This window comes from Microbacterium sp. NPDC090281 (assembly GCF_044769635.1).
Classification (GTDB): domain Bacteria; phylum Actinomycetota; class Actinomycetes; order Actinomycetales; family Microbacteriaceae; genus Microbacterium.
Genome location: NZ_JBIVYH010000001.1, coordinates 1,255,677 through 1,479,428, shown reverse-complemented (window position 1 = coordinate 1,479,428; position 223,752 = coordinate 1,255,677). Strand labels below are relative to the sequence as shown.

At 67.7% G+C, this 223,752-nt stretch carries 228 protein-coding genes, 4 tRNA genes and 1 other RNA gene (2 of these 233 running past the window's edge); 58 read left to right on the top strand and 175 right to left on the bottom strand.

Features of this window, described 5'->3' with window-relative positions; translation table 11 throughout:
- The 8 genes from ACIQTX_RS07130 to ACIQTX_RS07095 all read right to left on the bottom strand — a co-directional run.
- Positions 1-599: the 5' portion of a DNA polymerase III subunit delta' gene (locus ACIQTX_RS07130; protein ID WP_402970615.1), read on the bottom strand. It extends 559 nt beyond the left edge of the window; only the first 599 of its 1,158 coding nucleotides appear in the window; its start codon is at positions 597-599; the stop codon falls past the left edge of the window.
- A gap of 90 nt (positions 600-689) precedes the next feature.
- Positions 690-1,319 carry a dTMP kinase gene (gene tmk / locus ACIQTX_RS07125; protein WP_402970612.1) on the bottom strand — a complete coding sequence of 210 codons (630 nt, stop codon included), beginning with the start codon at positions 1,317-1,319 and terminating at the stop codon, positions 690-692.
- Positions 1,316-4,186 carry a type I DNA topoisomerase gene (topA, locus tag ACIQTX_RS07120; protein WP_402970609.1) on the bottom strand — a complete coding sequence of 957 codons (2,871 nt, stop codon included), beginning with the start codon at positions 4,184-4,186 and terminating at the stop codon, positions 1,316-1,318. The genes tmk and topA overlap by 4 nt, the downstream gene beginning before the upstream one ends.
- A gap of 78 nt (positions 4,187-4,264) precedes the next feature.
- A complete protein-coding gene (locus ACIQTX_RS07115; RefSeq protein WP_028503371.1) occupies positions 4,265-4,594 on the bottom strand; it encodes a hypothetical protein in 330 nt (109 codons plus the stop codon).
- Entirely contained in the window at positions 4,594-4,989 is a 396-nt protein-coding gene (locus ACIQTX_RS07110; protein ID WP_402970605.1) for a TadE family type IV pilus minor pilin, read from the bottom strand. Before ACIQTX_RS07110 ends, ACIQTX_RS07115 begins: the two co-directional genes overlap by 1 nt.
- Entirely contained in the window at positions 4,989-5,186 is a 198-nt protein-coding gene (locus ACIQTX_RS07105; RefSeq protein WP_028503373.1) for a DUF4244 domain-containing protein, read from the bottom strand. Before ACIQTX_RS07105 ends, ACIQTX_RS07110 begins: the two co-directional genes overlap by 1 nt.
- Positions 5,187-5,259: 73 nt before the next feature.
- A complete protein-coding gene (locus ACIQTX_RS07100) occupies positions 5,260-6,162 on the bottom strand; it encodes a type II secretion system F family protein (RefSeq protein ID WP_402970602.1) in 903 nt (300 codons plus the stop codon).
- Positions 6,156-7,163 carry a TadA family conjugal transfer-associated ATPase gene (locus ACIQTX_RS07095; RefSeq protein WP_402970599.1) on the bottom strand — a complete coding sequence of 336 codons (1,008 nt, stop codon included), beginning with the start codon at positions 7,161-7,163 and terminating at the stop codon, positions 6,156-6,158. Before ACIQTX_RS07095 ends, ACIQTX_RS07100 begins: the two co-directional genes overlap by 7 nt.
- A 404-nt stretch (positions 7,164-7,567) precedes the next feature.
- Between ACIQTX_RS07095 and acs the strand changes: the two genes are divergently transcribed.
- Positions 7,568-9,535 carry an acetate--CoA ligase gene (gene acs, locus ACIQTX_RS07090; protein ID WP_402970596.1) on the top strand — a complete coding sequence of 656 codons (1,968 nt, stop codon included), beginning with the start codon at positions 7,568-7,570 and terminating at the stop codon, positions 9,533-9,535.
- 146 nt (positions 9,536-9,681) lie between these two features.
- The gene (locus ACIQTX_RS07085; RefSeq protein WP_402970593.1) at positions 9,682-11,502 is read left to right on the top strand and encodes a hypothetical protein; all 1,821 of its coding nucleotides are present in this window, start codon (positions 9,682-9,684) and stop codon (positions 11,500-11,502) included.
- A 92-nt stretch (positions 11,503-11,594) separates the two neighbouring features.
- Here ACIQTX_RS07085 and ACIQTX_RS07080 read toward each other — a convergent pair whose 3' ends face one another.
- Together ACIQTX_RS07080 and ACIQTX_RS07075 are read right to left on the bottom strand one after the other, a co-directional pair.
- Positions 11,595-12,053 carry a RidA family protein gene (locus tag ACIQTX_RS07080; protein WP_402970590.1) on the bottom strand — a complete coding sequence of 153 codons (459 nt, stop codon included), beginning with the start codon at positions 12,051-12,053 and terminating at the stop codon, positions 11,595-11,597.
- The gene (locus ACIQTX_RS07075) at positions 12,050-12,274 is read right to left on the bottom strand and encodes a hypothetical protein (RefSeq protein ID WP_028503378.1); all 225 of its coding nucleotides are present in this window, start codon (positions 12,272-12,274) and stop codon (positions 12,050-12,052) included. Before ACIQTX_RS07075 ends, ACIQTX_RS07080 begins: the two co-directional genes overlap by 4 nt.
- A gap of 89 nt (positions 12,275-12,363) precedes the next feature.
- On the opposite strand from ACIQTX_RS07075, the gene ACIQTX_RS07070 reads away from it, so the two are divergent.
- The 6 genes from ACIQTX_RS07070 to ACIQTX_RS07045 all read left to right on the top strand — a co-directional run bounded on the left by ACIQTX_RS07070 (position 12,364) and on the right by ACIQTX_RS07045 (position 18,195).
- Positions 12,364-14,928 (top strand): transglycosylase domain-containing protein, encoded by a 2,565-nt coding sequence (locus tag ACIQTX_RS07070; RefSeq protein WP_402970587.1) that lies wholly within the window; start codon positions 12,364-12,366, stop codon positions 14,926-14,928.
- Between the two features lie 44 nt (positions 14,929-14,972).
- A complete protein-coding gene (locus tag ACIQTX_RS07065) occupies positions 14,973-15,860 on the top strand; it encodes a metallophosphoesterase (protein ID WP_402972979.1) in 888 nt (295 codons plus the stop codon).
- A gap of 68 nt (positions 15,861-15,928) precedes the next feature.
- Positions 15,929-16,005 (top strand) — tRNA-Pro (locus tag ACIQTX_RS07060).
- A gap of 66 nt (positions 16,006-16,071) precedes the next feature.
- Complete coding sequence (locus ACIQTX_RS07055; protein ID WP_402970584.1) at positions 16,072-16,548, top strand: VanZ family protein; 477 nt, start codon at positions 16,072-16,074, stop codon at positions 16,546-16,548.
- Positions 16,545-17,300 (top strand): HAD-IIB family hydrolase, encoded by a 756-nt coding sequence (locus tag ACIQTX_RS07050; RefSeq protein WP_402970581.1) that lies wholly within the window; start codon positions 16,545-16,547, stop codon positions 17,298-17,300. Before ACIQTX_RS07055 ends, ACIQTX_RS07050 begins: the two co-directional genes overlap by 4 nt.
- Positions 17,301-17,352: 52 nt before the next feature.
- Positions 17,353-18,195 carry a DUF1295 domain-containing protein gene (locus tag ACIQTX_RS07045; RefSeq protein WP_402970578.1) on the top strand — a complete coding sequence of 281 codons (843 nt, stop codon included), beginning with the start codon at positions 17,353-17,355 and terminating at the stop codon, positions 18,193-18,195.
- 36 nt (positions 18,196-18,231) lie between these two features.
- Here the strand turns inward: ACIQTX_RS07045 and ACIQTX_RS07040 are convergent, their stop codons facing one another.
- The 16 genes from ACIQTX_RS07040 to ffs form a co-directional block, all read right to left on the bottom strand.
- Positions 18,232-19,491 carry an alpha-hydroxy-acid oxidizing protein gene (locus tag ACIQTX_RS07040; protein WP_402970575.1) on the bottom strand — a complete coding sequence of 420 codons (1,260 nt, stop codon included), beginning with the start codon at positions 19,489-19,491 and terminating at the stop codon, positions 18,232-18,234.
- A gap of 10 nt (positions 19,492-19,501) precedes the next feature.
- Positions 19,502-20,224: a FadR/GntR family transcriptional regulator gene (locus ACIQTX_RS07035; protein ID WP_105528667.1), complete on the bottom strand. Its 723-nt coding sequence runs from the start codon at positions 20,222-20,224 to the stop codon at positions 19,502-19,504.
- 129 nt (positions 20,225-20,353) lie between these two features.
- On the bottom strand, positions 20,354-21,007 hold the full coding sequence (locus ACIQTX_RS07030; RefSeq protein ID WP_402970570.1) for a thymidine kinase: 654 nt from the start codon (positions 21,005-21,007) through the stop codon (positions 20,354-20,356).
- A gap of 9 nt (positions 21,008-21,016) precedes the next feature.
- On the bottom strand, positions 21,017-22,489 hold the full coding sequence (locus tag ACIQTX_RS07025; protein WP_402970567.1) for a malate:quinone oxidoreductase: 1,473 nt from the start codon (positions 22,487-22,489) through the stop codon (positions 21,017-21,019).
- Positions 22,490-22,572: 83 nt separating this feature from the next.
- Entirely contained in the window at positions 22,573-23,643 is a 1,071-nt protein-coding gene (locus tag ACIQTX_RS07020; protein WP_402970564.1) for an aspartate-semialdehyde dehydrogenase, read from the bottom strand.
- A 269-nt stretch (positions 23,644-23,912) separates the two neighbouring features.
- Complete coding sequence (locus tag ACIQTX_RS07015; RefSeq protein WP_028503388.1) at positions 23,913-25,193, bottom strand: aspartate kinase; 1,281 nt, start codon at positions 25,191-25,193, stop codon at positions 23,913-23,915.
- Between the two features lie 252 nt (positions 25,194-25,445).
- On the bottom strand, positions 25,446-26,363 hold the full coding sequence (locus ACIQTX_RS07010) for a DMT family transporter (protein WP_402970560.1): 918 nt from the start codon (positions 26,361-26,363) through the stop codon (positions 25,446-25,448).
- Positions 26,360-26,953 carry a recombination mediator RecR gene (gene recR, locus ACIQTX_RS07005; protein WP_105528271.1) on the bottom strand — a complete coding sequence of 198 codons (594 nt, stop codon included), beginning with the start codon at positions 26,951-26,953 and terminating at the stop codon, positions 26,360-26,362. Before recR ends, ACIQTX_RS07010 begins: the two co-directional genes overlap by 4 nt.
- Entirely contained in the window at positions 26,953-29,217 is a 2,265-nt protein-coding gene (locus ACIQTX_RS07000; protein WP_402970556.1) for a DNA polymerase III subunit gamma and tau, read from the bottom strand. The genes recR and ACIQTX_RS07000 overlap by 1 nt, the downstream gene beginning before the upstream one ends.
- Before the next feature lie 45 nt (positions 29,218-29,262).
- Positions 29,263-31,767 (bottom strand): glycoside hydrolase family 65 protein, encoded by a 2,505-nt coding sequence (locus tag ACIQTX_RS06995; protein WP_402970553.1) that lies wholly within the window; start codon positions 31,765-31,767, stop codon positions 29,263-29,265.
- Positions 31,764-32,522, bottom strand: coding sequence for a beta-phosphoglucomutase family hydrolase (locus ACIQTX_RS06990; RefSeq protein WP_028503393.1), 759 nt, complete (start codon positions 32,520-32,522; stop codon positions 31,764-31,766). Before ACIQTX_RS06990 ends, ACIQTX_RS06995 begins: the two co-directional genes overlap by 4 nt.
- A gap of 100 nt (positions 32,523-32,622) precedes the next feature.
- Entirely contained in the window at positions 32,623-33,843 is a 1,221-nt protein-coding gene (locus tag ACIQTX_RS06985; RefSeq protein ID WP_402970550.1) for an acetate/propionate family kinase, read from the bottom strand.
- Positions 33,840-35,957: a phosphate acetyltransferase gene (gene pta / locus ACIQTX_RS06980; RefSeq protein ID WP_402970547.1), complete on the bottom strand. Its 2,118-nt coding sequence runs from the start codon at positions 35,955-35,957 to the stop codon at positions 33,840-33,842. Before pta ends, ACIQTX_RS06985 begins: the two co-directional genes overlap by 4 nt.
- 65 nt (positions 35,958-36,022) lie before the next feature.
- Positions 36,023-36,718 (bottom strand): hypothetical protein, encoded by a 696-nt coding sequence (locus ACIQTX_RS06975; RefSeq protein WP_402970544.1) that lies wholly within the window; start codon positions 36,716-36,718, stop codon positions 36,023-36,025.
- Positions 36,715-37,326, bottom strand: coding sequence for a rhomboid family intramembrane serine protease (locus ACIQTX_RS06970; protein WP_402970541.1), 612 nt, complete (start codon positions 37,324-37,326; stop codon positions 36,715-36,717). Before ACIQTX_RS06970 ends, ACIQTX_RS06975 begins: the two co-directional genes overlap by 4 nt.
- Before the next feature lie 66 nt (positions 37,327-37,392).
- Positions 37,393-37,489, bottom strand: an RNA gene (ffs, locus tag ACIQTX_RS06965) — signal recognition particle sRNA small type.
- Positions 37,490-37,633: 144 nt separating this feature from the next.
- On the opposite strand from ffs, the gene ACIQTX_RS06960 reads away from it, so the two are divergent.
- From ACIQTX_RS06960 to ACIQTX_RS06950, 3 genes are read left to right on the top strand one after another with little or no spacing between them, the layout of a single operon-like run.
- The gene (locus ACIQTX_RS06960; protein ID WP_028503398.1) at positions 37,634-38,623 is read left to right on the top strand and encodes a MoxR family ATPase; all 990 of its coding nucleotides are present in this window, start codon (positions 37,634-37,636) and stop codon (positions 38,621-38,623) included.
- Positions 38,624-38,634: 11 nt separating this feature from the next.
- Positions 38,635-39,825, top strand: a complete 1,191-nt coding sequence (locus tag ACIQTX_RS06955) for a DUF58 domain-containing protein (protein WP_402970537.1) — start codon at positions 38,635-38,637, stop codon at positions 39,823-39,825.
- Positions 39,782-42,076: a DUF3488 and DUF4129 domain-containing transglutaminase family protein gene (locus tag ACIQTX_RS06950; RefSeq protein ID WP_402970534.1), complete on the top strand. Its 2,295-nt coding sequence runs from the start codon at positions 39,782-39,784 to the stop codon at positions 42,074-42,076. The genes ACIQTX_RS06955 and ACIQTX_RS06950 overlap by 44 nt, the downstream gene beginning before the upstream one ends.
- 51 nt (positions 42,077-42,127) lie before the next feature.
- Here the strand turns inward: ACIQTX_RS06950 and ACIQTX_RS06945 are convergent, their stop codons facing one another.
- The 13 genes from ACIQTX_RS06945 to mpaB (ACIQTX_RS06885) form a co-directional block, all read right to left on the bottom strand.
- The gene (locus tag ACIQTX_RS06945; protein ID WP_402970532.1) at positions 42,128-43,018 is read right to left on the bottom strand and encodes a rhodanese-related sulfurtransferase; all 891 of its coding nucleotides are present in this window, start codon (positions 43,016-43,018) and stop codon (positions 42,128-42,130) included.
- 62 nt (positions 43,019-43,080) lie between these two features.
- Complete coding sequence (locus ACIQTX_RS06940; protein WP_402970529.1) at positions 43,081-43,815, bottom strand: hypothetical protein; 735 nt, start codon at positions 43,813-43,815, stop codon at positions 43,081-43,083.
- Positions 43,812-44,537 (bottom strand): ABC transporter permease, encoded by a 726-nt coding sequence (locus ACIQTX_RS06935; RefSeq protein WP_402970527.1) that lies wholly within the window; start codon positions 44,535-44,537, stop codon positions 43,812-43,814. The genes ACIQTX_RS06940 and ACIQTX_RS06935 overlap by 4 nt, the downstream gene beginning before the upstream one ends.
- Positions 44,534-45,250, bottom strand: coding sequence for an ATP-binding cassette domain-containing protein (locus tag ACIQTX_RS06930; protein WP_402970524.1), 717 nt, complete (start codon positions 45,248-45,250; stop codon positions 44,534-44,536). The genes ACIQTX_RS06935 and ACIQTX_RS06930 overlap by 4 nt, the downstream gene beginning before the upstream one ends.
- Entirely contained in the window at positions 45,247-46,944 is a 1,698-nt protein-coding gene (gene mpaP, locus ACIQTX_RS06925) for a daptide biosynthesis intramembrane metalloprotease (protein WP_402970521.1), read from the bottom strand. Before mpaP ends, ACIQTX_RS06930 begins: the two co-directional genes overlap by 4 nt.
- On the bottom strand, positions 46,925-47,770 hold the full coding sequence (gene mpaM / locus ACIQTX_RS06920; RefSeq protein ID WP_402970518.1) for a daptide-type RiPP biosynthesis methyltransferase: 846 nt from the start codon (positions 47,768-47,770) through the stop codon (positions 46,925-46,927). Before mpaM ends, mpaP begins: the two co-directional genes overlap by 20 nt.
- A 66-nt stretch (positions 47,771-47,836) precedes the next feature.
- The gene (gene mpaA3, locus ACIQTX_RS06915; protein ID WP_374954150.1) at positions 47,837-47,956 is read right to left on the bottom strand and encodes an MpaA3 family daptide-type RiPP; all 120 of its coding nucleotides are present in this window, start codon (positions 47,954-47,956) and stop codon (positions 47,837-47,839) included.
- Between the two features lie 36 nt (positions 47,957-47,992).
- The gene (mpaA2, locus tag ACIQTX_RS06910; RefSeq protein ID WP_258131607.1) at positions 47,993-48,118 is read right to left on the bottom strand and encodes an MpaA2 family daptide-type RiPP; all 126 of its coding nucleotides are present in this window, start codon (positions 48,116-48,118) and stop codon (positions 47,993-47,995) included.
- Between the two features lie 39 nt (positions 48,119-48,157).
- Entirely contained in the window at positions 48,158-48,292 is a 135-nt protein-coding gene (gene mpaA1 / locus ACIQTX_RS06905; protein ID WP_258131605.1) for an MpaA1 family daptide-type RiPP, read from the bottom strand.
- Between the two features lie 5 nt (positions 48,293-48,297).
- Positions 48,298-49,401, bottom strand: coding sequence for a daptide-type RiPP biosynthesis dehydogenase (gene mpaC, locus ACIQTX_RS06900; RefSeq protein WP_402970513.1), 1,104 nt, complete (start codon positions 49,399-49,401; stop codon positions 48,298-48,300).
- A gap of 77 nt (positions 49,402-49,478) precedes the next feature.
- Complete coding sequence (gene mpaD / locus ACIQTX_RS06895; RefSeq protein WP_402970510.1) at positions 49,479-50,708, bottom strand: daptide-type RiPP biosynthesis aminotransferase; 1,230 nt, start codon at positions 50,706-50,708, stop codon at positions 49,479-49,481.
- Between the two features lie 26 nt (positions 50,709-50,734).
- Positions 50,735-51,784 (bottom strand): daptide biosynthesis RiPP recognition protein, encoded by a 1,050-nt coding sequence (gene mpaB / locus ACIQTX_RS06890; RefSeq protein ID WP_402970507.1) that lies wholly within the window; start codon positions 51,782-51,784, stop codon positions 50,735-50,737.
- Positions 51,784-52,857: a daptide biosynthesis RiPP recognition protein gene (gene mpaB, locus ACIQTX_RS06885; protein WP_402970504.1), complete on the bottom strand. Its 1,074-nt coding sequence runs from the start codon at positions 52,855-52,857 to the stop codon at positions 51,784-51,786. Before mpaB (ACIQTX_RS06885) ends, mpaB (ACIQTX_RS06890) begins: the two co-directional genes overlap by 1 nt.
- Positions 52,858-53,026: 169 nt before the next feature.
- On the opposite strand from mpaB (ACIQTX_RS06885), the gene ACIQTX_RS06880 reads away from it, so the two are divergent.
- Positions 53,027-53,114 (top strand) — tRNA-Ser (locus tag ACIQTX_RS06880).
- A 62-nt stretch (positions 53,115-53,176) separates the two neighbouring features.
- On the opposite strand, the gene ACIQTX_RS06875 is transcribed toward ACIQTX_RS06880, so the two are convergent.
- Complete coding sequence (locus ACIQTX_RS06875) at positions 53,177-53,794, bottom strand: tyrosine-type recombinase/integrase (RefSeq protein ID WP_402972976.1); 618 nt, start codon at positions 53,792-53,794, stop codon at positions 53,177-53,179.
- Between the two features lie 593 nt (positions 53,795-54,387).
- On the opposite strand from ACIQTX_RS06875, the gene ACIQTX_RS06870 reads away from it, so the two are divergent.
- The 3 genes from ACIQTX_RS06870 to ACIQTX_RS06860 all read left to right on the top strand — a co-directional run bounded on the left by ACIQTX_RS06870 (position 54,388) and on the right by ACIQTX_RS06860 (position 55,856).
- Positions 54,388-54,663 carry a hypothetical protein gene (locus ACIQTX_RS06870; protein ID WP_402970501.1) on the top strand — a complete coding sequence of 92 codons (276 nt, stop codon included), beginning with the start codon at positions 54,388-54,390 and terminating at the stop codon, positions 54,661-54,663.
- Positions 54,664-54,816: 153 nt separating this feature from the next.
- Positions 54,817-55,551 (top strand): AbiV family abortive infection protein, encoded by a 735-nt coding sequence (locus ACIQTX_RS06865; protein ID WP_402970498.1) that lies wholly within the window; start codon positions 54,817-54,819, stop codon positions 55,549-55,551.
- A 29-nt stretch (positions 55,552-55,580) separates the two neighbouring features.
- Positions 55,581-55,856, top strand: a complete 276-nt coding sequence (locus tag ACIQTX_RS06860) for a helix-turn-helix transcriptional regulator (protein WP_402970495.1) — start codon at positions 55,581-55,583, stop codon at positions 55,854-55,856.
- A 366-nt stretch (positions 55,857-56,222) separates the two neighbouring features.
- Here the strand turns inward: ACIQTX_RS06860 and ACIQTX_RS06855 are convergent, their stop codons facing one another.
- The 8 genes from ACIQTX_RS06855 to ACIQTX_RS06820 form a co-directional block, all read right to left on the bottom strand.
- Positions 56,223-56,825 carry a GNAT family N-acetyltransferase gene (locus ACIQTX_RS06855; RefSeq protein ID WP_402970492.1) on the bottom strand — a complete coding sequence of 201 codons (603 nt, stop codon included), beginning with the start codon at positions 56,823-56,825 and terminating at the stop codon, positions 56,223-56,225.
- 29 nt (positions 56,826-56,854) lie between these two features.
- Positions 56,855-57,484 carry a phosphatase PAP2 family protein gene (locus tag ACIQTX_RS06850; protein WP_258131603.1) on the bottom strand — a complete coding sequence of 210 codons (630 nt, stop codon included), beginning with the start codon at positions 57,482-57,484 and terminating at the stop codon, positions 56,855-56,857.
- 31 nt (positions 57,485-57,515) lie between these two features.
- On the bottom strand, positions 57,516-58,916 hold the full coding sequence (locus tag ACIQTX_RS06845) for a multidrug effflux MFS transporter (protein ID WP_402970487.1): 1,401 nt from the start codon (positions 58,914-58,916) through the stop codon (positions 57,516-57,518).
- 108 nt (positions 58,917-59,024) lie between these two features.
- Positions 59,025-60,179 carry a cystathionine gamma-synthase gene (locus ACIQTX_RS06840; RefSeq protein WP_402970484.1) on the bottom strand — a complete coding sequence of 385 codons (1,155 nt, stop codon included), beginning with the start codon at positions 60,177-60,179 and terminating at the stop codon, positions 59,025-59,027.
- Between the two features lie 75 nt (positions 60,180-60,254).
- Positions 60,255-61,631, bottom strand: coding sequence for a cystathionine beta-synthase (locus ACIQTX_RS06835; RefSeq protein WP_105528250.1), 1,377 nt, complete (start codon positions 61,629-61,631; stop codon positions 60,255-60,257).
- 97 nt (positions 61,632-61,728) lie between these two features.
- Positions 61,729-62,694 (bottom strand): carbohydrate ABC transporter permease, encoded by a 966-nt coding sequence (locus tag ACIQTX_RS06830; RefSeq protein WP_028503416.1) that lies wholly within the window; start codon positions 62,692-62,694, stop codon positions 61,729-61,731.
- A complete protein-coding gene (locus ACIQTX_RS06825) occupies positions 62,694-63,833 on the bottom strand; it encodes a carbohydrate ABC transporter permease (protein ID WP_028503417.1) in 1,140 nt (379 codons plus the stop codon). The genes ACIQTX_RS06830 and ACIQTX_RS06825 overlap by 1 nt, the downstream gene beginning before the upstream one ends.
- 105 nt (positions 63,834-63,938) lie before the next feature.
- Positions 63,939-65,255: an ABC transporter substrate-binding protein gene (locus tag ACIQTX_RS06820; RefSeq protein WP_028503418.1), complete on the bottom strand. Its 1,317-nt coding sequence runs from the start codon at positions 65,253-65,255 to the stop codon at positions 63,939-63,941.
- A 288-nt stretch (positions 65,256-65,543) separates the two neighbouring features.
- Between ACIQTX_RS06820 and ACIQTX_RS06815 the strand changes: the two genes are divergently transcribed.
- A complete protein-coding gene (locus ACIQTX_RS06815) occupies positions 65,544-66,548 on the top strand; it encodes a LacI family DNA-binding transcriptional regulator (protein ID WP_402970479.1) in 1,005 nt (334 codons plus the stop codon).
- Positions 66,549-66,640: 92 nt separating this feature from the next.
- Here the strand turns inward: ACIQTX_RS06815 and rplL are convergent, their stop codons facing one another.
- The 3 genes from rplL to ACIQTX_RS06800 form a co-directional block, all read right to left on the bottom strand.
- Complete coding sequence (gene rplL / locus ACIQTX_RS06810) at positions 66,641-67,018, bottom strand: 50S ribosomal protein L7/L12 (protein ID WP_028503420.1); 378 nt, start codon at positions 67,016-67,018, stop codon at positions 66,641-66,643.
- A gap of 49 nt (positions 67,019-67,067) precedes the next feature.
- The gene (gene rplJ / locus ACIQTX_RS06805) at positions 67,068-67,556 is read right to left on the bottom strand and encodes a 50S ribosomal protein L10 (RefSeq protein WP_028503421.1); all 489 of its coding nucleotides are present in this window, start codon (positions 67,554-67,556) and stop codon (positions 67,068-67,070) included.
- 423 nt (positions 67,557-67,979) lie between these two features.
- Positions 67,980-68,954, bottom strand: coding sequence for a hypothetical protein (locus ACIQTX_RS06800; protein ID WP_402970476.1), 975 nt, complete (start codon positions 68,952-68,954; stop codon positions 67,980-67,982).
- Between the two features lie 324 nt (positions 68,955-69,278).
- Here ACIQTX_RS06800 and ACIQTX_RS06795 point away from each other — a divergent pair, with 324 nt between their 5' ends.
- Complete coding sequence (locus tag ACIQTX_RS06795) at positions 69,279-69,959, top strand: YqaJ viral recombinase family protein (protein ID WP_105528167.1); 681 nt, start codon at positions 69,279-69,281, stop codon at positions 69,957-69,959.
- A 23-nt stretch (positions 69,960-69,982) separates the two neighbouring features.
- Here ACIQTX_RS06795 and ACIQTX_RS06790 read toward each other — a convergent pair whose 3' ends face one another.
- The 5 genes from ACIQTX_RS06790 to ACIQTX_RS06770 are packed head-to-tail and all read right to left on the bottom strand — an operon-like array spanning position 69,983 to position 73,006.
- Entirely contained in the window at positions 69,983-70,480 is a 498-nt protein-coding gene (locus tag ACIQTX_RS06790; protein ID WP_402970472.1) for a hypothetical protein, read from the bottom strand.
- A complete protein-coding gene (locus ACIQTX_RS06785) occupies positions 70,477-71,100 on the bottom strand; it encodes a hypothetical protein (protein WP_402970469.1) in 624 nt (207 codons plus the stop codon). The genes ACIQTX_RS06790 and ACIQTX_RS06785 overlap by 4 nt, the downstream gene beginning before the upstream one ends.
- An 11-nt stretch (positions 71,101-71,111) precedes the next feature.
- Positions 71,112-71,729 carry a signal peptidase I gene (locus ACIQTX_RS06780; protein ID WP_402970467.1) on the bottom strand — a complete coding sequence of 206 codons (618 nt, stop codon included), beginning with the start codon at positions 71,727-71,729 and terminating at the stop codon, positions 71,112-71,114.
- A 31-nt stretch (positions 71,730-71,760) separates the two neighbouring features.
- Complete coding sequence (locus ACIQTX_RS06775) at positions 71,761-72,378, bottom strand: SipW-dependent-type signal peptide-containing protein (protein WP_028502388.1); 618 nt, start codon at positions 72,376-72,378, stop codon at positions 71,761-71,763.
- A gap of 7 nt (positions 72,379-72,385) precedes the next feature.
- The gene (locus ACIQTX_RS06770; RefSeq protein WP_402970463.1) at positions 72,386-73,006 is read right to left on the bottom strand and encodes a SipW-dependent-type signal peptide-containing protein; all 621 of its coding nucleotides are present in this window, start codon (positions 73,004-73,006) and stop codon (positions 72,386-72,388) included.
- Between the two features lie 282 nt (positions 73,007-73,288).
- Between ACIQTX_RS06770 and ACIQTX_RS06765 the strand changes: the two genes are divergently transcribed.
- Positions 73,289-75,013, top strand: coding sequence for a DHA2 family efflux MFS transporter permease subunit (locus ACIQTX_RS06765; protein ID WP_402970460.1), 1,725 nt, complete (start codon positions 73,289-73,291; stop codon positions 75,011-75,013).
- Positions 75,000-75,488: a MarR family transcriptional regulator gene (locus ACIQTX_RS06760; RefSeq protein WP_028502391.1), complete on the top strand. Its 489-nt coding sequence runs from the start codon at positions 75,000-75,002 to the stop codon at positions 75,486-75,488. Before ACIQTX_RS06765 ends, ACIQTX_RS06760 begins: the two co-directional genes overlap by 14 nt.
- Here the strand turns inward: ACIQTX_RS06760 and ACIQTX_RS06755 are convergent.
- Entirely contained in the window at positions 75,427-76,371 is a 945-nt protein-coding gene (locus ACIQTX_RS06755) for a LysR family transcriptional regulator ArgP (RefSeq protein ID WP_402970457.1), read from the bottom strand. The genes ACIQTX_RS06760 and ACIQTX_RS06755 overlap by 62 nt on opposite strands.
- Positions 76,372-76,441: 70 nt before the next feature.
- Between ACIQTX_RS06755 and lysE the strand changes: the two genes are divergently transcribed.
- Complete coding sequence (gene lysE / locus ACIQTX_RS06750) at positions 76,442-77,104, top strand: L-lysine exporter (protein WP_028502393.1); 663 nt, start codon at positions 76,442-76,444, stop codon at positions 77,102-77,104.
- 6 nt (positions 77,105-77,110) lie between these two features.
- Here lysE and ACIQTX_RS06745 read toward each other — a convergent pair whose 3' ends face one another.
- The 7 genes from ACIQTX_RS06745 to ACIQTX_RS06715 all read right to left on the bottom strand — a co-directional run bounded on the left by ACIQTX_RS06745 (position 77,111) and on the right by ACIQTX_RS06715 (position 82,208).
- Positions 77,111-77,467 (bottom strand): iron chaperone, encoded by a 357-nt coding sequence (locus ACIQTX_RS06745; RefSeq protein ID WP_402970453.1) that lies wholly within the window; start codon positions 77,465-77,467, stop codon positions 77,111-77,113.
- Positions 77,468-77,515: 48 nt separating this feature from the next.
- Positions 77,516-78,319, bottom strand: coding sequence for an amino acid ABC transporter ATP-binding protein (locus tag ACIQTX_RS06740; protein ID WP_402970450.1), 804 nt, complete (start codon positions 78,317-78,319; stop codon positions 77,516-77,518).
- A complete protein-coding gene (locus tag ACIQTX_RS06735; protein ID WP_402970447.1) occupies positions 78,306-78,971 on the bottom strand; it encodes an amino acid ABC transporter permease in 666 nt (221 codons plus the stop codon). The genes ACIQTX_RS06740 and ACIQTX_RS06735 overlap by 14 nt, the downstream gene beginning before the upstream one ends.
- 3 nt (positions 78,972-78,974) lie before the next feature.
- Entirely contained in the window at positions 78,975-79,796 is an 822-nt protein-coding gene (locus tag ACIQTX_RS06730) for an amino acid ABC transporter substrate-binding protein (protein WP_402970444.1), read from the bottom strand.
- A gap of 173 nt (positions 79,797-79,969) precedes the next feature.
- Positions 79,970-80,659: a 50S ribosomal protein L1 gene (gene rplA, locus ACIQTX_RS06725; RefSeq protein ID WP_017829144.1), complete on the bottom strand. Its 690-nt coding sequence runs from the start codon at positions 80,657-80,659 to the stop codon at positions 79,970-79,972.
- An 11-nt stretch (positions 80,660-80,670) separates the two neighbouring features.
- Positions 80,671-81,102 (bottom strand): 50S ribosomal protein L11, encoded by a 432-nt coding sequence (gene rplK, locus ACIQTX_RS06720; RefSeq protein WP_028502398.1) that lies wholly within the window; start codon positions 81,100-81,102, stop codon positions 80,671-80,673.
- Positions 81,103-81,224: 122 nt separating this feature from the next.
- Positions 81,225-82,208, bottom strand: a complete 984-nt coding sequence (locus ACIQTX_RS06715) for a helix-turn-helix transcriptional regulator (protein ID WP_402972973.1) — start codon at positions 82,206-82,208, stop codon at positions 81,225-81,227.
- 102 nt (positions 82,209-82,310) lie between these two features.
- On the opposite strand from ACIQTX_RS06715, the gene ACIQTX_RS06710 reads away from it, so the two are divergent.
- The gene (locus ACIQTX_RS06710) at positions 82,311-82,709 is read left to right on the top strand and encodes a VOC family protein (protein WP_402970440.1); all 399 of its coding nucleotides are present in this window, start codon (positions 82,311-82,313) and stop codon (positions 82,707-82,709) included.
- Between the two features lie 152 nt (positions 82,710-82,861).
- Here the strand turns inward: ACIQTX_RS06710 and nusG are convergent, their stop codons facing one another.
- From nusG to ACIQTX_RS06695, 3 genes are all read right to left on the bottom strand, one after another.
- Positions 82,862-83,905 (bottom strand): transcription termination/antitermination protein NusG, encoded by a 1,044-nt coding sequence (nusG, locus tag ACIQTX_RS06705; RefSeq protein ID WP_028502399.1) that lies wholly within the window; start codon positions 83,903-83,905, stop codon positions 82,862-82,864.
- 42 nt (positions 83,906-83,947) lie between these two features.
- Complete coding sequence (gene secE, locus ACIQTX_RS06700) at positions 83,948-84,220, bottom strand: preprotein translocase subunit SecE (protein WP_017201518.1); 273 nt, start codon at positions 84,218-84,220, stop codon at positions 83,948-83,950.
- Positions 84,221-84,260: 40 nt separating this feature from the next.
- A tRNA-Trp gene (locus tag ACIQTX_RS06695) sits at positions 84,261-84,333 on the bottom strand.
- A gap of 195 nt (positions 84,334-84,528) precedes the next feature.
- Between ACIQTX_RS06695 and ACIQTX_RS06690 the strand changes: the two genes are divergently transcribed.
- Both ACIQTX_RS06690 and ACIQTX_RS06685 read left to right on the top strand, forming a co-directional pair.
- The gene (locus ACIQTX_RS06690; protein WP_402970436.1) at positions 84,529-86,352 is read left to right on the top strand and encodes an HSP90 family protein; all 1,824 of its coding nucleotides are present in this window, start codon (positions 84,529-84,531) and stop codon (positions 86,350-86,352) included.
- Positions 86,353-86,375: 23 nt separating this feature from the next.
- Entirely contained in the window at positions 86,376-89,174 is a 2,799-nt protein-coding gene (locus ACIQTX_RS06685) for a hypothetical protein (RefSeq protein WP_402970433.1), read from the top strand.
- Between the two features lie 8 nt (positions 89,175-89,182).
- On the opposite strand, the gene poxB is transcribed toward ACIQTX_RS06685, so the two are convergent.
- Positions 89,183-90,907 (bottom strand): ubiquinone-dependent pyruvate dehydrogenase, encoded by a 1,725-nt coding sequence (poxB, locus tag ACIQTX_RS06680; protein ID WP_402970430.1) that lies wholly within the window; start codon positions 90,905-90,907, stop codon positions 89,183-89,185.
- A gap of 180 nt (positions 90,908-91,087) precedes the next feature.
- On the opposite strand from poxB, the gene ACIQTX_RS06675 reads away from it, so the two are divergent.
- Complete coding sequence (locus tag ACIQTX_RS06675) at positions 91,088-91,258, top strand: hypothetical protein (RefSeq protein ID WP_181156786.1); 171 nt, start codon at positions 91,088-91,090, stop codon at positions 91,256-91,258.
- Between the two features lie 53 nt (positions 91,259-91,311).
- Here ACIQTX_RS06675 and ACIQTX_RS06670 read toward each other — a convergent pair whose 3' ends face one another.
- From ACIQTX_RS06670 to gabT, 6 genes are all read right to left on the bottom strand, one after another.
- Positions 91,312-92,676 carry an NAD-dependent succinate-semialdehyde dehydrogenase gene (locus ACIQTX_RS06670; RefSeq protein ID WP_028502403.1) on the bottom strand — a complete coding sequence of 455 codons (1,365 nt, stop codon included), beginning with the start codon at positions 92,674-92,676 and terminating at the stop codon, positions 91,312-91,314.
- 57 nt (positions 92,677-92,733) lie between these two features.
- Positions 92,734-94,200, bottom strand: a complete 1,467-nt coding sequence (locus ACIQTX_RS06665) for an NAD-dependent succinate-semialdehyde dehydrogenase (RefSeq protein ID WP_105528184.1) — start codon at positions 94,198-94,200, stop codon at positions 92,734-92,736.
- 22 nt (positions 94,201-94,222) lie between these two features.
- Complete coding sequence (locus tag ACIQTX_RS06660; protein WP_402970425.1) at positions 94,223-95,770, bottom strand: APC family permease; 1,548 nt, start codon at positions 95,768-95,770, stop codon at positions 94,223-94,225.
- Positions 95,770-96,654, bottom strand: coding sequence for a universal stress protein (locus ACIQTX_RS06655; protein ID WP_028502406.1), 885 nt, complete (start codon positions 96,652-96,654; stop codon positions 95,770-95,772). Before ACIQTX_RS06655 ends, ACIQTX_RS06660 begins: the two co-directional genes overlap by 1 nt.
- Positions 96,654-98,036 (bottom strand): NAD(P)/FAD-dependent oxidoreductase, encoded by a 1,383-nt coding sequence (locus ACIQTX_RS06650; RefSeq protein WP_105528186.1) that lies wholly within the window; start codon positions 98,034-98,036, stop codon positions 96,654-96,656. Before ACIQTX_RS06650 ends, ACIQTX_RS06655 begins: the two co-directional genes overlap by 1 nt.
- Before the next feature lie 107 nt (positions 98,037-98,143).
- Positions 98,144-99,511, bottom strand: a complete 1,368-nt coding sequence (gene gabT, locus ACIQTX_RS06645; protein ID WP_105528187.1) for a 4-aminobutyrate--2-oxoglutarate transaminase — start codon at positions 99,509-99,511, stop codon at positions 98,144-98,146.
- 98 nt (positions 99,512-99,609) lie between these two features.
- Between gabT and ACIQTX_RS06640 the strand changes: the two genes are divergently transcribed.
- Positions 99,610-101,118 (top strand): PucR family transcriptional regulator, encoded by a 1,509-nt coding sequence (locus ACIQTX_RS06640; protein WP_402970421.1) that lies wholly within the window; start codon positions 99,610-99,612, stop codon positions 101,116-101,118.
- A gap of 107 nt (positions 101,119-101,225) precedes the next feature.
- On the opposite strand, the gene ACIQTX_RS06635 is transcribed toward ACIQTX_RS06640, so the two are convergent.
- The 6 genes from ACIQTX_RS06635 to ACIQTX_RS06610 are packed head-to-tail and all read right to left on the bottom strand — an operon-like array spanning position 101,226 to position 106,230.
- The gene (locus ACIQTX_RS06635) at positions 101,226-102,098 is read right to left on the bottom strand and encodes a MurR/RpiR family transcriptional regulator (protein WP_258131632.1); all 873 of its coding nucleotides are present in this window, start codon (positions 102,096-102,098) and stop codon (positions 101,226-101,228) included.
- On the bottom strand, positions 102,079-102,915 hold the full coding sequence (gene phnE / locus ACIQTX_RS06630) for a phosphonate ABC transporter, permease protein PhnE (protein ID WP_402970418.1): 837 nt from the start codon (positions 102,913-102,915) through the stop codon (positions 102,079-102,081). Before phnE (ACIQTX_RS06630) ends, ACIQTX_RS06635 begins: the two co-directional genes overlap by 20 nt.
- A complete protein-coding gene (phnE, locus tag ACIQTX_RS06625) occupies positions 102,912-103,739 on the bottom strand; it encodes a phosphonate ABC transporter, permease protein PhnE (protein ID WP_402970415.1) in 828 nt (275 codons plus the stop codon). Before phnE (ACIQTX_RS06625) ends, phnE (ACIQTX_RS06630) begins: the two co-directional genes overlap by 4 nt.
- The gene (gene phnC / locus ACIQTX_RS06620) at positions 103,736-104,560 is read right to left on the bottom strand and encodes a phosphonate ABC transporter ATP-binding protein (protein ID WP_402970412.1); all 825 of its coding nucleotides are present in this window, start codon (positions 104,558-104,560) and stop codon (positions 103,736-103,738) included. Before phnC ends, phnE (ACIQTX_RS06625) begins: the two co-directional genes overlap by 4 nt.
- Before the next feature lies 1 nt (position 104,561).
- The gene (gene phnD, locus ACIQTX_RS06615; RefSeq protein ID WP_105528204.1) at positions 104,562-105,551 is read right to left on the bottom strand and encodes a phosphate/phosphite/phosphonate ABC transporter substrate-binding protein; all 990 of its coding nucleotides are present in this window, start codon (positions 105,549-105,551) and stop codon (positions 104,562-104,564) included.
- Positions 105,552-105,594: 43 nt separating this feature from the next.
- Positions 105,595-106,230: an HAD family hydrolase gene (locus ACIQTX_RS06610; protein ID WP_402970408.1), complete on the bottom strand. Its 636-nt coding sequence runs from the start codon at positions 106,228-106,230 to the stop codon at positions 105,595-105,597.
- 118 nt (positions 106,231-106,348) lie between these two features.
- Here ACIQTX_RS06610 and ACIQTX_RS06605 point away from each other — a divergent pair, with 118 nt between their 5' ends.
- Complete coding sequence (locus ACIQTX_RS06605; RefSeq protein ID WP_402970405.1) at positions 106,349-107,002, top strand: amino acid deaminase; 654 nt, start codon at positions 106,349-106,351, stop codon at positions 107,000-107,002.
- Positions 107,003-107,149: 147 nt separating this feature from the next.
- Here ACIQTX_RS06605 and ACIQTX_RS06600 read toward each other — a convergent pair whose 3' ends face one another.
- A complete protein-coding gene (locus tag ACIQTX_RS06600) occupies positions 107,150-107,557 on the bottom strand; it encodes a riboflavin kinase (protein ID WP_402970402.1) in 408 nt (135 codons plus the stop codon).
- Positions 107,554-108,063, bottom strand: a complete 510-nt coding sequence (locus ACIQTX_RS06595; RefSeq protein ID WP_051250960.1) for a flavin reductase family protein — start codon at positions 108,061-108,063, stop codon at positions 107,554-107,556. Before ACIQTX_RS06595 ends, ACIQTX_RS06600 begins: the two co-directional genes overlap by 4 nt.
- Positions 108,064-108,166: 103 nt before the next feature.
- On the opposite strand from ACIQTX_RS06595, the gene ACIQTX_RS06590 reads away from it, so the two are divergent.
- Positions 108,167-108,772 (top strand): PadR family transcriptional regulator, encoded by a 606-nt coding sequence (locus tag ACIQTX_RS06590; protein ID WP_028502412.1) that lies wholly within the window; start codon positions 108,167-108,169, stop codon positions 108,770-108,772.
- A 2-nt stretch (positions 108,773-108,774) separates the two neighbouring features.
- Here the strand turns inward: ACIQTX_RS06590 and ACIQTX_RS06585 are convergent, their stop codons facing one another.
- The 8 genes from ACIQTX_RS06585 to ACIQTX_RS06550 form a co-directional block, all read right to left on the bottom strand.
- Positions 108,775-109,659, bottom strand: a complete 885-nt coding sequence (locus ACIQTX_RS06585) for a ribokinase (RefSeq protein WP_402970398.1) — start codon at positions 109,657-109,659, stop codon at positions 108,775-108,777.
- The gene (locus ACIQTX_RS06580) at positions 109,652-111,031 is read right to left on the bottom strand and encodes an NtaA/DmoA family FMN-dependent monooxygenase (RefSeq protein WP_402970395.1); all 1,380 of its coding nucleotides are present in this window, start codon (positions 111,029-111,031) and stop codon (positions 109,652-109,654) included. The genes ACIQTX_RS06585 and ACIQTX_RS06580 overlap by 8 nt, the downstream gene beginning before the upstream one ends.
- A gap of 143 nt (positions 111,032-111,174) precedes the next feature.
- Positions 111,175-112,023, bottom strand: a complete 849-nt coding sequence (locus tag ACIQTX_RS06575; RefSeq protein ID WP_029260973.1) for an ABC transporter permease — start codon at positions 112,021-112,023, stop codon at positions 111,175-111,177.
- Positions 112,016-112,813: an ABC transporter ATP-binding protein gene (locus tag ACIQTX_RS06570; protein ID WP_105528206.1), complete on the bottom strand. Its 798-nt coding sequence runs from the start codon at positions 112,811-112,813 to the stop codon at positions 112,016-112,018. The genes ACIQTX_RS06575 and ACIQTX_RS06570 overlap by 8 nt, the downstream gene beginning before the upstream one ends.
- Positions 112,813-113,916: an ABC transporter substrate-binding protein gene (locus ACIQTX_RS06565; protein ID WP_402970390.1), complete on the bottom strand. Its 1,104-nt coding sequence runs from the start codon at positions 113,914-113,916 to the stop codon at positions 112,813-112,815. Before ACIQTX_RS06565 ends, ACIQTX_RS06570 begins: the two co-directional genes overlap by 1 nt.
- A gap of 231 nt (positions 113,917-114,147) precedes the next feature.
- Entirely contained in the window at positions 114,148-114,759 is a 612-nt protein-coding gene (locus ACIQTX_RS06560) for a TetR/AcrR family transcriptional regulator (RefSeq protein WP_028502418.1), read from the bottom strand.
- Positions 114,760-114,796: 37 nt separating this feature from the next.
- Positions 114,797-116,353: a glucoamylase family protein gene (locus ACIQTX_RS06555; RefSeq protein ID WP_402970387.1), complete on the bottom strand. Its 1,557-nt coding sequence runs from the start codon at positions 116,351-116,353 to the stop codon at positions 114,797-114,799.
- A gap of 212 nt (positions 116,354-116,565) precedes the next feature.
- Positions 116,566-118,017: a helix-turn-helix domain-containing protein gene (locus tag ACIQTX_RS06550; RefSeq protein WP_402970384.1), complete on the bottom strand. Its 1,452-nt coding sequence runs from the start codon at positions 118,015-118,017 to the stop codon at positions 116,566-116,568.
- Positions 118,018-118,150: 133 nt separating this feature from the next.
- Here ACIQTX_RS06550 and aceA point away from each other — a divergent pair, with 133 nt between their 5' ends.
- The 3 genes from aceA (at position 118,151) to ACIQTX_RS06535 (ending at position 121,801) form a co-directional block, all read left to right on the top strand.
- Positions 118,151-119,476 (top strand): isocitrate lyase, encoded by a 1,326-nt coding sequence (gene aceA / locus ACIQTX_RS06545; RefSeq protein ID WP_402970381.1) that lies wholly within the window; start codon positions 118,151-118,153, stop codon positions 119,474-119,476.
- A 101-nt stretch (positions 119,477-119,577) separates the two neighbouring features.
- Positions 119,578-121,248, top strand: a complete 1,671-nt coding sequence (gene aceB, locus ACIQTX_RS06540; RefSeq protein ID WP_402970378.1) for a malate synthase A — start codon at positions 119,578-119,580, stop codon at positions 121,246-121,248.
- A gap of 121 nt (positions 121,249-121,369) precedes the next feature.
- Positions 121,370-121,801 carry a hypothetical protein gene (locus ACIQTX_RS06535; protein ID WP_402970375.1) on the top strand — a complete coding sequence of 144 codons (432 nt, stop codon included), beginning with the start codon at positions 121,370-121,372 and terminating at the stop codon, positions 121,799-121,801.
- Positions 121,802-121,814: 13 nt separating this feature from the next.
- Here the strand turns inward: ACIQTX_RS06535 and ACIQTX_RS06530 are convergent, their stop codons facing one another.
- Complete coding sequence (locus ACIQTX_RS06530; RefSeq protein WP_402970372.1) at positions 121,815-122,813, bottom strand: aldo/keto reductase; 999 nt, start codon at positions 122,811-122,813, stop codon at positions 121,815-121,817.
- A 67-nt stretch (positions 122,814-122,880) separates the two neighbouring features.
- On the opposite strand from ACIQTX_RS06530, the gene ACIQTX_RS06525 reads away from it, so the two are divergent.
- Positions 122,881-124,299 (top strand): PLP-dependent aminotransferase family protein, encoded by a 1,419-nt coding sequence (locus tag ACIQTX_RS06525; RefSeq protein WP_402970369.1) that lies wholly within the window; start codon positions 122,881-122,883, stop codon positions 124,297-124,299.
- Positions 124,300-124,411: 112 nt separating this feature from the next.
- Here the strand turns inward: ACIQTX_RS06525 and ACIQTX_RS06520 are convergent, their stop codons facing one another.
- On the bottom strand, positions 124,412-124,930 hold the full coding sequence (locus ACIQTX_RS06520; protein WP_105526185.1) for an Lrp/AsnC family transcriptional regulator: 519 nt from the start codon (positions 124,928-124,930) through the stop codon (positions 124,412-124,414).
- A gap of 106 nt (positions 124,931-125,036) precedes the next feature.
- Between ACIQTX_RS06520 and ald the strand changes: the two genes are divergently transcribed.
- The 3 genes from ald to ACIQTX_RS06505 all read left to right on the top strand — a co-directional run bounded on the left by ald (position 125,037) and on the right by ACIQTX_RS06505 (position 127,931).
- Positions 125,037-126,131: an alanine dehydrogenase gene (ald, locus tag ACIQTX_RS06515; protein WP_402970366.1), complete on the top strand. Its 1,095-nt coding sequence runs from the start codon at positions 125,037-125,039 to the stop codon at positions 126,129-126,131.
- Between the two features lie 81 nt (positions 126,132-126,212).
- A complete protein-coding gene (locus tag ACIQTX_RS06510; protein ID WP_402970363.1) occupies positions 126,213-127,412 on the top strand; it encodes a pyridoxal phosphate-dependent aminotransferase in 1,200 nt (399 codons plus the stop codon).
- Between the two features lie 81 nt (positions 127,413-127,493).
- Entirely contained in the window at positions 127,494-127,931 is a 438-nt protein-coding gene (locus tag ACIQTX_RS06505) for a hypothetical protein (protein WP_402970360.1), read from the top strand.
- Here ACIQTX_RS06505 and ACIQTX_RS06500 read toward each other — a convergent pair.
- From ACIQTX_RS06500 to ACIQTX_RS06440, 13 genes are all read right to left on the bottom strand, one after another.
- Complete coding sequence (locus tag ACIQTX_RS06500; RefSeq protein WP_402970357.1) at positions 127,889-128,290, bottom strand: VOC family protein; 402 nt, start codon at positions 128,288-128,290, stop codon at positions 127,889-127,891. The two genes, ACIQTX_RS06505 and ACIQTX_RS06500, sit on opposite strands and share 43 nt — an antisense overlap.
- 47 nt (positions 128,291-128,337) lie before the next feature.
- The gene (locus tag ACIQTX_RS06495; protein ID WP_402970354.1) at positions 128,338-129,471 is read right to left on the bottom strand and encodes a UDP-N-acetylmuramate dehydrogenase; all 1,134 of its coding nucleotides are present in this window, start codon (positions 129,469-129,471) and stop codon (positions 128,338-128,340) included.
- 13 nt (positions 129,472-129,484) lie between these two features.
- On the bottom strand, positions 129,485-129,883 hold the full coding sequence (locus ACIQTX_RS06490; RefSeq protein ID WP_105526190.1) for a MaoC/PaaZ C-terminal domain-containing protein: 399 nt from the start codon (positions 129,881-129,883) through the stop codon (positions 129,485-129,487).
- Positions 129,883-130,353, bottom strand: a complete 471-nt coding sequence (locus ACIQTX_RS06485) for a MaoC family dehydratase N-terminal domain-containing protein (RefSeq protein ID WP_402970351.1) — start codon at positions 130,351-130,353, stop codon at positions 129,883-129,885. Before ACIQTX_RS06485 ends, ACIQTX_RS06490 begins: the two co-directional genes overlap by 1 nt.
- A 46-nt stretch (positions 130,354-130,399) precedes the next feature.
- Entirely contained in the window at positions 130,400-131,602 is a 1,203-nt protein-coding gene (locus ACIQTX_RS06480; RefSeq protein WP_402970348.1) for a glycerate kinase, read from the bottom strand.
- A gap of 118 nt (positions 131,603-131,720) precedes the next feature.
- A complete protein-coding gene (locus ACIQTX_RS06475) occupies positions 131,721-133,319 on the bottom strand; it encodes an SLC13 family permease (RefSeq protein WP_402970345.1) in 1,599 nt (532 codons plus the stop codon).
- A complete protein-coding gene (locus tag ACIQTX_RS06470) occupies positions 133,316-133,975 on the bottom strand; it encodes a response regulator transcription factor (protein WP_402970342.1) in 660 nt (219 codons plus the stop codon). Before ACIQTX_RS06470 ends, ACIQTX_RS06475 begins: the two co-directional genes overlap by 4 nt.
- A 1-nt stretch (position 133,976) precedes the next feature.
- On the bottom strand, positions 133,977-135,536 hold the full coding sequence (locus ACIQTX_RS06465; protein ID WP_402970339.1) for a sensor histidine kinase: 1,560 nt from the start codon (positions 135,534-135,536) through the stop codon (positions 133,977-133,979).
- Positions 135,529-135,813: a hypothetical protein gene (locus ACIQTX_RS06460; protein WP_146113861.1), complete on the bottom strand. Its 285-nt coding sequence runs from the start codon at positions 135,811-135,813 to the stop codon at positions 135,529-135,531. Before ACIQTX_RS06460 ends, ACIQTX_RS06465 begins: the two co-directional genes overlap by 8 nt.
- Before the next feature lie 72 nt (positions 135,814-135,885).
- On the bottom strand, positions 135,886-136,683 hold the full coding sequence (locus tag ACIQTX_RS06455) for a sulfite exporter TauE/SafE family protein (RefSeq protein ID WP_402970336.1): 798 nt from the start codon (positions 136,681-136,683) through the stop codon (positions 135,886-135,888).
- Between the two features lie 37 nt (positions 136,684-136,720).
- Positions 136,721-138,268 carry a tripartite tricarboxylate transporter permease gene (locus tag ACIQTX_RS06450; protein ID WP_402970333.1) on the bottom strand — a complete coding sequence of 516 codons (1,548 nt, stop codon included), beginning with the start codon at positions 138,266-138,268 and terminating at the stop codon, positions 136,721-136,723.
- Positions 138,268-138,837: a tripartite tricarboxylate transporter TctB family protein gene (locus tag ACIQTX_RS06445; RefSeq protein WP_402970330.1), complete on the bottom strand. Its 570-nt coding sequence runs from the start codon at positions 138,835-138,837 to the stop codon at positions 138,268-138,270. The genes ACIQTX_RS06450 and ACIQTX_RS06445 overlap by 1 nt, the downstream gene beginning before the upstream one ends.
- Before the next feature lies 1 nt (position 138,838).
- Positions 138,839-139,858: a Bug family tripartite tricarboxylate transporter substrate binding protein gene (locus ACIQTX_RS06440; RefSeq protein WP_402970327.1), complete on the bottom strand. Its 1,020-nt coding sequence runs from the start codon at positions 139,856-139,858 to the stop codon at positions 138,839-138,841.
- 165 nt (positions 139,859-140,023) lie between these two features.
- Between ACIQTX_RS06440 and ACIQTX_RS06435 the strand changes: the two genes are divergently transcribed.
- Together ACIQTX_RS06435 and ACIQTX_RS06430 are read left to right on the top strand one after the other, a co-directional pair.
- The gene (locus ACIQTX_RS06435; protein WP_402970324.1) at positions 140,024-141,244 is read left to right on the top strand and encodes a PAS domain-containing protein; all 1,221 of its coding nucleotides are present in this window, start codon (positions 140,024-140,026) and stop codon (positions 141,242-141,244) included.
- Between the two features lie 93 nt (positions 141,245-141,337).
- On the top strand, positions 141,338-142,918 hold the full coding sequence (locus ACIQTX_RS06430; protein WP_402970321.1) for an AMP-binding protein: 1,581 nt from the start codon (positions 141,338-141,340) through the stop codon (positions 142,916-142,918).
- Between the two features lie 79 nt (positions 142,919-142,997).
- Here ACIQTX_RS06430 and rplQ read toward each other — a convergent pair whose 3' ends face one another.
- From rplQ to ACIQTX_RS06265, 33 genes are all read right to left on the bottom strand, one after another.
- Positions 142,998-143,549 carry a 50S ribosomal protein L17 gene (gene rplQ / locus ACIQTX_RS06425; protein WP_402970318.1) on the bottom strand — a complete coding sequence of 184 codons (552 nt, stop codon included), beginning with the start codon at positions 143,547-143,549 and terminating at the stop codon, positions 142,998-143,000.
- Between the two features lie 33 nt (positions 143,550-143,582).
- The gene (locus ACIQTX_RS06420) at positions 143,583-144,572 is read right to left on the bottom strand and encodes a DNA-directed RNA polymerase subunit alpha (RefSeq protein ID WP_021201111.1); all 990 of its coding nucleotides are present in this window, start codon (positions 144,570-144,572) and stop codon (positions 143,583-143,585) included.
- Positions 144,573-144,704: 132 nt separating this feature from the next.
- On the bottom strand, positions 144,705-145,103 hold the full coding sequence (gene rpsK / locus ACIQTX_RS06415) for a 30S ribosomal protein S11 (protein WP_028502446.1): 399 nt from the start codon (positions 145,101-145,103) through the stop codon (positions 144,705-144,707).
- A gap of 31 nt (positions 145,104-145,134) precedes the next feature.
- Positions 145,135-145,509 (bottom strand): 30S ribosomal protein S13, encoded by a 375-nt coding sequence (rpsM, locus tag ACIQTX_RS06410; RefSeq protein WP_028502447.1) that lies wholly within the window; start codon positions 145,507-145,509, stop codon positions 145,135-145,137.
- A 174-nt stretch (positions 145,510-145,683) separates the two neighbouring features.
- Positions 145,684-145,800, bottom strand: coding sequence for a 50S ribosomal protein L36 (rpmJ, locus tag ACIQTX_RS06405; RefSeq protein WP_005050492.1), 117 nt, complete (start codon positions 145,798-145,800; stop codon positions 145,684-145,686).
- Positions 145,801-145,864: 64 nt separating this feature from the next.
- Positions 145,865-146,086 carry a translation initiation factor IF-1 gene (gene infA, locus ACIQTX_RS06400; RefSeq protein ID WP_017201569.1) on the bottom strand — a complete coding sequence of 74 codons (222 nt, stop codon included), beginning with the start codon at positions 146,084-146,086 and terminating at the stop codon, positions 145,865-145,867.
- A gap of 164 nt (positions 146,087-146,250) precedes the next feature.
- Positions 146,251-146,919: a DsbA family protein gene (locus ACIQTX_RS06395; protein WP_402970314.1), complete on the bottom strand. Its 669-nt coding sequence runs from the start codon at positions 146,917-146,919 to the stop codon at positions 146,251-146,253.
- Complete coding sequence (gene map, locus ACIQTX_RS06390) at positions 146,919-147,770, bottom strand: type I methionyl aminopeptidase (RefSeq protein ID WP_402970312.1); 852 nt, start codon at positions 147,768-147,770, stop codon at positions 146,919-146,921. The genes ACIQTX_RS06395 and map overlap by 1 nt, the downstream gene beginning before the upstream one ends.
- Position 147,771: 1 nt before the next feature.
- Positions 147,772-148,377: an adenylate kinase gene (locus ACIQTX_RS06385; RefSeq protein ID WP_105526203.1), complete on the bottom strand. Its 606-nt coding sequence runs from the start codon at positions 148,375-148,377 to the stop codon at positions 147,772-147,774.
- Positions 148,374-149,696, bottom strand: a complete 1,323-nt coding sequence (secY, locus tag ACIQTX_RS06380) for a preprotein translocase subunit SecY (protein ID WP_028502451.1) — start codon at positions 149,694-149,696, stop codon at positions 148,374-148,376. Before secY ends, ACIQTX_RS06385 begins: the two co-directional genes overlap by 4 nt.
- A 183-nt stretch (positions 149,697-149,879) precedes the next feature.
- A complete protein-coding gene (rplO, locus tag ACIQTX_RS06375; RefSeq protein ID WP_036274225.1) occupies positions 149,880-150,512 on the bottom strand; it encodes a 50S ribosomal protein L15 in 633 nt (210 codons plus the stop codon).
- On the bottom strand, positions 150,512-150,697 hold the full coding sequence (gene rpmD / locus ACIQTX_RS06370; RefSeq protein ID WP_017201575.1) for a 50S ribosomal protein L30: 186 nt from the start codon (positions 150,695-150,697) through the stop codon (positions 150,512-150,514). The genes rplO and rpmD overlap by 1 nt, the downstream gene beginning before the upstream one ends.
- On the bottom strand, positions 150,697-151,389 hold the full coding sequence (rpsE, locus tag ACIQTX_RS06365) for a 30S ribosomal protein S5 (protein WP_028502453.1): 693 nt from the start codon (positions 151,387-151,389) through the stop codon (positions 150,697-150,699). Before rpsE ends, rpmD begins: the two co-directional genes overlap by 1 nt.
- A gap of 20 nt (positions 151,390-151,409) precedes the next feature.
- Positions 151,410-151,769, bottom strand: a complete 360-nt coding sequence (gene rplR / locus ACIQTX_RS06360; protein ID WP_028502454.1) for a 50S ribosomal protein L18 — start codon at positions 151,767-151,769, stop codon at positions 151,410-151,412.
- Positions 151,770-151,771: 2 nt separating this feature from the next.
- Positions 151,772-152,308: a 50S ribosomal protein L6 gene (gene rplF, locus ACIQTX_RS06355; protein WP_028502455.1), complete on the bottom strand. Its 537-nt coding sequence runs from the start codon at positions 152,306-152,308 to the stop codon at positions 151,772-151,774.
- Between the two features lie 6 nt (positions 152,309-152,314).
- On the bottom strand, positions 152,315-152,713 hold the full coding sequence (rpsH, locus tag ACIQTX_RS06350; RefSeq protein WP_021201117.1) for a 30S ribosomal protein S8: 399 nt from the start codon (positions 152,711-152,713) through the stop codon (positions 152,315-152,317).
- A 152-nt stretch (positions 152,714-152,865) separates the two neighbouring features.
- Positions 152,866-153,456 (bottom strand): 50S ribosomal protein L5, encoded by a 591-nt coding sequence (gene rplE / locus ACIQTX_RS06345; protein ID WP_036274229.1) that lies wholly within the window; start codon positions 153,454-153,456, stop codon positions 152,866-152,868.
- Complete coding sequence (rplX, locus tag ACIQTX_RS06340) at positions 153,456-153,815, bottom strand: 50S ribosomal protein L24 (protein WP_028502457.1); 360 nt, start codon at positions 153,813-153,815, stop codon at positions 153,456-153,458. The genes rplE and rplX overlap by 1 nt, the downstream gene beginning before the upstream one ends.
- 2 nt (positions 153,816-153,817) lie before the next feature.
- On the bottom strand, positions 153,818-154,186 hold the full coding sequence (rplN, locus tag ACIQTX_RS06335) for a 50S ribosomal protein L14 (protein WP_017201583.1): 369 nt from the start codon (positions 154,184-154,186) through the stop codon (positions 153,818-153,820).
- A complete protein-coding gene (rpsQ, locus tag ACIQTX_RS06330) occupies positions 154,183-154,515 on the bottom strand; it encodes a 30S ribosomal protein S17 (protein ID WP_105526204.1) in 333 nt (110 codons plus the stop codon). Before rpsQ ends, rplN begins: the two co-directional genes overlap by 4 nt.
- The gene (gene rpmC / locus ACIQTX_RS06325; protein WP_105526205.1) at positions 154,515-154,832 is read right to left on the bottom strand and encodes a 50S ribosomal protein L29; all 318 of its coding nucleotides are present in this window, start codon (positions 154,830-154,832) and stop codon (positions 154,515-154,517) included. The genes rpsQ and rpmC overlap by 1 nt, the downstream gene beginning before the upstream one ends.
- On the bottom strand, positions 154,832-155,251 hold the full coding sequence (gene rplP, locus ACIQTX_RS06320; protein ID WP_017829203.1) for a 50S ribosomal protein L16: 420 nt from the start codon (positions 155,249-155,251) through the stop codon (positions 154,832-154,834). The genes rpmC and rplP overlap by 1 nt, the downstream gene beginning before the upstream one ends.
- The gene (gene rpsC / locus ACIQTX_RS06315; RefSeq protein ID WP_017201587.1) at positions 155,251-156,006 is read right to left on the bottom strand and encodes a 30S ribosomal protein S3; all 756 of its coding nucleotides are present in this window, start codon (positions 156,004-156,006) and stop codon (positions 155,251-155,253) included. Before rpsC ends, rplP begins: the two co-directional genes overlap by 1 nt.
- Positions 156,006-156,404: a 50S ribosomal protein L22 gene (gene rplV / locus ACIQTX_RS06310; RefSeq protein ID WP_105526206.1), complete on the bottom strand. Its 399-nt coding sequence runs from the start codon at positions 156,402-156,404 to the stop codon at positions 156,006-156,008. Before rplV ends, rpsC begins: the two co-directional genes overlap by 1 nt.
- Complete coding sequence (gene rpsS / locus ACIQTX_RS06305) at positions 156,404-156,685, bottom strand: 30S ribosomal protein S19 (RefSeq protein ID WP_017829205.1); 282 nt, start codon at positions 156,683-156,685, stop codon at positions 156,404-156,406. The genes rplV and rpsS overlap by 1 nt, the downstream gene beginning before the upstream one ends.
- A gap of 12 nt (positions 156,686-156,697) precedes the next feature.
- Positions 156,698-157,537 (bottom strand): 50S ribosomal protein L2, encoded by an 840-nt coding sequence (gene rplB / locus ACIQTX_RS06300; RefSeq protein WP_028502461.1) that lies wholly within the window; start codon positions 157,535-157,537, stop codon positions 156,698-156,700.
- 20 nt (positions 157,538-157,557) lie between these two features.
- Positions 157,558-157,881 (bottom strand): 50S ribosomal protein L23, encoded by a 324-nt coding sequence (rplW, locus tag ACIQTX_RS06295; RefSeq protein WP_105526207.1) that lies wholly within the window; start codon positions 157,879-157,881, stop codon positions 157,558-157,560.
- On the bottom strand, positions 157,878-158,540 hold the full coding sequence (gene rplD, locus ACIQTX_RS06290) for a 50S ribosomal protein L4 (protein ID WP_021201122.1): 663 nt from the start codon (positions 158,538-158,540) through the stop codon (positions 157,878-157,880). Before rplD ends, rplW begins: the two co-directional genes overlap by 4 nt.
- 2 nt (positions 158,541-158,542) lie before the next feature.
- Positions 158,543-159,202, bottom strand: a complete 660-nt coding sequence (gene rplC / locus ACIQTX_RS06285) for a 50S ribosomal protein L3 (protein WP_105526208.1) — start codon at positions 159,200-159,202, stop codon at positions 158,543-158,545.
- Between the two features lie 8 nt (positions 159,203-159,210).
- Entirely contained in the window at positions 159,211-159,519 is a 309-nt protein-coding gene (gene rpsJ / locus ACIQTX_RS06280) for a 30S ribosomal protein S10 (protein WP_017201594.1), read from the bottom strand.
- 848 nt (positions 159,520-160,367) lie between these two features.
- Complete coding sequence (locus ACIQTX_RS06275; RefSeq protein WP_402970295.1) at positions 160,368-160,580, bottom strand: hypothetical protein; 213 nt, start codon at positions 160,578-160,580, stop codon at positions 160,368-160,370.
- A gap of 33 nt (positions 160,581-160,613) precedes the next feature.
- Entirely contained in the window at positions 160,614-161,939 is a 1,326-nt protein-coding gene (locus ACIQTX_RS06270; protein ID WP_402970292.1) for a hypothetical protein, read from the bottom strand.
- On the bottom strand, positions 161,936-163,747 hold the full coding sequence (locus ACIQTX_RS06265; protein ID WP_402970290.1) for a DUF4012 domain-containing protein: 1,812 nt from the start codon (positions 163,745-163,747) through the stop codon (positions 161,936-161,938). The genes ACIQTX_RS06270 and ACIQTX_RS06265 overlap by 4 nt, the downstream gene beginning before the upstream one ends.
- A gap of 90 nt (positions 163,748-163,837) precedes the next feature.
- On the opposite strand from ACIQTX_RS06265, the gene ACIQTX_RS06260 reads away from it, so the two are divergent.
- A complete protein-coding gene (locus ACIQTX_RS06260; protein ID WP_402970287.1) occupies positions 163,838-165,091 on the top strand; it encodes a nucleotide sugar dehydrogenase in 1,254 nt (417 codons plus the stop codon).
- Positions 165,088-166,242 (top strand): hypothetical protein, encoded by a 1,155-nt coding sequence (locus ACIQTX_RS06255; protein ID WP_402970284.1) that lies wholly within the window; start codon positions 165,088-165,090, stop codon positions 166,240-166,242. Before ACIQTX_RS06260 ends, ACIQTX_RS06255 begins: the two co-directional genes overlap by 4 nt.
- On the opposite strand, the gene ACIQTX_RS06250 is transcribed toward ACIQTX_RS06255, so the two are convergent.
- From ACIQTX_RS06250 to ACIQTX_RS06140, 23 genes are all read right to left on the bottom strand, one after another.
- A complete protein-coding gene (locus tag ACIQTX_RS06250; RefSeq protein ID WP_402970281.1) occupies positions 166,221-167,243 on the bottom strand; it encodes a hypothetical protein in 1,023 nt (340 codons plus the stop codon). The two genes, ACIQTX_RS06255 and ACIQTX_RS06250, sit on opposite strands and share 22 nt — an antisense overlap.
- The gene (locus ACIQTX_RS06245) at positions 167,240-168,568 is read right to left on the bottom strand and encodes an O-antigen polymerase (protein ID WP_402970279.1); all 1,329 of its coding nucleotides are present in this window, start codon (positions 168,566-168,568) and stop codon (positions 167,240-167,242) included. Before ACIQTX_RS06245 ends, ACIQTX_RS06250 begins: the two co-directional genes overlap by 4 nt.
- A complete protein-coding gene (locus tag ACIQTX_RS06240; RefSeq protein ID WP_402970276.1) occupies positions 168,565-169,701 on the bottom strand; it encodes a glycosyltransferase family 4 protein in 1,137 nt (378 codons plus the stop codon). Before ACIQTX_RS06240 ends, ACIQTX_RS06245 begins: the two co-directional genes overlap by 4 nt.
- Entirely contained in the window at positions 169,698-170,630 is a 933-nt protein-coding gene (locus ACIQTX_RS06235; RefSeq protein WP_402970273.1) for an NAD-dependent epimerase/dehydratase family protein, read from the bottom strand. The genes ACIQTX_RS06240 and ACIQTX_RS06235 overlap by 4 nt, the downstream gene beginning before the upstream one ends.
- The gene (locus tag ACIQTX_RS06230; protein ID WP_402970270.1) at positions 170,627-171,289 is read right to left on the bottom strand and encodes an acetyltransferase; all 663 of its coding nucleotides are present in this window, start codon (positions 171,287-171,289) and stop codon (positions 170,627-170,629) included. The genes ACIQTX_RS06235 and ACIQTX_RS06230 overlap by 4 nt, the downstream gene beginning before the upstream one ends.
- Positions 171,282-171,908 carry a sugar transferase gene (locus tag ACIQTX_RS06225; protein WP_402970267.1) on the bottom strand — a complete coding sequence of 209 codons (627 nt, stop codon included), beginning with the start codon at positions 171,906-171,908 and terminating at the stop codon, positions 171,282-171,284. The genes ACIQTX_RS06230 and ACIQTX_RS06225 overlap by 8 nt, the downstream gene beginning before the upstream one ends.
- On the bottom strand, positions 171,905-173,041 hold the full coding sequence (locus ACIQTX_RS06220; RefSeq protein ID WP_402970265.1) for a DegT/DnrJ/EryC1/StrS family aminotransferase: 1,137 nt from the start codon (positions 173,039-173,041) through the stop codon (positions 171,905-171,907). The genes ACIQTX_RS06225 and ACIQTX_RS06220 overlap by 4 nt, the downstream gene beginning before the upstream one ends.
- Positions 173,038-174,846, bottom strand: a complete 1,809-nt coding sequence (locus ACIQTX_RS06215) for a polysaccharide biosynthesis protein (protein ID WP_402970262.1) — start codon at positions 174,844-174,846, stop codon at positions 173,038-173,040. Before ACIQTX_RS06215 ends, ACIQTX_RS06220 begins: the two co-directional genes overlap by 4 nt.
- Complete coding sequence (locus ACIQTX_RS06210; protein ID WP_402970260.1) at positions 174,843-175,790, bottom strand: hypothetical protein; 948 nt, start codon at positions 175,788-175,790, stop codon at positions 174,843-174,845. The genes ACIQTX_RS06215 and ACIQTX_RS06210 overlap by 4 nt, the downstream gene beginning before the upstream one ends.
- A 302-nt stretch (positions 175,791-176,092) precedes the next feature.
- Positions 176,093-177,283, bottom strand: coding sequence for an elongation factor Tu (gene tuf, locus ACIQTX_RS06205; protein ID WP_028502475.1), 1,191 nt, complete (start codon positions 177,281-177,283; stop codon positions 176,093-176,095).
- 169 nt (positions 177,284-177,452) lie between these two features.
- On the bottom strand, positions 177,453-179,567 hold the full coding sequence (gene fusA, locus ACIQTX_RS06200) for an elongation factor G (RefSeq protein ID WP_028502476.1): 2,115 nt from the start codon (positions 179,565-179,567) through the stop codon (positions 177,453-177,455).
- Between the two features lie 87 nt (positions 179,568-179,654).
- Complete coding sequence (gene rpsG, locus ACIQTX_RS06195) at positions 179,655-180,128, bottom strand: 30S ribosomal protein S7 (protein WP_028502477.1); 474 nt, start codon at positions 180,126-180,128, stop codon at positions 179,655-179,657.
- A 5-nt stretch (positions 180,129-180,133) separates the two neighbouring features.
- On the bottom strand, positions 180,134-180,502 hold the full coding sequence (gene rpsL / locus ACIQTX_RS06190) for a 30S ribosomal protein S12 (protein ID WP_028502478.1): 369 nt from the start codon (positions 180,500-180,502) through the stop codon (positions 180,134-180,136).
- Between the two features lie 253 nt (positions 180,503-180,755).
- A complete protein-coding gene (locus tag ACIQTX_RS06185; RefSeq protein ID WP_028502479.1) occupies positions 180,756-181,403 on the bottom strand; it encodes a hypothetical protein in 648 nt (215 codons plus the stop codon).
- Between the two features lie 76 nt (positions 181,404-181,479).
- A complete protein-coding gene (locus tag ACIQTX_RS06180; protein WP_402970255.1) occupies positions 181,480-181,860 on the bottom strand; it encodes a hypothetical protein in 381 nt (126 codons plus the stop codon).
- 119 nt (positions 181,861-181,979) lie between these two features.
- The gene (locus ACIQTX_RS06175) at positions 181,980-182,999 is read right to left on the bottom strand and encodes an ABC transporter (RefSeq protein ID WP_402970252.1); all 1,020 of its coding nucleotides are present in this window, start codon (positions 182,997-182,999) and stop codon (positions 181,980-181,982) included.
- A 112-nt stretch (positions 183,000-183,111) separates the two neighbouring features.
- Positions 183,112-183,264: a hypothetical protein gene (locus tag ACIQTX_RS06170; RefSeq protein ID WP_181156797.1), complete on the bottom strand. Its 153-nt coding sequence runs from the start codon at positions 183,262-183,264 to the stop codon at positions 183,112-183,114.
- 48 nt (positions 183,265-183,312) lie between these two features.
- A complete protein-coding gene (locus ACIQTX_RS06165; protein WP_402970249.1) occupies positions 183,313-183,960 on the bottom strand; it encodes an HAAS signaling domain-containing protein in 648 nt (215 codons plus the stop codon).
- A gap of 2 nt (positions 183,961-183,962) precedes the next feature.
- Positions 183,963-184,289, bottom strand: coding sequence for a PadR family transcriptional regulator (locus ACIQTX_RS06160; protein ID WP_402970245.1), 327 nt, complete (start codon positions 184,287-184,289; stop codon positions 183,963-183,965).
- Between the two features lie 41 nt (positions 184,290-184,330).
- The gene (locus tag ACIQTX_RS06155; protein WP_402970242.1) at positions 184,331-185,179 is read right to left on the bottom strand and encodes a chitosanase; all 849 of its coding nucleotides are present in this window, start codon (positions 185,177-185,179) and stop codon (positions 184,331-184,333) included.
- A gap of 36 nt (positions 185,180-185,215) precedes the next feature.
- Positions 185,216-186,154, bottom strand: a complete 939-nt coding sequence (locus ACIQTX_RS06150; RefSeq protein WP_402970239.1) for a sugar ABC transporter permease — start codon at positions 186,152-186,154, stop codon at positions 185,216-185,218.
- Between the two features lies 1 nt (position 186,155).
- A complete protein-coding gene (locus tag ACIQTX_RS06145) occupies positions 186,156-187,760 on the bottom strand; it encodes an ABC transporter permease subunit (RefSeq protein WP_402970236.1) in 1,605 nt (534 codons plus the stop codon).
- A 69-nt stretch (positions 187,761-187,829) separates the two neighbouring features.
- On the bottom strand, positions 187,830-189,038 hold the full coding sequence (locus tag ACIQTX_RS06140; RefSeq protein ID WP_105526227.1) for an extracellular solute-binding protein: 1,209 nt from the start codon (positions 189,036-189,038) through the stop codon (positions 187,830-187,832).
- 247 nt (positions 189,039-189,285) lie between these two features.
- Here ACIQTX_RS06140 and ACIQTX_RS06135 point away from each other — a divergent pair, with 247 nt between their 5' ends.
- On the top strand, positions 189,286-189,774 hold the full coding sequence (locus tag ACIQTX_RS06135) for a YajQ family cyclic di-GMP-binding protein (RefSeq protein ID WP_028502487.1): 489 nt from the start codon (positions 189,286-189,288) through the stop codon (positions 189,772-189,774).
- 439 nt (positions 189,775-190,213) lie between these two features.
- Entirely contained in the window at positions 190,214-190,846 is a 633-nt protein-coding gene (locus ACIQTX_RS06130) for a GntR family transcriptional regulator (protein WP_105526228.1), read from the top strand.
- A 6-nt stretch (positions 190,847-190,852) separates the two neighbouring features.
- On the opposite strand, the gene ACIQTX_RS06125 is transcribed toward ACIQTX_RS06130, so the two are convergent.
- The 5 genes from ACIQTX_RS06125 to ACIQTX_RS06105 all read right to left on the bottom strand — a co-directional run bounded on the left by ACIQTX_RS06125 (position 190,853) and on the right by ACIQTX_RS06105 (position 195,754).
- The gene (locus tag ACIQTX_RS06125) at positions 190,853-191,860 is read right to left on the bottom strand and encodes an alpha/beta hydrolase (protein ID WP_402970231.1); all 1,008 of its coding nucleotides are present in this window, start codon (positions 191,858-191,860) and stop codon (positions 190,853-190,855) included.
- A gap of 71 nt (positions 191,861-191,931) precedes the next feature.
- Entirely contained in the window at positions 191,932-193,305 is a 1,374-nt protein-coding gene (locus ACIQTX_RS06120) for an FAD-dependent oxidoreductase (RefSeq protein ID WP_105526230.1), read from the bottom strand.
- Positions 193,306-193,366: 61 nt separating this feature from the next.
- The gene (locus ACIQTX_RS06115) at positions 193,367-194,428 is read right to left on the bottom strand and encodes a polyprenyl synthetase family protein (protein WP_402970227.1); all 1,062 of its coding nucleotides are present in this window, start codon (positions 194,426-194,428) and stop codon (positions 193,367-193,369) included.
- 46 nt (positions 194,429-194,474) lie between these two features.
- Positions 194,475-195,194 (bottom strand): class I SAM-dependent methyltransferase, encoded by a 720-nt coding sequence (locus ACIQTX_RS06110; RefSeq protein ID WP_105526232.1) that lies wholly within the window; start codon positions 195,192-195,194, stop codon positions 194,475-194,477.
- Positions 195,191-195,754, bottom strand: a complete 564-nt coding sequence (locus ACIQTX_RS06105; RefSeq protein WP_402970224.1) for a hypothetical protein — start codon at positions 195,752-195,754, stop codon at positions 195,191-195,193. Before ACIQTX_RS06105 ends, ACIQTX_RS06110 begins: the two co-directional genes overlap by 4 nt.
- 56 nt (positions 195,755-195,810) lie before the next feature.
- Here ACIQTX_RS06105 and ACIQTX_RS06100 point away from each other — a divergent pair, with 56 nt between their 5' ends.
- Positions 195,811-197,064 carry an isochorismate synthase MenF gene (locus ACIQTX_RS06100; RefSeq protein ID WP_402970221.1) on the top strand — a complete coding sequence of 418 codons (1,254 nt, stop codon included), beginning with the start codon at positions 195,811-195,813 and terminating at the stop codon, positions 197,062-197,064.
- Between the two features lie 13 nt (positions 197,065-197,077).
- Here the strand turns inward: ACIQTX_RS06100 and ACIQTX_RS06095 are convergent, their stop codons facing one another.
- Genes ACIQTX_RS06095 through ACIQTX_RS06085 form a run of 3 tightly spaced genes read right to left on the bottom strand, consistent with a single transcriptional unit; the run spans position 197,078 to position 199,951 of the window.
- Positions 197,078-197,920 carry a PPK2 family polyphosphate kinase gene (locus tag ACIQTX_RS06095; RefSeq protein WP_402970218.1) on the bottom strand — a complete coding sequence of 281 codons (843 nt, stop codon included), beginning with the start codon at positions 197,918-197,920 and terminating at the stop codon, positions 197,078-197,080.
- Positions 197,921-197,936: 16 nt separating this feature from the next.
- Positions 197,937-199,586 carry a 2-succinyl-5-enolpyruvyl-6-hydroxy-3-cyclohexene-1-carboxylic-acid synthase gene (gene menD, locus ACIQTX_RS06090; RefSeq protein ID WP_402972970.1) on the bottom strand — a complete coding sequence of 550 codons (1,650 nt, stop codon included), beginning with the start codon at positions 199,584-199,586 and terminating at the stop codon, positions 197,937-197,939.
- Positions 199,587-199,600: 14 nt separating this feature from the next.
- Positions 199,601-199,951, bottom strand: coding sequence for a PLD nuclease N-terminal domain-containing protein (locus ACIQTX_RS06085; RefSeq protein WP_402970215.1), 351 nt, complete (start codon positions 199,949-199,951; stop codon positions 199,601-199,603).
- A 75-nt stretch (positions 199,952-200,026) separates the two neighbouring features.
- Between ACIQTX_RS06085 and ACIQTX_RS06080 the strand changes: the two genes are divergently transcribed.
- From ACIQTX_RS06080 to ACIQTX_RS06060, 5 genes are all read left to right on the top strand, one after another.
- A complete protein-coding gene (locus ACIQTX_RS06080; protein ID WP_402970212.1) occupies positions 200,027-200,446 on the top strand; it encodes a hypothetical protein in 420 nt (139 codons plus the stop codon).
- A 72-nt stretch (positions 200,447-200,518) separates the two neighbouring features.
- Positions 200,519-201,172 (top strand): DsbA family protein, encoded by a 654-nt coding sequence (locus tag ACIQTX_RS06075; RefSeq protein WP_402970209.1) that lies wholly within the window; start codon positions 200,519-200,521, stop codon positions 201,170-201,172.
- Between the two features lie 90 nt (positions 201,173-201,262).
- A complete protein-coding gene (locus tag ACIQTX_RS06070; protein WP_402970206.1) occupies positions 201,263-202,075 on the top strand; it encodes a tyrosine-protein phosphatase in 813 nt (270 codons plus the stop codon).
- A gap of 31 nt (positions 202,076-202,106) precedes the next feature.
- Complete coding sequence (locus ACIQTX_RS06065) at positions 202,107-204,182, top strand: bifunctional lysylphosphatidylglycerol flippase/synthetase MprF (RefSeq protein ID WP_402970203.1); 2,076 nt, start codon at positions 202,107-202,109, stop codon at positions 204,180-204,182.
- Between the two features lie 97 nt (positions 204,183-204,279).
- Positions 204,280-205,110, top strand: coding sequence for a nucleotidyltransferase domain-containing protein (locus tag ACIQTX_RS06060; RefSeq protein WP_402970200.1), 831 nt, complete (start codon positions 204,280-204,282; stop codon positions 205,108-205,110).
- A 16-nt stretch (positions 205,111-205,126) separates the two neighbouring features.
- Here the strand turns inward: ACIQTX_RS06060 and tet(42) are convergent, their stop codons facing one another.
- Positions 205,127-206,413, bottom strand: a complete 1,287-nt coding sequence (gene tet(42) / locus ACIQTX_RS06055) for a tetracycline efflux MFS transporter Tet(42) (RefSeq protein WP_402970197.1) — start codon at positions 206,411-206,413, stop codon at positions 205,127-205,129.
- Between the two features lie 71 nt (positions 206,414-206,484).
- Here tet(42) and ACIQTX_RS06050 point away from each other — a divergent pair, with 71 nt between their 5' ends.
- Positions 206,485-207,099 carry a TetR/AcrR family transcriptional regulator gene (locus ACIQTX_RS06050; RefSeq protein WP_402970194.1) on the top strand — a complete coding sequence of 205 codons (615 nt, stop codon included), beginning with the start codon at positions 206,485-206,487 and terminating at the stop codon, positions 207,097-207,099.
- A 61-nt stretch (positions 207,100-207,160) separates the two neighbouring features.
- Positions 207,161-208,459, top strand: a complete 1,299-nt coding sequence (locus tag ACIQTX_RS06045; protein WP_402970191.1) for a Fic family protein — start codon at positions 207,161-207,163, stop codon at positions 208,457-208,459.
- Between the two features lie 7 nt (positions 208,460-208,466).
- Here the strand turns inward: ACIQTX_RS06045 and ACIQTX_RS06040 are convergent, their stop codons facing one another.
- On the bottom strand, positions 208,467-209,678 hold the full coding sequence (locus ACIQTX_RS06040) for an FAD-dependent monooxygenase (RefSeq protein ID WP_402970188.1): 1,212 nt from the start codon (positions 209,676-209,678) through the stop codon (positions 208,467-208,469).
- 70 nt (positions 209,679-209,748) lie between these two features.
- Between ACIQTX_RS06040 and ACIQTX_RS06035 the strand changes: the two genes are divergently transcribed.
- Entirely contained in the window at positions 209,749-210,627 is an 879-nt protein-coding gene (locus ACIQTX_RS06035; protein WP_402970185.1) for a TetR/AcrR family transcriptional regulator C-terminal domain-containing protein, read from the top strand.
- Position 210,628: 1 nt separating this feature from the next.
- On the opposite strand, the gene arfB is transcribed toward ACIQTX_RS06035, so the two are convergent.
- Entirely contained in the window at positions 210,629-211,069 is a 441-nt protein-coding gene (gene arfB, locus ACIQTX_RS06030; protein WP_105526249.1) for an alternative ribosome rescue aminoacyl-tRNA hydrolase ArfB, read from the bottom strand.
- 113 nt (positions 211,070-211,182) lie between these two features.
- Here arfB and ACIQTX_RS06025 point away from each other — a divergent pair, with 113 nt between their 5' ends.
- From ACIQTX_RS06025 to ACIQTX_RS05990, 8 genes are all read left to right on the top strand, one after another.
- A complete protein-coding gene (locus ACIQTX_RS06025) occupies positions 211,183-212,025 on the top strand; it encodes a helix-turn-helix domain-containing protein (RefSeq protein ID WP_402970182.1) in 843 nt (280 codons plus the stop codon).
- 169 nt (positions 212,026-212,194) lie between these two features.
- Complete coding sequence (locus ACIQTX_RS06020) at positions 212,195-213,256, top strand: ABC transporter substrate-binding protein (RefSeq protein WP_402970179.1); 1,062 nt, start codon at positions 212,195-212,197, stop codon at positions 213,254-213,256.
- A complete protein-coding gene (locus ACIQTX_RS06015) occupies positions 213,253-214,338 on the top strand; it encodes a FecCD family ABC transporter permease (RefSeq protein WP_402970176.1) in 1,086 nt (361 codons plus the stop codon). The genes ACIQTX_RS06020 and ACIQTX_RS06015 overlap by 4 nt, the downstream gene beginning before the upstream one ends.
- Entirely contained in the window at positions 214,335-215,438 is a 1,104-nt protein-coding gene (locus ACIQTX_RS06010) for a FecCD family ABC transporter permease (protein WP_402970173.1), read from the top strand. The genes ACIQTX_RS06015 and ACIQTX_RS06010 overlap by 4 nt, the downstream gene beginning before the upstream one ends.
- Before the next feature lie 11 nt (positions 215,439-215,449).
- Positions 215,450-216,238, top strand: coding sequence for an ABC transporter ATP-binding protein (locus tag ACIQTX_RS06005; protein WP_105526254.1), 789 nt, complete (start codon positions 215,450-215,452; stop codon positions 216,236-216,238).
- Positions 216,235-217,869, top strand: coding sequence for an ABC transporter transmembrane domain-containing protein (locus ACIQTX_RS06000; RefSeq protein ID WP_402970169.1), 1,635 nt, complete (start codon positions 216,235-216,237; stop codon positions 217,867-217,869). The genes ACIQTX_RS06005 and ACIQTX_RS06000 overlap by 4 nt, the downstream gene beginning before the upstream one ends.
- The gene (locus ACIQTX_RS05995; RefSeq protein WP_402970166.1) at positions 217,866-219,683 is read left to right on the top strand and encodes an ABC transporter ATP-binding protein; all 1,818 of its coding nucleotides are present in this window, start codon (positions 217,866-217,868) and stop codon (positions 219,681-219,683) included. Before ACIQTX_RS06000 ends, ACIQTX_RS05995 begins: the two co-directional genes overlap by 4 nt.
- Positions 219,680-220,570 (top strand): siderophore-interacting protein, encoded by an 891-nt coding sequence (locus ACIQTX_RS05990; RefSeq protein ID WP_402970163.1) that lies wholly within the window; start codon positions 219,680-219,682, stop codon positions 220,568-220,570. Before ACIQTX_RS05995 ends, ACIQTX_RS05990 begins: the two co-directional genes overlap by 4 nt.
- Positions 220,571-220,700: 130 nt before the next feature.
- Here ACIQTX_RS05990 and ACIQTX_RS05985 read toward each other — a convergent pair whose 3' ends face one another.
- From ACIQTX_RS05985 to ACIQTX_RS05975, 3 genes are all read right to left on the bottom strand, one after another.
- Positions 220,701-221,702 carry a TIGR00341 family protein gene (locus tag ACIQTX_RS05985; RefSeq protein WP_402970160.1) on the bottom strand — a complete coding sequence of 334 codons (1,002 nt, stop codon included), beginning with the start codon at positions 221,700-221,702 and terminating at the stop codon, positions 220,701-220,703.
- Positions 221,703-221,829: 127 nt separating this feature from the next.
- Positions 221,830-221,905, bottom strand: a tRNA-Met gene (locus ACIQTX_RS05980).
- Between the two features lie 87 nt (positions 221,906-221,992).
- Positions 221,993-222,979, bottom strand: a complete 987-nt coding sequence (locus ACIQTX_RS05975; protein WP_402970157.1) for a helix-turn-helix transcriptional regulator — start codon at positions 222,977-222,979, stop codon at positions 221,993-221,995.
- 62 nt (positions 222,980-223,041) lie between these two features.
- Between ACIQTX_RS05975 and ACIQTX_RS05970 the strand changes: the two genes are divergently transcribed.
- Positions 223,042-223,752: the 5' portion of an ABC transporter ATP-binding protein gene (locus ACIQTX_RS05970; protein WP_402970154.1), read on the top strand. 345 nt of this gene lie beyond the right edge of the window; 711 of the gene's 1,056 nt are visible here — the first part of the coding sequence; its start codon is at positions 223,042-223,044; its stop codon lies beyond the right edge, outside the window.

Genomic DNA, 223,752 nt, shown 5'->3' with positions numbered 1-223,752 from the left:
TGACGCTGTGCGTGCCTGGCGGCCTGCTCAGCGACACCCTCGTCGACGCCCGTGCGCATGGTGATGAGCCGTGCCACATCGGCGACATCGGGCTCACGCAGTCGCAGAGAGCGCACGCGGGAACGGATCGTCGGCAGAAGATCGGCCTCGCTGGGCGCGCACAGGATCCACACCGTCTGCTCCGGCGGCTCTTCGAGCGCCTTGAGGAGCACGTTGGAGGTGCGCTCGACCATACGATCGGCGTCTTCGATCACGATGACCCGGTAGCGGCCGGCGGATGGTGCGAAGTAGGAGCGTTCGACGAGACCGCGGGCCTCGGCGATCGTGATGATCACCTTCTCGGTGCGCAACGCCATAACGTCGGGGTGGGTGCCGGCGAGTACCTGACGCATGGCGGCCTCGTCGTCGGGCCTGTCGGCCACCAGAGCGGCCGCGAAGGCGTAGGCGAGCGTCGAGCGACCCGATCCTGGCGGGCCGGTGATCAGCCACGCATGCGAGAGCGCGGAAGGATCGGATGCCGCGGCACGGAGCGTGTCGACGGCAGCGTCCTGCCCCCACACGTCCGCCCACGGGAACGGGGCGGGAGCGATCTGGGGCATGCACTCAGCCTAATCGGGACTGCAGACACCCCCGCACGGACCGGTGCGCACGTCGCCGACAGACCTCGAGCACGATCCCGGGAACGTCGGTCAGGCGAGCAGCGCGTCGACCCGGGTGCGGATCAGCTCGGCGATCTCCTGCGGAGATGCTGCGGCATCGAGCACGAGGAACCTGGCGGGCTCGGCCTCCGCCAGAGCGAGGTAGGCGTCACGGACACGGCCGTGGAACTCCGACTTCTCAGCCTCCAGCCGGTCGAAGGGCTTGTCAGCCGAGTCGAGACGGGTACGCGCCGTGCCCGGATCGAGATCGAGCAGTACCGTCAGATCAGGCAGCGCACCTTCGGCCGCCCAGAGCGAAAGGTCGCGGATCTCGGTCGCGTCGAGCACCCGACCTGCACCCTGATAAGCCACGGACGAATCGAGGTAGCGGTCCTGGAGAACGATGTCACCGCGATCGAGCGCCGGTCGAACGACAGTCGCGACGTGGTGCGCACGGTCCGCCGCATACAGCAGGGCTTCCGCGCGAGGTGCGATGTCGCCGCGATGGTGCAGCACGATGTCGCGGATCAGCTGCCCGACCTCCGAGCCGCCGGGTTCGCGAGTGCGCACCACGGTGCGCCCGGCGTCTTCGAGCCATTCCGCGAGCAGATTCGACTGTGTGGTCTTGCCGGAGCCGTCGCCGCCTTCGAGCGTGATCCACACCCCGTGACCTGAGGTCACGAGTCCGTCTTCTCTGCCGCCTTCGCCGCAGCATTCGCGGCGCGGGTGGCCGCAGCCTTCTTCGCTGCCGCGGACCGTGCCGCCGACGTCGCAGCCGTGGCCTTCTTCGCCGGGGCCTTCTTCGCGGTCGCCGTCTTGGCCGCAGGCTTCTTGGCGGCGGGCTTCTTGGCCGGCGCCTTCTTGGCCGGGGCTTTCTTGGCCGCAGCACCGCGCTTGGGGGCCGGGCCCTTTGCACGCTTGTCGGCGAGCATCTGCACCGCGATCTCGAAAGTGATGTCTTCGACGGTCTGACCGCGCGGGATCGTCACGTTCGTCTCGCCGTCGGTGACGTATGCGCCGAAGCGGCCGTCGCGGATCCGGATGGGCTTCCCGCTGACCGGGTCGGCTTCGAACTCGGCGAGCGCGCTGGAGGCCTTGCGGCCCGCACCGTACTTCGGCTGTGCGTAGATCTCCAGAGCCTGTTCGAGGGTGACATCGAAGATCTGCGACTCGGACTCGAGGGATCGCGAGTCGGCGCCCTTCTTCAGGTAGGGCCCGAACCGGCCGTTCTGCGCCGTGATCTCGTCGCCGGACTCCGGGTCGACGCCCACGACGCGCGGGAGGCTCAGCAGCTGCAGCGCCGTGTCGAGGTCGATCTCGTCGACCGACATCGAACGGAAGAGGGACGCGGTGCGCGGCTTGGGCGCGGTCTCCTTCTTCGCCCCACGCTTCGGCTTGGGCTTGTCGACGACCTCACCCGTCGCCTCGTCGACCGCGGCGTCTTCCGACACCGGGTCGTTCTCCTGCACGTACGGTCCGAATCGGCCGTCCTTGACGACGACGATCTTGCCGTTCTCGGGGTTCTCGCCGAGAACGCGGTCGCCGGCGACCGGAGCGTCGATCAGTTCCTGGGCCTTCTCAGCGGTCAGCTCATCGGGGGCCAGGTCTTCCGGCACGTTGACGATGCGCGGCTTGGCCTCGGGGTCGGGGTTCTCGGGGTCGGTGACCTCGAGGTACGGGCCGTACTTGCCGAAACGGAGCGTGGCCGTGTCGGTGATACGCGTGGAGTTCAGCGCACGGGCGTCGATCTCGCCCAGGTTGTCGACGACCTGACGGAGACCGACGTGGGAGTCGGAGCCGAAGTAGAACGATTTGAGCCACTCGACGCGGTTCTGCTCACCTCGTGCGATCGTGTCGAGGTCGTCTTCGAGCGCCGCGGTGAAGTCGTAGTCGACGAGCTCGGCGAAATGCTCTTCGAGCAGCCGGACGACACTGAACGCGAGCCATGTCGGCACGAGTGCCTGGCCCCGCTTGACCGCGTAGCCACGATCGAGGATCGTCTCGGGGATCGAGGCGAACGTCGAGGGACGGCCGATGCCCTTCTCTTCAAGAACCTTCACGAGCGAAGCCTCGGTGTAGCGCGGCTTCGGGTTGGTGCGGTGCCCCTTCGCCTCGGCGTCGGAGACTGCGAGCTCATCGCCGACGGCGACGGCCGGCAGCGACTGGTTCTCGGCAGCATCCGCGTCGCCGCGCTTCTCATCGCGGCCCTCCTCGTAGGCCTCCAGGAACCCCTTGAAGGTGTACACGGTGCCGGATGCGGTGAACTCGGCGTTCTGGCCATCGGCAGCGACGGCGATCGTGACCGTGGTGGTCTCGTACTTCGCGTCGGCCATCTGGCTCGCGACCGTGCGCTTCCAGATCAGGTCGTAGAGACGCTGCTCATCGCGATCCAGCTCGGAAGACAGCGACGCGGGCGTGCGGAAGGTCTCGCCGGAGGGGCGGATGGCCTCGTGCGCCTCCTGGGCGTTCTTGCTCTTGGACTTGTACACGCGAGGCTTGAGCGGCACCGCGGCATCGCCGTAGAGCGCGACCGCCTGGCTCCGCGCCGCCTGCACCGCCTGGGTGCTCAGCGACGTGGAGTCGGTGCGCATATAAGTGATGTAGCCCTTCTCGTACAGGCGCTGGGCGACGCCCATCGCCTGCTTGGCTCCCATCGAGAGCTTGCGACCGGCCTCCTGCTGCATGGTGGAGGTCGTGAAGGGCGCGTAGGGGCTGCGGGTTCCCGGCTTGGCCTCGACCTTGGTGACCTTGCCGGCTCCGACTGCATCGACGGCCTTGGCCAGTGCTGCGGCCCTGGCCTCGTCGAGGATGACGACGGCCTTCTTGAGCTTGCCGTTGTCGTCGAAGTCGGTGCCGCGAGCGAGCTGTCCGCCGTCGACGCGGACGAGACGGATCTTGAACGAGGTTCCGGTCGCCGCAGCGGCGGCGTCGACGTCCCAGTACTCCGCGGACACGAACGCCATGCGCTCACGCTCACGGTCGACGATGAGCCGGGTCGCGGCGGACTGCACGCGTCCTGCCGAGATGCCGGTCTTGACCTTGTACCAGAGCACGGGCGAGACGTCCCAGCCGTACAGACGGTCGAGGATGCGGCGGGTCTCCTGCGCGTCGACGAGATCGTGGTCGAGCTCCCGGGTGTTGCCGACGGCGGCCTGGATCGCGTCCTTCGTGATCTCGTGGAAGACCATGCGCTTCACGGGCACCTTGGGCTTGAGAGTCTCGAGCAGGTGCCAGGCGATCGCCTCGCCCTCGCGGTCCTCATCAGTGGCGAGCAGGAGCTCGTCGGCGGTCTTCAGAGCACGCTTGAGTTCGGCGACCGTCTTGGTCTTGCGATCGGAGACGACGTAGTACGGGTCGAAACCGTTGTCGATGTCGATCGAGTACTTCCCGTAAGCCTGCTTGTCCTCGGCCGGGATGTCCTTCTTGTCGGCGAGATCACGGATATGGCCGACGGAGCTGAGCACCTCGTAACCGTCGCCGAGGTATCCCTGAATAGACCGCATCTTCGTCGGGGACTCGACGATGACGAGCTTCTTGCCTTCAGCCAAGGGTGCGTCCTTTCTTCGAAGCACACCATACACACCACTGTGTGGGGTTGTTCACAGTGAGCGAGGTAGCACGGGCCGTCATTGTCCCTCGGGAGGCCCGGCACGGGCTCGGGAGACGGCTGCGAGTCCAGCGTACGCCGCCTGCACCTCGACGGTCGCCACGAAGCCGTCGAGGGAGCACTCGGTGAGTGCGGCACCCGCGGCCGCCGCGACCCGTGCGGCGAGATCACACGGCCTCTCGCCGGTGGGAACCGCGCCGCTCGCGGCATCGGCTGCGGCGAGCGCCGCGGCGTCTGCTGCACCCGCAGCACGTTGCGCCGTCACCGACGCACCGCCCACTGCGGCGAGGCCCAGGGACAGCGCGGCCGCGACGGCCAAGACGCCGGCGGCGAGTGCTGACCCGGCCATCAGAGACCCCCGGCGAGCGCGCAGCTCGACGCCCGCAAGGGAATCCGGATCAGCGGCCCGACGGAGACTTCGAGTGACGCCGTGACACACGCGAGGTCGTCCGTGAGTGATGACGACGCCTTCGCGCCCGAGACTGCGGCATGAACGACGCTCGCCGCGGCGGCGTGTCCTTCACCACGTCCGAGCACACGCGCCGCGTCGGCGGACGCATCCTGCAGAGCCACGTGGCGTGATGCTGCTCCGAGCGCACCCGCACCGAGCAGAAGTGCCAGCACGACAGCGGGGAGGGCGAGGGCCAGCTCCGCTGAGACGGAGCCTCGGTCTCCCGTGCGGCACGACGCCCGGGAGACCTCTCCCGGCTCACGCAGAGCCCTCGCCCCCTTCGCGCTGCGCATCACGACACCGTCAACGCCCGCCGCACGAGATCGGTGAGGATCCCGCGGACCTCGTCCGACCGCATGATCACCACCAGGAGCCCGGCGAAGGCCACTGCCGCCATGGTCGTGATCGCGTACTCGGCGGTGGCGGCGCCGGTGTCATCGCCGAACAGAGTCGCAGCGCGATGCCGGTCCAGCCGGGGGATGTCGGTCATGGTTTTCCTTCTTTCTCTGGGATCTTTCTCTGGGATGCCTCGGCATCGGGTGACATCGGGTGGATCGAGGCGGTCACAGCGACAGCGGGGTCGAGGCGAGGACGCTCAGCAGCAGGGGCGCGACGCCGAGCAGGAGGAACGCGGGCAGGGTGCAGACGCCGAGCGGGAACAACAGACGCGTCGAGAGCTTCGCGGCACGAAGCCGCCCCTGCACTCTGGCTGCGTGTCGGTCCTGGGCGGCTGACGCACGGAGCAGTTCCGCTGCGGGCACACCGGCCGCGCGAGACAGATCGAGTACGGCGCGCACGCGCTCATCGCTCCCGCCAGAGGCGGAGCTGTCGGAGACGAGCTGCAGCGCACGGTCGATGGATGCACCACCGGCGAGCGCGATGGCGACCAGCTCCGCACGCATTCCGGGGGTTCCAGGCGCTGGTCGCGCCCGTCGGAGCAGCCGTCCCGTCCAAAATCGCGCCGCCAGCACGAGGAGCAGGCCGGAGATCACGCAGGCACCGCCGAGCGGGTTCCCGAAGATGACGCCGATGGTGTCGAATCCGAGGGCGAAACCGAGGAGCAGGCCGGCGAAAGGCATCCAGAGCAGCAGTCGCGCCGTCCCCGCGGGTTCGGCGAGCGCGATGCGCACGTCGTCGGCAGCGGATGCTGCATCTCGCAAGGCCTCGGCGATCATTCGGAGGACTTCTGCAAGCGGCGCACCCACCGTCGTCGCGATCTCCCACGCGGCTGCGAGGTCGACCCATGCGCCCTCTTCAGCCTCGATGGCCGCGAGCAGCGGGACGCCCCGATCGACTCGCTCGATCACGGCGATCGCGTGCGGATCACCGGTGTCGGCCAGATGCCGCCAGGCGACGAGCGGCACGGCACCCGCCTGCAGCAGCACGGCCAACGTCTGCACAGAGGTCGCGGCATCGGCCGAGCCCGTGTTCGCTCGCTCCGGCGCGCGACGCCGCCGGATCACCACGGCTGCACCTCTTCGATATCCAGTCGGTCGCCCACGATCACGAGCCGCCCCGCCTGACGGATGCGACGGACCCCTCCGGGAGCACGGTCGAGGTGCAGCACCACCGTGAACGCGCTGACCGCCTGTCGGGCGAGCGCGACCGCATCCATCCCGGCGAGCGCGCCGAGTGCCTCGAGCCGGGCGGGAACATCGCGAAGCCCGCTCGCATGCAATGTGCCCGCTCCCCCGTCGTGTCCCGTGTTGAGAGCGGTGAGCAGTTCGCGCACTTCCTCACCGCGACACTCGCCCACCACGAGCCGATCGGGTCGCATCCGCAGGGACTCGCGCACCAATCGGGCGAGAGTGATACCGCCGGCACCCTCCAGATTCGCCTGCCTCGCCTCGAGCGCGACGTGATGGGGATGACGTGGTCGCAGCTCTGCGACGTCTTCGATCGTGACGATGCGTTCGGTGGGCGAAACCTCGGAAAGCAGCGCCGATAGCAGAGTGGTCTTGCCTGTTCCCGTGCCTCCCGTGATGAGGATGTTCGCCCGTTCGGCGACCAGACCGAGGAGCCAGCTCTGCTGACGTGCATCGAAGGAGCCGAGGGCGGCGAGCGCTTCGAGATCGGCCGCACGCACCCGGGGGATGCGGATGGAGAGGGCGGTGCCGGTGGTCGAGACGGGCGCGAGCACGGCATGCACCCGGATGCCGGAATCGAGGCGGACGTCGACGCAGGGCGCCTGGTCGTCGAGGTGACGACCGCCGAGTCCGACGAGCGCGACCGCGAGGTCGCGGACCTCTCGCTCCGAGGCCCGCCAGCCGACCGCCGGTTCGGCCCCGTGGCCACGATCGAGGAACAATCCGTCCGCGCCGTTCACGAACACATCGGTCACGGCCTCGTCGATGTGCGCGAGGAGGGGACCGAATGCGGGATCCATCCGCAGGGGCTCTGGCGCGGCATCTGCCGCCGCACCGGCGGGCCGCGATCCTCTGGGTTGGATGACGAAGGAATCAGGCATGACCCGACGGTAGGCGGCACCCCCACGGCGAGGATCCGTCAGCTTCCGGCTGGGCCAGAGGCTGTGCAGAAGACACCCCATCGGCTCGCTGTGCAGGACTTGAACGTGTCCGCAGTCGGCGATGCCAGGGAGCGCTCCCAAAGGAATGGGCGGCATCTCACGGGGGGAATGAGATGCCGCCCACGACGGTCCACGATTGGGGGAATCGGGGCACGCCAAGGCCGGAATGAGAATTCGGCTGTCGTCGAGTGTACGCAAGGCGACCGTCCTGACAAAACCGGCAGGTATACCGACTTTCGGCAGTATGCGATGAGGGGCCGCGGGGATAGATTCACCGTGACCTGGTCGTCCCACCCCCACGACCTCGCTCGCAACACCCGTATGCCGCAAAGGAGCGCCTGCCGATGAGCAGCCAGATCGACCACCTTCTCGACGAGACCCGGAAGTTCCCGCCGTCGGAGGAATTCGTCGCCCAGACCATCTCGTCGCCCGAGCTGTACGAACGTGCCGCGGCCGATCGCGAGGCCTTCTGGGGCGAACAGGCCCGAGAACTGGTGCACTGGCACAAGCCGTTCACCCAGGTCCTCGATTGGACCAACCCTCCGTTCGCGAAGTGGTTCGACGACGGCGAGCTGAACGTCGCCTACAACTGCCTCGACCGACACGTCGAGGCGGGAAACGGCGACCGCGTCGCCTTGCACTGGGAGGGTGAGCCGGGCGACTCCCGCCGCATCACCTATGCCGAGCTCACCGACGAGGTCAAGCGCGTCGCGAACGTGCTCGAAGACCTCGGCATCGGCCAGGGCGACCGCGTAGCGATCTACCTGCCCATGATCCCCGAGGCGATCGCCTCGATGCTCGCGGTCGCGCGCCTCGGCGCCATCCACTCCGTCGTCTTCGGCGGATTCAGCGCCGACAGTCTGCGCTCGCGCATCGATGACGCCGGCGCCAAGCTCGTCATCACGGCGGACGGCGGATACCGCAAGGGACGCGTGTCCGCACTCAAGCCCGCGGTCGACCAGGCGCTCTCCGACCGCGGCGACGGCGAACAGCAGACGGTCGAGCACGTGCTGGTCGTGAGGCGCGGCGAGAACGAGGTCGACTGGACCGAAGGACGCGACATCTGGTGGCACGACGCCGTACCTGCGGCATCAGCCGACCACACCGCGGAGTCCTTCCCCGCCGAGAACCCGCTCTTCATCCTCTACACCTCCGGCACCACCGGGAAGCCGAAGGGCATCCTGCACACCTCCGGCGGGTACCTGACCCAGGTGGCCTACTCGCACAAGTACGTCTTCGACCTGCACCCGGAGACCGACGTGTTCTGGTGCACGGCAGACGTCGGCTGGATCACGGGGCACAGCTACGTCGCCTACGGCCCCCTCGCGAACGGGGCGACCCAGGTGCTGTACGAAGGGACGCCGGACACGCCGCATCCTGGCCGCTGGTGGGAGATCATCGAGAAATACAAGGTCTCGATCTTCTACACCGCGCCGACCGCGATCCGCTCGTTCATGAAGACCGGGCGCAGCATCCCCGCGAAGTTCGACCTGTCGTCGCTGCGCCTTCTCGGCTCGGTGGGCGAGCCCATCAACCCCGAGGCGTGGATGTGGTACCGCGAGGTCATCGGCGCGGGCAAGACGCCCATCGTCGACACCTGGTGGCAGACCGAGACCGGAGCGATCATGGTCTCGGCCCTCCCCGGTGTCATCGCCACCAAGCCCGGCTCCGCACAGGTGCCCCTTCCCGGCATCTCGATCGACGTCGTCGACGAACAGGGCGTGGAGGTCGGCAACGACAACGGCGGACTCCTGGTGATCACCGAGCCGTGGCCGAGCATGCTGCGCGGCATCTGGGGCGACCCCGAGCGGTACCGCGAGACCTACTGGGAGAAGTTCGAAGAACAGGGCTACTACTTCGCCGGCGACGGCGCACGGCTCGATGAAGACGGCGACCTCTGGCTGCTGGGCCGCGTCGACGACGTCATGAACGTCTCGGGGCACCGCCTGTCGACCGCCGAGATCGAATCCTCGCTCGTCGCACACGAAGCGACCGCGGAGGCGGCCGTGGTCGGCGCCTCGGATGAGACGACCGGACAGGCCGTGGTCGCCTTCGTCATCATCAAGGAGAGCTACCTCTCGGAGCACGACCCTGCGGGCCTCGCCCAGCTGCTGCGCCTCTGGGTGGGCGAGCAGATCGGTGCCATCGCGCGTCCGCGCGACGTGTACATCGTCGGCGAGCTGCCGAAGACCCGCTCCGGCAAGATCATGCGACGTCTGCTCCGCGATGTCGCCGAGGGGCGCGAAGTCGGCGATACGACCACGCTCGCGGACACCGCGGTGATGAGCATCATCTCCGCGCAGGTCAAGTAGCAGTCGTATCCGCGAACGGCGCGGTACCCAGCCCTCGACTTCTCGAGCGTGCGGGTACCGCGTCGTTGATGCGAGCGCGATGGAGAGACCGATGTGTGGACTTCCTCCATACTGAGATCGATCCCCTGAACCGGAAGGCCTCCCCCATGCCTCGCCCTCCCCGAATGGCTCCGTCGACACGCGCCCGTGCAAATGCGGCCCGGCTGCAGATCGCCGGCGCGATCGCCGCTGTGACCGGCCTGACTCTGCTCGCACTCCCCCTGCCGGCCAACGCCGTCGAGCCGACGACATACCCGGTCACCATCGACGTCAGCATCGATGACGGCGCGTCGTCGGCCGCACTCGCCGGCGCGAACGTCATCATCCGCACCACCGATGGATCGGATGCCGTCGTGGCGAGCGGAACCACCGGCTACAACGGAACCGTCACTCTCGACGTCGCGGGCGAGCCGACGAGCTACATCGTCGATGCCGTGTGGCCGGGAGCGCTCGGCGACCTCGAAGCGACAAGCGCGCGCAGGGAGTTCCTGCTCGGGAACCCTGTCCCTGTCTCCGTGCCGCTGCGCGGAACCTTCGGCACGGTGACGGGCGTGATCACTGCCGCGATGGGAGTCGATGGCGGTGTCGTCGTGATCTCCAGCGGCGGTGTCGCCGTGCAGCGGATTCCTCTCGCGGCGGGCGGCGGCTTCACCTCCGGAGCGCTGCCCACCACCAGCGCTGAAGACTACGCCGTCTCGCTCATCCCTGCCGCCGGGTTCGAGCTCGCCGCACAGCAGCCCTCAGGGAGCCGCCCCTTCTCGGTGCCGGCTGGACAGTTCGTGTCGATCGGCCGTCACTTCGACGTCGTGCCTCAGGGGGCGACACCCACGCCGACCCCGACGCCGACACCCACCCCGACGCCGACACCCACCCCGACGCCGACTCCAACCCCGACACCCACCCCGACTCCGACGCCCACGCCGACCGATCCCGCGATCGTCTCGCCCGTCACCTTGCCCGCAGGGGCAGACCTCGGCACCGCGATCGGGGCCAGCAGCGAGTCGCAGCTGACCGCACTCCTGGCCGCGACGGCCGGCGCCGACAACAACCCGGTCCTGGTCACCAACGAGCTGAACCAGGTACTCGGATTCGCGCAGCAGCCCACCCCTCAGCAGGCGCAGCAGCTCAATCAGGTGCTGTCCCCCATCGCCACACGCACTCCGGCACTCACCGTCGACTCGATCGGCTTCGCGTCGATGGACATCGAGACCGCACTGATGATGGTCCAGCGCAACAGGACGACACTGCTCGACCAGCAGCTCGCCACGCAGATCGAAGGCGTGCAGCAGCGCAATGGTCTCATCGGAAAGCTCAATGACGCCCGAACCGCTCTCAACGCCTACATCAAGTCCCCCACCGACGCCGGCCTCACTGCGGCGAAGACGGCTCTCACCGCCACTGGGGTCAACCACCCGTTCCTGTCCTCTTCCGCTGAGACGGGACCGAGGCTCGCGAGCGAAGCGGTGGCGATCATTCCAGGCCTCCTCGATGCACTGTCGAACAGCCAGCAGATGGACATGCTCCGGCTGCAGTCCCTCACCAACAAGCGCAACGAGGCCTTCGACATCATGACGAACTTCGTCAAGAAGATGCAGGACAGCCGGACGAGCATCATCGGGAACATGCGCTCCACGCCGGTCGCGATCGGGACGGTGCAGTGGGACGGCGGCACGATCACCGACCGTTTCGACCTGACGAACGTGCCCAACGGCCAGCACCACCTCATCCTGAACTTCGCCGAGGAAGGGACGACTCTGGTCGCGGATGCGGCAGTGCAGCGCGGGCGACTCGCGGCCACCGGCGGCGAGCTCACCCCTGCACCCTGGATCGGTGTGGGACTGATGGCGCTCGGCCTCGTCGCCGTCCTCGGCGGGCCGGTGCTGCGTCGCCGTGGAGTCGTTGCCGACTCCCTCGCAGCTCTCGACTGATCGGCACTCTCCAAGACGTGAAAACGCGCCTCCCCGCTTCGGGGAGGCGCGTTTCGCGTTTTCAGCACGGCACCGGATGCCGCGACTTGCGCTCAGGCGAGGATGAAGGCGACCTCGACCTCGACCGGGCTGCCGAGTGGGAGCTCCGCGACGCCGACGGCCGCGCGGGCGTGGCGTCCGGCATCACCGAAGATCTCACCGAGGACTTCGCTCGAGCCGTTGATGACACCGGGCTGACCGGTGAACCCATCCGCCGAGGCGACGAAGCCGCCGACGCGGAGCACACCCGCAATGCGGTCGATGCCGCCGGCGGCATCCGCTGCCGCAGCGAGGGCGTTCAGGGCGCAGGTGCGGGCATAGGACTTCGCATCCTCCGCGGAGACCTCGGCTCCGACCTTGCCGACGGCAGGAAGCGCACCCTCGACGAAAGGCAGCTGCCCCGAGGTGTAGACGAGTCCACCGTGCACGACGGCCGGGACGTAGGCGGCGACGGGCGCGGCGACGGGCGGCAGCTCGATGCCGAGTTCGACGAGACGGGCGGCGATGCTCATGCCTGGCCTCCCTCGAACTGGCGGGCGGCCTGTTCCGCGGCCGCGAGGCCGGCGTTCGTCGATGCTTCAGAGGTCACGGGGCGCTTCAGGTACGCGACGAGTCCGCCCTCGGGACCCTGTACGACCTGCACGAGCTCCCAGCCCTGCTTGCCCCAGTTGTTGAGGATGGCTGCCGTGTTGTGGATCAGCAGCGGCGTGGTGAGGTACTCCCACGTGGTCATGGCACTCCTGTCGATCGGGGCACGACACCGGAATTCCGGGGCGAGCTCGTCAAAGGCGGTATTCAGGGAACTCCCCTACGATCAAGCGTATGCCCCAAAAGAATCGCACGGTGAGAGGCGTGCTCGGCGGTCTCGTCGGGCTCGTCGGTCTGAGCGCTGTAGCCGGTCTCCTGGTCACCGCCAGCGTCACCCCCGTCCTCGCGATGACCGGCCTCGCAGGCACCCAGGCCCTCACCCTCTTCGACCAGCTCCCGGAGAGCCTCAATCCGAGCACGCCGATGGAGCAGTCGACCATCTACGCGACCGCCCCGGATGGTTCGACGGTCGAACTCGCCTCGTTCTACGAGCAGAACCGCGTCCCGGTCACCTACGAGCAGGTCTCTCCTTCGCTGTACGACGCGATCCTCTCGAGTGAGGACAAGAACTTCTACAGCCACGGCGGCGTCAACATCGGCGCCACGGTGAAGGCTCTGGTCGACAACGTGCGCGGCACCTCCAGCCGCGGTGCATCGACGATCAGCCAGCAGTACGTGAAGAACGTGCTCATCCAGAAGTGCGAGCAGGAAGTGGACACCACCTCCGAGACGTACTCGGAAGACCTCCAGCAGTGCTGGCTCGACGCGACCAACGCGACCGGCGCGAAGGGCATCGAGCGCAAGCTGCAGGAGATGCGCTACGCGATCCAGATCGAGAAGGACTTCTCGAAGAACGACATCCTCCTCGGCTACCTGAACATCGCCAACTTCGGTGGCACCGTCTACGGCATCGAAGCGGCCGCGAACTACTACTTCTCGACGACGGCGGCGAACCTCACCGTCGCGCAGTCGGCCACTCTCGCCGGTATCGTGCAGAACCCCAACACGTTCCGGATCGACAAGCCGGAACAGGGCACGGCCACCAGCGCCGAGGGCGTCGCGCTGAACACCGCCGCGGACGGCTACTCCCTCACCTTGGACCGCCGTCACTACGTGCTCGGCCGCATGCTCGCCGACGGCAAGATCACTCAGGCGCAGTATGACGAGGCCGACGCCTCTGTGATCACGCCCGCTCTGAACCCGCCGACGCAGGGCTGTGCTGCTGCGGGAACGAGCGCGTACTTCTGCCAGTACGTGAAGTCGATCGTGCTGAACGACAAGGCCTTCGGCGAGACCGCGCAGGAGCGGACCGACCTGCTCCGCCGTGGCGGCCTGAAGATCTATACCTCCCTGGACTACCGCATCCAGAGCCCCGCCGCCGAGAAGATGTCCGAAGTGGTCCCGGCGAACGCCGACAACCAGTACTTCGGCGCTGCCGGCGTCTCGGTCGAGGTCGGCACCGGGCGCATCCTCTCGATGACGCAGAACACGACATTCACCGAGACTCCCACCGACGACCAGGCCTACACATCTCTGGTGTTCGCCGGCGACAAGCAACACGGCAACTCCGGTGGCTTCCAGGTCGGCTCGACCTACAAGCTCTTCACTCTGATCGACTGGCTGGAGAAGGGCCACTCCGTCAACGAGGTGCTCAACGGAACCGTACAGACGAACCTGAAGATCCCCGTCTGCGGCGCCAAGCAGAACACCAACACCAAGGAGATCGGTAACTTCGGCGGCGGCGGTGGCAGCACCGGATCCGTGCTCAACTTCACGAAGAACTCTCTCAACAGCGGCTACTTCGCGATGGCCTCGAAGCTCGACATCTGCGACATCAACGTGGTCGCTGACCGCATGGGCGTCACGCTGGCGAACGGCGACAAGGTCACCGACGAGAACGTCCCCTTCGATGTCCTCGGCCCGAAGAACATCTCCCCGCTGGCCATGGCGAACGCCTACGCGACCGTCGCGAGTGGCGGCAAGTACTGCACGCCCCGCGCGATCGATCGTGTGGTCGGCGCCGACGGCAAGGAGCGCGAGCTGCCCGCATCGTCGTGCACCGATGGCGTGCTCCAGCCCGAGGTCGCAGCGACCGCAGCCTTCGCCCTGCAGAGCGTGATGGGCGGCGGTGGCACCGGATCCCGGGCCAACCCGAACGACGGGACGCCCCTGATCGGCAAGACCGGTACGCACGACACCTGGTCGACCATGATGATCGAGTCCAGCACCAAGGTCGCGACCGCCGTCTGGGCCGGCCGCTGGCAGGGTCAGGAGAACATCTACCGCAAGAGGGCCAACGGCTGGAACCTCAACGACATGCGCTATCCGGTGGCACAGGCCGCACAGGCCGCAGCCAACGACGCCTACCCGGCGGGCGCCTTCCCGAAGCCCGACGGCAAGCTGACCCGGCAGCAGCTGGCGACGGTTCCGAACGTCGTCGGCAAGTCGGTGGAGGAGGCGACCGCCATCCTGAAGGATGCGGACTTCCAGGTCTCCGTCGGATCAGCGGTGGACAGCGATCTCGCGGTCGGTCTCGTCACAGCCCAGGACCCGAATGGGGAAGCGGCGGTCGGGGCGACCATCACCCTCACGACGAGCAACGGACAGGGGACGACCGTTCCCGCGAATCTGGCAGGAATGTCGAGAGCCCAGGCGACAGCCGCCCTGGGGGGAGCCGGGTTCACATCGATCGAATTCGACAACTCCTGCAATCCGCCGACGGCAGTCGTGAGCAGTTCCGACCCTGCCCCCGGAACCGCGACGAGCAAGGCCACAACCGTCCGAGTGACGTGCCAGTAGGCGCGCGCCGCACGGCACACCCGGCCCTCATCGCGCTCGGCGCGATGGGGGCCGTAGGTGCGGCCGCAGCTGTCTGGGGAATCGGCATCGAGCGATACCTGTTCACGGTGCGCGAGGCCACGACACCAGCGCTCCCCTCCGGTTCGGCACCACTGCGGATCCTGCATATCTCCGACGCGCACATGGCGCCGTGGCAGCACCGAAAGCAGGACTGGCTGGCGTCGCTCGCGGAACTCAAGCCCGACCTCATCGTCAACACCGGCGACAACCTCGGACATGAGAACGGCCTGGACGGCATCCGCCGCGCCTTCGCCCCCCTCGCAGGCATCCCCGGCGTCTTCGTGCACGGATCGAACGACGTCGCAGCGCCGTCGCCGCGCAACCCGTTCCGCTACTTCCTCGGCCCCTCCAAGAAGCGCCATGAGCCGGCGCTTCTCGATACGGATGCGATGGACCGGTACTTCACGGACGAGCTCGGCTGGACGGGCCTGAACAACGCCGCCGCACGGCTAGTCATCGGCGGCACCGAGGTCGATCTCTTCGGTGTCAACGACGCCCACCGCGACTGGGACCGCCTCGATGAGCTCCCGGATGCCATCGCCGCGCTCGGACCCCGCACGGCCACGACTCCTGTGCTGGGCGTCACGCACGCGCCGTACCAGCGCGTGCTCAACGGCTTCACCGATCTCGGAGCCGACGCGATCCTCGGTGGCCACACGCACGGCGGTCAGGTCTGCCTCCCCGGATTCGGTGCACTCGTGGCGAACTGCGACATCCCTCTCAAGCAGGCCAAGGGGCTGAGCACGTGGTCACATGACGGCCGCACCGTGCCGCTCAACGTCAGCGCCGGGTGCGGACACTCCATCTACGCACCCGTGCGCTTCGCGTGTCGCCCCGAGGCGACTCTGCTCACGCTCACCGCACGGGACTGATCGTCGCCGCGTTTCGGCGCTCGATTCGGCGCGGGGAGCATTTCCCTGTAGACTCGGAGGGTTGCAAACGGGGTGTGGCGCAGCTTGGTAGCGCGCTTCGTTCGGGACGAAGAGGTCGCAGGTTCAAATCCTGTCACCCCGACCAGTGACACCGGAAGGCCGCCCTCAGGGGCGGCCTTCTCTGTACCGGGTTCGCGTACGAAGGGAACGTATGAGCTCTCTGCTCCCGCCGCCGCGCCGCTTCACTCGTGCTTGGGCTCTCGTCCTCGGCATCCCGTTCCTGGTCGGTCTCGCCGCGTTGACGCTGACGCCGTCGAAAGTAGAGCAGTCCATGCCGAATCTGCTCGATCTCGTCCTCACCGCTGCTCACCGTCTCGGCTGGGATTCGCTCGACTTCACCCGCGTCGAGATCCTCGCGAACGTGCTCGTCTTCGTGCCGGTCGGCATCCTCGCCTTCCTGCTGATCCCTCGTCGGGTCTGGTTCCTCGCCCTTCTGGTCGGCCCGCTGCTGTCCGTGGCGATCGAGACCTCACAGCGCCTGGCCCTGCCCCACCGCGCAGCAACCCTGAACGACATTCTGGCGAACTCGACCGGGGCCTTCCTCGGCGTGGCCTTCGCCGCGCTGTGCACCCTGCTGTTCGCCTCGCGATCCTCCCAGCATCCACCTCCTAGGCTTGAGACATCATGACCGCGCCCACACTCGTCGCCTTCGATCTCGATGACACGCTCGCACCGTCCAAAGGCCTGATCGACCCGCGGATCGCGTCATTGCTGCGCGCTCTCCTGCGCACGGTCGACGTCGCCATCATCTCCGGCGGGAACGAAGCTCAGTTCCGCTCACAGGTCGTGGCGCGCCTCGGCGATGCAGATGCTGCCGACCTCGCGCGCCTGCACCTGCTGCCGACCTGCGGCACACGCTACCTCCGACATGACGGCACGGACTTCACCTCTGTGTACGCCCACGACCTCAGCGACGCGGAGAAGCAGGCAGCGCTCAGGGCACTGCGCGAAGAAGCGGAGCGCCTCGGGCTGTGGGAGACCGAGCCCTGGGGCGAGATCCTCGAGGACCGCGGCTCGCAGATCACCTTCTCGGCGCTGGGCCAGCGCGCCCCACGTGAAGCGAAGCACGACTGGGATCCGACCGGGGCGAAGCGCGAGGCACTGCGCGACGCTGTCGCCGCACGCCTCCCCGGCCTCGAGGTGCGTTCGGGCGGTTCGACCTCGATCGACATCACCCAGGCCGGCATCGACAAGGCCTTCGGGATGCGTCAGCTCGCCGAGCGCACCGGCATCGCCCTCACCGACATGCTCTTCTACGGTGATCGTCTCGACGAGGGCGGAAACGACTACCCCGTGCTGGCGATCGGCGTGCCCTCGGTGGCCGTCGAGGGCTGGGAAGACACCGCCGACAAGCTCGATGCCCTTCTGCTGACGCTCTGACCTCCGCGGTGTCGCGCGACGCGACGTCATAGGAGGGTCCTAACATGGCGTCATGGACGCCCTGCTCATCGTCGTCATCGTCGCCACAGTCACGAGTGCTGCGTGCTGGCTTCTCTCGCTGATCACTCGCGACACCTCCTGGGTCGACCGTGCCTGGTCGATCGTCCCGGTCGCCTACGTCTGGATCTTCGTCGCCGGCGCGTTCGCGAACGGCGACGGATCCGCGCGCGCGGTCCTGATGGGCGTGCTCGCAACCGCTTGGGGAGCACGCCTGACATTCAACTTCGCCCGCAAGGGCGGCTACACCGGCATGGAGGACTACCGGTGGGCGATCCTGCGCAAGCGGATGCGTCCCTGGCAGTTCCAGATCTTCAACCTGCTGTTCATCATCGGCTATCAGATGACGCTGCTCGTGCTCATCACGTTGCCCACCGCGGTCGCCGCGCAGCATCCATCCGCCCTCACCGGGTGGGATGCGCTGTTCATCGCCGCGTTCCTCGCGTTCCTGCTCGGCGAGACGATCGCCGACCAGCAGCAGTGGATCTTCCACCAGCGCAAGAAGCAGGCGGGCGGCACTCTCGCTCCGGGCTTCGCCACCTCCGGGCTGTTCCGGTACAGCCGCCACCCGAACTTCTTCTTCGAACAGGCGCAGTGGTGGGCGTTCTACGCGATCGGCGCCACCGCTGCCGTGACCGGTGGCGCCGGCGTCATCGGCGGGGTGCTGAACCCCACCATCGTCGGCGCCGCGCTGCTGACCGTGCTGTTCATCGGCTCGACGATCTTCACCGAGTCGATCACCGCATCGAAGTACCCGGCATACGCCGAGTACCGCCGCACGACCTCGATGCTGTTCCCCTGGCCGCCGCGCGCCCGCGCCGTCGCCCCGCAGTCCTGAGGCACATCGGATCGTTCGGCGCGGGCGGCGTCTCGGTCAGAGAGTGCGTGCCTCGGCGGCTGCGCGCGTCACCGGCACCAAGCGCGTCAGCTGGGTGACGTGGCCCGGTTCGAGCTCGGCGAGCGAGGCGACACCCAGCAGTCGCATCGTGCGCTCGATCTCACTGCGCAGGATCTCGATCGTGCGGTCGACGCCCTGACGTCCGCCGGCCATCAAGCCGTAGAGGTAGGCGCGTCCGATCAGAGTGAAGTCGGCTCCGAGGGCGGTGGCCGCGACGATGTCGGCACCGTTCATGATGCCCGTGTCGATCATGACCGTGAAGTCGTCGCCGACGGCCTGCCGCACCTGGGGCAGCAGGTGGAACGGGATCGGTGCGCGGTCGAGCTGACGGCCGCCATGGTTCGAGAGCACGATGCCGTCGACGCCTGCATCGCGCAAGCGCACCGAGTCCTCGACGTTCTGCACGCCCTTGATCACGATCTTCCCCGGCCAGATGTCGCGGATGACGGCGAGGTCGTCGTAGCTGATCGTCGGGTCCATCGCCGCATCCAGCAGCTCTCCCACCGTGCCGCCGGTGGTGCTCAACGAGGCGAACTCGAGCTTGGGTGTGGTGAGGAAGTCGTACCACCACCAGGGCCGCGGAATGGCGTTGATGATGGTGCCGAGCGTGAGCTGCGGCGGAATGCTGAAGCCGTTGCGCTTGTCACGCAGGCGCGCACCGGCCACCGGGGTATCCACCGTGAACTGCAGGGTGTCGAACCCCGAGGCGGCAGCACGACGGGTGAGCTCGTAGGAGATCTCGCGGTCTCGCATGACGTAGAGCTGGAACCAGTTGCGTCCGTGCGGGTTCGCAGCCTTCACTCCCTCGATCGACGTGGTGCCGAGGGTGGAAAGCGTGAAGGGGATTCCTGCGGCTGCCGCGGCTCCCGCACCGGCGGTCTCCCCCTCGGTCTGCATCAGGCGCGTGAACCCCGTCGGCGCGATTCCGAACGGCAGAGCGGATGGACCGCCGAGGATCTCGACGCTCGTGTCGACCGTGGGAGCCGGGCGCAGGATCCCCGGGTGGAACTCCACGTCCTGGAAGGCCTGGCGCGCGCGGGTGAGCGACAGTTCGCCCTCTGCAGCTCCGTCGGTGTAGTCGAAGGCGGCCTTCGGCGTGCGGCGCTTGGCGATCAGACGCAGGTCGTCGATGGTCAGCGCGCCCTGCAGCCGACGCTTGCGACCGTCGAGCTCGGGCTTCTTGAACTTCATGAGTTCGAGGAGTTCGACGGGATTGGGTACCTGGCGCTGCACCATGATGTGCCTCTCAGTTCTGGGGGTCGATGTCACGGGTGAGGCCCGCAGACGTGTAGTAGCCGGTGATGTGCGTGTGGACGAGGGATCGAGCGGTCTCGGCATCGGCGGCATCGATCGCGGCGACCAGAGCGTGGTGCTCGGCGCGGAGCCGGGTGGCCATCGCGTCCCAGTCCGGGATCGCAGAGACACCCGCCTGCACGTACGACTCGATCGAGGAGCGCAGGCCCGCCATCATCGCGGCGATGACCGTGTTGCCGCTGGCCTCCGCGAGCGAGAGGTGCAGCTGGGCGTCGAGGGCGAGGAACTCCGCCGGGGCGAGCCCTGCGGCATCCATCGCCTCGAGCAGCTGATGGGCCCGGGTCGTGTCACGATCCGGAGAAGACGCCATCGCAGTGACGACCGCGTCTTCGAGCACGAGACGGGTGCGTACGACATCGTCCAGCGGGAATCCCTGAGCTGCGACCTGCAGCCGCAGCAGTGCCGACATCCCCCCGGTCGGGGTGGCGATGACGATGGCACCCGACTGCGGTCCGGAGCCGGTCGCCGTGCGGATGAGCCCCATCACCTCGAGGACGCGGAACGCCTCGCGCACGCTGGAGCGGCCGACTCCGAGCTCGGTCGCGAGCTCGCGCTCGGACGGCAACCGATCGCCGGGTCCGAGTCGTGCGTCGAGGAGGTCGCGCTCGATGTGCTCGAGCACGAGTCGCCATGCGCGCGCGGGCTGGTCGGTCATCGATCCTCCTGTGGTCTGACCACAGGCTATCGGGTGTGGTCAGACCACGCAAACAGGACGCGCTCGCGCACGACTGCGCGACGGTTCCCGCTGACCGGAGGGGTGGCGGAACCGGCGAGCTGGCCAGCCTCAGCCCAGGCGTCCGCCGGACTCCTCGAGATAGCAGGTACCGCAGAGCGACTCGTATGTGGTCAGCTCGGGTGATGCCGATCCGGTCGCACCCTCATCGATCGCGACCTGGTCGCCGTCGAACACGAAGCGTCCGCCGACGACGCGGCCGTTGAACACGGCCTTGCGCCCGCACCGGCAGATGGTCTTGAGCTCCTCGAGCGAGTGCGAGATCGCCAGAAGGCGCGCGGATCCGGGGAAAGCGTGCGTGAGGAAGTCGTTGCGGATGCCGTAGGCGATGACCGGGATGCCGTCGACCACCGCGATGCGGAAGAGGTCATCGACCTGGGTCGGCGTGAGGAACTGTGCCTCGTCGATCAGCAGGCATGCCACGTCGCGGGGCCCCTCGGGGAGCAGCTCGTCGTCCGACGTATGCAGCATGCGTCCACGGTGCTCGGCGAAGATGACGCGCGCGTCATCTTCGAGAGCGATCAGGAAGTCGACAGGGCGCGTGACCCCGAGCCTGCTCTCGACCTCCGATGCTCCCTTGGTGTCGATCGCGGGCTTCGCGAGCAGCACGCGCTGGCCGCGCTCCTCGTAGTTGAAGGCGGCCTGCAGCAGTGCGGTCGACTTGCCCGAGTTCATCGCGCCGTAGCGGAAGTAGAGCTTCGCCACGGTGCCGCCTCAGACGTTGATGCCGAGGGCGGCTGCGGTCGCTTCGGTCGACTTCTCCGCGAGCGTCGGGTTCTCGTTCAGCTTCTCGCCGAACGTGGGGATCAGGGCGCGCAGCTCAGGCTCCCAGCTCGGGTACTCCGCGGGGAAGCACTTCTTGAGCAGATCGAGCATGATCGGAACGGCGGTCGAGGCTCCGGGAGAGGCGCCGAGGAGTCCCGCGATAGACCCGTCGGCGGCCGCGACGACCTCGGTGCCGAACTGCAGGATGCCACCCTTCTTCGGGTCCTTCTTCATGACCTGCGCACGCTGCCCCGCGTCGATGAGCGTCCAGTCCTCATCCTTCGCGGTCGGCATGAACGTGCGCAGGCTGTCGACCTTCTTGGCGTGGTTCTTCAGCAGTTCGCTGACGAGGTACGTGATGAGGTCGGGGTTCTTCACGGCTACCTGCAGCATCGGCAGCAGGTTGTGTGCGCGGACCTGCGAAACGATGTCGAGCATCGAACCGTTCTTCAGGAACTTCGGGCTGAACGTCGCGAACGGGCCGAACATGAGCGAGGCCTCGCCGTCGACGACACGCGTGTCCAGATGCGGCACCGACATGGGCGGAGCGCCGACCGACGCCTGCGAATACACCTTCGCCTTGTGCTGCGAGACGACCGTCGGGTTCGTGGTCTTGAGGAACTGTCCGCCGATCGGGAAGACGCCGTAGCCCTTGATCTCGGGGATGCCGGAATTCTGCAGCAGCTTGAGAGCCCAGCCACCAGCACCGACGAACACGAAGCGCGCCCTGACCTCGTTCGGTGTGTGGCCGATGCTGTTGCGGTACTTGACCAGCCAGGTGCCGTCCTTCTGCTTCTTCAGGCTGCGCACCTCGTGGTTCGTGCGCAGCGTGACGCCCGAATCGGTGAGGTGATCGAAGAGCTGGTGCGTCAGCGCACCGAAGTCGACGTCGGTGCCTGCGGGAACGCGGGTCGCAGCGAACGGCTCGCCCTTGACTCGCTGCTGCATGAGCAGCGGCGCCCACTTGTTGATGACGCGGGAGTCTTCGCTGTACTCGATGCCGGCGAACAGCGGCTGCTTCTTGAGCACCTCGTAGCGGCTCTTGAGGTACGCGACATCCTTCTCGCCGCGCACGAACGTCATGTGCGGGGTCGCGTTGATGAAGGTCGACGGTGCGTCGAGCACGCCCTTGTCCACCAACGAAGACCAGAACTGGCGGCTCTGCTGGAACTGCTCGTTGATCGAGACGGCCTTGGCAGGATCCAGCGGAGCATCGCCCTGCTGCGGCATGTAGTTCAACTCGCACAGAGCGGCGTGCCCCGTGCCGGCGTTGTTCCACGGATTCGAGCTCTCCTGAGCCACCTCGGAGAGTCGCTCGAAGGCGACGATCTTCCACTCCGGCTGCAGCTCGTGCAGGAGAGTACCCAGGGTGGCGCTCATGATGCCACCGCCGATCAGGACGACATCGACGTTTTCAGTCACCGAGCCAGTCTAGTTCGCGGGCGCGCCATCGCAGACCATGGGGCCTCGTCCGACCAGACCGCTTCCACATGGCGGGGATACCGTCAGGCTATGACCGCCAGGCGCTCTGCCAGGATCTCGGCGATCTGCACAGCATTCAGTGCTGCGCCCTTGCGCAGGTTGTCGTTGCTGAGGAACAGCACGAGGCCCTTGCCTTCGGGTGCGGACTGGTCGGCACGGATGCGACCGACGAAGCTCGGGTCTTTTCCTGCGGCCTGAAGCGGCGTGGGAACCTCGTCGAGCACGACACCGGGGGCGACGCTCAGCACTTCGCGCGCACGCTCAGGCGTGATGTCGCGGGCGAACTCGACGTTGATCGAGAGGGAGTGCCCGGTGAAGACCGGGACGCGCACGCAGGTGCCCGCGACGCGGAGGCCCGGGAGCTCGAGGATCTTGCGGCTCTCGTTGCGGAGCTTCTTCTCTTCGTCGGTCTCGTTGTCGCCGTCGTCGACGAGGTTGCCGGCGAAGGGGATCACGTCGAACGCGATCGGTGCGATGTACTTCTCAGGCTCGGGGAAGTCGACCGCCGAGCCGTCGTGCACGAGGCGGAGGGTGTCACCCTGCGCGAGCACTCCCTCGACCTGGCCGAGGAGCTCCTGCGCGCCGGCGAGACCCGAACCGGAGACGGCCTGGTAGGTCGACACGATCAGACGCTCGAGGTCGGCCTCGGCGTGCAGCGCCTTCAGCACGGGCATCGCAGCCATCGTGGTGCAGTTCGGGTTCGCGATGATGCCCTTGGGGCGCTCGTCGATCGCGTGCGGGTTGACCTCGCTGACGACGAGCGGCACCTCGGGGTCCATCCGCCAGGCGCTGGAGTTGTCGACCACCACGGCGCCTGCCGCGGCGAAGCGCGGAGCGTACGCGCGGCTGGCGGTGGCGCCGGCCGAGAACAGGGCGATGTCGATGCCCGCGGCATCCGCCGTCTCGACGTCTTCGACGATGACCGTCGCGCCGCCGAACTCGATCGCGGTGCCGGCTGAGCGTGCGGAGGAGAACAGTCGCAGGTCGCGGATCGGGAACGACCGCTCGGCGAGAATCTCGCGCATCACGGTGCCCACCTGGCCGGTGGCGCCGACGATGGCGACGGAGAGTCCTGATTCGGAGATGCGGGTCATGATGTTCCTTGGCGTCGTGCGGTACTGCGTACGAGGCTTCAGGCGCGGCGTCGGGATGCTGAGGCTGCGCCTGGCGCCGGTGTCAGGGTTTCGGCGAGTCTACCGCGCCCAGATAAGGGCACGGGCCACCGGCATCCGCGGCGACGGCGGTGGCGTTCGGGTGTGAGAACAGGCCATCACGCGGCATCAGGCGGATGCTGTGCGTGATGGCCTGATCCGGCGTGACAGCCTGATGCGGCGCAGGACTGCCGGCGGGATGAGCGTGCGGGTCAGCGGCCGGTGCCGGCGTGGATCGTGGCCTCGGCGTCGCCGTCGAGCCCGTAGGCGGTGTGCACGGTGCGTGCGGCCTCGGTCAGGTCGGTGTCGCGCAGCACCACCGAGATGCGGATCTCGGAGGTCGAGATCATCTCGATGTTGATGCCACCGGCCGACAGCGCCTCGAAGAGCGTGGCGGAGACGCCCGAGTGCGTGCGCATGCCCGCACCGACGACCGACAGCTTGCCGATCTGGTCGTCGTGGATCAGGTTCTGGAACCCGACCTCGGTCTGCTCTCCGGCGAGGGCCTTGAGCGCTGCCGCGGCATCCGCCTTGGGCACGGTGAAGGAGATGTCGGTGCGACCGGTCGCCGACACGTTCTGCACGATCATGTCGACGTTCGCACCCGACTTGGCGACGATCTTGAAGATCTCGGCGGCCTTGCCCGGCACGTCGGGCACACCCGCGACCGTGATCTTGGCCTGGCTGAAGTCGGTGGCGACACCGGCGACGATCGGTTCTTCCATGACTGCTCCCTCGGCTTCGCGAGGGTTCTTCATACCCTCGCCCAGAACGTATGTGCCCTCGGCCGACGAGAAGGTCGACCGAGCGTGAATGAGGACGCCGTGACGGCGTGCGTACTCGACGGCCCGGATGTAGAGCACCTTGGCGCCGTTGGCTGCGAGCTCGAGCATCTCCTCGCTGGAGACGTGGTCGAGCTTCTGCGCCTTCGGGATCACCCGCGGATCTGCGGTGAAGATACCGTCGACGTCGCTGTAGATCTCGCACACATCGGCGTCGAGGGCTGCGGCGAGGGCGACGGCCGTGGTGTCGGAACCGCCACGGCCGAGCGTCGTGATGTCACGAGTGTCGCGGTTGAAGCCCTGGAAGCCGGCGACGATCACGATCGCCCCCTCGTCGAGAGCTTCGCGCAGACGCACCGGCGTGACATCGACGATGCGCGCGGCACCGTGCTGCGAGTCGGTGATCATGCCTGCCTGGCTGCCCGTGAACGAGCGCGCCTCGAAGCCCATCGAGTGGATCGCCATGGCCAGCAGCGCCATCGAGATGCGCTCTCCGCTGGAGAGGAGCATGTCGAGTTCACGCGGCGCGGGGATCGGCGCGACCTCGTTCGCGAGGTCGAGCAGTTCGTCGGTGGTGTCGCCCATCGCGCTCACGGCGACGACCACGTCGTGGCCCGCACGACGCGTGTCGACGACGCGCTTGGCGACGCGCTTGATGCTCTCTGCGTCGGCGACAGACGAGCCGCCGTACTTCTGCACGATGAGGGCCACGATCACTCCCTGGGATGACGGGCGGATCCGCCCACGCTCATTCTACGATCGGCGCGTATGCCCCGCAGCGCATGTGACACCCCCCTCCCCCTCTCCCCCTCACAGCTGCACCCCTCATGGCGCCGAGTGCACGGGATGTCGCCGAGTGCACCGGTAAGCCGTGTCGACAGGCCGTGCGCTCGGCGACAAGCCGTGCACTCGGCGCCAGCGTTCGAGCGCAGGGCGAGGGAGCGAGGGCGAGGGGGCAGGGGGTCAGAGGGCGGGCGGGAGCGCTTGAGGCGACACCGGGCGCAGTCGGCCGCCCGTGGCGGCGAACCAGCAGCCGACGATGATCAGGGGGAACCCGAGCAGCAGACCGGGGGTGAGCGGTTCGGCGAGGACGATCGCGCCGAGGATGATCGCCACGACCGGGTTCACGTAGGTGAACAGAGGAGCGCGCACCGGCCCCACCTCGCGGATGAGGGCGAAGAACGCCAGGAATGCGACCGCCGTGCAGATCACGGCGAGCGCGAGGAGCGCGGCGATCGACGGCAGGGTGGGCACCTCGTGCTGGGTGAGCAGACCGATCGGGAGATAGAAGATCCCGATCATGAGCAAGGACAGCGTGATCGTTCCCAGCGACGGGACATCGTTGAGCTTGCGGGCCACGATGAACGGCGCGATCGCATAGAGCACGGCGACCAGCAGCACCTCTCCTGCGGCGAGAAGACTGACCTCGCCACCGAAGAGCCCGGGACCAGCGACCACGATCGCGACGCCGATGAAGCCGACGAGCAGCCCGATCCCGCGGGCCGGCCGCAGAACCCCGCGATCACCTCCGCTGAGGGCGATCAGAGCGGCGAACAGCGGAACGGTCGCCACCAACAGCCCGGTCATGCCGGAGGGCAGCGTCATCTCGGCGTGACCGAGGAGCAGGAAAGGGCCGGCCATCTCGACCGCACCGAAGGCCAGCACCCAGGGCCAGTGCTTGAGCGCGGCACGCAGCGCTCCACTGCGGAGGGCGAACGGCAGCAGCAGCAACGCCGCGATGAGCGTGCGTCCTGCCACGATGGCCGGCGGCGAGATCGACTCGACCGCGATGCTGATGAACAGGTACGGCACGCCCCAGAGAAGGGCCATCGCCCCGAAGAGCAGCCAGCCGCGTCGCGAGAAGCCCGCGTTCGCGGTCACAAGATGCGCCGGCCCTCGAAGGCCCGGCCGAGGGTGACCTCGTCGGCGTACTCGAGGTCGCCGCCGACGGGCAGCCCCGAAGCGAGTCGGGACACCGTGATCTGCATCGTGGTCAACAGCCTGCTCAGGTAGCTGGCGGTTGCCTCACCCTCGAGGTTGGGGTTGGTTGCGAGGATGACCTCCTGCACCGTGCCGTCGGCGAGGCGCGTCATGAGCTGGGTGATGCGGAGATCGTCCGGACCGACGCCGGCGATCGGGCTGATGGCGCCCCCGAGCACGTGGTAGAGCCCTCGGAACTCCCTGGTGCGCTCGATGGCCGCGACGTCTTTCGCGTCTTCGACCACGCAGATCAGTGTCTGGCTGCGACGCGGATCGCGGCAGATGGCGCAGCGTTCCTGCTCGGCGACGTTGCCGCAGATCTCGCAGAAACGCACGCGGATGCGAATCTCACTGAGCAGCTCGGCGAGACGGGCGACATCGAACGTCGGCGTCTGCAGAATGTGGAACGTGATCCGCTGGGCGGACTTCGGGCCGATGCCGGGAAGCCGACCGAACTCGTCGATCAGCTCCTGAACGATGCCGTCATACATCAGGAGAACCTCGTCGGGGGCTCGTAGGGCTCTTCACGAACGAACGTCGCGCCGAGCACCTGGCGGATCACGGCCTCACCGTAGCGCTGGACTCCCCCGACGGAGGGCGTGCGCTCGATGACGGCCGGCGGAGCAGCAGCCGCACGCTGTACCTGCGGCGTCGGCGGAGCGGTGGGAGCCTGCCGCGGCGCGGGAGGCTCATACGACGGATCGTAGGGCGGCTCCTCGTCGAAGGCGGGAGCATCATCATCGCCCGGCAACGGAGGCTCGTCGCGATCGACAGCGCCGTCGGACGGCGGCACCGGAGCGGATGCGGCCGCTTCGACCTCTTCAGGCTCATCGTCGACCGGGAGGGGCGACGTCGGTGCCGGCGAGCTGTTCAGTGATTCCGCCTGTGCAGTGGGAATCGCCGCAACGGCCCATTCCGTCACCGAGGACGCCGACGCGCCACGGACCTGCGAACGGGGTGGCCCCGCTGACGCAGGCTCCGATGCGGGAGCGGAATCGGCGGGCGCCGAGGGACCGGATGCTGCAGGCTGGCGCGGAGCACCGCCTGTGGGCATCGGCGCGGGCAGGTACTTCACCCTGACCCCGAGCTCATGCTCGATCGCGGAACGCAGGTGGTCGGACGGCCCCGATCCCGGCGTCGTGCCCTTGAACTTCTGGACATCATGCTGGCTGGTGAATCCGAGCGTGAGGACCTCGGTGTCAGTGACGTACGCGAGCGGCTGCACGGCGGTGGCGAGCAGCCAGGACGTGCGGCTGATGCCCTCGAGCCGCGTGAGGACGGCAGGCCAAGCCCCACGGATACTCTCGAACGTCACGGGCCCCTGCGGCGCGGCAGATTCCGGCGATGCGGCCTCCGGTGCGGCGGGGGTCTCGCTGACGGCCTGCGCGGCAACCGGGTTCTGCTCGGCACCTGCGGGCGCCGGAGCCGACTCGACGCTCGCGGGCGCCGTGGTCGTTTCCGCAGCCACGGACTCGGCCGGAGCCGGAGCCGCCGGAGCAGTCGGTGCAGCAGCAACAGCAGGTGCAGGAGAGGGCGCAGACACAGCCTGCGCGGGCGCAGGTGCCGATGCGGCAGCAGGGCGAGCCGGAGCGGCACCGCGCTCGACGACAGGCGCCGAGGTCGAAGCCGGGGCATCTGTCGCAGCGGCGAGAACTCGCGCCACCATGAGCTCGAGGTGCAGGCGCGGTGACGTCGCACCGGACATGTCGTCGAGCGCCGCGCTCACCACGTCGGCCGTGCGCGAAAGACGTGCGGCGCCGAAGGACTGGGCCTGGGCGCGCATGCGCTCCAGGTCGTCTTCGGCGATGCCGCGCAGGACGGCCGAGGCGCCGGCACCGACCGCCGCGATCACGATGAGGTCACGCAGACGCTCGAGCAGGTCGTCGACGAAGCGGCGCGGATCTTGCCCGGTCTGCACCACGCGGTCGATCGCGGGGAAGGCGGCAGCGGCATCACCGGCGGCGAGCGCATCGACGATCTCGTCCAGGAGCGCCGCGTGCGTGTAGCCGAGCAACGAGACGGCGCGTGCGTAGCCGACGGTGACCGTCTCGGAGCCTGCCGGTGCGTCGGATCCGGCGATCAGCTGGTCGAGCAGCGAGAGCGTGTCTCGCGGGGAGCCGCCACCGGCACGGACGACGAGCGGGAGGACGCCCTGCTCGACGATCACGCCCTCTTCGGCGCACAGCTTGGCGACGTACTCGAGCATCGCGGCAGGCGGCACCAGCCGGAACGGGTAGTGGTGTGTGCGCGACCGGATGGTGCCGAGGACCTTCTCGGGCTCGGTGGTCGCGAAGATGAACTTGACGTGCTCCGGCGGCTCTTCGACGAGCTTGAGCAACGCGTTGAACCCCTGCGGCGTCACCATGTGCGCCTCGTCGAGGATGAAGATCTTGTAGCGGTCGCGGCTGGGGGCGAAGGTCGCCCGCTCACGCAGGTCGCGCGCGTCGTCGACGCCGTTGTGGCTCGCCGCGTCGATCTCGACGACATCGAGCGACCCACCGCCGGCGCGCGACAGCTCGACACAGCTCGGGCAGACGCCGCACGGCACGTCGGTCGGCCCCTCGGCACAGTTGAGGCAACGCGCCAGGATGCGCGCGGAAGTCGTCTTTCCACACCCGCGAGGACCGGAGAACAGGTAGGCATGGCCGACCCGGTCTCCGCGCAACGCCGTCATGAGCGGATCGGTCACCTGGGACTGCCCGATCATCTCACCGAACGTCTCGGGTCGGTAGCGGCGGTAGAGGGCTGTGGTCACCTCAACAGCCTACGGCGTGCCACCGACCTTCGGCGGGCCCGAGCATCAGTCGATCGGTTCGATCACCGGGATCGTCGTCGTGATCACGGGAACGGATGCCGACATGCGCGTGCCGTCTTCGCGTCGGGCATCGGCGAACTGTCGGAGTGTCGGTCGTCCGGGGATCAGGGGGCCCTGATCGGCGAGCGGCACGACGACCTCGTCCTCGACGGTCGCGATGTACGACGACTCCCGCACACTGAACGGAACCGGGGGTCCGCTGCGCACCTGCACACGCAGCTCGTCCTTCGTCACCGTCACGTACAGGTTCGACCCCTGCCACTGCAACGGGAACGACAGCGAAGGCCACCCCGCCGGAAGCCGCGGATCGAAGCTCAGGTCACCCGCGTAGTCACGCATGCCGCCGAAGCCGCACACAAGAGCCGTCCACACGCCGCCCGCTGAGGCCACGTGCACGCCGTCCGCCGCGTTGTGGTGAAGGTCGTGCAGATCGACGAACAGCGACTGCTCGAAGTACTTCTGCGCGAGGTCCTGGTAACCCACCTCGGCGGCCAGGATCGACTGCACGACGGCCGACAGGGTCGAATCCCCCGTGGTCAGCGGGTCGTAGTAGTCGAAGTCCGCCTTCTTCTCCTCGGGGGTGAAGTGATTGCCCTGCAGGAACAGTGCGAGCACGACATCCGCCTGCTTCAGCACCTGGAACCGGTAGATCACCAGTGGGTGGAAATGCAGCAGCAGCGGACGCTGTTCGGCGGGCGTGTTGGCGAGATCCCACACTTCACGCTCGAGGAAGAGCGAGTCCTGCGGATGGATGCCGAGACCCTCGCTGTACGGGATGTACATGGCCTCGGCCGCCCGATCCCACGCCTCGGCCTCACCGGGGCCGAGGCCAGTGCGGTCGACCAGCTTCACGTAGTCGTCGGGGTAGCTCTCCCTGATCTCCCGGACGATCTTGGCCGCGTAGCGGAGGTTGTAGCGGGCCATAACGTTCGTGTAGAGGTTGTCGTTCACGACCGTCGTGTACTCGTCAGGACCGGTCACACCGTGGATGTGGAAGGTCTCGATCCCATCCCCTGGCGCACCCTCGACGAGCCGCGAGGCACGCCAGAATCCGAGAGTCGCCCACAACCGCGCCGTCTCGATCGCGATGTCGGCACCTTCACGGCGAAGGAAATCTTCGTCGCCGGTCGCACGCACGTACTTGCCCAGGGCGAAGCTGATGTCGGCGTTGATGTGGTACTGCGCGGTGCCGGCGGCGTAGTACGCCGAGGCTTCCTCGCCGTTGATCGAGCGCCACGGGAAGAGCGCCCCCGCCTCGTTGAGCTGCGCGGCACGGCGACGCGCTGCAGGGAGCATGCCGACGCGTGCGCGCAACGCGTTGTACGCCCAACGCGGTGATGTGTACGTGAGGAACGGGAGCACGTAGATCTCGGTGTCCCAGAAGTAGTGTCCGCTGTATCCCGACCCGGAGACCCCCTTGGCGGGGACTCCGGCGCCGTCGGCACGCGCTGAAGCCTGCGCGAGCTGGAACAGGCACCAGCGCGTGGCCTGCTGCAGGTCGTCGCGCCCGCCGATCTGCACATCGCTGCGCTCCCAGAACGCGTCGAGCCACTCGCGCTGGCGGCGGAACACGGACTCGACGCCCTCGTCCTCCGCCCTGTCGAGCGAGCGGCGGCAACGATCCACGAGCTCCCGCGGCGGCACGCCACGCGACGTGTGGTAGCTGACGAGCTTGGTGACCGTGATCGGCACGCCGGCCTTCGCCTGCACGCGGAAGACGTTCTTCGCGATGTCCGGCTCGACGAGGGTTCGGGCGTTGTACTCGTTCTCGGTCTCCACGACATGATCGGCGACGACGGCGACCGTCATCCCCGAGTCGGCGACACGGTAGGACAGTGCCGAGCGCAGGCCGTCCTGCCAGTGCTCGGCCGGCTCCAGCACGCGGTCGGCGATCTTCTCGGCCTTGCGAGGGTCGAAGGCCGCGGCCTTCGTGCCGATCGGGGTGCCGGCGTAGACGCCCGCACCATCCTGCCGGTTGAGCAGCTGGCAGCTGATCGTGACGGGAGCGTCGGCGTTCTCCACCACTACCTCGAGGCGGAGCACTGCGAGGTGGCGCTCCTCGAAGCTCACGATGCGCTCGTCACGCATGCGCACGCGCTTGCCCGACGGCGTCTCCCACACCACATGGCGCTCCAGGACACCGGTGCGCAGGTCGAGCGTGCGCCGGTACTCCCGCACGTCGGCGTCGTCGAGCGAGATCGGCTCATCGTCGACGTAGACGCGCATGACCTTCGCGTCGGGGGCGTTGACGATCGTCTGGCCGACCTCGGCGAACCCGTAGGCCTGCTCGGCGTGACGGATCGGCCATGTCTCGTGCAGCCCGTTGATGAAGGTTCCGTGCTCCTGCGCACCACGACCCTCGATGTGGTTGCCGCGGAGGCCGAGGTAGCCGTTGCCGACGGAGAACAGCGTCTCGCCGACACCCTCCTCGGAGTAGTGCGTGTCGATCAGACGCCACGGGTCGACGGGGAAGCGGTCGCGATCGATCATGCGGTCTCCGGGAAATCGGTGCGGGCAGCGGGAACGAAAAGGGCGAGGTCGTCGACGACGACCGTGGCACCGGCAGCGCGCAGCGCCTCGGCACCGGCACCGCGATCGACGCCGACCACGGCCGTGAAGCCGGCAGCGGCGGCGGACGCAGCGCCGGAGGTGGCATCCTCGACGGCGACGGCACGCGTCGGGTCGACACCGAGGGCGACCGCACCGGCGGCGAACATGTCGGCGGCAGGCTTGGAGGCGAGCCCGTCGCGCTCGGCGACGACTCCGTCGACGACGACTCGGAAGAAGGAGCGGAGGCCGGCGGCGCCCAGTACCTCTTCGGCGTTCTTGGAGCTCGAAACCACACCGAGCGGGATGCCGGCAGCGTGCAGGCTCTCGACGAGCGCGAGCGAGCCGGGGTACGGCGCGATCCCCTGACCGCGCAGCGATGCGGCGAACGCGGCGTTCTTGCGGTTGCCGATGCCGCAGATGGTCTCGGCGGAGGGGTCATCGTCGACTTCGCCCCACGGCAGTTCGACATTGCGACTGCGCATCAGGCTCGCGACACCGTCGTAGCGCTTCTTGCCGTCGACATAGTCGTAGTAGTCGGCGTCGGTGTACGGCGGGGTGATGCCCCATCGCGCGAACACGTCGTCGAACACGGCCTGCCAGGCGCGCATATGCACCTCGGCAGTCGGGGTGAGCACGCCGTCGAGGTCGAAGAGCACGCCGTCGGCGTGGAACAGGTCGGGCAGTGCTTCAGGCACAGAGCCTCCAGGAGAAGGGCGATCGTCGGGCCGGCACCTCTCCGTGCCACTGTGCAAGCGTAATGCGGTGGCGCACCGCGGGGTAACCCCCGCTGAAGGATCAGATCAGCTCGGCCGTCTGTCTGGCGATCTGCAGTTCTTCGTCGGTCGGCACGACGAGCACCGTCACCGGCGAGACATCCGTGGAGATCCGGCGGATGCCGCGCTCTCTGGCCTCGTTGCGGACCGGATCGATCTCGATGCCGGCGAAGCCGAGCGTCGCCATCGCTGCCGCCCGCACCGGCGCCGCGTTCTCGCCGACACCGGCTGTGAAGGAGATGACGTCCACTCCCCCGAGCTGCGCGATGTACGCACCCGCATAGGCGCGCAGACGGTGCACGTAGACGTCGAATGCGAGCATCGCGGCATCCTCCCCGTCTGCCACACCGGCGAGGATGTCGCGCATGTCGCTGCGGCCGGCGAGACCGAGCAAGCCGCTGCGGGTGTTGAGCAGGGAGTCGAGGTCGTCGATCGAGAGGCCGGCGCGGCGGGACAGGTGCACGAGCGCTGCGGGATCGATGTCGCCGGAGCGCGTGCCCATCACCAGGCCCTCGAGCGGCGTCAGGCCCATCGACGTCTCCACCGAGCGTCCGCCGTCGATCGCGGTCACGGATGCCCCGTTGCCCAGGTGGAACACGAGCTGTCTGAGCCCTGCGAGGTCGCGGCCGAGGAACGCCGCCGCCGCTTCGCTCACGTACTGGTGGCTCGTGCCGTGGAAGCCGTAGCGCCGCACCCGATGCTCTGCGGCGAGCGCGGCATCGATCGCATAGGTATACGCCGCCGGCGGAAGCGTCTGGTGGAAGGCGGTGTCGAACACTGCCACATGCGGCACCTGGTCGAACACGGCTCGCGCGGCCAGGATGCCGGCGAGGTTCGCAGGGTTGTGCAACGGCGCGAGCACCGCGAGCTCGTCGATCTGCCGCTCCACGTCGGCGTCGATCAGCGTCGGGGCGTAGAACCGCGCCCCGCCGTGCACCACGCGATGTCCGACCGCGACAGGACGGTGCTCGTCGAGCGATGGCCCGTGCGCGGCGAACTGCTCGCGCATGACCTCGAAGGCGGCGGAATGATCGGCGATCGGCAGCTCGCTGCGATAGGTGGCATCGAGCATGGTCGGCACGGCTCCGCCGTCGGTCGCCGGGCGTACGGTGTGCGCGACGGGGCTCGCGTCCTGGCCGATGCGCTCGATCAGCCCGCTGGCGAGCAGGTTCTCCTGCTCGATGTCGATCAGGCTGTACTTCAGCGAAGAGGATCCGCTGTTGATCACGAGGATCGCGCTCATGCCTGCTCTCCCTGCGCCTGGATCGCCGTGATCGCGACCGTGTTGACGATGTCGTCGACGAGAGCGCCGCGCGACAGGTCGTTGATGGGTTTGTTGAGCCCCTGCAGCACCGGACCGATCGCGACCGCACCGGCTGAACGCTGCACGGCCTTGTAGGTGTTGTTGCCGGTGTTCAGGTCGGGGAACACGAACACGGTCGCCCGGCCGGCCACAGCTGAATCAGGGAGCTTGGCCTTGGCGACGGCGGCATCGGCGGCCGCGTCGTACTGGATCGGCCCCTCGACCGGCAGCTCCGGTGCACGCTCGCGCACGAGGGCTGTCGCGGCGCGCACCTTGTCGACGTCGGCGCCGGTTCCGGACTCCCCGGTCGAGTACGACAGCATCGCCACGCGCGGATCGATGCCGAACTGACGAGCGGTCGTGGCAGAGGAGATCGCGATGTCGGCGAGCTGCTCGCTGGTCGGATCGGGGATCACGGCGCAGTCGCCGTACACGAGCACCCGGTCGGCGAGCGCCATCAGGAACACGCTGGAGACGACCCGGACCCCCGGCTTGGTCTTGATGATCTCGAATGAGGGACGGATGGTGTGCGCTGTCGTGTGCGCGGCACCTGACACCATGCCGTCGGCGAGTCCCAGGTGCACCATCATCGTGCCGAAGTACGACACGTCGGTCACCGTATCGGCCGCCTGGGCGAGGGTGATGCCCTTGTGCGCCCGCAGTCGCGCGTATTCCGCGGCGAAGCGCTCGACCAGCTCGGGGTCGGTCGGGCTGAGCACCTGGGCCGCGGCGATGTCGACGCCCAGTTCGACGGCACGGGCCCGGATGGACGCCTCGTCGCCGAGGACGGTCAGATCGGCCACCTCTCGCGCGAGCAGGGTGCCGGCGGCGCGCAGGATGCGATCATCATCGCCCTCCGGAAGGACGATGCGGCGGCGATCGGCGCGAGCGCGCTCGATGAGTCCGTACTGGAACATCAGCGGCGTCACGACGTGCGCTTCGGCGAGCCCGAGCTGCTCGGTGAGCTCCACGATGTCGACGTGCGCCTGGAAGAGCCCGAGCGCACGGTCGTAGCGGGTGCGGGAGTCCGGCGAGATGCGGCCGCGCGTGTTCATGACTCGAATCGCCGTGTCGTAGGTGCCGAGATCGGTCGTGATGATCGGCACCGTCGAGACGAATCCGTCGAGCAGCTGCACGATCGGCTCCGGCAACGGGAAGGGGCCGTTCAGGATGATGCCGGCGATGCGCGGGAAGGTACCGGACGAGTCGGCGAGCAGTGCTGCCAGCAGCACCTCGGTGCGGTCGGCGGGGATGACCACGACCGCCTCATTGGTCAGTCGCGGCAGGACGTTCACCATCGACATGCCGGCGACGACGATGGTCAGCGCCTCCCGGGTCAACCGGTCGTCGTCGCCCTTGAGCAGCTTTCCGTCGACGGCGGCGAGAATGCCCCTGATCGAAGGGGCCACGAGCGCACGGTCCTCGGGGATGGCCCACACCGGGGTGTGCTCCTCGGGCAGCGCGGCGCGCACGGCGTCGACGATGGCGTCGAGTGCTTCCGGGTCGGCCCGGTTCACGGCGACGGCGAACAGCTCGGCCCGCTCCTGCGCCAGCTCGGGAAGTGCGAGCGCGGCGATCTGTGCGATCGCGGCTGCGGGGCGTGCCGTCGTGGTGCCGAGCTGCTCCGCCTGGCGCTGCTGGTCGCGGCCGCTGAGCACGAGCAGCACGGGGGCGCCGAGGTTGGCGGCGATCCTGGCGTTGAACCCGAGCTCTGCCGGGCTTGCGACATCCGTGTAGTCGCTGCCGATGATGACGACCGAGTCGCATTGCGCCTCGACCGCTTTGAACCGCGCGACGATCGTCGACAGCGCGGCATCGGGATCGGCTCGCACGTCGTCGTAGGTGACCCCGATGCAGTCCTCGTAGTCGAGGTGCACGCCGTCGTGCGCGAGCATCAGCTCGAGGATCTCGTCCCGCGCGGTGACGGAGCGTGCGATCGGACGGAACACCCCCACCCGCGGCGAGACGCGCATCAGGGCGTCGAGCGTCCCGAGGGCGATCGTCGACTTGCCGGTGTGTCCTTCGGCCGAGGTGATGTAGATGCTCTGCGCCACGACTTCAGCTTAGGCGCGGCATCCATGAACCCACCGAGGATCGCACCGGGTCTAATGCCGCAGCATCACTCGCACGGGCCGGACATCGCGTCGACCACAGCCGTGGCATCGGCCTGGAACCGCGAGTAGTAGTCACGGTCGGTGTTGATCTGCACCCGGTGGATCGCGTGCGAGGGCTCCATGCCCTGCCAGTCGGGCAGCCGCCCCAGCCGGTCGAAGAACAGGGTCGTCGCCGTCGCCGGGTCCATCCGCTGCTCGGCGCTGCCCCACCACTCCTGCTGCTGGAACAGCCCGATGCTGGTCGTGCGCGAGCCGTCGGGGTTGGTGAAGCCGCGCGTCTCCCAGTCGCCGTAGTCGATGTTGCGCAGGCTGCTCTCGCCCATCGCCGTCATCACCCCGAGGATCTGTCCCTCGCGGGCGAAACCGAGCGCACCCGCCGTGCGGATGATGGTCGCCGCGTTGTCGAGCTGCTCGCCGCTCCATCCCTCGATGCCCGCCTCCGGGAAGGTCTGCGGGTCATCGATGCAGATCGGGGCGGGGTCGCGCGCGAGGCCCAGTGGGATGAGCACGAAAAGGCCGACGACGACCACGCCGGCCCCGAGCGACAGGAGCACTCGCTGCAGGATCTTCCGGCGCCGCAGTCGGTTCGCGGCCTGCCGTCGAGTGCCGGGCTTCCGACCTCTCCGCTTGTTCTTGCGCCTGGCCGTCGGCCTCTTCGTCGCAGGTCTGCGCTTCGCCCGCGATGCCGGTGCGGCGCTCATGACGTCAGGGTTGCGCGGTCGGCTCGAGGACGTCGGCCGATCAGGGCGGCCATGCCGCCGCCGATGGCTCCGAACAGGTGTCCCTGCCAGGAGATGCCGTCGGCGACGCCGAAGACACCGGCCAGCATCGAACCGCCGTACAGCGCGATCACGACGACCGCGATCACCGCGTAGAGGATGCGGTGCGCGACGCGACCGGGGGCGAAGACCCGCATCACGACGTAGCCGAAGTAGCCGAAGACGAGTCCGGAGGCGCCGACCGTCAGGGTGCCAGGGGCGTTGAACACCCAGGTGCCGATGCCACCGATGACCGCGACGACGGCCGTGACAGCCCAGAACCGTCGGGTGCCCTCGACCGCGACGAGACAGCCCAGCACGAGGAACGGCACGGAGTTGCCGATGAGGTGCTGCCAGTTCGCGTGCAGGAGCGGACCGAGCACGATGCCGCCCAGCCCCGAGACATCCCAGGACCGCAGTCCGAAGCCGGTGAACGAGCCGGGGAGGATCGCATCGGCGAACTGCACGACCCACATCGCGACGAGCAGGAGCACCGGCGAGGCGAATCGGCCGAGCGGATGCTGCGCCTTCGGCGGCTGGGTGACGGTCACCGCACGATTGTCGCAGGTGCAGCCAGGAGTGGACTGAGGATCCGTGCCGACCGACCCTTGGGCAAAGAAAATGACTCTCCGCGCACCCAGCAGAGCCCGGTTACCCTTGCTGCGTTTCCGCCCTGGGGGAATTGGCCTGGATGCCGCCACGCGGAGAGCCGTCAACCATCCTAGCCCGAGGAACGCACTGCTTCGAACAGCGGCCTCCCGATGCCTGCAACCTCAGGGGAACCTGCCAGAGCAGCGCGCCCTCCACAGGGTTACGATCGAGTAACGCGCACCGCAGCGCCGACGTGAGAGGGAACGCATGCCAGAGAACGCCCCCCTGAGCCCGGTGACCATCGACGCCGAACGGTTCGCCGCGCAGACCTCTGCGATCCTCGGCTCCATCGGCCAGGTCATCGACGGCAAGCCGGATGCCGTTCGCAGTGCGCTCGTGTGCCTGCTGGCCGAGGGCCATCTGCTCATCGAAGACGTCCCCGGCGTCGGCAAGACGATGCTGGCCCGCGCCCTCGCCGCGAGCGTGGACGCGACGGTTCGCCGCATCCAGTTCACCCCCGACCTGCTCCCCGGCGATGTCACCGGCGTCTCCGTCTACAACCCCGTGGACCGGGAGTTCGAATTCAAGCGCGGCGCGGTCTTCGCCCACATCGTGATCGCCGACGAGATCAACCGCTCCTCGCCCAAGACGCAGTCCGCGCTGCTCGAGGCGATGGAAGAGGGACAGGTGACCGTCGACGGGTCCACCCACATGCTCCCCCAGCCGTTCCTCGTCGTCGCCACCCAGAACCCGTTGGAGATGGAAGGCACATACGCCCTTCCCGAAGCTCAGCGCGATCGTTTCATGATGCGCATCTCGATGGGGTACCCGGATGCCGCCGCCGAAGCGCTCATGCTCCGCCAACGCGATGTGGTCAGCCCGCTCGCCGCCGTGACCCCGGTCGCCGATGCCGCCTCCATCGCCCAGCTCATCGCGTGGGCGCGTTCGGTCCATGTCGCTCCCGCCCTCGAGGAGTACGCCGTCGCCCTCGCGCAGGCGACCCGTTCCGACCCGAACCTCCATCTCGGCGCGAGCCCCAGGGCGACTCTGCAGCTGGTCAGGGCCGCGAAGGTGTGGGCCGCCCTCGACGGACGCGAATACGTGATCCCCGACGACATCACCGCTCTGCTGATCCCGGTCCTCGCGCACCGCCTCCTGCCCGCCCGCGGAGCCCACCGCGCCGGAGCGCAGCCGGTCGAGGCCGCGCTCACCCAGATCGTCGAACGGGTGCGCGTGCCCGTCGCGACCCGTTCCTGAACGAGCCCATGATGCGAAGACGTCGATCCCTCACCGGCCGCGGTGCCGGTGCGCTCGTCGCCGCGCTCTGCTGCATGATCGCCGCCAACCTCCTCGGCACGCGCATCCTGCTCTACATCGGCGTGCTGCTCGCCGCGGTCACCCTGTTCTCGCTGCTCGCCGTCCGCCTGCCGCGCCGGTCGGGGACCGTCACCCGACGGATCTCCACCGACCTGCTGACGGTGTCCGAGACGTCACGGGTGACGGTGCGGTTCACCCTGCGCGCGATCCGCGTGCCCCGAGGCCTCTGGCATGACGTGCTCCCGGACGCGGTCTCCGGAGACTCCGGCGGGGAATATCCCCCCGAGACAGGGCAGCTCAGCTATCTGATCACCGGCGTCAGACGCGGTGTCTGGCCGCTCGGTCCGCTGATGCTGCGAACGGTCGATCCGTTCGGGCTGGCGCAGCGCGAGCAGGCATTCGGAGAGACGCGAAGCGTGACCGTCGTCCCCGAAGTGTTCGCCCTCGCGCCTCTCGCCGTGCGGGTCGGAGCAGCCGGTGGCACCGCGCACACCTCGTCGACCAGACTCGGGCAGGGCAGCGACAACCTCTCGCCGCGGGGCTACATCCCCGGCGACTCGATGCGTCGCATCCACTGGCGGGCGACCGCGCACCGCGGCCAGCTCATGGTGCGCCAGGAAGAGGAGGAGTCGAGCCCGGACGCCGTGGTCGTGCTCGACCGCAGCAGCCGTCACTGGGACGCGCCGGGAACCGAAGCCGACCCTGCATTCGAAGCCGCGGTGTCGTTGTGCGCCTCTGCGGCTGTGCACCTCGCGTCGGAGGGATACAGCGTCGACGTGATCGACAGCGCCGGCACCCTGCTCGGCGCACTCCGCGGTCACGAGGACGATCGCGACGGACTGCTCGCAGCCCTCGCGATGGTCACGCCCAGAGGCGAGGGCCGCGACCTGATGGCCCTCATCGGCGGCACCCCTCCCGGCCCGCTCGTCTACATCACCGGCCGCCTCGACGAGGAAGATGCCGCTCTGCTTCGTTCGGCGGGAGCCTCAGCGCCCATGCTGTTCAGCACGGAGCTGCTCCCTGGCGCCGCCGAGGCCTCCGTCCTGCATGGGTGGACGGTCGTGCCGTTGGGAGAAGACGTCGCCGAGGCTTGGGAAGATGCGGTCTCCGCGCGGATCGGGGTCGGCGATGTTCCGCGCTGAGCGCCCGCGGGCGGCCGAGGCGGTCGAGCAGACGCCTCCGCGCTGGCACCGCGACCACGAGGAACCGACCGGGGTGGTCGCCGCCGGAGCGCTGGCCGCGACCGCGTCGATCGTGGCGATGTGGCCTTTCACCTCGGTCATCGCGCCCGGAGCATGGTCGTTCACTGTTCTCATCGTCATCGTCGTCGTGGCGGGCACCGGGATGCTGATGCGGAACCTGTTGCGGCGCCGGGACGCCTGGATCCAGGATCTCGGCACCCTGCTCGTCCAGATCATGGTGGCGATCACCATCGTGACGATGCTCGTGGCCGGCAGCACCGCCGTGTTCGGGATCATCCCGACCTCGACGACGGTGGCGGTCTTCGGAGCGCTCGGCGCAGACGCCTACGAGGCGGTCGTCTTCGGCTCCGCACCATTGGATGCCTCTCCCGGCCTCGCGGCCGCGATGGGCGTCGGCTTCGCCGTGATCGCGATCCTGCTCGATCATCTCGTGGCGCACCGCTCGGCGGTGCTCGCCGTGCTGCTGACCGGAATCGTCGGCGCCGTGCCGATGATCGTCACTCTCGGCGACACCAACGTCGTCTGGTTCGTGCTCTTCGGGGCGGTCGCCCTCCTCCTCTTCCGGTACACCGCACGGCAACACCCGGAGTCTCCACGTCGGTCTTCCACCTCACTCGCCGTCGCAGTCGGGGCAGCCGCGCTCGCGACGACGGTGGTCATCGCTCCGGCGCTCCCCGTCACGGCGACCATGGCCGGCAACGGAGTCGGCGTCACCGTCGATGCATCGCTGCGCCTCGGCGACGATCTGCGGCAGCCCAATCCGGTCGAGGTCCTCACAGTGGCTTCGAAAGGCGACACCGCCCCCTACCTGAGGTTGACGACGCTCTCTCGGTTCGACGGTCGCGTCTGGCAGCCCGACGACGTCGATCTGCAGCCGCAGGCCGAGGGGTTCGGAGCCCCGGAGTGGGGTGACGAGGTCGCGACCGAGGAGCAGAACACCTCCGTCCGGGTGCTGCGGATGTCCAGCTCGTGGCTCCCTGTGCCGTATCCGGCCACCGCCGTGCAGGGGCTCAGCGGGTCATGGCGGATCGCACCGGACAACCGCACGGTCTTCTCTCGCAGCGCCGACGCCGTCGGCAACGACTACACGGTCACCTCCACGAGACTCATCCCCACGCTCGAGCAGATCCGAGCCATCGACGCTGCTGCGCCGGTCGTGGATCCCGATGCCGAACCGGTGGAGCTGCCGGGCATCATCGGCGAGCTCGCCACCGATGTGACCGCGGCCGCGAGCTCCGACTACGACCGGCTCATCGCCCTGCAGAACTGGTTCCGCTCGCAGTTCGCCTACTCGCTGGAGACTCCGGTGGAGGAGGGCTTCGACGGCACCGGTGCCGAAGCGGTGGCCGCGTTCCTCGAAGCGCGGTCGGGCTACTGCGTGCACTTCGCCGGGGCGTTCGCCCTGATGGCGGAGAGCCTGGACATGCAGGCACGCATCGTCGTCGGCTATCTTCCCGGCTCGCTGACCGACGAGAAGCGCGGCACCGAGTCGGTCTTCTCGGTGACCAGCGATCAACTGCATTCCTGGCCAGAGGTGCTGTTCCCCGGAGTGGGGTGGGTTCCGTTCGAGCCCACCGCGTCGCTGGGAGTACCCACCGCGTTCCGCCCGGGCGTGACGCAGGGCGGCGGCTCCGGGACCCCGTCGACTCCCGCACCGACAACGGCTCCGCAGACCGAGCAGACCTCGGGCCCCGAGGTCGATCGCTCCGATCCCGGAAGCAGCGCGTCCGGCAGCGACGATCTGCGACGCCTCGACCCGGTGCCGGTCGCCTTCACCGCTCTCGGCGTCATCGTGCTGCTCCTGCTTCCCGCCCTCATCCGTCTCGCGGAACGCCGCACCCGACTGGGACGCGCACGCCGCGGGGACTCGGCCGCGGCCTGGGCCGAGCTCCGTGACACCCTCATCGACCTGCAGCTGCCGGTGTCCGACGCCGACACCCCGCGAGTGCGGGCGGCCGGTCTGGTGCGCGAGCACGACGTGGACCCGGCGGCGATGCGGCGGCTCACGGATGCTGTCGAGCAGGCGAACTACGCGCGCTCCCGCGAGGTCTCGGAAGACCTCGCGGAACCGTTGCGCGACGTGTTGACGCGCCTGCGCGAGAGCGCCGATCGGCCGACGAGGGTGCAGGCGGCCCTGCTGCCACGTTCGCTCTACGCGCCGCGAGCCGCCGAGCCCGGAGTGGCTGTCTGAACAGGCCGCTCCGGAATCGAGGCGGGGCCCTCCGTCAGGCCGCGCGCTCCGTCAGGCCGCGTGGGCGGGGCAGGACACTGCGACGCAGGTCTCGCACACGACGAACTGCGATCGACAGGAGACGTCGGGACAGTTCGCCGTGCGATTGGTCGGCGCCCCGCAACCTGCGCACTCGCCGATGACGCGGGCGTGGTCGGAGAAGTCGACCGAACCCCGGCCGTCGAACACGTAGAGGGATCCGTCCCACAACCCGTCGTCGCCGTACTTCTCGCCATAGCGGACGATGCCACCCTCGAGCTGGTAGACCTCGCCGAAGCCGCGGGCCGTCATCAGACTCGACAGCACCTCGCAGCGGATGCCGCCGGTGCAGTACGTCACGACGGGCTTACCCTTCAGATCGTCGTAGGCGCCCGAGTCGAGGAGCTGTACGAAATCCCGTGTCGTCTCGGTGTCGGGCACGACCGCGCCACGGAAGCGTCCGATCTGCGCCTCGAGAGCGTTCCGACCGTCGAAGAACACCACGTCGTCGCCACGTTCGTCGATCAGGCCGTGCAGCCCTTCCGGGGTCAGCCGCGTGCCTCCACCGACCACGCCGTGCTCATCGACCCGGAGTTCACCCGGCGCCCCGAACGACACGATCTCATCGCGCACCTTGACACTGAGCTTGGGGAAGTCGAGGCTGCGCCCCTCGGCATCCACCCCGGTCCCCTCGCTCCACTTGATGTCGGCGTCGGCGAACGGTCGATACGAGCGGAACGAACGCGACCACTTCTTCAGAGCGCCGATGTCTCCGCCGAGCGTGCCGTTGATCCCATCCTTCGAGATGAGCAGCCTTCCGCGCAGGCCGAGGGCCTCACCGAGGTCGCGCTGCCAGACCCGGATCGCCTCGGGGTCGGCGAGGGGCGTGAACGCGTAGAAGAGGACGATCTTGGGTGTTGCCACCTAGGGATCCTACGTCGTCGCGCGGCACCGATCCGAACGTCCTCCCCGACTGCTGCCGTCGGCTACTTCACATCGCGCTTCAGGAACGAGACTCCCCCGGCGACGAGAGCCACCAGCACCCACCCCGCCGTCACCCACACAGCAAGGGAGCGGTCGAGACGGTCCTCCGGCATGATGCCGACGGCGGAGACGTCGAACCCCACGGCTTCGAGCATCACGAGGGGTGGGAGATAGATCGCACCGGCGCTCCAGAACATCGCAAGAAGCAGGGCCGCGCTCATGGACGCGGATGCGACGAAGAGTGCGACGAGATGGACCTGTACGACCACCCCCAGTCCCATTCCCCAGAGGCCCGCAACGGCACCGAACGCCAATGCGGACCCGACGGCCGACCAGTCCAGCGGCGCACCGCCCATCGAGATGCCCAGCGCGATGCGGCCGCCGACGACTCCCGCGAGCGCCACAGCCGCCCCGCCGATGGCGGATGCCGGCACCCTGACGAGAAAGGTCGCCCACCGGGGCACCATCGTCAGGCGTTGCGCGATGACGCCGTCACGGCGGTCGATGGTGTAACGGAAAGAGCCATAGACCGCCGCGAGAACTGCTCCATAGGTCGCGACCACGACGCCGAACGGCTCGGTGAACGCCGCCCGGACGCCGACCGGCGCCTCCGCCATGTCGGGCGGGACACTGGTCGCCAAGGAGAGCGACAACACGAGCGCTGCGGCCACCACACCGAGGAGGACGACGTCGCCTGCGAAGCTGCGCGCCTGCGCTCGAAGGGCCTGGCCGATCACGCGACTCCCCGGCGTCCCCGGAACCAGGCCGCAACGACCAGACCGGCAGTCCACACGAGTCCGACGCCGAGGGCCGGCGCGAACTCGAGCAGTCGATCCTCGTATCCGGGGACCCCCAAGGCGGCGATCGCCAATCCGGGCGAGAACTTCGCCACCTCCGGCGCCGTGCGCAGCAGTGCGAACTCCACGACCATCGGAAGAACGAGGACGATGATCGCCGTCACGTAGTAGTTGCGGGTGATCCAGCCGATGGACACTCCGATCAGTGCGCCGAGAACCGCACCGGCCAGGGCGCCGACATACAGATGCCACGCATCCTGCGTGAGCGCGAGCGTGAGCCCGTTCTGGAGCAAGAAGAAGACGCCCGTCGTCCATAGAACGAAGATGCCCACCGACAGCGCGATCGCGATGACCGCCCCCGCGACGAGTTTTCCCCAGAACGCGCGACGGAACCCGACTCCCGTGAGAGTTCTGTCCATCGACGCGTAGTAGTACTCGCGGGTGACGGCATACGCACCGACGAATGCCGCGGAGATCACAGACCAGGCGAGCGGCTCGAGAAGACGAAACGTGGCCGTGCTGGAATCCACACCGGCGAGATCGAAACGCGAGCCGTCGGAGAAGAGCACGAAGGCCGGCATGAGGAGGGCGACGAGATAGACCGGCAGAACGGAGAGTCCGCTCACTGAACGCAACAGTTCACTGCGAATCGCGTTCCTCATGCGGACGCTCCTCCCACGAGATCGAAGTACTTGCTCTCGAGGGAGTCTGCTTCCCTGGTGACGAGGTCGCTCAGCCGCCCGGCGAAGAGAGCACGCCGTTTGATCACGACGACCTCATCCACGAACTGCTCCAGTTCCCCAAGCTGATGACTGGCGACCAGCACGGTACCTCCGCGTTCTGCGAAGTCCCGGAGGAACGTGCGAAGCCACCGGATGCCGTCCGGGTCGAGCCCGTTCGCCGGCTCGTCCAGGATCAGCGTCCGGGGCGAACCGACAAGCGCGGTAGCCAACCCGAGCCGCTGGGCCATCCCCGTCGAGAACGTCTTCACGCGGCGATGCGCGTCGGCTGCGAGCCCCACCTCCTCGAGCACCTCGTCGACGCGGCTGCGGGGTGCGCCGGCCGCGAGGCGGGAGATCTCCAGGTGCCTTCTCGCAGTGATGCCCAGCTCGAAGCCGAACCCGTCCATGTGGACACCGACGTGCGATGCGGGGTTGTCGAGTGCGGAGAAGGGCACGCCGTCGATGACGCTGTCGCCGCTCGTTGGCGTGAGCAGGCCGACGATCGCTCGCAGCGTCGTCGACTTGCCCGCACCGTTCGGGCCCAGAAGGCCGACGACCGAGCCGCGCGGCACGACGAACGAAAGCTCCTCGACGGCGGTCCGACGGCCATACTTCTTCGTGAGTCCTCGGACTTCAATCGCGTGGTCGTTCATTTCTCATCCTCTTCCTCTTTCTCGCTCTGAAGGGTCGACAGCGGCAGTGTCACGCCCCTCGTCCAGAGCGTCTGCCACAGGTTTCTCGTGCCGAGCTCCACACGGGCTTGCCCGGTCGCCGGCAGCTCACCGCTCTCCTCGGAGACGTCCACCCCGGCGACGATCACTGCGGGGACCGATACACCATCTGCCGTCACCGGAAACAGAGCATCAAGTGGCACCGTCGTCGGTACCGGTCGCCGAGGCCTGACTGTTCCCTCGCCGATCTGCACGTTCGCGAGGACGCCGTTGCTCATCAATACGACAGGGGCGCCCTCTGGCACTTCTGCCTCGGCCTCGTCGCCTGCGCTCACGAGGACGACCTGGTCGTCGCGCGTGGCATAGCCGAGCGTGGCGGTCAGAGGGACGGGGATAACGACCCCAGCGATTGCGATGCTCGCGACCAGTGCGGTAACGACGAAGGCGAATCGGAGCCGCGAAACATCCGCTCGAAGCACGCGTCGCAGGGCCTTCGACAGGAGCACGATGCCGACGAGGACGACGACCGTTTCCAACGCGACCACGAACAGACCGAGAACCGGTCCGCCCCCGGCGAGCGCTTGAGCGGTACGGGCGACGGCGAACAACACCAGCACGACCGGTGCCACGAGGCTGGCAAGACCGAACGGGACGCTCCACCACGCGTCGAGCCCCTTGCTCGTCCGACGTCCGCCGAACAGGAAGCGGGTCAGGAAGGTCGCACCGTCCGCTATCGCGCGGACCCTGAGGTTCGGCTCATCGAGGGCGCTCATCAGCGCGATGTACCCGTCGAACCGCACGAACGGGATCAGGTTGACGAGAACGATGGCGGCGCAGGAGAGCGCGAGCAGCAGGAGGATCTGGTGGATGGCCGGTTGAGGAAGCGCGAGCGCGGCAAGGAGCGCGACGGCGGCGACCACAGCGTGCACGGCAGGGCCCGCCAAGGCGATCGCAACGCGTTGCCTGCGGTCCGGGAGGCGCCAGCCGTCCGTCACATCCACGAAGAACGCAGGAGCGAGATAGAAGAGCATGAAGCCCGCCCGTCGGGGTCTTCCGCCGAACCTTGTGAGCGTGAGTCCGTGGGCGACCTCATGGAGCAGGGTCATGAGCGAAAGCACGGCGACGAGAATCAGGAGGCCGGTCAATGGCATCGGCGTGGTGATGACGTTCAGCAGGTCCCGCGCCTGAACGGTTGCGGCCAGAAGCCCCAGGCAGAGCAGGACGACGACCGAAATCAGAACCGTGCGGCGTGACAGCGGGACGAGCAGACGGTCCAGGCGACGAAAGATGCCCGGCGCATGAAGTGTCGCGAACTGCACGGTGAAAGGCGGACGATAGGTCAGTCGTCCGGGCGGGAGCTTGGTGTCGCCTTCCAGCAGTCCATTGGCGCGGAAGCGCTCGGCGAGGTGAAGAAAGCTCTCCAACGACTCGGTTGCGGCGAAGTGCACGTGCAGATCGCGAAGCGGGGTTTCGCCGTTCATCGCCGTCAGCAGGTCGACGACCGTCCGCGAGACCCTCGACGAAGGCACGCCATGGACCATCACGATCCATACCGCTTCATCGGCGACCACCTCGAAGGCGATGTCAGAGGCGAGACGCGGCCGCGCGTCGGCAGCGAGCGGAGCTGTCTCGCGGGACACCCGTCGACGAGCGGGGCTAGTCGGACGCATGGTCATCCGCCGCTCCCGGCAATCCCGGTGACCCCGGCAACCCTGCCCACGTCGTCGTGAGAAGGAGGATCTCCACTCCGTGGTTCGTTCGGACGGGAGACACGGCAGGAGGGGTGAAACCGGCTTCGATGAGCTCGCGCGAGAGAACATCGTGGTCGAGAACCTGCAGGCGGCTGGTGAGCACCGGCACTTCCCCGCCCTTTGCGATGTCAGAGACGCGAACCCAATTGACCACCCGCGCCGCACCGCCTTCTTCCATCTGCTGTGCGAAGAGATAGGTCTCCTCCCCACGGGGCCCTGGAACGCTGATCTCCTGAGCTCTCGGCACCATGAGGCTCTCCGCTGAGCTGCCTCCGGCGACCGTGAAGGCGAACACGCCGCCGGCGGCGAGGTGACGATGCACGTTCGCGTAGAGAAGCGACCGCCCCACCCGATCGAGCAAAGTGATGGATGTCGCGCCGATGATGACGAGTCCATATCGACGCTCAAGGGAGAAGTCGCGCATGTCCGCGACGATGCACTCCACCGTCGATTCTTCCGGCAGCGCACGGCGAAGGTGGGAGAGCATGTCATCGGACAGATCGATTGCGGTCACCCGTCTGCCCGATCTCGCCAGCGGAAGCGTCAGTCTTCCCGCACCTGCGGCGATATCGAGAATGGGATCCGCGGCGTCTCTCGCGAGCGCCAGCATCTCTCGAATCTCTGCACGGTCGGGACCGACCAGTCGCTCGTAGAAATCGGTGCCGTCCCCGGCGTACAGATCTTGTTCCCTGGGAACCGCGTCTACCTTTTCGAGTCGCGCCAATACTGCTTCGGTAATCAAACCTGACATTCACACATCGCCTCTCCTCGGGGGTGATGGGGCGCGGGCGTGCGAAGTTCGCCCGCACCCCATCGGTTAGGTTGCGATCGCTGCTGCGCCGCCGATGATGGCAATGATGTAACTTGCGTGCTCCCACCATTCAAGTGGTGAGTCGATCTGGTCGAGTTCCACGAACTCCAGTGATGTTGGCTGCAATCTGCACCTCCTTTGTCGACCGTTCGAATGCAGCTCCTAGGTCAGAGCGAGAATCCCGATGATGACGCCCACTGCAAAGCCTCGAATGTAGTCATCGGTGTCATTCAGGGCTTCCATGGCCTCGAGTTCCGTGAACTCGAGGGTCGGTGTTTTGGCTTGCATCTTCACCTCCCTTCCCATTTCGGTTCCTGCGCGAAGGGATCAGGTCGCAGCGGCCGCGCCGATCCCGATCAGAACCAGCGCACCTATCGCGCCCTGATAGAAGCTCTCCCAGCTGGGGGCCTCCATCGTGTCCAGTTCTTGAAACTGGATTCTGCTTTCAACCTTCTTGTCCATGTAATTCACCTCCTCGAAACGAACACCGGAGGTCGGCGATCACAGCCGACCGACTCAGAGCTCCAACAGGAATCACGGAGCACATCGCGGAAGTCTTCGGCGACAAGACCGGGGAGCATCGGGTGGCGATTTCCCCATGTCTTCTCGGTGGTCACGGAGATGCGGTCGATGTCGTCACCGGTCGGTCTCGGCGGACGCTGTATTCCCCAGCGTTCGATGAGCGCAGCGATGCCGAGGGGCGGGTCGAGGGGCAATGCCATCCCGCTCGCGACCTTCGTCCAGAAACCTTCAAGGCTCTCCCGATCTCCCCAACGCACATCTCCTGCACAGATCCGACGCCAGACCGCGGCGATCACTGCGGCCGTGGCGACCATCTTGCGGACCTGCAGCAGAAAGGCCACCTCGTTCGCCACATACCAATGGCGGGCGCTGTAGGGATCCTGCCCACGCAGCGCCGCGCTGCGCTGGGTCGCCGCGCTCAGCCGCGCGAGGCGCAGCCTCCCCGCAGGCGAACCCGAGTCGCGTGCGACTGCATCGAGGAGCACCCTGCCGAGGGAGACAGCATCTCGGCGCTGACTCGCGCTTCTCCGCGAACTCGTCGACGCGCCAGCCAGCCGGAGGAAGGCTTCCAGCGCGCCCTCGCTGACTGCTGCGCGCGTGAGCGTGGTCAGGTTGCACGGGTCGATGATCGCGTGGCGGGGTGTCAGGGAGAGCCCGACGATGAGCCGGTATCCGCTCTCGTTCTTGAGGATCCCGACACTGTTCGTCTCCGACGAGGTGCCGATGGTGGTCGGCACAGCGACGATGTCGACCGGCGGCCGGGAACGGGGCAAGAAGGTCAGCGCTGACCTCGACGCATGTTCGATGGCGTAGTCGAATACCCGCCCTGGGAGGAGGGCGAGCGCGGCTATCTTGCTGGCATCGAGAACGGTTCCTCCGCCGACTGCCACGATGACGTTCGGTGATAGACGGACGATCTCCCGCGCGATCATGACGACGGCCGTCACGTTCACCGAGGGCGCGTCCACCGTGATGGTTTTCGACGGCTGCCCATCGAGGAAGGAAAGCCCGACCGCCGAATCCGCTATCACGAGGGTCTCACGGCCCATGGTGAGCCGCCTCGTCATCTGGCGCGCTGCCCCTTCTCCGTGCCACAGGGCAGGAAGGCGACCACTGGAGTCCGAGGTCATTCGGAGACGTCCCGCGCCTGCGCCAGACCCGCACGGACAGCCGCGTCGACTTCGAAAAGCTCATCCGAGGTGAATCCATACGCCGGAATCAGTTCGATGGAGCTCGGGCCGGGCTGCACCAGGACGCCGTGCTGCGCGATCGCTGAGACGACGCGAAGAATGTCGGGTCCGGAGAGCGGGCTCTCGTCCTCGTTGCGAAGCCCGAGACCCAAGAAGCACCCGCTTCCCGTGACCTCCGTGACCACGTCGTCTGCTCTCAACCCGGTCGCGAGGCCGAGCAGGTCGGTCCCTAGCGCCTGTGCAGTCGGTTCCACGTCGACGCGGTGCAGTTCTTCAATCACGGCGAGGATGGCCGCCGCACACGCCGGTGTACCCGCCTGAGTCTCACCGTGGACGAACGTCCAGCCACCGCGCACGTACTCTGATGCCACACGCTCCCCCACCAGAAGCGCCGCAGCCCCCATCGCGCCGTTCGTCAACGCTTTCGAGAGAATGAGGATGTCCGGCGCGGCAGCCCATCGGTCAGTGGCGAACATCGTCCCGGTACGGCCGAATCCGGTCGCCACCTCATCGGCGACGACCAGGAACCCGTACTCCTCGCGCAGGGCGAGGAGCCGATCGATGAATGCGTCGGACAGCGCGTGCGCACCGCTGCCGAGGACGGGTTCGACGACGACCGAGGCCACCCTGGATCCTTCACGTTTCAGCAGCAGCTCGAGCTCCTCTCCGTCGTCGCTGTGAGACACATGCCTCACCGCTCGGCGGTCGACGGAGTAGACGGACTGCAGGAGGTCGTCTCCGCTCAGGGCGTGGCTGCCGTATGCAGTCCCGTGATAGCTGCCTTTCAGGCCGACGATCAGCGACCGGGATCCGTAGCCTCTCTGCGCCCAGTACTGCCTGGCCAGTTTCATCGCCGCATCATTTGCCGCCCCGCCAGACGTCGAGAAGATGACTCGGCGGTAGCGGATGGGGTTCGCGAGCTCGATGAGGGCTTCGGCGGCGACCTCGGCGTACCGATGCGGCGCCCTGAAGAGGGACAGGTATGACGCATCATGCGTCGCCTTCATCACTGCTTCGGCGATCGCCGGGTTGCCAAAGCCGAGGGGAACATTCCATAGCCCACTCGTCGCACACAGACGTGTGGATCCGTCAGCGAACTCGATACGGTGTCCGGCCGCGCCCACGGCGACCTGGTCGGGCGTGAAGGTCGAATCTGCGGGGAGCATCGAGGTCCATAACGCGTGCGGGAGGCTCATTCTTCGACTCCCTTCATCCGGCTCGAGCGTTCGGCACGACTGCCCGGATGGACACCGAGTGCGGTGACGGCCTCGAGGCACAGGGTGCGCGCTTCAGGGATCGACGTGCCCAGCTGGCGCGCCACACGCTCGGCCGCGATCTCCGTCGAGCTCGAGGTCTGCGTGACCGCGACCACACGCGCCGTCGAAGGGGAGAGCAGCTGGCGGCGCAGGGTTGTGGTGTCTGCGAGCACGAAGCCGTCCGCGGTCTCGATCAGAAACGGGTCCGCGGTCAGCGGTTCGGCATCCGAAAGGTCGTCATCGAACAGGAACGAGCCGAATCCCGAAATCCTGGCGGCGCCGTTCTCGAGGCGGAGCATCTTCATCAAGTCCGTTGCGTTGAGGTATCGCCCGATCCATTCGCGACTCGCCAGGTCAGCAGCGAGCATCTCGCGGGGCGCGATGTCTCCCAACGCTGCGGCGCGAGGCAGTGGGACCGCAAGCAGAGCCGGCAGGTCCTCGACGCTGCCGATGGCCTCGCCCTGCACGCCGATCCTGACGCGGCCATCCGGGCTCACCCTCAGGGCGCTCGGGGTCGCGAGTGCACCCGGATTCTCCAGCGCACTGCGGTCTGCGAGAATCACCCGGGGGTCGATCAATGCCGACGGAAAGATCCCGGTTCGACGAGCGAGCTCAGCATCGTCGAGGAAAACCCTCCAGCTTGAAGCATCGAAGAAGCGCACCGCTGTGGGGCCGACGATCTGAACGAACGCCGCAGCGACGTAGTCCTGGAGCTCGACGCCGCGTTCGCCGAAGAAGAGCTCGTCACCGACCTCGCACAGTGCGCCGCTGTAGTGGACGGCACCGGCGGGCCCCTCGTACGTTCGGTTGTCCTCGGGCAGCAGAACCACGTCGTCGCTACCGGCAACTTCTTCGACGCCGGCTACAGGGGCTCCGGTCTCTATGAGGAATACCCGCGAGTGCTCTTCCCGCTTTCCCGTGATCCATTCGCGGAGCGCCCTCGCTCCGGCGATCTCTGTCTCCACCGCCCGTTCGCCGCCTCGCATCAGATACCCCCTCGCCCGTTCACGGTGACGTCGAGACCCGCCGCCACGAATCTGGCCTGGACCTCACGCACCACGGAGGTGGCGCTGCTCGCCGCTCTACCGAGCTCGGCTGCGAGCAGCGCCACCGCCGAGGATTCATCCGCCGTCGCGATCAGGCATTCGGCCGCGCGCGCGGTGTCGGCTCCGAGTCGGAACCGGCGTCGGCTCCCAGGATCGACCAGCAGGTACTCTTCGCCGTCTCCGGTCAGCAGGTACGGCGCATCCGCTGAGACGACCCCCGGAAGCGCGGGAAGCTCGTCGAGTGCCCGCACGAGATGTCCGCCGAAACCCGAGATCGTGGGACGGGGAGGAACTCCATCCCACTGACGCAGCAGGTTGATCGCCGCAAGGTACCGCGCGAACCATGGCCTGTCATCGAGGTCAGCACCGAGCATGCCGCGGTCGACGATGCGGGCGAAGGCTCGCCCTCGGCCCGCGCCGCCGATCGCGCGGGCCTCGACGTGCGCCCGGTCGTCGCCCACGACACCGAGCAGGAGACCGTCGGGGCCATCGCGGTACTCGCCGTCTGAGCTGACGTACACCCGCACGAGGGAGTCTCCCTCGGAGCCGGTCCCGTTGAAGGATGCCAGGGAGTCGAGCAGAACGGCGCTGCTCAGCAGCTGATCGACGAAGACCCCGTAGTCCCTCGCCGTGTCGGCGTCGCTCAAGAACGCGGCCACGCCCTCGGCACTGCACTGTCGGATGACGGTGCGCCCGACGATCGAGACGAAGGGAGCGGCGACGTACTCCCGAAGCTCGAACGTGTGCGTGCCGTCGAGTATCACCTCGTCACCGGGCTCGCGGAGATCACCGTCGTAGCCGATGACTCTCGGGTCACTCCGCATCGCCGATCGTGTAGGAGCGAACACGACGTCGCCGGGGCCGGTCTGGCTCAGCACCGCCTCGAGGTGCTCCCCCGCCTCGAGGAAGAACACCGTACCCGCGACGCTCGTCCGCCTTCCGCTGACGCACTGCTCGAAGGCCGTTGCGGTGCGATGGCTGTTTCGTGACGTCGTCGTCGAGCTCGCGTCCATGCTCCCCCTCAGGATGTCGCGCCCCCAGCGGATGCGATTCGTCCTCACATGAGGCTATCCAGGTGACGAGTGACATGCAATATTTCACACTTGGGATCTCGACCGCGGCCTCATCGGCACCTGTCACGTGGCCCGCCGCGCATCGGATAGGATGGACAGGTTGTTCCTTGGTGACGTGTCCGAGCGGCCGAAGGAGCACGCTTGGAAAGCGTGTGTTGTGCAAGCAACCGCGGGTTCGAATCCCGCCGTCACCGCCAGACCAAAGGCCCCGACTCCCCTAGGAAACACAGGGAAGCCGGGGCCTTTGTCATGCGCGAACCTACGCTCGTGGCAACACCTCGGCAACAACTGCTGCACGACGTGTGTGATCGAGCGCCGCGGCAACGCCGTCCAGATCGTCGTCGAACAGGTCAGCGTAGGTGTCGAGTGTCATGCTCGCCGACGCGTGTCCGAGCATCCGCTGTACCGCTTTGACGTTCGCGCCGGCGGAGATAGCGAGCGAGGCCGCGGTGTGCCGAAGGTCATGCGGAGTCACCCGTGGGAACTCTTCGTCGGCGGCACACGCGCGCTTCACGGCGAAGGCGAACCAACCGCGCACGCTGTTCGGCAGCCGCATGTATGCGACGCCGTCCCCGAACAGGAGATCCTCACGCCGTTTGCCCTCACAGAGTTTCGCGATCGCAAGGGACAGGAAGACCGGATACGGCACTGAGCGCGCCTCGTGCGTCTTCGGCGTACCAACATGCACCACTCCGCCGACGAGAACCGCGTTCTCCTCGACGCTCACGCGACGTCTGAGCGCGTCAACGTGCTTCACCCTTAGTCCGGTCGCCTCGCCCCACCTGAGGCCCGTGTAGGCCAGGAAGAGAACCAGCGCGGGGTGACTCGACGATCCACGATCCGGGCACCCGCACAACCTCGCGCCATCAGCTCGCACCCGGGCCGACGCATGAATCGTCAGAAGATCCAGAGTCAGCCCGGGGCTGCCACCCTCCCGCACGGTCCTGGCACCCCTCTCCGCGGGTAAAAACGAGCAATGGGGGAATTGAACCTACCCACGGAATCCATCCGCACCGCCGACGTCGGTGGATCGAGATAGAGATGCATCTCGGCGATCCGCAGACGCGGCAGACAGGCGGGCTGCGACGCCTAGCCGCGGACGGTTGCTCCGGTTCTCCAAATCGATCCGCCACGGCCGAGTTCCCGTGGAGAGAGACGTGCCAGGACCGTGCGGGAGGGTGGCAGCTCGGGGCCTAACCTGGATTTTCTGACGAGGGCCGACTGCGGACGAGCGTGGGGCAGTTCGGACGCTCCATTAGCCGTCGATAGGCTCACGGCATGGACCCAACTCTCGCGGCTCTCGCCGGTGCCTTGGTCGGAGCCGCGGCTACCGCGATCGTGCCGATTGTGACGATTCGAGCCCGGCGACGTGACGCTGCCCTCGAACAGCGACGCTCAGACGCGCTCGGTCTACTCGACGCGCTCATTCGCCTCCTGAAGGCCCGAGGCATCAACGACTGGCAGCGAGTGATGAACACGCACTCCGAGGCAGTCGTCGCCTTTGAGAGGCTGATGCTGAGTGCTCCCCGGCGCGACCTCGAACACCTTGAGCGCGTCACTCAGTTCGCGCTTGAGGGCATCAACGATCGCACCCACCCTGGACTCTCGGCGGCGGGAGTCGAGGCGATGTCGCAAGTGCTTCGCCGATGGTGCCGAGGCGAACTCAAGGGGAAGGCGATTGCCGACGCATACGGGCCCGTGCTCGAAGAACAAATCGACGCGGGCGAACGCGTATGGACGAGCTGATTCGCAGCCCGCAACTCGCCCGCGGCGTCGCCGGAATGGGGAATCGCCAGTTGCCCACCGGAGCTTCTTCCAATCCGAAGAAGCTCCGGTGGGGGAAGTTGGGCCAGAGATCGATCGATGGCGCCGCATGTGCGAACGGCTACGCTCCTGAGCATGGTCCTTGAGCCAACTGAAGCACGGAATTACTGGCGGGCGCTGCTCGACAACGCGACGCAGCTGATCGCGGACGCGACGTTGTTGCACAACGCTGATTCGCACGGCCGTGCTCGAGCTCTCACCGTGCTCGCTGAGGAGGAACTCGGCAAAGCGACATCGGTGTACGACCTGTTCTCCCACTCGTGGAGCGCGCAGGAGACCGAGCCTCTCGAACTCGAACAGCGCTCCTCTCGGGATCACCTCGCGAAGTACATCGCCGCATTCGAGTTCGGCCGCGAACTGGAAATGTTCTGGGGCGGTGACTACCCGGACATTCCGGAAGACGACAACTGGGAGCGCTGGTACGAGGAGCAGAAGGCCGAGGCTGCAACCGCGGCGCGAGCCGCGAACCTGCAAAAACAGCGCGGCTTCTATGTGGACATGGCGAACGGCGAGATGACGACGCCGCGAGACTTCGATGTCGAGGACGTCGCCGAACACCTCGAACGTGCTGCAGGCGTCATCGAGATGATGCTGATCAAGGACCACACAAGAATGCAGGACGAACCACCTGAGCGATACGACAGCACACACGCCCTACAGTGGCGGGTGATGCCGGCAGCGCATGGACTCGAGTACCAGATGTTCATCGAATCGATGCGCGAGACGATCGAGCAAGACGCTCGTGCCGATGGCTCCGGTCCCAATCGCGACGGGACAGACGCGGCGACCGCGTCCACAGACGGGGTGTAGCGACGTTCTCATGCGTCTACGCTCGACCGATGAGTACCAGCCTGGATCTAGACCCCATCCTTGACGCGCTCGCGACCAAAGTCGCAGCGAGGGTTCTTTCCGCAGTGACTGCCCCAGCTCCGGAGACGAGGCCTGAGCCGGTACTGCTCCGTACTTCCGACGCAGCGCAAATGCTTGGGATAGCTGAGCAGACGCTGCGCAACTGGCGAAGCCATGGAGAAGGTCCACACGCTGTACAAAGAGGCGCGCTGGTTCGGTATCGCCCAGACGACGTGCGCGAGTGGGCAGCATCCGAGTTCAGGTGATGAGCCGACGTCAGCGCGCAGCGTGAGCGCCCTGACGTTTCGTGGCAACACGGTGGCAATGTTTCGAGAGATCCGGGGGATACCGAGGATGACTGACGAAACCCGAGATCGTTGAAATTCCGGGTGCTGCGGAGTCCGCCTATTGTCTGGCAGCGGAGAAATTCGGGTTCGAATCCCGCCGTCACCGCCAAACACGAAAAGAGCCTCCGCGCCAGCGGGGGCTTTTTTCGTGTTTATCGAGCACTGGGGATTCGGGGAGGAGCGAGCGCAGCGAGCACCGGAGTTCCCGCCGTCACCGCCACACACGAAAAGAGCCTCCGCGTCAGCGGGGGCTCTTTCGTGTTTCTCGTCTAGACGACGGGCGTGTCAGTTGTCGAAGCGCACGCCGTAGATCTGCCCACCGGGCTCGGCCGGAAGGCGCGTCATCCCGAGCCGCTCGTAGAAGGCTGCGGCTCCGGCGTTGTTCGGATCGATGCCCAGGTGCAGCCCGCGCACACCGCGACGCGTCAACTCGGCGAACAGTGTCTCCATGAGCTGACGACCGAGTCCCTGCCCCTGGGTCTCCGCGAGCAGGTCGATGTGCAGATGAGCCGGGTACTCGGATGCATTCGGCTCGATGCCGGCAGCGCGGCTGTACCCGTAGTCGACCATCCGGTCTTCGCGGGTGACGACCTCGGCGGGCCGGGGATGACGCTCCTCGAGACTCGGCCACCACTCCTCCCGGAACCAGCGGTAGAACGCATCGGTGTCGTCGGTGGCGACGATGTAGCCGATCGTGCGCTCGTCGTCACTCTCGACCACCCATGCGAGGTCCGGGTGCCGCTCGGCGTAGGGAACGGCGAACAGGTCACCCCACAGCGAGTCGTCGGAGAGGATCCCGGTCGCATCCACTCCGGCATCGGCCGTCTTCACGCAGATCTCGTACAACGCGGCACGATCGGTGGGGCGGTACGGACGGATGCGAGACAAGACGACTCCTCTGGAGGGAACGGGCCCTCTCAGCCTATCGGCGCGTCGACCTCGGACCTCTTCTGCTGCACCCACGGGAGCAGCCAGGCGGCGAGCACCAGCACGACCCCTGCGCCGACGAGCGCTCCACCGAGCGTGTCACTTGCCCAGTGCACCGACAGGAAGGTGCGCGAGAGCGCCATCGCCAGCACCCACAGCGCACCGACGATCGCCACCCACACCCGGGGGAACAGCACCCAGAGCACGAGTGCGATCGTCGCGGCGTTGGCCGTGTGTCCTGAGGGGAACGAGCCGTAGTCGCTCACGACCAGCATGTCGTCTGGCCGCGCTCGACCGAAGAGCTGCTTCAGCACCTGCACACCGCCGGCGCTCGCAGCGAAACAGATGGCGGCGAAGACGGCTCCGCGCCACCGCCGCGCGAGCACGAGCGCCAGGATCGCCAGCAGCGGCACCCCGAGGATCGCCACCCAGCCGCCGCCGATCCAGTTCAGGACGAGAGCGAAGTCGACCATCCAGTCCGCGCGCGCTCCGGCGATCGAGTCATTCCACCACCGGTCGAAGCCGGGGGTCACCGGATAACCGAACACGACCACGGCACCGAGAGCCGTCGCGAGCGCGAGGAGGCCCACTCCCCACCACAGCAGCATCCGCCTGTTCATCGTCCCATTGTGGCGGACGATGCCTGAACGCTCAGGGAGCGAGCATCCCGACCGTGCGCGGACGCACGATGAACCAGAGCGACAGGATGCCGATCGCGGCGCAGCCCACCATGACCGAAGCCATCGTGGTCGCAGTGATCCCGGCGTCGTGGGACAGCCAGCCGACGACCGGCGAGATGAGACCTGCGACGCCGAAGTTCGTGGCGCCGATGATCGAGGCCGCGGTTCCCGCAGCCTTGCCGTGGCGATCCAACGCCAGCACCTGCACATTGGGGAACGTGAAGCCGCACGCGGTCATGAACACGAAGAGCGGGATCACCGTGCCCCAGAGTCCGAGCCCGAGCTGGTCGGTCACGATGATCGCGACTCCGGCGATCAGCAGCACAGCGGTCGAGTAGGCCATGACCCACTGCGGGCCGAACCGTGCGGCGAGCCGGGACGCGGTCTGCACGCCGACGACCACGCCGAGCGAGTTCACGGCGAACAGCAGACCGTACTGCTGCGCATCGAGCCCGTGCGTGATCTGGAACAGGAACGGCGATGCCGACAGATAGGAGAACAGACCGGAGAAGGTCATGCCGCCGATCACGAGCACCCCGAGGAACACCCGGTCCGAGAGCACCGAGCGGTAGCGCTGCAGCATGGTGGCGCCGCCGCTGCCCTGACGACGCGCGACGGGCAGAGTCTCGGGGATGAAGAGGATCGTGGACAGCAGCATCACCACGCCGTAAGCGGCGAGGAAGACGAAGATCCCACGCCAGGGCATGAGAGTGAGCAGCCACGAGCCGATCAGAGGCGCGATGACCGGTGCGACGCCCGACACCAGCGCGAGGCGGGAGAGCATGACGACCAGGCGGCGCCCGCCGAACAGGTCGCGGACGATCGCCATGGCCACGACGCCACCGGCCGCCGCCCCGACTCCCATGAACACCCGCGCGGCGCTGAGCAGGCCGAGATCGGGGGCGAACGCCGCGCCGATGCTCGCGAGCACGTGCAGTGCCGTGACCGCGATGAGGGGTACACGACGCCCGACCTTGTCGCTGAGTGGCCCGACGACGAGCTGGCCGAGCGCGAACCCGATCATCGTGCCGGTCAGGGTCAGCTGGATCGCCGCCGCCGTGGTCTGGAAGTCCTGCTCCAGCACCGGGAAGGCCGGCAGATACAGGTCGATCGTGAACGGCCCGAGGGCGGTGAGCGCACCGAGCAGGATGATGTACAGCGTCCGGCGGCCGAGGGAGATGGCATCACCGGGGTGCAGCATGATCGGCGCGGTCGCGGGGTTCGAACCGAGGGTGCGGATCGCACCGGTCGCCGTGGAGGTGCGGATGCTCCCGGTCGCCGTAAGTTCGGGCTGCGGAGTCGGGGTCTCCTCGGCGGAGAGCCGCTCCGACGGTACGACGGGGATGGAGTCAGTGCGGGGAGCGTCGGACACGACGTCCTTCCAGAGTTCGGGGCTGCATGGTCGAATCGATTCGACCAGGGGAAGCCCCCATGTTACCGCCGCTCCGCCCCCTCCCCGTCAGCGCATCTGCTCGAGAGGTCAGCGCGCGATGCGGTCGAGCCCCTGCTCGAGATCGGCGAGCAGGTCGCCGATGTCCTCGATGCCGACCGAGAGTCGCACGATGTTCTCCGGCACCGCGAGCTCGGTGCCGCGTACCGAGGCGTGCGTCATGTCCGGCGGATATCCGATGAGCGACTCGACGCCGCCCAGCGACTCGGCCAGCTGGAAGATCGAGGTGCTCTCGGCGAAGGCCCGTGCCGCGTCGGCTCCCGCGGCGAGGCCGAACGAGAGCATCCCACCGAATCCGCTCATCTGCTTCGCGGCGATCTCGTGGCCGGGGTGCGACTCCAGTCCTGGGAAGTACACCTGCGCGAACTCCGGGCGCTCCTGCGCCCACTCGGCGATGGCCTGCGCGTTCTCCGAGTGCTGACGCATCCGCAGCGCCAGCGTCTTGATGCCGCGGGTCGTCAGCCAGGCGTCGAGGGGTGCGGAGACCGCACCGACCGCGAACTGCTGGAACTTCACCTGGTCGAAGAACCGGTCGTCTGCGAACACGACGGCCCCGCCGAGCACGTCCGAGTGCCCGCCCAGGTACTTCGTCGTGGAGTGCACGACCAGGTCGGCGCCGAGCGCGAGCGGCTGCTGCAGCGCGGGTGAGGCGAAGGTGTTGTCGACGACCACGAGCACACCGGCTTCGTGCGCGATCTCGGCGATCAGTGCGATGTCGACGATCTTCAGCAACGGGTTGCTCGGTGTCTCCAGCCACACGATCTTGGTCTCGGGACGGATCGCCGCGCGGAGCACATCGACGTCGGAGAGCTCGACCGTGGTCGTCTCGATCCCCCACGGCGCCAGCACCCTGGTGAGCAGGCGATACGTTCCGCCATACACGTCGTTGCCGAGCAGCACGTGGTCGCCGGGCTTCAGGATGCCGCGGAGCAGTGCGTCCTCTGCCGCCAGTCCGGAGGCGAACGAGAGCGCGCTCGCGCCGCCCTCGAGAGCCGCGACCTGCGTCTCGAGTGACGAGCGCGTCGGGTTGCCCGCACGGTTGTACTCGTAGCCGGAACGCAGGCCACCGACGCTGTCCTGCACGTGCGTGGAGGACTGGTAGATCGGCGGGATGATCGCGCCCGTGACCGGGTCTGGCGCTTGTCCTGCGTGGATGGCTCTGGTGGCGAAGGCGTGATCGGACATGTCTGTCAGCCTACGTCCGCCGTCCGGGACGAGGCCTCCCCGTTACGCCCCGGGTCGGCCGAAGCTACGCGCTCCTCAGCGCGACAGGTACGCCAGCAGGTCCTGACGCGTCAGCACCGTGTGCGGCTTGCCGTCTTCCGTCACCAGCAACGCGTCGGCCTCGGCGAGCGCGGCCTTGGCCTGCGCGACGGAGGTGTGGATGCCCACGAGCGGAAGCCGCTCCCCCACATGTGCGCCCACGGCGTCGGTCGCATTCGCCTCACCGCGGAACAGCAGATCGAGCAGCCCCTTCTCGTCGACCGTGCCGACCACCTCGCCCATCATGACGGGGGGTTCGGCGCTCAGCACCACCAACTGCGAGACGTCGTACTCGGTCATCATGCCGATCGCCTCGAGCACGGTGTCGGTCGGGTGGGCGTGCACGAGGTCGGGGATGCCCGCCCCCTGCCGAGACGGACGGGCCGCGAGCACATCAGCGACGGTCTCACCGTCCTCCACGTCGCTGAAGCCGTAGGAGCGCATCCATCCGTCGTTGAAGATCTTGGCGAGGTAGCCGCGTCCACCGTCAGGGAGCAGCACCACCATCACGGCATCCGCCGGCAGATCCCGCGCGATACGCAGCGCTCCGACGACCGCCATTCCGCTCGAACCACCGACGAGGATGCCCTCCTCGCGGGCGAGACGCCGGGTCATCGCGAACGCATCGGCATCGCCGACGGCCACGATCTCATGCGGCACCGTCGGGTCGTATGCCCCCGGCCAGATGTCCTCGCCGACTCCTTCCACGAGGTACGGGCGGCCGGTGCCGCCGCTGTAGACGCTGCCCTCCGGGTCGACGCCGACGATCCGCACCCGGCCTTCCGAGATCTCGCGCAGGAACCGCCCGGTCCCGGTGATCGTGCCGCCGGTGCCGACTCCGGCCACGAAGTGGGTGACCTCACCGTCGGTGTCACGCCAGATCTCCGGCCCGGTGGTCTCGTAGTGACTGCGCGGACCGTTCGGGTTCTCGTATTGGTTCGGCTTGAACGCCCCGGGGATCTCCCTCGCCAGCCGATCGCTCACGCTGTAGTAGGACTCCGGGCTGTCTGGTGCGACCGAGGTCGGGGTCACCACCACCTCAGCCCCATAGGCCCGCAGCACGTCGATCTTGTCGTCGCCGACCTTGTCAGGCAGCACGAAAACGCACTTGTAGCCACGCTGTTGAGCGACCAGCGCCAGACCAACGCCGGTGTTGCCGCTGGTGGGCTCGACGATCGTGCCACCGGGCTTCAGGTCACCCGACGCCTCGGCGGCATCGATGATGCGCGCGGCGATGCGGTCCTTCGACGAGCCACCGGGGTTCAGGTACTCGAGCTTCACGAGCACCGTGCACGCGACACCCTCGGTGACGTGCTGGAGCTTCACGAGGGGCGTGTCGCCGACGAGGTCGACGATCGAGTCTGCGTACTTCATGACTTCAGGGTAGACGCGCGGATGCCGCGACCGGGGTTGTGTTGCACCCGACCGCGGCATCCGTTCTCACGAAGGGCCCCCGGAGTCTTTCGAAGTGTCAGCCCTTGGTCGATCCGGCCAGCAGCCCTCTGACGAAGTAGCGCTGCAGAGCGAAGAACACGATCAGCGGCACGATGATCGAGACGAAGGCACCCGCGGTGAGCAGATACCAGTCGTTTCCTCTCGTACCCGTGATCTCAGCCAGCAGCTTCGTGATCGGTGCCGCAGCACCATCGGCGAACACCAGCGCCACGAGCAGGTCGTTCCAGACCCACAGGAACTGGAAGATCGCGACCGAGGCGATGGCCGGCATCGTCAGCGGAAGCACCACGCGGAAGAAGATCTGTCCACGGGATGCGCCGTCGACGCGAGCCGCCTCGATGATCTCGCCCGGGATCTCCGACATGAAGTTGTGCAGCAGATAGATCGCCAGGGGCAGAGCGAACATCGTGTGCGCGATCCACACCTGCGCGTAGCCCTGTGAAGCATCCAGCGGGAGTGTGACCTGCAGTCCGAAGAGGTTGATCCCTCGCGAGAACGAGCTCAGCAGCGGCACGAGCGCCATCTGGATCGGCACGATCTGCAGGGCGAACACGAAGATGAACAGGGCGTTGCGGCCCTTGAAGTCGATCCACGCGAACGCATATGCGGCCATCGCGGCGATCATCAGCGGGATCACGGTCGCGGGAATCGTGATCGCGATCGAGTTGACGAACGACTCGAGGATCGTGAGCTGCGTCGTCCCCGACTGCAGCACGTCGACGTAGTTCTCGAGCGTCACCTGCGGGTTGGCGAAGAACGTCCACCATCCGCTGGACTGGATCTGGTCCCGCGGGCGGAACGAGGAGATGAACAGGCCGAGGGTCGGAATCGTCCACAGCACCGCGATCAGGATGGATCCGACGGATGCCCATGGGCGGGAGAGCTTCTTGCGCGCACGCCCGGCAGCGCCGTCCAGACCGCCTCCGGTGGTGATCGCGCGCGTGGAGGTCGCCGCCGTCTCTGTCTTCAGGGTGTCGCTCATCATCGCACCTCCCGCTGCTTCTTGATCTGTCTCGCGTTGTAGATGACGATCGGCAGCACCAGGACGAAGAGGATGACCGACAAGGCGGCACTGCGCCCGGCCTCGAACTTCGAGAACTGGGTGTACATCTCATTCGCGAGCGTCGAGGTGCCGTAGTTTCCTGCGGTCATGGTGCGCACGATGTCGAACACCTTCAGCGAGGCGATCGAGATGGTCGTCAGCACCACGATGAGCGCCGGACGGATCGAGGGAATCGTGACGGACAAGAAGCGCTGCCAGGCGTTCGCACCGTCGAGTTCGGCTGCTTCGAGCAGTTCCTGCGGGACGCCCTTGATGGAGGCGGAGAGCACGACCATCGCGAAACCGGTCTGCACCCAGATCAGCACCACGATCAGGAACAGGTTGTTCCACGGCTCGTTGAGCAGCCACTGCTGCGGCTCGCCGCCGAACCACACCAGGATCTGGTTGAGCAGACCGATCTGGGGAAAGTCTGCGCCGCGATACTCGTACATGAATCGCCAGATGATTCCGGCGCCGACGAACGAAATGGCCATCGGCATGAACACGAGGACCTTGTAGATCTTCTCGCCACGAGTGCGATCGATGAACACCGCATAGGCCAGCCCGACGATCGTCGAGACAGTCGGCACGAGCAGCACCCAGATGATCGAGTTGACGACCGAGGTGATGCCGTCGGACTGAGTGAAGATCCAGAGGTAGTTGGCGAAGCCGACGAAGTCCTTGCCGGACGAACTCAGGAACGAGGAGTACATCGTCTGGATCGAGGGCAGGATGAGGCCGACGAGCAGCAGGAGCAGCGCCGGAGCCATGAAGGCGACCAGTTGGATCAGATACCCGGCACCATCGCGCGAGCGGTAATCCAGATAGAAGAACAGGGCTCCGACGATGACGGCGACCCCCATCGCCCAGTAATAGGAGCTGAAGAAGAACATCACGGCGAGCGGGATGAGCAGGCACATGGCCAGTCGCACCCAGGTGTACACCGCTCCCTTGCGCGGAGCCACGTCCACGAGGAAAAGGATGATCGCCACGACCACCGCGAATGCGATGACCACGACCACGGCCTGCAGGATCGGCGGAAGTGTGCCGATCCATTGGAAAAATACTGTCGCGTTCACGGAATCCCCTTCATGACGCGTTGCGGCTCAGCGATGCGTACCTCTGTGTGCGCATCGTGGAGTGGAGAAGGAGGGCCGCCCCGTGGGGCGGCCCTCCTCATCCGATCAGCTGGACGGCCAGCCGGTCTCGATCTGCGTCAGGACCTCATCGGTGGAGGTTCCGTTGACCCAGGCGACCATGCCCTTCCAGAACGTTCCAGCGCCGACGGCACCGGGCATCAGGTCAGATGCGTCGAAGCGGAACGTCGTGTCCGGGTCCTGAAGGATCTTGATGGTCTCCTGCAGGATCGGGTCCTTGGCGTTCGCCGGGTCGAGCCCGTTGTTCGCGGAGGTGACGCCGCCGAGGCTGACGCGGCTGTTGGCCCACTCGGGGCTGGACAGGTACTCGAGCACCTTCTGCGTGGCCTCGGAGTCGCTGAACGCTCCGACGATCTCACCGGCACCGGTGACAGCGGAGTCGTCTGCCGACTCGCCCGGGAGCATGAACGCCCAGACGTCGCCGTCTTCGGCGACCGTGGTGCCATCGGGGAAGAACCCGGAGAGGAATGAAGCCTGGTGCGTCAGTGCGCAGGTGCCGCCGGCGATGGCCGGGGCGACGTCGCCGAACGCCGTCGAGTTGATCGAGCGGACATCACCGAAACCGGCGTTGACGTTGGCCGGGTTCAGCAGGATCCCGCCGACCGAGTCGAACGCCTGCTTGATCTGCGGGTCGGTGAACTTCACCTTGTTGGTCACCCAGTCGTCGTAGACGTCCGGTCCGGCCTGACGCAGCACGTAGTCCTCGACCCAGTCGGTGCCCGGCCAGCCGGTCGCCGTGCCGGATTCGAAGCCGGCACACCACGCGGGGGTGCCGGTCGCCGCCTGGATCTTGTCGGTGAGTGCGGTCATCTCATCGAGAGTCTTCGGAACCTCGACACCCCACTCCTTGAACTTCGCCGGCGAGTACCAGATCCAGCCCTTGACGTTGGCCATGAGCGGCGCACCGTAGAAGGTCCCGTCGACCGTGCCGTAGTTCACCCAGTCTTCGGTCCAGTACTCGTTGGCGTTCTTCTCGACCGCCTCCGGTGCGGGCTTGAGGTAGTCGCGGTCCGCGAAGTCCTTGAGCAGACCCGGCTGCGGGAAGATCGCGATGTCGGGCGGGTTGCCGCCCTGAGCGCGCGTGCCGAGCTGTGTCTCGAAGTCCTGGCTGCCCTCGTACTTGATCGTGATGCCGTTCTCGTCGGCCCAGTCCTTCCAGGACTCCTGGAGGAGATCGGCCTCCGAGTCGACAATCGTGCCGTAGATCGTGACGGTGGCGTCGCCTCCGTCACCCCCGTCGGTACCCGGTGCTCCACCGGGAGCCCCGCAACCGGCGAGCGCGATGCCCGCGACCCCCAGCAGGGCGAGCGGCGCGTAACGCCGGGAACGCTGTGACAGAGCCATGTGAATTCTCCTCTTCGAGTACAGGTTCCCGCCTGGTGCGACGCCACCCCGGGGCATCGTTAGGGAACCGATTCCAGGCCAACCTACTGGCCATCCGCATCCCCGCACAACACGCTAGGGTCACAAGCTCACAACCATTCGCCTCGCGCAGTCCTCGCACGTGGGAGCGCTCCCTCGCCTGACGTCTGGAACCGGTTCCCTTTTTGCACCGCAACGACTACGCTTTGACCCGGCGCGAACCCCCCGCGCTGGTGCCACGCATCCGCGTGATCAGGTCGAGGAGGACCGATGAGCACGATCGCGGACGTCGCGTCGCGTGCTGGCGTGTCGAAGGCTACGGCGAGTCGAGCCCTGAGCGGCCGCGGATACGTGTCGCAGGCGACCCGACAGCGGGTCGTGGACGCTGCACGTGATCTCTCCTACGTCGCGCATTCGTCCGCGACGAGCCTCGCGACAGGACGCACGCAGACTGTGGGCGTCGTCATGCCGCCCGTGAATCGGTGGTTCTTCGCCGAGCTGCTCGCCGGGGTCCAGGAGTCGCTGTTCTCGCTCGACTACGACCTCTCGCTCTACGGCGTACCCGAAGGCTCTCAGACCAGGGAGCACCTGTTCGAGAGCGTTCTACCAGGAAGACGCTTCGACGGCATCATCGCCGTCGGCATCCAGCCGAGCGCTCAAGAGCTCGAGCGACTGCAACGCACGGAGCGCCCGCTCGTGAGCGTCGGTCCGTACAGCGAAGGGTCCAGCTCAGTTTCGATCGACGACACGGCGGCCGCACGCATCGCGACCGAGCACCTCATCGAACTCGGACACACCGACATCGCATTCGTCGGCGGATCGACGGCCGCCGCCGAGCTGAGCTTCGGCGACGCGCGACGCCTCGACGGATACCACGGTGCTTTGCAGGCGGCCGGGCTGTCGGCGAACGCGCGCATCGCCGGAGCTGCCCCGACCATGCCGGGCGGTTACGCCGCGGCGGCCGGCATGCTCGGCGACCGACGCCGCCGTCCGACGGCCATCGTCGGGGTGTGCGACGAAGCAGCTATCGGCGCGATCATCGCGGCCAGACGCCTGGGCATCGCTGTACCGACCGAGCTCAGCGTCGTCGGCATCGACGATCACGAACATGCCGACATGTTCGCCCTGACCACGATCGGGCAGTCGCCTCGAGAGCAAGGACACGAAGCGGTGCGGCTGCTGACGCAGCGGATGGACCACCCCGACGCCCCGCTCGAACATGTGGCTGCGGCATCCGCCCTCGTGGTGCGCAGCTCCACTGCTCCCCCACGCTGAGCGCGCAGCGTTCCGGAATTCAAGGCACCCCTGGAAAACACGAAGGCCCCGGGCGAACCCGGGGCCTTCGATGAAACGCGTGAGCGTCGCGATTACTTGAGGGTAACCGTTGCGCCTGCCTCTTCGAGAGCGGCCTTGGCCTTCTCGGCGGTCTCCTTGTTGGCGCCCTCAAGGACAGCCTTCGGGGCACCGTCGACGACAGCCTTGGCCTCGCCGAGACCCAGCGAGGTGAGCTCGCGGACGGTCTTGATGACCTGGATCTTCTTGTCGCCAGCAGCCTCGAGGATGACGTCGAAGGAGTCCTTCTCCTCAACCTCTTCTGCAGCGCCGCCACCTGCGCCGGCAACGGCGACGGGTGCAGCAGCGGTGACCTCGAACTTCTCCTCGAACGCCTTCACGAAGTCGTTGAGCTCGACGAGGGTCAGGCCGGCGAACTGCTCGAGCAGCTCCTCAGTGGTGAGCTTAGCCATGATGTATCTCCTAGATAGATGGGGTTTGGTGAACGAGAACGCCGGTCGCTTACGCGGCCTCGGCGGTCTCCAGCTTTTCGCGAAGAGCATCGATGGTGGCGGCAGCCTTGCCCATCGTCGCCTTCATCATGCCCGCAGCCTTCGCCAGCAGAACCTCACGGCTCTCCAGCGCGGCGTACTTGCTGACCTCGTCGGCGGAGAGGGCATTGCCCTCGAAGATGCCGGACTTGATCACGAGAAGCGGGTTGGCCTTGGCGAAGTCACTCAGAGCCTTGGCAGTGGCGACGAAGTCACCGTGCACAAATGCGACGGCCGACGGACCCTTGAGGTCGTCGTCCAGCGCGGAGATGCCAGCCTTGTTGGCGGCGATCTTGGTCAGCGTGTTCTTCACCACGGCGTACTCAGCGTTCTGACGGATGCTGTTGCGCAGCTCCTTGAGCTGGGCAACCGTCAGACCGCGGTACTCGGTCAGCAGGACGGCGTTCGAGTTCTCGAATGACTTCGTGAGCTCGGCGACCGATGCATCCTTCTGCGCCATGGTCACTCCTTGGTGTGTACGAGGCGCCGCACGGTGGTGTGGCGCCGACCTGGACCACCTGCAAGAGAAAAAGCTCCGGCGCAGGCGCACGGAGCTTTGAGAAGTTCGCGTCCTGCGCGGGCCCCTGCAATGCAGAGCTTCGATCTCGCGTGCTTGCGCACACGAGATGACCAGCGGTCTTCGGTTGCGACAACTCTACCCCACCCGCACCCCCACCCCAAATCCCCCATCCCCCCATCCCCCTCCGGCTCTGCTGCTCTGGCGCCGAGTGCACGGGATGTTGCCGAGTGCACGACTTCGTGGCGCGAGGTTGCCGTGCACTCGGCAGCAAACCGTGCACTCGGCCGAGAGCAGGAGGGCGGGGAGGGCGGGAGGGTGGGCGGGCGGGCGGGAGGGTGGGCGGGCGGGAGGGAGGGGCGGGGCTCACGGTGGGGTGATGCCGAAGGAGGCGAGGCGGGCGGCAAGTGCGGGCGCTGTCACGATGTGTTCGGATCCCCAACGGGCGAAGCGCCACTGGCTGCGCCCACGGATCCAGTCTTCGCGCTGCTTCTCCTCCAGCAGTACCTGCTCGACTGAGCGCCCGGATCGTAGCGCCTCATCGAGGTACTTCGTCTTGCCGTCGAACTCACCGAAGCTGCGGACATCAGCGAGCCCGAAGTCCACGAAGTAGCAGGCACCATCCGGTCCTTCCACCGGTACCTGCAGCTCAGGCGCCTCGAAGCCGAGTCGATGCAGATGCAGTCGGCTCACGCTCTCACCGGGAAGCTGCGCCCGCCCGTCGGCGAACTCCGCCACCCACCGCGCCTGCCGAATCCCCCGCGCTCCCCCGGCCTCGCTCAATCTCTGGGCAAGGCCACGACGCCAGGCGCTGACGGCATCCAAGTCCCATTCCCACTGCCGATCCGCCATCTGCCGTTCGGCCGCATCCGCCACCGCCACCGCGGCAGCAGCAGGCAGTGAACGAATGAGGTCGAAGACCGTTCGCGACAGCGACGTGCACCGGATGCCACCGCGCACGGTGATGTCGGAGCCCGGAAGCGGCGCGACATGCCGGAACACATCCGGCGCGCTCGAGATGCGCCTCGGCGTCGCCGTCGTCATATGCACGCGAGCGAGCCGCATGCCATAAAGCGGCAGTCCCCAAAGCACCGCGGCCGACGAATGAGACATGACCATGGGAGCACGCGCATCACGAGCGACCGCGATGACGTGCGCATGGTGCCGCTGCTCCGGCCACAGGGGCGTCCGATCGCCGGCATCCATGAACCACCCTCGACGGATGTGGAAGAGCGAGCCTTCTCCGACCGCCATCGAGATTCGCCGCTCCGTCCATCCGTGCTGGAGGAGGTCGGCTCGCGACCGGACCAGTTGAGCGATGACAGGCGCGGCGGTCGGCATGCCCCATGGTTCCGCTCCCGAGCATCCCCGAATCTCGTTCCCCCCTTCTTTTCCCGCTCTCCGCATCCTTCTCGCTGCAACTCCGCTCGTGTGCAGGAAGAGTGCACCCGTCGCCGAGTGCACGAGATGTCGTCGAGTGCACGGATTGCACGTGTGTCGAAGCCGTGCACTCGACGACAAGCCGTGCACTCGGCGAAGTGGGAGGGGGGTGGGGGTGGGGGTGGGGGTGGGGGTGAGAGAGGAAGGGGGGACTGGGAGGGGGAGGAAGGGTGGGGGCGGCGTGTACGGGGAGGGAGGGTCGGCGGACGGGGTTAGGGTCGAAGGGTGAACCCGGAACTCGCTGCACGCATCGTCGCGGACTCCCGTGACCGTGTGGCCTGGCTGCGAGCGCGCTCGCGGGGCATCACCGCCACCGACGTGGCAGGACTCACCTCCGAGAAGTCGATCTCTCGGGCAGCGGACTCCAAGCTCGGCGGCGGACCCCGCTTCGGAGGCAACGCGTACACCGATCACGGTCGGCGGCGCGAGCCCGAGATCGCCGCCTGGGTCGCGGCGACCCACGGCATCCTCCCCTCCTCCGCCCTGTTCCGTGCAGAGGTCGAGCACCGCCACCTCGCCACGCCCGATGGCATCGCCGTCGACGCCGACGGGCGTGTGAAGCTCGCCGAGATCAAGACCACCAACAAGGCCTTCCGCGGCATCCCCCGTACGTACCTGCGCCAGATCTGGTGGCAGCAGCACGTGCTCGGCGCCGAACGGACGCTGTTCGTCTGGGAGGAGCACGTCGACTTCTCCCCCATCCACGACGAGCCGCGGTGTGTCTGGATCGACCGCGACGACCGCGAGATCGCGAAGCTCATCGGCCTCGCCACCGACCTCATCGATGAGCTCTACCGGCGCACCACCGGCCAGCAGGTCCCCAACCGGCTGACGGATGCCGCGGCCAGCCGCCGCGAACAGCTCCGCGAACGCGACACGTTCCGCGCCCTCGCCCTCGCGGACTGAGAGCGCTGCGAGCCCTGCACCACTCAGGTGCAGGTGTTGTTGCCGCCGAGTCCCAGCAGACCCCCGACCGACAGCGAACGCGTCGCGGCCGGTGAGACCCACGACGTCCCGGCGTAGACCGTCTCGACCTTCACGGCGTTGGTGGAGCCGAGGAGACTCCCCAGCAGGGTGTTCAACAGTCCGGAGCTGATGGTGGAGGTGTAGGTGTACGGGCCCGACCCGCTCTGCGTGACATTGGTGTTGTCCACGACGACGTTGTTGATGGAGAAACGCTGCTGCACCTTCAGATAGGGGGATGTCCAGTTGATCGTGAAGCCCGTGAACGTCCCCAGGAAGCTCGTCACCGTGCACGAGGTGACCACGGGGCTCGCCAGCGTCGCCGCCGTGAAGGACCCCGCGGCGTACTCGCTGTCGGTGAAGGCGGCGTCGGTCATCTGCACGGCGGGCGATGAGGCGACTCCGACCAGCACGGCGAGGCCGACGACACCCGCCAGGATGCGTGTGCGTGCGGGGCGCCTCATCTCGCGCTCCCCGCCTCGGACGCGGTACGTCGCCCACGGCTGTGCACCAGCGCCGCACCCCACACGACGAGTATCGCCCCCGCCCCCACCACCCAGGGCGTACCGGGTGGCAGCCCCGTCGTCGCCAGAGCGCCGTCAGACCCCACGGTCACGGTCTCCCCGGCACCGCGCGCGAGCACGCGGACATCGGTGCTGCCGGCGCCCGAACCCCCGGAGGGATCGAGGAAGATCGCGAGGCGGAGGTACGCCGTCTCGGTGTCGGCGATCTCGGCGAGCGGAACCTCGACCCCGTCGCGCGGGATGCTCCATCCTGTGCGCAGCTCGGTCGCGCCGCCGGGACACTCGGTCTCGGTCCAGGCCTGTGCACACATCGAGACGTCAAGAAGCAACCGTGCCTCACCCGTCGCGCTGACGCCGATCCGCACGACTCCGGGATCCGGGGCGTCTGCACTCACCGCGATGTCCCACTGCACGGGCTGACCGGGCAGAAGACTGCCTGCCGCCGCCCAGTCAGCGACGGAGACGAGACGCAGCACCGATCCCTGGATGACCTGGGTCGTGGATGCCGCCCACGCAGCGGACGGCATCGCGACCGCGAGGACAGCGAGGAGGACGCCCACGAACGCGCGCCTCACGGGCCGTTCCCCTCAGTGTCGGATCTGGCCCGGCGATGCCCACGCGGCCAGAAGGCCCAGACCACCAGGGCAGTCGCCGCGACCGTCAGGGTTCCGAGTACGACCGGGTTACCCATGCCGGCGATGATCAACGCGATCCCCGGAACGGAGAACAGCACTTTTCGCACCGAGGACACCGAGTAGGGGAACGGGTCGGCTGCGGCGTTCGCATCGCCGCGCATCGTGATGACTCGCTCGTCCGTGCTCGCACCGGCATCGATCGAGGTGACGCGGTGGGTCACCGGAAGCTCGCCCGCGCGGTCGACCGTCACCACGTCGCCCACCTCGATCTCGCTCGCAGACACGCGCTGCACCACGGCGACGGAGCCGGCAGGGATCGTCGGCGACATCGAGCCGGTGCGGAACATGATCAGCGTGATCTGGGCGGTGAACGCCAGCACGACGAGCAGGATGCAGACCGTTCCAGCAACTGCGGCGACCCAGAGCAGCGCGTCGCCGATCATCCGCCCTGGCCGCGCACGGCGACGCGCGGGGACGGCGGTCGCTTGCGGATCGACCACGTCGGTGAACGGAGCCGCTTCCCGCAGGCTCCGCCGTGTCGTCGGGGTCGTCACCTCATCCTCCTCTCCCTGACATCCGCTCCTGCTACGACGACGTCCCGAGGAACTGCCAGGTCTGCGTCATCGTGAGCCCCTGCGCAGCGTTCGGTGCTGTGAGCGGGAGCGTGACCGCGAAGCAGTAGTTCACCTGCGCCGCGCCGTTCGCCGTCACGACTTGAGTCGCCGAGCCTCCTGCGGTGAGGGCTGATCCGTCCGCCACGACCGCCGTTCCCGCCGCGTACGTGGTCGAGTTGCAGGTGGTGCCGGCGATCGTGCGCACACCGTAGGTGAGATACGTCGCGAGCCCCGTGCCTCCCGGCGTTCCCGCGGTCAGCTGCAGCGTTCCCGCGACCGAGGGATTGGCGGTCTTCACACTGAACAGCGCGTATGTGGAGTTTCCCGGTGCCATCGCGGTCGGAGCGAGCACGAAGTTCAACGTCGCCGCCGCACCCGTGGTCGCGTGGCTCGAGAATGTCGCCCCATCGATCGCTCCGACGATGTCGAACCTCCCCGCCGTGAAACTCGCGGCGCCGTACTCGGAGTCGTTCCATGCGGCAAGAGTCGCGGCGACGCCGATCCCGAGCACGAGTCCGCCCGCGAGGACAGCTCGTAGTCGACGGGAGCGCAGCCGCCGCCTCTCCCGCATTTCGCTGCGGGTGACCATCACATGCTCAGCTCGTCGAGGTCGCCGTGAACTGCCAGGTGGCGTTGGTCACCAGGCTCGGTGTGAGCGCTGCGTCCGCAGTCACCTTGAAGCACAATTGCACCGCAGTGCCCGGGACGGCCGCGGTCCCTCCGGCCGTCAGCGGCACGGTGGTCGTACCGGTCTGGGCGTCGAGCGTAGCCCCGGTCGCGATCGGCGTGCCGGTCGCGGTCGCCGCGTTGCAGGTCGCCCCCGGCGCGAGCTGGTAGATCGAGTACGACAGGTGCCCGGAGTTCGAGGTCGCTGCCGCGTCGGCCGTGGTTCCGGCGGCGACGAGGTTCGCGCCACTGGTCGTACCGGCCGCCAGGCGCACCCAGAAGCCGGCGTAGACGGAGCTCGTCGGCGACATGTTCCCCACCAGTCCTGCGGGCAGGGTGAAAGCGAGCGTCGCTGCGGTGCCGGTGGTGGCATGGTCGGCGTAGGCGGTTCCATCCGTCGACCCTTCGAGGTTGAAAGCACCTGCCGTGAACGTGCCGTTCGCGAACTCGGAGTCGTTCCAGACCGCGAGCGTCACCGCGGTGCCGACGCCGAGCACGAGCCCGCCTGCCAGTACTGCGAGAATCTTGCGCTGCGTTGCCTTGGTTGCCATGTCGCATCCCCCTCAGGAATTCAGTGAACCGCGCGAATACCTGTGTTCCGGTCGCCCCTCAACGACCACGCATCCGTGCGTTTGCGCCATCATCTCCTTGCCCCCTCCGAAGGACAAGGCGATTTCGCGCAGGACATTCGCTCATCCCGCGCAGACCTGGATCAGCCGCTGCGAATCGTTGACGTAGATCAACGATCAGCGTATAGTTGACGCAGTTCAACCATCTCGTGCGCGCCAGAGCTGTCGCAGCATCCTCTCTCTCCAGACTGCGAAAGGTCACGCATGACCACGGACTCTCCCGTCAAGATGACGCATCGCCAGGTGCTCGAAGCCCTCACCGGGCTCCTCCTCGGCATGTTCGTCTCGATGATCGCCACCACGGTGGTCTCCACCTCGATGCCCGTCATCGTGCACGACCTCGGTGGCGACCAGGCCGCCTACACCTGGGTCATCACCGCGACGCTGCTCACCACCGCGATCTCCACCCCCATCTGGGGCAAGCTCGCCGACCTGTTCAACCGCAAGCTGCTGATCCAGATCGCGATCGTCATCTTCGTGGCCGCGACCGCCGCTGCCGGCTTCGCGCAGGACACGAACACCCTCATCGCATTCCGCGCCATCCAGGGCATCGGCGGCGGCGGACTCGCCGCCCTCAGCCAGGTCATCATGGCCGACATCATCAGCCCGCGCGAGCGCGGCCGGTACATGGGCCTCTTCGGCGCCGTGATGGCCGTCGCCACCGTGGGCGGACCGCTGCTCGGCGGATGGATCACCGACGTCGCGAACTGGCGCTGGAACTTCTTCGTCGCGCTCCCGTTCGCGGTCGCCGCGCTCATCATCCTGCAGAAGACACTGCACATCAGCACCGAGCGCACCCGCAAGGTATCGATCGACTACGTCGGCATCGTACTGCTCTCCGCCGCCGTCTCACTGATCCTCATCTGGATCACCAACGCGGGCTCGACCTTCGACTGGTGGAGCACCGAGACCGTGCTCATGGTCGGCGGTGCGCTCGCCTCGGCCATCGCCTTCATCATCGTCGAGCTCAAGGTACGCGAGCCGCTCATCCCGCTCACGCTCTTCCGCGGTCGTACGTTCACACTGTCGGTGCTCGCATCGATCTCGATCGGCGTCGCGATGTTCGGCACCTCGGTCTACCTCGCGCAGTACATGCAGCTCTCCCGCGGTGCCACACCGACCGAGGCCGGGCTCATGACACTGCCGATGATGGCGGGGCTCCTGATCGCCTCGATGGTCGTCGGCCAGCTCGTCACCCGCTTCGGCAAGTGGAAGGGCTACCTGATCCTCGGCTCCGTGCTGCTGATCGCCGGCTCCGTCATGCTGTCGACACTGCACTACGACACGAACTTCGTCCTCGTCTCGATCTACATGTTCGTGATGGGCGCCGGCGTCGGCATGACGATGCAGAACCTCGTCCTCATCGTGCAGAACGTCGCGAAGCCCAGCGAGATGGGTGTCGCGAGCTCGGGCGTGACCTTCTTCCGAAGCCTCGGTGGCACGATCGGCGTCTCGGTCATGGGCGCAGTGCTCGCGAACACCCTGACCAGCCTGTTCAGCGACGGCAAGGAGCGGATCGGCGCCGCGATCGCCCAGCTCGGCGACAAGGGAGCCGAGGTTGCAGCTCAGCTCTCGAGCGGAACGCTGCCCGAGGTGCGTCTCCTCCCGGAGCCGGTGCGCTCGATCATCGAGGACTTCTACGCGCAGGCCATCTCCCATGCGTTCCTGATCGGCATCCCGCTCGCGGTGATCAGCCTCATCGCGATCCTGTTCCTGCCGAATCGCCCGCTCACCACCATGACCACGAGCGAGCGCGCCGAGGCGGATGCCGCAAAGAAGAAGAAGCCGGTCGACAGCGCAGTGGACGATGCCGCAGACGTCGCGATCGCCGATGCGACGGCGCTCTCCGGAGCACCGACGACCGGAACCGTCACCGTGATCGACCGGACGGGCGATCACGGCGATACGGCATCCGATGTCCGCCGCTGATCACATCTCCGAGACCCCGGAGGCGCGGGCCGAAGCGGTCCGCGCCCTCGAGGCGGAGTTCAGCGAGCTGATCACGCATTTTCGGCGTGTGATCACCGAGAACGCGAACCGGGTGAGCCCCGGGCTGCTGCCCGGCGGCTACAAGATCTTCACCACGATCGCACGATGCGAAAGGGTGACGGTCTCGACGCTGTCCGAGCGCATGCTCATGGACAAAGGCCAGGTCAGCCGGACGGTGCGCGAGCTGGAGGAGCTCGGATTGATCGAGCGTTCGGCCGACCCCGCCGACGGCCGTTCGTTCCTGCTGCAGCTCACTCCCCTCGGCACAGAGCGGCTGTCAGCGGCTCGACTGCCGCAGGAGGGCATGCTGCTGCGCACGCTCGAAGACTGGAGCCTCACCGATATCGGCAACCTCACCCGGCTGCTGCACGCCCTCGGCTCCGGCGTGACGCCGGGTTCGACCGCGAGCGAGTGACGGGGGTGCCGCCGAGCACGCGACGTGCCTCGGCGGCGATCTCCGCAGCGATGGTGTCCAGCAGCTCCGAACGCAGGTTCCACTGCTGCCAATAGAGCTGCACGCGAAGGGTCGGGCCCCCCAGCGGGACCAGCCCTCGTGCCTCTTGCAGGAGCGGCACCATCCCCCACCCCAGGCCGAGTCCGACGGCGAGGGCGTAGTCGTGGGATGCGGGCACGTAGTGCCGTGGCACCCCCTGCTGCCCGACCGACATCGCTCCGAGCCATTCGTGCTGCAGCGTGTCGCGGCGGTCGAAGTCGACGAACGGTGCTGCAGCCAGGGCCGTCGATGTCACCCCATCCGAGAACCAGCGCTCGGCGAAACCCGCTTCTGCCATGGCCCGGTATTCGAGCACGCCCAGCGGCGAGACCGAGCATCCGGCGACCGGCGACTCCTCACTCGTGACCGCTGCCATCACGGTGCCGGACTCCAGCAGCCGCGCGGTGAAGTTCTGATCGTCTCGGTGCAGGTCGAAGTCGATGTCGTGTGCGGACGACAGCCTCGCGAGCGGGGCGAGGAACCACGTCGCCATCGAGTCGGCGTTCACAGCGAGGGGGATGCTGATCCTCCGCGCCCCGCCGTCTTCGTCGATCCCCACGCCGACGAGCGCGTCATGCTCGAGCAGAGCCACCTGCCGCGCCAGCCGCACGACCGCCTCTCCCGCCTCCGTCAGGCGAGCGGGCTTGGTGCGCACGATCAGGATGCGACCGAGCTGCTGTTCGAGCGCCTTCAGCCGCTGGCTCACGGCCGACGGGGTGACCTGCAGGCGACGTGAGGCCGCGTCCAGAGTGCCCTCGTCGACGATCGCCGCAAGAGTGGCCGCGAGTTCAGGATCGATTCGCACATTAGCGATGCTAATGGTTCAGTAGGAATCTTCGCTTCTCATCATGTGATTCGATTCCTAGGCTGGACGCATGCTCACCGTCCTCGCCGGCCTCGGACTCGGCCTCTCCCTCATCGTCGCGATCGGCGCGCAGAACGTCTTCGTCCTGCGTCAGGGGATCCGCCGCGAACACGTCCTGGCCGTCGTCCTCATCTGCGCCCTCTCCGATGCCGCTCTCATCGCCGCCGGCGTCGCCGGACTCGGCTTCGTACTCTCCGCCGCGCCCTGGCTCGTCGTCGTGGCGCGATGGGCAGGAGCGCTGTTCCTCCTCACCTACGGCATCCTGGCCGCGCGCCGCGCCTGGCGAGGCGGCGAGGAACTCGACGCCGATGGAACGGATGCCGCACTGCCCGGTTCCCCGGCTGCCGATGGTTCGACGATGACACGCACCGGGACCCGGCTGGCCCCCGTGATCCTGACCACGCTCGCGCTGACCTGGCTCAACCCGCATGTGTATCTCGACACGGTCCTGATGCTCGGCTCGATCGCAGCCACCCACGGCGACGAGCGGTGGCTGTTCGCGGCCGGCGCGATCGCCGCCAGCCTCCTGTGGTTCACGGCGCTGGGCTTCGGCGCGCGCTATCTGGGACGCTGGCTGCGCACTCCGCGTTCCTGGCGCATCCTCGACGCCGTGATCGCGGTGATCATGATCTCGATCGCGATCAGCCTGGTGCTGCCGGTTCTGGGGGGCTGAGCGGATTCAGGCGCCACCGATCTGGGCGAGCCGGGTGCGGACGAGCTTCTCGATCACGTCGCTCGGGATCGGATGCTCGGGTTGGAACCGGATCGTCCCCTTGTCGACACTGACACCAGGATGCCCGTCGAGGAGGGCGGCGACCGCGGCGACCGCATCCGGGCTGAACGGGTAGATCCCGATGTGCTTCTTGGCCCGCATCACCGAGAGCACCGACTTGCCGCGGTACACGAGCGCCGGCATGCCGTATCCCTTGCCCTGCTCCGCATCCGGAGCCTCCTGGCGGGCGATCGCATAGACCCGATCGATCGCATCACGATCGGCGGAGGTGAGGTCTGCGAGGTAGTCGTCGATGGTTCCCACGAGGGCATCCTGCCACCGATCAGGGCGCAGGGCGAGGCGCGAGCGGTTTCAGACGCCGTCGAGCGGGCGCATGATGCGAGTGAGGAAGCGCTGCGTGCGCTCATGCTTCGGCGCGCTGAAGAGCTCGGCCGGCGGCCCCTGCTCCACCACGACACCGCCGTCCATGAACAGCACGTGATCGGCGGCCTCGCGCGCGAAGCTGAGCTCATGGGTCACGACCGCCATGGTCCATCCCTCGTCGGCCAGCTCCTTGATCACGAGCAGCACTTCCCCCACGAGTTCCGGGTCGAGTGCACTGGTCGGCTCGTCGAAGAGCAGCAGGTCGGGCTTGAGCGCGAGTGCTCGCACGATGCCCACCCGTTGCTGCTGGCCACCCGAGAGCTGATGCGGACGCGCATCCGCCTTGTCGGCCAGGCCCACTCGGTCGAGCAGAGAGAGGGCCTCGGCCACGACCTCGGCCTTCGGGCGCCCCTGCACCCGCCACGGCCCCTCGATCACGTTCTCGAGGACGGTGAAGTGCGGGAAGAGGTTGTGGTGCTGGAAGACCATCGCTGAACGATCCCGCAGTGCGAGCCGCTTCTGCTTCTGCACGCGGGCCGAGGGCTTCGTCTCCGGCGCGAAGTCGATCTCGGGACCACCCTCGACGACGATCGTGCCGGCATCCGGCGTCTCGAGGCCGTTGAGTGCGCGGAGCACCGTCGTCTTGCCCGAACCGCTGGGACCGATGAGCACGACGACCTCCCCGCGGTGCAGGGTCAGGTCGATGCCGCGGAGCACCTCGTTGTCGCCGAAGCTCTTGTGCAGGCCACGGGCGGTGAGGAGTGCGTCGGGGATGTTGTCAGTGTGCGACACGGCTGTCGAGCCTCCTCTCGAGTGCGCTCTGGCCGAACGACAGCACCAGGCACAACACCCAGTAGACCAGCGCGGCGGCGAGGTAGAGCACCATGAATTCGTAGGTCGTCGACGCGATCTGCTGCGCCACCTTGAACAGCTCCGTCACCAGGATCAGTGACGCGAGCGAGGTGTCCTTCACGAGCGAGATGAACGTGTTCGACAGCGGCGGCACCGACACCCGTGCAGCCTGCGGCAGGATGATGCGGGTGAGGGTGCGGGTGCGGTTCATGCCGACCGTGTACGCGGCCTCCCACTGCCCCTGCGGGACCGAGAGGATCGCCGCCCTGACCACCTCGGCACCGTATCCGCCGACGTTGAGCGACAACGCGATGATCGCGCTCGGCCACGGGTCGATCGTGATCCCGATCGAGGGCATGCCGTAGAAGATCACGAAGAGCTGCACGAGCAGCGGCGTACCGCGGATCACCGAGATGTAGAACCGGGCGATGCCCGAGAGGATCGGATTCACCGAGATCCTCATCAGGGCGATGCCGACCGCGATGACGAGTCCCAGGGCGAACGATGCCAGCGCGAGCGGCACCGTCGCCGTCAGACCCGCCCAGGCGATCGGCCCGAGCGAGTCCAGGAACAGCTGCCAGGGACTCTCCATCGATTACTGCGAGACGTCTTCGCCGAAGTACTTCTTGCTGATCTCGGCCAGGGTTCCGTCGGCTCGCAGCTCTTCGAGTGCACCGTCGACCGCCGTGACGAGAGCTTCCTTGTCCTTGGTGAAGGCGAAGGCCTGCTCACCCGCGTCGTCGGTCTCCGCCGCGATCTTCAGGCCGGTCGGGCTGTTCGTCGTCTCGTAGTCGAGGAACGTCAGCTTGTCGTTGATGGTCGCATCCACGCGGCCCTGGCGCAGAAGCTCGACGGCCTGCGCCCACCCCTCGACGCCTTCGACCTTGGCGCCCGACTCGGTGGCGAGGTCGTTCCAGTTGCTCGTGAGCGACTGTGCGGTGGTCTTGCCTTCGAGGTCGGCGAACGACGAGATCGAGTCTTCGTCCTCGGAGACCACGATCACGCCAGGAGAGACGGTGTACGGAGCGCTGAAGAGGTACTTCGCCTCGCGCTCGTCGTTGATCGTGACCTGGTTGGCGATCACGTCGAAGCGGCCGGCGTCGAGACCCGCGAAGATCGCATCCCACTGCGTCTCTTCGAACTTCACCTCGAGACCGAGCTTGTCGGCGACGGCCTCGATGATCTCCACGTCGTATCCGGTCAGGTCGCCGGCACCGTTGTCGCCGTGGAAGCTGAAGGGGCGATAGGTGCCCTCGGTACCGACCGTGAGCGTGCCGTCTTTCGCGAGACCGTACTCCGAGCTCGCGGAGCTCTCACCGCTGCCCGAGGTGTTCGCGGGCGTGCTGGAACCGCTGCAGGCGGTCAGGGCGGCAGCGGCGACGACGAGTGCGGTGACGGCGATGAGACGACGAGACATGAACCCTCCTGGGGTGTGAAGCGCGGTGCGAGTTTACGCGACCGTCGCGGGAACTCCCCCACAGTACGTGGCACCGGGCGGTTCCGAGCATCCGATGACGTTTCGTTTCGCGGGTGGCCGGAGACGCAGAAACGCCCCCGGGCGGACCCGGGGGCGTTTCACGAGAGTCAGACTCAGATGGAGTTGACGTCCAGCGGGATGCCGGGGCCGAACGTGGTCGACACCGCACCCTTCTGGATGTAACGGCCCTTCGAGCTCGACGGCTTGAGGCGGACGATCTCCTCGAGCGCTGCGCCGATGTTCTCGTTCAGCTGCTCTGCGGTGAAGGATGCCTTGCCGACGACGAAGTGCACGTTGGCGTGCTTGTCGACGCGGAACTCGATCTTTCCGCCCTTGATCTCCTCGACGGCCTTGGCCGGGTTCGGGGTCACGGTGCCGGTCTTCGGGTTCGGCATCAGACCACGCGGTCCGAGCACCTTTCCGAGACGACCGACCTGGCCCATGAGCTCCGGCGTGGAGACAGCGGCGTCGAAGTTGGTCCAGCCATCGGCGACCTTCTGGATGAGCTCGGCGCCGCCGACCTCATCTGCACCTGCGGCGATCGCTGCCTCGGCCGCGGGGCCGGTGGCGAAGACGATGACGCGGGCGGTCTTACCGGTGCCGTGGGGCAGGATGACGGTGCCGCGCACCATCTGGTCTGCCTTGCGGGGGTCGACGGCGAGCTTCAGCGCGACCTCGACGGTCGAGTCGAACTTCGACGAGCCGGTCTCCTTCGCGAGGGCGACAGCCTCGGTCGGGGTGTAGAAACGGTCTGCCTCGATCTTCTCGGCGGCAGCCTTGTAAGCCTTGGACTTGGTAGCCATGATTATTCTCCTCAGCCCTCGACCGTGATGCCCATGGAACGGGCGGTGCCGGCGATGATCAAGATCGCGGCCTCGATGTCGTTCGCGTTCAGGTCGGCCTGCTTGGTCTCGGCGATCTGGCGGACCTGGTCCTTGGTGATCTTCGCGACCTTGACGGTGTGCGGGGTCGCGGAGCCCTTGGGGACGCCTGCGGCCTTCTTGATGAGCTCCGCAGCAGGCGGGGTCTTCAGGATGAACGTGAAGCTGCGGTCCTCGTAGACGGTGATCTCGACGGGGATGACGTTGCCGCGCTGCGACTCGGTCGCGGCGTTGTACGCCTTGCAGAACTCCATGATGTTGACGCCATGCTGACCGAGCGCGGGGCCGATCGGCGGCGCCGGGTTGGCTGCACCGGCGTTGATCTGAAGCTTGATCAGGCCGGTCACCTTCTTCTTCGGTGCCATTCTCTTTCCTTTCATCGAATCGGATGCCGGAGCATCCGCTTCTCCCACAGATCCGGCGTTTCCGGAACGTGGTCGTCTCTGCGCACGCCGAAGCGTCACACAAACCACACAAGTCTACCCGATCAGGAGGACTTCCGCGGACCGCGCCCGGCGTCGCCGTACCGGGACACGATCCGCTCACCGAGCTGCCGGAGGGCGACGCGGACGACGGCCGGTTCGATGACCTCCGCCGCCCCCGTCCACCCGGCGAGCTGCTCGGCGAGAGCGTCGACACGGTGCGCACTGATCTCTATCCGCACACGCCCCTCGCCGTCCGGCGCATCCGAGAGCATCCGGGCCTGCACACCGAACCGATCGCGCAGCGCCTTCACCGCCCAGGGTTCGACAGCGACCACCGCCCGAACCGACCCTCGCATCTCCTCGACGCGCTCCACCATCTCCGACCACGCCCGCGAGTGGTCGAAGCCCGCCGCGACCGAACCACGAGACGACAGCACGCGGACGTCGAGGATCCGATCCGCTCGATATGTGCGCAGCGCGGCCTCGTCGGCCGTATCCGTCTCCGCGATCACGGGTGCGGCGATCAGGTACCAGCGCGCCCCTCGGCTGCCGACCATCACCGGCACCGCCTCGAATGCGACCCCGGCGGACGCACCGTCGTATCGCAGCTCGACCCGGAAGCCGCCCGCGATCGCCCGCTGCAGCTCCGCGACCGCGGACGGCACCTCGTCGGTCTCCGTCGCCCCCCAGGGAGCATCGCGCACCGTCGTGGCGGCGACACGCTGCGCCCCCTCCCGGAACGGCTCGGGCACCGCGCGGATGAGCTTGCGCATCGCGGCGATCCGCTCGGGGGTCGCCGCGCCGCTCTGGCTCAGCGCCACGAGCAGCGAGCTCACCTCGCCCTGAGTGAGCCCGGTGAGGTCGGTGCGCGCGCCGCCGATGAGCCTCCATCCACCACCCCGGCCCCGGCTCGGATAGATCGGCACGCCCGACATCGCCAGCGCCTCGAGATCGCGGCGCGCGGTCGGCACCGATATCTCGAGCTCGGCGGCAAGCTCGGTGGCCGTGATGTGCGCTCTGCCCTGCAGCAACAGAAGCGCCTGGATGAGGCGGTCGGCGCGGATCGGAATCTCTTTTCTGAAGTGATCAGTAGGTGATCACTTCACCCGAAAGCATAGAAGAAACACCCCACACAGAAGGAGAATCCAATGTTCCGTGGTCTCGCCAATCTCAACATCGTCGCCGAGGACATGCCCGCCGCCGTCGCCTGGTACACGGACGTCTTCGATTCGGCTCCCTACTTCACCCGTCCGGAAGATGGCCCCGCGCAGTACGCGGAGTGGCGGTTCGGCGACGACGACGACGAATTCGCTCTGATGGATGCCCGCTTCCGGCCGACTCTGCCGCAGCCGGGTGGTGCGCTGGTGAGCATGCACGTCGACGACATCCGCGCAGAGGTAGCCAGGCTCCTCGACCTCGGCGCCGCCCCGTTCGACCCGGTCACTCAGCGCGGGGAGGGCTGGTGGTCCGCCTCGGTCAGCGACCCGTTCGGCAACCTGATCGGACTCATCCAGAGCCCGCACTGGGCTGCCCAGCACGCCGAGTGACCGTACGCAGCAAGAGGCGCCTTTCCGGTCGCAGTTGCTGCCGCCTCGCGGACGATCAAGCGACAACAAGTGCGACCGGAACCGAATCGACGCACGGCACAACGCAAGAACGGCCGCCCCGAATGGGACGGCCGTTCTTGTCAGGGTGTGTGTCAGACCATCTTGGTGACCTGGTCGAACGACAGCTCGACCGGGGTCTCGCGCTCGAAGAGGGAGACGAGGACCGTGAGCTTGCCGCTCTCGGGCTTGATCTCGCTGATCGAACCCGGAAGGCCCGCGAACGAACCCTCCTTGATCGTGATGGTCTCGCCGACCTCGAAGTCGACCTCTGCCGGGAGCGGACGGGCGACGGCGTGGCCGCCCTTCGAGGCGATGTTCTTGGCGGTCGGGACGTCCTTGACCTCGACGAGCGCCTTCAGCATGTTGAAGGCCTCTTCGAAGCGCAGCGGCGTCGGGTTGTGGGCGTTGCCCACGAAGCCGGTGACGCCGGGCGTGTGGCGGACGACCGACCAGGTGTCTTCCGTGAGCTCCATGCGCACCAGCACGTAGCCGGGGATGCGCACGCGGGTGACCATCTTGCGCTGGCCGTTCTTGATCTCGACCACGTCTTCCATCGGGACCTCGATCTGGTAGATCTCGTCCTCGACCTCGAGCGTCGACTTGCGCTGCTCGATGTTGGCCTTGACCTTGCGCTCGAAGCCGGCGTAGGAGTGGATGACGTACCACTTGCCCGGAAGCATGCGCAGGTCCATGCGGAAGGCCTCGTACGGGTCTTCCTCCGCGTCTTCGTCGTCTTCGTCGTCGGAGGAGTCCTCGTCGCCCTGCGCTTCATCAGCGCCGAGGTCGGGACCGTCGTAGGGGGTGACCTCTTCGGCCGCAGCGGCGTCGAGGTCTGCGACCTCTTCGGCCACAGATTCGTTGAGGACCTCAGCGGCAGCCTCAGACTCAGCCGCTTCGTCCAGGTTGAGAGCGTCGTTCACGATCGCGTCCGCCTCCGGGTCGTCGATTTCGATGTCGATGTCATCCGTGTCGTCTCCTTCGCCGTCCTCGTCTTCGACGTGGACCGCGACGTGCTCAGCCGAGGTGACCGAGAGCTCTTCCTCAGCGAGGACGTTGCCCTCCTGGGCTTCGTCTTCCTCGCTGGACTGCTCTGCGGCGGTCGCCCAGTCGGCGTCGTCGGAATATCGTTCAGACACGTTGCTTCTTCTCCATAGCTGCGGCGCAAGCCGCGGGGGTCATCAGCCAGGGATTCCGAACACCCAGTGCGTCACGAACGCGAACAGCGTGTCCAAGCCGTAGACGATGCCCATGACGATGATCACGAAGACGAGCACCACCCCGGTGAACTTGAACAGCTCCTTGCGAGTCGGGGTGACGACCTTGCGGAGCTCGGCGATGACCTGGCGGATGAACAGGGCGATGCTCCCGAAGAACCGGGAGAAGGGGTTGCCCTTCTTCTCGCGGGTGGCGCCGGCCGCGACGACCTCGCCGCGCGGTTCGTCCTGATCCATCCTGAATGTACCTTTCGTGTGTCAGCGTTGCGCTGACGCGCAGGGCGGACAGGAATCGAACCTGCAACCTGCGGTTTTGGAGACCGCTGCTCTGCCAATTGAGCTACCGCCCTAGAGACCAGGAGGCCTCTGGGGTGTTCTCTTACTCTGCCACCGTAGCTGTGATCGGGAGACCCCAGGCATGGCGAAAGATTGCAGAGAACAACTGCCCCACAAGCATACGGCATCGATCCGGTGGCGCCGAACCGGGATCGCGAAGGCGTGTTCTTGTTAGGCTCAGCGAGCGAATGCAGGAGGAGGGAGCGCCGGTGAGCGCTGAAGTGCAGCAGTTCCAGGTGGATCTGCGCGGAGTCGTCGATCTGCTCAGCCGGCACATCTACTCCAGCCCCCGTGTGTACCTGCGGGAGCTTCTGCAGAACGCCCGCGATGCGATCACGGCCCGCCGCGAGGTCGACGGCGGGGGCGGTCGCATCCGGATCACCCCGCTGACCGCGGAGAACGGCGAGTTCGTCCTGCGCGACGACGGAGTCGGACTGACCGCGGCCGAGGTCGCCGATCTGCTGGCGACCGTGGGACGCAGCTCCAAGCGCGACATCTTCGACCTGCCGCGAAGCGACTACCTCGGGCAGTTCGGCATCGGTCTGCTCAGCTGCTTCATGGTCGCCGACACCATCGTCATCCGCTCCCGCAGCGCCAAGGGCGGCGCTTCGGTCGAGTGGACCGGCAGTGCCGACGGCACCTTCCAGGTCGCCGAGATCGACGAGGAACTGCCGATCGGCACGAGTGTGCATCTCGTGCCCCGCTTCGATGCCGACGAGCTCCTGCGCCCGGCTGCCGTGCATGAGTTGGCGACGACGTTCGGCGAGTTCCTGCCGGTGCGGGTGAGCGTCGACACGGCCGCCGGCGACATCGACATCACCAGGGATGCGCCGTTCCTCAATGCTGCTCGGGATCCCGACGCCGCCATCGGCTACGGGCGGGACCTCCTCGGCGCGAGCCCGCTCGACATCATCGAACTGAGCGAACCTGCCACCGGCACCAGTGGCCTCGCCTACGTGCTGCCCTACGCCCCTCCCCCCGGCGCACGCCAGGCGACACGCATGTACCTCGGTCGGATGCTGCTCTCCGAGCGCGTCGACGACGTGCTCCCCGACTGGGCGTTCTTCGTCCGAGCCGTGGTCGATTCCACCGGGCTCGCCCCGACCGCGAGCCGGGAATCGCTGGTCGAGGACGCCGCGCTCGAACGCGTGCGCGAGCAGTTGGGCGCCGGTATCCGCCGTTGGGTGCTCGAGCTGGGACTCAGCGAACCGCATCGCCTCGCGCAGTTCGTCGCGGTGCACGAGGTCGGACTCAAGTCGCTGGTGCGACATGACGAGGAGCTGGCCCACTTCATCTCCCGCTGGCTCACCGTGGAGACCACGCACGGCACACTGCGGATCGGCGACCTCGTCGAGCGCTACCCGCACGTCCGCTACGCGCAGACCGTCGACGAGTTCCGCCAGGTCGCCGGCATCTCCCCCGCGGAAGAGGTGCTCGTCAACGGCGGCTATCTCTACGACGCCGACCTGATCCGGATGCTCCCGGACCTGTACCCGCACATCACGGTCGAACAGGTCGACGTCACCGGTGAGCTCGACCGACTCGACCCGCCGCCACTCGACGACCGCGACGCCGCCGTGGCGCTGGAGGCCCGCGCGGGCGCCGTGCTCGCGACCTCGGACTGCTCCGTCATCGTGCGATCCATCGACCGGCCCGACCTCGCAGGACTCTACGTGGCCGACCCCGAGGTGCTGCGGGCGATCGACCGCGGACGCACCAAGGGCATCACCGGCTCGCTGTGGGGCGGCGTGCTGGACCGTATCGACCAGACCGTCTCCTCCGCACGCGAGGACGACCTGAGCGCCCGTCTGTGCCTGAACTGGTCGAACCGGGTCGTGCGCGCCCTGGTGCGTGTGCAGGACGACGCGGTCTTCGCCCGCACCGTGCAGCTCCTCTACATCCAGGCACTGCTCGCCGGGCACCACCCGCTCGCCGACGCCGACCGTGCGCTGATGACCAGCGCACTCGCCGACCTCGTCTCGCTCTCGGCCGGCCTGGAAGGGGACTCCATCCCCTTCGGCGACGCCCGCTGACACTCCCCCGAAAGGTTCCGTCCATGGCACGTCCGAAGAAGCGCTTCCAGCAGTTGATCGAGGAGATCGACCGCACTCCCTGGGGCCCCGCAGAGCAGGCTCTCGTCGCCGAGGCCGTCGCACTCGCCGTGGAGATCGGCGACGAGCGTCTGGAGTACGACGCCCGGATGCGTCAGACCGCTTCGGCCAACATGAACGGCGCGACCGACGTCATGCTCAACTCGTTCGCCTGGTGCCTCGCGCACCACGATGCCGAGCCGCAGCGCTTCCCCGCCGACCTCGACAACGGCGGGGCCGACCTGATGTGGCAGTTCAAGTGGATGGCGTCTTCGCTGCGTTCCTCCCCTGCCTTCTCGCAGGAGCAGATCGCCGCTGTTCTCGACGACATGGAGACGCACTACCGCGCCGCCGGCCTCGGCGCCAGCGGCGTGCTCACCGCGCGCTTCGAAGACGCCTGGGATGCGGGACGCATGGATGAGGCCGAAGCGCTGCGAGTGCAGCTGGAGGCCACCCCTCGCGACGACCACAGCCACTGCGACGCGTGCGGACGCAGCCAGATCGCCGGCTTCTTCGCCGACACCGACCGCGACGCGGAGGCGATCGTCCTGGTCGAGGAGATGATCGAGGGCGGCTTCTCCTGCGGCGAGGAGCCGGAGCACGCCCTCTCGCGCGTGCTGCTCCCGTACCTCCGCGCCGGGCGCCTCGACGAAGCGAAGACCGCGCACCTGCGCAGCTACCGGCTGGCGAAGGACAACCCCGACAACCTGCGCATCGTCGCCAACAACATCGTGTTCGCAGCCGTCACCGGCAACGAGGCGCGCGCACTGGCACTGGTCGAGAAGCACATCGGCTGGCTGGCGCACGACGGACTGAACGTCGACGCGCACTTCGCCGCTCTCGCAGCCCTCGCCGTCGCCCTGGATCGAGTCACGGCCACCGGGCACGGCGACACCCCCGTGCGCGGTGCGGAGTCGCCGGCGCTCGTTCCGTTCTTCGGCGAACATGAGGGCACCTGGAGCGCGGCGGATCTGGCCGCTTCCGCGTGGACGGCCGCCGAGCGGATCGGTGCGGGGTTCGACGGCCGCGACGGCACCGACGGACACGCACGCAGCCTGGAGCGGATGCGGGCGCTCGCGAACGAGCAGTACGACGTGCCGATCCGCTCGGATGCTTTCGTCGCCCCCGTCCCCACGAACACTCCGGTGGACGCGGACGGATGGTTCGAGCGCGCGATGCAGCTCGCTCAGTTCGGGGCCGAGCACGAGACCCTCGAAGCTCTCCCCCGCGCCCTCGAGGTCGAAGACCCGGCCAAACGCGCCCAACTGCTCTCGATGCGCCTGGGGATCCTGATCGCACTCGATCGCGCCGATGAGGCTCTTCAGCTGCTGCCGGAGCGGGTCGCAGCACTGCGGGCGACCGGCCGCGACGCGCAGGCCGACCTGGAGGAGCGGATCGGTCTCGCGACCTTCGGTTTGAACACCGCGGAGACCACCGCTGCGCTGGAAGAGGAGATCGCCGCTTCCGACGATCTGCCGGCCTGGACGCGCGGCGACCTCGCGATCAGCCGAGCCTCGCTGCACCTGCAGTCGGGTGAGGCGGACGCCGCTCTGGATCACGCCGAGGTCGCAGCACGGTCGTTCGCCGAGGCAGAAGACACCCGGCTGACGAACACCACCACGCTGCTGGCGATCTCGGCGGTGCTCAGCAAGGGCGACCTCGAGGCGGGGAGCGCGCTGCTGGACCGCTTCCTCGCCCAGGACGACCTCAGCGCGGGCCATCGAGCGCAGGCGCTGCAGACCCGAGCCCGCGTTCGCGGCGGCGGCAGCACCTATGCCGAGGGCGCGACCGACGCCGACGATGCGTGCCGGATTCTCGCCGAGCTGGGCGCCACCCGCGCACTCGGCGACGCCCATCTGCTCGCCGGAGCTCTCTGGGAAGACGCGGACGAGCCGGAGAAGGCTGTCTCCCGGTACCGCCTCGCGGCCCGGCTCGGCGGCGAAACAGGCGGCGACACGACGGGGCTGGACTTCCGTCTCGCCCGCGCCATGCTGCGCGTCGGCGACGCAGAAGAAGCAGCCGAGCTCTTCGGAGACGTGCTGCAGCGCGAGGAGGAGGCCGAGGTCGCTGCCGCCTCTCGCGCGATGACCGCCTCGATGCTGGCCCGGGCTCTGAGCGCTGCCGGCGAGTTCGGCCAGTCGGTCGGCGCGCATGGCTACGCCTCCGAGCTGTTCGGCCAGGCCGAGGAGCACGCCGATCAGGCGATGTCGATGACGGAGCAGGCGAAGATCCTCGCGCGCTTCGAGGAGCACGACGACGCGATCGCCCTGCTCGAATCGGCTGCCGAGATCGTGCGCCGCGCACCGGATGCCGTCGGCGCACTGACCGAGGTGCTGCACAGCCTCGGGCAGGCCTACGGCGGCCGCAGCGATGAGCGGGCGTTCGCCCTCTTCGACGAGGTCGCAGCGCTCGCGCAGCAGCACGAGGCCGAGTGGCTCCTCGCCGACGTGATGGACTCGCGCGGACGCGCCCTCGCCGAACTCGGCCGTGTCGAGGAGGCGGTCTCGGCCGTGCTCACCGCCGCTGACGGGTTCGCGGCACTCGGCGACGTGGGTTCGGCCGGTGGGTCCGAGCTGTTCGCCGCGCGCGTGCTCGCGGGGAACGACCGGTCAGCCGACGCCGTGCCCGTGTATCGCAGCGCCATCGAGCACGCGGCAGAGCACCCGCCGCTGCTGCAGGTCGCCTCGCTCGAGCTCGGCAACGTGCTCGAAGCACTCGGACGGCACGGCGAGGCCGCCGAGATCCGCGCGCACGTGGAGAGCTGAGCGCCCGCTCAGAACAGCTGGCGCCAGTTCGCCTTGGCGAGGTCGAGGAGCTCGTCTCCTCGACCGGACATCACGGTGCGGATCGCGTACAGCGCGAAGCCCTTCACCTGCGCGGCCTCGATGGCCGGCGGCATGGACAGCTCCTGCCGCTCGGTGACGACGTCGAGCAGTGCGGGGCCGTCGTGGGCGAGCACCTCGCGCACGGCATCGGGGAGGTCTTCGCTGCGTTCGACCCGGCGCGCGAAGATCCCCATCGCCTCGGCGATCGCGGCGAAGCTCGGATTCTCAAGGCCCGTCCCGTAGGTGACGAAGCCGGCGGCCTTCATCTCGAGCTCGACGAAGTTCAGCGACGAGTTGTTGACCACGATCGTCTTCACCGGAAGCTTGTTCTGCGTCAGGGTGAGAAGTTCGCCGAGCATCATCGAGAGTCCGCCGTCGCCGGCGAGGGCGACGACCTGACGATCGGGCTGCGCGACCTGCGCCCCGATGCCGTGCATCAGCGCGTTCGCCATGGAGCCGTGGGTGAACGAGCCGATCAGGCGCCGGTTCTCGGTCATCGACAGATAGCGAGCCGCCCATACGGTCGGTGACCCCACGTCGGCCGTGAAGATCGCATCGTCGGTCGCATACTCGTCCAGGAGCCGAGCGAGGTATTGCGGGTGGATCGGGCGCTTGCCCTTGGCAGGCACGGCCAGCTCGTCGAGCTTCTTGCGGGTCTTGCGGTAGTGGGCGGTGGCGTCGTCGAGGTGCGTGCGGTCGTCCTTGCGCGCCACCCGCGGCAGCAGTGCGTCAGCCGTGGCGCGAACATCGCCGACCAGTCCGAGATCGAGCGGATGCCGCTTGCCGAGCTGCGCGCCGCGGATGTCGACCTGGATCGTCTTCGCGGCGTCGGGGTAGAACTGCTCGTACGGGAAGTCGCTGCCCAGGACCAGCAGCGCGTCGGCGGACTCCATCGCGCGGAAGCCGGAGGCGAAGCCGAGAAGCCCCGTCATCCCGACGTCGAAGGGGTTGTCGTACTCGATGAACTCCTTGCCGCGGAGGGCATGCACGATGGGCGCGCCCAGCTTGTCGGCGAGGGCGATCACCTCGTCATGCGCGCCTTCGACACCGGCGCCCGCGAGGATCGTGACCTTCTTGGCCGCGTTCAGCAGGGTCGCCGCCTTCTCGAGCTCCGCCGCGTTGGGCACGACCACGGGGCGGGCGCGCTCGATCACGACGGCACGGTCGTCGGCGATGTCGGCGAGGGCGACGTCTCCGGGGATCACGAGCACCGCGACCCCGCGTTCCTCGATCGCGGTGCGCATGGCGATCTCGAGCAGTCGCGGCATCTGCTTCGGGTCGGCGACGTATTCGACGTAGACGCTGCACTCACGGAAGAGCTCCTGCGGATGCGTCTCCTGGAAATAGCCGGTGCCGATCTCGCTCGTGGGGATCTGCGCGGCGATCGCGAGCACCGGCACGCGCGAGCGGTTGGCGTCGTACAGACCGTTGATGAGGTGCAGGTTGCCCGGTCCGCAGGATCCGGCGACGACCGCGAGTTCACCCGTCAGAGCGGCATCGGCGGCGGCCGCGAAGGCTGCGGATTCCTCATGCCGCACGTGCACCCAGCGGATCGTGCCGTCTTTGCGCAGCGCGTCCGTGAAGCCGTTCAGCGAGTCACCCGGGATGCCGTAGACGCGGTCGATCCCGTTGGCGTGCAGAGTCTTGACGATGTTCTCAGCGACGTTGGCCATGCTTCGACCCTACGCCCGGGTCAGGGGGCGAGGCTCGACCGAAGGCCGTGACAGATGTCACCTGCAACGCCGACATCCGACACTGTTCCCGCTCGCGAGGGCGATCTAGCCTCGGAGAGTCAGAGGAGCCGCGGCCTCGGATCACTCGGGCAGAGCCGCGGCACGACGAGAGGATGCAGAATGAACGACTTCGCCATCGGAGACACCGTGCAGATCACCGGCAGGACGATGACCGGCAACGTCGGGACGGTCGTCTCGATCGACGAGAAGCGCGGGAAGTACCTCGTGCGGATCACGGATGTCACCCAGAACTACTTCACCCCGGACGAGCTGAAGCTCTTCTCGGCCTGAGGGCGAAAGAGGCGGCGCCCCTCGGGACGCCGCCTCTTCTTCATCCGAGACGCTCAGCCGATGCGGATGAGCTTCTTGTTGACGAACTCGTCCGCAGCCAGGTGGCCCAGCTCGCGAGCGGTGCCGCTGCGCTTCACGCCGCCGAAGGGCAGCTCGGGGCTGTCTGCCAGCACGAGGTTGACGTAGACCATGCCGGCCTCGATCTTGTCGGCGACGCGCTCGGCCTGCGCGGCATCCGTCGTGAAGACGTAGGAGCCGAGGCCGAAGGTCGTGTCGTTCGCGAGTGCGACCGCCGCGTCCTCGTCCGCCACGCGGTAGACGACGGCTGCGGGGCCGAAGAGCTCCTCGCGGTACACGTTCATCTCGGGTGTCACATCGGCGAGCACGGTCGGTGCGAAGAACGCGCCGTCGCGGGTGCCGCCGGTGAGGAGCGTCGCCCCCTGCTCCACGGCCTGGTCGACCTGCTTCTGCAGGTTCTCCGCTGCCGTCTCGGACGCGACCGGTCCGAGGACCGTGTCATCGAGCGTGGGATCGGTCGCCTCGACGGCGGCCATCTTCTCCGTGAACTTCTCCACGAACGCGTCGTACAACCCGTCGACCACGATGAAGCGCTTGGCGCCGTTGCACGCCTGCCCGTTGTTGTCGAGACGCGCGTCGACGCCGGCCTGCACTGTGGCGTCGAGGTCATCGGTCGAGAGCAGGATGAACGGGTCGGACCCGCCGAGCTCCAGCGCGACCTTCTTGAGGTTGCGACCGGCGATCTCGGCGACCGCGGCACCCGCACGCTCGGATCCGGTGAGCGAGACGCCCTGCACGCGCGGGTCGGCGATCATCGTCGCGATCTGCTCGTTGGTGGCGAGCACGTTCTGGTAGGCGCCCTTCGGGAAGCCGGCGTCGTGGTAGATCGCTTCGATCGCGCTCGACGACTCCGGGCACTGCGGCGCGGGCTTGAGCAGGATCGTGTTGCCGACGATCAGGTTCGGAGCCGCGAAGCGCACGATCTGGTACGCCGGGAAGTTCCACGGCATGATGCCCACGAGCGGGCCGAGCGAGGAACGGCGGATGATGGCCGAGCCGTCGCCCAGGATGGCGATCGGCTGGTCGGCCATGATCGACTCCGCCTGGTCGGCGTAGTACTCGGCGATGTCGGCGGCGAAGTCGACCTCGCCCAGGGCGGCCTCTCGCGGCTTACCCATCTCACGCACGAAGATGTCGGCGAGCTCCTCACGACGTTCGCGGTGCAGTTCGGCGGCACGGCGGACGAGCGCCGCACGCTCGGCGACGGTCGACGAGCGGGACCACACTCGGTGGGCCTCGTCGGCAGCAGCGACGGCCTCATCGATCTGGGCATCCGTGAAGGTGTCGAAGGACGCCAGCGTCTCTCCGGTGGCGGGGTTGATGACGGCGTAGTCGGTCATGACATGTCCTCTCGTGTGGTGGTGCGGGGCCCGACAGTGCGGACCCCGCATCGGAAATCAGGAGACCGGGATCAGCGTGTACTTGGTGGACAGGTACTCGTGGATGCCCTCGAGCCCGCCCTCGCGACCGACGCCGGACTGCTTGACGCCGCCGAAGGGAGCAGCAGCGTTCGAGACCACACCGACGTTGAGACCCATCATGCCGGTCTCGAGCCCGTCGATCATCCGCTGGCCACGCTGCAGGTTCTCGGTGAACACGTACGAGACGAGCCCGTACTCGGTGTCGTTCGCGAGACGCACGGCCTCTTCCTCGGTCTCGAAGGTCGCGATCGCGAGCACCGGTCCGAAGATCTCCTCGCGGAGGATGGCACTGCCGGCGACGACGTCGGTGAGCACCGTGGGCTCGTAGAACGTACCGGTGCCCTCGACGGCCTTGCCGCCGGCAAGCAGCGTCGCACCACGCTGGACCGCGTCATCGACGAGCTCGCCGGCCTTCGCGACAGCACCCGCATCGATGAGCGGGCCGATCGCCACGCCGTCCTCGGTACCGCGGCCGATCTTCATGCCGTTGACACGCTCGGTGACGCGCTTGGCGAATTCGCCCGCGACGTCCTTGTGCACGATGAAGCGGTTCGCCGCCGTGCACGCCTGCCCGATGTTGCGGAACTTCGCGGCGAGCGCGCCGTCGACCGCCTTGTCGAGGTCGGCGTCGTCGAACACCACGAACGGCGCGTTGCCGCCGAGCTCCATCGACACGCGCAGCACGCCCTCAGCCGCCTGAGCGATGAGCTTGCGGCCGACCTCGGTCGATCCGGTGAAGGAGAGCTTGCGCAGACGCGGGTCGGCGATGATCGGCGCCGACAGGGCGCTCGACTTCGACGTCTGCACGACGTTGACGACTCCGGCGGGGAGCCCTGCCTCTTCGAGCAGCTTGGTGAAGTACATCGTCGTCAGCGGCGTGAGTGCCGGGGGCTTGATCACGACGGTGCAGCCGGCGGCGAGCGCAGGCGCGATCTTGCGGGTCGCCATCGCGAACGGGAAGTTCCACGGCGTCACGAAGAACGAGGGTCCGACCGGACGCTGCGAGACGACCATGTGGCCGGTGCCCTCGGGGTTGATGCCGTAGCGGCCGCTGATGCGCACGGCCTCCTCGCTGAACCAGCGCAGGAACTCGCCGCCGTAGACGACCTCGCCACGCGCCTCGGCGAGCGGCTTGCCCATCTCGAGCGTCATGAGCAGCGCCAGGTCTTCCTTGTGCGCCTGAACGAGATCGAACGCGCGGCGGAGGATCTCGCTGCGCACGCGCGGAGCCGTGGCGGCCCACCCGTCTTGGGCTGCGACCGCGGCGTCGAGCGCGCGGATGCCGTCGCCCGGAGTCGCATCCGCGATGGTGCGGATCACGGCACCGGTCGCGGGATCCTGCACATCGAAGGTGCCGCCGGTCTCGCCGTCGATCCACTGACCGCCGATGAAGAGGCCGGTGGGGATGCTGTCCAGGAGCGCCTGTTCGGTCTGAGTGCTCATGATTCTCTTTCTGTGAGGAGGGCTAGGAGCGCTTGCGTCGGCTGGGCGGTGCGTCGATGCCCAGCGTCTCGCCGCGGAAGAAGGCGGGCCGGCGGACCGCATTCCAGATCATGACCGCGATGCCGACGACGATGATCAGCATCCCGAGGATGAAGACGATGCCGACGCCGCCGATGTTCGAACCGGAGCCGTAGGCGGGGTCCATCGAGTCGATCAGCGTGGTGAAGAACAGCACCGCGAGGATCGCACCGCCCACGAGCGGGAACAGGAACGTGAAGAAGAAGTTGCGTGTCGAGTCGAACCACTGCTTGCGGAAGTACCAGACGCACGCGAAGGCGGTGATCCCGTAGTAGAAGCAGATCATCATGCCGAGGGTGAGGATGGTGTCCCACAGCGTGTCTTCGCTGACGATGCGCATCACCGCGTAGAACGCCGACGCCACGATGGCCGAGACGATGGTGGCGTATCCCGGGGTGAAGAAGCGCGGGCTGACCTTCGCGAACGACTTCGGCAGGGCGCCGTAGTGCCCCATCGCCAGCAGGGTGCGCGCCGGGCCGACGAACGTGGACTGCAGCGACGACGCCGAACTCGTCAGCACCGCGAGCGACACCAGGAACGCGAGCGGTCCGAGGATGGGTCCGGAGAGGTGGAAGAACACGTTCTCCTGGATGTCCTCGTTGCCGAGCCCCAGCGCACCGGTGCCGACGCCGGCGAACATGATCATCGCGACGGCGAGCAGCAGATACAGCGTCACGATCGTGACGACCGTGATCGTGGCGGCGCGCCCCGGCGTCTTCTCCGGGTCCTTGGTCTCCTCGTTCATGGTCAGGGTGACATCCCAGCCCCAGAAGATGAAGATCGAGAGCGAGAGGCCGGCGGCGACCGCGCTGAACGACGAGATCGCGAACGGGTTGAACCAGTTCAGATCGAACGGCTGGTAGTCGAAGCCGTTGCCGTTCACCGCCTGCACGATGGCCGCGCCGGCGAAGAACAACAGGACGAGGATCTGGAAGCTCACGAGCCAGTACTGCAGCTTCTGCGTGGTCTGCATGTCGCGGTACGAGATCCAGGTCGCGCCGAGCATGAACAGCAGGCACACGCCGATGTTGATCCAGGTGACGCTCGCGAGGCCCGCGATATCGGGATTGCCAGTGATCTGCGAGAGCAGCAGGAAGAGGAAGTCGACCGCGATGCCGGCGAGGTTGGAGAGCACCAGGATCGTGGCGACCACCAGCCCCCACCCCGCCATCCACCCGATCCACGGCCCGAAGGCGCGCGTGGCCCAGGTGAAGGAGGTGCCGGAGTCGGGCATCCGGTTGTTGAGCTCGCGGTAGCCGAAGGCGACCAGGAGCATCGGGATGAAGCCGACCAGGATGATCGCCGGGATCTGCGCCCCGACCGTTGAGGCCACGGGGCCGACGGCGGCGGTGAACGTATAGGCGGGCGCGATGCACGAGATGCCGATGACGACCGCCCCGATGAGGCCGACCGTTCCGGCGCTCAGGCCCTTGGTCGAGATGCCGGTGGTGACACCGGATTCGGGCTCCGTCGCCCGGTTGGTGCTGCTCATCAGCGGTCTCCTGCTTCGTTGCGGGTGCGCGGGACGACGATCATGGGAACGGGCAGCTCGTGCAGCATCTTCGCCGCGGTGGAGCCCAGGAACAGGCGGCGGGGCTGCGCCAGTCGGCTGGAGCCGACCAGGACGACTTCGCCCGGAAGCCAGGAGAGATGCGCGACGGCATCCTCGACGGAATCGCCAGGAGCCTTCTCGACCGCAGCCGTGCGACCGTCGGGCAGCAGCTCGGATGCGACCGCGAGCACTTCCTGTCCGTGCGTGTCTCCGACCGTGCGGATCGCTCCGGTGTCGAGGCCTGGAGGAACGTCGAACGGCACGAGGGACACGAGACGGAGATCGACGTGGCTGTCGCCGGCGAGGGCGACCGCCTCATCGAGCAGCGCGTCGGCGCCGGGGCGATTGCCGACGGCGACCGTGACCCGCGGGATGACGTGATCGTCCTGCTGCGCTGTGCCCACGGGGGCCAGTGCCACCGGGATGGTCGATGAGTGCAGCAGCTCCGAGGCGACGCTGCCGAGCCGGTGGCGTCCGAAGATGCCCCCTCCGGCAGCGCCGATCACGATCAGCCTGGCGCCGAACTCCTCACCGGCGGCGATGAGCCCCTCGGCGAACGATTCAGAGAACCGCACATGGCCGCTGCGGGTCAGCTCCTGAGGGAGGCGGACCACGGCGTCGCCGAGCCACTTCTTCGCCTGCGCCCTGATGTGCTCCTCGTAGGCGCGCTCCGGTGGGACCGCAGCACTGCGCGTGCCCTCGTTCGGCAGCACGATCACCAGGTGCAGGGTCGCACCGAGGCTCCGCGCGAGCCGTGCACCGAGAGCAGCGGCATCCGCTCCCGCATCCGTCGCCGTGTAGCCCACGACGACCGAGCCGGTCATCAGCTGCTGCTCTCGACCGCGCCGGTCTCGCGACTCGCGTCGACGATGTCGGATGCGACGAGGTGCCCCATCCGGATGGCGCCGTCGACGTGCTGGTATCCGGCACCGGCGATGTCGCTGCACGCGAAGTGGATCGGGCCGACCGCGGTGCGAAGATCAGCACCGTAGCGGTGCAGGCCCCCCATGTCGAAGCTCGCGGCGTAGGCACCGCGCGTCCATTCCTCGCTGCCCCAATCGCTCTCGTAGTAGACGACGGTGTTCTTGGCCTCGGGCCCGTAGTAGTGCGACAGCGACTCGAGGATGCGCTCCTTGCGCTCCTCAGCCGAGAGCTCGAACACGCCGTCGGCGTTGGCGTCGGAGACGAAGCCCACCAGCGTGCCGCGCTCGTCGCCGTGGTTCGTGTTGTCGTAGGCCTCGTGCACCAGCTCGTAGGGGCTGAACGCGGTGCCGCTGAGTCCCTGCTCGCGCCAGAACGGACGGTCGTAGACCGCGTGCACCTTGATCACGAAGCCCATCGAGAGGTGCTGGTGCAGCTGGTGCTGGCGGCGCGGCAGCGGCGGCACGAACGCGATGCGGCTGTACAGCACCGGCGCGTGCGCGAGGATCGCGTGGCGGGCGCGGACCGTGACATCGTCGGTGGTGGCCACGACTCCGGCGTCCGACCATTCCAGGCTCCGCACCGGCTGGTTCAGCAGTACGTCGTCGCCCAGTCGCTCGGCCAGACGCAGCGGAACCTGCTGCAGACCGCCGACGACACGCTTGTCGAGGATGAAGTCGGCGTCGACGAGGTTCGAGTAGGAACCGGCGGATGCCGCCATCAGCAGCGACTGCAGCAGCGAGAACGCGTGCGTCGGCTTGGTGAGCATCGCCGACCCCGTGGCGAAGGCCAGGTTGCGCACGGCCTCATCGTCGTCGGTCTGCTGACGCAGCCACGCGTCCCAGGTGACGGAGTCCCACTCCTCGGCGTTCGGGTGCGCCCACGGACGATCGGGCTCGATCTCGGCGACCAGTGCGTCGAGGATGTCGGTGATGCGGGCGATCTCGGCCTCGGTCTCCGGCGCGACCGGGAACATCTCGCCGGTGAAGCGGTGCGTCTTCCCGTCGGGGCCGACGTACACGCTGTCGCCCTCGCGGTAGCGGCTGTAGGTCTCGAGCCCCAGCTCTTCGATGGCTTCCTTGAGCGCGTCCTGATCCGGCGAGACCCACTGGCCGCCGATCTCGAGCATGGCGCCGTCGATGACGTCGGTCCACAGGCGCCCGCCCACGCGGTCGCGGGCCTCCAGCACGGCAACCGAAAGGCCGGCCTTGCGCAGGTCGTTCGCGGCCGTGAGCCCTGCGGCTCCGGCACCGATGATGAGTACGTCGCGGGTGATCTCAGACATCTGCAACTCCTTCGTTGGGTGAAGTAGTGCCGGTCGCGACCCGAAATCCCCCGATTGGGGTCGCGACCGGACAAGGGGTCAGACCGCGCGGGAGCGCGGCCTGCACGTTATTCCTTCGTCGCGGCGAGTGCCGCAGCGACGATGTCGATTCCTTCGTTCAGCAGGTCGTCGCCGATCGAGAGCGGAGGCAGGAAGCGGATGACGTTGCCGTAGGTGCCGCAGGTGAGCACGATCACGCCCTGGGCGATGCACGCCTTGGCGACGGCAGCCGTGAGAGCGGCATCCGGTGCCTTGGTCTCGGGGTCGACGAACTCGGCGGCGATCATCGCACCGTGGCCGCGGATATCTCCGACGCGCGGGTCGTCCTGCTGGATCGCTGTGAGGCGCTCGATCAGGATGGAGCCGATCTCCCGCGCACGCTCGATCACACCGTCGTTCTCGAAGACGTCGATCGACGCGAGTGCCGCTGCACACGCGATGGGGTTGCCGCCGTAGGTGCCGCCGAGGCCACCGGAGTGCGAGGCATCCATGATCTCGGAGCGACCGGTCACGGCGGCGAGCGGAAGGCCGCCGGCGATGCCCTTGGCCGTGGTGATCAGGTCGGGCTCGATGCCGAAGATCTCGCTCGCGAACATGTGACCCGTGCGGGCGAAGCCGGTCTGCACCTCATCGGCGATGAAGACGACGCCGTTCGCGCGGCACCAATCGACGATCGCCGGCAGGAAGCCGTCGGCCGGGACGATGAAGCCGCCCTCGCCCTGGATGGGCTCGATGATGACAGCGGCCAGGTTGTCGGCGCCGATCTGCTTCTCGAGCTGCAGGATGACGCGGGCCGCAGCGTCGCCGCCGTCGAGCCCGTCGCGGAACGGGTACGACATCGGTGCGCGGTAGACCTCGGGGGCGAACGGACCGAAGCCGCTCTTGTACGGCATCGACTTGGCGGTCAGCGCCATGGTCAGGTTGGTGCGGCCGTGGTAGCCGTGGTCGAACGCGACGACTGCCTGGCGACCGGTGTGCTTGCGGGCGATCTTGATCGCGTTCTCGACGGCTTCCGCCCCGGAGTTGAACAGGGCGCTCTTCTTCGCGAAGTCACCGGGGGTGATGCGGTTGAGCGCCTCGGCGACACCCACGTACGACTCGTACGGCGAGATCATGAAGCACGTGTGGGTGAACTGCGCGGCCTGCGCGGCGACGGCGGCTGCGACCTTGGGGTGCGCGTTGCCCACCGTGGTCACGGCGATGCCGGATCCGAGGTCGATGAGCGAGTTGCCGTCGGCGTCCACCACGACTCCGCCACCCGCGGCGACGGCTGCGATCGGCACGGTGTGACCGACACCGGCCGCCACGGCATCCGCCTTGCGCGCGAGGATCTCGGCCGAACGAGGGCCGGGGAGGTCCGTGACCAGGCGACGCTCCTGCGGGAGGTCGGGTCCGCCGAGAGGGACTGCGGGGGCTGCGGTGTCGAGGAGTGCCATGTTCGCGAGCGTACGGCGGCGTCACAAACGGTCGCACTCACCGATCTGTACAATTTGGAGAAGGATTTCACCCGCGTGTATAAGAGTCGGAGAACGTCATGGCCGCAAGTGCTGAACCGACGCTTCGTGCACTCCTGCAGCGGCGCGACCTCGGCCTCGCCCTCGTCCCCCTCGAAGCCGACATCCCGGAGGGCGCACTCGACCGCCCGTTGCGGTGGGTGCACAGCTCCGACCTCGCCGATCCCACACCGTTCCTCTCCGAAGACCTGGCGCTGCTGACCACCGGCACCCAGTTCGATGAGGCCGTCAGCATCGACACATATGTCGGACGCCTCGCCGACCGTGGCGTCCTCGGTCTCGGCTTCGGCACCGAGGTGCACCGCTCCGGCATCCCTGAGGAGCTCGTGGCCGCCTGCGCCGCGCACGGGATGCCGTTGTTCACGGTCCCCTATCGCACGCCGTTCATCGCCGTCGCCCGCGCGCACTCCGAGACCATCGCCGCCCAGGCATACGCGCGGCGGTCCTGGGCACTCGACACCCAGCGCGCTCTCGCCCTCGCAGCCCTCCGCCCGCACGGCCTCGACGCGACGATCGCAGAACTCGGCCGCAGGCTCGGCGTGTGGGCGGGGATGTTCGACGCCGCGGGTGCGCTCACCCTCTCCCACCCTCGGGACGCGGTCGGCCCACCGGTCCTCGACGGGCTCGGCGACCGTGTGATGGAGATCCTGACGCGTGGGCTCGAAGCCGGGCAGTCGCTCAGCATCGATGAGCACTCGTTCATGCTGTTCACGGTCGGGCGCGGCGGACACCTCCGGGGAGTGATCGCATTGGCCCTCGACGCGCTCGACCCGGAAGCACGGTCGGTCGTCACCTCGGTCATCGCCATGGCCGGGCTCGCGATGGAGCAGAGCGAGCAACTCGCCAGGAGTCGCCGGCGCCTGCACGCCCAGCTGCTCGGATCGCTGCTCACCGACGACCCCGCCCTCGCCAGGCGTGTTCTGGGAAGCCTGCCTCCCGCCCCGGTGGTCGTGGCCGTCGCCGCAGACGCCCCGGCCGGCCCGATGGCGGAGTGGTGGGAACGGCACCGCGCCGAGCACGGCACCTCGGTGTTCCTCGCCGAATCCGAAGACGGCGTCACGATGTGCATCTCCGCCGGCGACGACGCCCTGCTCGACGAGGTCGCCGCCCGCTTCGGCATTCGCATCGGCGTCTCCGCCCCCGACACGTACGACTCGTTCGCTCGCGCACACGCGCAGGCTCTCACCGCGCTTCGCCAACACGGCACGCACGGGGTCGCCCGGTACGCAGACACCGTGGGCTCGAGCATCCTCACCGCCCTCGCGACAGACGAGGCGCGCCTGGTCGCCGAGTCGCGCCTCGCACCTGTCCGCGAGCACGACGCCCGCACCGGTGCCGAGCTCGAACGCTCGCTGCGGACCTGGCTCGAACACGACGCCAGGGCCGAATCCGCCGCAGCAGCCCTCGGCGTGCACCGGCACACGCTGCGCTCCCGCATCGCCCAGGCCGGGGCGCTGCTCGACGTCGACCTGTCGACCTTTCCCGCCCGCGCCGAGCTCTGGACGATCCTGCAGACCGCCCGCGACTGAGCCCTCGGTGAGCCGTTCCGGTCGCACTTCATGCTGCCCCGACGCCGTGCGTGCGACCGGAAGTGCGACCGGAAGTGCGACCGGAACGCCGAGAACGTGCGACCGGATCAGTCGGTGGCGCCCTCGCCGAGGTTCGCGGAGACGACCTCGAGCGCATGCGCGCGTGCCAGAACGGCATCGTCACCACGTTCGGCCGTGACCGCAGCGGCGAACACCTCGGCGAACACGAGGTAGGCCACGCGGGAGGTGTGCTCGAGCTCGTCGCGGAAGCTCACCCCGGTGGGGGCGATCACGAGCGACAGCGATGCGACCTCGGTCAGCGCCGAGGAGGCGAACGAGGTCAGTGCGATGACCGTCGCCCCACCCAGGGCCGCTGCGGTCGCGACACGCAGGCTCGCCTCGTTGGCGCCCGATCCACTCACGACCAGGCACACGTCCTCGGAGGTGAGATGGCGAGCCGCGATCTGCTGGGCGATGGCGTCGGCGATGAACTCCGCCGAGCGTCCGGCGGCGGTCAACCGCATAGAGAGGTCGTTGGCGATCGGTGAGGACAGACCGTTCGCGAGCACGAGCACACGGCGAGCGGATGCCGAGAGCCGCACGGCTTCGGCGACCGCATCCGGGTCCAACAGGCTGGCGAGCGCGGGGAGCGAACCGGCCAGACGGTCGATTTCTCCCCGCATGCGCCCGAGAACTCCGGGACCATGATCGACGGCCGCCTCACCGGGCCCGCTGCCGAGTTCGGAGGCGAGCGCGACCCGCAGCTGCGGGTACCCGCGGTAGCCGATGCCCTGACAGGTGCGCACCACGGTGGCTCGTCCGACACCGGCCCGATCGGCGAGCTCCTGGGCCGTCCATTCCACGACCTCGTCGGCCGATTCGACGATCAGTTCGGCGACGCGACGCTCGGCGGGCTGCAGTGTGTTGAGCACGGCGGCGATGCGCGCCGTGGGCGGGGCACTAGGCGAGAACACGGGCACGGGCTCCCTCCATGATCCGGCGACGGATGGCACCGGAAGCCGCATCGATCAGCATCGTCACCACGACGACCACGATGAGCAGGACACCCACCGTCGACCACTCACGGTACTGGGTGTACGAGGTGAGCATGTCGCCGATCCCGCCGACGCCGATGAGTCCGAGCACGGCCGAGGAGCGCACGTTGATCTCGAAGCGGTAGAGCCAGAACGACCAGAACGTCGGCTCCGCCTGCGGCCACACCCCCCAGCGCAGCACCTGCAGGGTGCCGCCACCGGCTGCGCGCGCTGCCTCGATCGGCCCGCGCGGCACGGCCTCCACCGCCTCGTACCCCCACTTGCCGAGCGTGCCGACGCCGTTGATCGCGAGAGCGAGCGCCCCGGTGAAAGGGGTGAGCCCCGTGACCGAGAGGATCACGATCGCGATGATGATCTCGGGGACGGCACGGATCAGTGAGAACAGTCCGCGCAGGAGCGTCCGCAGCCAGGCCGGACCGAATCCGCGAGCGGCGAGCAGGCTCAGCGGTGTCGCGAGCAGGCTCAGCGGTGTCGCGAGCAGGATGCCGAGGATCGTGCCGACCCAGGCCATCTCGATGCTGCGCCAGGTCTGCCACAGTGCCTCCGGCAGCTTCTCCCAATTCGGGTCGGCGAACATCAGGAAGGTATACCGGATGATCTCGGACGGCAGGTCGGCGAGGCGCGACCAGTCGATGTCGATCGACCAGAAGGCGAGCACCACGATGCCGGTGACGAGAGCCCAGCCTGCGATCAGCCAGGGCCGGCGGGGCTTGGCGGGGATGTCGGTGAGCGCCGCGCTCATACGAGCCTCCGTCGGATGGCGTCCGAGACGAGGTCGATCACGATGACGACGATGAGGATCTCCAGGATGATGAGCGAGAGCTGGTCGTAACGGTAGAACGTGCGCACCGCGTCGATGAGCAGACCCATGCCGCCGGCTCCGACGAGACCGAGCACCGTCGAGGCGCGCACGTTCAGCTCGAACACGTACAGGGTCTGGTTCGCGAAGGCGGGCCAGGCGTCGGGCAGAGCGAGCGTGCGGTTGATCTTGGTCTGTGTCGCACCCACCGCGCGTCCGGCCTCGAGGGGGCCGCGGTCGTTGGTGTCGATCGCCTCCGAGACGAGTTTGACGATGATGCCGACGTTGAACAGCAGCAGCGCCAGAATGCCGGGGAGCGCGCCCACCCCGACCATCGCGACCAGGATCGCGGCATACAGCAGGTCGGGGACGCTGCGGATGATGTTGAGGATGCCACGCACCATGATGCGCACCGGCGTATTCGGGTTGGTGGCGCGTGCGGCCCAGAAACTGAGCGGCAACGAGACGAGCGCACCGATCGCCGTCGCGATCACGGCCATCTGCAGCGTCTCGACCAGAGGTGCGACGGTGCGGGGGAAGAAGCTCCAATCGGGCAGGAGCAGCTTCACGATCTTGTCGGCGCCGTTCTGCCAATTGCGAGCGATGGCCGAGAAGTCGACGCCGATGCCGATCACCGGCAGGCACATCACGACCGTGACGGCCACGACGGCAGCCAGGATCACCGGTCCCTTCCACGCGCCCGACGGTCGGGCGGGAATCTCGAGGGCGGGGATGTCGAGGGCGGCGGACTCCGGGGCGCTTCTCATGCGTCCAACCGATCGTCGGGGTTGAGCGAGCGGCCGTAGATGCTCTCGAAATCGGCATCCGTCGCACTGGTCGCCGGACCGTCGTAGACGATCTCGCCGGCGCGCATGCCGATCATCCGCGCACCGTACTCGCGGGCGAGATCGAGGAGGTGCAGGTTCACGAGCACCGTGATGCCGAGGTCGCGGTTGATGCGGCGCAGGTCGTTCATGACGCCATGGGCGGTGGGCGGGTCGAGGCTCGCGACCGGCTCATCGGCGAGGACGATACGGGGTTCCTGCGCGAGAGCGCGGGCGATCGCGACGCGCTGCTGCTGGCCGCCGGAGAGGTCGGAGGCGCGGGAGTGCAGCTTGGGGAGGATGCCCACACGATCGAGTGCGTGGTAGGCGAGCTGCTTGTCGGCTTCCGGGTAGACGCCCAGGAGTGTGCGCCAGAGCGGCGTGTGCGCGAGGCGCCCGACGAGCACGTTCTGCAGCACACTCGCGCGACCTGCGAGGTTGAACCCCTGGAAGACCATCCCGATGTCGCCGCGGAGGCGGCGAAGCGTGCGCGGCGAGGCACCGCTCACCCGATGCTCGCCCACGTCGAGCGTGCCGGTCGTGACCGGCACGAGCCCGTTGATCGTGCGGATGAGCGTGGATTTACCTGATCCGGAGAGTCCGACGACGGCGACCATCTCGCCGGCCCCGATGTCGAGGGAGACGCGATTCAAGCCGATCGTGCCGTTGGGGTAGCGGACCGTGACCTCGTCGAGGCGGATGGACCACGGCGTGGACGCCGCAGCCGGAGCTGCGGCGTCCACGTGCTGGATCTGATCGGACAATTTACTGGAGCCCCAGAGCCTGCGCAGCGCGGGCCACGACGTCGAGCGAGTCGGGGTCGGCCGGCGCGAGCTTGGTGATCGAGTAGATGCTGGTGAGGATCTCAGAGCCCTCCGGGGTGTTCGAGAAGTCCTCGAGCGCCTTCGTGATGCGGTCCTGCAGCTCGGGCGAGAGGTCGGACGAGAGCGCGACGCCGTCGTTCGGGATCTCCTCGGTCATCGCGAACACGACGACCTTCTGGCCGACGTCGGGGGTGTCCTTCGCGACGATCGTGCGCGCGTCCCAGAAGCTGAAGCCCACCTCGGCGTCACCGTTGTAGACCGCGAGCACCGAGGCGTCGTTCGCGGTGACCGGGATCTGCTGGATGTCGGTGTCGGTGTCCAGGCCCGCCTCCTGCAGCGCGAGGATCGGGTAGATGTAGCCGGCGGGTGATCCGGGGCCGAGAACGGCGACCTTCGCCCCCTTGACCTTGTCGATGCTGTCGAGCCCTGCCGGTCCCTTCATCGCGTCGGCGCCGTTGCAGAACAGCATCCCGTCGCGCTCGACCGGCTCGTCGTCGCAGTACTTGTCGGGGTTGTTGGTCATGAACTGCGCGGGGTAGGTGATGTTGCCATTGCGCTCGGTCTGCAGCACGACCTTCGCGTCGTACATGTCGTTCGCCTGCCACAGCTGCAACGACGGCAAGAAGCCGATCTGCGCCTGGCCAGCGCCCATGGCCTCGACGGCGGCCTGGTAGTCCTTCGACACCACGCCGGTCACGTCGATGCCGAGTTCCTTCGTGAGGTAGTCGGTGAGTGGCGCTGCGGTGTCCACGAGCCCGTCCTGATCCTGCGAGGGCACGAGGGCGAGCACGATCGAGTCGGGGTCGGCAACGGGGGCTGCGGAGTCGTCGGGTGCTGCGGTGCTGCTGGAACAACCGGCGAGCGCCACGGTCAGCAGGGCGCCGACCGCGACGACGCCCGCTGCGGAGGAGCGGAAGAGAGAGGTACGCATGTTCATCCTTCGATGGGGGTGGGTATGTGAGGGAGGGAGGGGCTCAGCCGCGCAGCCAGGCTTCGAGCTGGGGAACCAGCGTCGAGAACTCGGCAGCGCGGAAGGTCGGGGTGGCGTCCGGGTCGGAGAATCCGCCGATCAGCGCGGTCGCGTGGCCGCGGGCGTGCGCGGGGGCCAGGTCGTTGTGCCAGATGTCGCCGATGCTCAGCACCCGCGCATCGTCGGGGAGTTCGACGAGCAACGCTGCGAGGCCCTGGGGCTTGCCCGCGCCGGTGACGATCCGGTCGAACAGGCCGCCCAGCCCCAGGCTCTCCAGCGCGTCGACGATCCGGATGTCCGGCGCATTCGTGACGAGGATCCGCTCGGCGTCGGCCGATGAGAGGAAGTCGACGAGGCCGACCGGTGCGGTGATCGGAGCGTCGGGGGTGCCGAGCTGCGCGCGGCTGGCGAGGTAGGCGGCACTGAGGAGGCGGGCATCCGCTCCCCTGGCCTCGGCGACCCGGCGCACCGCGTCGTAGCCGTCGAGCGAATCACCACCGGCGGCGGCGAGGACCGCGCGGGTGTCGTCGAGGAACGCATCGTCACCGAGGCCGGCAGCGACCTGTTGTGCGTAGGCGAGGACCGGACCGTCGCCGAGTGCGATCGTGCCGTCGAAATCGAAGAGGAGAATAGAGTTCACGGAGTTCTTTCTGTGGGGACGCTCCGTCCATAATGAGGAACGATTGTGGACAGAAAGTCCCGAACGCGTGAACGCCGTGTGAACAATCCGTCCACGCGACTCGCGTATGGTGAGCGCCGTGTCCGAACTCGAAAAGCTCGCGAAGGCGGCGAACCTCGCTGCAGGCGGAACAGCCTCCGGCGCCCGCACGGCCATCGATGCCCTCCCGTGGCTGGCACCCGCGATCCGTGAGGATCGCAGTGCCGGCCGCTTCGCCGCGTGGGGTCGATCGACGGTGGTCGATGAGAATACGGGCGTGGCGGTCATCCCCCGCGCCCTGTTCGAGGAACTGCATGAGCGCGCGGGCATCGATGCAGACTGGCCGATCGGCAACGCCGGGCTCTTACATTGCTACGGCTATCTGCTGTCGCTGGAGCCGACGCCCTACGGACTCAAGCGGGACCGCTGGACCGAGGGCGAACTGGCTCGGGCATGCCGCCTGCCCCCGGATGCGTTCCAGCCCTGGCTCGAGGGACCGACGCTGCTCGCGCGAGCCACCTCCGCGGCGACCGCACTCGCAATCGATCCGGCCGTCGGCGCACGCCAGAGCATCGGCGGACGAGAGGCACGCCTGGCGCTCAGCACCGCCCGCGGCCAGGCTGCGCTCACCTATGCGGTCGCCCCGGTCGTCGGCACCGCACCCCTGCTGGTCACGATGTTCCCGGTCGCCGATGCTGCTGCCGCCCTCACGGAGTTCCAGGCGGATCCGCGCCTGCGCTGGAACGCCGTCTAACCCCGGGCCTTTCCGCCTGGTGGGGTTCCGGTCGCAGTTGCCGCCGCGCGCGCGGGCGACAGGGCGGCAACAACTGCGACCGGAACGAGGGTCAGGGACCGGAACGAGGGTCAGGGGCGGACCTGCGCGCGACCGGAGAGCAGCAGATCAGGGACGGGTCTGCGCGCGACCGGCGAGCAGCAGTCGACAGCGGACGACGTCGTCCGCAGTCTGCGCGATCAGGGCGTCGACGCCGTCGAAGCGCAGGGTCGGGCGCAGACGGGCGACGAGTGTCACGGCCAATCGGCGACCATACAGATCGAGATCCACATCATGCAGGTGCACCTCGACGCGTCGCTCGCGGTCGCCGTCGAAAGTCGGATTCGCTCCGACACTGACGCTCGCCGCCCAGGGGGTCACATCGTCGTCGATGCGCGCCCACGCCGCGTAGATCCCGTCCGCCGGCAGTTCACCGCGATCGAGCGCCAGGTTCGCCGTCGGGAAGCCGAGCTCACGACCGCGACCGTCACCCGGGACGACCACTCCGACGATCGTCCCGAGCGGCGAGGCGCTCACGCGCTCTCGGGCGCGGCGATCGAGCGGTAGCGGCTCTGGTGGAAGACGAGCGGCTCGACGTCGTCGAACAGGGTGATGTCGGCGATCTCGTACAGCGCGATCTCGTGGTCCCCGCCGTCGAAGGTGCTGTGCAGGCGGCAGGTGAGCCAGAGCGCCGCATCCGAGATCAGCACGGCCCCGCCATCGGTGCGCTTCCAGTCGTGCCCGCCGAACCTGTCGCCCTCCCGCGCCGAGAGCGAGCGACTGAGCGGCTCGTGGTGTGCAGCTAGCACGCTCATCCCGAGCTCGGGCACCGTGCGCAGCACCGGCCAGGTCTTCGAGGTGCGGGCCGCACTGATGGCGACGAGTGCGGGTTCGAGCGAGATCGACGTGAAGGAGTTGACCGCCATCCCGACGGCTCGATCGTCGATGTGCGCGGCGAGGGCCACGACACCGGTCGGATACACCGAGAAGGCCCGGCGGAGGGCGAGGTCGCGCGGCAGGGCGTCGGTCACGGCAGTCGTCATTTCGGCTTCCTTTCGTTAGTCAACTTTGACTAGTTTTGATAATAGGCAATTTTGATCATGCAAACAACAGGAATCTGCGATGCCAGCCGTTAGCATGAGGGGCATGTCGACCACCCGCCTCGTCGTCCTCGGCGCCGTGAAGCAGTTCCAGCCCGTGCACGGGTACTTCCTCCGCCGCGAGCTGATGACCTGGCACGTCGACGAATGGGCGCACATCCAGCCCGGATCGATCTACAACGCCCTGCGCGCCCTCGAGGTCGACGGCTACATCGCCGAGAGCGGCACCGAGGCCGAGGGCAAGCGCCCCGCCCGCACGACGTACCGCATCACTCCGGCCGGCGAGGTGGAACTGCAGCGGATGCTGCGCGAGAACCTCTGGAACGTCGCAGCTTTCGACACACAGGCCATCATGACGGTCGCCTCGTTCATGTTCGTGCTGAGCCGGCAGGAGGTGATCGCCGGTCTCGAGCACCGCCTCATCAAGAGCGACGCGATCATCACGCAGAACGGCTTCGACGTGCAGGACACGCTGCGCTCCGAGACGACGCCGAAGTACGTACGGGAGATCTTCGACCTCTCCACCGCCCGTCTCACCGCCGAGAAGCAGTGGCTGCTCGACCTGCTGGAGCGCCTGCGCGGCGGTGAGTACACCTTCGCCGGTGAGACGGTCGAGGGTGCAGCGCCGACCGATGCCGCACCCTCGAACTGACCTCAGCGCGACGAGACGAGTGCTGTGATCGACGCGGGCGAGAGCTCCGACGTCGTCGCCCCGCGATGCTGAGCCACGACGGCTCCGGCGGCGCAGGCTCGGACCAGAGCATCCTCGATCCTCTCCCCCTGGGAGAGCGCTGCGGCCAGCGCACCGCAGAAGGCATCGCCGGCACCTGTCGAGTCCACCGGATCGATCCGGAACGCATCGATGTGCAAGGTCTGCTCGTCCGTGCGGTGCAGGGTCACTCCCCCGGCGCCTTGCGTGAGCACGACGGTCCGCGCTCCGGCCGCATGCAACCGGTCGATGCCGTCGAGCTCGGAGCACTCCGTCTCGTTCACGACCAGCACATCGACATCGGCGAGCATCCCGATCGTCGCGGCGTGTGCGGGCGCGGCGTTGAGGATGGTCAGAGCGCCGGCTCCCCGCCCCGCACGCAGCGCGGCGGCCACGCTCGGGGCCGGCACCTCCAGCTGCGCGAGCACGACCGCTGCTCCCGCGATCCCGGCGACGGCGTCATCCGGGGCGAGCTCGGCATTCGCGCCGGCCGCGACGATGATGCTGTTGTCGCCGTCGTCGAAGGCCAGCACGTGGGCGACGCCGGTCGGAGCATCGGCACTGCGGCGCACGGCCGCCACCACTCCGGCATCCGCCAACGTCTGCTGCAGCACGTCAGCCGCCTCATCCGCTCCGACGACCGCACAGAACCGGGTGGGCGCCCCGCTGCGGGCGGAGGCCACGGCCTGATTCAGGCCCTTGCCTCCGGAGAAGCGCCCACCGGCCCGGCCGAGCAGGGTCTCGCCGACGCGGGGAGGACGCGAGACCTCGACCACGAGGTCGAGGTTCGCACTCCCCACGACGGCGACACCGGTGAGGGTGTCAGACACGCGACATCGTCCGCCGGTACTGCGAACCGGTGTGCGAGTCGGCGAGCGCGGGGGTCGGCGTGCCGATCAGACGCTCGCGCAGCGACTGCGGCTCCGACGAAGGCTCGACGATCGCGCCGCGCTCCTTGAGGATCGGCAGCACATGCTCGATGAAGTCGACCGTCGATGCCGGCGGGATGACGGGGGCGAACAGGAATCCGTCGAGGTCGGCGCCGTCGGCGAGCTCGATCATCCGGTCCGCCACCTGCTCGGGCGTGCCGACGATCGGGCGGGCACCGACACCGTGCGCGTGCCAGTCGCCGAGCACGTCGCCGACGGTCTTGTCGGCGAAGCGGGCGACCTGCGTCTGCGAGAGCTCGGTGCTGAGCTCGGACATCGGCGTGCTCGGCGCATACGCCGAGAGGTCGAGGCCGGTGAACCACGCGTACGAGGCGACCGTGACATCGGGGTTCTGCGCGTCGGCGACCTCGGCGTACTTGCGCCGGGCCTCCTCCTCCGTGCTGCCGACGATCGCGGCGAACGCCGACATGATCTTCACATCTTCTGCCCCGCGACCGTTCTTGACGGCCTCCTCACGGATCGCCGAGGAGTGCGCACGCAGCTGCTCCACCGAGCCGCTGCCCACGAAGATCGCCTCGCCGTGCTTGCCGCCGAACTCACGGCCTGCGGGAGACGCTCCAGCCTGGAACAGCACCGGGGTGCCCTGCGGCGAGCGCTGTGTGTTGCCATAACCGTGTGAGCGGAAGTAGGGGCCGTCGTGGGCGATGCGGTGAACCTTGGACGGGTCGGCGAAGCGGCCGGCCTTGTCGCGCTCCAGCGCCCCCTCTTCCCAGGACTGCTCCCACAGCTTGTAGACGACCTGCATGAAGTCGTCGGCCATGAGGTAGCGCTCGTCATGGCCGACCATCGGCACGCCGAAGCCCTGCACCGCGGTGTCGGCCGTGCCGGTGGTGACCACGTTCCACCCGATGCGGCCGCCGGAGAGGATGTCGAGGGTCGCCATGCGGCGCGCGAACGAGTAGGGCGGTTCGAGCAGGGTCGAGCCGGTGGCCACGAGACCCAGGCGCGTGGTCTCGGGAATGAGGGCGGCGAGGATGATCGCCGGGTCGAGACGCGGCAGGTCGAGGCCTTCGACGGAGCAGATGTCGGGACGCTCACCCGCGACGTCGGCCCAGCCCCAGGCATCCGCGAGGAACAGGAAGTCGAACCCGGCGTCCTCGACCATGCGCGCGGTGTCGCGCCAGTACTCGAGCTTGTCGAACAGGTAGCGCCCGTTGTCGGGGTGGCGCCAGGTCGCGGTGCCGGAGTCGTTCGCCTGCGCGTTCTCGAAGAGGCCGAGACGCAGCGGCTTGACGGTGTTCTGATCGGTCATGTGCGGGTGCCTTCCTTGTGGGTGGTTCGTTCTGGTGGTTCCGGAGTGGTTCTGGTGGTTCCGGAGTGGTTCTGGAATGATTCCGGGCACGCCGAAGGAACCCGGGACGGGTGGGGGCGCCCGTCCCGGGATGCGGGTGCGCGTCAGCCCTTGGCCGTGACCTCGCCGTCGCTCCACCAGAGCACGCGCTTGCGCACCAGGGCGAGGACGATGATCAGCAGCACACCGAGCAGGCACAGCAGGGCGATGCTGGCCCAGGTGACGGGCAGGTTCGCCTGTGCGGCCGAGGTGGTGACGAGCGAGCCGAGACCGGCCTGCTGTCCCGCCGCGACGAACTCGGCGACCGCAGCACCGACCACCGCGAGCGGCAGGGCGATGCGGAGACCGGCGAACACGTAGGGCATGCTGCCGGGGAAGCGCAGCTCGCGGAAGATCTCCCACCGCGAGGCGTGCAGCGTCTTGAAGACGTCCATGGCCTTCTGATCGACGTCGCGCAGACCCGCCAGCGAGTTCACGAGCATCGGGAAGAAGACCACGAGCCCCGTCACGATGAACTTCGGCACCATGCCGAACCCGAAGGCCACGACCAGCGCCGGGGCGATCGCCACGATCGGGGTCACCATCACGATGATCACGAGCGGCATCACGGCCCGCTCGATGATCTGGAACTCGGCCATGACCACGGCCAGCAGGAAGCCGGCGAGGATGCCGGCGGAGGCGCCGACCACCACTTCGAGCAGCGTGACGAGGAAGTTCGACCAGTACATGCCGGCGTCGTCGACGAGGCTGCCGCCGATCGCCTCCAGCGTCGGGAGCACGTACGGGTTGGTCCAGGCCACGACCTGCCAGAGCAGCGCGGCGATCACGAACGTGATCAGGGTGGGTCCCCACGATCCCCAGCGCAGCCAGGCGGGGATGCCCCGATGCGGCTGGGCCTTCAAACGGGCGGTCGCGAGGGTCGCGGTCGTGTCTCTCATCGTCAGCTCAGACATGGGCCTTCTCCGTCTGCGCGCGCAGCGCATCGCGCACGACTGCTTCCATCTCGCGGAACTCCTCCGTGGCATACGACTGCTCGTCGCGCGGCCGCGGCAGGTTCACATCGATCACCTGGGCGATGCGCCCAGGATGCGCGGCCATCACCACGATGCGGTCGGAGAGCATGATCGCCTCCGGCACCGAGTGCGTGACGAACATGACGGCCTTGCGGTTGGACTGCCAGAACTCCAGCAGGGCGATGCGCTGCAGGTCGCGGTTCATCTCATCGAGCGCCGAGAACGGCTCGTCCATCAGCATGATGGCCGGGTCGAACACGAACGCCCTGGCGATCGCGGCGCGCTGCTGCATGCCGCCCGAGAGCTGACCGGGATACTTCTTCATCGCCTGTCCGAGCCCGAAGGTGGCCAGCAGCTCCTCGGGGTCGCGCAGAGCCCGCCCGGAGTTCGCCTTGGCGTTGATGCGCACCGGCAGCTCGACGTTCTCGCGCACGGTCTTCCACGGCAGCAGTGCGGGCGACTGCGGCACGAGGCCGATCTTCTTGTCGCGCGAGGCCGCGGTGACGCTCTCGCCGTCGATCGTGACGGTGCCGGAGTCTGCGTCGAGGAGGCCGGCGACCACCTTGAGCAGCGTGGACTTGCCGCAGCCGCTCGGGCCGATCACCGACACGAACTCGCCCATGCCGATCGTGAGGCTCACATCGTCGAGCACCGTGACCTTCGCGCCGTCGGCGCCGAAGGACTTCGAGACGTTCCTGACCTCGACGCCTGCTCCCTGTGCGACCGACATCACTTCGCCGGCCACGTCAGGGTGTCGCCGTCGTAGAGGTCGGCGACGAGGTCGGCGTCCATCATGTCGGCGATCGCGGGCAGGTTCTTGACGTCGCCGTACTTCTTCACGAGGGCGTACTCGGGCTCCCACATGGACTCGTTCTGCACGCCGGGGTTGCCGCCGGCGCTCTCACGCACCCACGCGGACTCGACCTCCCACGTGCGGGCGAGCTGGTCACGCGGGAACGCGGCGCCCTGGTTGTTGTCCTCCGCCAGCTTCGCGAGCTTGTCGATGCAGGCATCCGACTCGTCGAGGCAGTACTGCAGCGCCTTGAGGCTCGCCCGCATGAAGTCGGCGGCGACCTCGCGGTGCTCGTCGAGGAAGCGGGAGTTGACCTCCATCACGTTGTACGTGCCCTCGACACCGAGGTCGGAGGGGAGGAACTCGCTGAACGGCAGCCCCTGCGCCTTGAGCGACTGCGGCTGGTTGGAGGCGTAGCCGACGATCGCGTCGACCTGCTCGCGCACGACGACCGTGGGGTCGTAGTTGGTCATCTTCACCATCTCGACCTTCGACACGTCGACACCGGCTTCATCGAGCATGGCGGAGGCGATCGGGGTCAGGTTGATGAAGTACCCGAGCGATCCGCCCTCGAGGTCTTTCAGGCTCTCGAGCTTCTCGTTGCCGAAGATCGAGAACGGCGGGGTGGTGCCGTAGGTGGCGACCGCGGTGAGGTTCTTGCTGTTCGCCGCGGCCAGCATCACATCGGATGCGGAGCCCAGCGCGGTGAACTGCGCCTGACCGGATGCCACGAGCTGCTGCCCGTTGGCGCCTGAGGCGTTGATCTCCACATCCAGGCAGAGATCGTCGAAGTAGCCCAGCTCCTCGGCGAGGAACACGTCGAGCTGACCGGCACTGGCGGAGTAGCCGTAGCCGGAGATGTAGGTGATGGTGCCGGCATCCTGATTCCGCTTGCAGGTGTCGGTGTCGCTCGCACTCGTGGGGGCGGTATCGCCGCCTGGCGTCTGCGCGGAGCATGCTCCGAGCGTCAGCGTGGCGGCGAGAACGCACGTCAGGGTGGCAGTGATGCGGAATCGGGTTTCCGCAGAGGAAGTAGCCATGAGGGTCCCTTCTCGGCCGTTCGTCATTGATGGCTCGACGAAAGTAACATAGTCAAGATTGACTAAGCAAGATCAAACTAACTTTTGACGAAACATGGCGTTCGGGCTGGCGTCGAGTGCACGGGAACTCGTCGAGTGCACGGCTTGGCGACGCGCAGAAGCCGTGCACTCGGCGGAAACCCGTGCACTCGGTGCCGGCGCTCGGGAGCGCGGGGGGGCGCGCGGGCGGGGTCAGCGAGGGTAGAGGTAGCGGGTGACGAACTCTTCGAAGAGCGGGACCATGTCGACCGACTCATCCAGGAGCCACTGCAGCTGGATGCCGTCCATGACTGCACTGATCAGACGCGCGGCGAGCACGGGGTCGATGTCGTCCCGCACCTCTCCAGCCTCCTGCCCCTGGCGGAGGATCTCCACGGCTTCGTCGGCTCGGGCCCGATAGCGCGCGGCGAAATCGGCGTGCGAGGGATGCTCGGGGTCGGTCGCCTCAGCCGACACGATGGCGTACAGCGAAGTGAGGCCGCGCGAGGTCTGGTTGTGCGCGACGACTCTCTTCGCCTGCTCGAGGAGGGTGTGCTCGGCAGGGTCGCCCGCCGCCGCCCGCACCTTCTCGTCGCGCTGGTGCAGCACCTCGGCGAACAGCTCCTCCTTGTCGGCGAAGTGGTGCAGGAGACCGGCCGGCGTCACACCGACGCGCTTGGCGATCTCCCGCAGGGACCCCCCGTGGAACCCGGTCCGGGAGAAGACGACGAGCGCCTCGTCGACGATCGCCTGCCGTCGCGCCTGCCCCGTGGCGTAGGGGCCACGAGAACCACGCCCTGCCGCCGGCTGACCGTCCGCTCCCACCGCCCACTCCCCTCCCTCGGGGTGGGGAAGAAGCGACTCAGCCCTTGTAGCCGTCGCCTCCCGCTCCCCACGACGAGCCGAATTCCTGCTGTCGCATCGCGGGACGCAGAAGCTTCTCCATCTGGCGATCCACGAAGTAGTCCTTGAGCTTATCCTTCGTGAGCTCGTTCCCGATCGCCGCCATGATCATCGACTGGTCGAGCGAAAGGTAGCGCTCGGCGATCGTGCCGCTCTTCACCGCGACCGCGTCGTAGAACCCGCCGGGACCATAGGCGCCGAGGTCGTTCTCGATGCCTTCGAGGTTGCTCAGCACGCCCTTGCGGTCATAGGGCAGCGCGAGGAACGCGGCATGCGGCGTCACCACGCCGTCACCGAACTCGGGGGTGGGATTCTTGCCCGCCGCGCACCCCGGCCGGTCGACGTCGACGTCGGTCTTCTCGGCGTCGGACGTGTAGCCGTCAGAGCGCATCCCCGCGATGTCGACGCCGTACTCCGCGTATCCGCCGAAGGGATTGCTCGCGGGCGAGAAGCCCCAATACCCGTAGCCGGCCCCCTCGAGCCCATGCTGCTTCTGCACGGCGACCGTGATCGGATGGTTGAGCTTCCACGACTTCGGCCCCCACTTCGTCTCGGGGACGAGCAGGTCGGGCATCAACGACTCGAACATGCTGCCGCCCCAGCTCGGAACGAACGACATCCCGCCGTAGCTGTAGGCGCCCTCCCAGACCTCGACGCCGCTGTAGGTGCGGTACTCGCCCTCGGGGAGCTGCTCCTGCCAGGCCCAGTCGCAGCCCGGCGGCATCGTGCGGTGCGTGCCGTACAAGGCGGTCGCCGGGATCTGACCGTTGGCGATGCCGAGGTAGGTCGCGATGCGGCTCTCGCTCACGGTCGTGTCGTAGTGATGGCACGTGTAGTACGCGGTCTCGCCCGATCCGTTGTACATCGGTGCCGCGACGCTGCACTCCGGCGGCGCCTCGTCCCAGAAGCCGCCGCGGTTGGTGCCGGCGGGGAGGCCGGCGGCTCCGGCGGGGTCGAAGAACGAGGCGAAGTCCATCGAGTCGTAGAGGGCGTCGGCCTGCACCGTGAGCGTGGGGTCGGCCTCCCGGACGATGCGCAGAGCCGCGGCGAGCCATCCGTTGTCCACGGTGCTGAGGAACGGATACACCGGATCACCGGAGTCGGGCCAGGTCGTCAGCTTCTCCCCCGTCGTCGGCGAGTACCAGTTGTAGAACATCCCGCTCGCTTCGTTGCGCTCGAGTCCTTCGAGGGTGTCGAGCGTGGCGGACATGCGGATGCGCGCCTCGTCGGCACCGATGATGCCGAGGTCTCGCGCCGTCACGGTCGACCACAGGTATCCGCCGATGTTCGTCGGCGAGGTGTAGGCGCTGGGGGTCTGCAGATCGCCGGTGACGTTGTCGGCGGGAAGGCCCGTCTCCTCATTGGTCATGGCCACCAGGGAACCCCAGGTGTCCTGCGCCCACCGCTTGAGTTCCGCATTGCCCTGACGACCGTCTCCCGCCGCAGCCGGCCCGGCGAGGGCCAAGCCCGAGACGACCAGCCCGACCGTCGCCAGTGTGCTCATCCACCGCTTCATCGTGTCTCCTCATCGAGAACGGGCGCCGCTGACCGGAGCCACTCAACACGCGAAAACCTAACACGTGTTCAGTGTTCACTCAACCCCTCTTCGCGAACGTTTCGCGGCTTCGGCGGAATACTGCCCAGCCGCCGTTCCGGTCGCACTTGCTGTCGCTTTCGCGGCTCCAGCGCGACAGCAAGTGCGACCGGAACCACTCGGGCGGACCGCACTCACCGAGGCGCGTGGGCCTCCAGGAACTCGTACACGTCGGTGGTGTCGACGCCGGGGAAAGCGCCGGTCGGCAGGGTCGCCAGCAGCGTGCGCGGGGTCTTCACGTTGGGCCAGGAGTTCTCGCGCCAGCGGTCCTCCAAGTCGGCGGGCGCCCGACGGCAGCACACCTCGACCGAGTGCTTCGAGACGCCGCGGTGCGGGGTGTCGCGCCCCACGAACCACTTCGTGTCATCGAAGCGCACACCGACGCTCACCGAGTGCAGCCCCTCGCTCGACGACTCCACCCGCGCGGTGCACCAGTACGTGCCGTTGCCGGTGTCGGTGTACTGGTAGTACGGGTTGAAGCGGTCGTCCTCATCGAACACCACGCGCGAGGTCCACCGGCGGCAGCACATCTGCCCCTCGATGGCCCCGAGCCGATCGGTCGGGAAGTTCACGTCGTCGTTCTCGTACGCCTTCGTGATCGTGCCCGACTCGTGCACTTTGAGGAAGTGCACCGGAATATCGAGGTGCCGCGTCGCAAGGTTGGTGAAGCGGTGCGCGGCGGTCTCGTACGACACCGAGTACGCATCGCGCAGGTCTTCGATCGAGATCGCCCGCCGCTGCTTGGCATCCTTCAGCGCCGGGACGACATGCGCTTCGGGGATGAGGAGCGCACCCGTCAGATAGTTGGTCTCGACGCGCTGACGCAGGAACTCCGCGTAGCTGCGGGGCTCGGAGTGACCGAGGATGCGGCTCGACAGAGCCTGCAGCACCGCGGTGCGGGCGTCGCCCTTCGCCGGCACGCTGCTCGACAGGTACAGCCGGCCGTTCGCGAGATCGGCGACGCTGCGGGTCGTCTGCGGCAGATCGGGCGCATAGTGCAGGGTGAAGCCGAGGTAGGCGGCGATCTCGGATGCCGCGCGCTGGGTCAGCGGTCCACCAGGGTGCCTGACCGCGGCGAGGATCTCAGCCGCCTTCGCCTCGAGGTCGGCGAAGTGATTGTCCTGCCGCCGCATCAGGTGCCGCAGCTCGACGTTCGCCCGCCTGGCCTCCTCCGGCGTCGCGGCCCGCTCGTCCTTCAGTCGATCGATCTCGCCGTGCAGCGCGAGCAGGGCCTTCAGCGCATCCGTGGGCAGGCTCTTCGCGATGCGGAACGGCTCGATGCCCAGCGCCTGGAACGTCTGCCCCTTCATCGCGCGCTCGAGTGCGATCTCGACCGCGCTGCGCTCGTCGAGCGGCTCGCCCTCCAGCAGCGCGTCGATCGTGACCCCTAGCGCCCGGGCGATCGCCTGCAGCTGGGTGAGCTTGGGTTCGCGCTTGCCCGTCTCGATCATCGACATCTGGCTCGGCGCTCGATCGACGGCGGATGCGAGGTCGTCGAGGGTCATGCCCTTCGCCGTGCGGAGCTGGCGGATGCGACGGCCGATCGTGAGGGCGTCGGTCTCTTCTGCAGCGTCGATGGTGCTCATGCGGCCGATTCTGTCACAGAAACAGAATTTCAGCCGATCTTCTCCTTCGGATCGGTCGTTCTGGGCCTCGAACTTCACTCACAGTGGAACCACGCCACACCGGCACAGCCGCCGGATCCACCGAGGAGACACCATGACGAACACCGCCAACACCCCGACGCCCCGCCCCGCCGGTCTGCGAGCCGGCGACCAGGTTCAGACGGCCGCCGAGCTCCAGGAGATCTGGGAGACCGATCCCCGCTGGGACGGCGTCGAGCGCACCTACTCGGCCGAAGACGTCATCCGCATCCGCGGCTCCGTTCGCGAAGAGGCCACCCTCGCCCACCGCGGGGCCGACAACCTGTGGAACCTCCTGCACACCGAGGATTACGTCCGGGCGCTCGGCGCTTACACCGGAGGTCAGGCCGTGCAGCAGGTGCGGGCCGGCCTCAAGGCCATCTACCTCTCCGGATGGCAGGTCGCCGCCGACGGAAACCTCGCCGGTCAGACCTACCCCGACCAGTCGCTGTACCCCGCGAACTCGGTGCCGGCGGTCGTGCGCCGCATCAACAACGCGCTCATCCGTCAGGACCAGCTGGAGCACGCTGAGGGTGAGACCACGCAGGACTGGCTCGCCCCGATCGTGGCCGACGCCGAGGCCGGCTTCGGCGGACCGCTGAACGCGTACGAGCTCGCACAGTCGCTCATCCAGTCCGGCGCCGCCGGCATCCACTGGGAGGACCAGCTGGCCAGCGAGAAGAAGTGCGGCCACCTCGGCGGCAAGGTGCTCGTGCCCACCCAGCAGCACATCCGCACCCTGAACGCGGCCCGGCTCGCCGCAGACGTCGCGGGCGTGCCGACCGTCATCATCGCCCGCACGGACGCCCTCGCCGCCGACCTGCTCACCAGCGACGTCGACGAGCGCGACCAGGAGTTCACCACCGGCGAGCGCACCACCGAAGGCTTCTACCGGATCCGCCCTGGTCTGGAATCGGTGATCAGCCGTGGACTCGCCTTCGCCCCCTACGCCGACCTGCTGTGGGTCGAGACGGGCGAGCCCGACATCGAGCTCGCGCGCAACTTCGCCGCAGCCATCCACGCGCAGTTCCCGGGTAAGCTCCTGGCCTACAACTGCTCTCCGAGTTTCAACTGGAAGAAGCACCTGTCCGACGCCGAGATCGCGACGTTCCAGCAGGAGTTGGCTGACCTGGGCTACAAGTTCCAGTTCATCACGCTCGCCGGCTTCCACGCCCTGAACTACTCGATGTTCGACCTCGCCCGCGGCTACGCCGATCGCGCCATGAGCGCCTACGTCGAGCTGCAGGAGGCCGAGTTCGCCGCAGAAACCGACGGCTACACCGCCACCAAGCACCAGCGCGAGGCGGGCACCGGCTACTTCGACGTCATCTCCACCGCTCTCAACCCCGACAGCGCGACGCTCGCCCTCGCCGGCTCCACCGAAGCCGCGCAGTTCCACTGATCCCCACGCCCCTCCACCCGGCGCTGGCGCGCCGCGCGGAGCCTCCGGGCGCGTGGCCCCTCTTGTCGCATCGTTCGACACCAACTGAAGGACTCACGATCATGACCACTCCCACCGCTCCCCCGACCACGGCTCCGATCCAGACGACCCAGCAGGGTCCGGCGATCGAGGTCACCGGCCCCCTCCGCGACCGCTACGAGGAGATCCTCACCCCCGAGGCGACTGCCTTCCTCACCGAGCTGCACCACCGGTTCGCATCCCGTCGCCACGACCGGCTCGCCGACCGGATGCGCCGCCGCTTCGAGATCGGCAACGGGCACGATCCCCGCTTCCGTGACGACACCGCGCACATCCGTGAGGACCGCGACTGGCGGGTCGCCGGCGCCGGACCCGGCCTCGAAGACCGCCGCGTCGAGATCACCGGGCCGACCGACCCGAAGATGACGATCAACGCGCTGAACTCCGGCGCGCGGGTGTGGCTCGCCGACCAGGAGGACGCCACGAGCCCGACCTGGAAGAACGTCATCGAGGGGCAGTTGTCGCTCCGTGACGCGATCCGAGGTGAGCTGTCGTTCACCTCGCCTGCCTCTGAATCCGGCCCCGGCAAGGAGTACCGCGTCACGGCGGAGCGCACGCCCACGATCGTGATGCGTCCTCGCGGGTGGCACCTGCCCGAGAAGCACATCGCCTTCATCGATCGCGCCGGTCGTCGCACCTCGGCATCCGGCTCCCTGGTTGACTTCGGCCTCTACTTCCTGCACAACGCGCAGGCGCTGATCGACGGCGGTCGCGGACCGTACTTCTACATCGCCAAGATCGAGTCGAGCGAGGAGGCGAAGCTCTGGGATGACGTGTTCTCGTTCAGCGAGGAGTACATCGGAATCCCGCACGGCACGATCCGCGCGACCGTGCTGATCGAGACCCTGCCGGCCGCGTTCGAGATGGATGAGATCCTCTACGAGCTGCGCGACCACTGCGCGGGCCTGAACGCCGGCCGCTGGGACTACATCTTCTCGATCATCAAGAACTACCGCGGCCGCGGGGCGCGCTTCGTGCTCCCCGACCGCAGCGAGGTCACGATGACGGTGCCGTTCATGCGGGCCTACACCGACCTGCTCGTGCAGACCTGCCACAAGCGGGGAGCCTTCGCGATCGGCGGCATGAGCGCGTTCATCCCGAACCGCCGCGACCCCGAGGTGACGGCACGCGCGATCGAGAAGGTCACGGCCGACAAGAAGCGCGAGGCCGGCGACGGCTTCGACGGCACCTGGGTGGCGCACCCCGATCTGATCCCCACGGCTCAGGCGGAGTTCGACGCCGTGCTGGGCGATCGCCCCAACCAGGTCGACCGTCAGCGCGACGACGTGCACGTGGAGGCACGTGACCTGCTCGACCTGCACATCGGTCGGCCGATCACGGCGCAGGGCGTGCGGGACAACGTGTCGGTCGCCATCCGGTACCTCGAGGCCTGGCTGCGTGGGCTCGGCGCCGTGGCGATCGACAACCTGATGGAGGATGCCGCGACGGCCGAGATCAGTCGTTCGCAGGTGTGGCAGTGGATCCACCAGGACCGCACCACGCAGGACGGCACCCCGATCACGGCGGAGTACATCGAGGGACTGATCACGCAGGTGCTCGCGCAGGCGACGCGCAGCCACGGCGACCGGTACGACGACGCCGCGGAGATCTTCCGCGAGGTCGCGCTGCAGGAGGAGTTCCCCACCTTCCTCACGCTGGGCGCGTACAGCCGGTTCCTGATCGACGAGGACTGAGCGCGCGGAAGAGCCCCCGGCCTGCGGCGGATGCCGTGGCCCGGGGGCTCTTGCGTGTCCCGAGCCGGTGCCGTCACACGTGCCCGGCGCCGGTGCCGACAGTCGGGCGTAGCCTGGAGGCATGACCGACGTCTGGGCGGACATCGCCTCCGAGTTCCTGCACTTCTACCCGCGCGGCCGGCGGCTGCTCGCGGTCGCCGGGGCGGATGCCGAGCACTCGCGACAGGCCGCAGACGACCTCACTTTCGCGCTGACGGCGTCGGGCCAGCAGGTCATCCGAGAGCACTCGCCGGAAGGCGACGAAGCCGGGCTCCGCGCCGTGGTCACCGCGTTCCGCGAAGGCCCGAAGAGCGACGACATCCTGATCCTCTCCGGGCCGGCGACTCTGCTCGGCGAGCGCACCAGGGGCATGTGGAACTATGCGGTGTGGCAGCTGGCGGGCGACGAGCCGCCGCACACCGTCGCGGGTTCGATCGTCGATGTGACCGACCCCGCGCATCCGGTGCGACGGTTCGCCGACTTCTGCGCGCTGCCCGCCTCCTACGGCGCCTGACCCCCGCGACCGTTCACCGCGCGTCGGCCGGTTCGGCGTCGAGGCGCTCACGCACCTCGGCATCCAGCACCAGGTCGGCGGCACCCAGTGCCTCCTCCAGCTGGGCGAGCGACGACACTCCGACGACGGGGATGACGGGGACCTCCGCACCGAGGAGCCACGCGAGGGCGACCTGGTTCGGCGTCGCGCCGATCTCTGCCGCGACTTCGTGCAGCAGCGCGCGGCGGGCGTGGCTGGTCGGGTGATCGACGCCTCCCCACAGCGGCTTGTCGAGACGCGCGATCCCGCCCTGGTGCAGCGGCGAGTACACGGTGATGGCGAGCTGTGGATGCTCGGGGGTGCCGGTGGATGCCGCGTAGTCGAGCAGGTCGGGGGTGACGAAGTTGTTCCGCCCGATGCGCGGCGCGGGGTACAGGTAGCTGTACTGCTGCTGCACGACGCCGTAGGGAGCGATGCCCTGGCGCTGTGCCTCCTGCCGCGCCTCGACCACGCGCCAGGTCGGCACGTTGGAGATGCCGGTGATCCCGACGAGCCCCGCTGCCTGGAGCTCCCCGAAGGCGCCGACCGTCTCGGCGAGCGCCACGTCTCGGTCGTCGACGTGGCCGTAGAGGACGTCGATGTGGTCGATGCCGAGGTGGCGGGCGCTCTCCGGGGCCTGCCGACGGATGACTTCGGCCGAGAGTCCCTCGAAGTTCGTCGGCGGGATGTTCGACAGCGGCTTCGACGGATCCTTCTGCGCGGCGCCGAGCTTGGTGGCGATGCGGAGAGCGCCGCGGTTGCCGCGGTCGCTCATCCAGCGGGCGAGCAGGTCTTCGCTGTCGCGGCCGTCGCCGCCTGCCCAGAGGCTGTAGTTGTTGGCGGTGTCGATGAACGTGCCGCCCGCCTCGACGAAGCGGTCGAGGATCGCGCGTGAGGTGGCCTCGTCGGTGCGGGTGCCGAAGTTCATCGCCCCCAGGCACAGGGTCGAGACGTCGAATGAGGTGCGGCCATCGGAGAGGGTGCGGTACTGCATGGTGTTCCTTTCTCGGGGATGGCTCCACGGTAGGGAGACATCGGCTCGGGGATACACTCCAATCACGATGCAGAAGACCAGACCGATTCTCGCGTGGGAGACGCTCCTCGATCTCGAGGCCGAGGGCACCGACGCCCGACCACCGCTGCGGGACCGGGTGGAGAACGCACTGCGCCGTGCGATCGACGAGGGCCGCCTGGCCACCGGGTCGGCCGTGCCGCCCAGTCGCACCCTCGCGGAGACGCTCGGAGTCTCCCGCTGGGTCGTGACCGAGGCGTACGGGCAGTTGGTCGCCGAGGGCGTATTGGAGGCGAGGACCGGATCGGCCACCCGCGTCGCGGAGCGGCAGGAGGTGCCGAAGGCCACCCGGGGCAACGATCATCCCCGGCCGCGTGACCCCGCGCCCGCACCGCCCATCCGCTACGACCTGCGTCCGGGCATCCCCGACCTGCGCGCCACTCCCCGATCACGGTGGGCGGCAGCGCTGCGCGCCGGCCTCGCCGACCTCCCCGATCGCGAGCTCGCCGCCGCGCACCCCTTCGGATACGCTCCCTCCCGCGCGGCCGTCGCCGCCTACCTCTCCCGATCGCGTCACGCGGACGCCGATCCCGACCGTGTCACGATCACCCATGGCGCCACCGACGGCATGGAAATCCTCACGCGCGAACTGCACGTTCGCGGGCACCGCGCGCTCCTCGTGGAGGATCCGAGCTGGCCACGGCTGCGAGCCGTCGCCGAAAACAACGGACTGCGCCCGATCCGGGTACCGGTCGACGACGACGGCGTCGACATCGAGATGCTCGCCGCCCTGGCCACGCGCACGGGGGCCCGTGCCGCGCTCGTGACGCCCGCGCATCAGTTCCCCCTCGGCGCAGCGCTTGCGCCGTCCCGACGCGAGCACCTGGTCCGCTGGGCGCGAGAGTACGCGGGGCTTGTCATCGAAGACGACTACGACGCCGAGTTCCGCTACGACCGCCGGCCCGTCCCCGCCCTGCAGCGCCTCGCGCCCGACCGCGTCGCGCTCATCGGCTCCCTGTCGAAGTCGGTGTCGCCCGCCCTGGGCCTCGGATGGATGCTGCTGCCGCCGAACCTCGCTCCCCCGCCCTCGGCAGCCCCGCCCTCCCTGATCGATCAGGCCGCCCTCGCGGAGTTCATCACGCGAGGCGACCTCGAACGGCACCTGCGCTCCTCACGCACCCGTTTCCGCCGCCGACGACAACGGCTGCTCGACGCGCTCACGATCGAGCTCCCCGAGCTGGCGGTCACGGGCATCGCCGCCGGCATGCACCTGGTTCTGACGCTCCCGTCGCATGTCCCGGCCTCCGCCGTGATCGGCGCCGGTACCTCCGAGGGGCTGGCTCTCACCTCGCTGCGCCGCTACACCGACACGGCCGATCGCCCGGATGCGCTGGTCCTCGGATACGGAAATCTCGACGATGCTCTCGTCGAGGAGGCGGTCGCTCGCCTCGCCGCCCTCGTCCGATGAGGCTCGAGCCGCGCGCACCCCACCGCTCTGGTCGCAGTTCTTGTCGGATGTAGCGCGTCCAGGCGTCACCAAGTGCGACCGGAGCCCAATCCGAGGCGTTCGACAGACCGTCTCAGCGGAAGGACGCCGCCACCGAGTTGCGGTGATAGTCGAACACGATGCTCGTGCGGGTCGAGGCGACGCTGCTCTGCGCCGAGAGATGCTCGAGCACGAACTCGCGCATCTCGGACGAGTCGGCGACCGCGATGTGCAGCAGGAAGTCGTCGTCGCCTCCGAGGAAGAAGAGCTGGATCACCGGGGGCAGCACGCGCACGCGGTCCGCGAACTCGACGATGCTCTCCCGCCGTCCACTCGGACGCAGCGTGACGCCGATGATCGCCTGAAGGCCAGCGCCCAGCGCCCGCTCGTCCACACTCGCGTGGAAACCGGTGATCACGCCGCGATCGACCAGGGCGCGCAACCGGGCGTGCGCGGTCGACGGCGCGACGCCCAGGCGCCCGGCGAGCTCGGCGTTCGTCATGCGCCCGTCCGCCGTGAGCAGCTGCACGATCCTGGCATCGATCGCGTCGAGTGCCGGGGCCCGAACGGTGTTCGGCTCCGGGGCCTCTGAAGTCGTCTCCATACGAAGCATTATTCAGGATTTCCGCGCTTGACGAATCATCTTCACTGATTCTGTTGTTCCGTCGATGTTTCTGCGATCCTTGGTGCCGCACCGCGCAACCAATCCTGGAGGATCGATGAAGATCGGCGTACCGACCGAGGTCAAGAACAACGAGAACCGCGTCTCCCTCACTCCCGCCGGCGCAGACCGCCTGGTGCGCGAGGGCCACCGCGTGCTCGTGCAGTCCGGAGCAGGGCTCGGATCGCGCATCACCGACGACGACTACCGCACGGCCGGCGCAGAGATCGTGGCGACCGCCGCAGAAGCGTGGGGCGAGGCTGATCTGGTCATCAAGGTCAAGGAGCCGATCGCCCAGGAATACGGCTTCCTGCGTGAGGACCTCACCCTCTTCACCTATCTGCACCTCGCGGCCGACCTCGCGCTGACGACCGCCCTCGTCGATGCCGGGACCACGGCCGTGGCCTACGAGACGGTACAGCTGCCCGACCGCAGCCTGCCGCTGCTCGTGCCGATGAGCGAGATCGCCGGACGCCTCTCGGTCACCATGGGCTCGTACTCGCTGCTGCGCTCTCAGGGCGGGCGCGGAATGCTGCTCGGCGGCATCGCCGGCACGCCGCGCGCCAAGACCGTCGTGATCGGCGGCGGTGTCGCCGGAGAGCACGCCGCGGCGAACGCACTCGGGCTCGGATCGAAGGTCACCGTGATCGATGTCTCGCTGCCGCGCCTGCGCGAGCTCGAACACCGTTACGGCGGCGCCCTCGAGACCCGCGCCTCGAGCCGCTACGACATCGCCGAAGAACTCAAGACCGCCGACCTCGTGATCGGCTCCGTGCTGATCCCCGGTGCTGCGGCCCCCAAGCTCGTCACCGACGACATGGTCGCCGCGATGAAGCCGGGCTCCGTGCTCGTCGACATCGCGATCGACCAGGGCGGATGCTTCGAGGGCTCGCGCCCGACGACCCACGACGACCCCACGTTCGCGGTGCACGACTCGATCTACTACTGCGTCGCGAACATGCCTGGCGCGGTCCCCGAGACCGCGACCCGTGCCCTGACCAACGCGACCCTCCCCTACGTCTCGGCGATCGCCGGCAAGGGCTGGGAGCGCGCAGCCTCCGAAGACGCGGCGCTGGCCGCGGGTCTGAACGTGCAGGGCGGACGCATCACGCTGCCGGCCGTCGCGCAGGCACACGGACTCGTCGCCGGCTGACCTTCCGAACCCGAAAGAACTCCGGATCTTGGCGGCATCCCACACCTCTCCTGCTGCATCGACCCGAGTACGCTCGTAATCGTGACCGAACGCGCTCCTCTCTCCCGCAAGCTGTCCGCCATCGCCGAGTCCGCGACCCTCAAGGTCGACGCCAAGGCCAAGGCCCTCAAGGCCGAAGGCAAGGACGTCATCTCCTACGCCGCCGGCGAGCCCGACTTCGCGACACCGCAGTTCATCGTGGATGCCGCGGCCGAGGCTCTGGCCGACCCCGCGAGCTACCGGTACACGCCGGCCCCCGGCCTCCCGGCGCTGCGCGAGGCGATCGCCGCGAAGACCCTGCGCGACTCCGGCCTCGAGGTCTCCCCCAGCCAGGTGATCGTCACCAACGGCGGCAAGCAGTCGGTCTACCAGGCGTTCCAGGCAGTGGTGAACCCCGGTGATGAGGTGCTGCTGCCCGCGCCGTATTGGACCACGTACCCCGAGGCCATCCGCCTCGCCGACGGCACCCCGGTCGAGGTCTTCGCCGGCGCCGACCAGGAGTACAAGGTCACGGTCGCGCAGCTCGAAGCGGCTCGCACCGCCCGCACCACCGCGCTCGTGTTCGTCTCGCCGTCGAACCCCACAGGCTCCGTCTACACCGCCGAGGAGACCAAGGCCATCGGCGAGTGGGCGCTCGAGCACGGCATCTGGATCATCAGCGACGAGATCTACCAGAACCTCACCTACGAGGGTGTCAAGGCCACCTCGATCGTCGAGGCCGTCCCCGAGGTCGCGGGTCAGACGATCCTGGTCAACGGCGTCGCGAAGACCTACGCCATGACCGGCTGGCGCGTGGGCTGGATGGTCGGCCCGGCCGACGCCATCAAGGTCGCCGGCAACCTGCAGTCGCACCTCACCAGCAACGTGAACAACGTCGCTCAGAAGGCCGCGATCGCTGCCCTCACCGGGCCGCAGGACGAGGCCGAACAGTTCCGTCAGGCATTCGACCGCCGTCGCCAGCTCATCGTGTCGGAGCTGTCGAAGATCGACGGCCTCGTGGTTCCGAACCCGCTCGGCGCGTTCTACGTGTACCCCGACGTGCAGGGCCTCCTCGGCCGCACCTGGGGCGGCGTGACGCCGACCACCTCGCTCGAGCTCGCCGACCTCATCCTCGACCAGGCCGAGGTGGCGGTCGTCCCCGGTGAGGCCTTCGGCCCGTCCGGCTACATCCGCATGTCGTACGCGCTCGGCGACGACCAGCTGCTCGAGGGCGTCCAGCGCCTGCAGCGACTGTTCGCCTGACCCGCTGAACCGACGAAGGAGCTCAGGCCCACGCCGATAGGCTGTCGCTGCCCTGAGGCGAGCGCCAGCGATACTGGAGGTATGACGAACCACGAGCAGCGTGATGGTCGGATGCCGGTGACTCTGCGGGTGGCTTTCGCCATCCTGATCACGGTGACCGTGCTGGTCTTCTTCCTCTCCCTCGTGGTCGCTCCCTTCCTCTGGTACTGGGGAGGAGAGTCGCGACAGTGGCTCAGTGTGCTCCCCTTCGTCCCGGTGGTCGTCTATGCGACCATCACCGTGCTTGTCGCAAGACGACAGTCGTGGGCCCGATACGCGACCCTGCTGTTCCCCCTCCCGCTCGCGCTCTACGTTCCGGCGGCAGCGGCCCCGATCTGGGAGTTCTGGGTCGGCCTCGCGGCCCTCGCCCTCACCACCACGGCGGTCGTGTTGATCTTCCTGCCGTCGTCTCGTCCCTACTTCGGCATCGGGACACCTCAGTCCTCGGGGTGGAAGCCGATCAGCCAGCGGATGCCGTAGCGGTCGACGAGTGTGCCGTCGAAGTCTCCCCAGGGTCGCTTCTGCAGTGCGTCGATGACCCGGCCGTCGGCGGCGAGTTTGTCGTACCAAGCGGTGAGGGTGAGCGCGTCAGCCGTGCCGAGGAGCGACAGGAACATGCCGCCCATCTGCACGGCGTCGTCGTCGGCCCCGGCATCCGCTCCCGCGATCTCGACCAACCCGCTCAGCTGCCCGTGTGCGATCGCATCGCCCGGTCCGTCGTGTCGGCCAGCGGTGGCGTAGTCGAGAAGCTGCAGGTCACCGCCGAACACCGACCGGTAGTGACACAGCGCCTCTGCGGCGTTGCCGGGGAACAGCAGGTACGGGATCAGTCCGCTCATGCCGCGAGTGTAGCCGCGACCGCCGACGCGTCCTAAGGTTCGACCGCCTACAGCTCGACGCCGACGAGCACCGGCTCCGGCTGCAGCACGAGACCGAACTCGGCATGCACCCTGCTCTGGATGAACCGCGCGAGCTCGGAGACCTCGCCGGCGGTCGCCCCACCACGGTTGGTCAACGCGAGCGCGTGCTTCGTGGACACCGAGGCACGAGAGCGCGGGAGCTTGAATCCCTTGCGGATGCCGGCCTGCTCGATGAGCCACGCCGCGCTCACCTTGACGTCGGAGACGGCCGCGGGCTTCGACGCGGGCACCTGTCCGGCGTAGGAGGCGAGCGGGATCACGGTCACCGCATCGAGGTCGGGGGCGACCGGCCAGCGCGGGCACTCCGGGGGCAGCGCCCTGGCCACCGCCGCCGTCACGATCGCGTTCTGGAAGAAGGAGCCGACGCCGTGGGTGTCGGGGTCATCCGCATCGAGCAGCATGCCCTTCGACGCGCGAGTCGTGAGGATGCGCTCGCGCACCCAGCCCAGTGGAACCGGAGTCTCATCGGTCAGGCCCAGCGCCCGACGCAACTGCTCGCCGCGCACCACGCGCTCGCCCGCGATCAACAGGTCGACGGTCACGGAGAGGATAACGGCGCGGCGCAGCGGCACGCTGCCGTGGTGGTGCTTGAGCACCGAGGTGCGGAAGCCGAGTCCGAGCTCGGCTGCGGGAACCGTCGAGATCTCGCCGGTCGACTCGTCGATCAGCTCGACCTCGACCAGCGTCTCCTGGATCTCCTGCCCGTACGCACCGATGTTCTGCACGGGGGCGGCGCCGACGGTGCCGGGGATTCCGCTCATGGCCTCGAGGCCCGCGTACCCGTGGCCGACGGCGTAGGCGACCAGGTCATCCCAGCCGTGCCCGGCCTGCGCGCGCAGACGGATGCGGCCGGCGTGGGGGGACGGCAGCTCTTCGATGCCTTCGGTGCGGACGCGGATGACCGTGCCCTCGAAGGTCTCGTCGCCCACGAAGAGGTTGGAACCGCCGCCGAGGACGAACCACTCGTCGCCGCGCTCCCACGTCTCACGCAGGGCTTCGACGAGGCCCGCGGTGGTGGTGGCCTCGAACATCCGCTCCGGTGCCGCACCCGTGCGGAGCGTGGTCAGCTCAGCGAGACGGACCGGCTCGATCTCGCGCATCAGAGCGTCCGCATCAGACGGCGATGCGCAGCTGCGCCTTGACGAGGACGGTGGTCTCGCCGAACGTGACCTTGAGGTCGATGCGAGCGGCCTCCTCGTCGACTGCGCCGACCGTGGCGACGACGGTGATGTCAGCGCCGTCGACCGGGTCGACCACGACCGGCTTCGTGAAACGAACGCCGTAGTCGAGGATGCGCGTGGCCGGGTCGAGCGCCGCGACGACCACCGACGAGGCGATACCCATCGTGAGCATCCCGTGCGCGAGCACACCGGGAAGACCGACGGATGCCGCGATGTCATCGCGGTAATGGATGGGGTTGAAGTCTCCGGATGCGCCGGCGTAGCGCACGAGCGATTCGCGGGTGAGGTGCACGGTGCGCTCGGCGAGCACGTCTCCAACGGTGTAGCCCATCAGGCGGCCTCTCCTTCATCCGCAGTCGGCTCAGCACCGACCAGCAGCACGCTGGTCGCCGTCACGACATGGGCTCCCGCCGGGTCGGTGATCTCGGCCTCGCTGGTGATCATCGCGTTGCCGCCCATCATCCGGATGCCGGTGACGCGCAACTGCGCGGTGAGCTCGTCGCCCGCGATGATGGGGCGCGTGTAGGTGAAGCGCTGCTCGGCGTGGATGGTGCGCGCGAGCACGATGCCGGAGTCTTCCTGCCCCAGCAGCTGCTGGAGCGTGAGGTCCTGGATCACCATCGCGAAGGTCGGCGGCGCGACGACGTCGGAGAAGCCGGCCGCGCGGGCCGCCTTGACGTCGGTGTGCTGCGGGGCGTCGGCGAAGACGGCACGAGCGAACTCGCGCACCTTCTCGCGGCCGACGAGGTACGGGGCCGTCGGCGGGAACTCCCGGCCGACCAATTCTTGGTTCACTGCCACCCCTCGATCCTACCGAGGCCCGGCCCGATGCCAGGCCCCGGCAGGCTCAGGCCGCCCGTGCCGACATGGCCGATCCGAGAAGAACCATCCGCATGCTGCGCTCCGCGGCATCGCGCAGCAGCGCCTCGCCATGCTCCACCGCCTCCTCTAGAGGCATCGGCACGGTGATGATCGAGGCGATCGCATCGATGCCGATGTCGTGCACGGTCGGGGCGCCCACTCCGAGAGACCCGGCGATGCCGAGCACCGGGACACCGGCGACGCGGGCACGCATCGCGATCTCGGCCGGCACCTTGCCTCGGGGAGTCTGGAAGTCGATGGCGCCTTCGGCGGTGATGACGAGGTCGGCCACCGCCATCAGCTCGTCGATGGGTTCGGGCAGCAGCCCGCTGTCGAGCAGCACCTCGAAACGCGGGGCGAGCCGCGCACCGAGCACCGCGGCCAACCCGGCCCCGAGTCCGCCCGATGCCCCGGTGCCGCCGCCGGTGCGCACATCCATCGACGCTCCGAACGGACCCTGCTCCTCGAGGAGACCCGCCCAGACGTCGAGGGCCTCTGCGAGCTGCTCGACCTGCTCCGCCGTCGCGCCCTTCTGCGGGCCGAACACCCTGGCCACGCCGCGCGGGCCGCACAGCACGTTGTGGATGTTGCAGGCGAGGACGATCTCGACCTCTCCGATACGGGGATGAAGACCCGCGAGATCGAGGCTCGCCGCTTCCCGCAGGTGCCGTCCGCCCGCGACGAGGGGGACGCCGTCGCGATCGAGGATGCGCGCGCCGAGCGCTTCGAGAGCCCCGGCACCGCCGTCACTCGTGCCGGAGTCTCCGCAGCCGACCACGATCCGATCGACGCCGGCATCCAGTGCCGCGGCGATCAACTCGCCCACGCCGCGAGTGGTGGTCTCGCCCGGGTCGCGGCGGTCGCGGGGCACGAGCCTGAGGCCTGCGGCGGATGCCATCTCGACCACAGCGGTCCCTGTGGCATGCCGACCGAGCCTCGCCAAGTGCGCATCGACCGGCTCGCCGACGGGACCGGTGACCCGCACGGGAACGAGTTCGCCGCCGGTGGCCGCGGCGAGCGCGGCGGCGGTGCCCTCTCCGCCATCCGGTACCGGGTACTCATCGACCTGCACGCCGGGGATGACCCGACGCACGCCGGCGGCGATCGCCTGCGCCACGGCCTCGGCACTCAGACTCTCCTTGAATCCGCTCGGTGCGACCAGGATGCGCTGCGGGGTGTGGATCGACATGGTTCCTCCTTCTGCGCCCGAACGGGCGACGAATGCCCGGTGTGCGGGCACGACGAGCACCGGTGCACCGGCGGCGCACGCGGAGTGAAGCGGATGTGAGGGGCGGGAGCGCTGCGGATCAGAGCAGCAGCGGCAGCCCCATCAGCGGCCAGACCCACAGAGCGAAGACCGCGACCAGCACGAACATCGCGGGAGCGAGCAGCGCCGAGAGCCGACGCAGATCGTGCGGGGTGAATCCTCCGCTGACGATGTCGGGGTCGGCGAACATCGCGACCGGCTTCGCGGAGCTGGGCAGCGTGTGGCAGAAGCCCGCCGCGGCGGTCGAGGCGAACGCCGCGGCCATCGGGGAGACGCCGAGCGCAGGCGCGAGAGCGATCACGACCGGGATGATCGCGGCGGAGCGCGCCGACCGCGACGGGATCAGCAGGTGTGCAGCGGTCGAGATCGCGATGACCACGAGCACGAACGCGACGGCTCCTGCAGCGCCGAGTCCACGCAGCGGAGCGAGCGCCGACGAGCTCAGCCAGACCGCGGCCCCGGTGGTGGTGAGCGCGGATGCCAGCGCGAGAGTCGCGGCGAGGAACAGCAGCAGCGACCACGGCACACGCTTGATCGCTGCGGGGAAGGTCAGGCAGCCGATGCCCGGCGTCACGGCGGCGACGGCTCCGATGAGGGCGACCAGGGCCGGCGACAGGTGGTGCAGCGGTTCGGTGGCCCAGAGGAGGATCACACCGCCCAGCAGCACGGCAGCCCGCCGCTCCATGGTGCTGAGCGGCCCGGTCACGGCGGTCGACGCGGAACGGCCGATCTCCGCAGCATCCATCCTCAGGGGCGTCGCGCGGTCGGCTCGGCGGGTGAAGCGCCAGAGGATGATCTCGCAGGCCAGATGCGAGGAGACCACCGCCAGCGGCAGCCCGAGCCAGAGCCAGCTCAGGAACGTGAAGCCCTCTTCGCCCGCGGCCCGCAGGAGCTGGTCGGTGACGATGTGCGCTCCCGCGCCGAGCAGGGAGCCGACGGCCGAGAGCAGCACCACGGTCGGCATCAGCAAGGCGAGGGCGCGGATCACCCGCTCACGTCCGGGAAGATTCGCAGCGACAGCGGTGTACACCGGAACGGCGAGTGCCGCGCGCCCGGATGTCGCAGGCACAGCGAACGCGGTGAGCGTGAGGGCGACGGTCGTCAGATGGAAGAGGCTCCGCGGTCCCCGTGCGAACCGCAGCAGATGCGAGGCGCCACGCAGGGCGAGGCCCGACGACGACACTGCGGAGGCGATCACGAACGCTCCGATGAGCAGCCAGATGGTCTCGTCGCCGAGCGAGGCGAAGAAGTCGCTCGCCGGCAGCACGCCGGTGACGATCAGAGCGATCGCGGCGAGGAAGGCGACGAGAGTGTCGTCGAGCCGCGTCGAAGTCCAGGCCCACACCGCGAGCAGGAAGACGGTGAGCGTCACGGCGATCGGCATGGTCACCTGGCCGGGGCCGGCGCCCTGAGACAGCGACGACAGCGCCATGGCGAGCCCCGCGACCAGCACGAGTCCGAGGGCGATGAGGCTGAGGATGCGCCCGCGTCCGAGCCGGCGCACCGCGAAGCCCGATCCGGCCGAGCTGCGACCGGCGAACGGAGCCGGACGCTGCGGCGGCATCGTCGAGAATCGCGTGCGCTCGATCGCCGACGGCTCGCTCTCGGTCTCGGTCTCGGTATGGGTGCGATCGCTCATCGGAATCGGTATCCCGCCCCGCGCACCGTCTCGATGCGGTCGACCCCGATCTTGCCGCGCAGCGCTCGCACGTACACGTCGACCACGTTGGAGGCCGGGTCGAAATCCATCCCCCAGACGTGCCCGATCAGCTGGTCCCGGGACAGCACGTGACCTGCGTTCTGCAGGAACACCTCGAGCAGTGCGAACTCCCGCGAGGTGAGTTCGCGCATGTCGCCGTCGACCGTGACCGTGCGGGCCCGCACATCGACCCGCACGTCGTCATGGGTGAGGACGGGGCCGGCCGCACGCCCCTCCCCGTCGCCGATCCGCAGCCGCACACGGGCGATGAGCTCGGCGAACTGGAACGGCTTGGTGACGTAGTCGTTGGCCCCGCTCTCCAGACCCCGCACGGTGTCGATGACCGAGTCGCGCGCGGTGAGGATGATCACGGGAGTCGTGACGCCCTCGCCGCGGAGGTTCGCCAACACGTCGAAGCCGTCCATGCCGCCGAGCCCGATGTCGAGCAGGACCAGATCGAACGTGCCGCTGCGAGCCATCAGCAGGGCGGTGTGTCCGTCGGCTGCCTCGGCCGTCTCGTAGCCGGCCGCCCGCAGGCCGCGGCGGACGAACGAGGTGATGTGCGGGTCGTCTTCGGCGATCAGGATGCTGCGCATCTCACTCGCTCCTCTCTGCCGCGGTGTCGAACCGCGTGGTCGTGGGTGCCGGGAGGTCGATGCCGAACGTGGCGCCGTCACCGAGCACGCTGTCGACCCAGGCCGAACCGCCGTGCCCGTCGGTGATCGCCCGCACGATCGCGAGCCCGAGCCCCGACCCGCGGCGCACGCCGGAGCTGTCGCCACGGGCGAAGCGCTCGAAGATGCGCTCGGCATCGGCAGCCGCGACGCCTGGGCCGGAGTCGCGCACCCACAGCCGCAGTCGCCGCTCCTCGCCGTCGCCGTCGAAGCGCGACCCGATGAGGATGCGGTCGCCCGTCTCGGTGACCTGTACCGCGTTGGCTGCGAGCTGGAGCACGGCTTGGGTGACCCGCTGAGGGTCCAGCGCCGCGGTCCCTTCCGCCACCTCCATGAGCTGCCAGCGACGATCGCCGAGGTTCTGGGCCTTGGCTTCGATGTCGAGGGTGAGGGCGGCGATGTCGCAGTTCGCGACCCGCACGAAGTCGGGCTGCTCGGCCCGCGCCAGCACGAGCAGGTCGGTGACGATGCGGCTCATCCGGTCGAGCTCGTCGCTCACCAGCCGCAGGGTCGCCGCGCGCTCCTCGGGGTCTTCGCTGAGCAGTTCCAGTTGCCCGCGAACGATCGTGATCGGGGTACGCAGTTCATGCCCCGCGTCGTCGACGAACCGTTGCTGCGTGGCGTGCACGGCCTCGAGGCGGTCGAGCATCTGGTTGAAGGTCGTCGCCACGGCGGCGATGTCGTCTGTCCCCTCGACCGGGACCCTGGCGGAGAGGTCATGCTCGCCGATGTCGCGGGCCACGCGGTAGACCTCTCGCACCGGTGCGAGGATCTGTCCGGCCACCAGCCACGCGACGCCGGAGCTGAGCACGATCCCGATCAGGGCGACCCACGCGATGGTGGCGAAACCTGCGTCGACCTGCGCTCTGGCCTCCTGCGTGTACTGCACGATGAGGACGGCACCGTCGCGGTCGCCCGTGGTGAAGTCCAGCCGCCCCCAGCGCAGGGGTCCGGCTTCGGGCGAGTCCATCGCACCGGATGCCACGGATTCGCCGAGCAGTCGGGTCACGAGCGACTCGCCTCCCGGAACAGCCGACAGTGTGGACGCATCGGTCGCCTCCACGCGGCCGTTCGCGACCGCGATGACCATGCCCTCGACCGCAGCCACGACGACCTCGTTCTCATGCACGGACTGCCGGGCGACATACTCGGCGACCAGCTCCTCGGCCGTGGTGTGACCACTGGCGGCTGCATCCTCCGCGAACCGGGAGAACTCTGCGGCCTCCTGCTCGATCTCGGCGTTGGCCGACTGCTCGACGCCGGCGAGGAAGATGCTGCGGCCGATCATCCCGACGGCGAGAAGCGTGATCGCCGTGCTCAGGATGATCCACAGTGTGATGCGCCAGCGGGCGGGCAACGTGCGGCGACGCAGCGTGCGAAGCGGAGCACCGGCGGGGGCGGAACCCTGCGGCACCGCGCGCGTCTCGGGGCGTGCCGGAGCGGCCTCGCCGAGGTCGAGGGGCAGGGTGGGTGCGTCAGTCATCGTCGCCGCCGTCATCGTCGTCGTCACCGGCAGGTGGTGCAGGCGCGGGCGCCGGGGCAGGGGGCGGTGCGGGCGCTGGAGCGGGAACCGGAACCACGGGAGCCGGTGCGGGGGCGGGTTCCTCGGTCGGCGCCGGCGGGGCGAGTTGCACCGATACGGGTTCGGTGGGGATCTGTGGTGAGGGAGGCATCTGCGCCAGCACGACGCTCCCGATCGCGAAGGCGACGGGGATCGCGATCAGCGCGCCGGTGATGAGGAGGCGTCGTGGGGTGGTCATGTCCCCATGATGCCCGGCGATCATGATGTGCAGATGAGTCGTGGATGAAGATCTCTTCATCCACGATCCAGCTCAGCTGCGCTTGCGTCCTCTGACCGCCTTGATCGCCATCTGCACGGCGATCACGACGAGGTATGCCGCGAACAGCATGTTGCCCAGCGTCGGATCGACGATCGTCGCCAGCCACGCCCCGAGAGCTGTCGTCGTGCAGGCGGAGACTCCGATCAGCGCGGCAGCGAGAAGATCGACGTTGCGGTTGCGGAGGTTGCCCACCGTGCCGGAGATCGCCGTCGGGATCATCATGAGGAGCGACGTGCCCTTGGCGACCAGATCGCTCGTGCCGAAGGCCAGCATCAGCACGGGGACGACGATGACTCCGCCGCCGACGCCGATGAGACCGGCGAGGATTCCGGTGCCGACGCCGACCCCCACGAGCGCGATGCCGGTGAGCCAGGAGAGTTCGAACGCGGCGTCGCGCGAGGGGATCACCAGGAAGAGGCTGATGATCACGACCACCAGGAAGCCGACGAAGCCCCAGCGCAGGGCCGTCTGCGAGATGCGAGGCAGCAGGCGTGTGCCGATCTGCGCACCCACGACGGCGCCGGCCGCGAGGATGATCGCCGGGATCCAGGCCACCGACCCGGTCGCGGCGTAAGAGATGACGCCCACGCTGGCCGTGGGCACGATCGCCGCGAGCGAGGTCCCGGCGGCGAGGCGCTGATCGAAGTGGAGCAGGAGCACCAGCAGCGGGACGATGACCGTGCCGCCGCCGACGCCGAAGAGGCCGGAGAGGAGGCCGGCGAGAAGGCCGATCCCGATGAACGCCGTGTAGGCACGAGGCCCTCTTGCCGGGGCCTGTACGTCACTCACCGGATCAGCCTACTCGTGACCTCCTCCCCTCCCGAACTCAGACCTCCGAGTCGGCCTTGATCGGCACCGCGATCGACTCGGTCAATGCCTGCTCGTACCGACGCTGGCGACGCCGCAGCCACAGTCCGCCCACGATCAGGAGTGCGAGCACCCCGTACGCGATCGCTGCGAAGGGCTGCATGACCAGCGTGCTCAGATCTCCCTGACTCAGCTGCAGCGCCTTGCGCAGCTGCTCCTCCGCCATCGGCCCGAGGATCATCCCGACCACGAGCGGCGCCACCGGATAGCCGTACCTCCGCATGAAGTAGCCGAGGATGCCGACGATCAGCAGGATCACGATGTCAGACGGCGAACTGTGCAGCGCATACGCGCCGAAGACCGCGAACAGCAGGATGCCGGCGTAGAGGTACGGCCGCGGGATCTGCAGCAGCTTCACCCACATGCCCACGAGCGGCAGGTTCAGCACGATCAGGATGACGTTGCCGATGTAGAGGCTCGCGATCAGCGCCCACACCAGGTTCGACTGGCTCTCGAACAGCAGCGGTCCCGGCTGGATCCCGTACGACTGGAACGCCGTGAGGATGATCGCCGCGGTCGCGGTCGTCGGCAGCCCGAGCGTGAGCAACGGCACCAGCACGCCGGCGGCTGCCGCGTTGTTCGCCGATTCCGGGCCTGCCACACCCTCGATCGCACCGTGTCCGAACTCGCCGCGGTGCTTCGAGAGCTTGCGCTCGGTCGCATACGACAGGAAGGTCGCGACGTCAGCGCCGCCGGCGGGGATCGTGCCGATCGGGAAGCCGATCGCGGTTCCTCGCAGCCAGGGCTTCCACGACCTCCGCCAGTCCGACTTCGTCATCCACGAGCGCCATCCACGGGTGACGGGGATGACGTCCGCGGCACCGTGCCGCAGCCTGGCGGCGATGTAGAAGGTCTCTCCTACCGCGAAGAGCCCGACAGCGACCAGGACGATGTCCACGCCATCCGAGAGCGCGGGGAGCCCCAGCGTGTAGCGCTGCTGCCCCGACAGCCAGTCGGTGCCGACGAGCCCGAGGAACAGGCCGACTCCGAGCGAGAGCATCCCTCGCGAGATCGAGCTGCCGATCAGCGCGCCGACCGTGATGAACGCGATGACGATGAGGGCCACGTAGTCGGCGGGGCCGAGGTTGACCGCGAACTGCGCGAGCAGCGGAGCCAACAGCGTCAGGCCCAGTGTCGCCAGCGTGCCGGCCACGAACGAGCCGATGGCGGCGGTGGCGAGCGCGGCAGCACCGCGCCCGATCTTCGCCATCTTGTTCCCCTCGATCGCCGTGACTATCGAGGCCGACTCTCCCGGAGTGTTGAGCAAGATGCTCGTCGTCGAACCGCCGTACATGCCGCCGTAGTAGATGCCGGCGAAGGTGATGAGCGCGGCTGCAGGGTCGAGCGTGTAGGTGAGAGGAAGAAGCAGCGCCACCGTCATGGCGGGCCCGATGCCCGGCAGCACACCGACCGCGGTGCCGACGAAGACGCCGAGGAAGGCGAACGCGAAGTACTGCGGCTGCAGCGCCGTCGCGAAGCCCTCCATCAACAGGGTCCAACTGTCCATCAGAACATCCTTCCGAGCCAGCCGAGGGCAGGGCCCCAGGGCAGCGACAGGCCGAGCAGACCGCCGAAGACGACCTGGATCACGAGAGCGACCACGATGCCGATCAGGAACGCCATCCACCAGCGCTTTGCGGCGAGCGACCACGCGACCCCGCCGAACAGCAGGGCGGCGGCGGGCGCCCAGCCGAGGGGCTCGATCAGGAGCAGGTGCGCGACGACCAGCCCTGCGAGCTTGGCCAGGGTGACCCAGTCGGTCGGGAGGCTCTCATCGATGTCCTCCGCCTCCTCCGCGCCGCCGCGCTCACCGCGCAGCACACCGATCAGCACAGCGACCGCGGAGGCGAGCAGGATGACCGAGACGAAGATCGGGAAGACCGTGGGACCAGCCTTCATGCCGACGGGGACATGGATCAGGAAGATGCCGACGACGGCGAAGACGCCGAGCGCGACCATGATGCCGGCGAACACGAGCTCGCCGATGGGGACGGAGGGAGAGCGGCGTGCGGGCCGACCGTCGTGGTCGACCCGCACCCCCTGCTCCTCGGTCCCCGATGATGCGGGGACCGTCATGTCACTGCACCAGACCGATGTTCTTCAGCGTCGCCGTGACCTCTTCGATGTTGCCGGTGAGGAACTCGTCGAACTCCGCCCCGACCAGGAACGCGTCGGTCCAGCCTTTGGTCTCCAGCTGTTCGGTCCATGCCTCGGACTCGTGCAGCTCGGTGATCACCCGCACCAGTTCGTCCTTCTCGCCGTCGGAGATGTCGCCGGGCGCGATCACGCCGCGCCAGTTGGTGAGAACGACGTCGTAACCCTCCTCGGTGATGGTCGGCACGTCGGGGAGCTGGGAGACCGGCTCCTCACTCGACACCGCCAGTGCCTTGAGCGCGCCGCTCTCGATGTGCTGCGCGAACTCTCCGACACCGGAGATGCCGGCGGCGACCTTGCCCCCGATGAGCAGCGGCACGGCCTCGCCGCCGCCGGAGTTCGGGGTGTAGTTCAGCTTCTCGGCGATCTCGGCCCCATCCAGACCCGCCTCTTCGAGCATGAGCCCGGCGAGGATGTGGTCGGCGCCTCCCGCCGAACCACCCGTGATCGTGACCGACTGGCCGTTGTCGACGATGTCCTCCACGAGGTCTTCGAGGGTGTCGTACTTCGAGTCGGCCGGCACGACCACCACGAGCGGCTCGTCGGTGAGCCGCGCGATCGGGGTGGTGTCCTCGATCCGCACCGCCGAGGCGTTCGTCTCGACCGCTCCGACCATGACGAGCCCCATCACCATGAGCGTGTTCGGGTCCTTCTCGTTGGCGAGCTGTGCGAGACCGACGGTGCCGCCGGCGCCTCCCACGTTCGTCACCGGGGCGGAGCTCACGATGTCGTCCTCCGTGAGCACCTGCGACAGGGCGCGCCCGGTCTGGTCCCAGCCCCCACCGGGATCAGCGGGCACGACGATCGAGACGTCGGCGATCTTGGCGGTCTCCTCCTGAGCGTCGCCTTCGTCAGTCGCTGCGCTGCCTCCGGCGCACGATGTCAGTGTGAGTGCGGCCGCAGCCGCCAAGGCGACCAGGGTTCCGATGCGTGCATTCTTCATGTGCGCTCCTCCTTGAGCGTTCGTGATGCTGTGTGGATCCACAGTGGAAGCTCCGGCTTCTGCGCTCAACCTTCGGAAACCATTGGTCGGAGTTTCGGAACTATTGGTCGCGAGTGGTGTCCTCCCCCGCTCGCACCGGCGGAGCGGAGCGGCCAGAATGAGCAGGTGGCCTCAAAGATGACGCTGCGCGTGCAGCTGCTCGTGCTGCAGGCGCTGATCGTGTTCCTGGTGACCCTCGCGACCGGCATCCTCGCCGGAGCATTCCAGGAGCAAGCGCTCCGCGAGGCCTACAAGGACCGGATGCAGGCTGTGGCCCAATCGATCGCCGCCCTTCCCGTCGTGCACTCGGCGTTCGATGATGCCGAGCCGTCGATCACGATCCAGCCCATCGCAGAGGTCATCCGGGAGGCCTCCGATCTCGCCTACGTCGTCGTGGCCAACGAAGACGGCATCCGCTATTCACATCCGAACCCGGCTCGCATCGGTGAGAAGGTCTCCACCGACCCGTCGATCCCGCTCTCCGGCGAGATCTACGTCGGCACCCAGACCGGCACGCTCGGTACGTCCTGGCGGGTCAAGGTGCCCATCCGCGACGACGACGGCGATGTGATCGGCACAGCGTCCGTCGGCATCCTCGAGTCGGAGCTCAGCGAGGAGTTCTCCGCGAACCTCGTCTGGCTGATCTCGGCGATGCTCGCCGCAGCCGTGCTCGGGGTGTTCGGATCCGCATGGGTGACCTCGATCATCCGCCGCCGGATCTATCGACTCGAGCCCCATCAGATCGCGGCGCTCGTGAAGAACCAGGAGACGACGCTGCACGGTCTCAGCGAAGGGGTGATCACCGTCGACGGCACCGGGCGGATCACGCTCGTGAACGATGCCGCCGCACGTTTCCTCGACAGGGACGCCGCCGATCTCGACGGCGAATCCGCCGCGGAGGTGCTGGGCGAAGAGTTGGCCACCGTGCTCCGCGAAGGCGAGTCGGCCGGGCGACCGGTGATCGTCGGGTCGCATGTGCTCGTAGCCCGCAGCACCGGCAGCGATGCCGACGGCGGCGGTATCGGGGCGACACTGCTGCTTCGCGATCACACCGAGCTCCACGACGTGGTCCGCCGCGTCGAGGCAGCGGATGCCATCATCGCGTTCCGCCAGCGACTCGGGCTGCCCAAGGGGCTCAGCCCCGAGACACTCGACCGCGTGTCCACGGCACTCGCCGCCCGCTCCGACGCCTCGGCGAGCGAGATCGGAGATGATCTCGACATCTCTCGGGTCAGCGCGCGCCGATACCTCGAGCACCTCGCCGGGTCCGGACGAGCGACGCGCGCGCTCGACTACTCGACCAAGGGCCGACCGAGCACCCGCTATCGCATCAGAGATGCCGTCTGAACATCACCTCGACACTGGGACGCAGTGCCGTAGTGTGCGACACTGGATCGCATTCGACGACGCCGTCGGCTCCCCCGGATCGAAGGAGATCTCATGGTTCGCAGCACCTATCCCGATGTGGAGATCCCCGAGGTCTCCATCCACGAATTCCTCTTCGGAGGACTCGACGAAGCCGAGCTCGACACGATCGCCCTCGTCGACGGGATGAGCGGGGCGACCACGACCTACCGACAGCTGGTCGGACAGATCGATCTGTTCGCCGGAGCCCTCGCTGCACGCGGGGTCGGCGTCGGAACGACGGTCGGCGTGCTGTGCCCGAACATCCCCGCGTTCGCCACCGTGTTCCACGGGATTCTCCGGGCAGGGGCCACGGCGACCACCATCAACTCCCTCTACACCGCAGACGAGATAGCGAACCAACTCACCGATGCCGGCGCGACCTGGCTCGTCACCGTGTCACCTCTCCTCCCCGGGGCGCAGGCGGCCGCTGAGAAGCTCGGATTCGCCGCCGACCACGTCATCGTGCTCGACGGCGCGGAAGGACACCCCTCGCTTCCGGAACTCCTCGGCGAGGGGCATCCTGCCCCCGAGGTCTCGTTCGATCCGGCCACCCATCTCGCCGTCCTGCCCTACTCCTCGGGAACCACCGGACGCCCGAAGGGGGTCATGCTCACGCATCGGAACCTCGTGGCCAACGTGTCGCAGTGCCGCCCGGTCCTCGGCGTCGATGCGAGCGACCGCGTGCTGGCCGTGCTGCCCTTCTTCCACATCTACGGCATGACCGTGCTTCTCAATTTCGCTCTGCGCCAGCGGGCGGGGCTCGTGACGATGCCGAAGTTCGACCTCCCCGAGTTCCTGCGCATCATCGCCGAGCACCGCACCACCTGGGTGTTCGTCGCGCCGCCGATCGCGGTCGCACTCGCGAAGCATCCGATCATCGATCAGTACGACCTCTCCGCGGTGAAGGTGATCTTCTCCGGAGCCGCCCCTCTCGACGGCGCTCTGGCCTCGGCCGTCGCGAACCGGCTCGGCTGCATCGTCACGCAGGGGTACGGCATGACCGAGACGAGTCCTGCCGTGAACCTGATCTCCGAGACGCGCAACGACATCGACCGCTCGAGCATCGGGCCGCTCGTTCCGAACACCGAGGCACGACTCGTCGACCCCGACTCGGGCGAAGACGTCGCCGTGCCGACCGAGGGCGCCAGCGAGCCTGGTGAGTTGTGGGTGCGCGGGCCGCAGGTGATGGTCGGATACCTCAACCGCCCGGATGCCACAGCCGAGATGCTCGATGCCGACGGCTGGCTGCACACCGGCGACGTCGCGACCGTCACCCATGACGGGATCTACCGGATCGTCGATCGGCTCAAGGAGCTCATCAAGTACAAGGGGTATCAGGTCGCCCCTGCCGTGCTGGAGGCGGTCCTGCTCGAGCACCCGGCCATCGCGGATGCCGCCGTGATCGGTGCGTTCGACGAAGACGGCCAGGAGGTGCCGAAGGCCTTCGTGGTGCGGCAGCCGGGAGCGGGAGCCGACCTCGATGCCGACGCCGTGATTGCTCACGTCGCCTCGCACGTCGCACCGCACGAGAAGGTGCGGCAGGTGGAGTTCATCGAGGTGATCCCGAAGTCGAGTTCAGGGAAGATCCTCCGCAAAGACCTGCGCGCCCGCTGACGGACAGCGCCTTCGCTTCCTCATAGAAGAAGCCCGCCGCCCCACAAGGGGCGGCGGGCTTCTTCTATGAGCGAGGTCCTTACTCGGACTTCTTCTCGACAGCGTCCTCGGCGGCAGCCTCGGCTGCTTCACCCTCGGCCTGCGACTCGGCACCGGCGTCGGCGGCGTCCTCGACGGGAGCCTCCTCGACGGGGGCCTCCTCGACGACCTCGGCGGGCTTCTCCGCCTTGGCGGCCTTCTCAGCCTTCGGAGCAGCCTTCTTCTTGGGCGTGACGGGCTCGAGAACGAGCTCGATCACGGCCATGGGCGCGTTGTCGCCCTTGCGGTTGCCGACCTTCGTGATGCGGGTGTAGCCACCCTCACGGTCAGCGACCAGCGGTGCGATCTCGGCGAAGAGCGTGTGAACGACGCTCTTGTCACCGATGACGGCGAGCACGCGACGGCGCGCGTGCAGGTCGCCACGCTTGGCGAAGGTGATCAGACGCTCAGCGAGCGGACGAAGGCGCTTGGCCTTGGTCTCGGTCGTCTTGATCGACTTGTGGGTGTAGAGCGCCGCTGCAAGGTTTGCAAGCATGAGGCGCTCGTGTGCGGGGCCGCCTCCGAGGCGGGGACCCTTAGTGGGCTTGGGCATAATCGTCTAGCTCCTGGTCAGAAAGGTCGGGTATCAGAAGGACTCGTCTTCGCTGCCGCCGTAGAAGTGGGCGCCGTCGAAACCGGGCACCGAATCCTTGAGCGACAGACCGAGCGAGATGAGCTTGTCGCGCACCTCGTCGACCGACTTCTGGCCGAAATTGCGGATGTTCATGAGCTGCGTCTCCGAAAGGGCGACGAGCTCAGAAACGGTGTTGATGCCCTCACGCTTCAGGCAGTTGTACGAGCGGACCGACAGGTCGAGGTCTTCGATCGGCATCGACAGCTCGCTGGAGTTCACAGCCTCCACCGGCGCCGGGCCGATCTCGATGCCCTCGGCCTCGACGTTCAGCTCGCGAGCGAGACCGAACAGCTCGGTGAGCGTCTTCGCAGCCGATGCGACAGCGTCGCGGGGGCTGATGGCCGACTTGGTCTCGACGTCGAGGACGAGCTTGTCGAAGTCGGTGCGCTCCCCGGCACGGGTCGCGTCGACGCGGTAGCTGACCTTGAGGACCGGCGAGTAGATCGAGTCGATCGGAATCTGACCGGCCTCGGCGTACTCGTTACGGTTCTGCGTCGCCGAGACGTAGCCACGGCCACGCTCGATGGTGAGCTCGAGCTCGAACTTCGCGGTGTCGTTCAGCGTCGCGATGACGAGCTCGGGGTTCTGTACCTCGACACCGGCCGGAGCCGAGATGTCAGCGGCGGTGACTTCGCCAGCACCGGTCTTGCGCAGGTACGCGGTGATGGGCTCATCGCGCTCTGACGAGACGACGAGCTGCTTGATGTTGAGGATGATCTCGGTGACATCCTCCTTCACGCCGGGGATGGTGCTGAACTCGTGCAGCACGCCGTCGATGCGAACGCTGGTGACAGCAGCACCGGGGATCGACGACAGCAGGCTGCGACGCAGCGCGTTGCCGATCGTGTAACCGAAGCCGGGCTCCAGAGGCTCGATGATGAACCGGCTACGGTTCTCGACGATCTTTTCCTCGGTCAGTGTGGGACGCTGTGCAATAAGCACTCTGTGTTCCTTTCGATCACATGCCCGCTATATGACATGTGGTGGGGTGAGGTCTTGAGTTTTAAAGTCGATGCCCGCTGGCGGGCGTCGAGCCGCCCGGACCCCGAAAGGGCCGAGCGGCTCGAACGCACGTCAGACGCGGCGGCGCTTCGGCGGGCGGCAGCCGTTGTGCGCCTGCGGGGTGACGTCCTGGATCGAACCGACCTCGAGGCCAGCGGCCTGCAGCGAGCGGATCGCGGTCTCGCGGCCGGAGCCCGGACCCTTCACGAAGACGTCGACCTTCTTGACGCCGTGCTCCTGCGCCTGACGCGCAGCAGACTCGGCAGCAAGCCCTGCGGCGTACGGCGTCGACTTGCGCGAGCCCTTGAAGCCCACGCCACCCGAAGAGGCCCAGCTGATGACAGCGCCGGACGGGTCGGTGATCGAAACGATGGTGTTGTTGAACGTCGACTTGATGTGGGCATGGCCCAGCGCGATGTTCTTCTTTTCCTTGCGGCGCGGCTTGCGCGCGGCGGCCTTGGGTGCAGCCATGAAAGTGTTCTCCTAGTCCCTGGGGCCGCGCTTAGCGGGCCTTCTTCTTGCCTGCGACGGTGCGCTTCGGGCCCTTGCGGGTACGGGCGTTGGTCTTGGTGCGCTGACCACGGACCGGGAGACCACGACGGTGGCGGATGCCCTCGTAGGAGCCGATCTCGACCTTGCGGCGGATGTCTGCTGCAACCTCGCGGCGCAGGTCACCCTCCACCTTGTAGCTGCCTTCGATGTGGTCGCGGAGGGCGATCAGCTGGTCGTCGCTGAGGTCCTTCACGCGGATGCTCTCGTCGATGTCCGTAGCCTTGAGGATCTCGACCGAGCGGGTACGGCCGACGCCGTAGATGTAGGTAAGGGCGATCACCACGCGCTTGTCGCGCGGGATGTCAACGCCGGCAAGACGTGCCATGCGGTTCTCCTGGGTTTTGTGGAGGTGTGGAACAGGATCGGTGCCCGGGCCTCCGCCCGAGGTGTCCCCCGCTTCCGCGAGTTCTGACCCTGCCGTTGTGTATTCAGTTGTGAGATGTGCACGAGCGATGCCGCGCAGCGCGGGCCGTCGATCAGATCGGCGGCCCGCCAGGGCTCAGCCCTGGCGCTGCTTGTGACGCGGGTTGCTCTTGCAGATCACCATGACGCGGCCGTGACGGCGGATCACCTTGCAGTGATCGCAGATGGGCTTGACGCTGGGGTTGACCTTCATGATGTTTCCTGTTCGCTGTCTTCGTACCGCCCCGAGCAGAGGCAGGCCGTTACTTCTCGACCGATCAGCGGTAGCGGTAGACGATACGGCCGCGGGTCAGGTCGTAGGGGCTGAGCTCCACGACCACACGGTCCTCGGGGATGATGCGGATGTAGTTCTGCCGCATCTTGCCGGAGATCGTTGCAAGGACCTTGTGTCCGTTGCTGAGCTCAACGCGGAACATCGCGTTGGGCAGAGCCTCGGAGATCACGCCCTCGATCTCGATGACACCGTCTTTCTTAGCCATAGCCTCGCTGACGCTTCTGCAGATCGGTCGATCTGCGGTGGGTGATTGGATTGTGGTACTGCGCCGCCGGACACGCCGAATCAAGGCACAAAGCACCAAAGATCTATGTTAGACGCTCTGGGGCCATCCGGCAACTTGACCGCCAGGGGCGGGAAGCCGTCGGCTCAGCTGATCAGGTCGGTGAACTTCTTCAGGTCGGCCTGGTCCTGCAGGTTGAGGCGTGTCCCGTTGATGTCGACTGTCGGCGTCCCGCCGATCTCGTGGGCCTTCGCCTGAGCCGCACCGAACTTGCGGTAGGTCTCGTCGGTGATGCACGAGACCGCGTCGTCTGCGCCGACCTGCGTCGCGAAGCCTGCGAGCTGCTCGGTGGTCAGACCGGAGGAGTTCTCCGCGGGCTGGTTCTCGAACAGGGTCTTGGCGTAGTCGAGGTACAGGTCGGGGTTCGACTCGGCAACGCACACGGCCGCGCCGGCCGAGCGAGAGGAGTACTCGGTGCCCTGCGAGAAGCGGTCGAGGATGGCGATCGGGTGGTACTCGAGCGTGATGCGCCCGTCAGCGGCCGCGGCCTCGAGCTGGGGGCCGAACTGGTCTTCGAAGGTCTTGCAGACCGGGCACTGGAAGTCGACGAAGACGGCGATGGTGTCTTCGCCGTCGCCGAACGAGATCGCGCCCGTCTCGGAGTTGAACGTGTCGTTGGCCTCGGGGGTCGCACCGGGCGCAGTGGCCTGGTTGTTGAGGAACACCACGAGTCCACCGATCGCCACCAGTACGACGACCACGGCGATCGAGACGCCGATCGCGAACCAGTTGGTGTTGCTCTTCGCCGCTGCCATTACTTTCCGATCTCTCGAGGCTCTACCCCGAACGGGGCGAGTCCGGCTCTTCCACCATCGGGCGCAGTCAGCACCCAGATACCACCATCATGCAGTGCGACACTATGTTCCCAATGGGAGCCGTCCGTGCCATCGACCGTGGTGACCGTCCAGTCGTCTTCCTCGATGAAGGTCGCATCGCCACCGGCGGTGACCATCGGCTCGATCGCGAGCACGAGACCGGGCTTCACATCTTCGCCGCGATCGGGCGTGCGGTAGTTGAAGACACTGGGCGCCTCGTGCATCTTGCGACCGATGCCGTGGCCCACATACTCGCGCAGGATCCCGTAGGTCTCGCCGGAGACCGCTGAGGGGCCCTGCGCCTCGATGTACCCCTGGATCGCTGCACCGATCTCATCGATCGATGAGACGGACGCCATCGCGGCGATACCGGCCCACATGGAGCCCTCGGTGACGCGGGAGAGCTCCTCGCGGCGGGCGACCAGCTCCGGTCGCTCCGGGTCGGGAACGACCACCGTGATGGCGCTGTCGCCGTTCCACCCCTGGAACTGCGCTCCGCAGTCGACCGACACGATGTCGCCCGGCTGCAGCACCCGCTCCCCCGGGATGCCGTGGACGACCTGCTCGTTGACCGAGATGCAGGTCGTGTGGCTGTAGCCGCGCACCAGCTGGAAGTTCGACTCCGCGCCACGGGCAAGGATCGTGCGGTTCGCGACCGCATCCAGCTCCAGCGTCGTGACGCCGGCCTTGATCAACGGGCGGACGGCATCGAGCGCCGCAGCCGTTATGAGCCCCGGCTCCACCATGGCTCGCAGCTGAGCCGGGGTCTTGTAAATCGACCGGCGGAACATCTCAGGACGCTGAGGCCGCGAGACGCAGGCCGCGCGCGGCCAGTGCCTCGGAGATGCGCTCGGTGATCTCGTCGAGCGAGCCGACGCCGTCGATGCGATCCACGATGCCCTTGGGGCCGTATACCTCGATGATCGGGGCGGTCTCACGCTCGTAGATGTCGAGACGGTGACCGATAGCCTCAGGGGTGTCGTCAGAACGCCCCTGCTCGGTCGCACGGAGCGTCAGACGCTCCAGGCTCTCCTCCCGCGGCACATCGAGGAGGATGACGGCGTCGAGCGCCTCTCCCCGCTCGGAGAGGAACGACTCGAGGTGGGCGACCTGCGCGGTGTTGCGCGGGTACCCGTCGAGCAGGAACCCCTGAGCGGCGTCATCCTGTGACAGCCGGTCGCGCACGATCTCGCTCGTCAGCTCATCCGGAACGAGGTCACCCTTGTCGAGGATCGCCGTGACCTGCTGACCGAGGGGCGTCCCCTCCTTGATGTTCGCGCGGAAGATGTCGCCGGTCGACACGACCGGGATGCCGTAGGACTCGGCGATGCGCACGCCCTGCGTGCCCTTGCCGGAACCCTGCGGGCCGACGATGAGAAGACGGGCGGATGCTGTCATCGGAGGAGCCCTTCGTAGTGTCGCTGCTGCAACTGCGCGTCGATCTGCTTGACCGTCTCGAGACCCACACCGACGATGATGAGGATCGACGCGCCACCGAACGGGAAGTTCTGGTTGGCGCCGACGGTGGCCAGAGCGATGAGCGGGATGAGCGCGATCAGGCCGAGGTACAGCGATCCGGGAAGCGTGATGCGGGTGAGCACGTAATCGAGGTACTCGGCCGTCGGACGCCCGGCACGGATACCCGGGATGAACCCGCCGTACTTCTTCATGTTGTCCGCGACCTCTACCGGGTTGAACGTGATCGCCACGTAGAAGTAGGTGAACCCGATGATCAGCAGGAAGTATGCCGCCATGTAGACCGGGCTGTTACCCGTCGTGAAGTTCGCACTGATCCAGGTCACCCAGGCTGCCGGAGTCGATCCGTCCTGCGGGGTGTTGAACTGCGCGATGAGCGCCGGGATGTACAGCAGCGACGAGGCGAAGATCACAGGGATCACACCCGCCATGTTCACCTTGATCGGGATGTAGGTGTTCGTACCGCCGTAGGTGCGGCGGCCCACCATGCGCTTGGCGTATTGCACCGGGATTCGACGTTGGGATTGCTCGACGAAGACGACGAGCCCCATGACGATGATTCCCACCAGCAGGACCAACAGGAAGACCTCGAAGCCCTTGCTCTCCCAGATCGTCCACATCGCACCGGGGAAGGTCGCAGCGATCGAGGTGAAGATGAGCAGCGACATTCCGTTGCCGATGCCGCGCTCGGTGACGAGCTCTGCGAACCACATGATGAGACCGGTACCGGCCGTCATCGCCATGATGATGAGCAGCTGTGCCCACCACACGTCGTTCGTCAGCAGCTGCTGGCACGCTGCGAGGTCGGTGGTACCGAAGAGCTGACCGCTGCGCGCGACCGTGACGAGAGTCGTCGACTGGAGCAGCGCGAGGGCGATCGTGAGGTAACGCGTGTACTGGGTCAGACGGGCCTGTCCGGCCTGTCCTTCCTTGTGCAGCGCCTCGAAGTGCGGGATGACGACGCGCAGGAGCTGCGTGATGATCGTCGCGGTGATGTATGGCATGACGCCGAGCGCGAAGATCGACAGCTGCAGCAGCGCGCCGCCGGAGAAGAGGTTGACCAGTCCGAGCAGCCCATCGGTGCCCGCGTTGGCGGCGAGACACTCTTCGACGTTCGGGAAGTTCACGAACGGTGCCGGAACGTTGGACCCGAGACGGTAGATCGCAACGATGGCGAGAGTGAAACCGATCTTCCGACGCAGGTCGGGGGTGCGGAAGATCCGCGCGATGGCGCTAAACAAGGACGTTCCTCCTGAAAAGGTTGCCGGCTCCCGAAGGACGGCTGAAAGACCAGGGTAACGCAAACCGGGCTTCCCGGAATTCGCCACCGATACCAGGCCCGCCGGATGCGGCCCCAGAGCGAGGTCTCGGAGTGTGAAACCACAAGAGGGGCCGGAGAATCTCCGGCCCCTCTTGCAATGCGGCTACTTGACGGATCCGCCTGCCGCGACGATCTTCTGCTCGGCAGAACCCGAGACCTTGTCGACCGAAACGGTGAGCTTCACGGCGATGTCGCCGTTTCCGAGAACCTTGACCTTCTCGTTCTTGCGAACGGCACCCTTGGCGACCAGGTCGCCGATGGTGACATCGCCACCCTTCGGGTACAGCTCCGCGAGCTTCTCCAGGTTCACGACCTGGTACTCCACGCGGAACGGGTTCTTGAACCCGCGCAGCTTCGGGGTGCGCATGTGCAGCGGCATCTGCCCACCCTCGAAGCCGACGCGAACGGTGTTGCGCGCCTTGGTGCCCTTGGTTCCACGACCAGCGGTCTTACCCTTCGAGCCCTCACCACGGCCGACGCGAGTCTTGGCGGTGTTGGACCCGGGGACGGGACGCAGGTGATGCACCTTCAGCACGCCGGGGCGGGATGCCGGAGCATCCTTCGCAGGCGTTGCCTTCTTGGCAGCAGGCTTCTTGGCCGGAGCCTCAGCCTTGGCGTTGGCAGCGGCCTTGGCCGGAGCCTTCTTCGCTGCCGGCTTCTTCTCGGCGGCAGCCTTGGGAGCTGCAGCCTTCTTCGTGGCCTTCTCAGCCTCGACGGCTTCGTTCTTCTCAGCCATTAGTCGATCTCCTCAACCTTGACGAGGTGTGCGACGGTCTTGACGTAACCGCGCGTCTGCGCGTCGTCGGGGCGGACGGTGGTGTCACCGATCCGCTTCAGACCGAGGCTGCGCAGCGTGTCGCGCTGGTTCTGCTTCTCGCTCACCTTGGACTTGATCTGCGTGACCTTCAGTCGCGCGGCCATCAGGAACCTACCTTCTGTGCGGCGATTGCCTCAGCCTCGGCGCGCACGAGACGCGCAGGGGCGACCTGGTCGAACTCGAGGCCACGACGCGCGGCGACCGCACGAGGCTCCTCGAGCTGCTTCAGGGCGGTGACCGTCGCGTGCACGATGTTGATCGTGTTCGAGGAACCGAGCGACTTCGACAGCACGTCGTGGATACCGGCGCACTCGAGCACGGCGCGGACCGGACCACCGGCGATAACACCGGTACCGGCAGCGGCCGGACGAAGCAGGACCACACCGGCGGCCGCCTCACCCTGCACCGGGTGCGGGATGGTGCTGCCGACGCGCGGAACGCGGAAGAAGTTGCGCTTGGCCTCTTCGACACCCTTCGAGATCGCCAGAGGGACCTCTCGGGCCTTGCCGTAGCCGACGCCGACCAGACCGTTGCCGTCACCGACGACCACGAGAGCGGTGAAGCTGAAGCGACGACCACCCTTCACGACCTTCGAGACGCGGTTGATGGTGACGACGCGCTCCAGGAACTGGTTGTCGCCACGGTCGCGCGAGTTGCGGTCACGACCGCCACCCTGGTTCCGATCGCGACCGCCGCCGCGGCGGCCCTCGCGAGCAGGCTCGGCCTGGGTCGTGCCGGCGGCCGTCTCAGAGACGACAGCAGCCGCCTCGGGAGCGGCAGCAGCCGTTTCGGTCACTTCGTTCTCCTTGTTGTCACTCACAGTGCCAGACCCCCCTCGCGGGCGCCGTCGGCGATGGCGGCGACACGACCGGCGTAGCGGTTACCGCCACGGTCGAACACTGCCTCGGAAACGCCGGCAGCCTTCGCACGCTCGGCGAGGATCTCGCCGACCTTGCGGGCCTTGGCGGTCTTGTCACCCTCGAGCGAGCGCAGGTCGGTCTCGAGCGTCGATGCCGACGCGACGGTGTGACCCTTGCTGTCGTCGACCAGCTGCACGAAGACGTGGCGGGCCGAACGGTTGACGACGAGACGCGGACGCGCCTCGGTGCCGACGACCTTCTTGCGAAGGCGGGCGTGACGACGCGCGCGGGCGTCAGACTTTGACTTGAGAGCCATGGTTACTTACCACTCTTTCCGGCCTTGCGACGCACGATCTCGCCGGCGTAGCGCACACCCTTGCCCTTGTACGGCTCGGGCTTGCGGATCTTGCGGATGTTGGCAGCTGCCTCGCCGACAGCCTGCTTGTCGATTCCGCTGACGGTGAGCTTGGTGGTGCCCTCGACCGTGAGCGTGATGCCGGCAGGCGGGTCGATCAGGACCGGGTGCGAGAAGCCGAGGGCGAACTCGACCGAGCTGCCCTTCTGCTGCACGCGGTAACCGGTACCGACGACCTCGAGACCCTTGGTGTAGCCCTGGGTCACGCCGATGATGTTGTTGTTGATGAGCGTGCGGGTCAGGCCGTGAAGCGACCGAGACTCGCGCTCGTCGTCGGGACGGGAGACCAGAACCTGGTTCTCCTCGACCGCGACCTCGATAGGATTGGCAACCGTCAGGGTGAGCTCACCCTTGGGGCCCTTCACCGCGACCTGACGGCCGTCGACCGTAATGGTCACGCCCGCAGGAACGTCGATGGGAAGTCGTCCAATACGCGACATTTCGAATTACCACACGTAGGCGAGAACTTCTCCGCCCACGCCCTTCTGCTCAGCCTGACGGTCGGTGAGGAGACCGGAGGAGGTGGACAGGATGGCCACGCCGAGGCCGCCGAGAACCGTGGGGAGCTCGGTGGACTTTGCGTAGACGCGGAGGCCGGGCTTCGAGACACGCTTGATGCCAGCGATCGAGCGCTCACGGTTCGGACCGTACTTCAGCGTCAGCGTGAGGTTCTGTCCGACGCGAGCGTCAGAGGTCTCCCAGCCAGCGATGTAGCCCTCCTGCTGGAGGATCTGGGCGATGTGCGTCTTGAGCTTGCTCGACGGCAGGGTCACGGAATCGTGGTGCGCCGAGTTCGCGTTGCGCAGACGGGTCAGCAGATCTGCGACCGGGTCTGTCATTGTCATTGTTGATTTCCTTTGTTCATGAGGTTCCGGCTGCCGTTACACGACAGACGGCCTGCGATGACACGCAATTTTCAATTGTACGTGCACATCGACGGGCTCAGTGACACACCTGGCTTATGACGGCAAGAGGTGTACTGAGCCCGTCAAGGGTGTTACGCCTGTGCGTCTTCCGAGCGGAACGGGAAGCCGAGGTGACGGAGCAGTGCCCGACCCTCGTCATCCGTCTTCGCGGTGGTGACGACGGTGATGTCGAAACCGCGAACCCGGTCGATCTTGTCCTGATCGATCTCGTGGAACACGCTCTGCTCCTGGAGACCGAAGGTGTAGTTGCCGTTGCCGTCGAACTGCTTGCCCGAGAGGCCGCGGAAGTCGCGGATACGGGGCAGTGCGAGCGACACGAGGCGGTCGACGAACTCCCACGCACGGTCGCCACGGAGGGTGACGTGCGCGCCGATGGCCTGGCCCTCACGCAGCTTGAACTGCGCGATGGACTTACGGGCCTTCGTGACGATCGGCTTCTGGCCGGTGATCTTGGTGAGGTCTTCGACCGCGCCATCGATCACCTTGCTGTCGCGAGCTGCCTCGCCGACACCGGTGTTCACGACGACCTTGACCAGTCCGGGGATCTGCATGACGTTCGCGTAACCGAACTCTTCCTGCATCGCCTTCTTGATCTCGGTGTTGTACTTCTGCTTCAGGCGCGGCTGGATCTTGCCAGCCGGCGCGGCAGTGTCGGTGCTCATCAGAGGTCCTTACCGCTCTTCTTCGCGTAACGCACGCGGACGGTGCGCTTGACGCCGTCCTTCGTCTGCTCCTCGACCCGGTGGCCGACCTTGGTCGGCTTCTTGGTCGAAGGGTCGACAAGTGCGACGTTCGAGATGTGGATGGAGGCTTCGACGGTCTCGATGCCTCCGGTCTTCGTGCCACGCTGCGTCTGTCCGACGCGGGTGTGCTTGGTGACGTAGTTCACGCCTTCGACGATGACGCGGTTCTTCTCAGCAAGGATGTCGAGCACCTTGCCCTGCTTACCGCGGTCGCCGCCACGCTCCTGCGTGGCACCGGTGATGACCTGAACCAGGTCACCCTTCTTGATCTTCGCCATGATTAGATGACCTCCGGCGCCAGCGAGACGATCTTCATGAACTTCTTGTCGCGAAGCTCACGACCGACCGGCCCGAAGATACGGGTGCCGCGGGGCTCCCCGTCGTTCTTCAGGATCACTGCGGCGTTCTCGTCGAACTTGATGTAGGAGCCGTCCGGACGACGGACCTCCTTCTTGGTACGGACGATGACCGCCTTGACGACGTCGCCCTTCTTCACGTTGCCACCGGGGATCGCGTCCTTGACGGTCGCGACGATCGTGTCGCCGAGGCCCGCGTAGCGGCGCTTCGATCCACCGAGAACACGGATGGTGAGCAGCTCCTTGGCGCCGGTGTTGTCGGCGACCTTGAGTCGGGATTCCTGCTGAATCACTTGGCCTTCTCCAGAATCTCCACCAGGCGCCAGCGCTTCGTGGCGCTCAGCGGGCGGGTCTCGTTGATCAGGACCAGGTCGCCGATGCCGGCGGAGTTCGCCTCATCGTGCGCCTTGACCTTCGAGGTGCGGCGGATGACCTTGCCGTAAAGCGGGTGCTTCACGCGGTCCTCGACCTCGACCACGATGGTCTTGTCCATCTTGTCGCTGACGACGTAGCCGCGGCGTGCCTTGCGGTAACCGCGGGCAGCGGAGTCGCGGACATCGCGCTCGGATGACTCGTGTCCGACGACCTGCGTCTCCGCAGTCGCTTCCTTCTTGGTGGCCATCACTCAGCCTCTTCCTTCACGGCGTCGTCAGCGGAGTCCGCCTTCTTCGCCTTCGACTTGGTCGCCTTCTTCGCGGGAACCTCGACCGGAGCGGGCGTCGCACGGATGCCCAGCTCGCGTTCGCGGATCACCGTGTAGAGACGCGCGATGTCGCGCTTGACGGCGCGGATGCGGCCGTGGCTTTCCAGCTGGCCGGTGGCCGACTGGAAACGGAGGTTGAACAGCTCCTCCTTGGCCTTACGCAGCTCCTCGACGAGGCGCTGGTCTTCGAACGTGTCGAGCTCTGTAGGAGCGAGCTCCTTGGTGCCGATCGCCATTACGCGTCGCCCTCCTCGCGCTTGATGATGCGTGCCTTGAGCGGCAGCTTGTGAATTGCACGGGTCAGAGCTTCGCGAGCGAGCTCCTCGTCGACTCCCGCGACCTCGAAGAGGACACGGCCCGGCTTGACGTTTGCGACCCACCACTCGGGGGAACCCTTACCGGAACCCATGCGGGTTTCGGCAGGCTTCTTCGTGAGCGGACGGTCGGGGTAGATGTTGATCCACACCTTGCCACCACGCTTGATGTGACGGGTCATCGCGATACGAGCGGACTCGATCTGACGGTTCGTCACGTAAGCGGGCGTGAGGGCCTGGATACCGTACTCGCCGAAGGAGACCTTCGTGCCACCGGTTGCCTGACCCGAGCGACCCGGGTGGTGCTGCTTGCGGAACTTGACCTTACGGGGGATGAGCATTATGCCGACGCTCCTTCTGCAACAGGTGCCTCGTTGCGCGGGGCACGGCGGCGGTCGCCACCACGGTCGTCACGACGAGCCTTGGGTGCATTGGCCTGCTCGCGAGCGAGCTCCTTTGCGGTCAGGTCGCCCTTGTAGATCCAGACCTTCACGCCGATGCGGCCGAACGTGGTCTTCGCCTCGTAGAAGCCGTAGTCGATGTTCGCGCGAAGCGTGTGCAGCGGCACACGACCTTCGCGGTAGAACTCGGAACGGCTCATCTCGGCGCCGCCGAGGCGGCCGGAGACCTGGATGCGGATGCCCTTGGCGCCGGCGCGCTGAGCGCCCTGCAGACCCTTGCGCATCGCACGACGGAACGCCACACGAGCAGAGAGCTGCTCGGCGATGCCCTGTGCGACGAGCTGAGCATCGGCCTCGGGGTTCTTGACCTCGAGGATGTTCAGCTGGATCTGCTTGCCCGAGAGCTTCTCGAGGTCGCCGCGGATGCGCTCGGCCTCGGCTCCACGACGACCGATCACGATGCCCGGACGGGCGGTGTGGATGTCGACGCGGACGCGGTCACGGGTGCGCTCGATCTCGATGTTCGAGACACCGGCGCGGTCGAGCTGCGTCTTGAGCAGGTTGCGGATCTTGATGTCCTCGGCGACGTAGTCGGCGTAACGCTGACCCGGCTTCGTCGAGTCAGAGAACCAGCGCGAGACGTGGTCCGTCGTGATGCCGAGACGGAAGCCGTACGGGTTTACCTTCTGTCCCATTACTTGCTCGCCTTCTTGTTGCTGTCGCCCGTGGCGGCCGGAGCTGCCTCAGGCGTCGAGAGCACGACCGTGATGTGGCTCGTGCGCTTCTTGATCTGGAAAGCGCGACCCTGTGCACGGGGGCGGAAACGCTTGAGCGTCGAGCCCTCGTCGACGTAGATGCTGGACACGTAGAGGTCCTGCTCGTCGAGGAACTCGCCGTCACGATCTGCCTTGACCTGCGCGTTGGCCATGGCCGACGCGACAAGCTTGTAGATCGGCTCGCTGGCGCTCTGCTGTGCGAACTTCAGGATCGCCAGAGCTTCCTGGGCCTGCTTGCCCTTGATGAGCGCGATGACACGACGAGCCTTCTGAGGGGTCACGCGGATGTGTCGCACGCGTGCGATCGATTCGACCATTAGCGGCGCCGCCCCTTCTTGTCGTCCTTCTCGTGGCCGCGGAAGGTGCGGGTGGGCGCGAACTCGCCCAGCTTGTGACCGACCATGGTCTCGGACACGAACACAGGAATGTGCTTGCGTCCGTCGTGGACCGCGATCGTGTGACCCAGCATCGCCGGGATGATCATGGACCGACGGGACCAGGTCTTGATGACGTTCTTGGTGCCGGCTTCGTTCTGCACGACCACCTTGCGAAGCAGGTGATCGTCGACGAAGGGGCCCTTCTTAAGACTGCGAGGCATCTTCTCTTACTCCTACTTACGCTTCTTGCCGGCGTTACGACGACGCACGATGTACTTGTCGCTTTCCTTGTTGGCGTGACGGGTACGACCCTCAGCCTGGCCCCACGGGGAGACGGGGTGACGACCACCAGAGGTCTTACCCTCACCACCACCGTGCGGGTGATCGACCGGGTTCATGGCGACACCACGCACGGTCGGGCGGACGCCCTTCCAGCGCATGCGGCCGGCCTTACCCCAGTTGATGTTCGACTGCTCGGCGTTGCCGACCTCGCCGATGGTCGCGCGGCAGCGCGCATCGACGTTGCGGATCTCGCCCGAGGGGAGACGCAGCTGAGCGAAGTTGCCATCCTTGGCGACGAGACGGACGGATGCACCGGCCGAACGTGCCATCTTCGCGCCGCCGCCGGGGCGGAGCTCGATCGCGTGGATGACGGTACCGGTGGGGATGTTCTTCAGCGGGAGGTTGTTACCCGGCTTGATGTCAGCCCCGGCACCTGACTCGATGACGTCGCCCTGCTTCAGCTTCGCCGGAGCGAGGATGTAGCGCTTCTCACCGTCGAAGTAGTGCAGCAGCGCGATGCGCGCGGTGCGGTTGGGGTCGTACTCGATGTGAGCGACCTTGGCGTTGACGCCGTCCTTGTCATTACGACGGAAGTCGATGACGCGGTACTGGCGCTTGTGGCCACCACCGATGTGACGGGTCGTGATGCGGCCCTGGTTGTTACGACCACCGGTCTTCGAGAGCGGGCGCAGCAGCGACTTCTCCGGCGTCGATCGGGTGATCTCGGCGAAGTCAGCCACCGACGAGCCGCGACGGCCCGGGGTCGTGGGCTTGTACTTGCGAATAGCCATTATTGTCCTTATCCCCCGGATCAGCCGATTGCCGTGAAGATGTCGATGGTGCCCGACTTCAGGGTGACGATGGCGCGCTTGGTGTCCTTGCGCTTGCCGGTGCCGAAGCGGGTGCGACGAGCCTTGCCGACGCGGTTGAGGGTGTTGACCCCAGCGACCTTGACGCCGAAGATCTTCTCGATGGCGAGCTTGATCTCGGTCTTCGAAGCGCGCGGGTCGACGAGGAAGGTGTACTTACCCTCATCGATGAGCCCGTAGCTCTTCTCGGACACGACCGGCTTCAGGATGATGTCGCGCGGGTCCTTGTTCAGGGCCGTCTGGAGAACAGCTGCCTGCTCGCTCATGCGGAGACCTCCTGGTTGGCGCCGGACTTGGAGGCGATGAAGCCCTCGAGCGCGGCCTGGGTGAAGACGATGTCGTCGGAGACGAGAACGTCGTATGCGTTGAGCTGGTCGAACGTCAGCACGTGCAGGTTCGACAGGTTGCGGATGCTCTTCAGCGTCACGTCGTCGTTGCGCTCGATCACGACGAGCACGTTCTTCGACGAGACGACGTTGGTGAGGAAGTTCACCGCGGTCTTGGTCGAGGGCGTGCCGTCGATCCCGAAGGACTCGATGGCGTGGATGCGGTCACCGCGGAAACGGTCGCTGAGCGCGCCCAGCAGGGCGGCGGCGATCATCTTCTTGGGGGTGCGCTGCGAGTAGTCACGCGGCTTCGGGCCGTGGACGATGCCACCGCCGGTCATGTGCGGCGCGCGGATGGAACCCTGACGGGCGTTACCCGTGCCCTTCTGCTTGAAGGGCTTGCGACCGGCACCGGAGACCTCGCCACGACGCTTGGTCGAGTGCGTGCCCTGGCGAGCCGCCGCGAGCTGCGCGACGACGACCTGGTGGATGAGCGGGATGTTCGTCTTGGCGTCGAACAGCGCGGCGGGAAGCTCGATCGAGCCTGCCTTCTTGCCGTCTGCCTTGAGGACGTCGAGCGCGAGAGTGGAGTCAGCCATGTTCAGGCACCCTTCACTGCGTTGCGGACATAGACGATGCGGCCACGAGCACCGGGGACGGCGCCCTTGACGAGCAGCAGACCCTTCTCGATGTCGACGGCGTGCACCGTGAGGTTGAGGACGGTCACGCGCTCGCCACCCATACGGCCGGCCATGCGCATGCCCTTGAAGACGCGGCTCGGAGTCGACGATGCGCCGATGGAGCCGGGCTTGCGGTGGTTGCGGTGCGAACCGTGCGATGCCGAGACGCCCTTGAAGTTGTGACGCTTCATGACACCGGCGAAGCCCTTGCCCTTGCTCGTGCCGACGACGTCGACGAGCTGGCCTGCATCGAAGGTGCCGTCGACCGTGAGCTCCTGGCCCAGGGTGTAGTCGCCGGCGTCCGCGGTGCGGATCTCGGTGACGTGACGACGCGGCGTGACGCCGGCTGCCTCGAAGTGAGCCGAGAGCGGCTTGTTCACCTTGCGGGGGTCGATCTGGCCGTACGCGATCTGAACGGCGTTGTAGCCGTCCTTCTCGGGCGTGCGGACCTGGGTGACCACGTTGGGCGCCAGCTCGATGACGGTGACGGGAATGAGCTTGCCGCTCTCGTTCCACACCTGGGTCATGCCGAGCTTCGTGCCCAGCATGCCCTTGGAAATCTTGGAGTTGATGTCAGCCATGTCGAACCTCAGAGCTTGATCTCGATGTTGACATCGGCCGGCAGGTCGAGGCGCATCAGCGAGTCGACAGCCTTGGGCGTCGGGTCGACGATGTCGATCAGACGCTTGTGGGTGCGCATCTCGAAGTGCTCGCGGCTGTCCTTGTACTTGTGCGGCGACCGGATGACGCACACGACGTTCTTCTCGGTCGGAAGCGGCACGGGGCCGACGACGGTCGCGCCCGCACGGGTCACTGTGTCGACGATCTTGCGTGCGGATGTATCGATGACCTCGTGGTCATACGACTTCAGGCGAATGCGGATCTTCTGTCCCGCCATTGTCTGCTCTCTCTCTTTAGGCGTCTTACCGTCCGGGACCGGGTGGTCTCGGGGCATTGGACGCACGTCGGCGCTGTTCGCGCCTCGGCACGAGAACGGCTCTTGCGAGTCGATCTGCTGCACCACTGTTCTTCTGTCAGCCGGACGCCGTGAGGCGAACGGATGCCGACCTCCTGCCGCGCACGGCAGAACCCTTCGCGAGGAAGGGTGTCGGGGATGTGTTCTGCTACCCGCGGCCTAGAACCCTGCACCGTCCCGGAGGAGGCGCCGTCTATGCACTGCCCTGGCAGTGATCCGGCGCACGCACAGCGGCGACGGAATATCGAACCTGTCTATTCTGCCACGGCGGATTTCACTTCCGCAAACCCGGGCGTGTCGCGACCGTCGACCGGACCTTCAGACGACGCCCGAACGGGTCAGATCGCAGGAGATAGCGGGGCGAGGCATCCCCATGCCTCGCCCCGCTTGGGGAGGGCGTTCGGCGCGAGGGGGCACACCGAACGCGAGCAGTTCGGCGTGAAGGGACGCCGAACTCCTCGACCGAGGGCGCGGCGGTAGACCCGCCGCGCAGGCAGGGAGACGCTCAGGCGCACAGAGTGCACGCGTCGCACGATGATCCCCAAGATCGCATATCCCCAGTTTGAACGCGGAAGAACCGCGTGCTTCGGGAAACCGAACCCCTTCGGCTTCCCCGACCACAAGATCCCCAGGTGGTCGAGATGATCCTACTGGATACACGAGTGAATGCGCCACATTCGACGACATTCCGGTGCGGACGCGGTGCCCCCGCAGACGTAAGAGCGGCGACCCACCGGTGGTGGATCGCCGCTCTTGACTAGCGCTGCTGCTTACTCGTTGCCGACGGCCTTGTCGGCGCCGTCCCGGATCTCGTCGATCTTGTCGGCAGCACCGGGGGCGAGCTTCTTGGCGAAGTCGGCGACGCCGTCCAGCACCTTGTCGCTGATGTCCTCAGCCTGCTCGCTCTTCACGGCCTCGGCAATCTTGTCCTTGTTCTGCTCGTACAGGTCCTTGCCCTTGTTGACGGCGTCGTCGATACCCATGATTCCCCTTCGGAGACGGTGTGCGATGTGTGCCTAGTCTGCACGAACCACCGCGTCATCACCAGAGGCAAAGGACTCCGATGCGGAGCCCGTCGCGTCGCCCGGCAGCGACCGGAAGGCGGCGACCGCGCCGATGAAGAGGAAGACCGCCCAGAAATGTCCGGGTGCCTGCAGCAGCGGGTTGAGGGCGTTCGCGGCGAGTACGGCGAGTGCGCCAGCGCCCGTGGTGAACACGACGGGCCTCGCGTCCGGGCGACGTGTCACGACACGCACCGCTGCACACACGACGAGCACCGTACTCGCGACGAGGAGCAGCACGCCGACCACTCCCACCTGGAAGAGAATCAGGTTGTACTGCATCTCGAAGTTCCAGGGGCGCTCATCGCTGCGCGCGTAGCCGGGGATGACCGCACCGATACCGTGGCCGAAGATGGGCGACTCCAAGAACGCCGCCCACAACCGCTCCACCTGCTCGATCCTCAGATCCTCGTCGGCGGTTCCCCCTCTGCCGGTCACCAGCGCGAGGACACCAGCACTCATGCGTTGTCCTGGCGGTGTGATCAGCAACGCGATCGCTGCGAGCACCGCGACCCCCGCGGAGATCATGAGCGCACGCACATGGCGCCGAGTGAACCAGGCGCGCCCCACCGACACGAGGTAGGCGATGAAGATCAGGATCGGGACCACCAGTCCCAGCGCGAGCGCAGCCCTGCGGGTGCTGACCACCGCTGCCAGCGTCGCGAGAACGGCTGCGGCCACCATGAGGTTCCGGGACGGGAGACCCGGACCCCGGAAGAACATCCCGACGATCCAGAGCGGGCCGAGGGCGATCAGCGATGATGCTCCGTAGACACCCACGACCACATTCGGCCACGCACCGGAGACGTCTGCGTCGAAGACGATCCTGATCCACAACGCAGGCTCGACTCCCACCGCGCCCAACGTCCACAGCGCCAGCACGATCACCGCCAGAGCCACCGTCGCCCCCGCCGCGAACCGCAGGAACAGAGCGACCACGTGCTCGTCCATCTGGCTGGCCCATACCCAGAAGAGAACGGGGGCGGCGACCCAGCTGATCAGGGAGTGAGCGAAGCCGGGGTTGCCTGCACCGCCGATCACGCCGACGAGCATCGCGGCGGCAGCGCAGCAGGCCGCTGCCAGAAGAAGGGGAGGAAGGCTGCGAGGACGACGGACGAGCCTCCAGACGCACCACAGCCCGAGCAGAAGGAGCAAGGACGCCAGGAACAGGTTGTGCCCCACGGGCAAGACGATCAGGTAGGCCAGGATCCCGGCGGCGAGCACGTCGGCCACCGTGTCCAGCCGCTGCAGAAGCGGGCGCGCGCCCGTGGTACCGGTCACTGACAGGTGACGGCGTCCTGCGTGACGACGGTCGGGGTGACGACCGGCGTGCTGTCGAGCTCGATCTTCGTGGTCTCGTCGGAATCCGCCACGAACTCGTAGGTGAGAGTCCGTGTCTCCTGGGGAGCCAGCGTCAACCGCATCGTTCCGACGGTGAACTCCTGGTCCCGTCGCACCTCGGACCGCGTGAGCTCCGCGTCAGCCCTCTGGCCGACCGCCGTGTACCCCTCCGGGGCGAAGACGAGCGTCTCCACCTGCATGGACCCCTTCGGCGTCTCGATACCGACTCCGGTGACGTACTCCGGAAGGCCACGCACCGCAGCCGGGTCCACGCCGTTGGTCAGCGTGACCGTCACGAACACATGGCGCCGACCATCCGCTGCGCAGACCGGCTGGCTCACGTCGATCGCCTGCTTCATGTAACGCTGCATCTTCCCGGGCGTCGAGTCGATGAAGTAGACGCCGAAGCCTTCGGCACCCTCACCCGCATACGGACCTCGGCGATCGACCAGCGTGCCCGCGATGAGCTGCTGCTCCGATTCGCGAGCACTCCAGATCGCGATCCGTCCCTCTTTCGCTGCGAGTCCGAGCACGGAGGACAGCTTGGCGAAGTCCACCTCGCCGCCCATCAGCTTCTGCAGAGTCAGGCCGGCGAAGACCTGGTTGATCATGTCGACCTCCGCAGGCTCGTAGGTGTTGTACAGGTCACCCAGCAGCATCGCCACCGCGTTGGAATTCGAGATCTCCGGTCCACCGGGGATCGTGACGGGTCCGGTCGCTACGAGGAGGTAGCTGAGGGCGACGGTGTCGAGGGAGACCACGGCGTCGACCTCGACACCCTTGGCGTCGCGCCACATGTCGCGCGCGACCTCGAACGTCCGGTCGAAACGCGGCGAGCGGGTGAGAGCCTGGACATAGCTTCCGAAAAGGAAGCCGTACAGATCGCTCTCCTCCTGGGTCACTCCCCCGACGGGCGGACGGAAGTTCGGGAAGTCGCGCCCGGACGCCGACGACTGGTTCACGATCGAGATCGCACCGTTGTCGATGTGCACCTGCGCCATGGAGCCGATGGTGCCTCCGCCGGACATCACCTCTCCGTTGTTCTGGAAGATGACCAGCACGTCACGAGGGCCGCCCTCGCCCAGGATCTCGGGGAGGGCTTCGACCAATGGCATCACGCCGTCGAGGGTGCTCGCCGCAGGCTTGAGTACCTTCTCGATGCGATCGACGCCCGATGCCACCGGACCGAGGAGTGCGCCGTGGTCGACGTCTGCCAGCATCGAGGATGCAGTGCGTACGGCTTCATCGGCCGACCGAGCGATGTCTCCGATCCCGCGGATCGCCTGAAGGTCGAGCCCCCCACCCGAAGGGCGCAGCGCAGCGATGTCGATGGCCGCGGCCGGTAGGAGCGCCTTGGTGGCCAGCTCGTCGACGGCAGCGGTCGCCATGCGCACGCCATGGAGGTTCGGGCCGATCACCGGCACCCACTCCAGCGATTCCCAGAGGAATCCGCTGGTCTGCTCGTGCGCGGAAGCGGCGGTCTTCGTCAGCTCCTCCGCGGCGGCCTGCGCGCCGGCAGTGTCGCCGGAGGCGATCAGTCCCGGGATGCTCTGTGCGAGCGGCACCGATGCCTCGAGCTTGTCCTTGGCGTCGAGTGCCTTCGGAATGAGGATCGCCGCGATGACGGCGACGGCGATGAGAAGTGCGAGCACGATTCCGACCACCCACAGGATGATCCGAGTCTTCCGAGTCTTCCGACGCTGCTGCTCGTTCTGGGCTCGACGCGCGCGTCTGGAGTCTCGGGTCACCGCAATATACTACCGAGGTGGACCTGAGCAGCGTCGCAGACTGCGTCGCACGCCCATGGCGGGGTTCGCCCACACCATGGAGGAGCGCACGTGAAAGCTGTTGTCATCGGTCAGGGATACGTCGGACTTCCGGTGGCCATGCGCGCCGTAGACGTGGGCATGACTGTCGTCGGTCTCGACGTCGACACCGTCCGCATCGCCGCTCTGCATGGTGGGGAGTCGTACGTCGATGACATCTCGTCGGAGCAGCTGAACGAGGCGATCGCCACCGGACGGTATCTCGCATCGTCCGACTACGACGACACCGCGGGGTTCGACGTCGCGGTGATCACCGTCCCGACTCCGCTTCGGGAGGGCCTCCCCGACATCTCGTACATCGAGTCCGCCGGCGCCTCGCTCGCAACCCGGCTGACCCGGGGCGCGACGGTCGTGCTCGAATCCACGACCTATCCGGGCACGACCGAGGAGATCCTCGTTCCGATCCTCGAGGCCGGTTCCGGGCTCGAGGCCGGACGCGACTTCGCCGTCGGATACAGCCCGGAGCGCATCGACCCGGGCAACCCGAAGTGGGGCTTCGTCAACACACCGAAGGTCGTCTCCGGCATCGACGAGCAATCACTCGGCAAGGTGAAGGCCTTCTACGACCGTCTCGTCGACGAGACGGTCAGCGTGAGCACGCCGAAAGAGGCGGAGCTCACCAAGCTGCTGGAGAACACCTTCCGTCATGTGAACATCGCTCTCGTGAACGAGTTGGCGGTCTTCGCGCACGAGCTCGAAGTCGACATCTGGGAGTCGATCGACGCCGCGGCCACCAAGCCCTTCGGGTACATGAAGTTCACCCCGGGGCCCGGTGTCGGCGGACACTGCCTTCCCGTCGACCCGAGCTACCTCTCCTGGCAGGTGCGCCGGAAGCTCGGACGCAGCTTCCGCTTCGTCGAGCTGGCGAACGACGTCAACGACCACATGCCCGACTATGTCGCTCAGCGGTCCATGGAACTGCTCAACGAAGATGAGCGCTCGTTGAAGGGGTCAACGATCCTGCTCGTCGGACTCGCGTACAAGCGCGACACGGCCGACATCCGCGAGTCGCCCTCCCTTCGCCTCATCGAGCTGCTCACCTCCTTCGGCGCCTCCATCCGCGGCGCGGACAGGCATGTGGAGTCGCACCGCTGGCCGGCCACGGTGGAGCGCGTGGAGCTCTCCGCAGCGGAGATCGACGCCGCGGATCTGGTCATCCTGGTGACGGATCACTCGGACTTCGACCTGGAACTTCTCAGCGACTCGCCGACGCCTGTGCTCGACACCAAGGGCCGGCTCACGGGGTCCAGGGTCGTTCGTTTGTGAGCTCGCTGCGCCTGATCCTCACGTCTTCGGCTGCCGCGGTCGCGACGCTCTCCGTTCAGGTCCTCGGCCTCATCACACTTGGTCCCGCGGATTTCGGTCTCTTCTCCATCGTCTACCTCGCGGGCGCCTTCGCTCTGTCGCTCGCCCTCTCGCTCATCTGCGAGGCGGCGACCCGTTCGCGCGGCGACACCCCCACACCCTGGTCGGACTTCAGCGGCGCATCGACGGAGTTCGCCCTGCTCTTCGCAGCGGCCGGCGGCCTCATCGTCGCCGTGACGCACTCGCCGCTGACGCCCTACTGGTGGCTCGTGGCACTCGCGATCGGTGGCAGTTCATATCGGTCGACCGCACGGTTCTACGCGGTCGAGAACGGTGACACGCGCGGTTCCGTCCTCGGCGATGCCCTGGGCGCGGTCGTCGCGGTCGCCCTGTGTGCCGTCACGCTTGTGCTCCACAGCGGAGAGCTCGCGTGGGTCCTCGGCACCTGGGCGGCATCGAGCGTCGTCGCCGCCGTGTTCTCGCGATGGCCGGCGCTGAACCGCCCAGGGGTGCTCGTCCGCTGGATCCGTCAGCGGCGGGCCGCCATCGCTCCCCTGGTGCGCGACTCGCTGATCATGGATGCCTCCTCCATCGGCACGCCGTACGCGCTGGCTCCGATCCTGGGAGTGGGACCGTTCGGCGTCTACCGGGCCGTGTCGAACGTCGCCGCCCCGGTACGGCTGCTGCTGAATCCGATCCGACCGCGCATCGCCCGACTGCGGATGTCTGCGGCGACCATCGGCCTCGTCCTCGCCGGCGGTGTGATCTTCGGCGCGCTGGCCGCCGGAGTGCTGCTCCTCCTCGGCGAAACCCCCTGGCCGCTCGGCACCCTCCGCGACCTCGTACCGTTCGCGGTGCCGACGGCGATCTTCGTCATGGCGAACATGGTGGGCCACACCTTCTACATCGTGTCGCGCCTGCGTGCATCACGACGTGACCTGCTCGCCGCCCGCCTCGTCCAGACGACTCTCGGCGTCGTCGGCCCGTTGCTGGGCGCTCTGCTGGCCGGGCTGAACGGAGCGATCTGGGCCTACGCCCTCTCCACGCTGATGTCGTCGCTCTACTGGCTCTTCATCGCGCGGCGGTCGGGTCAGACGCCGGTCACGGCCTGACGCCAGGCGGGCGCCCACGCCGAGAAGCTGTAGTGGTCGCGCACGGCGCTGTGGCCCGCCTCGCCGCGCTCACGGCGTCGCTTCGCGCTCTCCGAGAAGAAGCCCACCAGGGCATCCGCCCACTCCGCGGTGCTCTGCGGTGCAAGACCGTCGCCCCTACGCAGGATCTCTGCATTGACGCCGACCGGGTCTCCCATCATGGGGAGCCCGGCTGCGCCGTACTGGAGCAGCTTGTACCCGCACTTGCCCCGCGCCCACGCGGAATCAGGCGTCGGCATCAGCCCGAGATCGGCGTCGGCTAGCGCGGCTCCGAAGGTCTGCGGTGACCATGCCACCCGGTCGACCATCGCATCCAGCGGACCGAGCTCCGCCTCTCCCGCGCTGATGACGGTGAGCCGCATACCTGTCTCCGCGTGCGCGCGCACGAGCGCGGATTCGATGTCACGGAGATAGCGCTCCGTGGCGGGCGAGCCGATCCACACTGCGCGTGGTGTCGCCCCGAGGTCGAAGCCGGTCTTGCGCGTGTACTGGGCCGGATCGACGCAGCTGGGGATGACGGTCACATTGCGGTTGATCCGGCCCGCCTCTTCGGCGAGCGTCGCGTTGCCCGCGATGACCACGTCGGCCGCCGTCACGGCCGCCCGCCAGATCGAGGCCTTCGGGAAGGGCCCGCGGCGGTCGAGATAGAGGGCGTCGTCGAAGTCGTACACCCCGACTCGCGCGCCCTGCAGCAGTCGTCTCTCGACGCCGCCGCGACTCAGCGGACTCGCCTGCCGCGAGACCAGGACGCGCGCGTCGCCCGAGGGTGTGCGACGCAGTTTGCGCTCGGCTTCGAACAGGCGTCGCGGCGACGTCAGGAGAGACCGTCCGGAGTTGGTCGCACCGTCGAGATACGAGTGGGTGACGGCGGGTACATCCACCTGATCGAGCCAATCGAAGACGCGGACTCTCGCGCTTCCCGCTCTGCGCCCGTAGCTGGTGTAGGTGTGCAGCACGCTCATGATGTTCGCCTCCGTCGGGAGCCCACGGCGCCGAGCACCACGATGACCGCAGCCGTCACGAGATACAGCGTGTTGTTGGTCTTCTGTGCAAAGGTGACCAGGAACAGCGTGGAGAGCAGGAGGGCCGCGAGCCACCAACGCGCGGGCGATGCCTTCCTCGTGGCGTAGAGATACGCCACGAGGACACCGATGCCGGCCGCCCCGATCGCGACGCCGACGACTCGCCAGTCCCGGTAGAAGGGCTCCAACCAGGTGTACACGTTCGTCAGGGTGCCCACATCGACGAACGGCGCCCCCGAATTCCAGGTGCGGAGTCCGGGAATCAGACTCAGGACCGGCTCGAAGAACGCGGTGCCGAAGGTCTGCGGGTCGTAGTCGCCGTAGACGAGACGGGGTCCGCCCACCGGCGGCCAGGCACTGTTGGTCGAATCGACCAGGGTCAGGAACGCTGGCACCCCGGCGGTCAGATAGATGAACGGGCTGGAGAGGCCGGACGCACTGAGGGCGGGCGAGACGTTGCTGCCGACATCGCCCGTCTTGCCCAGCGCCCCGGCGAGCAACTGGAACGCGAGAAGCGCGCCCACGCCGATCGCGCCGATCGCCACCACCGGCACCCACCGCCGCCGGTACCACGCACGCACGGGACCGGTGCCCCACGCCCTGCCGTAGAGCAGAAGGAGCGCGCCGATCGCGAGGAGGACGCCCGCGAAGAGGTTGGTCCTCTGCAGCAGGGCGAGCATCGACCCGGCGAGCACCACCGCCGCCGGAGCGCGCCACCACCATGCCAGTCCGTTGCGGACCGAACCCGGCACGATCAGGATCGCGAGCAAGAGAGGCCCCACGTACATCAGCAGTCGCGCCCACAGGGGTACGCCCGCGAGATACGACTCCGCGGCCCCTCGAATCGTTCCGGGATCGAACCAGAAGGTCTCCCACCCGAAGCGCTGGAGGATCGTCCAGATGTAGACGCCGAACCCCAGCGCGTACGCGCCGGACAAGATCAGCAGTGTTCGCCGACTCACGAGTGCATGATCGCGCGGCGCGAGATCCGCACTGCGTGCCTTGCGCGACGCTAGCGCCACCCCTCCCCACGCTCCGACCGAGAAGAACGCGAGCCCGACCGCCAGCACACCCCATGCCGCCAGCGACGCACTGTGATAGGCGATGAGACCCGATCCGACGAGAACCAGCGTCACCGCCCACACGCCGTTGTGCACGGCCACGGGAAGGAACGCGCGACGGGCGATGAACCACGTCAGCGCGGTGAGTCCGATGAGCGCGGCGACGACGACGAGCGCGGCGACGCCGTTGGAGACTTCGGTCATCGCCGACCTCGTGCCAGCTCGCCGCGGAGGAACTCGGACACCGAGGCGTGAACCGCGTCGCGCCGGAAGTTCTCGACCACGAAGTCCCGGGCAGCCGCGCCCAGTCCCGCCGCGAGACTCGGATCTTCGACCACACGCCGCAGCGCCACAGCGAGCTGTTGCGCATCTCCCGCGGGCACCATCAGACCGGTGCGCTCGGGGATCACGGAATCGACCGCGCCCGTCGCATCCGTCGTCACGACCGCGATCCCGGTCGCTCCCGCCTCCAGCACGACATTGGGAAAGCCTTCACGCAGGGTGGGAAGGCAGAGGGCTCGCATCAGGGGATAGTACATCGACGTGTCCGCCACGGCGCCGAGCACGATCGGAGCCCGCCGCAGCAGCGAGAAGGAGTCGAGCTCCGCACCGTCGATGCCGCCGACGATCAGCAGCTGGTACTCGACCCGTTCGGCATCGAGAATGCGGCAGGCCTCCGCGAGGACTTCGAGCCCCTTGTCGTGATTGAGCCGGCCGACGAATCCGATGACGGGGACATCCGGAAGCAGTCCCTCGACCCGCGCCGCCGCGTTGCCTGGCGCGAAGCGGTCGACATCCACTCCGTTGGAGCTGCCGTGACCGCGCACGGTGACGCGAGATTCGGATGCGAGGCCCAGTGACACGACCCGCTGCCTGAGGCTCGGGCTCACCGCCAGCGTCTTCGTCGCGAGGCGGATCGTCAGACGCTCCATGATCGTCAGCACACGGCGAGTCGTTCCTGCGGCCGTCTCCAGGCGCAGCCCACGGAGGTGGTAGACCCGGGTACGCACGCCGAGCAGCCGGGCAGCCGTGATGCCGAGCAGGCCCGCTTTCGGGGTGCCCACGAACACGGCATCGGGGCGCAGGTGGCGGATCAGACGCATCCAGTCGCGCAGACCGCGGATGTCTCGGGCGACGTCGATCTCCCGCGCCATCGGGAGCGGGTGCACCGTGACCCCCGGTTCGGATCCGAGCGCCTCGAGCCTCTCACCCGGTGAGCTCGCGACATGCACCTCCCACCCGTCCGCGGCCAGCTTGTGCGGCAGCCCGGACAGCAGGCCGACGGACACGTCCGCCGTGACGCCGATCAGTATGCGCGCCGTATCGGCCGCGCTCACGAGTCCTTGCTCCGGAACCACGCGACCGTCTTCGCGATCCCTTCCTCGAGCGGGACCGGCTGGACGTCGGGGAACAACTCACGCAGGCGCACACCGTCGGACTGGGAGGCGCGCACATCGCCAGGACGCGGATCGACATGCTCGACGGCCACCGGAGCGCCGGTCTGCTCCTCGATCACCGCGACCAGTTCGCGCAGCGTGGTGTTGGTGCCGAACGCCAGATTCACGGGGTGCCCCGAGGTCACACGTTCCTGTACCGCCACCATCAACGCATGCGTCACCGTGTCCACGCTCGTGAAGTCTCGCGACTGCAGACCGTCTCCGTGGATGGTGAGCGCTCGCCCGGAGAGCGCCGCATCGACGAACCTCGGGATGACAGCGGCGTACACATGATCGGCCGGCTGGTAGGGCCCGTAGACGTTGAAGAAGCGGAAGGCCAGAGTCGGCAGCCCGTACGAATACTGGTAGGCCAGCACGTACGCCTCTCCCCCCAGCTTGGTCGCCGCGTACGGACTCATCGGCCGCGTCCAGTCGAACTCCGACTTCGGCAGAGCCGGGTTCGCCCCGTACACCGAACTCGACGACGCCATCACCACGTAGGCGTTCTCGCGTCGGGCCGCCTCGAGAACGGTCAGTGTCCCCGTCAGGTTGGCGACGTGCGAAGCCATGGGGTCGTCGATGGATCGGGGAACGCTGCCCAGCGCGCCGAGATGAACGATCGCATCCGCGCCGACCGTCGCTGCGGCCACCGCGTCGGCATCCGCGACGGAGCCCTGGTGCAGCGTGATCTTCGTCCCGGTCAGGTTCGAATCACGTCCGGTGCTGAAATCGTCGAGCACGTGGACATCGACTTCCGGCGCCTCGTCGTTGAACCGCCGTACGAGGTTGGATCCGATGAACCCGGCTCCGCCGGTGATGACTACCTTCACGAGCTGTGACTCTTTCCTGTTGTTCTATGGACGCGCGCAGGCACTCCCACCAGTGTTACCCGGGGAGGGGCGTCCTTGGTCACGCAGGCCGCCGCACCGACCGTCACGTCCGCGCCGATTTCCAGTCCCTGGAGCACCACCGACTTCGCACCGATGAGCACGCGCTCCTCGATGCGCACGTCACCCGAGATCACCGCACCCGGATTCAACGACACCGAGTCCCCCAGGACGCTGTCATGGCCGACGATGGCACCCGGATTCAAATGAGCGTGTCGTCCGATCCGGACATTCGTCGAGACCAGCACGCCGGCGCAGATGACCGCCCCGGCGCCGATCGAAGCGCGGGAGCCGATCGACGCGTTGGGGTGCACCAGCGTCGCCGCCCGGTCGCTTCCCACGCGCGCCGCAATCGCCGCGCGGTGCTCGGGCGACCCCACGGCGATGACGAAGAACGATGCCGGGTGCGCGGCGAGTGCCGCATCGATGGCGCCGAGGTGACGATGACCGCGTTCGGCCACACGCGTCAGTGCGAGAGGGCTGGGGGCGTCGTCAGCGAAGCCGAGTACGTCGAAAGCCGGCGATACCGCGTTGAGGGCTTCCACCACATCCAGAGTCTCGCGAGCGAAGCCACCAGCACCGAGGATGATGAGCTCACGCATCCGCATTCCTCGGACCGGGCCGGAACTCGGGCATCGTCGCGTGCTGTTCGGCGCTGATGCCGTCGCGGCGGACCACGACCGCCACGGTGCGCCAGAGGATCCAGAGGTCGAGCCGCAGCGAGCGCCCGTCGACGTACTTCACATCGAGCTGCAGACGCTCGTCCCAGTCGACGGAGTTCCGCCCGCTCACCTGCGCCAATCCGGTAACGCCGGGACGGACCTCGTGGCGGCGTGCCTGTGAAGGGGTGTACCGGTCGAGGTACTGCACGAGCAGGGGGCGGGGACCCACCAGGCTCATGTCTCCGAGGAGCACGTTCCAGAATGTCGGAAGCTCGTCGAGGCTGGTACTGCGGAGCAGGCGTCCGAAGCCGTTCAGCCGCGCTTCGTCGTCGGGGAGTCCACCGGCAGGATCGACGGGGCGCATCGTGCGGAACTTGTAGAGGGTGAACACCTTTCCGCTGCGCCCGGGCCGAGGCTGCCGGAAGATCACCGGGCGCCCGAGATTGACCAGGACCAGCGCTGCCACGATGAGCTGCAGGGGAAGGGACACGATCAGCACGACGGCCGCGAAAACCACGTCCAGCGCCCGTTTCACCGCATCGAACAGGAGCCCGCTCATGCGCGCTCTACCAGGAATTCGCGGATCAGGCTCTGCACGCGGTCCATCTGCTCCTCCGACAGCGCCGATCCGGACGGCAGCGTGATGCCCCCGCGGAAGAAGCGCTCGGAGACCCCGGTCACGGCGGCGGGGGCATCGACGAAGACCGGCTGCAGGTGCATCGGCTTCCACAGAGGCCTGGACTCGATGTCGTGGGAGCCCAGGTGTGCGGAGAGCTCGGATGCACTCCACCCGGTGACGTCCTCATCGACGAGCACGGCTGTGAGCCACGCGTTGTCCTCCGCGTCGTCTTCTCCGCCGAACACCGAGACCCCGTCCACGTCGGCGAACAGCGCCCGATACTCCTCGCGCCAGCGGTGGCGTCGGCGGATCATGTCGTCGAGGCGCGACAGCTGCGCGCGACCCAGCGCGGCGAGAAGGTTGCTCAGCCGGTAGTTGTATCCGATGTCGGTGTGCTCGTAGTGCGCGACCGGCTGCCGTGCCTGCGTCGCGAGGTAGCGCACGCGATCCGCGAGCTCCGTGTCATCCGTCACCAGCATGCCGCCGCCGGATGTCGTCATGATCTTGTTGCCGTTGAAGGAGAAGACGGACGCGCGTCCGAAGCTCCCCGCCGGTCGGCCCTTGCGGCTGGCGCCGAGTGACTCGGCGGCGTCGGCGAGCACCGGGATGCCGTGCTCACCGGCGATGTGCTCGATGGCCTCGAGGTCGGCGACCTTGCCGAGCAGGTCGACGGGGACGATCGCCTTGGCCGGCGTTCCCTTCGATCCGAGCTCCGCGACTACCTCGCTGAGCAGTCCCACGTCCATGTTCCCGGTGATGGGGTCGGCATCGATGAAGTACGGCGTCGCTCCCGTGTAGGCGATCGCGTTGGCCGTGGCCACGAACGTGAAGCTCGATGTCAGGACGATGTCTCCGGCACCGACGCCGAGAGCGAGAAGCCCGAGATGGAGCCCGGCCGTTCCCGAGCTCAGCGCGACGGCGTGACGTGTACCGACCCGGTCGCACATCTCACGCTCGAAGGCGTCGACATCCGGGCCGAGCGGGGCGACCCACCCCGAGCGCAGTGCCGCGACGATCGCGTTCTCCTCCCGCTCACCGACATCGGGGGAAGACATGTAGATGCGGTCGTTCATCGCGTGAGGTCTCCTTCGCGACCATGGGCAGGAGTCGTGGTGTCCGCGACGAGCAGCCGCCGCTTCCACCCTCCGAGGTCAAGGGTCTGCGGGCTGATGCTCCCGATCGACGTGTGCTGGATCTGGGGGTGGAAGGGGCGCTCGACGACCTCGTTCTCGCCGACGAGCTCCTCGTGCAGTTTCTCACCGGGACGCAGACCGGTGTAGACGATCTCGATGAACTCGCCGGACATGGCGATCATGCGCTTCGCGATGTCGAGGATCTTCACGGGCTCCCCCATGTCGAGGATGAGTACCTCCCCTGGCCGACCGATCCCGCCGGCCTGGACCACCAGCTGGCACGCTTCGGAGATCGTCATGAAGTAGCGGGTGACCTCGGGGTGCGTCACGGTCACGGGACCGCCGGCCTCGATCAGCGTGCGGAACATGGGGAGCATGGATCCCCGGCTTCCGATGACGTTGCCGAAGCGCACGGACAGGTACCGACGCTCCGACGTCTTCGCCGCCCAGACCGTGAGCTTCTCGGCCACCCGCTTGGAGTGGCCGAGGACGCTCGACGGATTCGCCGCCTTGTCGGTGGAGATGTTGACGAAGGTCTCGACGTCGACGTCGAGAGCTGCCTCGAGCACGTTGCGGGTGCCGAGTACGTTCGTCTTCCATGCCTCCTCGGGATACTGCTCGAGCATCGGAAGGTGCTTCAGCGCCGCGGCATGGAACACGACCTCAGGGCGGTGCCGACGGAAGATCTCCCGCAGCGATTCGACGTCTCGGATGTCGGCGAGGACGACGTCATCGGTGTCGAGCAGGCCGTGGCCGGAGATGCTGAGCTGGCTTCCCTGCAGACCGCTCTCGTCGCGGTCGAGCATGATGAGCACCTCAGGACCGAATTGCGCGAGCTGGCGGCAGAGCTCGCCGCCGATCGACCCGCCGGCCCCGGTGACGAGGACGCGCTTGCCGGTCACGTAGCCGGCGATCGACTTGACGTCGGTGTCGACGGGCTGACGACCGATGAGGTCTTCGATGCTCACATCCCTCAGATCGCGGATGCGGCTCGCGCCCTGCAGCACCTTGTCGAGCTCGGGGAGCACGAGCACGTTGAGACCGGCGGCGTTTCCCGCGTCGGTGGCGCGGCGCAGCAGCGCAGCGTCGGCGCGACCGACCGCGATGACGAGCTCGGTCGCACCGCTGAGCTCCACGGCAGCCTTCAGCTGAGCGAGCGTTCCGAGCACCGGGATGCCCTTGACCCGCAGGTTCCGCTTCTTCTGATCGTCATCGATCAGGCCCACAGGGTTGAACACCGGATCCTGCGTCTCGTTGAGCATTCGGCTGATCAGCTGCTGTCCGACCCAGCCTGCACCGAACACGAGGACCTTGCGTGATCCCCCCGGAGCATCTTTCGCGCTCCGATCGAACACGAGCGGCAGGTAGCGGAAGACCAGCATCAGGATCAGGGCGATCGCCGTGACCGACAGTGCGGTCCGGAGAGCCTCCGACGGTTGACGCATCCACACGAGCAGCACGACGCCCATCAGGACGCCCACGAGAAGCGCCGAGAGTCCGAGAGCGCGCACTTCCTCGATGGACCCGTACAGGTATCTCCCCCGGTACAGATGAAGGATGAATCCTGCCGCGAACTGGGCGGCGATCAGACCGGCGACCACGATCGCAGCGAACGGCCAGATCGCCAGGGGGACGAGGAAGTCGTAGCGCAGGAGCACGACGAGGAGAGCCGCGACGGTCCACGCGACTCCGTCCAGGACGAGGCGGCTGAGCGCACTGTAACCCGTGTCTTCCGCTGCACTCATGCGTGCCCCCCGTGTGCCGGCCCACCCACCGCGCTCATCGCGCGCCTTCTTGCTGTCGCGGGATCGATGACGATCACTCCGCGCACCCTCGCAGAGCCCTCGCGATGCCAACGCCCGAGAGCCTGCGCTGAATGCCGGTCGGTGCTGCCGATCTTCGCCACGAGCACGAGTGCTTCCCCGGGCTGAACCGCTCCGATATCGACGGGGCCTTCCTGAAGGGGCGGCCGCCGCGTCACGGTCAGTCCTGTCGATCCTGCTTCGATCGCGCGCGCCAGCGGCGACGTGTCGACGGCTGCGTCGAGAGGAAGCAGCACGATGACCGAATCGTCTCCGGCCCAGGCACTCATGATCAGGTGCAGATCGCGCATCTGCTCCGGCGTCGCCTCGCCGCTCGGCCACGCATACGCGGGAAGACTTGTCAGCTCGGCGGCATCTTCGAGGGAACGGACGCGTCGGGAGAGGACGAATCTGAGGCCGGCGTACGCCGCCGCCAGCGCGACGCCCAGCAGTGCCCCCACCGGCAGCGCCGTCGCTGCCCGCGGGCGGACGGGTGAATCGGGAGTCACCGCTTCGAACGTCTCCGCTCTCGCGTCGGAACCGGTCTGGTCGGCCACCCTCTCGGCGATCGCCGTCGCCAGTGCCGCTGCCATGCCCGGTTCCGTGTGCGACACCGTGACCGCGGTAATCGACGTCTCTGGACGCCACGTCGCGGAGACGCTGTCGGAGAGCTCTCTTCGTGACATGTCGAACTCATCGGCGACCGAGGCGATGACGCTCTCCGAGCGCGCCCGGACGGCTGCATTCGTGGCGATCGTGCGCGGAACGAAAGTCGCGGCCTCGTCGCTCGCGCCGAAGACGATCTCAGCTTCCGCTTCGTACGTCGCAGGGGTGACCAGAAGCAGCGCCCCCGAAGTCAGTACGCTCAGGACGAATACGGTCAGCATTCCCAACCATGCGCGTCTGATCGCGCCAAACCACTCCCCCGGCGACATGCTTCTCCTCTTCGAACCACATGGGCACGGAACGACTCTGTAATCCAGCATCCCAATACATCGGACTGGGCGGTGGAACCACGCCCGCCAGACCTGAGATGCGACATTGCCGCGTCCTCGCGGTCTAGTCATTCTATTGGATGAATTGCTCCGCCTTGCCGCACACTGATCGACCAGGGGTTCGCTCCGCTGTCACCACACACGACAAAGGGGCCGGACCCGAAGGTCCGACCCCTTTGCGAGGAAGCAGATGCTTACTTGACGATCTTCGTGACCGTACCGGCGCCGACGGTGCGTCCACCCTCACGGATGGCGAAGCCGAGGCCCTCCTCCATGGCGATCGGCTGGATCAGCTCGACCGTCATGTCGGTGGTGTCGCCGGGCATGACCATCTCGGTGCCCTCGGGCAGCGAGATGACGCCGGTGACGTCGGTGGTGCGGAAGTAGAACTGCGGGCGGTAGTTCGTGTAGAACGGGTTGTGACGCCCACCCTCATCCTTGGACAGGATGTACGCGGTGCCCTCGAAGTCGGTGTGCGGCGTAACCGAACCCGGCTTGACGATGACCTGACCGCGCTCGACGTCCTCACGCTTGGTGCCGCGGAGCAGCAGACCACAGTTCTCGCCGGCCCAGGCCTCGTCGAGCTGCTTGTGGAACATCTCGATACCCGTGACCGTGGTCTTGACGGTCGGACGCAGTCCGACGATCTCGACCTCGGAGTTGATGGCCAGCGTGCCACGCTCGGCGCGACCCGTGACGACGGTTCCACGACCGGTGATCGTGAAGACGTCCTCGACGGGCATCAGGAACGGCTTGTCACGGTCACGCTCCGGGTCCGGAACGCTGTCGTCGACAGCCTGCATCAGGTCGAGGATCGCCTGGGTCCACTTCTCGTCACCCTCGAGGGCCTTGAGAGCGGAGACGCGGACGACAGGAGCGTCCTCGTCGAAGCCCTGGGCAGCGAGCAGCTCGCGGACCTCGAGCTCGACGAGCTCCAGGATCTCCTCGTCGTCGACCATGTCCGACTTGTTCAGCGCGACCAGCAGGTACGGCACGCCGACCTGCTTGGCGAGCAGCACGTGCTCACGCGTCTGAGCCATCGGGCCGTCGGTGGCGGCGACCACGAGGATCGCGCCGTCCATCTGAGCAGCACCGGTGATCATGTTCTTGACGTAGTCGGCGTGGCCGGGGGCGTCAACGTGAGCGTAGTGGCGCTTGGGGGTCTCGTACTCGATGTGCGAGATGTTGATGGTAATTCCACGCTGGCGCTCTTCCGGCGCCGAGTCGATGGAAGCGAAGTCGCGCTGCACGTTGGTGTCAGACGGGAACTTGTCAGCAAGCACCTTCGAGATCGCTGCGGAGAGCGTGGTCTTGCCGTGGTCAACGTGACCGATGGTTCCGATGTTGACGTGCGGCTTGGTCCGCTCGAACTTGGCCTTAGCCACTGGGTCCTCCTCAGGACGTCGTTGTAAAGGTGACCGGGCACTGGTTTGCGACCGGTTCTCTACGGGTTAGGTTCTCAGTTTAGTAGAGAGGGAATGTGAAGTTGTAGGGGGCCTGGGAACCCCGCAGCGCTTCGCCGTGCTCGGCGCCGCGGGGAACCCAGAAGGGTGATTACTCGCCCTTGGTCTTCTGGACGATCTCGTCGGCCACAGCGCGGGGAACCTCAGCGTAGCTGTGGAACTCCATGGAGTAGACGGCACGACCCGAGGTCTTCGAGCGCAGGTCGCCGATGTAGCCGAACATCTCGGACAGCGGAACCTGAGCGCGGACGACCTTGACGCCTGCGGCGTCTTCCATCGACTGGATCTGGCCACGACGCGAGTTCAGGTCGCCGATGACGTCGCCCATGTACTCCTCAGGAGTACGGACCTCGACGGCCATCAGCGGCTCGAGCAGCACGGCGTTGGCACGACGAGCGGCCTCCTTGAAGCCCATGGAGCCCGCGATCTTGAACGCCATCTCCGAGGAGTCGACGTCGTGCGCCGCACCATCGGTGATCGTCGCCTTGACGCCGACCATCGGGTAGCCCGCGAGGACTCCGACGTTCATCGCGTCCTGGAAACCGGCATCGATCGAGCCGATGTACTCACGAGGGATGCGACCACCGGTGACGGCGTTCACGAACTCGTAGGTCTTCTCGGAGTCCAGGTCCATCGGCTCGATGGTGAACTGGATCTTCGCGAACTGGCCGGAGCCACCGGTCTGCTTCTTGTGCGTGTAGTCGTGCTTCTCGACGATCTTCTTGATCGTCTCGCGGTACGCCACCTGCGGCTTGCCGACGTTGGCCTCGACGTTGAACTCGCGCTTCATGCGGTCGACGAGGATGTCGAGGTGCAGCTCGCCCATGCCCTTGATGGTCGTCTGACCGGTCTCGGGGTTGAGCTCCGTGCGGAAGGTCGGGTCCTCTTCAGCGAGCTTCTGGATGGCGACACCCAGCTTCTCCTGGTCGGCCTTGGTCTTCGGCTCGATCGCGACCTCGATGACGGGCTCGGGGAACGTCATCGACTCGAGGACGACCGGAGCCGCCGGGTCGGTGAGGGTGTCACCCGTGGTGGTGTCCTTCAGACCGATGACCGCGTAGATGTTGCCGGCGGTGACCGAGGGAACCGGGATCTCCTTGTTGGCGTGCATCTGGAAGATCTTCCCGATGCGCTCCTTCTTGTTCTTGGTCGAGTTGATGACCGGAGAACCGGAGTCGAGGTGACCCGAGTAGACGCGAACGTAGGTGAGGCGACCGAAGAACGGGTGCACGGCGACCTTGAACGCGAGAGCTGCGAACGGGTCATTCGCGTCGGGGTGACGCTCGATGATCGTGTCGTAGTCCTTGGGGTCGTGCGCCTCGATCGAGCCCACGTCGAGCGGGTTCGGGAGGTAGTCGACGACCGCGTCGAGCATCGGCTGGACACCGCGGTTCTTGAACGCGGAGCCACACAGCACCGGGTAGATCTCCGAGGCGACGGTCAGCTTGCGGATCGCGCCCTTGATCTCGGCGACCGTGAGCTCCTCGCCACCGAAGAACTTCTCGAGCAGCGCGTCGTCGGTCTCGGCGACGGTCTCGAGGAGCTGCTGACGGTAATCGGCCGCCTTCTCCTTGAGGTCTTCCGGGATCTCCTGGATCTCGTAGGAGGCGCCCATGGTGACGTCACCCTTGGAGTCACCGGCCCAGACCAGCGCGCGCATCTCGACCAGGTCGATGACACCGACGAAGTCGTTCTCCGCGCCGATCGGCAGCTGGATGACGAGGGGCTTGGCACCCAGACGGTTGATGATCGTGTCGACGGTGAAGTAGAAGTCCGCGCCGAGCTTGTCCATCTTGTTGACGAAGCAGATACGCGGGACGTTGTACTTGTCGGCCTGGCGCCAGACGGTCTCGGACTGGGGCTCGACGCCCTCCTTGCCGTCGAACACGGCGACCGCACCGTCGAGAACGCGGAGCGAACGCTCCACCTCGACCGTGAAGTCCACGTGACCGGGGGTGTCGATGATGTTGATCTGGTTGTTGTTCCAGAAGCAGGTCACGGCGGCAGACGTGATCGTGATGCCGCGCTCCTTCTCCTGCTCCATCCAGTCGGTGGTCGAGGCGCCATCGTGCGTCTCGCCGAGCTTGTGGTTGACGCCCGTGTAGAACAGGATGCGCTCGGTCGTCGTGGTCTTGCCGGCATCGATGTGCGCCATGATGCCGATGTTGCGGACCTTGCTCAGGTCCGTGAGCACGTCTTGTGCCACAGGAGTGTCCTTATCGTTTCGAGCAGTCGTACTGCGAAGAGTGGGGTGCCCGCCCCCGGCGGATGGCCGAGGGGCGGGCGAAGCTGTTTACCAGCGGTAGTGAGCGAACGCGCGGTTCGACTCGGCCATCTTGTGCGTGTCCTCGCGGCGCTTGACCGCGGCACCCAGGCCGTTCGACGCGTCCAGGATCTCGTTCTGGAGACGCTCGGTCATCGTCTTCTCACGACGACCCTTGGCGTAGCTGACGAGCCAGCGCAGTGCGAGGGTGTTCGCACGGTGCGGCTTGACCTCGATCGGCACCTGGTAGGTCGAGCCACCGACGCGGCGGCTGCGGACCTCGAGGGTCGGGCGCACGTTGTCGAGCGCCTTCTTGAGGGTGGCGACGGCATCCTGGCCGCCGTTCTTCGCCTCGACGCCGCGGAGGGCGCCGTAGACGATCGACTCGGCCAGCGACTTCTTGCCGTCGACGAGGATCTTGTTCACCAGCGAGGTGACGATCGGAGCGCCGTATACCGGGTCGTTGACGACGGGGCGCTTAGGGGCGGGACCCTTACGAGGCATCTAACTCAACCCTTCTTCGCGCCGTAGCGGGAACGAGCCTGCTTACGGTTCTTGACTGCCTGGGTGTCCAGGGCGCCACGGACGATCTTGTAACGCACACCGGGGAGGTCCTTCACACGACCGCCACGCACGAGCACCAGCGAGTGCTCCTGCAGGTTGTGGCCCTCACCGGGGATGTACGCGGTGACCTCGGTGCCGTTGCGGAGCTTCACACGAGCGACCTTGCGCATCGCCGAGTTCGGCTTCTTCGGGGTGGTGGTGTAGACGCGGGTGCAGACCCCGGCCTGCTGCGGGTTCGACTTCAGGGCTGGCGTCTTGGTCTTGGTGACCTTCGGCGAGCGACCCTTGCGAACCAACTGCTGAATGGTTGGCACGTTCTCTCCTCATAGTGCTGCACGGTGACAGCGTGATGGGTTTCACATCATGCCCCACCGGCACGCCGGAATCGACGTGCTTTTGGTGTGGTGGGTATGCCGTGGGGGCGGACCGGCATGGTGCCGACGCCCAGTGCGCACGTCAAGACGTGCACACACCTGGTCAAGTGTAATGCCGCGTAACCTAGCGGTCAAATGAGCGCAAATCCTGCCGCAGTAGGCAGCCGAGCGAACTCAGCAGCCGGCGCCCGACTCAGGGCAGATCGGGGTCGAACGGAGAGTCCAGCGACTCGGTCAGCTCCGCCAGCAGCGCCTCGATCTGCGGCTCGACATGCTGCGAGATGGCCGCCTGGATGTAGATACGGTGACGCAGCAGGATACCGCAGATCTCCCGGCCGACCATGTTCGCGTATTCGTCGGCGAGGGCCACCTCCTGCCGGAGCGCGGCCTTCGCCTCGTCCGTGAGCGGGGGCAGGGCGGGCAGATCGGCGGCGGAGTCATCCGCGAGGCCCGCGATCGTGAACAGGAACGGCGCTCCCGGCACGGGCTCGGGGTCGAGCGGCAAGCCATCGAACTCGGGGTCGAGGTCTTCGGCCGGGCGGTAGCTGCGGGCGCGATTTCGTGCGGCTTGCTGATCGAGTTCGCGCTGCAGCATCGGCAGGTTCCGCGCCGTGTACTCGGCGACGGCGTGGTCGACGATGGTCTTGATCCGCGTGGAGAGTCCGTGCTGCACGCCGTGCGGGGTGTTCGCTCCGATACCGGCGGCCGAGAGGATCGGGGAACCGAGACAGCGGCGGCACGGCGCGACACGACCGCGGTGGGTCGCCGGCTCCCAGCGCGGCACCCAGCGCAACCAGGCCTCGACGGCCTGGTCCACCTGCGTCTCCAACGAGCGCTCCACCCCACCAGCGTACGGCGCGTCGTCCGTCACCGCCGCGATTTCCCCCGCGACGGCGGGGCGAGACCCGCCGTGGAGGTCACTCCTCTTCGTCGCGCTCCCACGGCCAGCGGGGATGCTCGGCGCGCGTTCGACGCAGTGCGATCCCACCCCATGCAGCGATCAGCGCCGCGAGCACGAGGACCGCACTCGCTCCACCGCGCACGAGATCGCCGGCGACCGCTGTCGCGAGCACGACGTTTCCTGCGCCGACGAGCACTGCAGCCCACACCGCGATCAGATGGACGATACCTGCGACCAACGCGATCGCGATCGTCGCGACGTATGACGGCTGCGGGCGACGCAGAGTCGACCACAGCATGAGCGCGAACGAGGCCACCGCCGCGATCATCCCGACCACGCCCGGCGTCTGGCCGAGATTCGGCACCGCGATGATGTCCGTGTCGGTGGCGATGCTCACGGCCCCGAGCCCGAAGACGGCCAGCGCGAAGAAGCTGATGGTGGCGAGAACGACCGCCAGGACAGCCGAAACCCCCGCGGACTCGGGTCCGCGGGGGTTCGGCGTGGTGGAGTTCGTGATTACCTCGACAGCGTCGGGCCGGCTTCGAGGGTGCGCTCGTACTCGCGCTGCGCCTCGGCGTTCAGCTCAGTCTTGCGTGCACCGCTGCGGGCGACCCAGGCTCCGAACCAGATGGTCAGCTCGCGGGCGAACACGAAGGCGGCGATGGCCAGCGGGGCGAGCAGCTGCTCGCCGACGAGGTCGAGCCCCTGGGCCGCGGTGAGCTTCCAGAACGGAGCCTCGAACAGCTGCCCGAGGATGTGGCCCGCATAGGCGATCACGCCGACGATGATGCCGAAGACCACCCAGAGGCCCCAACGGCCACGGTTGATGATCGCGCCGAGCAGCCAGAAGCCGAGGAAGAACACGACGACAGGCGTCCAGTATCCCCACGTCGTCAGCGGGGCGATCGCCGTCTGGCCGATGTTCTCACCGGTCACGTCGCCGGCGATCGCGCCGAGGCCCAATGCTGCGCCGAGGTACAGCACAGCGAAGACGAGCGTCGCGAGGAGTCCGATGGCGCCTGCGGTACCGCGGTTGCCACGGTCACGCGGCGGCTCGGGGGCCTGCACGAAGATGGGCTGCGGCTGCGCTGCGGCCGCGGCGACGAGGGGCTCGGACGGGACGATGCGCGTGTCGACCTCGTCGCCGTACTGGGCGTAGGCGGCACCCGCCATGCCGGACTGCTCATGACCGAACGGGATGGTAGCGCCCACGACCGGCTCGGGGTAGAAGGACGTCGTCTCGGCGTCGGCCTCTGCCCTGACCTCGCGGGCGTACTCGCTCTGCTCTGCCGCCGGGACCGGCGACACCGCGGGCGGCGGGGAGGCGAACGTGCCGGGGTGGCTGCGCTCAGCTTCTTCGAACGCGGCGAGGTCGGGGTCGACGGGCGCGACGGCAGGCTTATCATCGACGCCGTCGTTCGTGACGGGAACATCCGCACCGGCCGCCGCGGCGGCGTCGAGTCCGGCGTTCGCGCTGCCGACGACGTCGTCGACGTCAGCCGGCTTCTCGGGCTGGGGAACGTCGGGGTCACTCATGGGGTGCGCCTCTCATCGGATACGTGCATTGCGAGGGTACCTCTGTGCGCTCGGCCGCTCGCGCAGGCGTGCCGACGTGTCGGCATACGCGACCGGAAGCGACAGGACGAGGTCAGGGAAGGACGTTCCGCAGCGCGTCCCCGGCGAACTGCGCGAGCACGGGGAGCATCGGCAGCGACAACCACAGGAGAGCGCCGATGACCGCGACGCAGACGATGCCCGCGAACCAGCTCATCCCGAGGTTGCGCCCACCCACCCGTGCCATACCTCAACGCTACGACCGAAGGGGTCGAGTGCTCGTGAGCAACGCCGATCAGCCAGTGCGCCCCCGAAGACGCCACAGCAACCAGAGCCCGGATAGCGGGATGAGGAGTATTCCGATACCCATCACTCCCACCCAGATCATGTCGTACCAGGCGGGGACGAGGGGGTTGTTCGCGGGGAGCTCGGCTCCGGACGAGCTGCTGCTGGATTCCCACGTCGACACCGTGACCATGGTCGAGAGGAGCAGAATCGACAGGCCGCCCACCACGAAGGGCACGACGATCGCCACGACCTTCTCCCACGTCTTCCAGAGCGGGCTCATGATGACCAAGACGGCGCCGACGAACCACCCCACCAAAGGCACGACGATGCCACCGAAGCTCAGCGTCAGTGCAGCCACCATCGCGAACCCGCGGGTGGAGGTCGTCGACGTCGGGGGCGCCGGCAGCTCGGGAACCGTCGCGGGGAGCACGATCGGCGACGCCGTTGACGTCTCGCTCTGGGCTTCACGAGCGATCTCCCCCGGGTCGCCGAGGTGGGCGATCCGTTCGGCCGTCGCGTCGGCGTCGAGCCCTTGGAGCTCCTCGAGGACGCCGGCTCGGATCTCCGAGGCGACGCCGTGCGGCACGGCGCGCATCGCCTCGTCGAGCCTGGCGAGGTACTCCTCGCGTAGGTCGTCTGCGGTGGCCTGTGTCATTGTCATCCCTCTCCGACGATGCCCGTGACCACACGGGCGAACGGTGTCCATTGGGCGCGGAAGCGCTCGAGCTGATCGATGCCGCCCGCAGTGAGCCGGTAGTACTTGCGCACCGGCCCGCTCTCCGACGGCTGGTCGAACGTCGTGACCCAGCCGTTGTCCCGCAGCCGCCCGAGCAGCGGGTAGAGCGTGCCGATGCTGGCGATCAGGCCGGCGCTCGTGAGCGCATCAGCCAACTGCCACCCGTACATCGGCTCGCGCGAGAGCAGGCCGAGCACGCAGTACTCGACCACTCCTTTGCGCATCTGGGCGCCGACTTCGACTGTCATGCATGACAAGCTAGCATGTGAGGCAAGTTAGCCAGGGTTCGTCACCAGTGGGATGCAGGTTCTCCCGTGATCTCATACGGGTCGCCGTACACCGACCAGCGCAACGGCGGCTCGAGACCGAGGTTGCCTGCATCGAGGAACACCCGCTGTGCGGTGTCGACCCGACTCGTGTCCTCGTGAGCCGCTTCCGTGCGCATCTCGACGACTCGCGCATCAAGGAACGCCTCGAGGTAGCCGGCCTGATCGCCTCCTCCGGCCGGGATCGCCTTCGCGCGCAGCGCCTCTTTCCGGATCGCGGCGAATCCGGAGTCGCCGTGCATGACCATCGCGTCGAAGTAGATGAACTGCCCGAGCACCCCCAGGCCATCGGCGATCGCCTGGTCGATGGCCGGCTCGAAGTACAGCCGATCCACCTCGTCACGCTGCGCCTGCTGAAACGCCGATCGTGCCGCCTCCGCCCGCCACGCGTCCTCGAACGCCTCGCCGAGGCCCTCGTGCGAGTCGGTGCCGTCGACCGCCCGCAGCGCCGGCAGGAATTCAGCGAGCGCGTTGCCCGGCACCTGATCCGTGTAGTGCTCGATCAGCATCAGCATGTCGTGCGTGCCCGAGGTGAAACCCACGAGTCCGCCGGTGTAGCCGCGCTCGTCGCCGATGTCCTCGATGTAGTCGTAGCGGTCGTACCAGGCGAGTGTCGAGTTCTCGGCCGAAGCCACCATCTCCATCGCGATCTCGCGCTTGACGGGATCGCGCAGCGTGAGGGCTCCGGTCGCCGTCCCTCGTGCCGCCAGCCAGACCGCAGCACCGACCACGGCCAGCACCACGACGGCGAGGAGCACGAGCAGCGCGGCTGGACGGCGGCGTCGTACGGACGGGGAGATCGGAGCGGTCATCTACGCATCGTAGACAACGCCCCGACTGAGCCCCGCTCAGCCCTTCGTCGCACCGGCGGTCAGCCCGCCGACGATGTACTTCTGCAGGAAGAGGAACAGGATCATCACCGGGATCGCCGCCATCACCGCGCCGGCGGAGAACGCCGACCAGTCCGCGTAGCGCGGGTTCGCGACGAGCTTGGTGAGTCCGACGACGAGCGTCTGCTGTTCGACGTCGACGAGCATGACGCTGGCGATGACGTACTCGTTGACCGTGCCGATGAACGACAGCAGTCCGACCACCGCGAGGATGGGTGCGACCAGACGCAGGATGATCGTGAAGAAGATCCGCGCGTGACCGGCGCCGTCGATGCGCGCCGCCTCGTCGATCTCTTTCGGGATCGTGTTGAAGAACCCGTACATCAGGTAGGTGTTCACGCCGAGCGCTCCACCGAGATAGACCAGGATCAGCCCCGTGTGCGTGTTCAGGCCGATGGCGGGGAACCAGTCCCCCAACGTCGACATGAGCAGGAAGATCGCGACCACGGCGAGCAGCTGCGGGAACATCTGCACGACCACGATCGTCACCAGTCCCACACGGCGCCCGGCGAAGCGCATACGCGAGAAGGCATATGCGGCGCAGGCTCCGATGAACACGGTGACCGCTCCCGTGACGACCGCGATCAGAAGCGTGTTGAGGAACCACGTGCCGTAGGGGTTCTGCGGGTCGCTCAGGATGCGCACGTAGCTGTCGATCCCGATCGCGGAGAACAGCTGGTTCGAGCCCGTCAGCGTCCCCTTCGGGTTCAGCGAGGCGGAGACCACGTACAGCAGCGGGAACAGCGCGAACGCACTCACCACGATCGCGACGAGGTGCCGCCATCCGGTGTCGGCGAACCAGGCGCCGAAGCTGCGGCGACGCGGGGCGAGGCTCTGCGCGTCGTCGGTGGAGCGAGTGGTGGTGGAGCGAGTGGTGGCGCGGCTTGCGGTGCTCATGTCAGTTCAGCTCCTCGAGGGCCTTGGTCTTGCGGAAGCTGATGATCGAGATCGTCGCGACCACGATGAAGATCAGGATCGTGAACGCCGACGCCAGGCCGTAGTCGCGCGTCTGTCCGGTGAAGGCCACCTTGTAGACCATCGAGATCAGGATGTCGGTGTGCCCGACCGGGATCGAGACGTCGCTGAACCGCGGACCACCGTTGGTGAGCATGTAGATCAGGTTGAAGTTGTTGAAGTTGAACGCGAACGACGAGATCAGCAGCGGCGCGACGGTGACCAGCAGCAGCGGCAGCTTGATCCGCCGGAAGACCTGCCACGGGTTCGCGCCGTCCATCACGGCCGCTTCGTTCACATCCTCGGGGATGCCCTGGAGGGCGCCCATGCAGACGAGGAACATGTAGGGGAACCCGAGCCACAGGTTCACCAGGAGCACCGACACCTTGGCGAGCACGGGGTCGGTCAGCCACGGGATGTCCGCGCCGCCGAAGATCACCTGGTTGATGAAGCCGAAGCTCTCGTTCATCATGCCGGCCCAGACCAGAGCCGAGAGGAAGGCGGGGAACGCGTACGGGAGGATCAGGATGATCCGGTAGCCGTTGCGGAAGCGCATGCGGGTGTTGTTGAAGACGAGCGCGAGCAGGAGTCCGAGGAAGAACGTCGTCGCGACCGAGATCAGTGCGAACGCGAAGGTCCACAGCGTGACCGAGATGAGCGGCCCGCGGATCGAGGAGTCGGTCACCGCGCGGACGAAGTTGTCGAAGCCCACCGTGGTCTGCCATCCGGGGAGCAGCTGCTCTCCGCCTTCGGCCGTGAAGGCTCCATCGCCCGTGTCGGAGTACACCGTGCCCGTGGTGGTGTCGGTGATGGTGTCTGCGGTCTCGTCGTACTCGAGCGTCGAGACGTACAGGTAGCCCTTCTGGCCGTCGGGAGCGCGCAGGCTTCCGTCGTTCGGGTCGTCGCTGAACGGGACCGACAGCTTCTCGAGCTCTTCGGAGAGCGTGAAGACGGTCGCCAGCGGAAGGGTCGTCCACCCGTCGACGGCAACGGCCTTGCCGCCCTCGAACTGGGCGTCGACCTCTTCGAGCGGCTGCTCCGAAGTGCCCAGGAGCGCGTCGCCCGAATCCGGGTCGGTCGCGAGCAGACCATAGGTGCCGAACTGCTCCACCACCGTCACCGGGTAGGTCGGCGAGTCCTCGACCCGCTCCTGCGCCGAGGCGAGGAGTGAGGAGATCGCCTGATCCTTGGTGCCGTTGTGGCCGGTTCCGTAGTTGGTGAAGCCGATGTACCCCGTGTAGAGCAGGGTGAACACCTGGAACACGATCAGGAAGATGATGCCCGGTGTGAGGTACTTCGCCGCGATGCGCTTGCGGGAGAAGTAGATGTAGTTGACGAGGACCGCGACCACCACGACGATGCCGAGGATCAACCACTCCTGGTGCGCGAAGAGCACGAACGCGGCATAGAGCGCGATCGCGTCGACGACGGCCAGCAGGAGGATCTTCAGCAGCATCCACCCGATCGGTCCGGATGCGGCCTCCGCGATCTTCGCGGCCTGGCGCTGGCGTCTGGTCGGAGGAGCTGTGCGCTCGTCGGTGTCAGTCATGTCGTCCTCGTCATGATCCTGCCGGAGCGGGCGAATACGCCCACCCCGGCAGGGTCAGTGTGCTGGCTGTTACTTGATCGCGGCGGTCACGTCGTCGACGAGCTTCTGCCACGTCGTCGCCGGGTCCTCGCCGTTGATGATCGCGGCCTCGGCCACGCCCCAGTACTGCCAGACCGCGCCCATGGCCGGGATGGCCGGCATCGGCACAGCGTCGGCGCCGACCGCCTGGAAGCCGGCGATGATCGGGTCGGCTGCGGCGGTGTCGGCGGCAGCGGTCAGGGCGGGCAGGATGTTGCCGGCCTTGAACAGCTCGAGCTGCACGTCTTCGGTGCCGATGTAGTTGACGAGGAAGTCGTTCGCGGCGACCTTGTTCTTCGACTCCGAGCTCACGAAGAAGCCCTTCACACCGGCGAACGGCGAAGCGGTCTCACCGGTCGGGCTCGGGATCGGGTCGATCGCGACGTTGATGCCGGCGTCGGTGGCCGCGCCCACGTTCCACGGACCCGTGAGCCAGAAGGCCGCGGTGCCGTCGAGGAACTGCTGCTTGGCGATCTCGCCGTCGACGTCGGTGTTCAGAACGCCCGCTGCGCCCTGCGCACCCAGCCAGTCGGCGAAGGCGAAGCCGCCCTCGCTGCCGAGCTGAAGGTCGGTGGGGTCGTAGCTGCCGGTGTCATCCGTACCGAAGACCGGGGCTCCGAAGGCCGTCTGGAACGGGTACAGGTGGTACGGGTTGCCCTCGGCGCCCTGCTCCACGACGAACGTGCCCTTGGCGACCATGTCGTCGAAGCTGGTCGCAGCGGTCGGAACGAGGTCGGCGTTGCGCAGTACCGCGATGTTCTCGACGGCGTACGGGAGCATGTAGACGGTGCCCTCGTACGTGGCGGCCTGGAGGGCGACGGGAAGGTAGTCTTCCGAGCTGTCGCCGAGCTCGATCGGGGCGACCACGCCGTTCGTGGAGAGCTCACCCAGCCAGTCGTGGGCGCCCATGACGATGTCGGGACCCTTGCCGGTCGGAACCTGCTGGATGAAGTCGTCCTTCATGTCATCGACCGACTTGCCCGTGAGCTCGACCTTGACGCCGGTCTTGTCCTGGTAGGCGTCCGCAGCGCTCTGCAGTGCGTCGACGCGTTCGGCATCGACCCAGACGACCAGCTTCCCGCTGTCGTCGGAGCCGGAGGTGTCGTCGCTGCTGGTCCCCGTGGAGCAGCCGGCAAGCGTCAGAGTCGAAACGATGGCGATCGCGCCCGCGGCGACGATGCCCCTCTTGTTCACCTTCATTGGTGTGTGCCTCTCTCAGTGCTGATCACCTGCAAGGACTGCAAGCGCTTACAGTATGCATCGAAAACGGCGGCTTTTGCAATGAGAGAGGCCGTCGATATCAACCCGTGACCGAGAAGAGGGCGTCGCCATTCAGTGAAAACGCTTCCACGACGCGGGCAAGTAAGGAGTCCTCCTGCGCTTGGGGCCGAGCGGGGAACCGGTGTCAGACATGTACCCTCACTGCGGCCCCGAGTAGGATGAATGCATGGCTGACAGCTCATTTGACATCGTCTCGAAGGTCGATCACCAGGAGGCCGAGAACGCTCTGAACCAGGCCCGCAAGGAGATCGAGCAGCGCTACGACTTCAAGGGCACCGGAGCATCGATCGCCTGGAGCGGCGAGAGCATCCTCATCATCGCGAACACCGAGGAACGGGCCAAAGCCGTCCTCGACGTGTTCCAGTCCAAGCTCATCAAGCGCGGCATCTCGCTGAAGAGCCTCGAATCGGGCGATCCGTTCGCCAGCGGCAAGGAGTTCCGGATCTCCTCGACGATCAAGGACGGCATCTCCTCGGAGAACGCGAAGAAGATCAACAAGATCATCCGCGACGAGGGCCCCAAGGGCGTCAAGAGCCAGATCCAGGGCGACGAGCTGCGCGTGCAGTCCAAGAGCCGCGACGACCTGCAGCAGGTGATCGCCCTCCTGAAGGGCTCCGATCTCGATCTCGACCTGCAGTTCATCAACTACCGCTGAGCAGCTGGAGTGAGATCGAGAGGGGCCGGATGCCATGCGCATCCGGCCCCTCTCGCGTTCTCATGAGATTGCATACCGATATATGGGTCGCAGTGCCCAAGACTGGAAGCGGTCGACTCGATGCGACCGATGACGCGAACGCCGCGTGACGCACTGCCGTCGTAGGGCTACGTGATTTTCGGGATTGCGAGCTTGCCCTCGTGGGGACGAGGCCGCGGCAGTTCCATGCGCTCGCGTCTTCGGTGGCCGGCGGATGCCATGCATCCGCCGGCCACGGAACCACGGACAATAGAAGAGCCCATCTGATTCGCACTGCGCGCCCCCACGCGGGATGCGAAGTCAGGTGGGGGTTATTGGCATCCGATGCGACTTCATGATGTAGTTGCCCTCCCGGGCGATCATGGGGCGCTCGGGACAGAAGGCAACTGGGGGCGGATCCATGAGCAGTATCGGATCAACGAACATCGGCGAGAGCAAGCAACTCCTGGCCGAGGAGGTCTTCCACTACATCGGAAGACAGATCATCGACGGCACGCTGGCCGCAGGCGAGCGCATCCGCGATGTCGACGTCGCCGAAGAGCTGCACGTGTCGCGGACACCGGTTCGCGAGGCACTCCAGCGGCTGGAACGACTGGGCATGGTGACGATGTATCCGAGCAGGTACACCGAGGTCACGGCGGTGACACCCGAGACCATGGCGCAGTCGCTCGAGTTCGCCGGCTACCAGGCGGGGATCGCCGCGCGACTGGCGGTACCGCGGATCACCGCTGCACAGCGTGAACACGTCTTCAAGCTCGTGGCTGCGATGAGCGCGTCATTGGAAGACAGCCCGCGCACGTCGAACACCCGGTGGGCGGTGTTCTCCTACCTCGGCGACCACAGTGGCAACACGCAGCACCGGACCCTGATGGACGACGCGAGCATGGTGCTCTTCCGCAATCTCCGCGACTGGGTGGTCCCCGCCGCGGACCGCGGACGGATGCGGCGGGTGTACGCCGACTTCCACGACGCCGTGCGCAGAAGCGACGGCGAGAAGGCGGAACGCCTCGTCAGGGCGATGTACTACCTGTGAGCGGGATCAGCCACCCGCACGCCACCCCGTGACCCATCGGTCCAACCGTCGATAGGCGTCTTCCCGGGCCTCATGGCGCGAGAGGAAGACATCGTGCAGAGCGCCGTCGATGCGCTCGACGGTCACGGTCGGTCCCAGCCGCAGCGCGGCACGGGCGATGTCGTCGACCACGAGCACGGAGTCTGCGGAGGTGAGATCCGGCGACCATCGCGTCGGAGGCGCGAACCGCGCTGACAGCAGCACGCACACCGGCGCCGTGATCGACAGCCCCGCAGCGACCGCCTTGTGCCCGGAGAGGATGGCGTGCAGCCATCCCGCGTACACGGCCATCGTCTGCGCAGGGCGCCACTGGAGGTTCACCTCCATCGGGTCGTCCGGATCGGCGACCTCCTGTTGCGCGCGGGTGTAGAAGCCGAGATCGACCTGCGGCGCAGCCTCCATCGGCCAGATCCTCGCCTGCAGCTCGACCATCGGCGCGATCGCCGCTCTGGCCGGGGCGAACTGGAACTCCAGCCAAGGGCTGTTGAGGATCACCGCGTCGGCGGCATCCGGGTGCCGGGATGCCCACAGGCTCAGCGTCAGGCCTCCGGTGGAATGCCCGAGCAGGATGAGGCGCCGGGCGGATTGGGCCCCGCCCTCGCCTCGACCCATCGCGTCCAGCGCAGCACCGATGTCTTCGTCATAGGTGGCGAGGTCGGCGATGTAACCCGGCGTCTGCCCATCGCGGAGGCTGCGACCGTACTTGCGCAGGTCGAGAGCGAAGAAGCGGGCGCCACGAGAAGTCCAGAAGCGGGCGAGGCGCTTCTGGAAGAAGTAGTCGGACCAGCCGTGCACGTACAGCACGTCGACGCCGTCGAGGAGCGGTCGGTGACCGCGTATCCGCTCCCACAGACTCGGCTCTCTCGGCAGCGCACGCACCAGCGTCGCCACGACAGGGCCCTGTTCGTCCGCGCCGAGGTCGAGCGTGAGCTGCTCGAACTCGTCGCCGAGCACATCGGGCACCCAATCGGCCATGCGTTCCTCCCCCGTCGTCGCCAGGCTAGCCGAGCGCGCGAACGGGTGAGGGAGGCCGGACCGTGGTGGTGCTACTCCCCGCGCGAGACGCGGACCATCTCTTCACGAGGGACGACCTTGACGCGAGCGCGCTCCTCGGGGGCGCCGAGAGCGATCTCGTGCTCGTCGAGACGGTGCCAGCCGTCGAGGTCGGTCCAGCGCACGCCACGCTCCTGCAGGAGCGCCGGGATGGCTTCCTCCGAGGGATCCTCCGCATGCCACCACGAGCCCTGGTCGTTGATGATGTGCCGCACGGTCTCCATGGCGTCGGACTTCGTGTGTCCGATCAGACCCACGGGGCCGCGCTTGATCCACCCGGTCGCGTAGATGCCGGGGACGCGCTCGTTGGAGTCCTTCGCGAGAACCTGCCCCTCGCGGTTCGGGATCACGCCGTGCTTCTTGTCGAACGGCACACCGGGCAGCGGCGAACCGAAGTATCCGATGGCGCGATAGAGCGACTGGATCGGCACCTCGCGCATCTCACCGGTGCCCACGGCGCCACCCTGCCCGTCAGGCTGAGTGCGCTCGTACACGAGTGCGGCGACGCGTCCGGCGTCATCCTTGCGGATCTCGACCGGCTTCGCCCAGAAGTGCAGGTGCAGGCGGCGAGACGCCGTGCCCCCTGCGTTGTTGACCGAGTCGCGCTTGCGCCAGGACTGCAGGATGCGATCGATGACCATGACCTGCTTGTTGCTCGCGACGGCATCCTTCGCAGCGTCGTCGTAGTCGAAGTCCTCGTCGTACACGACCATGTCCACATCGCGGAGCTCACCGAGCTCACGCAGCTCGAGAGGGGTGAACTTCACCTGTGCAGGACCACGGCGTCCGAAGATGTGCACATCGGTGACTTCGCTGGCCTTGAGACCCTCATACACGTTGGCCGGCACCTCGGTGACGAGCAGGTCTTCCGCGTGCTTGGCGAGCATGCGTGCGACGTCGAGCGCGACGTTGCCGTTGCCGAGGACGCCGACGGACGCAGCATCCAGCGGCCACTCACGCGGGACGTCGGGGTGCCCGTCGAACCAGCTGACGTAGTCGGCAGCGCCGTAGGACGCGACGGCATCGATCCCGGGGATGTCCATCGACGTGTCGCGGATCGCTCCGGTCGAGAAGATCACCGCGTTGTAGTGCTTCTTCAGATCGTCGAGGGTGATGTCCTCGCCGAAGCGGACGTTGCCGAACAGGCGGATGTCACCGCGGTCGAGCACATCGCGCAGAGCCGTGATGATGCCCTTGATGCGGGGGTGGTCGGGCGCGACGCCGTAGCGCACCAGCCCGTACGGCGCCGGGAGCTGCTCGAAGAGATCGATCGAGACGTCGAACTTGCGCTCGGCCTTCAGCAGGATGTCCGCGGCGTAGATGCCGGCGGGGCCCGCACCGACGATGGCCAGTCTGAGCTTGGTCATGGGAGGTCCTTTCGTATGCCGTCGCAGCCGGCGCGCGACCCGACGGGCCGCCCGCGCAGATTCAGCTGGAGCGTTCGGCGAGGGTCTCTGCGAATCGAGTCAGTGCCTCACGCACAGTGCCGCGTGGGAGTGGCCGGAGGGCGTCGACGGCATCTCGCGTCCACGCGTGCGCGAGCTCGAGGGTCTTCTGCGTCACCGCATGGTCACGCAGCTCGTCCAACGGACCGTCGAGGATCGAAGGATCCGCGCCGTCTGCGATGAGGGCGACCCCGTCGTCGATGCGTGCCGCGAGATCGGTCGACGCCGCATCTCCCTCAGCCTTGAGCAGCAGGTACGGCATGGTCGGAACCCCTGCGCGCAGATCGGTCCCGGGCACCTTGCCCGTCTCCTCCGGCTTGGCCGAGAGGTCGATCACGTCGTCGAGCAGCTGGAAGGCGACGCCGATCTTCTCGCCGTACACGCGCAACGGCTCTTCGTACTCCGAAGAGGCGTTGGAGAAGATCACACCGCCCTGCGTGGCCGCCGCGATCAGCGAACCCGTCTTGTCGGCGAGCACCTGGATGTAGAACGCGATCGGGTCGTCGCCCTCCTGCGGACCGAGCGTCTCGTGCATCTGTCCGAGGACGAGACGCTCGAACGTGTCTGCCTGGAGCCGGATGGCGCGCTCGCCCAACCGCGACATCAGCTGGCTGGCGCGGGAGAACAGGATGTCGCCGGTGAGGATCGCGATGTTGTTTCCCCACACGGCGTGAGCGGCCGGAACTCCGCGTCGACGGTCGGCGCCGTCCATGACGTCGTCGTGGTAGAGCGAGCCGAGGTGGGTGATCTCCAGCGCCTTGGCGACGTCGATGACCTCAGTGGTGTTGCCGTCGCCGAGCTGGGCGGCGAGGAGCGTCAGGACGGGACGGATGCGCTTGCCGCCGGCCTCGTACAGGTAGCGGCTTGCCGCGTCTGCGAGCGGGTCTGCGACGCGGACGTCTTCGGCGAGCCCGGTCTCGACGAGTTCGAGCCCGTCTTCGATGGCGCGCGCCACACGTCGGGCGGCAGGGCCGATGAAGACGCGATCGCTGAAGCCGAGACGGCTCGCCAGTCGCGAACCCGGGGCGGTGGGGCTCGAAGTCACGGTCCCAGCCTACCTTCGTCGGGTGTCGCGGTTTCGACCGAGAGAATCACTCCGGCTTGCGCGCTCTGTGCAGGGCAACGATGCCGAACGAGAGATTGCGATAGGCGACGTCGACCCAACCGGCCTCGCGGATCCACGCCGAGAGCCGCTTCTGGTCCGGCCACTCGCGGATCGACTCGTTGAGGTAGTCGTAGGCGTCGCCGTTGGTGCCGGCGACGCGCGCGACGCGAGGCAGGACCTGGGCGTTGTAGAAGCGGTAGGCACCGCGGAAGAGCTTGGCCGGTGGGGTCGAGAACTCGTTGATCACGAGTCGGCCGCCGGGCTTGGTCACGCGGTACAGCTCGCGCAGCGCCTTCTTGGGGTCGTTCACGTTGCGCAGCGCATACGACATGGTGACGGCGTCGAACTGCGCGTCGGGGAACGGCAGATCGGTGGCATCCGCCTGCACGAACGACAGGTTGCGCATGGCACCGTGCCGGCGCTGGCCCTCGGCGAGCATCCCCGGCGAGAAGTCGGCCGCGACCACCTCGGCGCCGCTGCGCGCGAGCGATGCCGACGACGACGCGGTGCCGGCACCGAGATCGAGGATCCGCTCCCCCGGCTTCGGTGCGACCGCCCGGGTCGTCGCCGCGCGCCACAGGACGTCGTTGCCGAAGGTCATCGCCGTGTTGGTGCGGTCGTACCCCGCGGCGACCTGGTCGAACATGCCGCTGACGCGGGAGGGGTCCTTGCCGAGATCGGCGCGGTTCACATCGTTCGGGGTCACGGGTTCAGTCTAGGCGCGAGACCCAGGGCTTCGAGGCGGTCGAGCCACGGATCGGCGGTGGCATCGTCGAACGGAGCGACCTGCGCGCGCACCTGCGCCTCGAGGTCGAGCGCGAGGGCCTCGAGGTGGGTCATCACGTCGGCCGGATAGTCGTAGCGGGCGCTGTGCTCGGCCCACTCGTCGCGGTCGTCGACCCAGGTCCCGCGCGCCCCTTCCACACGCACCACATCGAGGTCCATGTCGATGCCGGTCGCCAGCAACGGGTCATCCGACCACCGGATGTCCCATCCCAGGTCGATGTAGATGCGCATGCCCTTGCGGTGACGACGGTTGACGGTCAGAGCATGGTCACCGCTCGCCGGAACGAGCGTGACGTTCGGACCGCCCGCGTGGAACTCGGCGCCGGGGCGCACGCTGTGCCATCCGACGGGCTGCCCGATCCAGTCGCCCCACTCATCGGCGCCGAGATAGACGCACTCGTGCCGCCAGTGCGGCGAGCCGTCCCACTTGCGCCACTGGAAGACCATCTCGGTACCGGGTGCGGGGCGTGCATCGCTCATCCGCTCACCCTACGACCACGCGAATCCATGCGCCCTGAGCGGCATAGGCTGGATGCGTGCACACCACCCACCTGGTCGTGGAGACCCGAGAGATCGACCCGGTCGAAGACCTCCTCGCCTACGCGGATCCCGCGCGGCCCCTCGCGTGGCTGCGCCGCGGAGACGGGATCGTCGCCGTCGGCGAGACTCTGGCGGAGATCCGACCTCCTGCGCGTGCCGATGAGTCGCGCACGGCGACGCTTGCGACCGTGTGGCGGGCCATGGCCGCGCAGGCGGAGATCTCCGACCCGGTGGGACTGCCCGGCAGCGGGCTGGTCGCATTCGGAGCGTTCGCGTTCGACGAGGACTCGGACGCCGACAGCGTGCTCGTGCTCCCGACGCAGGTGGTGGGACGACACGGCGACCGGTTCTGGCACACCACGATCCGCCACTCCGGAAACCCGCAGAGCGATGACCGCTTCGCCACGCAGCCCTATGGTCCGCACTGGGCCGGCACGCTCGGCCCCGGCGCGCAGAGCCCACAGGGGTACCAGGATTCGGTCCGCCGCGCCCTCACCCGCATCGCCGACGGCGAGTTGAGCAAGGTCGTGCTCGCACGCGATCTCACCGGCAGCATTCCGGCCGGGTCCGACCTTCGCCGCCTGGTGCGGGAGCTGTCGACCGGCTATCCCGACACCTGGGCCTTCGCCGTCGACGGGCTGATCGGCGCGAGCCCCGAGACTCTCGTGACCGTGCACGACGGCACCGTCACGGCGCGGGTGCTCGCCGGCACGATCGGTCGCGGAGCCGACGCGGATGCCGACACCGCAGCATCCGCCCACCTCGCCTCGAGCACGAAAGACCTCGACGAGCACCAGTACGCCGTGCAGAGCGTGCTCTCGTCGCTGCGCTCTCACACGCGGGTGCTCGCCGCGAGCGAGCAGCCCTTCCTGCTGAAGCTGCCGAACCTCTTCCACCTCGCAACCGACGTGGAGGGCGAGCTGGCGGACGGCGAGTCCGCGCTCGACCTCGTCGGGGTGCTGCATCCGACCGCCGCCGTCGCCGGCACACCGACGCCTTCGGCCATCGCCGCGATCCGCGACCTCGAGCCCTTCGACCGTGGCCGCTACGCCGGACCGGTCGGCTGGGTGGACGCTGCGGGCAACGGCGAATGGGCGATCGCGTTGCGTTGCGCGCAGTTCACCGCAGGTCGGGGTGAGATCGGTGTGACCGCATACGCGGGCGCGGGGATCGTCGCCGGCTCCGACCCGGAGAGCGAACTGCTCGAGACCCGCGTGAAGTTCCGGCCGCTGGTCGACGCGCTGGCCTGACCACGGCTTGCGCTCAGCTCGCGGCGAGGCGCTTCTTCTCGGTCTCGACGTCGAAGTCGGCGGCCGGCCACTGGGGGTCGATGTCCTCCAGCGCTGCGAGCAGCAGTTCCTGCACAGCGAGCCGCGCGTACCACTTGGCGTTCGCCGGGATCACGTGCCACGGCGCCGCCTCCGTCGAGGTGCGATCGAACACGGTCTGGTAGGCCTCCATGTACTGCGGCCACAGCATCCGCTCGTCCACGTCGCCCGGGTTGTACTTCCAGTGCTTGTCCGGGCGGTCGAGGCGCTCCATGAGGCGTTCCTTCTGCTCCTCGGGCGAAATGTGGAGCATCACTTTGACGATGCGGGTGCCGGATGCCGCGACACGGGCCTCGAACTCGTTGATCGCGTCATAGCGGCGCTCGATCTCGGCGGGTGCGGCGAGCTCGCGAACCCGTCCGATCAGCACGTCCTCGTAGTGGGAGCGGTCGAACACCCCGATGAACCCGGGCTCGGGCAGCCGCTTCTCGACCCGCCAGAGGAAGTCGTGCTCGCGCTCCTCTGCGGTCGGCGCCTTGAACGCGGCGAGCGCGACGCCCTGTGGGTCGACGCCGCCGACGACGTGCCGCACGATGCCGCCCTTGCCTGCCGAATCCATCGCCTGCAGCACCAGGAGCACCGCATCCTTGGCCACTCCCGCGCGGCTTTCGGCGAACAGTCGCTCCTGCAGGCCGTTCAGGCTCTCCAGTCCCGCGGCGAGGTCGCGAGCGCCGTGCGACTTGCCGCCGACGTATCCGGGCTTGCTGTCGGGATCGATGTCGGCGAGGCGGAAGCCCTCGTCGACCTGCAGCTTCTGCGTCCAGGTGTGCGCGTTCATACGCACATCCTGCCAGTCAACGCGGCAGCGGTACCTCGATGATCTGACGACCGCCGCGAGGCGAGGTCAGCGCCTGGTCGAGTGCGGTGCGGGTCGTGACCCGCTGGTACTCCCAGCCATAGGCGAGTGCGAGGTGCTCCAGGCGCACGGTATGCGGTGTGAAGAAGGCCCGGTCGAGGTCGCCGGGGCGCGCGGATGTCGCAACTTCCAGCGAGTCGAAGATGGTGCCGCCGCCGTCATTGCCGACGATGACCTGCAGCCGGGGCTCGGTCTCGTCCGGCGGGAGCAGCAGGGCACCGACATCGTGCAGGAAGGCGAGGTCGCCCAGCAGTACTCGGGTCACGCCCGGTGCGCCGGCAGCCTGACTGGCGATGGCGATGCCGGTCGCCGTCGCGATGGTGCCGTCGATGCCGGCCAGACCGCGATTTGCGTGGACCGGGACCTTCTTGCCGCCGAGCACCTGATCGGCGACGCGGACGAGTCGGGAGGAGCCGAACACCAGACGGTCGTGCGGCCAGGTGGCACGCCACACGGCGTCAGCGAGCAGCTTTCGGTCAAGCGGACGGCGGACCGCGTCGAGCTCGGCCTTCACCGCTTCTCTGCGGGCGGCGAAGTCGGTGGAGACGAGACCCTCCGAATCGGGTGCATGCTCGCTCAGATCGACGACCTCTGCGGCGGACGCCTGCAGCCACTCCCCGAGCCAGACGCGGTCGGCGGCGCCAGGAGCGACGGCGACCGATCCGACGGCTCGGGTGCGGTGGTTGAGGTTCAGCTCCTCGCCGCCCCGACGGACCGCGACGATGTCGACGTCGGGACGGGAGAGCAGCGCAGCGACTTCACGACTGAGCGTCGGGTGTCCGAGGACGACGACCCGCTCGATGCGGCCGCCGAGCTCGTCACGCGACAGCAGCCGGCGGTAGCCGTGCACGATCTGCCGTCCGAACCTCGCGCCGCTCACGATCTCGGCGATCAGCGGCCAGCCACCGGCGTGCGCGATCTCCTCGGCCTCGGAACCGGCATCGGCGCCGGCGACAACGACGGTGCGAGGACCGCGGTCGAGTGCGAAGGGCTCCTCATGGAGCGCGCTGGGCACCTCGCCGGGGACGACCGCCATCGTGGGCAGCACACCCGAGAGAGGTTCCCTGGCCGGGAGGTTCAGGTGCACGGGGCCGGCGATGCCGCGGACTCCGTGGTCTGCTTCGCTCGCTCCCACCGCCGCGGAGACAGCACGCTCGGCGAGCCCGGCCCAGTCGCCGTCGCCCGGCACCGGTGCATCGATCTGATCGCGCACCCAGGGATGGAAGAGCCCGTCCTGGAGCGTCGCCTGGTTTGCTCCGACGCCCCGCAGCTCGGGCGGACGGTCGGCGGTGAGCAGCACCATCGGCACGCCGGAGTGAAAGGACTCCATCACCGCGGGCAGCAGGTTGGCGACGGCCGTCCCCGAGGTGCAGATGACCGCGGCCGGCACACCCGTCTCCCTGGCGATTCCGAGCGCGGTGAATCCGGCGACTCGCTCGTCGATGCGCACATGCACCCTGAGATGCCCGTCATCGGCTGCGCGCACGGCGGCGAGCGCGAGAGCCTGCGAGCGCGAACCGGGAGACAGCACGATGTCGCGCACACCGTTGGCGACGAGGTCGGCGATCAGGGATGCCGCAGCATCCATCGCCGGAGACGAGGTCACGGGCGCTGGTCCGTGGCGGGAGGGTCGTCGGTCTCCTCGTCCAATCGGGCGAGTTCCTCTTCGAGGCGGCTGATGCGCGCGTCCTGCTCGGTCTTGCTGATGCTGCGCAGGAAAGCGGGGTCGTCATCCGGTGCGATGACGGGGCGCATGCCGGGGTCGTTCGCGCGCCTACGGCCGATGATGAACCAGAGGATGCCGCCGATCACGGGCAGGAGCACCACGATGAAGATCCAGGCGGTCTTGGGCACGCCACGGTGCCGCGTCGCCGGCTGCACAGCGCAGTCGACGATGCTGAACACCCAGAACACGGCGGCGAGGAAGCCGCCGACGATCAGTAGTCTCGCCACTCCCTCAGTCTAGGCGCGTCAGAGGTGCCCCGGCCCCGGAAAGGGCAGAGGGGCCGTTGCTAGACTGCGCGGGAAATGCTGCCCTCATCGCCGGATCGGATGCCGCGAGCGCGGGCCGAGCGGATGCTGATCGCCCGGGTGATCACCGCCGTCGGCCTCGCGCTGCTGCTCGTGGTCGGCGCGTGGTCGACCTCACGCGGCTCCGCCGATGTGCATGCCACCCTCTGCGTCGCGGCCGGTGTCTCGACCCCCGCCGGAGCGGCGTCGAGCGCGGACGACTCGAGCACGATCGACGTCCTCACCTCCGAGGTCGGCGTCTGCCTGCTCGCGGTGCTCTGCGGCGTCGCGCTGGTGCTGATCTTCCGACGACTCGCCGGTCACGGCACCCGGCCCCTCGGCAGCCGCGCACCCCGCACCGTCACACCGAGTCGGGCGGGGCCGAGCGCCCTCGTTCCCGCACTCACCCTCACGCAGCTCTCGATCTCCCGCACCTGAACTCCGACGCACGCATCGAGCCGCCCCGCGCGGCATCCCTTCCCTCGTCGTACCCGTGTGTCTGGAGACCCCATGAAGAACTCTGTCAAAGCGACCCTGATCGCCATCGCCGTCGCCGTCGTCCTGCTGATCGCCGGCATCGTCTTCGCGATCACCCAACAACAACCCTCCGCGCCATCCGAGGGCGGCGAGCCTCAGCAGACCTTCCGCACCGACTCCCGGGTGCTCGACGACGGGGGCGAGGGCGCGGTCACCGTCGTCGAGTTCCTCGACTTCGAGTGCGAGGCCTGCGGGGCGTTCTACCCGGTCGTCGAAGACCTCCGGGAGAAGTACGACGGCGAGATCACCTACGTCGTCCGCTATTTCCCCCTGCCAGGACACACCAACTCCACCCAGGCCGCCCTCGCCGCCGAGGCGGCCGGCCAGCAGGACCGCTTCGAGGACATGTACCACCGCCTGTTCGAGACGCAGGCGCAGTGGGGCGAGCAGTCGGAGGAGACTCCCGAGGTGTTCCGCGCCTTCGCAGAAGACCTCGGCCTCGACATGGCCGCCTACGACGCCGCCATCGCCGACCCCGCGACCGCCCAGCGCGTGCAGTCCGACAAGACCGACGGCGAGAAGCTCGAGGTGAACAGCACGCCGACGTTCTTCATCGACGGCGAGAAGGTCGTGCTGCAGGAGTGGGACGACCTGGAACAGGCCATCGAGAAGGCCGTCAAGGGCTGAGACGGCGGGCGGGATCGCGCACCCTCCGTGTCGGCGCCGCGCGATCCCGCCGCACCGATATTCTGGCCGCATACCCAGGAGAGGGCCAGAATGACCATCGATATCTCGACCGCTTTGCAGACGACGCACAACGCCCGCGAACTCGCCGGGCTCCCGACCTCCGGAGGCGGGACGCTCGCCTCCGGACTCCTCTTCCGGTCGGACGCCCTCGCCGCGCTCACGGATGAGGGGCTGCAGGCACTGGCCGACTTCCGCATCGGCACCGTCATCGATCTGCGCACGGATGGCGAGCGCTCCCGTGCCGCTGACCGTCTCCCCGATGACGGCAGCATCACGCTGCTGACTCTGCCCATGCAGGGCGGTGCGATGGACGAGATGGTCAAGCAGCTGCTCCCCGCGGCCGGCAGCGTAGGACTCTCGGTGACCCAGGTTGCCGAGGTGCTGAAGCAGGTGCCGACCCTGGAGGAGCTGTACATCGCGATCCTCGAAGCCAGCGCCCCGCAGTTCGCGACCATCGCCCGGACCGTGCTCGTCTCCTCCCGCACCACCCGGCCGGGCGTGCTGTTCCACTGCACCGCGGGTAAGGATCGCACCGGTCTCGCCGCCGCGATCCTGCTGCTCGTCGCCGAGGTACCCCGTCAGGCGATCGTCACGGACTACACGCAGACGGAGAAGAACCTCGCACGGGGATTCGCCGAAGCGCTCACGGCGCTGATCACCTCGCTCGGCGTTCCGCTCACCCCGGCGCTGAAGACTCTGGCGACAGAGTCCCCCGCGTCGGCCATCGAGACGGCCATGGACTGGATCAGCGCCAATCATGGCGATGTCTCGGGCTACCTGCGAAGCGGTGGGATGACCGACGAGGAGATCGCCGACCTCCGACGGGTGCTTCGCGGCGAGTAGCCGCTGACACCGCAGTCGCTACGCTGAGCGCATGACTGAGGAGCGCTCCCCCTCGCCGCACCCCGTGATGGCGGTCGTCCGGCGGATCCCGGCGACGCTGACGATGATGCTGCTGATCATCGCGGTGGGAGTGATCTGGCGCGGACTCTGGGCGCCCTTCGAGGACACGGCGCTGTTCAAGACCGTCGCCTACGGGCTGCCGAACCTCGCCGACGGCAAGTGGTGGACGCCCCTGACCGGCACGTTCTTCGTGAACCAGCCGTGGGTCTACCTGTTCACGATCGCCGGCTTCTGGGGCATGGCCTATCTGGAGTTCCGTCGCGGATCCCGGGTCGCGCTCGCCTACTACTGGGTCGGTCAGCTGTTCGCGATCTTCGCCACCGCTCTGCTGCTGTTCGTGCTCTCGCAGTTCCCGTGGGCGTGGGCCGCAGAGCAGGCGCAGGCGCTCGACGTCGGAGCCTCCGGCGGCACGATGGCCTGCATCGCGGCGGCGGTCGGTCTGTTCCGCCCGCCGTGGCGGGTGCGCGGGTGGCTCATCCTGCTCGGTTTCGTGTTCATCGCGATGCTCTTCTGGGGCAAGGTCGCCGACCTCGAGCACCTGCTCGCGGTGCTGCTGATCCTCGTCGTAGATCGGTCGCTGCGAGTGCGGCACACGACCGTCCGCGAACAGCGACTGATCGCCGTGGTGGCAATGCTCGTGCTCGGCGCGGTCGAGATCATCACGACCCTCGTGCCGACAGACGGGCCGTTCGGTCCGACCGAACCCGTCTCCGGCGGCTTCATCAGCCTCGCCATTGACCTCGTCGTGATCCTGGTGCTCGTGAACGGTCTGCGTCGAGGTCGACGCTTCGCCTGGGTGCTCGCGCTCCTGCTCGGGCTCTTCAACGTGCTGATCGCGGCACTCGTGCTCACCCTCATCACGGTGTTCAGTCAGGCCCAGCTCGACGTCCGCTGGGACGGCGAGACCGAGCTCGAACTGGCCAACGGCTTCCTCTGGCTGATCATGCTCGTGTACCTGGTGTGGGTGCGCCGAGCATTCCGGGCAAAGCGTCGCGCCAAACTCGGCATCCAGCCGGCCCCGACCGTGGACGAGCTGAAACAGGAACTGCGTGCGCATGGTGGCGGGACGCTCTCGTGGATGACGACATGGGAGGGCAACAGCTACGCGCGCGTCAACGGCGGCATCGTCGCGTATCAGCGTAGAAACGGCGTGGCACTGGCGCTCGCCGACCCGATCGGACCAGCGGCCGGCCGCGCCGAGGCCGTGACGGACTTCATCCACGCTGCCGAACTCGCCGGCCTCGTCCCCTGCTTCTTCAGCGCGGACGAAGCCACCCGCGCGGCGGTCCCCTCCACCTGGCGGAGCATCGTCGTGGCCGACGACACGATCGTCGACCTGCCGGGGCTGGAGTTCACAGGCAAGCGCTGGAACTCGGTGCGCACCTCGCTCAACAAGGCGGGCCGGGAGGAGATGACCTTCCGGATGACGCACCTCAAGGCGGAGCCGTGGGGTGTGCAGCAACAGTTGCGGGCGATCTCCGAGGCCTGGGTCGGCGACAAGGATCTGCCCGAGATGCGCTTCACCCTCGGCACGCTCGACGAGGCGGAGGATCCGGAGGTGCGGCTCGCCCTGGCGCTCGCCCCCAACGGCGACGTCGACGGCTTCCTCTCCTGGCTGCCGGTGCACGGGGAGGACGGTGCGGTGCGCGGCTGGACCCTCGACCTCATGCGTCGGCGGGAAGGTGGCTTCGGCCCGGTGATGGAGTACCTGATCGGATCGTCTGCGAAGCAGTTCTCCGAGGAGGGCGCGCAGATCATGTCACTCTCGGGCGCACCGCTCGCCCACGACTATCCGCCGGACGCCGGAGTGATCGCGGCTCTCAGCGATCGGCTCGCCGAGGCCCTGGAGCCGGTCTACGGCTTCGGGTCGCTGCACCGCTTCAAGCAGAAGTTCCACCCACGCTACGAGACCATGTACCTGCTCTTCCGCGACGAGAGCGACCTCACCCGCATCGGCGGGGCGCTCACCCGGGCGTTCCTGCCGGACGCGACGCTGCGGCAGTTCGCCGGTGCGGGGCTCGAGCTCGTGCGCGGCGGGAAGGACTGAGCCTCGCGGCTATTACGTTTTCCGGATAGCGCGACCGTATGTCGATTTCCGGATAGAGGTCGAACCCGCTCGCGACCGTGTGAGTACGATCGGTGTCGTGCTCGATGAAGAACGCCTCCGCTCCATGGCCGATGAACTGAGCCGGGTGTCCGGCGTGCGGGCCGTCGCGCTGGGAGGCAGTCGCGCCCGCGGCACGCATCGTCCCGACTCCGACATCGATCTGGGTCTGTACGTCGACGCGGACCTCGACCGCGCCGGCCTGGCACGGGTGGCGAGCGGCTGGACCGGCGAAGCCGTCGAGGTCGCCGAGCGGGGCGGATGGGGACCATGGGTCGACGGCGGTGCCTGGCTGATCGTCGACGGCGTGCCGGTCGACCTCATCCTCCGCGATGTCACCCGCGTCGAGGAGCAGTGCGCCCGTGCAGTTCGGGGCGAGTTCGCCTTTCACGCCCAGCCGGGGCATCCGCTGGGCTTCCTCGACGTCGCCTACGCGGGCGAAGTGGCGACGAGTGTGCCGCTTCGTGATCCGGAGGGGATCCTGGTCGCGCTGGCGCGCAGTGTCACCCCCTACCCCGAGACTCTCCGCGACGCATTCATCGCCAACCTCTGGCAGGTCGATTTCCTGCTGAACGCGGCCATGAAGGGCGCGAAGGCGGGTGACGTCGCCTACGTGTCGCTGTGCGGGACCACGACGACGATGCTCACCGCGCACGCCTGGCATGCCTCTGCCGGCAACTGGGTCACGAACGAGAAGGGCCTGGTGCCGAACGTGGCTCGCCTCGCCACCGACACCCGCGGGTTCAGCGCGGCAGCGGCAGCGGCGCTCGGAAACCTCGGAACGTCGCCGGACGAGCTTCTGGCCACGATCACACGACTGCGGGAGCTGCCGCGCCCGGCAACTCCCGCAGGTGGATCAGACCTCAGCTGATCGACCTGACCGGCCTTCAGCCGACCGTCTCGGCGAGCTCTGCGGGAGTCTCGCCGGTCATGTCGCCGGTGGGACGCTTGGCCGTGTTCGCGATGTGCGCACGGCTGACGACGATCGCGGCGACGATCATGAGCGCGACACCGAGCCAGTAGGGCGCGGCGTGGCTGACCAGGGCGTAGAGCGCACCCGCGATGAGCGGCGCTGCCGTGCCCATCGCCGCGTTCAGCGACTGGGTCGCCCCGCCGAGCCAGCCCTGCTCGTCGTCGCCGACGGCGTTCGACATCGCGCCGTCCATGGCGGCCTGCGATGCGCCTTGGCCCGCCGCGAGCATGAGCGCGCCGACGATGAACACCCAGGGCTGGGCGAAGACGGAGGCGACGATGGCGAGGGCCGCGAGACCGATCATCTGCGCGATGATGCCGCTCACGATCACCCCGCGCTCACCGATGCGGGGAAGCAGGATGCCCAGCAGAACGCCCTGGATGACGATGTCGATGATGCCGACGGCCGCGGTCAGCAGACCGATCTGGGTCGGGCCCCACTGGATGGAGTCCAGGGCGAGCACGCTGAAGTTGTTCACGAAGAACCCGAACGGCAGGGCGAGCAGTCCGAAGCCGATCATCAGTCCGCGCAGCTCCTTGCGGCCGAACGCGTCCTTGAAGACGGCGAACGGCTGGACATCGCGCAGCTTGATCGTGGCGATGCGATTGCCTGGCTTGAGGCTCTCGGGGAGCAGGAAGATGCTGAGGATCGCGATCGTGAGGGCGACGGCCGCTGTGAGGAAGACCGGGAGCTGGATGCTCACCGCGGCGAGGAGACCACCGATCGCCGGGCCGATCATGGTGCCGATGCCGGAAAGGGCGCCGAGAAGCCCGAAGCGCTTCGCGCGCTGTTCGGGCGGGGTGATGTCGGCGAGGTAGGCGAAGAGGGCGGGAAGGTCGCCGGCGGTCAGCCCCTGGATGACGCGGGCGAGGACGAGCACCCAGATCGCACCGCCGAAGCCGAACAGCGCCATGGAGAACGCGGCGCCGAACGCCGCGACGATGATGACGGGTCGACGGCCGAAGCGGTCGGAAAGTCGGCCGAGGAACGGGGCGACCAGGAAGGCGCAGAGTCCGTTGATCGCCTCGAGCACACCCACCCAGATGGCGAGGTCGCTCTCGTGCGAGACGTACTGCAGCACGACGAAGGGGAGGACAGGAAGGACGACCGTCATGCCGATGACGGTGAGCATCGTGAGGACGATGAGCATGATCCACGCGCGGTTCTGATCCCGTCGCGTGAGGGAAGTAGGTGAAGTCATACCGAAAGTGTATCGATACCAGTTTTGGTGTCAAGCCAGGTTTGTAGTCGGTTCACGGTAGGCTGTCGAGCATGACGACTCCAGAACCCCTCGGGCGCCGTGAACGGAAGAAGGCCGCGACTCGTAAGGCGATCTCCGACGTCGCGACGATGATGTTCCTGGAGCGCGGCTTCGACAACGTGAGCATCCGCGAGGTCGCCGACGCCGCGGACGTCTCCCCGACGACCGTCTTCGCGCACTTCCCGCAGAAGGAGGCCCTCGTCTTCGACGAGGACGACGAGCAACGCGACCGCCTCGTCGCGGCGGTACGGGAGCGCCCCGAGGGGAGCACGATCAACCACGCGATCCACGACTTCTTCTCCACCGAGGTCAAGGCGAACTTCGACGAGCACGGTGACGACGTCACTCGTGTCTTCATGCGCTTCCTCAACGAGACGCCGGCACTGCGCGACTATGCGGCGAAGATGTGGCTCCGACACGAGGATGCCCTCGCCGCAGCCATCGCCGAGGAACTCGGCCTCAGCGAGCCCGTCGCCGAGATCCGCGTCTACGCCCGGTTCGTGCTGCAGATGCAGCTGCTCATCAACGACAGCGATAACCCCCTCGAAACCGTGGACGCGGGGTTCCGCGTGCTCGAGAGCGGGTGGGCCCCGGTCGAGGCCCGGCTCGCCGGATCCAAAGCTTGATTAACTTTAGATGCGCTAAAGTTAATCAAGCGACACGGTCGCCCAGGTTATGGAGGTGACCATGGCACGGTTCGTCGAACGCCTGTGGAACCCGACGGAATACGGACAGCTGAGCCGACGCGACCGCGCGGCCGGCCGCTATCGCGCCTACGTCCCCGATGAACTCGGGTCTGCGCTCCCCCCAATCGGGTCCGAGGCTCGGGCCGCCGCAGAGGACGCCCTCACTGTGCTCGCGCGGGCAGACGAACGTATCGGCTCCCGATCCTCTTACCTCAACCACCTGCTGATCCGGTCGGAGAGCATCTCGTCGTCGTGGATCGAAGGCAATCGGATCACACCCAAACGCCTCGCGGTGGCCGAACTCCTCCATCACGGCCCACGCGTCGCGCTCGATGTCATCGGCAACGTCCGAGCAACCGAAGATGCGATCGACGCGCTCGCAGATCACCGTCGGATCATCGAGGTCGCCGACATCGAGGACCTGCAGCACGTGATCGAGCCCTCCCTCGAGCGCGGGCTACGAACCGAGCAGAACTGGGTCGGCGGAGCCGGTTGGAGCCCTCTCCGCGCCGAGTTCATCCCCCCGCCCGAGTCCGAAGTCGAGCGACTCGTGTCCGACCTCGCCGGCTTCCTCACCCAGACCTCCGGCAACGCCGTCGTCCGCGCGGCCATCGCCCACGCCCAGTTCGAGACGATCCACCCCTTCATCGATGGCAACGGACGCACCGGGCGCGCGCTCATCCACACGGTGCTGCGACGCGCGGACGCCGTGCGCCATACCCTGATCCCGATCAGTACCGTCTTCGCCGGAGACACCGACTCGTATATCGCCGGTCTCTCGGCCTTCCGAGCGGATCCTCCACGCCTCGACGAATGGGTGCTCGGCTTCGCGAGGGCGACCGAGCTCGCCGCCGCGAACGCCGTGCGCCTTGCCGATGACATCGCCTCACTGGACGCGCAGATCAATGCCGACTTCATCGCCTATCGCCGCGCGCAGGGACTCTCGCCTGCGGTACCGAGACGCGACTCCGTGGCCCTCCGCATCCTGGAGCGCCTTGCGTCCGAACCCGTTCTGACGATCGATTCAGTCGCAGAGCGCCACGGCGTATCGACAACGGCTGCCCACCGAGCCCTCACCCTGCTGGCCGACGCAGACATCCTGTCCCGCACCAAAGACCAGCGCGGACGGCTCGTGTGCTGGTCCGCCGATCGTCACCTCGCCCTCGTCGCACTCACCGAGCGCAGCAACCGTATCGGTGGCGGCGACACCGCTGCTCGGGCCCCCAGATCAGGACCACCTCAACCGGAGATCGAGCGGCTGGGCCTGCTGCGCGATCTCTCTGGTGACACCGACGGGTAGAACCACTTCACGCGCTCGCCAGCTCCGCCCACTCATACTCCGGGAGCTCGATCACCTCGGACTTGTCGAGCATCTTCGCGACGAGCTGCCGCATCGGCCAGTGGTGCATCAGGCGCGCGGTCAGCACTCGCATCCGCAGCGCGAAGCGCCCACGCGGCAGGAAGCCGTCGACACCTCCTGGCGCAAGCGTGTGAGAGGCGACGACATACGGCCGCATGATCTCCTCGTAGCGCGCGAATGCCGCCGCATGGTCGCCGCGTGCACGCCCGAGTTCGCCGGCCAACACATACGCGCCGACCAGGGCGAGACTCGTGCCCATGCCGGTGAGGGGTGACCCGCAGTAACCGGCGTCGCCGACCAGCGCGATCCGTCCGGTCGCCCAGTGCTCCATGTGCACCTGGCTGACCGTGTCGAGATGGAACTCGTCATCTGCATCGGCCGCAGCGAGAAGCTCCTCCGAGCGCCATCCCATTCCCATGAAGACCTCGCGCAGGAGGCGCTTCTGGCTGGCGACATCACGCCGATCCACGTCGAGCCCGGTGTCCGCGAACGCGAGCATCGCCTTCGCTGTACCGCCGCGCTCGGGCCGGAGCGCGAGCATCCGACCCGGCTCGCTGTACATGTCGAACCAGGAGTCGAGGGGGCCGGGATCCGGAACCGTGCAGTACCCGAGGTAGGCGCCGAGGTGGACGACGTAGTCGGATTCCGGACCGAAGGCCAGCGCCCGCACACCGGAGTGGATGCCGTCGGCGCCCACCACGACGTCGAAGGTGCGGACGAGCCCGCTGCGGAACGTGACCTCGACGCCGTCGGGGCCGTCCGAGAGCGCCTCGATGCGATCGCCGAAGATCGTCTCGGTGTGGTCGGCGACGAGGTCATGGAGGATCTCGGTGAGATCACCCTTCATGATCTCGATCTCGGTCACGGGGCTACCATCGCCGACGAAGAGGTCTGCGGGCATCGTGGCGAGCTCTCGGCCGGCGCTGTCGATGTAGCGCAGACCCCTCTCGTGCACGATGCGCTCGCGCACCCGAGGCATGATGCCCATCCGCTGGGCGACGACTTCGCCCAGACCGCGAAGGTCGACAGCTTGCCCGCCGAGACGGAGATCTGACGCTTGCTCGACGATCGTGGAGCGGATGCCCTGCCGATGAAGCCAGTGTGCGAGAGCGGGTCCTGCGATGCCTGCGCCGGAGATGAGTACGCTGTATTCGTTCATGCATCGCACGGTAATACAGGTGATTTACGGTGTACAAGTGTTCTAGTTATGAAGGTGGTGTACTAGTACGGTGCGAGCAACTTCTCAGAGCATCGCGGCGGAGATCGCCGACCGGATCGCGTCCGGAGACCTGAGCCCCGGCGAGCGGGTTCCCTCGGCGCGCGGCATCACCCGGGACTGGGGTGTCGCGATCGCCACCGCGACCAAGGCCCTCGCCGTGCTGCAGCAGCAGGGGCTCATCGTCTCGACACCCGGCATCGGGAGCGTCGTCGCCTCCCCCGCCGCTGCACCTCGTCCTGTCCTGTCGACCGCCGAGGTCGTCGCCACGGCGATCAGGATGGCAGACGCCGAGGGGATCGAGGCGATCTCGATGCGACGCATCGCAGCCGAACTCGACACCCCGACGATGTCGCTGTACCGCCACGTCGACAGCAAAGAAGGTCTCGTGCTGCTGATGATCGACTCGGTGCTGGGCGAGGATTCCTTCCCCGAGCCGTCAGCGCACTGGCGTGCCGACCTCGAGGTGTCGGCACGCCTGCAGTGGGCGGCTTTCCAACGACACCCCTGGCTCGCGGGTGTGATGTCGATCTCTCGGCCACAGCTCGTGCCGAACGGGTTCCGCTACACGGAGTGGTGCCTGCGGGCGCTCGCCCCCTTGGGGCTGAGCATGGAGACGATGATGTACATCAGCGTCATCGTGTTCAGCCACGTCAAAGCACTGGCGACCGACATCGCGTTCGAGGCCGAGCAGCAGCAGGACACCGGACTCACAGCAGACGAGTACATGACGACCCGGTCGACCGACATCGCGGCCATGGTGTCGCCGAGCGACCTGCCCCTGCTCGCCTCCCTGGTGCGGTCAGACGACTTCGACCTCGACCTCGACGCCCTGTTCGAGTTCGGGCTGCAGCGACTGCTCGACGGGATCGAGAGCTGGCTGCCGCGCTGACTCAATCGTCGCGGGGGCGCTGCCGCAGGCTCTTGACGTCGGTGCGCCGCTGCTTGGCCTTGAGCCGGCGCTCCTTCGAGCCACGGCTCGGCTTCGTCGGCCGCCGTGGCGGTGCCGGTGGACGCAGAGCTTCCCCCACCAGCGCGACCAGCCGGTCACGGGCGGCGTCCCGGTTGCGCAGCTGGGCACGGTGCTCGGATGCCGCGATCGTCAGGACGCCGTCGACCAGGCGACCGCTCAGCCGGTCGAGCAGCCGCTCGCGCTGATGCGGGGTGAGCACCGTCGAGTTCGCCGCATCCCAGACGAGCTCCGCCCGCGAGTCAGCCGTGTTCACGCCCTGCCCTCCGGGCCCGGACGAGCGCGAGAAGCGCCACGACAGCTCGGCCTCGGGGATCGTGAGACCCGACGAGACCCGGAGACCCGGGCGATGGGCGGAAGGCATGCCTCCATCATCGGGCCTCCGGAAGGGATGGCGCATCTCCCGGCTAGCATTGGCGAGGTGGCGGCGGCATCCACTTCGCCGAGATCCACGCGGCCGCCACACGCGGAGCACGAATGAACTCATACCGGCAGGACGACTGGGCGGCGAGCCCCTCGTATCCGTCGACCGTGGATGAGCCGTACCTGATGGGCACGGGCGTCGTCACCGCCGAAGACACCGGCACTCGCCCGCTCTCGCCGCCGCACAGCCACGCCGATCCGATGCTCGCCTGGTGCTACCGAGGCACGGTCTGGGTGCATCTGCAGGATGCACGGTGGCGCCTCGCTCCGGGTCAGGGTGTGTGGATTCCCGCGCACACCCCGCACACCGCCCATCACGAACCCGACTCGACCGGCTGCTACACCTACATCCCGGATGCTTCGCTGATCGCGCCGGTCAACGGCATCACGCGTGTGCTCGTGCCGCGCGCGGTGCAGGAGATGCTTCTCCACCTCGGCATCAACGACATGCCCACCGACCTCCGCGTGCGGATCCAGTCGGTGCTCATCGAGATGCTGCAGCAGCCCCTGCCGGAGGATGCCGGCGGCTGGGGCGAGGTCCCGATCCCTTCAGACGAACGCGTCGCCCCGCTCGTGCAGGCCGTGCTCGCCGACCCGGGCGACCCGCGCAGCGCGAACGAGCTGTTCCTCGCGCACGGACTCCACGAACGGACGGTGCTGCGCATCTTCCAGAACGACGTCGGCATGAGCTTCGGACGCTGGCGCACCGGGGTGCGGATGACCCTCGGCGCTCGACTGATCGTCGACGGCACACCGATCGGGGCCGCCGCCCACCGTTGCGGCTACGCGACGACGAGCGCCTTCTCGGCGGCTTTCAAGGAGCGGTTCGGGATTACACCGCGCCAGCACGTCGCCCGCGTGCAGGCCGATGCTGCGCACCAGCTGTACTGGCGGTGACCTCCGGCGGTCGATCCGCCCTCCGGTGTCGGTTCAGCGACACAAGTCGTCTATCCCGCAACACTGAGCGCGGCATCCGCGTTCTAGCATCGTTCTGTTAGGGCATGCTTACCTAACTTCTCGCCGCGTCGACGCGGCAACACCCCTCCCCCCTTCCCGAAGGAGAACCATGTCGCTCGCTTCTGCGCGCCCGAAGATCCGCCGAGGCTCTGCCCTCGTCGCCGCGGCCCTCGCCGCCGCCCTCACCCTCGCCGGATGCTCGTCCAGCCCCGAGGAATCCAGCTCAGCCTCCACCACGACGGACGGCGTGGTCATCGAGCACGGCCACGGGAAGACCGTGATCCCCGAGAAGCCGCAGCGCATCGTCACCCTCGGCTGGATGACGGCCGACATCGTCGCCGCCCTCGGCACCAACCCCGTCGGCATGGAAGAGGTGTGGGGCGCCGACGAGAGCGGCTACCAGCCCTGGTTCGAGGAGTTCGTCACCGAGGAGTACGGCGAGACCCCCGAGATCATCCCCTTCACCGACGACGGACCCAACTACGAGGCGATCAAGGCTCTCAAGCCCGACCTCATCCTGAGCCTGTACTCGGGCATCACCGACGTGCAGTACGAGCGCCTGACCGAGATCGCACCGACCGTTCCCTACATCGAAGGCCCTTGGAACCCGGGCACGTGGGAGGACATGACCCGCACGGTCGGCAAGGCACTGTCGGAAGACGCCAAGGCTGAAGAACTGATCGGCGAGACCGAGGAGCAGATCACGACCCTCGCCGGCGAGCACCCCGAGTTCGAGGACAAGACCTTCGTCTGGGGCCTGACCCTGAACGAGGGCGGCACCGACCTCGGCGTCTACCTCGAGTACGACCCGCGCGTGCGCATCACCGAGGCACTCGGCTTCACCTCGACCTCGGCGATGGACAGCTTCCTCAAGACCGCTGAGGGCGACAACTGGTACACGGGCGTCAGCCTCGAGAAGCTCTACGACGTGGAGGCAGACCTGTTCGCCGCCTGGGGCAGCAGCGCCGCCGAGGGCGAGTACACGGTCGAGAACAATGTCGTCTCGCGTTGGAACCCGATCGCCAACGGCTCCTACGTGATCTACGCCGACGACGCCGAGGCCTCGGCCATCAGCGCACCGACCGTACTGTCGCTGAAGTACATCCTCCCGAAGTACGTCGACGACCTCGCTGGTGCGCTGCAGGGCGAACCCACCATCACCGGCAAGTGACCACCGAGATGTCCCTGGCGACGGACGACGGCACGGACGTCTCGAACACGGGTGCGGGGAGTCGCAGCGTCGACTCCCCGCACCGCAACGGGACGCTCGTGGTCGGACTGATCATCTCGGCGGTGGTGCTGGTGCTCGCCGCCATCGCCTCGCTAGCTGTCGGCAGCCGTGCGATCGACCCCGCCACGGTGCTCCAGTCGCTCTTCTCCTACGACGATGAGAACCCGCTGCACCTGATGGTCATGGAGCTGCGGGTGCCCCGCACCCTGCTCGGCATCATCGTCGGCGCCGCGCTCGCCGTGTGCGGCGGACTCATCCAGGCCTTCACCCGCAACCCGCTCGCCGACCCCGGCATCCTCGGGGTCAATGCCGGAGCATCCTTCGCCGTCACCTTCGCGGTCGGCGTGCTCGGGCTCACCACCCCCGGCGCCTACGTGCCCTTCGCCCTCGCCGGAGCGTTCGTCCTCACCATGCTCGTCTACATCCTCGGATCATTCGGAGCCTCGGGCGCGACCCCCATGAAGCTGACCCTCGCCGGAGTCGCTCTGGGCGCCGCGTTCACCGGCTTCACCACCGCGATCGTGCTGCGCGACCACAGCACCCTCCAGGTCATGCGCTTCTGGGGCGTCGGCTCGATCGGCGGACGCACCCTCGACCAGCTCACCTGGGCAGTGCCCCTGATCGTGACCGGCCTGCTGATCGGTCTCCTGTGCGCACGGTCTCTGAACGCCCTCGCACTCGGCGACGACCTCGCACAGGCACTCGGTGCCCGGGTGCGGGTGACCCGTGTGCTGGTGATCATCGCCGTCACGCTGCTGGCCGGAACCAGTGTCGCCGCGGCCGGACCCATCGCTTTCGTCGGGCTCATGATCCCGCACATCGTCCGCTGGTTCACCGGGCCCGATCAACGCTGGGTGCTCGCGTACTCGATGCTCATCGGCCCCTCCTTCCTGCTGTTCGCCGACATCATCGGCCGCGTCGTGCTCCCCAACGGCGAGATGCGCGTCGGGATCGTCACCGCCCTCCTCGGAGCCCCCATCCTGATCGTCCTCGTGCGCCGCAAGCGGGTGAGCGGACTGTGAGCATCGACCAGAAGCCCCTCGCCGTCACGAACACCGAAGCCTCGTCTCCCGCATTCACCCCGGTCGATCACGGTCGCCGCCTGATCCGCATCGAGAACTCGCGGATCGCCGCCCTCATCCCGGCCCGCTCGGTGGTCGTGTCGGTCACCCTCGTCATCGTGATCATCGGCGCAGGACTCGCCTCCATGACGATCGGCGCCTACGAGGTGGACTTCGCCTCGGTCCTCCGGGCGATCTTCGACCCGGCATCCGATCCCGACATCCGCCAGGTCGTCTTCGAGTGGCGCCTGCCTCGCGTGCTGTTCGCGGTGCTGTGCGGGGCAGCACTCGCCCTCGCCGGCGGCATCTTCCAGTCCCTCACCCGCAACCCGCTCGGCTCTCCCGACATCATCGGGTTCGGGATCGGCGCCCAGTTCGGCGTGACGCTCGTGATGATCGTGCTCGAGCTGAACACCTACATGTTCAAAGCGGCAGGCGCGCTCGTCGGCGGCCTGTTCACGGCCCTGCTCGTCTACGCCCTGGCCAGCAAGAACACCATGTCGTCGTTCCGCCTGATCATCGTCGGCATCGGCGTCTCGGCAGGGCTCGGATCGCTCACCTCGTGGATCCTGATCTCGGTCAGCGTCGAGAAGGCGATGATGGCGGCGACCTGGGGTGCGGGTTCGCTCGCCTCCCTCGGGTTCGACCAGTTGATCCCGGCGGCGATCGTGTTCGCGATCGTGACCGTGCTCGCCCTCCCCCTCGCCCGCACACTGCCGGTGCTGGAGATGGGCGACGACGCGGCGACAGCGCTGGGCATCAGCCCAGGACGCACCAGGCTCTCGGCGATGGTTCTGGGTGTTGCCCTGGTCGCGCTCGTCACCGCGGCCGCCGGACCCATCTCGTTCATCGCGCTCGCTGCCCCGCAGATCTCGCAGCGCCTCACCCGCTCGAACACCCCGATGGGCACGTTGCCGGTGATGCTGACCGGAGCCGCCCTCGTCGTGGTGTCGGACGCCGTCGCCCAGCTCGTCGCCGTGCCGGTCGGCGTCGTGACGGTCTCGGTCGGCGGCATCTATCTCGCCTGGCTGCTCGCCGCCCAGTACGCGCGCCGCACTTGAAAGGAACACGCATGACCACTTCGCTGCTGGCCCGCGACATCACCCTGGGCTACGGGGAGACCCCCATCATCTCCGACCTGTCCCTCGAGGTTCCGGACGACTCGTTCACGATCATCATCGGCCCCAACGCCTGCGGCAAGTCGACCCTGCTGCGCGGATTCGCACGACTGCTGCGCCCGAGCACCGGCGCCGTTCTGCTCGACGGCGACGAGTTGCGCTCGCTCAAGCCCAAGGAGGCCGCTCGCAAGCTGGGGCTCCTCCCCCAGTCATCCATCGCGCCCGACGGCATCACGGTCGCCGACCTCGTGGGCCGCGGACGCTTTCCACACCAGAGCGCGATGCGCACCTGGAGCAGCGCCGACGAGCGCGCGGTCTCCGAGGCCATGGCCGCGACCGGGGTCACCGACCTGTCGCGCCGTCTGGTTGACGAGCTCTCCGGCGGACAGCGGCAGCGCGTCTGGGTCGCGATGGCTCTCGCCCAGCAGACCAAGCACCTGCTGCTGGACGAGCCGACGACCTTTCTCGACATCGCGCACCAGATCGACCTGATGGAGCTGTTCGCCGACCTGCACCGCAGCGGCACCACACTCGTCGCGGTCCTCCACGACCTCAACCACGCGGCCCGCTACGCGACCCACCTCGTGGCGATGCGCGACGGGGCCATCGTGGCCCAGGGCGACCCGCGGGAGATCATCACCGCCGAGCTCGTCGACGCCGTCTACGACCTGCCGTGCAAGGTGATCACCGACCCGGTCTCCGGCACCCCGCTCGTGCTCCCGCTCGGCCGGCGCAAGTCGTGACGAGCACTCCTCGGCGACTCTTCGGAATCGCACTGAAGTCGGAGGGACGCGGCGTGGCCCTCGCGGGAGCGACCGCCCTCCTCATGGTGCACGCGCTCGCCGAAGCCACGATCCCCGTCATCATCGGTGCGACGATCGACCGCGCTGTGCTGCCGGCCGACCCGACAGCTCTCGCGATCTGGATCGGCCTGCTGATCGGCACCTTCCTCGTGCTGACCGTGAGCTATCAGTCCGCCTCCCGGCTCATGGTCTCGATCTACGGATACGGCGAACAGGCGCTGCGCCACCTGACCCTGTCGCGGATGCTGCGCCCCCGGCTCTCCCGCCGCACCGTGACCCCCGGCGAGGCCCTCACCTTCGTCACCTCCGACACCTACCGCGTGGCCGGAGTCGCCTGGTCGGTCGCCCAGCAGTGCTCCACGATCGCTGCGATCATCGGCGCGGGACTGGCGATGCTGGTGATCTCGCCCGTCGCGACGATCGTGGTGTTCGGCTCGACCATCGCGATGATGCTCGTCATGCAGGTGGTCTCACGTCCCCTCGAACGACGCGGCTTCGCAGAGCAGCACGCGGCGACCGAGGCCGGAGCCGTCGCCGCCGACTTCATGAGCGGATTCCGCGTGTTGGTCGGCATCGGTGCACGCGAGGAGGCCGTGCGTCGGTACGTCGCGGCCAGCGACACCTCCCGCCGGGCGGCGACCGCAGCCGGGCGATCGCTCGCCTCGTACGAAGCGGTGAGCGCCACGCTGGCCGCGGTCGCGACGACTGCGCTCGCGGGCATGTCGGCCTGGTTCGCTGCGGAGGGTCGCATCAGCATCGGCGAGCTGGTGACCGTGCTCGGGCTCGCCCAGTTCATCAGCGGCTACCTCGCGTATGCGGGCTCGTTCCCCTCGAACTGGATCCACAAGCTCGCCTCTGCCAAGCGGCTCGCCGAGGTGATCGACGCCGACGACCTGCTCGATGCACCACCCGCGTCTTCTGCCCCGGTAGAACCCGCCGGCGATGTCGCACTGGCCTTCCGCGCCGGCTCCACGGAGGCCCCGCTCATCGAGGTGCGCGAGCGTGAGCTGCTCGGCATCCGCCCCGCCGACAGCGACACCGCCCGCGCCCTCTCTCGCCTGCTCGGTCTTCGCACGCGAGCCGACCGCGGCCTGGTGTCACTCGCCGTCGACGGCGGCCTCCGGGATCTGACCGACCTCGATCCGGTGGAGTACCGGCGCCGTGTCGTCGCCCCGCCGCACGGCCAGACGATCGTGAGCGGCACTCTGCGCGAAGCCGTGCGCGGGCACGGGGCGGACGCACCCGCACACGCGCCGTTCGTCGAGATGGCGGCGCTGCACGACACCGTGGTGCAGGTCGGCGGGTGGGAGTCGCAGGTCGGCGAGGCCGGGCGACGGCTGTCCGGCGGACAGCGGCAACGCATCGGCATCGCCCGCGCCCTGCACGCGGACGCCGAGGTGCTGGTGCTCGATGAACCGACCTCCGCCGTCGACGCCATCACCGAGGCACACATCGCGCGAGCTCTCGCCGAACACAGCGAGACCGTGATCGTGATCACCACCTCTCCCGTGCTGCTCGGCGCCTGCGACCGGGTCATCGAACTCCCCGCTGAAGGATCGGACGCGCCATGAGCGACCTCACCTCGACCGCCGCCCTGCTTCCGATCGCCTCCAGCGCCCGTGTGCGTGCCGTCGTCGGCGCGCTGCTGCGACAGCATCCGGGTCGCACCACCGCGGTCGCCGTACTCTTCCTCGCCGCGTCCGCTCTCGGGATCGTCATGCCCGCGTGCCTGGGGCGCATCGTCGACGCCGTGTCGTCGGATGCCGGGTTCGCGATCATCGCGGGGTGGGTCGCCGGCGCCGGTCTCGGTGCGATCGGTGCCGCCGTGATGATGCTGTGGGCCGTTCGAGTGCTCACCGGGCTGGTGCAGGACATGCTCGCGAGCCTCCGCGAAGACGTGTTCGCCTCGGCGATGCGCCTTCCGGTGAGCTCGGTCGACGACGGCGAGAGCGCAGACCTGCTGTCGCGGGTCACCGGCGATGTGGATGCTGTGGCCGAAGCCGGAGGCAACGTCGCCCCGCCCCTGCTGTCTGCCGCGTTCGCGATCGGGGTCTCGGTGGTCGCGCTGGCCGCGCTGGATCCCTGGCTCGCGCTCGCGGGCATCGCCTCTGCGCCGTTCTACGTGCTCGGCACCCGCGCGTTCCTGCGGAAGTCTCGAGTCGTGTTCCGCGAGGTGCGGGTGCGCGAAGCCGCCCGCAGCCAGGCGGTGCTCGACGCAGTCGAGGGCATCGACACACTCACCGCGTTCAACGAGCAGGAGCCGGCCCTCGAGCGCGTGCGTGAGCGTGCAGAGGCCTCGATCCAGATGCAGATCGAGGGTGTGCGGGTGACGAACCGGCTGTTCCGCTGGATCAACGGCGGCGAACTCGTCGGCCTCGCGGCGATCCTCGGCACCGGCTTCCTGCTGCAGTCCGCCGGCGCGATCACGGTGGGCGCCGTCACCACGGCCGCGCTGCTCTTCCACCGCCTCTTCGGCCCCGTGGGTCAGCTGATCTTCGGACTCAACGACATCCAGCGGGCGGCGATCGGACTCGCCCGGCTCGTCGGCGTCATCGACCTCGCACCCGCGGCATCCACAGCGCCGGGTGCGGGAGCGGATGCTGCGGCACGGGCATCCACGGGGATCGAGGTGCGCGATCTGACGTTCCTCTACCCGACGACCGGACGCGGCATCAGCGGTGTGAACCTGCAGGTCGATCGCGGCACCACAGCGGCGCTCGTGGGCACCTCGGGGTCGGGCAAGAGCACGCTCGCCCGCGTGATCGCCGGGCACCACCCACCGACCTCGGGCAGCGTGCACCTGACCTCGAACGACATCGCGCCGTACTACCTGTCGCAGGAGCTGCACCAGTTCCGCGGCACGATCGCCGACAACCTGCGACTGGTCGCTCCCGAGGCGAGCGACCACGAGATGGTCGCGGCCCTGCACGCGGTCGGAGCGCAGTGGGCGATCGATGCGATGCGTCGCGAGGAGAAGGCCGCTGCGGGAGAGCACTCATCCACTGGTCCCGTCGTGCCACTGGACGAGGGGCGCATCCAGCAGCTCGCGGTCGCCAGGGCGTTCCTCGCCGACCCCGATGTGGTGATCCTCGACGAGGCCACCGCCGATGTCGGACTCCACCACCGGGAGGCCGTCGAAACGGCGATCTCCGCGCTGCGCACGGGACGGACGGCTCTGCTCATCGCACACCGGCTGCAGCAGGCCGTCACCGCCGAGCAGATCGTCGTGTTCGCCGATGGCAGGGCTACGCAGCGCGGCACGCATGAGGAGCTCCTCGCCACCGACGGGCTCTACCGCGACTCCTGGCTCGCTCAGACCCGCAGCAGTCCGCACCCGCAGCACCCGACCGACCCATCCCCCACAACAGAGACGGAGACTCCGTGAGCATCCACCGCGGCATCGTCAGCAGCACGACCACCCTCACCCCGACCCTGGTGCGCGTCACCCTCGGCGGTGACGGCGTCGCCGAGTTCCTCAGCACCGGCATCGGCGACGAGTACGTGCGGGTGTTCTTCCCGCACGGCGAAGACCCGAAGGACGTCTCTCTGCCCGTGCCGGCGGGTGACTGGTGGGAGACGCCGGAGGGAGCACCCGAGGCGCCGATGCGCACGTACACGATCAGCGGCGTGCGCCCGGATGCCGGTGAACTCGACATCGACTTCGTGATCCACGAAGCGGGAGTCGCGGGCCCCTGGGCCGCGCGCGCAGAGCCGGGGCACGTGCTCGGGCTGAACTCCCCGACGGGCCTGTACTCGCCGCCGGAGGGCATCACATGGCAGGTGCTCGTCGCCGACCTCACCGGGCTTCCGGCCGTGGCGCGCATCATCGCCGAGGCACCGGAAGGGGTGCGCACGCGGGTCGTGCTGGAGGTGCCGAGCGAGGCGGACCGCGTGCCGCTCGAGGTGGGCCCCGACGTCGAGGTCACCTGGGTGGTCGGCGGCAACGGTCACGGTCCCAGTGCGCTCGGCCCGCTCGTGCGCGGCATCGTCGACGACCGGCTCCCGCTCGACGAGGGCTACGTGTGGGTGGCCGGCGAGACCGTGGCGCTCCGCGACGTGCGCATGTACCTGCGCAAGGAACTCGGCCTGCCCGCGACCCGCTTCAAGGTCGTCGGCTACTGGACGCCGGTCGCCGCGTGGGACGAGAAGTTCGCCGCGCTGCCCGACTCGGTGCAGAAGGAGCTCGACGCGATCTGGGCCGATGCCACCGACGATGAGCCCGAGGACGTGCAGGTGCGCTTCGAGGAGCGGCTGGACCAGTTGGGGTTGTGAGGTCGCGCCCCGCCCTGAGCTTCCGGTCGCAGTTGCTGCCGCCCGCGGGGCGCTTCGACGGCGGGAAGTGCGACCGGAGCAGCGACTCGGACTCGGGCTCGGACTCGGGCTCGAGCTCGAGCTCGGAGGCTCACTGCACGGTGAGCTCCGTGCCCTGGCCCACGTCGACGATGACCCCGATGTAGGAGGGGATCGCCTTCGCCATCTCCTCCCGCAGCTCGTCGAGCGGCGGGGTCGATCCGTCCGGGGTCGTGAGCGAGATCGTGGCTGTCAGCCCGCTCCATTGCACCGCGCCGTGGATGTGCCCGTCGGTCTCGCCGTCGAGCCAGTCGGCTGTCGTGTTCTGGATGTCGACCGACCAGCGGGCGACCGCGACCGAGGCGACCGAGTTCGCGGCGAGCGGCACCGCGATGATGACAGCCAGAGTCGCGACCACCGCATAGGCACGGCGTCGATTGGCGGTCGGCGAGGAACCGGGATCCCGCGCGTACCCCGCCATCGTGAACACGATGCTGCCCGCGATCACGAGCGCGAACACGTTCGAGAGGAACAGCACCAGCGCCCCGAGCGCCGCCGGCCACTGCCCCTGCCCCGCGCACACACCCACAACTCCGAGCGGCGGCACGAGAGAGATCGCGATCGCCACCCCCGGCAGCACTGCACTCAGGTCTTTGCGGCACATCGCGAAGCCGCCGGCGAACCCGGTCGCAAGCGCTGCCATCAGATCCATCAGGCTCGGCGACGTGCGTCCGATCACCTGGGAGTTCGTGGAAAGGCTCTCGGGGGTCGCGACGAAGACGGCGAACACCAGCCCGAGGGCGATCACGATGCCGACCCCGCTGAGCACCCACAGGATCGACGACACGACCAGCCGGAGGTGACCGGTGACGATGCCCCACGCGATGCCGAGGATCGGCGTGCCGAGCGGGGCGATGATCATGGCCCCGATCACGGTCGCGGTCGAATCGGTCAGCACCCCCGCGATCGCGATCATGCCCGAGAGCGTGAGCATGATGAGGAACCCGGAACGCTTGCTGAGGGTGTCACCAGTGCTCAGATCGAGCGCGTCGTTCAGCCCATCGGCTGTCGGTCGCTGCGACCTCGGGATCAGCGTCTGCGTCAGTCGGGACATGAGCCAGCCACTCGACCGGCTCTGCGCGCGTTCGTCATAGCGGAAAGCTAGGGGTACCGGACACGACCCGCAAGAACCCCTTCACCCGCGCAGGAGGAGGGCCGGCGACCGGCCGGAAGAACCGAAGTGGACGCGACGGCGGGAGTCGAACCCGCAACGCCATCAGGTATGAGCTGAGGCCCGGGACCGCCCGGATCGCCGCGATGGGAATGACGTTACCCGGCCGTGATCTGACCCGCCAGGACCGTTGCCTGGGATAACCCTATGAGTCTGAGGATGACCGATGAACGTCACTCGGCGTCATCGGGCTCCGGGGCGTCGAGGGCACGCATCAGGCGCCCGACGGCCTCGCGAAGCTCGCTGCGATGCGGCTCCGACAGGGCCACCGTGTACTCGACACCCTCGGGGATCCAGAGCAGTCCGTACATGGCCTCGCGCCAGTCCGAGCCGCCGACGGGCCAGCGTGTGCGGTCTTCGCCCACAGCGGTCGCGCCCTGCCACCACGGCCCGAAGTGCTCCTGCATCACGGCGAGCGGAAGCTCCATCACGGCAGCCGCTTCGACCTTCTGGGGCGACCATGACGAGGCGATCAGCACGCGCTCCTCGATCTCCTCCTCCGTGATGTCGCGCCGCGTGAACAGCACACGCGTGTGCTCGACCGCGGCGATGCGGTCGACGCGGAAGGTGCGCCAGTCGTCGCGGTCGAGGTCCCAGCACAGCAGGAACCACTTGCGACCGGCCGGGGCCAGAGCGTGCGGCTCGACACGACGGACGCTCTCCTGCCCTTCCCCGTCGACATACCGGAGTCGCAGTCGCTCGGTGTCGCGGGTGGCGAGGGCGATCTCCCCGAGCACTTCCGGTGAGACGACCGGTCCCTCTCCGATGCGCGGCGCCTGCACCGACGCGGCGAGCGCGTTCACCCGCTGCCGCAGCGCGGAGGGCAGCACCTGTTCGAGTTTCGCGAGCGCGGTCAGTGTGACCTCGGGTCCACCGACGAGCTGCTGCGTGGCGGCGACGCGCAACCCGATCGCCATGGTCACGGCCTCATCGTCGTTGAGCAACAACGGTGGCACCGCACTCCCGGCCTCCAGCCGATAGCCGCCGGCCACACCCGGGGTCGACTCCACGCGGTAGCCGAGCTCGCGCAGCCGGTCGACGTCGCGGCGCACGGTGCGCTCGGTCACCCCCAGCCGGGTGGCGAGCTCGATCCCCGGCCAGTGCCGGTGCGTCTGCAGCAGATTGAGCAGAGCGAGTGCGCGAGAGGTGGTGTCGGTCATGCGTCTCAGATTGCCAGATGATGCGGACAGGATCTGTCCGCATCAGTTTCTACTCTCATCCCATGAACGAATCCCTCATCGAGACCGAAGGCCTGACCAAGGTCTTCACCGTCAAGAAGACGCCGGTGCATGCCGTGACCGACGTCTCCTTCACCGCCGTGCGCGGCGAGCTCGTCGCCTTCCTCGGACCGAACGGCGCCGGCAAGTCGACCACGCTGCGGATGCTCACCACCCTCATCCCGCCCACCTCGGGGCGCGCGAAGGTCGTCGGGCACGACATCCGCACCGACGCGGCAGGGGTGCGCGCCCGCATCGGCTACGTCGGACAGCTGACGAGCGGCAGCTTCTCGCAGCGGGTGCGTGACGAGCTGCTGAGTCAGGGCGCGTTCTACGGGATGTCCCGGCGGGGCAGTGTGCGACGGGCCGACGAACTGATCGAGTCGCTCGATCTCGCATCCTTCGCGACCCGCAGCGTGCAGCAGCTGAGCGGCGGGCAGAAGCGTCGACTCGACATCGCGCTCGGGCTCATGCACGCACCGCCCCTCATCTTCCTCGACGAGCCCTCCACCGGACTCGACCCGCAGAGCAGGGCGAACCTCTGGGAGCACATCCTCGACCTGCGCACCCAGCACGGCACCACGGTCTTCCTCACCACGCATTACCTGGAAGAGGCCGACCGCTACGCCGAACGCGTGATGGTCATGGACAAGGGCCGCATCATCGCCGACGACGACGCCGCCTCCCTCAAGGCGACTCTCGCCGGCGACGTGCTG

What these genes read in the sequence shown, in the direction of transcription:
- ACIQTX_RS06670 (WP_028502403.1), bottom strand. Translation starts at nt 92,676, where the DNA reads ATGACCGACTACGCCGTCATCAACCCCGCCACCGGAGAGACGCTGGCG.
- ACIQTX_RS06070 (WP_402970206.1), top strand. Translation starts at nt 201,263, where the DNA reads ATGACCATCGATATCTCGACCGCTTTGCAGACGACGCACAACGCCCGC.
- ACIQTX_RS06470 (WP_402970342.1), bottom strand. Translation starts at nt 133,975, where the DNA reads ATGCGCAGCATCCTGATCGCCGAAGACGACCCGCACATCACCTCGTTC.
- ald (WP_402970366.1), top strand. Translation starts at nt 125,037, where the DNA reads ATGAAGATCGGCGTACCGACCGAGGTCAAGAACAACGAGAACCGCGTC.
- ACIQTX_RS06735 (WP_402970447.1), bottom strand. Translation starts at nt 78,971, where the DNA reads ATGGAGAGTCCCTGGCAGCTGTTCCTGGACTCGCTCGGGCCGATCGCC.
- map (WP_402970312.1), bottom strand. Translation starts at nt 147,770, where the DNA reads ATGTTCCGCCGGTCGATTTACAAGACCCCGGCTCAGCTGCGAGCCATG.
- ACIQTX_RS07085 (WP_402970593.1), top strand. Translation starts at nt 9,682, where the DNA reads ATGCCTCGCCCTCCCCGAATGGCTCCGTCGACACGCGCCCGTGCAAAT.
- ACIQTX_RS06815 (WP_402970479.1), top strand. Translation starts at nt 65,544, where the DNA reads ATGAGCACGATCGCGGACGTCGCGTCGCGTGCTGGCGTGTCGAAGGCT.
- ACIQTX_RS07080 (WP_402970590.1), bottom strand. Translation starts at nt 12,053, where the DNA reads ATGAGCATCGCCGCCCGTCTCGTCGAACTCGGCATCGAGCTGCCGCCC.
- phnD (WP_105528204.1), bottom strand. Translation starts at nt 105,551, where the DNA reads ATGCGTACCTCTCTCTTCCGCTCCTCCGCAGCGGGCGTCGTCGCGGTC.
- ACIQTX_RS07040 (WP_402970575.1), bottom strand. Translation starts at nt 19,491, where the DNA reads ATGGTGCAGCGCCAGGTACCCAATCCCGTCGAACTCCTCGAACTCATG.
- arfB (WP_105526249.1), bottom strand. Translation starts at nt 211,069, where the DNA reads ATGCCTTCCGCCCATCGCCCGGGTCTCCGGGTCTCGTCGGGTCTCACG.
- ACIQTX_RS06165 (WP_402970249.1), bottom strand. Translation starts at nt 183,960, where the DNA reads ATGACACAGGCCACCGCAGACGACCTACGCGAGGAGTACCTCGCCAGG.
- ACIQTX_RS05975 (WP_402970157.1), bottom strand. Translation starts at nt 222,979, where the DNA reads ATGACCGACACCACCTCTCGCGCACTCGCTCTGCTCAATCTGCTGCAG.
- ACIQTX_RS06150 (WP_402970239.1), bottom strand. Translation starts at nt 186,154, where the DNA reads ATGAGCACCGCAAGCCGCGCCACCACTCGCTCCACCACCACTCGCTCC.
- rplD (WP_021201122.1), bottom strand. Translation starts at nt 158,540, where the DNA reads ATGGCTGACTCCACTCTCGCGCTCGACGTCCTCAAGGCAGACGGCAAG.
- ACIQTX_RS06050 (WP_402970194.1), top strand. Translation starts at nt 206,485, where the DNA reads ATGACGACTCCAGAACCCCTCGGGCGCCGTGAACGGAAGAAGGCCGCG.
- ACIQTX_RS06155 (WP_402970242.1), bottom strand. Translation starts at nt 185,179, where the DNA reads ATGACCGCTCCGATCTCCCCGTCCGTACGACGCCGCCGTCCAGCCGCG.
- ACIQTX_RS06480 (WP_402970348.1), bottom strand. Translation starts at nt 131,602, where the DNA reads ATGTCGATCCACACCCCGCAGCGCATCCTGGTCGCACCGAGCGGATTC.
- ACIQTX_RS06765 (WP_402970460.1), top strand. Translation starts at nt 73,289, where the DNA reads ATGACCACGGACTCTCCCGTCAAGATGACGCATCGCCAGGTGCTCGAA.
- mpaB (WP_402970507.1), bottom strand. Translation starts at nt 51,784, where the DNA reads ATGCGAGGCGGCGAACGGGCGGTGGAGACAGAGATCGCCGGAGCGAGG.
- ACIQTX_RS06955 (WP_402970537.1), top strand. Translation starts at nt 38,635, where the DNA reads ATGCGAAGACGTCGATCCCTCACCGGCCGCGGTGCCGGTGCGCTCGTC.
- ACIQTX_RS07095 (WP_402970599.1), bottom strand. Translation starts at nt 7,163, where the DNA reads ATGCCTGATTCCTTCGTCATCCAACCCAGAGGATCGCGGCCCGCCGGT.
- ACIQTX_RS07050 (WP_402970581.1), top strand. Translation starts at nt 16,545, where the DNA reads ATGACCGCGCCCACACTCGTCGCCTTCGATCTCGATGACACGCTCGCA.
- ACIQTX_RS06565 (WP_402970390.1), bottom strand. Translation starts at nt 113,916, where the DNA reads ATGGCTACTTCCTCTGCGGAAACCCGATTCCGCATCACTGCCACCCTG.
- ACIQTX_RS07045 (WP_402970578.1), top strand. Translation starts at nt 17,353, where the DNA reads ATGGACGCCCTGCTCATCGTCGTCATCGTCGCCACAGTCACGAGTGCT.
- ACIQTX_RS06105 (WP_402970224.1), bottom strand. Translation starts at nt 195,754, where the DNA reads ATGAGCGATGCACGCCCCGCACCCGGTACCGAGATGGTCTTCCAGTGG.
- ACIQTX_RS06440 (WP_402970327.1), bottom strand. Translation starts at nt 139,858, where the DNA reads ATGAAGAATGCACGCATCGGAACCCTGGTCGCCTTGGCGGCTGCGGCC.
- ACIQTX_RS06450 (WP_402970333.1), bottom strand. Translation starts at nt 138,268, where the DNA reads ATGGACAGTTGGACCCTGTTGATGGAGGGCTTCGCGACGGCGCTGCAG.
- ACIQTX_RS06245 (WP_402970279.1), bottom strand. Translation starts at nt 168,568, where the DNA reads ATGACCGAAGTCTCCAACGGCGTCGCCGCGCTCGTCGTCGTCGCCGCG.
- rpmJ (WP_005050492.1), bottom strand. Translation starts at nt 145,800, where the DNA reads ATGAAGGTCAACCCCAGCGTCAAGCCCATCTGCGATCACTGCAAGGTG.
- ACIQTX_RS07055 (WP_402970584.1), top strand. Translation starts at nt 16,072, where the DNA reads ATGAGCTCTCTGCTCCCGCCGCCGCGCCGCTTCACTCGTGCTTGGGCT.
- ACIQTX_RS06130 (WP_105526228.1), top strand. Translation starts at nt 190,214, where the DNA reads ATGAGCAGTATCGGATCAACGAACATCGGCGAGAGCAAGCAACTCCTG.
- ACIQTX_RS06535 (WP_402970375.1), top strand. Translation starts at nt 121,370, where the DNA reads ATGACCGACGTCTGGGCGGACATCGCCTCCGAGTTCCTGCACTTCTAC.
- rpsK (WP_028502446.1), bottom strand. Translation starts at nt 145,103, where the DNA reads ATGGCTGCACCCAAGGCCGCCGCGCGCAAGCCGCGCCGCAAGGAAAAG.
- ACIQTX_RS06800 (WP_402970476.1), bottom strand. Translation starts at nt 68,954, where the DNA reads ATGCCGACCGCCGCGCCTGTCATCGCTCAACTGGTCCGGTCGCGAGCC.
- ACIQTX_RS07065 (WP_402972979.1), top strand. Translation starts at nt 14,973, where the DNA reads ATGGGGGCCGTAGGTGCGGCCGCAGCTGTCTGGGGAATCGGCATCGAG.
- rplW (WP_105526207.1), bottom strand. Translation starts at nt 157,881, where the DNA reads ATGAGCGAGCAGGCAGCTGTTCTCCAGACGGCCCTGAACAAGGACCCG.
- ACIQTX_RS06065 (WP_402970203.1), top strand. Translation starts at nt 202,107, where the DNA reads ATGACTGAGGAGCGCTCCCCCTCGCCGCACCCCGTGATGGCGGTCGTC.
- ACIQTX_RS06020 (WP_402970179.1), top strand. Translation starts at nt 212,195, where the DNA reads ATGTCGCTCGCTTCTGCGCGCCCGAAGATCCGCCGAGGCTCTGCCCTC.
- rplO (WP_036274225.1), bottom strand. Translation starts at nt 150,512, where the DNA reads ATGGCTGAGAAGAACGAAGCCGTCGAGGCTGAGAAGGCCACGAAGAAG.
- ACIQTX_RS06575 (WP_029260973.1), bottom strand. Translation starts at nt 112,023, where the DNA reads ATGTCTGAGCTGACGATGAGAGACACGACCGCGACCCTCGCGACCGCC.
- ACIQTX_RS06975 (WP_402970544.1), bottom strand. Translation starts at nt 36,718, where the DNA reads ATGAGCGCCGCACCGGCATCGCGGGCGAAGCGCAGACCTGCGACGAAG.
- ACIQTX_RS06760 (WP_028502391.1), top strand. Translation starts at nt 75,000, where the DNA reads ATGTCCGCCGCTGATCACATCTCCGAGACCCCGGAGGCGCGGGCCGAA.
- rpsH (WP_021201117.1), bottom strand. Translation starts at nt 152,713, where the DNA reads ATGACAATGACAGACCCGGTCGCAGATCTGCTGACCCGTCTGCGCAAC.
- ACIQTX_RS07105 (WP_028503373.1), bottom strand. Translation starts at nt 5,186, where the DNA reads ATGACCGACATCCCCCGGCTGGACCGGCATCGCGCTGCGACTCTGTTC.
- ACIQTX_RS06525 (WP_402970369.1), top strand. Translation starts at nt 122,881, where the DNA reads ATGCAGAAGACCAGACCGATTCTCGCGTGGGAGACGCTCCTCGATCTC.
- ACIQTX_RS06935 (WP_402970527.1), bottom strand. Translation starts at nt 44,537, where the DNA reads ATGAGGAACGCGATTCGCAGTGAACTGTTGCGTTCAGTGAGCGGACTC.
- ACIQTX_RS06430 (WP_402970321.1), top strand. Translation starts at nt 141,338, where the DNA reads ATGGTTCGCAGCACCTATCCCGATGTGGAGATCCCCGAGGTCTCCATC.
- rplL (WP_028503420.1), bottom strand. Translation starts at nt 67,018, where the DNA reads ATGGCTAAGCTCACCACTGAGGAGCTGCTCGAGCAGTTCGCCGGCCTG.
- ACIQTX_RS06530 (WP_402970372.1), bottom strand. Translation starts at nt 122,813, where the DNA reads ATGCAGTACCGCACCCTCTCCGATGGCCGCACCTCATTCGACGTCTCG.
- ACIQTX_RS06790 (WP_402970472.1), bottom strand. Translation starts at nt 70,480, where the DNA reads ATGAGGCGCCCCGCACGCACACGCATCCTGGCGGGTGTCGTCGGCCTC.
- ACIQTX_RS06080 (WP_402970212.1), top strand. Translation starts at nt 200,027, where the DNA reads ATGCTGCCCTCATCGCCGGATCGGATGCCGCGAGCGCGGGCCGAGCGG.
- mpaB (WP_402970504.1), bottom strand. Translation starts at nt 52,857, where the DNA reads ATGGACGCGAGCTCGACGACGACGTCACGAAACAGCCATCGCACCGCA.
- ACIQTX_RS06230 (WP_402970270.1), bottom strand. Translation starts at nt 171,289, where the DNA reads ATGCGTGAGCTCATCATCCTCGGTGCTGGTGGCTTCGCTCGCGAGACT.
- ACIQTX_RS06590 (WP_028502412.1), top strand. Translation starts at nt 108,167, where the DNA reads ATGTCGACCACCCGCCTCGTCGTCCTCGGCGCCGTGAAGCAGTTCCAG.
- ACIQTX_RS06860 (WP_402970495.1), top strand. Translation starts at nt 55,581, where the DNA reads ATGAGTACCAGCCTGGATCTAGACCCCATCCTTGACGCGCTCGCGACC.
- rpsM (WP_028502447.1), bottom strand. Translation starts at nt 145,509, where the DNA reads ATGGCACGTCTTGCCGGCGTTGACATCCCGCGCGACAAGCGCGTGGTG.
- ACIQTX_RS06215 (WP_402970262.1), bottom strand. Translation starts at nt 174,846, where the DNA reads ATGAGTGCAGCGGAAGACACGGGTTACAGTGCGCTCAGCCGCCTCGTC.
- ACIQTX_RS07110 (WP_402970605.1), bottom strand. Translation starts at nt 4,989, where the DNA reads ATGCGCAGCGCGAAGGGGGCGAGGGCTCTGCGTGAGCCGGGAGAGGTC.
- ACIQTX_RS06395 (WP_402970314.1), bottom strand. Translation starts at nt 146,919, where the DNA reads ATGGCAGCGGCGAAGAGCAACACCAACTGGTTCGCGATCGGCGTCTCG.
- ACIQTX_RS06835 (WP_105528250.1), bottom strand. Translation starts at nt 61,631, where the DNA reads ATGAAGTACGCAGACTCGATCGTCGACCTCGTCGGCGACACGCCCCTC.
- rplC (WP_105526208.1), bottom strand. Translation starts at nt 159,202, where the DNA reads ATGGCTGACATCAACTCCAAGATTTCCAAGGGCATGCTGGGCACGAAG.
- rplK (WP_028502398.1), bottom strand. Translation starts at nt 81,102, where the DNA reads ATGGCACCGAAGAAGAAGGTGACCGGCCTGATCAAGCTTCAGATCAAC.
- ACIQTX_RS06865 (WP_402970498.1), top strand. Translation starts at nt 54,817, where the DNA reads ATGGTCCTTGAGCCAACTGAAGCACGGAATTACTGGCGGGCGCTGCTC.
- ACIQTX_RS06475 (WP_402970345.1), bottom strand. Translation starts at nt 133,319, where the DNA reads ATGAGCGATCGCACCCATACCGAGACCGAGACCGAGAGCGAGCCGTCG.
- rpsG (WP_028502477.1), bottom strand. Translation starts at nt 180,128, where the DNA reads ATGCCTCGTAAGGGTCCCGCCCCTAAGCGCCCCGTCGTCAACGACCCG.
- ACIQTX_RS06170 (WP_181156797.1), bottom strand. Translation starts at nt 183,264, where the DNA reads ATGGCACGGGTGGGTGGGCGCAACCTCGGGATGAGCTGGTTCGCGGGC.
- rplR (WP_028502454.1), bottom strand. Translation starts at nt 151,769, where the DNA reads ATGGCTCTCAAGTCAAAGTCTGACGCCCGCGCGCGTCGTCACGCCCGC.
- ACIQTX_RS06220 (WP_402970265.1), bottom strand. Translation starts at nt 173,041, where the DNA reads ATGAACGACCGCATCTACATGTCTTCCCCCGATGTCGGTGAGCGGGAG.
- ACIQTX_RS06520 (WP_105526185.1), bottom strand. Translation starts at nt 124,930, where the DNA reads ATGCTTCGTATGGAGACGACTTCAGAGGCCCCGGAGCCGAACACCGTT.
- rpsJ (WP_017201594.1), bottom strand. Translation starts at nt 159,519, where the DNA reads ATGGCGGGACAGAAGATCCGCATTCGCCTGAAGTCGTATGACCACGAG.
- ACIQTX_RS06495 (WP_402970354.1), bottom strand. Translation starts at nt 129,471, where the DNA reads ATGCGCGAGATCGAGCCGGTCCGTCTCGCTGAGCTGACCACGCTCCGC.
- ACIQTX_RS06995 (WP_402970553.1), bottom strand. Translation starts at nt 31,767, where the DNA reads ATGATCGATCGCGACCGCTTCCCCGTCGACCCGTGGCGTCTGATCGAC.
- ACIQTX_RS06225 (WP_402970267.1), bottom strand. Translation starts at nt 171,908, where the DNA reads ATGAGCGGGCTCCTGTTCGATGCGGTGAAACGGGCGCTGGACGTGGTT.
- rplA (WP_017829144.1), bottom strand. Translation starts at nt 80,659, where the DNA reads ATGGCTACCAAGTCCAAGGCTTACAAGGCTGCCGCCGAGAAGATCGAG.
- ACIQTX_RS06730 (WP_402970444.1), bottom strand. Translation starts at nt 79,796, where the DNA reads ATGTCTCGTCGTCTCATCGCCGTCACCGCACTCGTCGTCGCCGCTGCC.
- aceA (WP_402970381.1), top strand. Translation starts at nt 118,151, where the DNA reads ATGACGAACACCGCCAACACCCCGACGCCCCGCCCCGCCGGTCTGCGA.
- ACIQTX_RS06710 (WP_402970440.1), top strand. Translation starts at nt 82,311, where the DNA reads ATGTTCCGTGGTCTCGCCAATCTCAACATCGTCGCCGAGGACATGCCC.
- ACIQTX_RS06500 (WP_402970357.1), bottom strand. Translation starts at nt 128,290, where the DNA reads ATGAGCGGACTGATCCCGTACCTGCTGTTCCCCGGCAACGCCGCAGAG.
- ACIQTX_RS07115 (WP_028503371.1), bottom strand. Translation starts at nt 4,594, where the DNA reads ATGGCCGGGTCAGCACTCGCCGCCGGCGTCTTGGCCGTCGCGGCCGCG.
- mpaC (WP_402970513.1), bottom strand. Translation starts at nt 49,401, where the DNA reads ATGGGCCGTGAGACCCTCGTGATAGCGGATTCGGCGGTCGGGCTTTCC.
- rplP (WP_017829203.1), bottom strand. Translation starts at nt 155,251, where the DNA reads ATGCTCATCCCCCGTAAGGTCAAGTTCCGCAAGCAGCACCACCCGGGT.
- ACIQTX_RS06660 (WP_402970425.1), bottom strand. Translation starts at nt 95,770, where the DNA reads ATGAGCAGCACCAACCGGGCGACGGAGCCCGAATCCGGTGTCACCACC.
- ACIQTX_RS06950 (WP_402970534.1), top strand. Translation starts at nt 39,782, where the DNA reads ATGCGGTCTCCGCGCGGATCGGGGTCGGCGATGTTCCGCGCTGAGCGC.
- ACIQTX_RS07070 (WP_402970587.1), top strand. Translation starts at nt 12,364, where the DNA reads ATGCCCCAAAAGAATCGCACGGTGAGAGGCGTGCTCGGCGGTCTCGTC.
- secE (WP_017201518.1), bottom strand. Translation starts at nt 84,220, where the DNA reads ATGGATCAGGACGAACCGCGCGGCGAGGTCGTCGCGGCCGGCGCCACC.
- ACIQTX_RS06040 (WP_402970188.1), bottom strand. Translation starts at nt 209,678, where the DNA reads ATGAACGAATACAGCGTACTCATCTCCGGCGCAGGCATCGCAGGACCC.
- ACIQTX_RS06650 (WP_105528186.1), bottom strand. Translation starts at nt 98,036, where the DNA reads ATGTCTGAGATCACCCGCGACGTACTCATCATCGGTGCCGGAGCCGCA.
- rpsS (WP_017829205.1), bottom strand. Translation starts at nt 156,685, where the DNA reads ATGCCTCGCAGTCTTAAGAAGGGCCCCTTCGTCGACGATCACCTGCTT.
- ACIQTX_RS06930 (WP_402970524.1), bottom strand. Translation starts at nt 45,250, where the DNA reads ATGAACGACCACGCGATTGAAGTCCGAGGACTCACGAAGAAGTATGGC.
- ACIQTX_RS06675 (WP_181156786.1), top strand. Translation starts at nt 91,088, where the DNA reads ATGAACGACTTCGCCATCGGAGACACCGTGCAGATCACCGGCAGGACG.
- aceB (WP_402970378.1), top strand. Translation starts at nt 119,578, where the DNA reads ATGACCACTCCCACCGCTCCCCCGACCACGGCTCCGATCCAGACGACC.
- ACIQTX_RS06985 (WP_402970550.1), bottom strand. Translation starts at nt 33,843, where the DNA reads ATGAGCGCGATCCTCGTGATCAACAGCGGATCCTCTTCGCTGAAGTAC.
- ACIQTX_RS06775 (WP_028502388.1), bottom strand. Translation starts at nt 72,378, where the DNA reads ATGGTCACCCGCAGCGAAATGCGGGAGAGGCGGCGGCTGCGCTCCCGT.
- ACIQTX_RS05995 (WP_402970166.1), top strand. Translation starts at nt 217,866, where the DNA reads ATGAGCGACCTCACCTCGACCGCCGCCCTGCTTCCGATCGCCTCCAGC.
- ACIQTX_RS06685 (WP_402970433.1), top strand. Translation starts at nt 86,376, where the DNA reads ATGGCACGTCCGAAGAAGCGCTTCCAGCAGTTGATCGAGGAGATCGAC.
- mpaA1 (WP_258131605.1), bottom strand. Translation starts at nt 48,292, where the DNA reads ATGGACAAGAAGGTTGAAAGCAGAATCCAGTTTCAAGAACTGGACACG.
- rplF (WP_028502455.1), bottom strand. Translation starts at nt 152,308, where the DNA reads ATGTCGCGTATTGGACGACTTCCCATCGACGTTCCTGCGGGCGTGACC.
- acs (WP_402970596.1), top strand. Translation starts at nt 7,568, where the DNA reads ATGAGCAGCCAGATCGACCACCTTCTCGACGAGACCCGGAAGTTCCCG.
- menD (WP_402972970.1), bottom strand. Translation starts at nt 199,586, where the DNA reads ATGGATGCTGCGGCATCCCTGATCGCCGACCTCGTCGCCAACGGTGTG.
- ACIQTX_RS06655 (WP_028502406.1), bottom strand. Translation starts at nt 96,654, where the DNA reads ATGACCGGCTCGGTCGTCGTGGGCTACACGGCGACGGATGCGGGAGCG.
- rplJ (WP_028503421.1), bottom strand. Translation starts at nt 67,556, where the DNA reads ATGGCGCAGAAGGATGCATCGGTCGCCGAGCTCACGAAGTCATTCGAG.
- ACIQTX_RS06830 (WP_028503416.1), bottom strand. Translation starts at nt 62,694, where the DNA reads ATGAGCGACACCCTGAAGACAGAGACGGCGGCGACCTCCACGCGCGCG.
- phnE (WP_402970418.1), bottom strand. Translation starts at nt 102,915, where the DNA reads ATGAGCGCGGCGCTCACCGACATCCCCGCCAAGCCCCGCCGGCCCTGG.
- infA (WP_017201569.1), bottom strand. Translation starts at nt 146,086, where the DNA reads ATGGCTAAGAAAGACGGTGTCATCGAGATCGAGGGCGTGATCTCCGAG.
- ACIQTX_RS06120 (WP_105526230.1), bottom strand. Translation starts at nt 193,305, where the DNA reads ATGACCAAGCTCAGACTGGCCATCGTCGGTGCGGGCCCCGCCGGCATC.
- ACIQTX_RS06850 (WP_258131603.1), bottom strand. Translation starts at nt 57,484, where the DNA reads ATGAACAGGCGGATGCTGCTGTGGTGGGGAGTGGGCCTCCTCGCGCTC.
- rpmC (WP_105526205.1), bottom strand. Translation starts at nt 154,832, where the DNA reads ATGGCGATCGGCACCAAGGAGCTCGCTCCTACAGAGCTCGACACGTTC.
- ACIQTX_RS06840 (WP_402970484.1), bottom strand. Translation starts at nt 60,179, where the DNA reads ATGTCCGATCACGCCTTCGCCACCAGAGCCATCCACGCAGGACAAGCG.
- rpsC (WP_017201587.1), bottom strand. Translation starts at nt 156,006, where the DNA reads ATGGGACAGAAGGTAAACCCGTACGGCTTCCGTCTCGGCATCACGACG.
- ACIQTX_RS06210 (WP_402970260.1), bottom strand. Translation starts at nt 175,790, where the DNA reads ATGCTGACCGTATTCGTCCTGAGCGTACTGACTTCGGGGGCGCTGCTT.
- phnE (WP_402970415.1), bottom strand. Translation starts at nt 103,739, where the DNA reads ATGAGAAGCGCCCCGGAGTCCGCCGCCCTCGACATCCCCGCCCTCGAG.
- ACIQTX_RS06595 (WP_051250960.1), bottom strand. Translation starts at nt 108,063, where the DNA reads ATGACGACTGCCGTGACCGACGCCCTGCCGCGCGACCTCGCCCTCCGC.
- ACIQTX_RS06140 (WP_105526227.1), bottom strand. Translation starts at nt 189,038, where the DNA reads ATGAAGGTGAACAAGAGGGGCATCGTCGCCGCGGGCGCGATCGCCATC.
- rplQ (WP_402970318.1), bottom strand. Translation starts at nt 143,549, where the DNA reads ATGCCCAAGCCCACTAAGGGTCCCCGCCTCGGAGGCGGCCCCGCACAC.
- mpaA2 (WP_258131607.1), bottom strand. Translation starts at nt 48,118, where the DNA reads ATGCAAGCCAAAACACCGACCCTCGAGTTCACGGAACTCGAGGCCATG.
- ACIQTX_RS06275 (WP_402970295.1), bottom strand. Translation starts at nt 160,580, where the DNA reads ATGGGTATCGACGACGCCGTCAACAAGGGCAAGGACCTGTACGAGCAG.
- ACIQTX_RS06145 (WP_402970236.1), bottom strand. Translation starts at nt 187,760, where the DNA reads ATGACTGACACCGACGAGCGCACAGCTCCTCCGACCAGACGCCAGCGC.
- ACIQTX_RS06095 (WP_402970218.1), bottom strand. Translation starts at nt 197,920, where the DNA reads ATGAACGCGCACACCTGGACGCAGAAGCTGCAGGTCGACGAGGGCTTC.
- ACIQTX_RS06770 (WP_402970463.1), bottom strand. Translation starts at nt 73,006, where the DNA reads ATGGCAACCAAGGCAACGCAGCGCAAGATTCTCGCAGTACTGGCAGGC.
- ACIQTX_RS06960 (WP_028503398.1), top strand. Translation starts at nt 37,634, where the DNA reads ATGCCAGAGAACGCCCCCCTGAGCCCGGTGACCATCGACGCCGAACGG.
- mpaP (WP_402970521.1), bottom strand. Translation starts at nt 46,944, where the DNA reads ATGACCATGCGTCCGACTAGCCCCGCTCGTCGACGGGTGTCCCGCGAG.
- ACIQTX_RS07035 (WP_105528667.1), bottom strand. Translation starts at nt 20,224, where the DNA reads ATGACCGACCAGCCCGCGCGCGCATGGCGACTCGTGCTCGAGCACATC.
- ACIQTX_RS06075 (WP_402970209.1), top strand. Translation starts at nt 200,519, where the DNA reads ATGAAGAACTCTGTCAAAGCGACCCTGATCGCCATCGCCGTCGCCGTC.
- rplB (WP_028502461.1), bottom strand. Translation starts at nt 157,537, where the DNA reads ATGGCTATTCGCAAGTACAAGCCCACGACCCCGGGCCGTCGCGGCTCG.
- rpsQ (WP_105526204.1), bottom strand. Translation starts at nt 154,515, where the DNA reads ATGGCCACCAAGAAGGAAGCGACTGCGGAGACGCAGGTCGTCGGACAC.
- ACIQTX_RS06160 (WP_402970245.1), bottom strand. Translation starts at nt 184,289, where the DNA reads ATGACAGTCGAAGTCGGCGCCCAGATGCGCAAAGGAGTGGTCGAGTAC.
- ACIQTX_RS06135 (WP_028502487.1), top strand. Translation starts at nt 189,286, where the DNA reads ATGGCTGACAGCTCATTTGACATCGTCTCGAAGGTCGATCACCAGGAG.
- ACIQTX_RS06550 (WP_402970384.1), bottom strand. Translation starts at nt 118,017, where the DNA reads ATGAGCACCATCGACGCTGCAGAAGAGACCGACGCCCTCACGATCGGC.
- ACIQTX_RS06045 (WP_402970191.1), top strand. Translation starts at nt 207,161, where the DNA reads ATGGCACGGTTCGTCGAACGCCTGTGGAACCCGACGGAATACGGACAG.
- ACIQTX_RS06385 (WP_105526203.1), bottom strand. Translation starts at nt 148,377, where the DNA reads ATGACAGCATCCGCCCGTCTTCTCATCGTCGGCCCGCAGGGTTCCGGC.
- rplE (WP_036274229.1), bottom strand. Translation starts at nt 153,456, where the DNA reads ATGAGCACCGACACTGCCGCGCCGGCTGGCAAGATCCAGCCGCGCCTG.
- ACIQTX_RS06445 (WP_402970330.1), bottom strand. Translation starts at nt 138,837, where the DNA reads ATGACGGTCCCCGCATCATCGGGGACCGAGGAGCAGGGGGTGCGGGTC.
- gabT (WP_105528187.1), bottom strand. Translation starts at nt 99,511, where the DNA reads ATGGCACTCCTCGACACCGCAGCCCCCGCAGTCCCTCTCGGCGGACCC.
- ACIQTX_RS06465 (WP_402970339.1), bottom strand. Translation starts at nt 135,536, where the DNA reads ATGACTGACGCACCCACCCTGCCCCTCGACCTCGGCGAGGCCGCTCCG.
- ACIQTX_RS06490 (WP_105526190.1), bottom strand. Translation starts at nt 129,883, where the DNA reads ATGGGCTACACCGTTGGAGACGTGCTCGCCGAGCGCACCGTGCACCTC.
- ACIQTX_RS06555 (WP_402970387.1), bottom strand. Translation starts at nt 116,353, where the DNA reads ATGAAGCGGTGGATGAGCACACTGGCGACGGTCGGGCTGGTCGTCTCG.
- ACIQTX_RS06125 (WP_402970231.1), bottom strand. Translation starts at nt 191,860, where the DNA reads ATGGCCGATTGGGTGCCCGATGTGCTCGGCGACGAGTTCGAGCAGCTC.
- ACIQTX_RS06580 (WP_402970395.1), bottom strand. Translation starts at nt 111,031, where the DNA reads ATGACCGATCAGAACACCGTCAAGCCGCTGCGTCTCGGCCTCTTCGAG.
- rpmD (WP_017201575.1), bottom strand. Translation starts at nt 150,697, where the DNA reads ATGGCCGCGCGACTGAAGGTCACGCAGATCAAGTCCAAGGTGAGCGAG.
- ACIQTX_RS06665 (WP_105528184.1), bottom strand. Translation starts at nt 94,200, where the DNA reads ATGAGCACTCAGACCGAACAGGCGCTCCTGGACAGCATCCCCACCGGC.
- ACIQTX_RS06175 (WP_402970252.1), bottom strand. Translation starts at nt 182,999, where the DNA reads ATGAGTGACCCCGACGTTCCCCAGCCCGAGAAGCCGGCTGACGTCGAC.
- rplX (WP_028502457.1), bottom strand. Translation starts at nt 153,815, where the DNA reads ATGGCGAAGATCAAGAAGGGTGACCTGGTTCAGGTCATCACCGGTGCC.
- ACIQTX_RS07020 (WP_402970564.1), bottom strand. Translation starts at nt 23,643, where the DNA reads ATGACCCGCATCTCCGAATCAGGACTCTCCGTCGCCATCGTCGGCGCC.
- ACIQTX_RS06005 (WP_105526254.1), top strand. Translation starts at nt 215,450, where the DNA reads ATGACCACTTCGCTGCTGGCCCGCGACATCACCCTGGGCTACGGGGAG.
- ACIQTX_RS07075 (WP_028503378.1), bottom strand. Translation starts at nt 12,274, where the DNA reads ATGACCACGTGGGAGTACCTCACCACGCCGCTGCTGATCCACAACACG.
- ACIQTX_RS06640 (WP_402970421.1), top strand. Translation starts at nt 99,610, where the DNA reads ATGGCCGCAAGTGCTGAACCGACGCTTCGTGCACTCCTGCAGCGGCGC.
- poxB (WP_402970430.1), bottom strand. Translation starts at nt 90,907, where the DNA reads ATGGCCAACGTCGCTGAGAACATCGTCAAGACTCTGCACGCCAACGGG.
- ACIQTX_RS06870 (WP_402970501.1), top strand. Translation starts at nt 54,388, where the DNA reads ATGAACACGCACTCCGAGGCAGTCGTCGCCTTTGAGAGGCTGATGCTG.
- ACIQTX_RS05985 (WP_402970160.1), bottom strand. Translation starts at nt 221,702, where the DNA reads ATGTCCCGACTGACGCAGACGCTGATCCCGAGGTCGCAGCGACCGACA.
- ACIQTX_RS06570 (WP_105528206.1), bottom strand. Translation starts at nt 112,813, where the DNA reads ATGTCGGTCGCACAGGGAGCAGGCGTCGAGGTCAGGAACGTCTCGAAG.
- ACIQTX_RS06505 (WP_402970360.1), top strand. Translation starts at nt 127,494, where the DNA reads ATGACGAACCACGAGCAGCGTGATGGTCGGATGCCGGTGACTCTGCGG.
- mpaM (WP_402970518.1), bottom strand. Translation starts at nt 47,770, where the DNA reads ATGTCAGGTTTGATTACCGAAGCAGTATTGGCGCGACTCGAAAAGGTA.
- rplV (WP_105526206.1), bottom strand. Translation starts at nt 156,404, where the DNA reads ATGGTCGAATCGATCGCACGCGTGCGACACATCCGCGTGACCCCTCAG.
- ACIQTX_RS06820 (WP_028503418.1), bottom strand. Translation starts at nt 65,255, where the DNA reads ATGGCTCTGTCACAGCGTTCCCGGCGTTACGCGCCGCTCGCCCTGCTG.
- ACIQTX_RS06460 (WP_146113861.1), bottom strand. Translation starts at nt 135,813, where the DNA reads ATGACCACCCCACGACGCCTCCTCATCACCGGCGCGCTGATCGCGATC.
- mpaD (WP_402970510.1), bottom strand. Translation starts at nt 50,708, where the DNA reads ATGCTCCCCGCAGATTCGACCTTCACGCCCGACCAGGTCGCCGTGGGC.
- recR (WP_105528271.1), bottom strand. Translation starts at nt 26,953, where the DNA reads ATGTATGACGGCATCGTTCAGGAGCTGATCGACGAGTTCGGTCGGCTT.
- lysE (WP_028502393.1), top strand. Translation starts at nt 76,442, where the DNA reads ATGCTCACCGTCCTCGCCGGCCTCGGACTCGGCCTCTCCCTCATCGTC.
- ACIQTX_RS06250 (WP_402970281.1), bottom strand. Translation starts at nt 167,243, where the DNA reads ATGAGCGTGCTGCACACCTACACCAGCTACGGGCGCAGAGCGGGAAGC.
- ACIQTX_RS06025 (WP_402970182.1), top strand. Translation starts at nt 211,183, where the DNA reads ATGAACTCATACCGGCAGGACGACTGGGCGGCGAGCCCCTCGTATCCG.